Annotated in this window: 193 protein-coding genes, 2 tRNA genes, 3 rRNA genes and 1 other RNA gene (2 of these 199 running past the window's edge); 105 read left to right on the top strand and 94 right to left on the bottom strand. The window is 38.4% G+C overall.

The features are described from left to right. On the bottom strand, positions 1 to 146 hold the 5' end (the start) of the coding sequence (locus DBO93_RS03020) for a DUF5610 domain-containing protein (protein WP_108455006.1). The gene continues 484 nt to the left of window position 1, outside the view; only the first 146 of its 630 coding nucleotides appear in the window; the start codon lies at positions 144 to 146; its stop codon lies off the left edge, out of view. A gap of 267 nt (positions 147 to 413) precedes the next feature. Here DBO93_RS03020 and DBO93_RS03015 point away from each other — a divergent pair, with 267 nt between their 5' ends. Beyond that, entirely contained in the window at positions 414 to 731 is a 318-nt protein-coding gene (locus DBO93_RS03015) for a hypothetical protein (RefSeq protein WP_108455005.1), read from the top strand. A gap of 71 nt (positions 732 to 802) precedes the next feature. On the opposite strand, the gene DBO93_RS03010 is transcribed toward DBO93_RS03015, so the two are convergent. The 4 genes from DBO93_RS03010 to rnpB all read right to left on the bottom strand — a co-directional run bounded on the left by DBO93_RS03010 (position 803) and on the right by rnpB (position 5,202). Beyond that, the gene (locus DBO93_RS03010) at positions 803 to 1,951 is read right to left on the bottom strand and encodes an ATP-grasp domain-containing protein (RefSeq protein WP_108455004.1); all 1,149 of its coding nucleotides are present in this window, start codon (positions 1,949 to 1,951) and stop codon (positions 803 to 805) included. 114 nt (positions 1,952 to 2,065) lie between these two features. Continuing rightward, entirely contained in the window at positions 2,066 to 2,926 is an 861-nt protein-coding gene (locus DBO93_RS03005) for a hypothetical protein (protein WP_108455003.1), read from the bottom strand. Then, entirely contained in the window at positions 2,913 to 4,130 is a 1,218-nt protein-coding gene (locus DBO93_RS03000; protein ID WP_108455002.1) for a hypothetical protein, read from the bottom strand. Before DBO93_RS03000 ends, DBO93_RS03005 begins: the two co-directional genes overlap by 14 nt. Positions 4,131 to 4,768: 638 nt before the next feature. Beyond that, positions 4,769 to 5,202, bottom strand: an RNA gene (gene rnpB / locus DBO93_RS02995) — RNase P RNA component class A. A gap of 101 nt (positions 5,203 to 5,303) precedes the next feature. On the opposite strand from rnpB, the gene DBO93_RS02990 reads away from it, so the two are divergent. Next, positions 5,304 to 5,957 (top strand): glutathione S-transferase family protein, encoded by a 654-nt coding sequence (locus DBO93_RS02990; RefSeq protein WP_239059096.1) that lies wholly within the window; start codon positions 5,304 to 5,306, stop codon positions 5,955 to 5,957. A 4-nt stretch (positions 5,958 to 5,961) separates the two neighbouring features. Here the strand turns inward: DBO93_RS02990 and rsmI are convergent, their stop codons facing one another. Next, positions 5,962 to 6,819, bottom strand: coding sequence for a 16S rRNA (cytidine(1402)-2'-O)-methyltransferase (rsmI, locus tag DBO93_RS02985; RefSeq protein WP_108455001.1), 858 nt, complete (start codon positions 6,817 to 6,819; stop codon positions 5,962 to 5,964). 77 nt (positions 6,820 to 6,896) lie between these two features. Between rsmI and DBO93_RS02980 the strand changes: the two genes are divergently transcribed. Genes DBO93_RS02980 through dolP form a run of 4 tightly spaced genes read left to right on the top strand, consistent with a single transcriptional unit; the run spans position 6,897 to position 10,342 of the window. Continuing rightward, positions 6,897 to 8,759: a penicillin-binding protein activator gene (locus DBO93_RS02980; protein WP_162533708.1), complete on the top strand. Its 1,863-nt coding sequence runs from the start codon at positions 6,897 to 6,899 to the stop codon at positions 8,757 to 8,759. Then, complete coding sequence (locus DBO93_RS02975; RefSeq protein WP_108454999.1) at positions 8,746 to 9,120, top strand: YraN family protein; 375 nt, start codon at positions 8,746 to 8,748, stop codon at positions 9,118 to 9,120. The genes DBO93_RS02980 and DBO93_RS02975 overlap by 14 nt, the downstream gene beginning before the upstream one ends. 42 nt (positions 9,121 to 9,162) lie before the next feature. After that, the gene (locus DBO93_RS02970) at positions 9,163 to 9,753 is read left to right on the top strand and encodes a phosphoheptose isomerase (protein ID WP_081180055.1); all 591 of its coding nucleotides are present in this window, start codon (positions 9,163 to 9,165) and stop codon (positions 9,751 to 9,753) included. 1 nt (position 9,754) lies between these two features. Further along, positions 9,755 to 10,342 carry a division/outer membrane stress-associated lipid-binding lipoprotein gene (gene dolP, locus DBO93_RS02965; protein ID WP_239059095.1) on the top strand — a complete coding sequence of 196 codons (588 nt, stop codon included), beginning with the start codon at positions 9,755 to 9,757 and terminating at the stop codon, positions 10,340 to 10,342. A 138-nt stretch (positions 10,343 to 10,480) separates the two neighbouring features. On the opposite strand, the gene DBO93_RS02960 is transcribed toward dolP, so the two are convergent. Further along, the gene (locus tag DBO93_RS02960) at positions 10,481 to 10,891 is read right to left on the bottom strand and encodes a hypothetical protein (RefSeq protein WP_108454998.1); all 411 of its coding nucleotides are present in this window, start codon (positions 10,889 to 10,891) and stop codon (positions 10,481 to 10,483) included. Between the two features lie 181 nt (positions 10,892 to 11,072). Further along, the gene (gene mrcB, locus DBO93_RS02955; protein WP_108454997.1) at positions 11,073 to 13,436 is read right to left on the bottom strand and encodes a penicillin-binding protein 1B; all 2,364 of its coding nucleotides are present in this window, start codon (positions 13,434 to 13,436) and stop codon (positions 11,073 to 11,075) included. Between the two features lie 175 nt (positions 13,437 to 13,611). Between mrcB and miaA the strand changes: the two genes are divergently transcribed. Next, positions 13,612 to 14,523 carry a tRNA (adenosine(37)-N6)-dimethylallyltransferase MiaA gene (gene miaA, locus DBO93_RS02950; protein ID WP_108454996.1) on the top strand — a complete coding sequence of 304 codons (912 nt, stop codon included), beginning with the start codon at positions 13,612 to 13,614 and terminating at the stop codon, positions 14,521 to 14,523. A gap of 230 nt (positions 14,524 to 14,753) precedes the next feature. On the opposite strand, the gene DBO93_RS02945 is transcribed toward miaA, so the two are convergent. Further along, on the bottom strand, positions 14,754 to 15,086 hold the full coding sequence (locus tag DBO93_RS02945) for a PBPRA1643 family SWIM/SEC-C metal-binding motif protein (RefSeq protein WP_108454995.1): 333 nt from the start codon (positions 15,084 to 15,086) through the stop codon (positions 14,754 to 14,756). Between the two features lie 229 nt (positions 15,087 to 15,315). Between DBO93_RS02945 and DBO93_RS02940 the strand changes: the two genes are divergently transcribed. The 3 genes from DBO93_RS02940 to DBO93_RS02930 all read left to right on the top strand — a co-directional run bounded on the left by DBO93_RS02940 (position 15,316) and on the right by DBO93_RS02930 (position 18,791). Further along, positions 15,316 to 15,726, top strand: coding sequence for a hypothetical protein (locus DBO93_RS02940; protein ID WP_204100642.1), 411 nt, complete (start codon positions 15,316 to 15,318; stop codon positions 15,724 to 15,726). Positions 15,727 to 16,072: 346 nt separating this feature from the next. Further along, positions 16,073 to 16,972, top strand: coding sequence for an aromatic amino acid DMT transporter YddG (yddG, locus tag DBO93_RS02935; RefSeq protein ID WP_108454994.1), 900 nt, complete (start codon positions 16,073 to 16,075; stop codon positions 16,970 to 16,972). Positions 16,973 to 17,258: 286 nt separating this feature from the next. Continuing rightward, positions 17,259 to 18,791 (top strand): serine carboxypeptidase, encoded by a 1,533-nt coding sequence (locus DBO93_RS02930; RefSeq protein ID WP_108454993.1) that lies wholly within the window; start codon positions 17,259 to 17,261, stop codon positions 18,789 to 18,791. Positions 18,792 to 18,851: 60 nt separating this feature from the next. On the opposite strand, the gene hrpB is transcribed toward DBO93_RS02930, so the two are convergent. After that, positions 18,852 to 21,443, bottom strand: a complete 2,592-nt coding sequence (hrpB, locus tag DBO93_RS02925) for an ATP-dependent helicase HrpB (protein WP_108454992.1) — start codon at positions 21,441 to 21,443, stop codon at positions 18,852 to 18,854. Positions 21,444 to 21,595: 152 nt separating this feature from the next. Between hrpB and DBO93_RS02920 the strand changes: the two genes are divergently transcribed. After that, on the top strand, positions 21,596 to 21,952 hold the full coding sequence (locus DBO93_RS02920) for a 2'-5' RNA ligase family protein (RefSeq protein WP_108454991.1): 357 nt from the start codon (positions 21,596 to 21,598) through the stop codon (positions 21,950 to 21,952). Between the two features lie 331 nt (positions 21,953 to 22,283). Continuing rightward, the gene (locus tag DBO93_RS02915; protein WP_108454990.1) at positions 22,284 to 22,691 is read left to right on the top strand and encodes a hypothetical protein; all 408 of its coding nucleotides are present in this window, start codon (positions 22,284 to 22,286) and stop codon (positions 22,689 to 22,691) included. A gap of 227 nt (positions 22,692 to 22,918) precedes the next feature. On the opposite strand, the gene pepB is transcribed toward DBO93_RS02915, so the two are convergent. Then, complete coding sequence (gene pepB / locus DBO93_RS02910) at positions 22,919 to 24,223, bottom strand: aminopeptidase PepB (protein WP_108454989.1); 1,305 nt, start codon at positions 24,221 to 24,223, stop codon at positions 22,919 to 22,921. Between the two features lie 230 nt (positions 24,224 to 24,453). Here pepB and DBO93_RS02905 point away from each other — a divergent pair, with 230 nt between their 5' ends. The 8 genes from DBO93_RS02905 to panC all read left to right on the top strand — a co-directional run bounded on the left by DBO93_RS02905 (position 24,454) and on the right by panC (position 31,506). Then, positions 24,454 to 25,248, top strand: coding sequence for a hypothetical protein (locus DBO93_RS02905; RefSeq protein ID WP_239059094.1), 795 nt, complete (start codon positions 24,454 to 24,456; stop codon positions 25,246 to 25,248). Between the two features lie 105 nt (positions 25,249 to 25,353). Then, on the top strand, positions 25,354 to 26,064 hold the full coding sequence (gene sfsA / locus DBO93_RS02900) for a DNA/RNA nuclease SfsA (RefSeq protein ID WP_108454987.1): 711 nt from the start codon (positions 25,354 to 25,356) through the stop codon (positions 26,062 to 26,064). Positions 26,065 to 26,360: 296 nt separating this feature from the next. Then, entirely contained in the window at positions 26,361 to 26,801 is a 441-nt protein-coding gene (gene dksA / locus DBO93_RS02895) for an RNA polymerase-binding protein DksA (protein ID WP_108454986.1), read from the top strand. Positions 26,802 to 26,833: 32 nt separating this feature from the next. Then, positions 26,834 to 27,718, top strand: coding sequence for a tRNA glutamyl-Q(34) synthetase GluQRS (gene gluQRS, locus DBO93_RS02890; RefSeq protein WP_108454985.1), 885 nt, complete (start codon positions 26,834 to 26,836; stop codon positions 27,716 to 27,718). Between the two features lie 109 nt (positions 27,719 to 27,827). Next, positions 27,828 to 29,240 (top strand): polynucleotide adenylyltransferase PcnB, encoded by a 1,413-nt coding sequence (gene pcnB, locus DBO93_RS02885; protein ID WP_239059093.1) that lies wholly within the window; start codon positions 27,828 to 27,830, stop codon positions 29,238 to 29,240. Beyond that, positions 29,240 to 29,731, top strand: a complete 492-nt coding sequence (gene folK, locus DBO93_RS02880; protein WP_108454983.1) for a 2-amino-4-hydroxy-6-hydroxymethyldihydropteridine diphosphokinase — start codon at positions 29,240 to 29,242, stop codon at positions 29,729 to 29,731. The genes pcnB and folK overlap by 1 nt, the downstream gene beginning before the upstream one ends. Before the next feature lie 53 nt (positions 29,732 to 29,784). Continuing rightward, positions 29,785 to 30,579, top strand: a complete 795-nt coding sequence (panB, locus tag DBO93_RS02875) for a 3-methyl-2-oxobutanoate hydroxymethyltransferase (RefSeq protein ID WP_108454982.1) — start codon at positions 29,785 to 29,787, stop codon at positions 30,577 to 30,579. Between the two features lie 78 nt (positions 30,580 to 30,657). Then, on the top strand, positions 30,658 to 31,506 hold the full coding sequence (panC, locus tag DBO93_RS02870) for a pantoate--beta-alanine ligase (RefSeq protein ID WP_108454981.1): 849 nt from the start codon (positions 30,658 to 30,660) through the stop codon (positions 31,504 to 31,506). A gap of 80 nt (positions 31,507 to 31,586) precedes the next feature. On the opposite strand, the gene panP is transcribed toward panC, so the two are convergent. From panP to DBO93_RS02850, 4 genes are all read right to left on the bottom strand, one after another. Beyond that, the gene (panP, locus tag DBO93_RS02865; RefSeq protein ID WP_108454980.1) at positions 31,587 to 33,215 is read right to left on the bottom strand and encodes a pyridoxal-dependent aspartate 1-decarboxylase PanP; all 1,629 of its coding nucleotides are present in this window, start codon (positions 33,213 to 33,215) and stop codon (positions 31,587 to 31,589) included. Positions 33,216 to 33,638: 423 nt separating this feature from the next. Further along, positions 33,639 to 34,328 (bottom strand): SAM-dependent methyltransferase, encoded by a 690-nt coding sequence (locus DBO93_RS02860; protein WP_108454979.1) that lies wholly within the window; start codon positions 34,326 to 34,328, stop codon positions 33,639 to 33,641. Positions 34,329 to 34,372: 44 nt separating this feature from the next. Beyond that, entirely contained in the window at positions 34,373 to 35,146 is a 774-nt protein-coding gene (locus tag DBO93_RS02855) for an ABC transporter permease (RefSeq protein WP_108454978.1), read from the bottom strand. Between the two features lie 5 nt (positions 35,147 to 35,151). Next, positions 35,152 to 36,093, bottom strand: a complete 942-nt coding sequence (locus DBO93_RS02850; protein ID WP_108454977.1) for an ABC transporter ATP-binding protein — start codon at positions 36,091 to 36,093, stop codon at positions 35,152 to 35,154. A 173-nt stretch (positions 36,094 to 36,266) separates the two neighbouring features. Between DBO93_RS02850 and DBO93_RS02845 the strand changes: the two genes are divergently transcribed. Together DBO93_RS02845 and DBO93_RS02840 are read left to right on the top strand one after the other, a co-directional pair. After that, the gene (locus DBO93_RS02845) at positions 36,267 to 38,573 is read left to right on the top strand and encodes a S9 family peptidase (protein ID WP_108454976.1); all 2,307 of its coding nucleotides are present in this window, start codon (positions 36,267 to 36,269) and stop codon (positions 38,571 to 38,573) included. Between the two features lie 233 nt (positions 38,574 to 38,806). Then, positions 38,807 to 39,148 (top strand): DUF4389 domain-containing protein, encoded by a 342-nt coding sequence (locus DBO93_RS02840; protein ID WP_108454975.1) that lies wholly within the window; start codon positions 38,807 to 38,809, stop codon positions 39,146 to 39,148. Positions 39,149 to 39,238: 90 nt separating this feature from the next. Here DBO93_RS02840 and efp read toward each other — a convergent pair whose 3' ends face one another. Continuing rightward, positions 39,239 to 39,808, bottom strand: coding sequence for an elongation factor P (efp, locus tag DBO93_RS02835; protein ID WP_108454974.1), 570 nt, complete (start codon positions 39,806 to 39,808; stop codon positions 39,239 to 39,241). A gap of 58 nt (positions 39,809 to 39,866) precedes the next feature. On the opposite strand from efp, the gene epmB reads away from it, so the two are divergent. Then, positions 39,867 to 40,883 (top strand): EF-P beta-lysylation protein EpmB, encoded by a 1,017-nt coding sequence (gene epmB / locus DBO93_RS02830; RefSeq protein ID WP_108457721.1) that lies wholly within the window; start codon positions 39,867 to 39,869, stop codon positions 40,881 to 40,883. Positions 40,884 to 41,058: 175 nt separating this feature from the next. Beyond that, positions 41,059 to 41,355 (top strand): hypothetical protein, encoded by a 297-nt coding sequence (locus DBO93_RS02825; RefSeq protein WP_108454973.1) that lies wholly within the window; start codon positions 41,059 to 41,061, stop codon positions 41,353 to 41,355. Between the two features lie 61 nt (positions 41,356 to 41,416). Here the strand turns inward: DBO93_RS02825 and DBO93_RS02820 are convergent, their stop codons facing one another. Beyond that, positions 41,417 to 41,914 carry a DUF3016 domain-containing protein gene (locus DBO93_RS02820; RefSeq protein ID WP_239059092.1) on the bottom strand — a complete coding sequence of 166 codons (498 nt, stop codon included), beginning with the start codon at positions 41,912 to 41,914 and terminating at the stop codon, positions 41,417 to 41,419. 278 nt (positions 41,915 to 42,192) lie between these two features. Here DBO93_RS02820 and DBO93_RS02815 point away from each other — a divergent pair, with 278 nt between their 5' ends. Further along, positions 42,193 to 43,149 (top strand): AEC family transporter, encoded by a 957-nt coding sequence (locus tag DBO93_RS02815; protein WP_108454972.1) that lies wholly within the window; start codon positions 42,193 to 42,195, stop codon positions 43,147 to 43,149. Positions 43,150 to 43,196: 47 nt separating this feature from the next. On the opposite strand, the gene DBO93_RS02810 is transcribed toward DBO93_RS02815, so the two are convergent. After that, a complete protein-coding gene (locus tag DBO93_RS02810) occupies positions 43,197 to 43,979 on the bottom strand; it encodes a hydratase (protein WP_108454971.1) in 783 nt (260 codons plus the stop codon). 279 nt (positions 43,980 to 44,258) lie between these two features. On the opposite strand from DBO93_RS02810, the gene DBO93_RS02805 reads away from it, so the two are divergent. From DBO93_RS02805 to DBO93_RS02795, 3 genes are all read left to right on the top strand, one after another. Continuing rightward, the gene (locus DBO93_RS02805; RefSeq protein WP_108454970.1) at positions 44,259 to 46,622 is read left to right on the top strand and encodes a fatty acid cis/trans isomerase; all 2,364 of its coding nucleotides are present in this window, start codon (positions 44,259 to 44,261) and stop codon (positions 46,620 to 46,622) included. Positions 46,623 to 47,161: 539 nt separating this feature from the next. Continuing rightward, positions 47,162 to 48,139: a DUF1852 domain-containing protein gene (locus tag DBO93_RS02800; RefSeq protein ID WP_108454969.1), complete on the top strand. Its 978-nt coding sequence runs from the start codon at positions 47,162 to 47,164 to the stop codon at positions 48,137 to 48,139. Positions 48,140 to 48,182: 43 nt separating this feature from the next. Further along, positions 48,183 to 49,259: a methionine synthase gene (locus tag DBO93_RS02795; protein ID WP_204100641.1), complete on the top strand. Its 1,077-nt coding sequence runs from the start codon at positions 48,183 to 48,185 to the stop codon at positions 49,257 to 49,259. Between the two features lie 107 nt (positions 49,260 to 49,366). Here DBO93_RS02795 and DBO93_RS02790 read toward each other — a convergent pair whose 3' ends face one another. Continuing rightward, positions 49,367 to 50,197 (bottom strand): sulfite exporter TauE/SafE family protein, encoded by an 831-nt coding sequence (locus DBO93_RS02790; protein ID WP_108454968.1) that lies wholly within the window; start codon positions 50,195 to 50,197, stop codon positions 49,367 to 49,369. A gap of 285 nt (positions 50,198 to 50,482) precedes the next feature. Here DBO93_RS02790 and DBO93_RS02785 point away from each other — a divergent pair, with 285 nt between their 5' ends. From DBO93_RS02785 to DBO93_RS02775, 3 genes are all read left to right on the top strand, one after another. Beyond that, a complete protein-coding gene (locus tag DBO93_RS02785) occupies positions 50,483 to 51,367 on the top strand; it encodes a LysR family transcriptional regulator (RefSeq protein WP_108454967.1) in 885 nt (294 codons plus the stop codon). 60 nt (positions 51,368 to 51,427) lie between these two features. Continuing rightward, a complete protein-coding gene (locus tag DBO93_RS02780; RefSeq protein ID WP_108454966.1) occupies positions 51,428 to 51,826 on the top strand; it encodes an ACT domain-containing protein in 399 nt (132 codons plus the stop codon). A gap of 472 nt (positions 51,827 to 52,298) precedes the next feature. Then, on the top strand, positions 52,299 to 52,592 hold the full coding sequence (locus DBO93_RS02775) for a hypothetical protein (protein WP_108454965.1): 294 nt from the start codon (positions 52,299 to 52,301) through the stop codon (positions 52,590 to 52,592). A gap of 293 nt (positions 52,593 to 52,885) precedes the next feature. Here DBO93_RS02775 and DBO93_RS02770 read toward each other — a convergent pair whose 3' ends face one another. Beyond that, entirely contained in the window at positions 52,886 to 53,257 is a 372-nt protein-coding gene (locus tag DBO93_RS02770) for a VOC family protein (RefSeq protein ID WP_108454964.1), read from the bottom strand. 409 nt (positions 53,258 to 53,666) lie between these two features. On the opposite strand from DBO93_RS02770, the gene DBO93_RS02765 reads away from it, so the two are divergent. From DBO93_RS02765 to DBO93_RS02750, 3 genes are all read left to right on the top strand, one after another. Beyond that, complete coding sequence (locus tag DBO93_RS02765; protein WP_108454963.1) at positions 53,667 to 54,659, top strand: hypothetical protein; 993 nt, start codon at positions 53,667 to 53,669, stop codon at positions 54,657 to 54,659. A gap of 32 nt (positions 54,660 to 54,691) precedes the next feature. Beyond that, positions 54,692 to 55,078: a hypothetical protein gene (locus tag DBO93_RS02760; protein ID WP_108454962.1), complete on the top strand. Its 387-nt coding sequence runs from the start codon at positions 54,692 to 54,694 to the stop codon at positions 55,076 to 55,078. Positions 55,079 to 55,599: 521 nt separating this feature from the next. Beyond that, positions 55,600 to 56,319 (top strand): PEP-CTERM sorting domain-containing protein, encoded by a 720-nt coding sequence (locus tag DBO93_RS02750; RefSeq protein ID WP_239059091.1) that lies wholly within the window; start codon positions 55,600 to 55,602, stop codon positions 56,317 to 56,319. A 952-nt stretch (positions 56,320 to 57,271) separates the two neighbouring features. Here the strand turns inward: DBO93_RS02750 and DBO93_RS02745 are convergent. Next, positions 57,272 to 58,111: a DUF4198 domain-containing protein gene (locus DBO93_RS02745; RefSeq protein ID WP_108454959.1), complete on the bottom strand. Its 840-nt coding sequence runs from the start codon at positions 58,109 to 58,111 to the stop codon at positions 57,272 to 57,274. 723 nt (positions 58,112 to 58,834) lie between these two features. Here DBO93_RS02745 and DBO93_RS02740 point away from each other — a divergent pair. Continuing rightward, positions 58,835 to 59,221, top strand: coding sequence for an aminotransferase class I/II-fold pyridoxal phosphate-dependent enzyme (locus DBO93_RS02740; RefSeq protein WP_239059090.1), 387 nt, complete (start codon positions 58,835 to 58,837; stop codon positions 59,219 to 59,221). Positions 59,222 to 59,388: 167 nt separating this feature from the next. Here DBO93_RS02740 and DBO93_RS02735 read toward each other — a convergent pair whose 3' ends face one another. The 4 genes from DBO93_RS02735 to DBO93_RS02720 form a co-directional block, all read right to left on the bottom strand. Beyond that, positions 59,389 to 60,702 (bottom strand): porin, encoded by a 1,314-nt coding sequence (locus DBO93_RS02735; RefSeq protein WP_162533707.1) that lies wholly within the window; start codon positions 60,700 to 60,702, stop codon positions 59,389 to 59,391. Positions 60,703 to 60,764: 62 nt separating this feature from the next. Beyond that, on the bottom strand, positions 60,765 to 63,365 hold the full coding sequence (locus tag DBO93_RS02730) for a response regulator (protein ID WP_108454957.1): 2,601 nt from the start codon (positions 63,363 to 63,365) through the stop codon (positions 60,765 to 60,767). Between the two features lie 31 nt (positions 63,366 to 63,396). After that, positions 63,397 to 64,449, bottom strand: coding sequence for a phosphate/phosphite/phosphonate ABC transporter substrate-binding protein (locus DBO93_RS02725; RefSeq protein WP_239059089.1), 1,053 nt, complete (start codon positions 64,447 to 64,449; stop codon positions 63,397 to 63,399). Between the two features lie 358 nt (positions 64,450 to 64,807). After that, positions 64,808 to 65,089, bottom strand: a complete 282-nt coding sequence (locus tag DBO93_RS02720; protein ID WP_108454956.1) for a hypothetical protein — start codon at positions 65,087 to 65,089, stop codon at positions 64,808 to 64,810. A 263-nt stretch (positions 65,090 to 65,352) separates the two neighbouring features. Between DBO93_RS02720 and DBO93_RS02715 the strand changes: the two genes are divergently transcribed. From DBO93_RS02715 to DBO93_RS02630, 18 genes are all read left to right on the top strand, one after another. Continuing rightward, positions 65,353 to 68,205 carry a PAS domain S-box protein gene (locus tag DBO93_RS02715; protein ID WP_108454955.1) on the top strand — a complete coding sequence of 951 codons (2,853 nt, stop codon included), beginning with the start codon at positions 65,353 to 65,355 and terminating at the stop codon, positions 68,203 to 68,205. Between the two features lie 210 nt (positions 68,206 to 68,415). Next, a complete protein-coding gene (locus DBO93_RS02710) occupies positions 68,416 to 69,441 on the top strand; it encodes a response regulator (protein WP_108454954.1) in 1,026 nt (341 codons plus the stop codon). Between the two features lie 32 nt (positions 69,442 to 69,473). Further along, positions 69,474 to 70,073 (top strand): cysteine hydrolase family protein, encoded by a 600-nt coding sequence (locus DBO93_RS02705; RefSeq protein ID WP_108454953.1) that lies wholly within the window; start codon positions 69,474 to 69,476, stop codon positions 70,071 to 70,073. Between the two features lie 15 nt (positions 70,074 to 70,088). Beyond that, complete coding sequence (locus tag DBO93_RS02700) at positions 70,089 to 72,917, top strand: PAS domain-containing hybrid sensor histidine kinase/response regulator (RefSeq protein WP_108454952.1); 2,829 nt, start codon at positions 70,089 to 70,091, stop codon at positions 72,915 to 72,917. Positions 72,918 to 73,160: 243 nt separating this feature from the next. Beyond that, positions 73,161 to 75,110 (top strand): pilus assembly protein N-terminal domain-containing protein, encoded by a 1,950-nt coding sequence (locus DBO93_RS02695; RefSeq protein WP_239059088.1) that lies wholly within the window; start codon positions 73,161 to 73,163, stop codon positions 75,108 to 75,110. Next, a complete protein-coding gene (locus DBO93_RS02690; protein WP_108454950.1) occupies positions 75,103 to 76,002 on the top strand; it encodes a hypothetical protein in 900 nt (299 codons plus the stop codon). The genes DBO93_RS02695 and DBO93_RS02690 overlap by 8 nt, the downstream gene beginning before the upstream one ends. Positions 76,003 to 76,369: 367 nt before the next feature. After that, a complete protein-coding gene (locus DBO93_RS02685) occupies positions 76,370 to 76,759 on the top strand; it encodes a hypothetical protein (protein ID WP_108454948.1) in 390 nt (129 codons plus the stop codon). Positions 76,760 to 76,841: 82 nt separating this feature from the next. Then, positions 76,842 to 77,603 (top strand): SAF domain-containing protein, encoded by a 762-nt coding sequence (locus DBO93_RS02680; RefSeq protein WP_108454947.1) that lies wholly within the window; start codon positions 76,842 to 76,844, stop codon positions 77,601 to 77,603. Positions 77,604 to 77,925: 322 nt separating this feature from the next. Continuing rightward, positions 77,926 to 78,243 (top strand): SAF domain-containing protein, encoded by a 318-nt coding sequence (locus tag DBO93_RS02675; RefSeq protein WP_108454949.1) that lies wholly within the window; start codon positions 77,926 to 77,928, stop codon positions 78,241 to 78,243. 367 nt (positions 78,244 to 78,610) lie between these two features. Next, positions 78,611 to 79,000: a hypothetical protein gene (locus DBO93_RS02670; RefSeq protein WP_108454948.1), complete on the top strand. Its 390-nt coding sequence runs from the start codon at positions 78,611 to 78,613 to the stop codon at positions 78,998 to 79,000. An 82-nt stretch (positions 79,001 to 79,082) separates the two neighbouring features. Further along, positions 79,083 to 79,844 carry an SAF domain-containing protein gene (locus tag DBO93_RS02665; RefSeq protein WP_108454947.1) on the top strand — a complete coding sequence of 254 codons (762 nt, stop codon included), beginning with the start codon at positions 79,083 to 79,085 and terminating at the stop codon, positions 79,842 to 79,844. Positions 79,845 to 79,875: 31 nt separating this feature from the next. Next, complete coding sequence (locus DBO93_RS02660; RefSeq protein ID WP_108454946.1) at positions 79,876 to 81,207, top strand: CpaF family protein; 1,332 nt, start codon at positions 79,876 to 79,878, stop codon at positions 81,205 to 81,207. Then, positions 81,201 to 82,073, top strand: a complete 873-nt coding sequence (locus tag DBO93_RS02655; RefSeq protein WP_108454945.1) for a type II secretion system F family protein — start codon at positions 81,201 to 81,203, stop codon at positions 82,071 to 82,073. The genes DBO93_RS02660 and DBO93_RS02655 overlap by 7 nt, the downstream gene beginning before the upstream one ends. Beyond that, a complete protein-coding gene (locus tag DBO93_RS02650; protein ID WP_162533706.1) occupies positions 82,070 to 82,885 on the top strand; it encodes a type II secretion system F family protein in 816 nt (271 codons plus the stop codon). Before DBO93_RS02655 ends, DBO93_RS02650 begins: the two co-directional genes overlap by 4 nt. 51 nt (positions 82,886 to 82,936) lie before the next feature. Then, the gene (locus DBO93_RS02645) at positions 82,937 to 83,998 is read left to right on the top strand and encodes a hypothetical protein (protein WP_108454943.1); all 1,062 of its coding nucleotides are present in this window, start codon (positions 82,937 to 82,939) and stop codon (positions 83,996 to 83,998) included. Between the two features lie 310 nt (positions 83,999 to 84,308). Then, complete coding sequence (locus tag DBO93_RS02640) at positions 84,309 to 85,136, top strand: EAL domain-containing protein (protein WP_239059087.1); 828 nt, start codon at positions 84,309 to 84,311, stop codon at positions 85,134 to 85,136. A gap of 93 nt (positions 85,137 to 85,229) precedes the next feature. Further along, positions 85,230 to 85,568: an Hpt domain-containing protein gene (locus tag DBO93_RS02635; RefSeq protein ID WP_108454942.1), complete on the top strand. Its 339-nt coding sequence runs from the start codon at positions 85,230 to 85,232 to the stop codon at positions 85,566 to 85,568. A 19-nt stretch (positions 85,569 to 85,587) separates the two neighbouring features. Further along, complete coding sequence (locus DBO93_RS02630) at positions 85,588 to 87,021, top strand: sigma-54 dependent transcriptional regulator (RefSeq protein WP_108454941.1); 1,434 nt, start codon at positions 85,588 to 85,590, stop codon at positions 87,019 to 87,021. Positions 87,022 to 87,380: 359 nt separating this feature from the next. Here the strand turns inward: DBO93_RS02630 and DBO93_RS02625 are convergent, their stop codons facing one another. From DBO93_RS02625 to DBO93_RS02600, 6 genes are all read right to left on the bottom strand, one after another. Beyond that, entirely contained in the window at positions 87,381 to 87,887 is a 507-nt protein-coding gene (locus tag DBO93_RS02625; RefSeq protein ID WP_108454940.1) for a nuclear transport factor 2 family protein, read from the bottom strand. A gap of 72 nt (positions 87,888 to 87,959) precedes the next feature. Beyond that, positions 87,960 to 88,445: a nuclear transport factor 2 family protein gene (locus tag DBO93_RS02620; RefSeq protein ID WP_239059086.1), complete on the bottom strand. Its 486-nt coding sequence runs from the start codon at positions 88,443 to 88,445 to the stop codon at positions 87,960 to 87,962. Positions 88,446 to 88,490: 45 nt separating this feature from the next. Further along, positions 88,491 to 89,024 (bottom strand): cytochrome c, encoded by a 534-nt coding sequence (locus tag DBO93_RS02615; protein ID WP_108454939.1) that lies wholly within the window; start codon positions 89,022 to 89,024, stop codon positions 88,491 to 88,493. Between the two features lie 84 nt (positions 89,025 to 89,108). Beyond that, positions 89,109 to 89,447, bottom strand: a complete 339-nt coding sequence (locus DBO93_RS02610) for a hypothetical protein (protein WP_108454938.1) — start codon at positions 89,445 to 89,447, stop codon at positions 89,109 to 89,111. Between the two features lie 143 nt (positions 89,448 to 89,590). Beyond that, positions 89,591 to 90,454, bottom strand: coding sequence for a copper resistance protein B (locus DBO93_RS02605; RefSeq protein ID WP_108454937.1), 864 nt, complete (start codon positions 90,452 to 90,454; stop codon positions 89,591 to 89,593). Continuing rightward, positions 90,451 to 92,292, bottom strand: coding sequence for a copper resistance system multicopper oxidase (locus DBO93_RS02600; protein WP_108454936.1), 1,842 nt, complete (start codon positions 92,290 to 92,292; stop codon positions 90,451 to 90,453). The genes DBO93_RS02605 and DBO93_RS02600 overlap by 4 nt, the downstream gene beginning before the upstream one ends. A gap of 165 nt (positions 92,293 to 92,457) precedes the next feature. On the opposite strand from DBO93_RS02600, the gene DBO93_RS02595 reads away from it, so the two are divergent. Together DBO93_RS02595 and DBO93_RS02590 are read left to right on the top strand one after the other, a co-directional pair. Further along, on the top strand, positions 92,458 to 93,144 hold the full coding sequence (locus tag DBO93_RS02595) for a heavy metal response regulator transcription factor (RefSeq protein ID WP_108454935.1): 687 nt from the start codon (positions 92,458 to 92,460) through the stop codon (positions 93,142 to 93,144). Continuing rightward, positions 93,134 to 94,528 (top strand): heavy metal sensor histidine kinase, encoded by a 1,395-nt coding sequence (locus tag DBO93_RS02590; protein WP_108454934.1) that lies wholly within the window; start codon positions 93,134 to 93,136, stop codon positions 94,526 to 94,528. Before DBO93_RS02595 ends, DBO93_RS02590 begins: the two co-directional genes overlap by 11 nt. Positions 94,529 to 94,700: 172 nt before the next feature. Here DBO93_RS02590 and DBO93_RS02585 read toward each other — a convergent pair whose 3' ends face one another. Then, complete coding sequence (locus tag DBO93_RS02585) at positions 94,701 to 95,354, bottom strand: nitroreductase family protein (protein WP_108454933.1); 654 nt, start codon at positions 95,352 to 95,354, stop codon at positions 94,701 to 94,703. A gap of 344 nt (positions 95,355 to 95,698) precedes the next feature. Beyond that, a complete protein-coding gene (locus DBO93_RS02575) occupies positions 95,699 to 96,724 on the bottom strand; it encodes a zinc-binding alcohol dehydrogenase family protein (protein ID WP_108457715.1) in 1,026 nt (341 codons plus the stop codon). Between the two features lie 213 nt (positions 96,725 to 96,937). On the opposite strand from DBO93_RS02575, the gene DBO93_RS02570 reads away from it, so the two are divergent. Beyond that, a complete protein-coding gene (locus DBO93_RS02570) occupies positions 96,938 to 97,873 on the top strand; it encodes a LysR family transcriptional regulator (protein ID WP_108454932.1) in 936 nt (311 codons plus the stop codon). A gap of 240 nt (positions 97,874 to 98,113) precedes the next feature. On the opposite strand, the gene DBO93_RS02565 is transcribed toward DBO93_RS02570, so the two are convergent. After that, positions 98,114 to 99,295, bottom strand: coding sequence for an AraC family transcriptional regulator (locus DBO93_RS02565; protein ID WP_108454931.1), 1,182 nt, complete (start codon positions 99,293 to 99,295; stop codon positions 98,114 to 98,116). 284 nt (positions 99,296 to 99,579) lie between these two features. Between DBO93_RS02565 and DBO93_RS02560 the strand changes: the two genes are divergently transcribed. Further along, complete coding sequence (locus tag DBO93_RS02560) at positions 99,580 to 100,005, top strand: DUF6326 family protein (RefSeq protein WP_108454930.1); 426 nt, start codon at positions 99,580 to 99,582, stop codon at positions 100,003 to 100,005. Between the two features lie 127 nt (positions 100,006 to 100,132). On the opposite strand, the gene groL is transcribed toward DBO93_RS02560, so the two are convergent. The 3 genes from groL to DBO93_RS02545 all read right to left on the bottom strand — a co-directional run bounded on the left by groL (position 100,133) and on the right by DBO93_RS02545 (position 102,773). Next, the gene (gene groL, locus DBO93_RS02555) at positions 100,133 to 101,782 is read right to left on the bottom strand and encodes a chaperonin GroEL (RefSeq protein WP_108454929.1); all 1,650 of its coding nucleotides are present in this window, start codon (positions 101,780 to 101,782) and stop codon (positions 100,133 to 100,135) included. 71 nt (positions 101,783 to 101,853) lie between these two features. Further along, positions 101,854 to 102,144: a co-chaperone GroES gene (locus DBO93_RS02550; RefSeq protein WP_108454928.1), complete on the bottom strand. Its 291-nt coding sequence runs from the start codon at positions 102,142 to 102,144 to the stop codon at positions 101,854 to 101,856. A 119-nt stretch (positions 102,145 to 102,263) separates the two neighbouring features. Next, positions 102,264 to 102,773: an FxsA family protein gene (locus DBO93_RS02545; RefSeq protein ID WP_108454927.1), complete on the bottom strand. Its 510-nt coding sequence runs from the start codon at positions 102,771 to 102,773 to the stop codon at positions 102,264 to 102,266. A gap of 251 nt (positions 102,774 to 103,024) precedes the next feature. Here DBO93_RS02545 and DBO93_RS02540 point away from each other — a divergent pair, with 251 nt between their 5' ends. Then, a complete protein-coding gene (locus tag DBO93_RS02540; protein ID WP_108457714.1) occupies positions 103,025 to 104,881 on the top strand; it encodes a protein-disulfide reductase DsbD in 1,857 nt (618 codons plus the stop codon). 105 nt (positions 104,882 to 104,986) lie between these two features. Here DBO93_RS02540 and DBO93_RS02535 read toward each other — a convergent pair whose 3' ends face one another. From DBO93_RS02535 to DBO93_RS02525, 3 genes are read right to left on the bottom strand one after another with little or no spacing between them, the layout of a single operon-like run. Then, a complete protein-coding gene (locus DBO93_RS02535; protein WP_162533705.1) occupies positions 104,987 to 107,431 on the bottom strand; it encodes an EAL domain-containing protein in 2,445 nt (814 codons plus the stop codon). Next, positions 107,431 to 108,660, bottom strand: coding sequence for a hypothetical protein (locus DBO93_RS02530; RefSeq protein ID WP_108454925.1), 1,230 nt, complete (start codon positions 108,658 to 108,660; stop codon positions 107,431 to 107,433). Before DBO93_RS02530 ends, DBO93_RS02535 begins: the two co-directional genes overlap by 1 nt. Next, a complete protein-coding gene (locus DBO93_RS02525; protein WP_108454924.1) occupies positions 108,632 to 109,084 on the bottom strand; it encodes a hypothetical protein in 453 nt (150 codons plus the stop codon). Before DBO93_RS02525 ends, DBO93_RS02530 begins: the two co-directional genes overlap by 29 nt. 290 nt (positions 109,085 to 109,374) lie before the next feature. Here DBO93_RS02525 and aroQ point away from each other — a divergent pair, with 290 nt between their 5' ends. The 4 genes from aroQ to DBO93_RS02505 all read left to right on the top strand — a co-directional run bounded on the left by aroQ (position 109,375) and on the right by DBO93_RS02505 (position 111,983). After that, the gene (gene aroQ / locus DBO93_RS02520; protein ID WP_108454923.1) at positions 109,375 to 109,836 is read left to right on the top strand and encodes a type II 3-dehydroquinate dehydratase; all 462 of its coding nucleotides are present in this window, start codon (positions 109,375 to 109,377) and stop codon (positions 109,834 to 109,836) included. 74 nt (positions 109,837 to 109,910) lie between these two features. Then, complete coding sequence (gene accB, locus DBO93_RS02515) at positions 109,911 to 110,351, top strand: acetyl-CoA carboxylase biotin carboxyl carrier protein (protein WP_108454922.1); 441 nt, start codon at positions 109,911 to 109,913, stop codon at positions 110,349 to 110,351. 22 nt (positions 110,352 to 110,373) lie between these two features. Then, entirely contained in the window at positions 110,374 to 111,720 is a 1,347-nt protein-coding gene (accC, locus tag DBO93_RS02510; RefSeq protein ID WP_108454921.1) for an acetyl-CoA carboxylase biotin carboxylase subunit, read from the top strand. Positions 111,721 to 111,809: 89 nt separating this feature from the next. Then, entirely contained in the window at positions 111,810 to 111,983 is a 174-nt protein-coding gene (locus DBO93_RS02505; RefSeq protein ID WP_108454920.1) for an oxidoreductase-like domain-containing protein, read from the top strand. A gap of 149 nt (positions 111,984 to 112,132) precedes the next feature. Here the strand turns inward: DBO93_RS02505 and DBO93_RS02500 are convergent, their stop codons facing one another. After that, positions 112,133 to 113,320 carry a multidrug effflux MFS transporter gene (locus tag DBO93_RS02500; RefSeq protein ID WP_239059085.1) on the bottom strand — a complete coding sequence of 396 codons (1,188 nt, stop codon included), beginning with the start codon at positions 113,318 to 113,320 and terminating at the stop codon, positions 112,133 to 112,135. Positions 113,321 to 113,341: 21 nt separating this feature from the next. Beyond that, positions 113,342 to 114,787: a PLP-dependent aminotransferase family protein gene (locus DBO93_RS02495; protein WP_108454918.1), complete on the bottom strand. Its 1,446-nt coding sequence runs from the start codon at positions 114,785 to 114,787 to the stop codon at positions 113,342 to 113,344. A 126-nt stretch (positions 114,788 to 114,913) separates the two neighbouring features. Between DBO93_RS02495 and DBO93_RS18875 the strand changes: the two genes are divergently transcribed. Together DBO93_RS18875 and DBO93_RS18870 are read left to right on the top strand one after the other, a co-directional pair. Continuing rightward, positions 114,914 to 115,309: a DMT family transporter gene (locus tag DBO93_RS18875; protein WP_239059084.1), complete on the top strand. Its 396-nt coding sequence runs from the start codon at positions 114,914 to 114,916 to the stop codon at positions 115,307 to 115,309. Beyond that, positions 115,306 to 115,878: a DMT family transporter gene (locus tag DBO93_RS18870; protein ID WP_239059083.1), complete on the top strand. Its 573-nt coding sequence runs from the start codon at positions 115,306 to 115,308 to the stop codon at positions 115,876 to 115,878. The genes DBO93_RS18875 and DBO93_RS18870 overlap by 4 nt, the downstream gene beginning before the upstream one ends. A gap of 150 nt (positions 115,879 to 116,028) precedes the next feature. On the opposite strand, the gene speB is transcribed toward DBO93_RS18870, so the two are convergent. Then, positions 116,029 to 116,844: an agmatinase gene (gene speB / locus DBO93_RS02485; protein WP_204100640.1), complete on the bottom strand. Its 816-nt coding sequence runs from the start codon at positions 116,842 to 116,844 to the stop codon at positions 116,029 to 116,031. Positions 116,845 to 116,935: 91 nt separating this feature from the next. Continuing rightward, positions 116,936 to 119,371, bottom strand: coding sequence for a zinc-dependent metalloprotease (locus tag DBO93_RS02480; RefSeq protein WP_108454916.1), 2,436 nt, complete (start codon positions 119,369 to 119,371; stop codon positions 116,936 to 116,938). 261 nt (positions 119,372 to 119,632) lie between these two features. Between DBO93_RS02480 and DBO93_RS02475 the strand changes: the two genes are divergently transcribed. The 6 genes from DBO93_RS02475 to DBO93_RS02450 all read left to right on the top strand — a co-directional run bounded on the left by DBO93_RS02475 (position 119,633) and on the right by DBO93_RS02450 (position 126,836). After that, positions 119,633 to 120,601, top strand: a complete 969-nt coding sequence (locus DBO93_RS02475; protein ID WP_108454915.1) for a class 1 fructose-bisphosphatase — start codon at positions 119,633 to 119,635, stop codon at positions 120,599 to 120,601. A 226-nt stretch (positions 120,602 to 120,827) separates the two neighbouring features. Beyond that, positions 120,828 to 122,366: a PAS domain-containing methyl-accepting chemotaxis protein gene (locus DBO93_RS02470; protein ID WP_108454914.1), complete on the top strand. Its 1,539-nt coding sequence runs from the start codon at positions 120,828 to 120,830 to the stop codon at positions 122,364 to 122,366. Positions 122,367 to 122,693: 327 nt separating this feature from the next. Beyond that, the gene (locus DBO93_RS02465; protein WP_108454913.1) at positions 122,694 to 123,236 is read left to right on the top strand and encodes a GbsR/MarR family transcriptional regulator; all 543 of its coding nucleotides are present in this window, start codon (positions 122,694 to 122,696) and stop codon (positions 123,234 to 123,236) included. A 135-nt stretch (positions 123,237 to 123,371) separates the two neighbouring features. Then, the gene (locus DBO93_RS02460) at positions 123,372 to 124,736 is read left to right on the top strand and encodes a cytochrome ubiquinol oxidase subunit I (RefSeq protein ID WP_108457713.1); all 1,365 of its coding nucleotides are present in this window, start codon (positions 123,372 to 123,374) and stop codon (positions 124,734 to 124,736) included. After that, positions 124,736 to 125,737 (top strand): cytochrome d ubiquinol oxidase subunit II, encoded by a 1,002-nt coding sequence (locus tag DBO93_RS02455; protein ID WP_108454912.1) that lies wholly within the window; start codon positions 124,736 to 124,738, stop codon positions 125,735 to 125,737. Before DBO93_RS02460 ends, DBO93_RS02455 begins: the two co-directional genes overlap by 1 nt. A gap of 172 nt (positions 125,738 to 125,909) precedes the next feature. Further along, positions 125,910 to 126,836 carry a manganese-dependent inorganic pyrophosphatase gene (locus DBO93_RS02450; RefSeq protein WP_108454911.1) on the top strand — a complete coding sequence of 309 codons (927 nt, stop codon included), beginning with the start codon at positions 125,910 to 125,912 and terminating at the stop codon, positions 126,834 to 126,836. A 150-nt stretch (positions 126,837 to 126,986) separates the two neighbouring features. On the opposite strand, the gene DBO93_RS02445 is transcribed toward DBO93_RS02450, so the two are convergent. Next, a complete protein-coding gene (locus DBO93_RS02445; protein ID WP_108454910.1) occupies positions 126,987 to 127,415 on the bottom strand; it encodes a PACE efflux transporter in 429 nt (142 codons plus the stop codon). Between the two features lie 86 nt (positions 127,416 to 127,501). Between DBO93_RS02445 and DBO93_RS02440 the strand changes: the two genes are divergently transcribed. Next, positions 127,502 to 128,383, top strand: a complete 882-nt coding sequence (locus tag DBO93_RS02440; RefSeq protein WP_108454909.1) for a LysR family transcriptional regulator — start codon at positions 127,502 to 127,504, stop codon at positions 128,381 to 128,383. Between the two features lie 64 nt (positions 128,384 to 128,447). Here DBO93_RS02440 and DBO93_RS02435 read toward each other — a convergent pair whose 3' ends face one another. Continuing rightward, positions 128,448 to 130,622: a prolyl oligopeptidase family serine peptidase gene (locus DBO93_RS02435; RefSeq protein WP_108454908.1), complete on the bottom strand. Its 2,175-nt coding sequence runs from the start codon at positions 130,620 to 130,622 to the stop codon at positions 128,448 to 128,450. A 348-nt stretch (positions 130,623 to 130,970) separates the two neighbouring features. Here DBO93_RS02435 and DBO93_RS02430 point away from each other — a divergent pair, with 348 nt between their 5' ends. After that, the gene (locus DBO93_RS02430; RefSeq protein WP_108454907.1) at positions 130,971 to 131,513 is read left to right on the top strand and encodes a GNAT family N-acetyltransferase; all 543 of its coding nucleotides are present in this window, start codon (positions 130,971 to 130,973) and stop codon (positions 131,511 to 131,513) included. Between the two features lie 596 nt (positions 131,514 to 132,109). On the opposite strand, the gene fadA is transcribed toward DBO93_RS02430, so the two are convergent. The 3 genes from fadA to DBO93_RS02415 form a co-directional block, all read right to left on the bottom strand. Then, complete coding sequence (gene fadA / locus DBO93_RS02425) at positions 132,110 to 133,273, bottom strand: acetyl-CoA C-acyltransferase FadA (RefSeq protein WP_108454906.1); 1,164 nt, start codon at positions 133,271 to 133,273, stop codon at positions 132,110 to 132,112. A gap of 15 nt (positions 133,274 to 133,288) precedes the next feature. Then, a complete protein-coding gene (gene fadB / locus DBO93_RS02420) occupies positions 133,289 to 135,451 on the bottom strand; it encodes a fatty acid oxidation complex subunit alpha FadB (RefSeq protein ID WP_108454905.1) in 2,163 nt (720 codons plus the stop codon). A 207-nt stretch (positions 135,452 to 135,658) separates the two neighbouring features. After that, entirely contained in the window at positions 135,659 to 135,943 is a 285-nt protein-coding gene (locus DBO93_RS02415; RefSeq protein WP_108454904.1) for a MazG nucleotide pyrophosphohydrolase domain-containing protein, read from the bottom strand. A 155-nt stretch (positions 135,944 to 136,098) separates the two neighbouring features. Here DBO93_RS02415 and DBO93_RS02410 point away from each other — a divergent pair, with 155 nt between their 5' ends. After that, positions 136,099 to 137,295: an MFS transporter gene (locus DBO93_RS02410; RefSeq protein ID WP_239059082.1), complete on the top strand. Its 1,197-nt coding sequence runs from the start codon at positions 136,099 to 136,101 to the stop codon at positions 137,293 to 137,295. 43 nt (positions 137,296 to 137,338) lie between these two features. On the opposite strand, the gene DBO93_RS02405 is transcribed toward DBO93_RS02410, so the two are convergent. Next, positions 137,339 to 139,564: an EAL domain-containing protein gene (locus DBO93_RS02405; protein WP_108454903.1), complete on the bottom strand. Its 2,226-nt coding sequence runs from the start codon at positions 139,562 to 139,564 to the stop codon at positions 137,339 to 137,341. Positions 139,565 to 139,918: 354 nt separating this feature from the next. Here DBO93_RS02405 and DBO93_RS02400 point away from each other — a divergent pair, with 354 nt between their 5' ends. Further along, positions 139,919 to 140,830, top strand: a complete 912-nt coding sequence (locus tag DBO93_RS02400; protein ID WP_162533704.1) for a TIGR03899 family protein — start codon at positions 139,919 to 139,921, stop codon at positions 140,828 to 140,830. 91 nt (positions 140,831 to 140,921) lie between these two features. Here DBO93_RS02400 and DBO93_RS02395 read toward each other — a convergent pair whose 3' ends face one another. From DBO93_RS02395 to DBO93_RS02360, 8 genes are all read right to left on the bottom strand, one after another. After that, on the bottom strand, positions 140,922 to 141,683 hold the full coding sequence (locus DBO93_RS02395; protein ID WP_108454901.1) for a phosphoadenylyl-sulfate reductase: 762 nt from the start codon (positions 141,681 to 141,683) through the stop codon (positions 140,922 to 140,924). Then, on the bottom strand, positions 141,676 to 143,418 hold the full coding sequence (gene cysI, locus DBO93_RS02390; protein ID WP_108454900.1) for an assimilatory sulfite reductase (NADPH) hemoprotein subunit: 1,743 nt from the start codon (positions 143,416 to 143,418) through the stop codon (positions 141,676 to 141,678). The genes DBO93_RS02395 and cysI overlap by 8 nt, the downstream gene beginning before the upstream one ends. Further along, positions 143,418 to 145,229, bottom strand: a complete 1,812-nt coding sequence (locus tag DBO93_RS02385; RefSeq protein WP_108454899.1) for an assimilatory sulfite reductase (NADPH) flavoprotein subunit — start codon at positions 145,227 to 145,229, stop codon at positions 143,418 to 143,420. Before DBO93_RS02385 ends, cysI begins: the two co-directional genes overlap by 1 nt. Positions 145,230 to 145,639: 410 nt before the next feature. Continuing rightward, positions 145,640 to 145,754, bottom strand: a 5S ribosomal RNA gene (gene rrf / locus DBO93_RS02380). Positions 145,755 to 145,911: 157 nt separating this feature from the next. Further along, positions 145,912 to 148,803: ribosomal RNA gene (locus tag DBO93_RS02375) — 23S ribosomal RNA — on the bottom strand. A 397-nt stretch (positions 148,804 to 149,200) separates the two neighbouring features. Continuing rightward, a tRNA-Ala gene (locus DBO93_RS02370) sits at positions 149,201 to 149,276 on the bottom strand. Between the two features lie 116 nt (positions 149,277 to 149,392). Beyond that, positions 149,393 to 149,469, bottom strand: a tRNA-Ile gene (locus tag DBO93_RS02365). Between the two features lie 122 nt (positions 149,470 to 149,591). Next, positions 149,592 to 151,134, bottom strand: a 16S ribosomal RNA gene (locus DBO93_RS02360). Together the 16S, 23S and 5S rRNA genes with 2 tRNA genes alongside form the textbook arrangement of a ribosomal RNA operon. A gap of 1,115 nt (positions 151,135 to 152,249) precedes the next feature. Here DBO93_RS02360 and DBO93_RS02355 point away from each other — a divergent pair. The 4 genes from DBO93_RS02355 to trmA all read left to right on the top strand — a co-directional run bounded on the left by DBO93_RS02355 (position 152,250) and on the right by trmA (position 172,586). After that, positions 152,250 to 152,708: an RNA-binding protein gene (locus tag DBO93_RS02355; protein WP_108454898.1), complete on the top strand. Its 459-nt coding sequence runs from the start codon at positions 152,250 to 152,252 to the stop codon at positions 152,706 to 152,708. Between the two features lie 349 nt (positions 152,709 to 153,057). After that, complete coding sequence (locus DBO93_RS02350) at positions 153,058 to 167,439, top strand: OmpA family protein (RefSeq protein ID WP_108454897.1); 14,382 nt, start codon at positions 153,058 to 153,060, stop codon at positions 167,437 to 167,439. Then, on the top strand, positions 167,439 to 171,218 hold the full coding sequence (locus DBO93_RS02345; protein WP_108454896.1) for a hypothetical protein: 3,780 nt from the start codon (positions 167,439 to 167,441) through the stop codon (positions 171,216 to 171,218). Before DBO93_RS02350 ends, DBO93_RS02345 begins: the two co-directional genes overlap by 1 nt. A gap of 273 nt (positions 171,219 to 171,491) precedes the next feature. Next, the gene (gene trmA, locus DBO93_RS02340; protein WP_108454895.1) at positions 171,492 to 172,586 is read left to right on the top strand and encodes a tRNA (uridine(54)-C5)-methyltransferase TrmA; all 1,095 of its coding nucleotides are present in this window, start codon (positions 171,492 to 171,494) and stop codon (positions 172,584 to 172,586) included. On the opposite strand, the gene fabR is transcribed toward trmA, so the two are convergent. Continuing rightward, complete coding sequence (fabR, locus tag DBO93_RS02335; RefSeq protein ID WP_108454894.1) at positions 172,567 to 173,223, bottom strand: HTH-type transcriptional repressor FabR; 657 nt, start codon at positions 173,221 to 173,223, stop codon at positions 172,567 to 172,569. The genes trmA and fabR overlap by 20 nt on opposite strands. 231 nt (positions 173,224 to 173,454) lie before the next feature. Between fabR and DBO93_RS02330 the strand changes: the two genes are divergently transcribed. The 3 genes from DBO93_RS02330 (at position 173,455) to DBO93_RS02320 (ending at position 176,655) form a co-directional block, all read left to right on the top strand. After that, complete coding sequence (locus DBO93_RS02330) at positions 173,455 to 174,573, top strand: fatty acid desaturase (RefSeq protein WP_108454893.1); 1,119 nt, start codon at positions 173,455 to 173,457, stop codon at positions 174,571 to 174,573. Between the two features lie 69 nt (positions 174,574 to 174,642). Beyond that, entirely contained in the window at positions 174,643 to 176,085 is a 1,443-nt protein-coding gene (sthA, locus tag DBO93_RS02325; RefSeq protein WP_108454892.1) for a Si-specific NAD(P)(+) transhydrogenase, read from the top strand. Positions 176,086 to 176,163: 78 nt separating this feature from the next. After that, on the top strand, positions 176,164 to 176,655 hold the full coding sequence (locus tag DBO93_RS02320; protein ID WP_108454891.1) for a histidine phosphatase family protein: 492 nt from the start codon (positions 176,164 to 176,166) through the stop codon (positions 176,653 to 176,655). Positions 176,656 to 176,679: 24 nt separating this feature from the next. On the opposite strand, the gene DBO93_RS02315 is transcribed toward DBO93_RS02320, so the two are convergent. Next, on the bottom strand, positions 176,680 to 177,150 hold the full coding sequence (locus DBO93_RS02315) for a hypothetical protein (protein WP_162533703.1): 471 nt from the start codon (positions 177,148 to 177,150) through the stop codon (positions 176,680 to 176,682). 202 nt (positions 177,151 to 177,352) lie between these two features. Beyond that, positions 177,353 to 178,420, bottom strand: a complete 1,068-nt coding sequence (gene hemE, locus DBO93_RS02310; RefSeq protein ID WP_108454889.1) for a uroporphyrinogen decarboxylase — start codon at positions 178,418 to 178,420, stop codon at positions 177,353 to 177,355. A gap of 798 nt (positions 178,421 to 179,218) precedes the next feature. On the opposite strand from hemE, the gene DBO93_RS02305 reads away from it, so the two are divergent. Continuing rightward, positions 179,219 to 179,578, top strand: a complete 360-nt coding sequence (locus tag DBO93_RS02305) for a DUF4112 domain-containing protein (RefSeq protein ID WP_108454888.1) — start codon at positions 179,219 to 179,221, stop codon at positions 179,576 to 179,578. A gap of 164 nt (positions 179,579 to 179,742) precedes the next feature. On the opposite strand, the gene DBO93_RS02300 is transcribed toward DBO93_RS02305, so the two are convergent. Further along, positions 179,743 to 180,240 (bottom strand): DUF417 family protein, encoded by a 498-nt coding sequence (locus DBO93_RS02300; RefSeq protein ID WP_108454887.1) that lies wholly within the window; start codon positions 180,238 to 180,240, stop codon positions 179,743 to 179,745. 54 nt (positions 180,241 to 180,294) lie between these two features. Continuing rightward, on the bottom strand, positions 180,295 to 180,552 hold the full coding sequence (gene grxC, locus DBO93_RS02295; protein WP_108454886.1) for a glutaredoxin 3: 258 nt from the start codon (positions 180,550 to 180,552) through the stop codon (positions 180,295 to 180,297). Positions 180,553 to 180,693: 141 nt separating this feature from the next. Here grxC and DBO93_RS02290 point away from each other — a divergent pair, with 141 nt between their 5' ends. Further along, entirely contained in the window at positions 180,694 to 181,563 is an 870-nt protein-coding gene (locus DBO93_RS02290) for an AraC family transcriptional regulator (RefSeq protein WP_108454885.1), read from the top strand. Between the two features lie 95 nt (positions 181,564 to 181,658). Here the strand turns inward: DBO93_RS02290 and DBO93_RS02285 are convergent, their stop codons facing one another. Continuing rightward, positions 181,659 to 182,420 (bottom strand): FKBP-type peptidyl-prolyl cis-trans isomerase, encoded by a 762-nt coding sequence (locus DBO93_RS02285; protein ID WP_108454884.1) that lies wholly within the window; start codon positions 182,418 to 182,420, stop codon positions 181,659 to 181,661. Positions 182,421 to 182,540: 120 nt separating this feature from the next. Here DBO93_RS02285 and DBO93_RS02280 point away from each other — a divergent pair, with 120 nt between their 5' ends. The 9 genes from DBO93_RS02280 to DBO93_RS02245 all read left to right on the top strand — a co-directional run bounded on the left by DBO93_RS02280 (position 182,541) and on the right by DBO93_RS02245 (position 188,536). Beyond that, positions 182,541 to 183,539, top strand: coding sequence for a hypothetical protein (locus DBO93_RS02280; RefSeq protein ID WP_108454883.1), 999 nt, complete (start codon positions 182,541 to 182,543; stop codon positions 183,537 to 183,539). Further along, positions 183,536 to 183,757 (top strand): SlyX family protein, encoded by a 222-nt coding sequence (locus tag DBO93_RS02275; protein ID WP_239059081.1) that lies wholly within the window; start codon positions 183,536 to 183,538, stop codon positions 183,755 to 183,757. The genes DBO93_RS02280 and DBO93_RS02275 overlap by 4 nt, the downstream gene beginning before the upstream one ends. 103 nt (positions 183,758 to 183,860) lie before the next feature. Continuing rightward, on the top strand, positions 183,861 to 184,109 hold the full coding sequence (locus DBO93_RS02270) for a DUF1272 domain-containing protein (RefSeq protein ID WP_108454882.1): 249 nt from the start codon (positions 183,861 to 183,863) through the stop codon (positions 184,107 to 184,109). A gap of 84 nt (positions 184,110 to 184,193) precedes the next feature. Next, positions 184,194 to 184,358: a hypothetical protein gene (locus tag DBO93_RS18670; protein ID WP_162533702.1), complete on the top strand. Its 165-nt coding sequence runs from the start codon at positions 184,194 to 184,196 to the stop codon at positions 184,356 to 184,358. A gap of 100 nt (positions 184,359 to 184,458) precedes the next feature. Beyond that, positions 184,459 to 185,085, top strand: coding sequence for an isoprenylcysteine carboxylmethyltransferase family protein (locus tag DBO93_RS02265; RefSeq protein WP_108454881.1), 627 nt, complete (start codon positions 184,459 to 184,461; stop codon positions 185,083 to 185,085). Positions 185,086 to 185,557: 472 nt separating this feature from the next. Then, positions 185,558 to 186,982 carry an ATP-binding protein gene (locus DBO93_RS02260; RefSeq protein WP_239059080.1) on the top strand — a complete coding sequence of 475 codons (1,425 nt, stop codon included), beginning with the start codon at positions 185,558 to 185,560 and terminating at the stop codon, positions 186,980 to 186,982. Between the two features lie 9 nt (positions 186,983 to 186,991). Then, positions 186,992 to 187,657, top strand: coding sequence for a response regulator (locus DBO93_RS02255; protein ID WP_108454879.1), 666 nt, complete (start codon positions 186,992 to 186,994; stop codon positions 187,655 to 187,657). Positions 187,658 to 187,764: 107 nt separating this feature from the next. Further along, the gene (locus DBO93_RS02250) at positions 187,765 to 188,055 is read left to right on the top strand and encodes an EF-hand domain-containing protein (RefSeq protein WP_108454878.1); all 291 of its coding nucleotides are present in this window, start codon (positions 187,765 to 187,767) and stop codon (positions 188,053 to 188,055) included. A gap of 10 nt (positions 188,056 to 188,065) precedes the next feature. Then, complete coding sequence (locus tag DBO93_RS02245) at positions 188,066 to 188,536, top strand: hypothetical protein (protein WP_239059079.1); 471 nt, start codon at positions 188,066 to 188,068, stop codon at positions 188,534 to 188,536. Positions 188,537 to 188,758: 222 nt separating this feature from the next. Here the strand turns inward: DBO93_RS02245 and DBO93_RS02240 are convergent, their stop codons facing one another. Further along, entirely contained in the window at positions 188,759 to 188,965 is a 207-nt protein-coding gene (locus DBO93_RS02240) for a YheV family putative zinc ribbon protein (protein ID WP_108457709.1), read from the bottom strand. 118 nt (positions 188,966 to 189,083) lie between these two features. Between DBO93_RS02240 and DBO93_RS02235 the strand changes: the two genes are divergently transcribed. The 5 genes from DBO93_RS02235 to DBO93_RS02215 all read left to right on the top strand — a co-directional run bounded on the left by DBO93_RS02235 (position 189,084) and on the right by DBO93_RS02215 (position 193,563). Beyond that, positions 189,084 to 190,985 (top strand): ATP-binding cassette domain-containing protein, encoded by a 1,902-nt coding sequence (locus DBO93_RS02235; RefSeq protein WP_108454877.1) that lies wholly within the window; start codon positions 189,084 to 189,086, stop codon positions 190,983 to 190,985. An 83-nt stretch (positions 190,986 to 191,068) separates the two neighbouring features. Next, positions 191,069 to 191,791, top strand: a complete 723-nt coding sequence (locus tag DBO93_RS02230; RefSeq protein WP_108454876.1) for a tetratricopeptide repeat protein — start codon at positions 191,069 to 191,071, stop codon at positions 191,789 to 191,791. 297 nt (positions 191,792 to 192,088) lie between these two features. Further along, entirely contained in the window at positions 192,089 to 192,220 is a 132-nt protein-coding gene (locus DBO93_RS02225; protein WP_108454875.1) for a DUF3149 domain-containing protein, read from the top strand. Positions 192,221 to 192,349: 129 nt separating this feature from the next. Further along, the gene (locus DBO93_RS02220) at positions 192,350 to 193,321 is read left to right on the top strand and encodes a hydrolase (protein WP_108454874.1); all 972 of its coding nucleotides are present in this window, start codon (positions 192,350 to 192,352) and stop codon (positions 193,319 to 193,321) included. Then, on the top strand, positions 193,318 to 193,563 hold the full coding sequence (locus DBO93_RS02215; protein WP_108454873.1) for a YheU family protein: 246 nt from the start codon (positions 193,318 to 193,320) through the stop codon (positions 193,561 to 193,563). The genes DBO93_RS02220 and DBO93_RS02215 overlap by 4 nt, the downstream gene beginning before the upstream one ends. A 68-nt stretch (positions 193,564 to 193,631) precedes the next feature. Here the strand turns inward: DBO93_RS02215 and DBO93_RS02210 are convergent, their stop codons facing one another. The 3 genes from DBO93_RS02210 to nudE all read right to left on the bottom strand — a co-directional run bounded on the left by DBO93_RS02210 (position 193,632) and on the right by nudE (position 195,684). After that, positions 193,632 to 194,216, bottom strand: a complete 585-nt coding sequence (locus DBO93_RS02210) for a YceI family protein (RefSeq protein WP_162533701.1) — start codon at positions 194,214 to 194,216, stop codon at positions 193,632 to 193,634. Positions 194,217 to 194,308: 92 nt separating this feature from the next. After that, positions 194,309 to 195,130, bottom strand: a complete 822-nt coding sequence (gene cysQ / locus DBO93_RS02205; protein ID WP_108454871.1) for a 3'(2'),5'-bisphosphate nucleotidase CysQ — start codon at positions 195,128 to 195,130, stop codon at positions 194,309 to 194,311. Then, positions 195,127 to 195,684, bottom strand: coding sequence for an ADP compounds hydrolase NudE (gene nudE, locus DBO93_RS02200; RefSeq protein WP_108454870.1), 558 nt, complete (start codon positions 195,682 to 195,684; stop codon positions 195,127 to 195,129). The genes cysQ and nudE overlap by 4 nt, the downstream gene beginning before the upstream one ends. A 193-nt stretch (positions 195,685 to 195,877) precedes the next feature. On the opposite strand from nudE, the gene yrfG reads away from it, so the two are divergent. Further along, positions 195,878 to 196,555 carry a GMP/IMP nucleotidase gene (gene yrfG / locus DBO93_RS02195; protein ID WP_108454869.1) on the top strand — a complete coding sequence of 226 codons (678 nt, stop codon included), beginning with the start codon at positions 195,878 to 195,880 and terminating at the stop codon, positions 196,553 to 196,555. A gap of 156 nt (positions 196,556 to 196,711) precedes the next feature. On the opposite strand, the gene DBO93_RS02190 is transcribed toward yrfG, so the two are convergent. From DBO93_RS02190 to gspC, 15 genes are all read right to left on the bottom strand, one after another. After that, entirely contained in the window at positions 196,712 to 197,665 is a 954-nt protein-coding gene (locus DBO93_RS02190; RefSeq protein WP_239059078.1) for a YihY/virulence factor BrkB family protein, read from the bottom strand. A gap of 213 nt (positions 197,666 to 197,878) precedes the next feature. After that, positions 197,879 to 198,085 carry a CsbD family protein gene (locus DBO93_RS02185; protein ID WP_108454867.1) on the bottom strand — a complete coding sequence of 69 codons (207 nt, stop codon included), beginning with the start codon at positions 198,083 to 198,085 and terminating at the stop codon, positions 197,879 to 197,881. A gap of 548 nt (positions 198,086 to 198,633) precedes the next feature. Further along, positions 198,634 to 199,377 carry a type II secretion system protein N gene (locus DBO93_RS02180; RefSeq protein ID WP_108454866.1) on the bottom strand — a complete coding sequence of 248 codons (744 nt, stop codon included), beginning with the start codon at positions 199,375 to 199,377 and terminating at the stop codon, positions 198,634 to 198,636. Further along, positions 199,377 to 199,844, bottom strand: coding sequence for a type II secretion system protein M (locus DBO93_RS02175; RefSeq protein ID WP_108454865.1), 468 nt, complete (start codon positions 199,842 to 199,844; stop codon positions 199,377 to 199,379). Before DBO93_RS02175 ends, DBO93_RS02180 begins: the two co-directional genes overlap by 1 nt. Then, a complete protein-coding gene (gspL, locus tag DBO93_RS02170; RefSeq protein WP_108454864.1) occupies positions 199,841 to 201,073 on the bottom strand; it encodes a type II secretion system protein GspL in 1,233 nt (410 codons plus the stop codon). Before gspL ends, DBO93_RS02175 begins: the two co-directional genes overlap by 4 nt. After that, positions 201,073 to 201,927 (bottom strand): type II secretion system minor pseudopilin GspK, encoded by an 855-nt coding sequence (gene gspK, locus DBO93_RS02165; RefSeq protein ID WP_239059161.1) that lies wholly within the window; start codon positions 201,925 to 201,927, stop codon positions 201,073 to 201,075. Before gspK ends, gspL begins: the two co-directional genes overlap by 1 nt. After that, complete coding sequence (locus DBO93_RS18865) at positions 201,855 to 202,088, bottom strand: hypothetical protein (RefSeq protein WP_239059077.1); 234 nt, start codon at positions 202,086 to 202,088, stop codon at positions 201,855 to 201,857. The genes gspK and DBO93_RS18865 overlap by 73 nt, the downstream gene beginning before the upstream one ends. Next, positions 202,081 to 202,773 carry a type II secretion system minor pseudopilin GspJ gene (gene gspJ, locus DBO93_RS02160; RefSeq protein WP_108454863.1) on the bottom strand — a complete coding sequence of 231 codons (693 nt, stop codon included), beginning with the start codon at positions 202,771 to 202,773 and terminating at the stop codon, positions 202,081 to 202,083. The genes DBO93_RS18865 and gspJ overlap by 8 nt, the downstream gene beginning before the upstream one ends. After that, on the bottom strand, positions 202,770 to 203,168 hold the full coding sequence (gene gspI, locus DBO93_RS02155; RefSeq protein ID WP_108454862.1) for a type II secretion system minor pseudopilin GspI: 399 nt from the start codon (positions 203,166 to 203,168) through the stop codon (positions 202,770 to 202,772). The genes gspJ and gspI overlap by 4 nt, the downstream gene beginning before the upstream one ends. After that, positions 203,152 to 203,778 (bottom strand): type II secretion system minor pseudopilin GspH, encoded by a 627-nt coding sequence (gene gspH / locus DBO93_RS02150; RefSeq protein ID WP_108454861.1) that lies wholly within the window; start codon positions 203,776 to 203,778, stop codon positions 203,152 to 203,154. The genes gspI and gspH overlap by 17 nt, the downstream gene beginning before the upstream one ends. Before the next feature lie 27 nt (positions 203,779 to 203,805). Further along, positions 203,806 to 204,240, bottom strand: a complete 435-nt coding sequence (gene gspG / locus DBO93_RS02145) for a type II secretion system major pseudopilin GspG (protein WP_108454860.1) — start codon at positions 204,238 to 204,240, stop codon at positions 203,806 to 203,808. A 2-nt stretch (positions 204,241 to 204,242) separates the two neighbouring features. Then, positions 204,243 to 205,466: a type II secretion system inner membrane protein GspF gene (gspF, locus tag DBO93_RS02140; protein ID WP_108454859.1), complete on the bottom strand. Its 1,224-nt coding sequence runs from the start codon at positions 205,464 to 205,466 to the stop codon at positions 204,243 to 204,245. 82 nt (positions 205,467 to 205,548) lie between these two features. Next, positions 205,549 to 207,126: a type II secretion system ATPase GspE gene (gene gspE / locus DBO93_RS02135; protein WP_108454858.1), complete on the bottom strand. Its 1,578-nt coding sequence runs from the start codon at positions 207,124 to 207,126 to the stop codon at positions 205,549 to 205,551. Positions 207,127 to 207,128: 2 nt separating this feature from the next. Beyond that, entirely contained in the window at positions 207,129 to 209,135 is a 2,007-nt protein-coding gene (gene gspD / locus DBO93_RS02130) for a type II secretion system secretin GspD (protein ID WP_108454857.1), read from the bottom strand. Positions 209,136 to 209,229: 94 nt separating this feature from the next. Beyond that, entirely contained in the window at positions 209,230 to 210,183 is a 954-nt protein-coding gene (gspC, locus tag DBO93_RS02125) for a type II secretion system protein GspC (RefSeq protein ID WP_108454856.1), read from the bottom strand. 202 nt (positions 210,184 to 210,385) lie between these two features. On the opposite strand from gspC, the gene hslR reads away from it, so the two are divergent. The 3 genes from hslR (at position 210,386) to DBO93_RS19080 (ending at position 215,982) form a co-directional block, all read left to right on the top strand. Then, positions 210,386 to 210,799 (top strand): ribosome-associated heat shock protein Hsp15, encoded by a 414-nt coding sequence (gene hslR, locus DBO93_RS02120; RefSeq protein ID WP_108454855.1) that lies wholly within the window; start codon positions 210,386 to 210,388, stop codon positions 210,797 to 210,799. A 9-nt stretch (positions 210,800 to 210,808) separates the two neighbouring features. Beyond that, the gene (gene hslO, locus DBO93_RS02115) at positions 210,809 to 211,666 is read left to right on the top strand and encodes an Hsp33 family molecular chaperone HslO (RefSeq protein ID WP_108457708.1); all 858 of its coding nucleotides are present in this window, start codon (positions 210,809 to 210,811) and stop codon (positions 211,664 to 211,666) included. A 503-nt stretch (positions 211,667 to 212,169) separates the two neighbouring features. Then, entirely contained in the window at positions 212,170 to 215,982 is a 3,813-nt protein-coding gene (locus DBO93_RS19080; RefSeq protein ID WP_108454854.1) for a S8 family serine peptidase, read from the top strand. Between the two features lie 659 nt (positions 215,983 to 216,641). On the opposite strand, the gene DBO93_RS02105 is transcribed toward DBO93_RS19080, so the two are convergent. The 11 genes from DBO93_RS02105 to DBO93_RS02045 all read right to left on the bottom strand — a co-directional run bounded on the left by DBO93_RS02105 (position 216,642) and on the right by DBO93_RS02045 (position 226,015). After that, positions 216,642 to 217,397 carry a TIGR04219 family outer membrane beta-barrel protein gene (locus tag DBO93_RS02105; RefSeq protein ID WP_108454853.1) on the bottom strand — a complete coding sequence of 252 codons (756 nt, stop codon included), beginning with the start codon at positions 217,395 to 217,397 and terminating at the stop codon, positions 216,642 to 216,644. A gap of 6 nt (positions 217,398 to 217,403) precedes the next feature. After that, the gene (locus DBO93_RS02100) at positions 217,404 to 218,396 is read right to left on the bottom strand and encodes a DUF2333 family protein (protein ID WP_108454852.1); all 993 of its coding nucleotides are present in this window, start codon (positions 218,394 to 218,396) and stop codon (positions 217,404 to 217,406) included. A gap of 12 nt (positions 218,397 to 218,408) precedes the next feature. Continuing rightward, positions 218,409 to 218,879, bottom strand: coding sequence for a copper chaperone PCu(A)C (locus tag DBO93_RS02095; RefSeq protein WP_108454851.1), 471 nt, complete (start codon positions 218,877 to 218,879; stop codon positions 218,409 to 218,411). Between the two features lie 303 nt (positions 218,880 to 219,182). Beyond that, on the bottom strand, positions 219,183 to 219,521 hold the full coding sequence (locus DBO93_RS02090; RefSeq protein ID WP_108454850.1) for a hypothetical protein: 339 nt from the start codon (positions 219,519 to 219,521) through the stop codon (positions 219,183 to 219,185). A gap of 28 nt (positions 219,522 to 219,549) precedes the next feature. After that, positions 219,550 to 219,762: a PspC domain-containing protein gene (locus tag DBO93_RS02085; RefSeq protein ID WP_108454849.1), complete on the bottom strand. Its 213-nt coding sequence runs from the start codon at positions 219,760 to 219,762 to the stop codon at positions 219,550 to 219,552. Between the two features lie 105 nt (positions 219,763 to 219,867). After that, positions 219,868 to 220,530, bottom strand: coding sequence for a phage shock protein PspA (gene pspA, locus DBO93_RS02080; RefSeq protein ID WP_108454848.1), 663 nt, complete (start codon positions 220,528 to 220,530; stop codon positions 219,868 to 219,870). 14 nt (positions 220,531 to 220,544) lie between these two features. Continuing rightward, the gene (locus tag DBO93_RS02075) at positions 220,545 to 220,838 is read right to left on the bottom strand and encodes a hypothetical protein (protein WP_108454847.1); all 294 of its coding nucleotides are present in this window, start codon (positions 220,836 to 220,838) and stop codon (positions 220,545 to 220,547) included. A 454-nt stretch (positions 220,839 to 221,292) separates the two neighbouring features. Continuing rightward, the gene (locus DBO93_RS02070) at positions 221,293 to 222,156 is read right to left on the bottom strand and encodes a sulfurtransferase (RefSeq protein ID WP_108454846.1); all 864 of its coding nucleotides are present in this window, start codon (positions 222,154 to 222,156) and stop codon (positions 221,293 to 221,295) included. Positions 222,157 to 222,848: 692 nt separating this feature from the next. Then, positions 222,849 to 223,835, bottom strand: a complete 987-nt coding sequence (gene dusA, locus DBO93_RS02060) for a tRNA dihydrouridine(20/20a) synthase DusA (protein WP_108454844.1) — start codon at positions 223,833 to 223,835, stop codon at positions 222,849 to 222,851. Positions 223,836 to 224,052: 217 nt separating this feature from the next. Beyond that, the gene (locus tag DBO93_RS02055) at positions 224,053 to 225,030 is read right to left on the bottom strand and encodes a DUF4382 domain-containing protein (RefSeq protein ID WP_108454843.1); all 978 of its coding nucleotides are present in this window, start codon (positions 225,028 to 225,030) and stop codon (positions 224,053 to 224,055) included. A 436-nt stretch (positions 225,031 to 225,466) separates the two neighbouring features. Continuing rightward, positions 225,467 to 226,015 (bottom strand): hypothetical protein, encoded by a 549-nt coding sequence (locus DBO93_RS02045; RefSeq protein WP_108454841.1) that lies wholly within the window; start codon positions 226,013 to 226,015, stop codon positions 225,467 to 225,469. 612 nt (positions 226,016 to 226,627) lie between these two features. On the opposite strand from DBO93_RS02045, the gene DBO93_RS02040 reads away from it, so the two are divergent. The 4 genes from DBO93_RS02040 to DBO93_RS02025 form a co-directional block, all read left to right on the top strand. Further along, a complete protein-coding gene (locus DBO93_RS02040) occupies positions 226,628 to 228,991 on the top strand; it encodes a M1 family metallopeptidase (RefSeq protein ID WP_108454840.1) in 2,364 nt (787 codons plus the stop codon). 2 nt (positions 228,992 to 228,993) lie between these two features. Next, positions 228,994 to 229,488 carry a DUF6702 family protein gene (locus DBO93_RS02035; protein WP_108454839.1) on the top strand — a complete coding sequence of 165 codons (495 nt, stop codon included), beginning with the start codon at positions 228,994 to 228,996 and terminating at the stop codon, positions 229,486 to 229,488. An 84-nt stretch (positions 229,489 to 229,572) separates the two neighbouring features. Continuing rightward, the gene (locus DBO93_RS02030; RefSeq protein ID WP_108454838.1) at positions 229,573 to 230,037 is read left to right on the top strand and encodes a chemotaxis protein CheX; all 465 of its coding nucleotides are present in this window, start codon (positions 229,573 to 229,575) and stop codon (positions 230,035 to 230,037) included. A gap of 381 nt (positions 230,038 to 230,418) precedes the next feature. Further along, positions 230,419 to 230,686: the 5' portion of a secondary thiamine-phosphate synthase enzyme YjbQ gene (locus tag DBO93_RS02025; protein WP_108454837.1), read on the top strand. The gene runs 152 nt beyond the window's last position; only the first 268 of its 420 coding nucleotides appear in the window; its start codon is at positions 230,419 to 230,421; the stop codon falls past the right edge of the window.

Below are 230,686 nucleotides of genomic sequence, written 5' to 3'. Positions count from 1 at the left end.
GAGTCTTGCGTTGGGTTAATTTTTTTCTCTTGTGCAAGTTCAGATACTTGTTGCCCCACAGGCTTACTATCAGAATTTTCTGACGCTTTTGTTAATGATCTAACATCTTGACTGTAAGTATCATTAGGCTTAATGGGTGAGCTCATAAAATTAACCTTCTATTTTCAAAACGTATCTAAAGTATCGGCACATTGGAGTATAACTTAAGTTTCGAGCTGTATATATTTCATGCATAACCTAAGGAGTTTGTACCTTGTTTATGTAAAGCTAATATCAATCAAGCTAAGCGAGTAAATATTTATATAAGCAACAAACACTTACCTTAATGGTTTAGGCATATAGCATCAGAATTTATATACCTTAAACGGTAAGTGCTATATGTTAGGAGCATCAACATTTAACAATTAAAAAAAATGGCATTAAAAGTAGATTTAAAACAATTCCTAGACGATGAGGGCAACGAAATAGCATTAACTGATCAAGCAAAAACAGTGTTCTATTTTATTACTAACATCGTGCTTTGCGTTACCAAACATATTGAGCAACCAACCGTTGAGGTAGATTTGAAATGTAGTACTCGAGCAAAAAATCTTGATTGTGAAGGTAGCATTAAAGCCAGTTGCTTAGCACCTAACATGATTAATTGGCATTGCGATTGTTGTGAAGCCAGTGGAAGTATCTCAAATTGGCAATATAGCAAGTGGGACAAGCAGTTGCGCACACTCCATTAAGACTTAAGTCAGTACTAACAAATGACATAAGTCTTCAGTAAAAGTAAAAGTAAAAGTATTTAAATTTACCTCTACTGCTTCATTTTAATCACCAGGTTATTTTCAACAATCTTTAATTTTTCAAGCAAGGCTTCCCTTGAGTCTGCTGACATGAGTACGTGGCCGACTTCGCTACTGGTGCTGTCTCGTTCACCAACCAAAATTCCAGGCTCAACTTTACATTTAAATTGCTTAACTTCTTTAAGTTCCTTAAGTAATGCTATGCCTGACACCTCATCAACAATGCCTGCTCCTGGGTGGATCATAAACACACAAGAAAATTTCTTCGCCTTTACCGGTAAGGGTTTTGGTGTGGCTGCGGTTTCAAGTTCAACATAGGTTTTCCAAGGGTTGAACCCATAAGCATATTCAATCAACTCCATGTAATAACCCCCCGGCGGTCGAACGGCCATTTCGCCGAATACAGGGCCATTTTTTGTCAGGTAAAACTCGGCATGTGTCATACCATTTTTAACGCCAAAGCCAGCGATAACACGATCATTAATATTTATAATATTTTCTAATAACTCTGCTTCAAAGGCCGCGGGAACGATAGATTTTTTCCACTGATGAAGATATTCAGTAATATTGTGAAAGATAGGTACGCCATTATGAATAAACGTTTCCACACTTACTTCTGTCCCATCAACAAAAGCTTCAGCTAATAAACCCGATTTTGCATGCAACTTGATTTCATCGAGGTTGTTCAGCACCATAACGCCCCTTGCACCCGACTCCGCTACAGGCTTAATCACAAGTGGAAGTCCTAACTTATCTGCTAATATTTCAGGGGTATCTTGATCACTTATAAGATGAAACTTTGTAATAGGTATATTGTGTTTGAGCGCTTCCAACTTCATTTCATTTTTATTGTGTAACAAGTTGGTAGTTTTTAGTGGAGTGCCGGTGAGTTTAAATTGCTTACGGATCATAGCCGCAATGTCTACGCTTGATTCTGTAGCGGCAATAACGAACTCGATATTAAATTCTTGAATAGCGTCTACATCAGCAGTTAAGAGCCCTTTTTCGCAACTTTTAAACGGAGTTTCAACCCAGCCAGCCAACTTTTCCTTTCGACTTTCGTGCAAAGGCCCGTCGCTCCATAGAAAAACGGTATGACCCATTCTTAATGCCGCACGATAACATCGACCTCTTTTACCAACAATTAATACATTAGCCATTAAACCACCCTCGATATTGATTCACTCAGGTGTTAATAAACCCAAGTTTAGTTAACTTATGTGCAATTAAATATAAGATAATATCCGCTGTTAATTCAATAGGAAATGTTAAATTTATCCTATTGTCCCGCAAACTTTTTGAAATAATCTTGACTGTCGCAAAACGTCCATAGTGCCATTATAAATTTGTTGATCTTTTATTTTAGATGGCTTGGGAGTAAGGTTAAATTGCTGACATAACTTGGCTCCCTCTGGTGTATAAGCAAGCGCAATAACTCCCTTTACCTGCGCTCTAATAGCACTGTTATTGAGTTGTTCAAAGAGATGTTTGAGCATGTTCATCAATATTGATTTTTTTTGTAATGACGGTTTTATAACCACACTAGGTATATACAAAAATATATCTTGGTCGGTTATTTCAGAAAGGCCTTCGATACTATCTTCAACCAACTCACCGCAAGACATTTGCTGATATTCTGTTGCTGTTAATTTAATAAAACCAAATTGCCCAACGAGTTCACCCGCTAACAAAACAGCGGTAAAAAGATCTGCATTTTTACTACGAAGCCTAACCCAATGGTCTAACTCATTGTCATTCGGTATGTAATTGCCAATGCCTTGGGCTGAAATATCGATTGAAGATTTTACAACATCTTTTACTTCCCAACCCAGAGCAATCAAATCAGTATAACTAGCAAAATCGACATCATTAATACTTAGCTCATTTTTCGCCGCTTCCAACCATGTTGGAAAATCGCTCAAGCTTACACCTTGATAGTACCAATTAAACCATTCGATCCATGTCAACTCATTACCCTGAGAATCAGCTGTTAGCAGCTGTAACATTCTCTTATTTTTGAACACAGGTTTAGCCGTTAAGTATGCTTGTAAAGTTTTCTTCTCTTGATTGGTGAATACTTTTTCTTGGAATTTTTTACTGGATTCAAAAATAGCTGCCAAGTCATATTTTTGCATTTTTTTTCTTCTGTTTATAACTGATAAATAACACTAAAAGGCCAGCAAGTAAGGCAGTAGAAATGCCTGCACCAATTAAAGATAAAAATTCAACTGAGCTAAACCATTTACCGTTTAGTATCCTGGTAAACAGTAAATAGCAATGCGGTGCTAACTCAAAAATAAATAAAATCACCGCAATTATATACAATATGTTATTTTTCTTTTCTTGCTCAATACCTTCTTTTAAATTTATACGGTATTGCAATAATTGTTGGTTTTTTTCATATAACTCAAAATGCTGGTTAACCCCAAACCTCTCATCAAGGTTATTAGCGAGTTGTTGTGCAGTAAGATAATTAAAAATCTTAATATCCCAAAATGGAATAGTCGAAGAAAACTCTGAGGTTAATTTATTTAGCACTTCTAATGCGAGTAAATCATTTTGCTCTATCGCAGTGAGTACTTGTTTATTTGTACGAACAACTGCAGCTTCTTTATATAGTAAGGCTTCAAGTACAAACAAAAATGTTCCATCTGACGCTAATGCTGGATATTGGTGTTCACTATTTCGTCTATCTATGCGAATAACGCTATTTTTTCCGACAAAAATATCACTACTATCATATTGCGCCACATTGGTAGACATTTGATGCTTAAACTCTTTCGAGGTAATTTGCGCCGACATGTTTTTAGACGCGTATGTTTCATTAGCAAAGTAATAAGGTAAAACGTCTTGAGGTATTTCTTGTCTCGTTGATAAACAAGCTTTTGCTGACGTTGTTACAACTGAAACGCCCCATTGAGCAACCAAGCTTTCTATGCTGACACCTTCACCACAGTCGTTGGTAAATAACAGGCTTCCTTTTGATAACCTGTCTAGTAATTGCGAGGCGGGTAATTCCTTTTCAAAAAGCCTAATGGTAATAACAGCTAGGCCAGTTTTACGATGAAGTGATAAAAACAATTCTGCATTTTGATGACACTTTTGTTCAAAATGGCTTTCCAAATCATCAAAGCACTCAAGCGGAAATGTACCTAAATAAGATCTAATCAGTGATTTATGTACGTCACTTGATATTTCATCGTTATATTTATCGGCGAGATCGTCAATAAAAGCTTTATGGTGAGGTTCACAGGGTAAAGGCTGTTTAAAGGCAGCATTTTTATTGAGATACGCAGGGATAAGAATGTAAACATTCCCTGAAAAAACTTCATCACTCAATGTATTTTCACTCCAATATGTTAATTAAAAACTCAGGTACAAAAACTTAAATACATAAACAATCAGCCATTAAAAATACAAATACTGGGTTGATAAATGGCTAGAGTCTGATTGTTTACGCCGTTATTTTTTAAAATCACTTTATCAACATTTGCTCGGTATTCAAATATTACAGAGAAAAGGTACTCTCCCCAAAATATAACAACGCGAATAAACAATGGCTAAAAGGTAAGTTCGATAAGAATAAGTTAACTCAATTAGGCGATAAATGTAAGTAAGTACGCCTAAAAACAAGCTATTTAATTGATATAAATTTCACCATTAAGTAACTATTATTAAAAAGAAAGTTATATTAAAAGTCATTTATAAATCACTCAATCTGATCAAGTTAAAATTATTAATAACAAACATTATGGCTGCAGCTATTTTGGTAAGAGTACAACCTAGCCGCTAACGTAAAATACACGATAAAGGGTGGTTAACTTTGCGTAACGCTAAAAAGCACTCAAGGGTATCAAGCGATAAAATATCTATTTTATATTTATCTAAGCCAGCAATGAGATGTTTCAACAGCGAACAGTTATACATAATTTAGGCACAAAAAAGCCTCGATATTGCTATCGAGGCTTAATGTAAAATTGGTGAGATTGACGCATAAGCCGGGTTTTGTATCTCTTCCGAAGAAAAGTGACAATCATTCGTCTAGGCCTTAAATCGCTCTAAGGCTCAAGCAACCTACCCGGTTTCCACGCGAGCCACGCTTATACTATGCTAACTTGCGCTAACGTAGTCATGAAACCCTATTTGGTCTTGCTCCGGGTGGAGTTTACCTTGCAATTACTGTTACCAGCAATCCGGTGCGCTCTTACCGCACCCTTTCAGCCTTACCTGTGAAGTTCCTAAGAACAACCATCGGCGGTCTTCTCTCTGCTGCACTTGTCGTGGGCTCACGCCCCCCAGGCGTTACCTGGCACCCTGCTCATTGGAGCCCGGACTTTCCTCCCCCCTATCTGTCTACCTCTTATTAAAATAAGCGGCACAACGATAAAGCAGCGATTGTCTCGTCAACTCGGCGCGCATTCTACCCCATATTTTTGCTAAGGTCTAAATTTAATATCGTTATGAGTACTTGGCTGCTATAGTATTTTTCAAAAAAATGATTAGGCTTTATTTATGATCGAACTTTGGCATTGTCACAATACTCGTTCACTACGAGTTTTATGGGCTTTGGAAGAAATGCAGCTTGAATATAAGCTTCACTTATTATCCTTTCCACCACGGTTTTTAGACAAAGAATATTTAGAGACTAACCCGCTAGGCACCGTACCTTTTCTAAAAGATGGTGATACTACACTGACAGAATCAAGTGCAATGTTGTTATACCTTGCAGAGCGTTATCAACAAACTGATTTTACCCTATCAGTTGCGCACCCCGAATACGGTTCTTACCTTAACTGGCTATTTAGCAGTGATGCTACTCTGACATTTCCACAAACATTAGTTTTGCGTTATAGCCAATTTGAACAACCTGAACGTCAACAGCCGCAGGTGGTGAAAGATTATGCCATTTGGTATTTAGCGCGGTTAAAACGGTTAAACGCTCATTTAGAAAATAATGATTTTTTGGTAGATAATAAATTTACCGTGGCTGATATCAGTGTAGGCTATGCACTTTATTTAGGGGAGTTACTCGGGCTTGCCACGCAATATCAGCCTCAAACACAAGCATACCTACAAAGACTTAAAAGTAGAGCAAGCTTTATTGCAATAAAAAACACAGGTGAAGAGATTAGTCATTATACAATAAAGCCGGTAGTTCTAGCGTAAAGCCCTACTCTTTAATCTTCATCGCAAGGGCATATTCATAAAGGGAATTTTTCTTCACACCATGAATCTCTGCTGCTATTGCACAAGCTCTTTTAGGTTTCATTTCTGTTAATAATAACTTCAATGTTGCTACAACATGGGCAGGAATATCAGTTGGATCGATCTTTTTCCCTTCAATTATCAGTACCATTTCACCTTTTAGCTGATTAGGATCGCTTTGCAAAAACGTTAATAAGTTATCAGCGGTGTCTGAATGAATAGTTTCAAATGTTTTAGTTAATTCTCGCGCCATAACGACATAACGCTCACCGCCAAGCGTTTTTACTATATCTTCAACCGTATCAATAGCGCGGCGTGGGGCATCATAAAAAACCATGGTCCGAGTTTCATTAGCTAGTGCATTCAATGTTGATTGTCGTGCACCAGTTTTTGATGGTAAAAAACCTTCAAAAGTAAATCTGTCAGTTGGTAAGCCTGCAACAGAAAGCGCCGCTATAGCCGCACAAGTGCCGGGAATAGGTGAAACACTTAACCCTTGTTGGCGACAATGACGCACTAAATGAAAGCCAGGGTCACTAATCAAAGGTGTGCCTGCATCTGATACAAGTGCTACGCTTTTACCTTCTTGTAATAGGGCCGCTATTTGTTCTTGGCGCTGACGCTCGTTATGATCATGCATCGACATAGTTTTATTTTTAATCGCAAATGCCGATAACAAACGTTGAGTATGCCGAGTGTCTTCACAGGCAATAATATCGACCTGTTCGAGTATATCTTTCGCCCGTTGACTAAGATCACCTAAGTTACCTATGGGTGTAGCAACAATATATAAGGTGCTGGGCAAAATTTGAGAATCCGACATAATAAAATACTTGTGTTGAGACTGAAGAGGATGAAGTTTATTATAAAGCACTATTAAAAAGTATGGATTTATTAACTTTGACACTTACTAAATGGTTTTCGTCTTATAAAAGTGGCTTTTGTGCATTTGCGGCAGTGGTTATTTTAGCCAGTTGCTCAACAACTAAACAAAGTAAACCAACCACATCAGCAAATAAACAAGCTGATGTGTTAAAAACGTCTGAAACAAATTTAACCGCAGAGCAATTAGTTTCTCAAGCATCATCACAAGTGGCTTCAAACCAACAGTCTGAAGCGGTGATCTCGTTATTAAGCGCGAGTGAACTCTATTTATCTCAAGAAAACCCACATAAAGCACTTTGGTTGGCTAAACAACTTGAAGTATTAGCGTCATCTCCAACTCAGCAATATCAGCTTGCTATTATTGAAGCTAAAAGTTACGCAATCTTATCAAAAATACCACAAGCCTATTTAGCATTGGAAAGCGCCGAATACATTAGAGATTCAGCGCAACTTGTTTATCGTGTTGATTATTTTCAAACATTAGCCGATGTGCAAACACAAAGAAATTTGCCCATTGCCGCACTCGATGCAAGCTTAAGAGCATTTGCTGCTAACACCCAAGCCACAGACAACGACATTGACGAAATTTGGCAGAAATTTTGCCAATTATCGCCTTGGCAACTTCAACAGTTAGAAAAAATGTCTGCCCCCAACATTAAAGGTTGGAGTAAATTAATCACTTTTGCTAATAAGTTTGGCTATGATGATGCTAGATTGCAGCGATATTTAAGCCAATGGCAACGAGAATTTAGTACCCATCCTGCCCAATATATAGTGGCGAACTTGAGTCAACAGATTCCAACAACGACCAATGTGATAGAAAACATAGCAGTTATTATTCCACTTTCAGGTAAACAAGAGCTTGCAGGAAAAGTAGCGCAACAAGGTATACTCGCGGCTTATAATATTGAAAGCGGTAAAACCTTACACTTTATCGACTCCACAACCTTAGATATGAGTACACTAAATGCCAAACTACTCGAACTTAATATTGATTACGTTATTGGCCCGCTACTCAAGCAAAATGTAAACAGCTACTTAGCGCAAACTGAAATAACATTACCGACGCTTTTACTTAACTTACCTGCAACAGCAACTTTATTGCCACATCAAGTTGCGCTTTCAATGCGCCCTGAAGAAGAAGCAACACAAGCAGCAACAACATTGAGCCGCCAGGAGTATCAGTACCCACTGATATTAAGTCATCAAGACAGCTCTAGCAGACGAATAGCACAGACATTTAGCCAACAATGGCAACATATAACCGGCAAAGCTCCTGAGACAGTATTTTTTAATAGCGATGCTAAAATGCAAAACCAACTTAAAGCCAGCTTAGGAGTTGACCTAAGCCAGCAACGTACAAAAGAGTTGAACCGACACATAAAGTACACAATTAAAAGTGAATTACGTAATCGTCGCGATATTGATATGATATATGTGGTCGGTTTACCGTTAGAAACCAAGTTATTAAAGCCTTATATTGACGTTAACATTAGTCCGTTTGCCGAAATTATTCCGGTATTTGCAAGCTCACGTAGTCATAGCACTAAAATAGATAAAAGTGATAATCGAGATCTGTCTGGCTTAATATTTACTGAAATGCCTTGGCAATTGCGCAGTAAACAACAAAATAAAGCCTTAGCAGCCCAGGCTAAGAAGCTTTGGCCAAATCGTAGTGACAGCTTACAAACTATATTTGCTATGGGTTTTGACAGTTTAGCGCTAATAGATAAAATTTCTGCCATGCAAAACAAAACTTATGTGCGACATTATGGTCAAACCGGAATATTACAATTAGGAAAAGATAATATTTTAACCCGTAGCTTAATTTGGGGTAAATATAGTCGCAGCAAGGTACAAGAATTTGCTATGGACTAACAAAGCCAACACAGTGACCACAGGAAAAAATAGTGAGCAATTAGCCGCTCACTATTTAGCTCAACAAGGTCTATTATTAAAGACATGCAATTTTCAAAATCGCCGTGGTGAAATTGATTTAATCATGATTGAAAATGATGTTTTCGTGTTTGTGGAAGTAAAATACCGTAAAAATTCACACTTTGGTGGTGCTATTGCCGCTGTTTCCATTAAAAAACAGCAAAAAATTAAGCAATGTGCGGCATTTTATCTGCAACAAGCCGGATTAAATGAATATAATACCCCTTGCCGATTCGATGTTATCGCGATGCAAGGCAATATAAATAACCCAGATATTACTTGGCTTAAGAATGCCTTTTAATCAATGCCTTTTAAGAACTGAAATAACGGAGCTAAGTCCATCATGTTAGAACGGATAAAAAGTAATTTTACTGAAAGCATACAAACAAAAATTGCCGCCAGCGAATTATTGGCAGGGCCAATTGAACAAGCTGGAATGACGATGGTACAAAGTCTATTAGCCGGTAATAAAATATTAGCCTGTGGCAATGGTGGCTCAGCCGGTGATGCTCAACACTTTTCTGCAGAGCTACTTAACAGATATGAAACCGAACGTCCGCCGTTACCTGCAATTGCTTTAACGACTGACAGTTCAACCATTACTTCTATTGGTAATGATTACCACTTTGATGAAATTTTCTCTAAGCAAGTACGCGCATTAGGTAATAATGGCGATGTTTTACTTGCCATTTCTACTAGCGGTAACTCTCGTAACGTTATTAAAGCCATTGAAACAGCAGTGTCACGTGATATGCCTATTATTGCTTTAACTGGTGGCGACGGCGGTGATATTGCTGGCCTTCTAGGTGAAAACGATGTTGAAATTCGCGTACCATCAAGTCGTACAGCTCGAATTCAAGAAGTTCACTTAGTCGTTATTCATTGCTTATGTGACATTATAGATACGACATTATTTCCGCAAACTGAGGGCTAGTATGTCAATGAAATCAATTATCAGCACAATTACAATTGCTGTCTTACTGCAAGGCTGTGTGGCTGCCGCTGTTGTTGGTGTTGTCGGCGGTGCGAGTGTTGCAACCGACAATCGTTCTTTGGGCAACCAAATAGATGACCAAAAAATTGAAATTGATGCTCAGGCGAAACTTAGAAAAAGCGATGCTTTAAGTGACAATACCAACCTACAAGTGATCAGTGTTAATGGTAGCGTATTAGTCATTGGTCAAGCACCTAACAGTTATTTACGTGATCAAGCAATTAAAGCGATAAATGAAGTTAATGGCGTTAAGCAACTTCACAACCAAATTCGCGTCAGCAACACGACATCTTTTACTACTAAAACAAATGATGTGTGGCTAACATCAAAAGTAAAAACTTCTTTATTTGGCACAGATAAACTCGATGCGACCAATATTAAAGTAGTCACTGAAAATGGCGAAGTTTTTTTAATGGGCTTGGTTACTAAAGAACAAGCGACTATTGCGGTAGAAATTGCACGAAATGTAAGTGGTGTTAATCGTGTATTTAAAATATTCGAATATGTTGAGGTAAAGTCAGCGGGTTAATCACTTAAAACGCTGACTTTTAAACTGACTTAAACACAAAAGCAAACCTATTGGTTTGCTTTTTACTTTTACTTTGAGTTTAGGTTTGAGTTTTCAATCTAGATGCATCAATTAGAAAATACGCTGCCTTTTAAAATATCACTTAAAAATGGCTGTTTGCTCACTACTACTCATTAACTCATGTTTTAACCATTGCAATGCTTGTTGCCACTCGAGCTCTAAACCTGAAAAAATACAACAATTCCATTTGTCATATGCACGCGTTAAATTCAACTTTTCAACCATTGCCTTGCTTTTATCCGAGTAATAAACAAAAGCAATGGCTTTTAAACCTTCATAAGAACCGATGGATAATTGTGCTTCATAACTATAAGTATATTCATTAACCCTATTGATGAGCATGCCGAAACTTCCAAATAAATGTGCTTTAAAAAACACATCACACTCTTCAATCATTTCAAGTGATAATTCAATACCTTCATCAATAGTCACTTCAACAATATTTTCAGCGAGCAGTGTAAAGTAACCAAAGCTTAATCTATGTTTCATTATGCTCCTCTTAATTGCTTATTGTTGTAACTGTTGTTGTAGCTTTCGCTAATTTGCCCTCTTATTTATTAATAGAGAAACTCTTTTTTACCACTTAACCATAATGCTTATACGAGTTAATTCCAGTAATAAATCAACAAAATTGAGCGCTAAAAGCTTAACATTTGAATTCACTATAAAACTAATTACCAAATAATTTTTCTAACCAAGATTTTTTCTTGTTTTTGGTCGGTGCTTCTTCACATGCCGTTTCATAAATTAATCCCGTGGTTACCGCTGGCAGCATTTGCGAGTTATCGCAATTTTGCGTAACGGGGCGCCCGCTTTTATTGTCAAAGCGCACTAAATCTATACTTTCAGGTACCTGAGTGCGTCGACTCACTGCACCATTTTTATGCATAAATTCGGCAAATAATACTAAGGCTCCACTGCTACCGGTGAGTTTAGTTGGTTTGTTATCGTCTCGTCCTATCCACGTGGTGACTAAAAGGTTGTTGTCATAACCAACAAACCAGCTGTCTCGAAGATCATTGGTTGTGCCCGTTTTGCCAGATAAATTTATATCTTTTAATCGCCATGCCAGTGACCGAGCAGTACCTGACGTTGTAACTTTATTTAACGAGAAGTCGAGTAAATAAGCCGCTTGAGTCGAAATAATTTGTTGCTCTAACGCTTGAAATTGCCATAAGGTTTCACCGCTCCCACTAACAACACGTGTTATCGCGTGCGACTTTTCAGCCACACCTTTATTAGCAATAGGGATATAGAGTTGATTTATTTCAATGGGTGACATATTTAATGAGCCCAATAACATCGAAGGACGCGTAACAATATCATCCTGATAACCTAACAAATGAATAGCTTGAGCAACATTATCTAAGCCTAATTGCATACCTAAATTCACCGTAGGCACGTTCAGGCTAGATACTAAGGCTTCAATCAAGTGCACTTGGCCTCTATATTTACCATCGTAATTTTTAGGTCGCCAAGCTTGGCCGTCTTCACTTGACAGAGTTATGGCTTTATCTTCAATTAATGTCGCTAAATTAAAACGCTGATAACGCTCCAAAGCACCAAGAAATACGGCAGGTTTAATCAGCGAGCCAATAGGTCGCTTAGCGTGTAATGCACGGTTAAAACCAGCATAACCGGCCTCCTTCCCACCGACTAAAGCACGAATCTCACCTGATTTAAAATCAGAGACCACCATCGCCACTTGTAATTCAGCGGCAGAACCTTGCTCCAAAGCAGGTAATTTTTCATCAATGCTCGCTTGCAGGGCTAACTGTTGATTAATTGAAAAACCGGTAAACACTCGCACACCTGATTGCTGTTGGTATTGTGATAAATGTTGCGACAGTTCAGCTTTAACCAATTGCAGGTAGGCTGGAAATTTTTGTTGTTTTACACGACGTTTCTTTCGAATTGATAAAGGCGATTCAACTGCTTGCTCAAATTCAGGCTGCGAAATAATTTCTTGCTGATACATTAACCTTAAAACTAGATCTCGACGTTTAATGGTGCGTTCAGGAAAGCGCCAAGGGTCATAGTAACTTGGCCCTTTAACTTGACCAATAATCATCGCCATTTGTTCTGTATTAAGCGATTGAATTGACTTACCAAAGTAAAATTCTGCTGCTAGCCCAAAACCATAAATACCGTTGGCATAATGTTGACCTAGATATACCTCGTTTATGTACGCTTCTAACAATTGATCTTTGCTGTATCGATACTCCAATATCAGCGCCATAATGGCTTCATTAGCTTTACGCCATAAGGTTTTATCGCGCGTTAAAAACATATTTTTAACTAATTGCTGCGTTAAGGTGCTGCCACCTTGAACCGTTCGACCTGCCATTAAATTTTGATAAAGGGCACGTAAAATACCCAGAGGTGAAACACCATGATGAAAGTAAAACTCTCGGTCTTCAATTAATAACAAAGTATCTAATAGTTTTGTCGGCACCGCTTGTAAAGAAACTAGCACTCGATCTTCTTTGCTCTCTGGTAAAATTCTATCAAGTAAAAGCGGTTCTAAACGTAATTGAGTGACTTTTTCATCATTAATATACAAGGCCTTAACTTTGTCGTTAGCAATATCGAGGGTGACTTTATTTGCCGGCTCCACACCCGCGCCAAAATCAAATGCACGACGGTAAATAATCGCACGACTTTTTGATAAAGCAAATTCACCAGGGCGATGAACATGCGTGACTTTTTTATACCTATTAGCGGTTAAAGCTTTCTGAAGGTTAGTAAGTATTAACTTGCTGCCAATTTTATATTCTTCTACAGCACCAAACACTTGAACGGGTACCTGCCAGCGTTGACCTTCAAACTTGTCACGAACTTTTCCGTCGAGATAAATACTGTAAAGAAACAGTACAAATACGCCTATAAGCGTTACTTTTAACAAAAACCAAAATGACCAACGTAATATTCTTTTTACCCGGTGACCCGTTATTTCTTCGCTCGCCTGTGAGGTTGTCGGTTGGTTAGCTTTTGATTTTTTACTGGCTGTTTGCGGCGCTTTTTTGACTGTCATACTTTATTCATACTTAATTTAAACTAACTCTTGGATATACGATTAATCGCTTATAATAATCTAGCTGAGACCATATCCCAACCGATAATTTTTAAAGTCACAAGTTAGGTCGTCACAGATAAAAATTAGCGATATAATTCAGCCATAAGTTTTCATCAATATTTATAGGTTAGTTATGTCTGCATTTAATATGCTGGTTGTACTGGGTTCAACAGCATCAGGGAAAACCAAATTGGCGGTTGAACTTGCTAGAATGTTAAATGGGGAAGTGATCTCAGCCGACTCAAGACAAGTTTATCGTGGTTTAGATATAGGCAGTGGCAAAGATCTCGATGAATATCAAGAAATTAAGCATCACCTTATTGATATTGTTGATCCCGGCTACGAATATAATATTTTTGATTTTCAACAAGATGTTATTAACGCCTATGAAAAAATCAGCAATAAAAATAAATTAACTATTATGGCCGGTGGCTCTGCGCTATATGTTGACTCAATATTAAAAGGCTATAGATTAATTGAGGTGCCCGAAAATAAAACACTAAGAGCAACTTTAGACGAGCTTAGCCATGAACAATTAACTGAGCAGTTATTACAACTGAAGCCAAATTTACATAACACCACAGATCTGATTGAACGTGAGAGATTAGTACGCGCCATAGAAATTGCGCTAGGTGAACAAGCAGCAAAAAACAAAAAGAATGACTTCCCCGAATTTAAATCAATTATTTTTGCCATCAAATGGCCAAGAGAAGTTATTCGTGAGCGCATAACGCTAAGATTAAAGCAGCGAATGGAACAAGGTTTAATTGAAGAAGTAGAGCAACTGCATGCACAAGGCGTTAGTTGGGAGACCTTATACTTTTACGGTTTAGAGTATCGCTACATTGCCCAGCATTTACAGGGCCAATTAAGCAAAAATGACTGTTTTCAAAAACTAAACTCTGCAATTCATCAGTTTTCAAAGAAACAAGATACTTGGTTACGCCGATTAGAGCGAAATGGCGCTAAAATTCATTGGTTAGAGGGTGACAAAGATGTTCTTGCTCAAGCCATGTCTATTATCGCGAAAATCAATAATCCGTAATCATTGATCAGTGCTCAGTGCTCAGTACTAAAACAAGAGCAACCGTTGAACAGTTGAACATTCTCGACTAATCGTTTGGCTTGTATGGTGAGTTATTAAGCTTGAAGGGTTAACCGAGCCGCATAGAGATAATGATTAGCTTAACTAACGTCTATCATAAATCGTGAACGGCGTCAGTTTGTTATGGGCAGATAAGTAACTTAAGCCGACTTAAGTTACTTTCAGTTCAGTTAGCCACAACACTTTTTATATTTTTTGCCACTGCCACATACGCAAGGATCATTACGATTTGGTGTTTTTTCAAACCTTGTGGTGGTTGGTTTGTTGAGTATTGTGGTTAATTCCTGAATATTCTCATCAGCGGTGCTATCTACCGTAATCTCAGCAAATAATTCATTCTCTTTAACGATTTCTGCCACAGCTATTTTTTTTTCTTCACTTGTAACCACTAAGGTTAACGGATTTTTTTCTGTTCCTATTTTAACAGCACGCTTAGTGTTATAACCTGTTTTAACATGGTTTACTCTGGTGTGGATACGGCCTTTGTAATACAGATCGTGCATGATGAACTCCGCTAAATGAAATACTAAAATTTAAATACTGGGTTTGCGCGCGGCAGTATAACGTAAAATCTAAAATAGTCGACTGTTCAATGATAGAACTTAAGGCTTATACCCTACTCATGAAGCGATATACACTTGTTCAGCATATAATTTACCACTTAAAAAATGCTGTTTATTTTATCTAACCATGCGAAAATAATTTTTTTTAATCCACAAAGCGAACACAATAATGAAAAAGTACATCACACCTCTTCTTATTTCTTTTTTATGTTTTACCGGATTCAGTCAAAGCTCAATAGCGGCAGAAGATTACACCATCAACACTGATAAAATATTAGTGACGGTTGTACTTAAGCATCAGCAAGATAAAAGCTTAACTGAGTTACAGAAAAAAATGGATGAAAATCGATTTTGGCAATCATTTCCACCCAAGGGCATGGAAATAGACTCATGGTATGTGATGATGGGTTTAGGGCAAGTCATTACCCTTAAAGTGGCACCTAAAGATTTACGTACACTTAACCTAGCGATTGAAAAGTCAGCATGGGGCATTTTTGACACTAATATTTACCCTACGTATGAATTTAAAGACATTGCACAATCAATTAAAGCCAAAAAAGCACTAGCCGATAACCAGTAATATTGATTTTTACTGTTAGAGAAGAAGCAGCGTAGTGACTTTTTGATATCAGTATAATTGCACAAATATACTAAAATGGCAGTCAAGGCTGCCATTTAAGTATTTATTAAGCATGTAGATTAACCATGTGCATTCATTTATAAAATTTTTAACTTTCTTCTGCGGGCCATATCGCTCAACAAGCCTACCCCACTTTATAGTAATGGCAATATCACAGATAAATAAGCTAACAACGTTGAATCTGCCGTAGCGACCCCATAAAAAATAGCATTAGCCTATTGCACATATCACTTTTAGTCGTGATAGTGTTCGTCTAATTAACTTCTGATATTAGTCCGCGTTCTTTATGTCTTATCTTACTAAAAATAAGTACACTTTTTATGGTGTTATCGCCATTCTACTGTGGAGCGCTGTAACGGCTTTAATTCGGGATTTATCCGAGTTATTTAGTCCTATTGGCGGCGCAGCTATGATGTACACCGTTAGTGCTATATTTTTAATGTTTGTTATGGGCATACCAAAAATAAAGGATTATCCAAAACAGTACTTAATTATTGGTGGCGGGTTATTTGTTACTTATGAAATCTGTCTTGCCCTATCTTTAGGCCTGTCTAATAGTCGGCTTCAAGCGATGGAAATGTCTATTATCAATTACTTATGGCCTGCGCTCACTGTTCTTTTGAGTGTTGTTATCAGTGATAAAAAAATCAATATCTTAGTTTATCCCAGTATTTTATTAGCATTTACAGGTGTTGCTTGGTGTATTTCTGGCGATCAAGGTATCTCGATAAGTACTTTACTGAATAACATTTCAGACAACCCACTGACGTATTTAATGGCTTTTTCGGCAGCAATAATTTGGGCGATATACTGTGTAGTGACACAAAGCATCAGTAACGGGAAAAATGCGATTACACTTTTCTTTAGCGCGACCGCTGCAACGTTATGGGTACAATATTTTTTCAGTAATGAACCAAGCTTACAATTTACCTTGCCCTCAATGTTAACCTTGTTACTTTCTGGTATCGTTATAGGAGCTGGTTATGCCTTGTGGAATCAAGCATTAATAGGTGCAGATATGATTTTATTAGGCACTTTATCTTACTTTACACCGGTATTTTCTACGCTTTTTGCTTCGGTGTATTTATCTATTTACCTAACGGGATCATTTTGGCAAGGTGTCGCACTGGTCACATTAGGTTCTCTCATTTGCTTTTTAGTTACTAGAGACAAAAAACATATTTAGCAGAGAATAAATATAAAAATGTTGGCTTAATATTGACTTAATATTGACTTAATATTCAGTGTCATAATGTAATTGTCATGACTCAAGTAAATGGTAAAAGCTAATTTTATAGTGATTTCTGATGTAAAATTATCGAGCCAATTCGGGCCTAAAAAACCAGCTAAAAACAGCCTTAACAACAGTCTGTTTTCTACAAAACTTAACCATTACAATTGTGCTTTATAAATTGACAATCACATATACCTCCCCTATAAATAATTGATATTATTATATTTGGAAAATTCATATGTCGCTTAAACCTCACCTTAGATTTATCTGTATTAACCTTTTTATTGTCTTGAGTAGCACGGTTTATGCCGCAGATACTGTCAAAGAAAATAAAGCGTTAAACTCCATAGCACAAGCGCAACAATTTATTAGTGAACATAAAGGACGTTTTAATGGTAAGAGCATTAATTATACGGCAACAGCCGGAGAAACTTATTTAAGAGATAAGCACGGAAAAGAAACAGCGAGTATTTTTACTTTTGCTTATACCAAAAAAAATAATAACAAAGATAAAAATCGACCGGTTACCTTTATATGGAATGGCGGACCAGGTTCGGCTTCTACATGGTTGCATATGGGCGCATTTGGACCCAAGCGAGTAAAAGTACCAAGCGATGCACAATTTCCTGGCGCGGCTCCATATCCGATATTGGATACCGCAGAGTCTATACTCGATGTTTCAGATTTAGTGTTTATTGACCCTGTAGGTACCGGTTTTTCTCGTGCATTAGGGGAACATGAAGGTAAAGAATTTTGGGGATTGAAAGAAGATGCCGTTTCAATGGCTGAATTCATTAGAACTTGGATCACCGAAAATGGTCGCTGGAATTCTCCTCGTTTTTTATTAGGTGAAAGCTACGGTACAACCCGTGCGGCAGCGGTGGCTAAAATTTTAGAGAATGATTTATCAATTAGCTTAAACGGCATTATTTTTATCTCGCAGGCATTAGATTATCAAGGTTCGAGCCCTTATATTCGGGATAATTTAATTTCTCATATTACTTATTTACCAACAATGGCAGCTGCTGCGGTTTATCATGGAAAAGTAAAACCAACACCTGAGAATTTGTCAAACTTTCTCAGCGAAGCAAGAACATTTGCCACTGATGAGTTAATGCCAGCATTATTCAAAGGCAATACCCTGAGTAAAGCGACTAAAAATCATATTAACGATCGATTAGCTTATTTTACTGGCTTAACTCCTTCGTATATTGATAGAGCTGAACTGCGTATTCAAGGTTTTCATTTTGCTAAAGAGCTTTTACGCGACGAAGGTTTATCGATAGGGTTGTTAGATGCCCGCTACACAGTTGATGAAGTTGATGATTTAAAAGCAACGCCCGGTTATGATGCCAGTCGCGCCATTTCGTCAGCATTTAATTCGGCACTAATGAGTTATATGCGCAGTGATTTAGGCGTGGATTGGAGTCGCACTTATTTATCACCAGCTGATGATGAACTATCTAGTCAGTGGAGTTGGCGCACAGCACCAAAAAATAAAGCTTGGGAGCCCACTTACGTCAACACAGCACACGACTTATCAAAGGCTTTGCGTATTAACCCTTCACTTAAGGTCTTTGTTGCTTCTGGCTATTATGATTTAGTAACACCATTTTTTGATGCAGAATACACCTTGAATCGCCATGGAATAAAGTCTGAACAAATTCAATATAAATACTATCACGGTGGCCATATGATGTACGTAAATGAGCCTACCCGAATAGATTTATTGAATGACACACGAGCTTTTATTCAACAACAAATAAAATAAAAAATATGCAAACCTGAGCATACAACTGAGTGAGTTAACATTGGCCAAAATGTTGCTCACTTAGCTTTTAATATGGCGTTTCGTTTTACGTGTGGCTTGCGCATTTGCGGGATCATCTGGCCAAAAATGCTTCGGATATTTTGACCTCATATCCTTTTGTACCTCACGATAACTGCCCTGCCAAAATGCCACTAGATCTTGGGTTATTTGAATGGGTCGTTGTGCTGGCGACAATAATTCAATAATTAAAGCTACTTGGCTATTATGGTTACTATCACCTACCGACGGCGTCGAGCTGACTCCATATAATTCCTGCATAGGTAAAGAAACAATAGGTGCTTGCTCTAAGCTGTAGCGAATTTTGCATTTTCGCCCTGTTGGTCCGGTAAAGTAGTTGGGGGCAAGTTGGTTAAATACTTGCTGTTGTTGATAACTTAATTGGCTGAGTAATGCTTCTGCTAAATTAAGCTTATCAAGCTGTGATTTACTCGTTATATCTACTAAATACGGCCCAAGCCATTGCTCCAAAGTACTCAACAAATGTATTTCACTTACATCTTCAAAGGCTAAATGTTTTTGCGTTTGATTAAGCCAGCGCCAGCGTAATAAAAGCTGTTGTGTTTGTTCATCAAGTTTAAGCCAACTAAGCCCGCGTTTGCGAATTTGTTGGCACCAACATTCAATGATCAACTCAGTCGACAGTTTTTGTAGGGTGTTTTCTTCGCTGATCACCAGTGAGCCAATAACTTGCTGATTAGCACAACGTATACGATTTTGTTTATGATCAAAATGCAGATGTGTTTTACTTTCTACTGCGACTACTTGCCAAGCAATGGCTTGCGATAAGTTAATGTCGGCTGCCAATCCAATAGCTAAAGTATTTTGACGTTGAAAAAACTGAACCGCTACCAGGTACTCTTTATCAGCTAAAGCATCACCACTATTCATGACTAACCCTTTACCATAAGCCGTTAGGTAATTACCTTGGTGATCTCTTTGTTTAGCTAGGCGTTCTGGGTAAGCGAGCATAAGTAATAGCCCACTACATTGCAGTGGCAATTGGGCTGCCGTATTACAAATGCGCTTGTTTGTATTTGTTAGTTCAAAGTCACTTGCGTCATTTGCATCGCTGCTTTGTCGAACTGTCACCTGATATAAACGCTGAGCTTGCTGAATTATTCGTTGATGCTGTGGCTTTTTAGCTTGCTGTAAAAGTTGGGTAATACGTTGCGTTATATCGCAGTTATCTAGGCGCTGTTCAGCGCTAAAAATATCGCGCTCTTCTAATAAGCTCGCCAATAAACATGCTAGCGATAATAAATGTTCAACCTGCTGACTTTGCTCAAGCTGCAGCGCCGCTAGTAACATTTTCGCAAATCGTGGATGACAAGGAAAAGCCGCCGCTTGTTTACCTTGAGCGGTTAATTGATGCTTGTGAGTTACCAATGCTAAATCGATTAACTCTTGCCACGCTAGTTGCTCTTTTGTTGCGTTAGGCATTTCTATCATCGGCAACTGTTCACAAGCCGTTGCTCCCCACCTAGCGACTTCCATCAGCATGGGTAGTAAATCCGCTTGTTGAATTTCACTACCACTTTGCTCACTTCTGCGTTCAAAATCATCTTTACTGTATAAACGAATGCAGTGCCCAGCTTGCAATCGCCCAGCACGACCAGCACGTTGAATGGCAGAAGATTTTGCAATACTGCGTTGCTGTAGTTTATTGCTCAGTGTTTGCACATCATAAATCGCAACATTTTCTAAACCAGAATCAATAACTAAATCGACACCTTCAATGGTTAAGCTAGTTTCTGCAATATTGGTCGCTAGTACTAATTTATGATGACCGCTTGGCGCTGGTGCAATAACTTGTTGCTGCTGTTGTAGCGACAATTCACCGTACAATGGACACAATGTCATGTTTGCAGGCATAAAAGGCGATAGTTGTTCGGCTAAATAGCGAATATCGCCAGTACCAGGAAGAAACATTAATATCGAACCTTGATGCGAGTTCACCAAAGATTTTAAAACTGACAGTGCGTGCTGACGCCAAAGGCGAGTATTACTTGGGGCTTGGTAGTTAATATCAACGGGAAAACTTCGCCCTTTGCTTTCCAACGCTGCCGCATCAGGTAGCTGATGATTTATCGCTTCTGTCGCTAAAGTTGCTGACATTAAAAGAATTTTTAAGTCTTCTCGCAGACCTTGTTGAATATCGCGTGTTAATGCGAAGGCTAGATCAGCGTTTAGCGAACGCTCATGAAACTCGTCAAAAACTACTAAGCCACAAGCCGATAGTTCAGCATCGTGCTGAATTATTTGCGTTAAAATACCTTCTGTAATAACTTCTAAACGGGTATTTTTTGAAGTTTTACTTTCATTTCGAAGTCGATAACCAACTGTGTTCCCAACACTTTCACCTAACTGTTGAGACAGGTAACAAGCAATGTTTTTTGCCGCTAATCGCCGAGGTTGCAAAAGATATATTTTCTGACCCGATAAGCAAGGTAAGTCTAATAACCATAGCGGTAAGCAAGTTGACTTGCCAGCACCTGGCGGTGCAGTAAGTAAGATGGTTTTATGATGATTTAATGCGACAATAACATCGTCTTTGATGTCATGAATAGGCAGTTGATTGGCCGATATCGTCATATTCTGAAGTGTTTTAGTCTGTTTATAATTTCATGATAGTAATGTTACCATAACCACGAATGATCGTTGTTTTGTATCAAGCACTTTATTAAATAATTTATCTTATTTTATGTCACTAATTCTCTAATGCTAAACACAATAACGGAACAAATATGAAAAAACGTATGTTTATTGCCTTAGATATTTCAAGCGCTGATAAAGTCAACGTTGCGCAATGGCGAAAGCAACATTTAGACTTACCATTTAAAGCAATTGATGAAAATAACTTTCATGTCACATTGGCTTTTCTTGGCTTACTAGAGCAAGAAAAACAAGCCAATTTAACAGTACTAATTAATCAACAGCACCATTTAATTCAACAACAACTCAGGATGTTAGCAACACAAGATATCAGCTTTTCTTTACATTTATCCAAAGTTGGGTACTTTAAAAAAGCGCAGGTATTACATCTTATGCCGGAAAGTTGTCCCCATTGGTTGATGTATTTAAATAAGGTGATTGTTGAGTAAAGTCTAAACAGCAATATCACATTAGAAAATTATCGCTACCAACCTCACTTAAGCTTATACCGTAAAGCAAAGTCATCATTAATTGAGACTAACAATATCATCGAAAAGACAGCTGTAAATCAGACATTAAGTATCAAGAGCTTTAGCTTATATCACTCATTATCTTCAGAATATGGCGTTCAATATATGCCAATTCAAACGTGGAGGCTTTAAATTAAATTGGTTAATTTACATACAAATTAAATTTGCAAATTTTAAAATTTATGCTTACTTGGCAAAAGAATAAAATGCTGCTATCACTTGTGACCCTATTTTTAAATGGAGTTTGATAATGGAAACAATAGTCGAGGATAAGTATTCGATAGCGTCACGATCGAACATTTTACAAGTTGAAGCCTTCGGTCCATTTAATGACCAAGTAACTGAAAAATATATTGACGATATGTACAGTGCTTGTGATCAGTTTTCTGGTCAACCTTGGGGGTTATTAATTACTTTTTATGGTAACAGTGTTTTTTCGCCTGAAGCTGAGGAAGCCCTTATCAAGGTCAATAAATACCGAGTAGAAAAAGGCTTAATTGCTAATGCTAGTGTGCTAATTGATAGCAGTACCGCGGATATTCAACAATTGCAGTTACGCAGAATTTACCAAGCATGTAATATTACTTTTTATGTTTTTAGTGACATCAACTGTGCTCAATCTTGGTTAGAACAATATTTACAGTACAACAAGACTTAATAAGAGGTTGAAATATAGACTTGCCGACTCTTCAGAAGTTTTCGGCCTTACATTTTAGACAACTAATACCTATTTCTATATTCCCTCATTTCGCCTGACGAAAAAATAAAAATTATTACAGGGTTAGAAAGTTATTTCTGCCAATGCTCAATAGCGCTTTAGCGATAAGAATAGCGAAAGCTTTGAACTTCCGCCATTCGTTGTCTTAATAAAATCTTAATTGATTATTATTGAGTAATTAAGTCGGCAATGGTAGCGATACAAAGACCTGTTGCGCCTGCTGCCCAAAGTCCAGACTCAGTTCCATTGTAAGCGCCTGCTAAGTCAAAGTGTAACCAGCCAGCACCGTCATTATCAACAAAACGTGATAAAAAGCCTGCTGCATTACTTGCTCCACCAGCTCCGCCACCTTTTACTGTACGACTATTTGCTGTATCAGCAAAAACTGACGGACACTTATCTTGATGCCAAGGCTCAAGAGGTAATTGCCAAATAGCTTCGCCAGTTGCGGTTGCAGAAGTTTGAGCTTTAGCTACTGCACTTTGGTCAAGTGCGAACAAAGCAGTGTAATCACCACCTGTGGCACCTACAGCAGCACCCGTTAATGTCGCCGCATCGATAATCATCGGCGCACCCGTTGCACTTGCCGCCATCAAACCATCGGCAAGTACAAGACGACCTTCAGCATCGGTATTGGCTATTTCACAAGTAACACCGTTTTTATAAGTAATAATATCGCCAAGTTTATAAGCATCACGGCTGATCATATTTTCTGCACAACAAAGGTACAATTTAACGCGTTGATTTAATCCTTGCTTCATTGCCAATGCTAAAGCACCTGCAACAACGGCAGCTCCGCCCATATCGCACTTCATATCAAACATGCCTGCGTTACTTTTTATACTATAACCACCACTATCAAAAGTAATCCCCTTGCCGACTAGGCATGCCGCTACTTGAGCGTTGTCGTCACCCGTAGGATTAAAGTCTAACTCGAGTAAGCAGGGTTCATTAACACTACCTTTACCTACATTGTAAATACCCATCCATTGCTGTTCTTTCAACGCTTCACCTTGAATAAGGCGTGACGAAACATGCGCTGGTGCAATATTTTTAATATAGTCTGTGGCCAGTTCGGCTAATTTTAATGGATATAGCTCTGCCGGAGTTTGGTTAGTTAAATCACGGCTCCAAGCATAAACGGCTAATTTATTATTCAGGCGTTCAATTAAAGCGGGGTCGCCACAAAAGCTGATATTTTCTAATTTATTAACACAACTAAAACCAAGTGCAAATGCCCATTGGCTTGCTTCGTTCCAGTCGTTACCTTGTAAAGTCGCATGCTCAATGCCTAGTTTTTCTATTTTACGTGCGGCCATTTGAATTTTTCGTAAGCGAAAATCAGCGTCTTGTGGTAAATAAATAGCAATATTATCTTGGGTAATTTGAAGAGTTTTATCTTGCTGCCAACCTTGAGTAAGATTAGTTGGGGTCAACGTTATTGATACTGGGGCAGAATTAGCTGTTGTCATGTTATCGCCTTTACATTAATTTTAAGCTGATAGTTTACACTACATAAATAAATAATTAACCTAAACACCTAGTTGACCAATAAGGCTTTCTTATTAGATATCGGCTAAATGTTAGATCAATCACTAAAGCTCACGTAGTTTAATATATTTGAGCATTTATAATACAAGGTTTTAAAAAAATGAGCTTGAGTCACTATAAAATTAATTATTTTCTCATAGTATTTTTCCTGATGATGGCAAACCATGTTCAAGCCCATAACAAGAGCTGGATTTTAATCGATAATTTTGAACAAAAAAATAACCTTGTCGGGTGGACCAAAGCTGATACTAAAAATGACACTGCGCCTAACATCCCTAACCCTCAGGTCACTGAACAACGTAGTGAAAAGTTACATTCAAAAGATAATACTTACCTAATTAAAAAACCCGCTGCAGAAAATATTATAGGCAACCGAAAAGCCCTCACCTATAAAAAGTTGCCTGTACAGGTAGCCGTTGGAGAAAGCTACACGTTTTATACTCGAATAAATGTTGAGTCTTTCCCTAACAATCATGCTTTTGGCATAAGCAACATGCACCCGAAAGACATTGAACTTAACGATTATAACGCTTTTGAACCCACGCTCAGAGTAACCGATAAAACTGAATCGAATGGCTTAATCAATACTGGGGCGCTTATGGTAAAAGTCGAAAAAGGCTACGCTAATATTGTTAATCCTGTAACCCAGAAAGATGCAAAGCCTTTAATAGCAGGAGTTTGGTACCAAATATGGTATGTCGTGAATAACGCCTTATTAAGTGATAATGGACAAACGTATGATGTATACATACAAGGCTCAGACGAATTTCCTACTCAGACAAAAGTTTATACAAATGCTACATTTAGAATGGCGAGAGAATTGCCGCTTATATATTTTCTAATGAATGCTAATACTGGACCAAAGTCACACCCTTATGGTAACGGTGGGGTAAAGTATGACGATTTATATATGTCGAAAAACGTGAACCTATCGAAGCCTATGTAAATGATAAGCGAGTGTTTATATCTGCCAATGAATTAGCAGTTCAAGACTGAATAACGTAAAATAAACGAAATACTCTTTACCATTCAAAATAAACCATTCAATAAAATGGAAATTAACCTCAAAAAGGCGACGTTGATTAAACGTTACAAACGTTTTCTCGCCGATATAACATTAGAAGATGATAGTGACTGTACCATTCATGTAGCAAACACAGGAGCAATGAGTGGCTGTGCGATACCTAATGATATTGTTTGGTATAGTACTTCTGACAATTTAAAACGCAAATATCCTTTTAGCTGGGAATTAACACAAACTCAAAATAATGACTTTATTTGTGTCAATACACTTCGCGCTAATCAACTGGCAGAAAAAGCCATTTTAAATGGCACTATTTCAGAGCTACAAGGATTTGAAACATTAAATCGTGAAGTTAAATATGGTGAAGAGAATAGTAAAATAGATTTCCACTTAACCAATAAGAATGGTTTTGAAACTTTTATTGAAGTAAAAAGTGTGACGCTACTTGAAGATAATCAAGGTTATTTTCCTGATGCGATCACACTTCGCGGGCAAAAACATTTACGTGAGTTAATAGCCGTTGCTGCAAAAGGTCATAGAGCGGTACTTTTATTTGCTGTGCTCCATTCAGGTATCAATGACGTAAAACCTGCTGAACATATTGACCTTAAATACACAAAGCTATTACGTGAAGCAAGCCAACAAGGCGTTGAAATCATAGCTTACAAAGTTATATTTAAAAAAGAACAACTTAAATTTAACGTTGCTTTAACCAACAAAGTCCCTGTAATACTTTAGCGATAACTAAGAAATAGCAAGAATAATGATTGACGTAGGGGCTATAAACTTGCTAAAAGAGCTTGCTCAAAAATTATTGTCACTTTAATTAAAGTTTAGACAGCAGATAAGATTAAAAAATACTTTCAATTTTATCATGATTATTTATCAATTAAGCCTTGAATTTTATACTAGCTAACACAATATATGTGGAATATTACAGGTCTACATAAATTGGCAGTTGCAACCAAGCGATGACGTTACATGATGTAACGATGCACCGTCGAATTAGGTCTAGTAGCATTAGGAGAATTAGCATGCCAACACAGAAAACATTAGGTATTTTAGCATTAGCGGGCGTTAACCCTTACGTCGAAAAACCTAAAGAAGAATACATGAATGGCGCGCAACTAGAACATTTCAAGAAAATTCTAGATGCGTGGCGTATACAACTTCGTCAAGAAGTCGATCGTACCGTAACGCATATGCAGGACGAAGCAGCAAACTTCCCAGATCCTGTTGACCGTGCGGCTCAAGAAGAAGAGTTTAGCCTTGAATTACGTACTCGTGACCGTGAACGTAAGCTAATAAAGAAAATTGAAAAGACTTTACAATTAATCGAAGACGATGACTTTGGTTTTTGTAACTCTTGTGGCATAGAAATCGGTATTCGCCGTTTAGAAGCCCGTCCAACTGCTGATCTTTGTATTGAATGTAAAACATTACAAGAAATCAAAGAACGCCAACTCGCAGGTTAATACCTTCGACCTTGTTGGAATTTAAGAAAGCTATGCGACCCAATATTGTTCAACAATATCGCGGTCGCTTTGCTCCATCCCCTTCTGGTCTTTTACATTTCGGTTCTTTAATTGCTGCATTGGCGAGTTATCTAGACGCTAAGCATAATAACGGCCTATGGCTTGTTAGAATTGAAGATATTGATCCCCCAAGAGAAAAAGCAGGTGCGAGTACAGACATTCTGCAAACCTTAGAACTTTTTGGCTTGCATTGGGATGAGCAAGTACTCTATCAAAGCCAACAAAGTTCGCTATATCGCGAAGTATTAGCCGATTTAGCCCAACAAAAACTCAGTTATTATTGTCACTGTACTCGAGCTAAAATTAAAGCTCTTGGTGGTATTTACCAAGGCCATTGCCGAGGTTTAGCACAGCCAGAAGCTGACAGTGCTACGCGTGTAATTAACACTTTCGGTATCTCACAATTTAACGATATTATTCAAGGCCATGTCGCTTGTAATCAAGAGCTTGCGCAAGAAGATTTTATCGTGCTAAGAAAAGATGGCTTATTTGCTTATCAATTAGCGGTGGTGGTTGACGATATCTATCAAAATATTACCCATGTTATTCGCGGCTGTGATCTGCTCGAACCAACAGCACGACAATTGAGCTTTTACCAAACATTGCAACAAAAACCGCCAAGTTACGGCCACTTTCCTTTAGCCGTTGCTAAGCCTGGATTTAAATTAAGTAAGCAGAATAACGCACCAGAAGTTGATAAAAACAATCCCATCCCTTCACTATTTTCAGCATTAAAATTTCTTGGCCAACAACCGCCTAATGAGTTACTTCAAGCCAACGTTGCTGAGCTTTTAAGCTGGGCAATCACTCATTGGTCGATAAGCCAAGTGCCAAAATCACAAGAAATCGTTCTATAAGCCGTTTTTTCACACTGTTTCCATTCTCTTTTTGCTTGCACTGTTATATCATTGCGCGAGAAATTTAATGATAAAACTGGGGTCCACCATTATCAAAAGCGTCATCAATTTGTGTAAAAAAGTACTTGGAAAAACACGAAAAAATAACTCTACTCTGCCTTCATTTGAGCAGCCAATTATACTTTCTCGTGATCAGCACCCTGTATCTAGAAAACACATGAGTCACAATGCTTTAAAAGTATTGTATCGCTTAAATAAAGGTGGCTATGACGCTTACCTCGTTGGCGGTGGTGTCCGCGATATTATTTTAGGTTTAACGCCTAAAGATTTCGATATTGCGACCAATGCAACCCCTGAACAAATTAAAGCCTTGTTTCGTAACTGTCGTCTTATTGGTCGTCGCTTTCGTCTTGCACATATTGTTTTTGGTCGTGAAATTATTGAAGTTGCCACATTTAGGGGCCATCACGACAGTGATGAAGATAAAAATTGTCAAAAAACGTCAAAGCAAAGTGAAGATGGTATGTTACTGCGAGACAACATTTATGGCAGTATTGAAGAAGACGCTGAACGTCGAGACTTCACCATCAATGCGCTTTATTATTCAGCCAAAGACTTTAAAGTTTATGACTTTGCCAATGGCGTAGCAGATGTTTATGCCAAACAAATTCGCTTAATTGGTGACCCAGAAACACGCTACCGTGAAGATCCCGTTAGAATGCTTAGGGCGATTCGTTTTTCGACAAAACTCGGCATGGAAATTCATGCAGATACTAAAGCACCCATAAAATCTCTAGCTCCGCTGATGGCCAATATTCCGCCAGCTCGCTTATTTGAAGAGTTTTTGAAGTTGTTTATGTCAGGTAAAGCGGTAGAAAACTTTCAATTACTTCGTGAATATAGCTTATTTCAGTATTTTTTCCCTGCAGTAGATCAACAACTTAATCAACAATCTCAAGTATATTTAGCCGACTTTATTGCCCTTGCAATGAAGAATACTGATTATCGAGTTAATAATGATCAACGTGTAACACCTGCATTTTTGTTTGCTGCAATGCTTTGGTATCCAATGCAAGAGCATATAGAGCGCTTGAACAGTGAAACACAACTCACGCCACAAGATGCATTTTTTGGTGCGTTAAGCGAGATAATGTCAGAGCAACAACGTAGTATCGCTATTCCAAAACGCTTTCAAGCGGTAATGAAAGATATTTGGATTTTACAAGAAAAATTAGCGCGTCGAGATGGCAAGCGTGCATATAAAGCACTTGAGCACCCTAAGTTTAGAGCAGGTTATGACTTTCTCTTGTTACGAGCTGAAATTGAAGGTGCCATCAACAAAAATGTTGAGGAAGTTGCTGCACTTCAAGAATTGGCTAAATGGTGGGGAGATTTTCAAGCCTGCAATATAGAAACACAACAAGTGATGGTTAAAAGTGTAGTGGCAAACAAAAGTGGTCCTCGCCGAGCAATTCGAAAGCGCAGAAAGCCTCGAGTACAAAATTCGAGTAACGAAGCGTAATGCCACTCGCCTATATTGGATTAGGTAGTAACTTATCTGATCCTCAAGCACAAATATCTGCCGCGTTAGAGAAATTGCACCAACTTAAATGCTGTATTGTAACTCAAGTATCTTCTTTATATTTCAGTCGTCCCATGGGGCCGCAAGATCAACCTGATTATATGAATGCGGTAGTGGCTATTGAAACTAGCTTCAGCGCTATTGAGTTACTTGAACAGCTGCAAGAAATTGAAAACATGACTGGTCGTATTCGAAAAGACAATCGTTGGGGCGCTCGAATATTAGACTTAGACATTATATTATTTGATCAACAAGTCATTAATACTGCACGCTTAACCATTCCACATTACGGCTTAAAGCAACGAGAGTTTGTATTACTGCCGTTAGCTGAAATAGCACCCAATCTATTTTTACCGGATGGTGATAGTATTAATGAATTGGCCAGTAAGATAGCGAAAAATGGGCTAAAAATTCACAGTAAGTTAAGTTAGAATATCAACGTTAGCATTATAATAATACGGCATCATAAACAACGGAAAATAATATGGCTAAAATAACAACTGCCACCTTAATGAAAATGAAGCAACAAGGTGAAAAAATAACCACCATTACCGCTTATGATGCCAGCTTTGCGAAACTATTCGATCAAGCAGGTATTCACGCCATATTAATTGGTGACTCTCTAGGCATGGTTTTACAAGGCCATGACGATACTCTCCCTGTTGATATTGACCAAATGGCATATCACACACAATGTGTAAAACGCGGTGTTGAAAACACTTTAATTATTGCTGATATGCCGTTTATGAGTTACGCAACCACTGAACAAGCCTATATAAACGCTGCTAAATTAATGCAAGCGGGTGCTAGTATTGTAAAAATTGAAGGTGGTGAATGGTTAGAAGAAACGATTAAAGGCCTAGTTGAACGTGGTATTCCTGTTTGTGCTCATTTAGGTTTAACACCCCAGTCGGTCAACGTTTTTGGTGGATTTAAAGTACAAGGCAGAGACAGTGCCAAAGCTCAAGAAATGATCGAAAATGCCAAAGCATTAGAAGCCGCTGGCGCTCAGTTACTCGTGCTAGAATGTATTCCAAGCAGTTTAGGCAAGGCCATTACTGAGGCCGTATCGATACCTACTATAGGTATTGGCGCAGGCAAAGACACCGATGGTCAAATTTTAGTTATGCATGACGCCTTAGGTATTTCGTGTAGTTACATGCCAAAGTTTTCACGTAACTTTTTAATCGATACTGGCGATATTCAAAAAGCCGTAGAGCTGTATATTGACGAAGTCAGTAAGGGTAACTTTCCTGGACCCGAGCATATTTTTAAATAAGTATTATCAATAAGATTAATTTCTAGGGTGCTAAGAGCAAGTGAGCACTTTAAACATCGAGTAAAAAGTAGAATAACCATGCAAACAATTGAAAAAATTTCGAGTTTACGCAGCGAAATTAATCTTTGGCGACAAAAAGGCCTTAAAATTGCTTTTGTGCCTACTATGGGTAATTTACATCAAGGACATATTGCCTTGGTCGAAAAAGCCAAATTAGTTGCCGATAAAGTCGTGGCGAGTATTTTTGTTAACCCGATGCAATTTGGCGTAAATGAAGATATTGATAATTACCCTCGCACAATGGCTGATGATCAAGCAAAATTATTAGCCGCTGGTTGCGATGTATTATTTACCCCAACACCCGCTATTATTTATCCTAAAGGGCTAGATAACCAATCATTCGTTGAAGTACCCAATGTTTCACAAAGCTATTGTGGCGAAAGCCGCCCAGGGCATTTTCGTGGTGTAACAACGGTAGTTTGTAAATTGTTTAATTTAGTACAACCTGATATTGCTTGCTTTGGTTTAAAAGATTATCAACAAGTACAAGTTATTCAAACCATGGTTGAAGATTTATCCATGCCAATTGAAATAATTCCCGTTGAAACAGTCCGAGAACTTTCAGGCTTGGCTTTAAGCTCGCGAAATAATTACCTCAGTGTTGAAGAAAAGAAAATAGCGCCGGCATTGAGCCAAAATATTCAATGGCTAGCGAAAGAAATTCAACATAATAATGACTTCATTGGCTTAGCAAAGAAGGCCGCTGGCTATATCAACAATGCAGGAATGAGAACGGATTATATTCATATTTGTCACGCCCGCACACTGCAACCAGCCAGTGAAGACGATAAAGAATTAGTCATACTTGCGGCAGCGCACTGCGGTAAAGCCAGGTTGATTGATAACTTACAAGTGCAATTAGCTTAAATATATTTCGGTGAGTTGAGCAACGTACTTACGAACATTAAAGCGACTACTTAGTTAGTCGCTTTTTTATGCCATGAACTTTATTTCAGCGATAAAAGTTGAGGGAGAAAGTTTTCACTCTCTTGTGCTAATAGCACTTGCTCTGCTAACACATCTTGTAGAATAGTTTTTGACGTTAACGGGTTGGCTAATACCACTCTAAAAACTAACGTTTTACGACCTTGGTATTTTTGTACTTCGATACGGGTTCTAGAAACAAAAGACTTGCCATTTTCACGTTGACGCTTTTGAATGAATTTTGTCAACTTATCAAGCAATAGGTTCATTTCTTCTTGTTTTAGGTCATCAGCATTAGCCAATACTTTTTGTACACAAGCAGGGTTATAGCGATACGTTAATAAGCATAATTCTGGTTTAGTGACCAATTCAAAATCGGCATGTTGGGTGATCAACTCGGCAAAATAATTCGCTTTTTCAATACTATTATTAATCAGTAACTCATAGCCAGGTCGACTAATAACGTGCAATGCAGAGTACACCAACATTGCCATACCAGGTCTTGAACCTTCAAGCGTATGGCTACCTAAATCTTTTGATCCTTTGCGCAAAATATATTCGGCATGATGTTCAATTGCAGCAACAGAAGCAGGGTTTTTAAACACCACTAAGCCAGCTCCCATTGGCACATACATTTGTTTATGTGCATCAATAGTCACTGAGTCGGCTAACTCTATACCTTTTAGTAGTGGACGATACTTATTAGATAAAAGAGTCGCGCCACCCCACGCTGCATCAACATGAAAGTGTGCTTGGTAGCGTTGAGCAATATTAGCCATTTTATCAAGCGGGTCTATATTGCCAGTTTCAGTGGTGCCAGCAACACCCACTATACTGAGTACCCGAATATTCTGGCTTGCTAACTGCTGACATTTAGCTTCAAGCAGTTTGCAGTCAATTTTATTATTTTCATCGGTTGGAATAGCAATAACACTGTCTTGGCCTATGCCTAAAATATCTGCTGATTTTTTCAGAGAATAGTGACCACGTGCGGAAACTAAAATAGCTAAGCCATCGTATTGATAGTGCTTAAGTGCGTTAAACAAGCCCTCTCGTGCTACACCTTTAAAGTTCCCATTAGGTTTAAGCAAGTTATTACGCGCCACCCAAAGTGCCGTTAAATTTGCTACAGTCCCACCTGAACAAAACGCACCCAAAGAATGATTCGCACTGTGCATCCATTGCTGGTAAAAGGGTTCGTCATCTTGGTAAACCAAACGATGCATCATACCCAGAACTTGTCGTTCCATTGGGGTAAATGCTTTAGAGGTTTCTATTTTTACCAAATTTTGATTTAAGCCGACCATCAATTTCGAAAGCGGTAAAATAAAGTACGGTAAAGCAGAGGTCATATGACCGATAAAATTTGGACTTGAAGTATGAACGGACTGAGACACTAACTTATCAAGTAAGTGCTGCATATGGTCTGAAACAAAAGCAGGCTCTTCAGGGATCTTAGGATCCGCAAAATCTTTTTCAATTTCGCTTAAAGCTTGTTCAGTGGCCGCAATGTGCTCACCCAGAAAACCAGCTAAGTTCTGAGATATGTCATTCTCAATGCGTCCCAATGTAGAATCGGGTGCAACTGGAATGGTAAAAATACGATGTAAAGACTCTTCAGATACTTTTGCCGCGCGTTTACTGACCGTCATACTTATTCACTATTAACTACTTGCCCGAAGCAAGTTGAGGTTTATATAAGATCGGCACTTTAATAAAAATAGCAGCAAATGTCTCGTTATTTCCACCAATTTTGATGTTAAAAGCAAATTTTAATTGCAATAAAGTTGCTCTTAGCCCAGCAGAGTTGCGATATAAACTAAGCCGAGTTCAACAATCGCTAAACTACTTAATGCCATCATAAATACAGTTTTTTTAATATTATTAGTCATGGTATTCGTCCTAAATTTCACGTTGATATAACTAAGTAATATCAACATTCAGGCCAAAACTGTAACCACTTGAAATAAAAGGTATAAAAAAAATAACGCTTATAAACCAGTTAGGTGATTCATAATTATTAGCTAATAAATTGTTAATTTAACCAAAATATTGTCTTTAATTTAACACTAGAATTATTTGGAAATATGTAATTGCCAACATTGCTGGCCACTTGCATGAAATTTAGCCTCAAATGGGGTTAGAGGCTGAGTAACGTTAATGGTTGATATTGTGCCTTGGAAATTTAAAATGCCCGCTGCCACTTGAAACTCTTCCAAATAAAGTAGCCAATTACTGCGTAAAATAATTTCCTGCCCTATAGCGACTATTTGTGGAAAAACCGCACTACCGTGCCAACGTCTTTGCACATGTTTAGCTTTTGGCCAAGGATTTGGATATAAAATATAATGCTGAGTAACTTGCCAATTAGCGGCAACTACCAAACGATAAAAATCATTTAAATCAGCACGTACTAAATGAAAATTATTAACTGTGCCTTCGCCATTATCCAGTTTAACTTCATCAACGTTACGGTTAATTCTATGGGCTGATTTATCAACACCTATAACTAAGGCATCAGGATTTTGCTTTGCTATTAAGCGCGTACTTTGGCCAACACCACAACACGAATCAAGAATAACCTCACCTGAAAAAGCCTGCACAATTTCATTTATCTCATCAAAGGCTTGCTGAGTGTGTGCTTGTATCGGCTTTTGAGAAGGATGCGCAATATGCTTGTTAACAATTTCAACCAGTTTTTCATGTACACCAGGTTGATTCGTTACAATGGCTTTAGAGTCACCGGTTATTTCCGTGTTGTTCATCAAATACTACCTATAAAAATTCAATACGTTAATGACTAATGATATTAGCTTCTTAAGCCAATACCTTTAGTAATTAATACCATAGCAATGGTATATAAACTGACAATAAACACACCAAGTACGGTAAAAGACAAGGTTAAGCTGACATCAGAAATACCTAAAAAGCCATATCGAAAGGCGTTAACCATATATACAATAGGGTTAATTTGAGAAACACCCTGCCAAAACTCAGGTAATAAACTGATAGAATAAAATACGCCACCTAAATAGGTTAATGGTGTAAGAATAAACGTTGGAATAATCGATATATCGTCAAAACTACCAGCAAAAATAGCGTTAATTAATCCGCCTAAAGCAAAGGTGGCTGATGTTAGCGCAACCGTTACAATAATGACCCAAATATTATGAATTTGAATATCAACAAAAAACATTGAAACTAAAGTCACAATGCCCCCCACTAACATCCCACGCGCCATACCGCCACCTACATATCCAGCAACAATAACCCAATTAGGCACAGGCGCCACTAGCATTTCTTCTACGTTACGTTGCCATTTAGCACTGAAAAATGACGAAGCTACATTAGAATATGAATTTGTAATAACACTCATCATGATCAAACCAGGCACAATAAATGACATGTAATCAAAGCCACCCATTTGTCCAATACGTGAACCAATCAATGAACCAAAAATAACAAAATACAAACTAATGGTGATTGCTGGTGGTACTAATGTTTGCACCCAAATACGCATAAAGCGGTGGATCTCTTTATGCATAATACTTTTAAGCGCAATGATATTTCTAGAAGATGCCATGATACTTATTCCTTAACTGCGCTTTTGTTCGATACTTTACCACTACCCACTAGCCCTACAAATAGCTCTTCTAGTCGATTACTCTTATTGCGCATACTTAATACTTCAATGCCTTGATTATTTAGTTCTGTAAACACTGAATTAATCGTTTGAGTTTTTTTCACGTCAACTTCTAATGTGTGTCCGTCAATAACTCTAGAACTTAATCCAGCCAACTCGCTAGGTGAACTGTTAGGCTTCAAATCAAACACAAATGTTTCAACATCTAATTTAGCGAGTAACGATTTCATATCGGTATTTTCAACAATAATACCTGAGTCAATAATGGCAATGTTACGACAAAGCATTTCTGCTTCTTCTAAATAATGCGTCGTTAATATGATGGTGATACCTTGTTTATTAAGCTCACGTAAAAACTCCCACATTGAGCGTCTAAGTTCAATATCAACACCGGCAGTTGGTTCATCAAGTATCAGCATTTTAGGCTCATGCATTAAAGCGCGTGCAATCATTAATCGACGCTTCATGCCACCTGAAAGCATACGGGCTGCGTCATTGCGCTTTTCCCATAAATTAAGCTGCTTTAAATATTTTTCAGCTCGCTGTAAAGCTAACTTGCGCTCAACACCGTAGTAACCCGCTTGGTTAACTAAAATTTTCATTAATGATTCAAACTGATTAAAGTTAAACTCTTGCGGAACTAAGCCTATAAAGCTTTTAGCTGCTTCAAGTTCTTGATCAATATCATGACCAAAAACTGCTACTTTTCCGGCAGTTTTATTCACTAATGAAGTAATAATACCAATAGTGGTCGATTTACCTGCGCCGTTAGGGCCAAGTAAAGCGAAAAAATCGCCTTGATTAACTGTCAGGTCAATACCTTTAAGTGCCTGAAAGCCACCTTTATAGGTTTTAGTTAATCCGGATATTTCTAATGCTGGTAGCATAGCGAACCTCAAAATAATTGCGTGTCATTAATGTGGGGGCAAGTTAGATATTTTCAACAACAAATTTAGCGCTTATCACGCTAATAATGACGAACTAACAAAATGTTAGGGTGAATGCGTTTGCCTTGCCTAAGTATAAAACTTAAAGTAGACAAAAACATTAAGGATAAACCATGTTTATAAATAAATTCTTGCGTTGGGGTGCTTTAACGACCATTTCAATCTCATTAATTGCTTGCCAAAGTACCAATGAGCAGGCCACAACTAAAAGTGTAACTACAGTGCCTTTAACCCTAGAACGTATTTATGAAGAGAGTGAATTTAGCTCACAGTGGCTTGGACAAATTCGTTGGTTAGCCGATGGAAGTGGTTATACCGCGATTGAAAAATCTAACAAAGCAGCAATTGGCGAAACAGACTCAGAGCAGACTACAAATGTTGGTGAAGACATTGTTTTTTATGATCCAAACTCACTAGATCGTCAAGTGCTTATTTTTGCAGAACAACTCATCCCAAGTAACAAAGAAACGCCCTTATCAATTGATAATTACCTTTGGTCAGACGACCGCTCGCAAGTGCTTATTTATACCAACAGTAAAAAAGTATGGCGTTCAAAAAGCCGTGGTGATTATTGGATATTAAACCTGTTAACAAATAAGCTGATTCAATTAGGCGGTAAAGCAGTAAAAGAAAGCAGCTTAATGTTTGCCAAATTTTCACCCGATGGTAAAAAAGTCGCTTATGTCGTTGATAACAATATTTATGTTGAAACGATTAAAAACAACAATATTACGCAATTAACTTTTGATGCCGGCAATGGTCTTATTAATGGTTTGTTTGACTGGGTTTACGAAGAAGAATTTTCAATCCGAGATGGTTTTCGTTGGAGCCCCGATGGTAAAAGCATTGCTTATTGGCAGCTAGACACTAGCGGCAGTAAAGACTTTATCATGATAAACAACACTGACGAGCTTTATCCTACGTTAACGACATTTCCGTATCCAAAGGTAGGCGAAGAAAATGCTTTGGCTAAAATTGGTATTGTTAATGTAAAAAGTGCTAAAACCACATGGGCAAAACTGCCTAATAATTCACGCGAAATGTACGTACCACGCATGAACTGGTCGGGTAATTCTGAGCAAGTATTAATTCAGCACGTTAACCGTAAACAAGATACAAATAAACTTTATCTCACCAATATCAATACTGGTGCAGTAGATCTAATACTTACTGAGCAAGAAGAAACCTTTTTAGACTTTTACGATGATGCTAAATGGCTAGAAAATGGTACTGACTTTATTTGGAAAAGCGAGCGAAGTGGTTGGCGACACATCTACAAAGTATCTCGTGATGGTTCAACTATGGTGAACTTAACTCCTGGCGAATTTGATATTACAGACCTACAAACGATTGACGAGAAAAACGGCTGGATATATTTTATAGCGTCACCTAACAATGTAGCTCAGCGGTATTTATATCGCAGCAAACTTGATGGTTCATTATCAAACCAACGTATAACACCTGAGCAATATTCAGGCTCAAATCGTTACCAAATGTCGCCCGATGGGCAATGGGCGATTCATACACACTCAAGCTTTGCTCAACCAAGCCAAAAACAGTTAATTAAAGTCGAAGCACATCAAAGTAAGCATTTATTAATGGGCAATAAAAAACTCAATGAGCAATTGGCTGTGTTAGCAAAACCTCAACATGAGTTCTTTCAAGTAACGGCACAAGACGGTGTAGTGCTTGACGGTTATATCATGCGCCCTGCCGACTTTGATGCTAGTAAAGAGTACCCTATTATTTTCTATGTTTACGGCGAACCTGCAGGACAAACAGCACAAGATAAATGGCGCGGCAATGCTTACTTTTGGGATCAAATGTTGACCGAGCAAGGCTTTATTGTCGCTTCAATTGATAATCGCGGCACACCCGCTCCTAAAGGCCGAGAATGGCGTAAGTCTATTTATGGCGCCGTAGGTATTTTATCTTCACGGGATCAAGCTGACGCGCTTAAAGCCATGGCTGAGCGTTGGTCTTATATTGATTTAGACCGTGTAGGTATTTGGGGTCATTCAGGTGGCGGCTCAATGACCTTAAATATGTTATTTCGTTATCCTCAATTATATAAAGTAGGCATATCGTTAGCTCCTGTGGCTGATCAACGCCTATACGACAGTATTTATCAAGAGCGCTATTCAGGATTATTATCAGATTATGCCGAAGGGTATAAGCAAGGCTCTCCTATAACGCATGCGAAGAATCTACAAGGCAAGCTATTGCTTGTTCATGGTACGGGTGACGATAACGTACATTACCAAGGTACTGAACGTTTAATTAATGAATTAATAAAGCATAACCGCCAGTTTGACTTTATGTCATACCCCAATCGCAGCCACGGTATTCGTGAAGGAGAAGGTACTACTTTGCATTTAAAAACCATGATGACAAATTATTTTAATGAACATTTAAAGTAACTTAATTGGTATTTAAGCCCGTATATTAAAATGAATACTTTACTAAAGCCTGCCATTGCAGGCTTTTTACTTTTTTATCTAAAATTAGTGCTTTTCACTAAATAGTCATTACATTAACTACAGAGATAAAATAGATAAAAGTTAATTTATTGATAAATAAGTATATAAATATTGGCTTCGACTTTGCACACAATAAAGTAGATATCAGCATTAATACAGTATTGGAGTTACTTATGAGAGCAGATCTAGAAAACGAATTATTTGGCGAAGATAAAGCCACGAACAACTCATGGAAAAATCCAGGTATTTGGCAACGCGGTTTAGCCATGTTGTGCTTTGGCTTTATTAGCGGTTTTATTCGACTTTTTATTACCCTTATCGCTATTGTACAATTTATCACGCTGTTATTTAGCCAAAAGCCTAACAGTCAGTTAGTAAGGTTTGGGCAAAGCTTAAACAGTTATACTTACCAAATTAATCAATTTTTAACGATTAACTCAGAGTCTTACCCATTCCCATTCTCAGATTGGCCTGACGGGCGCACCTCACAAGTGCCTCCTGCAGAACAGGTATAATCCTTGATCGATAAAGACAAAAAAGCTCACAAAAAGTGAGCTTTTTAGTTTATCTAACTTCTACATTAACGTTAGATTGATGATAAAGCGTTATTTACTTGCACGTGATACATAATCACCCGAACGCGTATCAACTTTCACCACATCACCTATTTGCACAAATAATGGTACACGCACTACCGCACCTGTAACCAATGTTGCTGGTTTGCCGCCAGTACCTGCTGTATCGCCTTTAAGGCCAGGATCAGTTTCAGTAATTTCTAATTCAACAAAGTTTGGTGGATCAACTGAAATTGGATTGCCATCCCAAAAAGTAATAGTACATACATCACCTTCTGCTAACCATTTTGCCACATCGCCAACTGCTTTTTCATCAGCAGCAATTTGCTCAAATGTTTCATTATTCATAAAATGCCAGAACTCACCATCAGCATATAAATAGCCTAGCTCTGAATCCATAACATCAGCGCCTTCAACACTCTCACCAGATTTATAAGTTTTCTCTAATACCTTGCCAGATATTAACTTACGAATTTTAATGCGGTTGAATGCTTGCCCTTTACCTGGTTTTACGATTTCATTATCGATAATGTTACAAGGTTCACCATCAATCATTAATTTAAGTCCAGCTTTGAACTGGTTAGTGCTAAAATTAGCCATAATTATTATGCTCGCTCGTTCACGTAGAAAACGTAAAGGTTAAAAATTGAATATAGAAATGCCGCAAATAATAACCCAAATCAGTGATAGATTGCACACTTCTTGGCAAAAAGAATTAGCAAATGTGATTACCGATCCTAAAACCTTGTTAGAGTTGGTGGATATTTCACCAGAAGATTACCAACATCACTTTGCAGCGCGTAAACTATTTCCGGTGCGTGTGCCGCGCCCCTTAATGTCTCGCATTAAAAAAGGCGACATTAACGACCCAATTTTAAAACAAGTGATGCCCTTAGATGCAGAGTTTTCGATAACTGACGGATATAACGAAGATCCATTAGAAGAACATGACACTGTGGCACCGGGATTACTGCATAAATATAAACACCGGGTATTAATGATGGTAAAAACGGGTTGTGCGGTTAATTGTCGTTATTGTTTTCGCCGCCATTTTCCTTATGCGGATAACAGTCCAAATAAAGCACGTTGGCAACAAGCACTGGTCTATATTCAACAACATACCGAAATTAACGAAGTTATTTTCAGCGGTGGCGACCCCTTAATGGCTAGCGATGAACACCTGCAATGGCTTATTACAGAAATAGAAAAAATCCCGCATATTTCGCGCTTACGTATCCACACTCGTTTACCAATAGTTATACCACAGCGAATAACACCTGCATTGGTACATACACTGAAAACCACTCGACTTAAACCTGTGATTGTTTTTCATGTAAATCATGCGAATGAAATCGACGAAAACGTAGCTGATGCTATTGAGCCTTTAATAAAAGCGCGCATTCCTCTCTTTAATCAAAGTGTTTTATTAAAAGGAATTAACAACAACGCCAATACCTTAGCTCAATTAAGCGAGCGTTTGTTTGATGTTGGCATTCAGCCATATTACTTACATTTATTTGATAAAGTGCAAGGCGTGGCCCATTTTGATTTAACAGAAGCAGAGGCAAAAAATATTACCTTGGAACTTATGGCAATTTTGCCGGGTTATTTAATGCCAAAACTTGTTAGAGAAATTGCTGGAGAAGCCAACAAAACACCGATTAATTTGGCATAACACTGACATTTAAAATATAGCGAATTATAAGCAAAAATGAGGCAACGCGCATTAGAGTAAGGTGGCACTCGTTACTGGTAATACTAACAACATAAAATTACACTAGAGACTAACAAAATCTAAATCAATTTGGCATAATAGCGCCATTGAATACACAAACTGAAAATAAGTCATTATGAGCGAAGCCGTACACAAGCAACTAATCGAAAATATTTCGATAATTTTAAAAAAGTCACTCGCAGCTGACGCCACGTTAACGACATTACGAGAAGCAAAACAGGCTGGGTTTGCAGCCATATTCACTGAAGATGCAGGTTTTAAATGTTCTGCGAATACTTTTCAACCTTATGTTGAAGAAGTAGCGAATGATTTAATTTTTTGGCAAAAAACCTCAGACCAAAACACACTGATTGATATTGTAAAAAAAATTGAGCAATTATTTACCGTATTAGCTAAATTAGAGCACAGTTAAACTTTCTGTCTCGATAAAAAAACGCAGCTAAGCTGCGTTTTTTTATGTTGTTAAAATATATTTATTTCTTCATGTTATTTTCAAAGGTTTTTTTAAACCAATCATCAAACATCTTTTTTTCATAACTTAAGCTTTCATTACGGTATTTTAGGCTGCTATGCGTTAAAAATCCCATATCGTGCAGCGAAACATCATCACGTTTAACCACAGTATTATCAGCATTTAGTAACTCGTAACTAAACTTCATTCGAGGGGAAAATATATCTTTTATAATACGAACACGCTTTATGCCGTAATTAATATCACCAGCTAAATCTAAATTGGTCACTTCAAAAATTAATTTCTGTTGCTCGGGTAACTTTTCAGCTAATTTAGAAAAATGCGCTTCCAAGTTTTTAAACGTGCGCTCTTTAAATTTTTGTCTGTGCCCTTCAGCTGAATCAACATCCGTGTATTTTTCTGGATTTGTCCACTTAACTTCAACTTGCGCGGCTTCTACCGCCGTTATTGAAAACGTAACAACAGTTAAACTTAATAAGCATGTAATAAATTTCATCATAATTTTGCCCTCTATTATTTAGTTCATTATACCGAATCATCATAATATTGCTCGTTTCACAATGTAACCCTTTTAAGCTTGAGCTTTACTGCCTTTGTATCATGCAATATTTCATATCAATAATCGTGAAAATGAATCTAATTTATAAAGCAAAGTAATCAAAGTTATTGATTTACCTCCATGTTAATCGCTAAACTGCAAAGCTATACACAAGTTAACCTAGTTAAATATGTTAGTTTGAGTGTAGCCTTGTTTTAATCTAAATAACTGAGCTAAATGTGCTAACTGAATTTCTATCAACGCTTAACTTTTCGTTCGCTGTCACTGGCCCTATTTTTATGATGGTAGTGCTCGGTGGTATACTTAAATACTATGGCATTATTGGCCAAGCCTTTGTTGATCAAGCGTCAATATTGGTGTTTAAAATATCACTCCCGATACTACTTGGTATGAGCATGATAAGAACCGATATTGCAACGGTTTTTGACCCTGTCACCATTGCAAATGCGTCATTATCAACCTTTTTGGTGTTTATACTACTAACATTAACCGCGAGTATTTTCGTGAAAAACCCTCGTGATAAAGGGGTTTATGTCCAAGGCGCATTTCGCGGAAATTTAGCTATTGTAGGTTTAGCACTTTGTGTAAATTTATATGGTGATGCGGGTATTGCTAAAGCGTCAATTGTTATGTCGATACTGTCATTGGTGTACAACATTCTGTCTATTTACACCCTAACGACAACATTAACCGACAAAAAACTTAATCTTTTCTCGATGATCATTAGCATGACTAAAAATCCATTAATCATCGGTATTGTACTCGGTATTATGATTAATTTGCTGCACATACCTGTACACCCAGTAATAATGCAAACAGGTGATTATTTAAGCCAGTTAACCTTACCCGTTGCGCTTCTCTGTATTGGTGCTAGTTTGTCGTTTGCTGATATGAAAGATACTAAAACCGTTGCTACAATCGCCGTTATCGCTAAATTAATCGTCTCGCCGATTATCATTACCTATATCGCATATCTCAGTGGTTTTTCAAAAATGGATTTAGGCATAGTGTTCTTGATGTCAAGTACACCAACAGCGGCGGCAAGTTACATTATGGTGAAAGCGATGAAGGGCAATGAAACCTTAGCCGCTAATATTATTGTAATGAGTACGGTGGCTTCTTTATTTACCGTCAGTTTTGGCTTAGCAATGTTAAAGACTTTTGAGTTGATTTAAATAAGCTTAAATCAACTTCATCTCAATGCTTTATTATCTGACTATGGTTAAAAAAGTTCTTTAAATACAACCCTAAAGTTACCAACACCGGCATAATCAATGTCGGTGTTTTTATCAAAATCTAACTCTACAACCCCTGCATATGATCCTGTTGTAAAGGCTTCACCTTTTTTAAAGCTCGTGCCTCGTTTTGTCATATAGTTTATCGCCCAATAAACGGGTAATTGCGGTAACGGGTTAGGATGCACGCCATTAAATATCTGCTCGTTAACCTCACCGCTTTCTTCATACTGTTTAATTGATATTTGAAACTTATCTGCTGAGAATGCCACGGACTTATCAATTGTAGGGCCTAAAAATAAGCCTTGATTAACTAAACAATCAGCTAAGCGTTCAAGAAATGTCACGTCTGAGTCATCGGCAAAGCGACTTTGTATTAATTCTAATGCCATATGACAACTGCCAATAGCCGCGTTGATTTCTGCTTCAGAATAATCTTCATCGCGTGCGGGTAAATCATGAGCCAAAACAAAGGCAATTTCAGGCTCAATTCGCACTTTGCTATTATCTTGCATTAACCAACATTGCTCTCCCTCTTGCATCGTTTCGCTAAAAATAGGCGCGATAATAAGCTTGTCTTCAGCTAAAGGTAATAGGCATTTCCAGCCGGCAACATTATCAGGGCGAAGCTTAATTATGGCTTGTTGGATCGATAACGCTTCATCAATAGAATGAGGGGTTAAAGCTTCAGCTAAACTATAAGCTTTGGTACCTGAGACTCTACGTGCTAAGAATTGTTGAGCTGCGTTTGTAAATTTTTCAAGGGTCATTTGCGTTCACTTTTTAGTGGCTAAGTCATCAATAAAACTAGAACAACTCTACCTTGATAAAAGCCCCTTTGCTAGCCATGGCTTAACTCTTAGACTTAAAAATAGAAAATACTTATCTGTGTAACACCGAGGCTTACTGATCTAAATGTATGATCGCTCCGTATCTATTTAACAGGTTATTCAAGTCATAACAGAGTGATAGCTTTGAGCCTGTCATTTCGTTTATAATATGCAGCCTTTATAGTCACATTTCATCAACCTATAAGTGTTAGCGCTGATATGCAACTTTCTCCCAAGTCAAAACCTGTTTTACTGATATTCATTCTCGTTATTTTGGGTGGATGTGCCATGATCGCCAATAGCCAATTTGATGATCTGTTCGGCATTGCTGAACCTCAAGCACGTATGGTCGTAAATAATTCCGCTCAAGCTGAATTTTATCATGATGAAGTACAGCCAATTATTGAACAGCGATGTGTTGTTTGCCACGGTTGTTACGACGCCCCTTGTCAGTTAAAACTATCATCGCCACAAGGTATAGACCGAGGAGCAAACAAAGAGTTAGTGTATGACGGCACCCGATTATTGGCCGCGACACCACAACGCTTATTTGTAGATAATGACAGCACTCAAGCATGGCGAAACAACGGGTTTTATGGCGTGCTTAACGAGCGTCAACAATCGCCAGCACTTAATCAGCAAGCAAGTGTTATGTCGAGATTACTCTCGCTTAAACAACAACACCCGTTACCTGCGGGTAAAATACTACCTAAGCAATTTAACTTCTCGTTAGATAGAGAACAACAATGTCCAACAGACGTTGAAATAGAAAATTATGTCCAAAACTATCCAGATTGGGGTATGCCGTTTGGCTTACCTGCACTGTCAAAACCTGAAGATAAAATTTTGCAGGATTGGCTGCGTAACGGTGCAAAAATGGCACCACTACCGCCATTAACTGATCATTATATTAACCAAATAGCCACTTGGGAAAACTACCTAAACGGTGACTCATTAAAAGAAAAACTGGTCAGTCGATATTTATATGAACATTGGTTTATCGCCCACCTTTATTTCTCTGAATTACCTGCCGGCGAATTCTTTAAAGTCGTACGTTCTCGAACACCGCCCGGCCAACCTATCGATATTATTGCTACCCGTCGACCTTATGATGATCCTGGTGTAGAGCGAGTTTATTATCGCTTATGGCGCGAGCAAGGCAGCATATTAGAAAAAACACATATGCCGTATGCATTAAATAATGACCGCTTAATAACATTTACGCAGTTATTTTTTCAAGATAACTATCAAGTAGAAGCTTTACCTTCATACCAGCCAGAAGTCGCTTCAAACCCTTTTAAAGCTTTTGAGGCAATACCTTCTATTTCACGTTATAAGTTTTTGCTAGAAGAAGCCGAATTTACCATCATGAATTTCATTAAGAGTCCGGTTTGCAGAGGGCAAGTCGCATTAAATGTAATTAACGATCACTTTTGGGTATTCTTCGTTAATCCAAATGAGAAAAATGCCAAAGATCACTCTGCATTTTATAACGAGCAGCAAGATAAATTAGCCTTACCTTCTGCTGCTGAAAGCAATGCCTATGTTATTACTAATTGGTTGAAGTACTCTAAACTTCAGCGTTCGTATATGCACAATAAAGCCACAAGAATGAATACAGCATTTCCTAACGGCGAACATTTAACGACTGATCAAATTTGGGCAGGTGATGGTGACAATACTAATGCAGCATTAACTATTTTCCGACATATTGATTCTGCAACCGTGGTTAAAGGATTAGTCGGTCGCCCTCCTCAAACATCTTGGGTAATTGACTATGGCTTGTTAGAACGTATTCACTACTTATTAGCTGCTGGTTTTGATGTTTATGGCAATATAGGTCACCAATTAAATACCCGCTTATATATGGACTTTTTGCGTATCGAAGGTGAGTTTAACTTTCTTGCATTATTGCCACCTGAAACCCGAAAAACTGAACTAAACAAATGGTATCAAGGCGTGTCAGACAGCCAAAAAGAATATTTGATGGCACCACATAAATTGTTTTCTCAACCTTCAGGAATACATTATCAAACTGAACAGCCTAAACAGGAGTTGTATCAGTTATTAAAACAAAAAGTTAACCCGGTATTAGTCACTGATAATAATTTGGCCAGTAAGAGTACCCCAAAAAGTCATCGTAAAGCGCTCGCTAAATTGCAGCACTTAGTTGGCGGTGCCGTTACCTTAATGCCACAAATCACCTTTTTATCAATACAAGGCAAAGAACAAACACATTATTATTCCGTACTGCGAAATAATGCCCACAGTAATATTACAAGTTTGTTAAGTGAAGATGAAAACCGCTTGCCTGAGCAAGACACTATTACCGTGACTAGCGGCTTGGTCGGTGCATACCCTGATGTGTTCGTGAATGTTAGCGAGTCACAATTAAATAACTACGTTAACTCTGTATCGGCATTAACTACAAAAGCAGACTATCAAAAATTAATGGACAACTATGCTATACGCAGAACCGACCCTAACTTTTGGCAACATAGTGATGCAATGCACGCAGACAATAAAAAACAACACCCTTACAAAGCTGGACTGTTTGATTACAATCGACTGCAAAATCGATAGCATTATACTGACTGGTTAATATAGCTAGATAATTTAGCTAGATAATAAGCGTCGAATTTAACAATAAAAAGCTCAACTGAATGAGCTTTTTATTGTTTTTTTTATTGCTCAGAACAAACAACGAGATACTGTATACGCAAGATAAGCTTATTAGTTCACTCATTTTATATTCCTGACCTCATTTAAATCCCTCTCACCCCATAATCACATTAAGACGAAAGCTGTGTTCGCATCTCCCATAAACTCGGGCAGACATTGCTTCCAGAAATACTCGAAACATCCGAATACAGCCACCTATGAATTTTAATCATGCATTTATGAAATAAAATCAATTTTATTCATGTAATTAACCACGTATAAAATACATTCTGCTTTTAACTTTAGACATTATTACAGCTGGTTTTCAATTAAGCCTTTAGGCATAAACCAAGAAACTGTAGAAGACTACTGACAAAGAAAATCAGAAAAGGAAGTTAACAGCTCAAAAAGAGCATGAAATACATTCAGGTTTTATTACAGAAATTGGATATCAGATCATCATGAATACAGATTTTACATTTACGATTAAAAACATATGTCTCAATGAAAACTATCATCCTTCAGAAAATACACGTATTACAACCAACTTTGCTAACTTGGCCAGAGGCGAGAGCCGCCAACAGAATTTACGCAATACGTTAAAGATGATCGACAATAGCTTTAATGCCCTAGCCTATTGGGATAACCCCAAAGCAGATCGTTATTCTGTCGAGCTTGAAATCATTTCTGTTGATATAGATATTGAAGACAGCGGACAGTCTTTTCCGTCAATTGAAGTATTAAAAACAACGGTTGTTGATCATCAAACTAGCGAGCGCATTGAAGGCATTGTAGGAAATAACTTCTCTTCTTATGTCAGAGATTATGATTTTAGTGTGCTGTTGTCAGAACATAATAAAGGCCAAGCGCAGTTTAGCATTCCAGATAGTTTTGGCGATTTGCATGGCAAACTTTTCAAATATTTTGTTAATTCAACTACCTATAAAAAACACTTTAAGAAAACGCCCGTTATCTGTTTAAGTGTTTCTGATAACAAAACTTACCTTCGAACTGGTAATCAACATCCTTTGTTGGGGGTTGAATACCAACCTAATGAATCATCTTTAACTGAGCAATACTTCAAAAAAATGGGCTTACAAGTTCGATACTTTATGCCTCCTAAAAGTGTTGCGCCTTTGGCTTTCTTTTTCTTTGGTGATTTACTTAATGATTACAGTAACCTTGAGCTAATAAGTACCATCAGCACGATGGAAACATTTCAAAAAATTTATCGACCTGAAATTTATAATGCCAATGCTGTTGCAGGAAATTTTTATCAACCTAATTTAAAGAACCAAGATCATTCATTAACACAAATTGTTTATGACAGAGAAGAGCGTAATAAATTGTCCATTAAGCAGGGAAAATTTACTGAAGAGAACTTCATCAAACCTTATCAAAAAATACTTACGCAGTGGTCTGCTAATTACGCGCTTTAATTAACCCTATTGAAATGAATAAAAAGGTACAGCTGCATTTATTATGAAAACACTTATTAAGAAAGATCCTACTAACAAAGCGCTTATAGAAAAATTACTACCTACATCAACCGCAGGCAGTTTACCTAAGCCCTCATGGCTTGCAGAGCCTGAAGCGCTATGGTCACCTTGGAAGTTACAAGGCGATGAATTAATTGACGGCAAACACGACGCCTTACTTGTGTCATTGCAAGAACAACAACGTGCAGGCATTGATATTGTTAGTGATGGCGAGCAAACGCGTCAACATTTTGTGACCACCTTTATCGAGCACCTAACCGGCGTCGATTTTGAGAAGCGTAAAACGGTTAAAATTCGTGATCGTTATGAGGCAAGTGTTCCTACAGTAGTTGGCCCAGTTTCTCGCCCTAAGTCTGTTTTTGTTGAAGATGCCAAACTGTTACGCCAGCAAACCAGCCAACCTATTAAATGGGCGTTGCCAGGCCCAATGACCATGATTGATACGCTTTATGATGACCATTATAAAAGCCGCGAAAAGCTGGCTTGGGAATTCGCCAAAATTCTTAATCAAGAAGCTAAAGAATTAGAAGCAGCAGGAGTTGATATTATTCAGTTTGACGAGCCTGCTTTTAATGTGTTTTTTGATGAAGTTAATGATTGGGGCATTGCTTGTTTAGAGCGAGCAATTGAAGGCTTAAAATGTGAAACCGCAGTACATATTTGCTATGGCTATGGCATCAAAGCCAATACAGATTGGAAGAAAACATTGGGTTCACAATGGCGACAATATGAAGAAGCCTTTCCTAAACTGCAAAAGTCGAGTATCGATATTATCTCGCTAGAGTGCCATAACTCGCATGTACCAATGGATCTATTGGAGCTTATTCGCGGTAAAAAAGTCATGGTAGGTGCTATTGATGTCGCAAGTAACACGATTGAAACGCCAGAGGAAGTCGCGAAAACCCTACGAGAAGCACTTAAATATGTCGATGCAGATAAACTCTACCCTTGCACTAACTGTGGCATGGCGCCTTTATCTCGGGAAGTAGCAAGAGGGAAATTAAAAGCGTTAAGTGCCGGAGCTGACATAATCCGAAAAGAACTCGCCAGCCAAACCTGAGCCTAATATTGATACTGAATAGGGTTACTTTAGGGGTAATGGAAGTTAACTTTCATTACCAAGTTAGTAGCCCTTATCTACTTCCTCAATTTAGCATTATAAAAGCGCTACAAGAAAAATTGTGCCAACATACGTAAGCCAGTAAAGAGCAATACAAATGCAAAAATCTTCTTCAGTTTTACCGCATCTAGTTTTGCTGCCAATGATGCCCCAACAGGTGCGAATAAAACGGTTAGCGGTACAATACAAATAAAACCAAATAGATTAACCAAACCAAACGTTCCCGCAGGCGCATCAACAGGTGTAATACCTAAAATCAACATGGTTAACGCGCCCGGCAAGGAAATAATCAACCCTATTGCCGCCGCAGTGCCAATGGCCTTATGAGCAGGATAATTATAAAGGGTGAGTAGTGGCACCGAGATAGTACCACCGCCGATCCCCACCATAGCACTGAAAAAACCGATGGATGCGCCCATTACTGTTTGCCCGGTTGCTCCTGGTAATTTTTGGTACAGTGCCGACTTACCGGTTCTAAGCAACATGTTTAATGCTGATAAGACTGCTATCACACCAAAAAGCAGTGTCAGTATATTGCCTTCAATACGAGTGACTAACCAACTTCCCACCAATACCCCGATAAGAATAAATACCGCCCAACGTTTGAGCAGAACAAAATCGACATTACCTTTTTGATGGTGAGAACGAATTGAACTAATCGACGTTGGTACTATGGTGGCCAGAGAGGTTGCAGTTGCAACGAGCATCGCAGACTCTGGCGAGACACCAAAGCTTTGGAACAAAAAAAACAACACAGGTACAATAACAATACCGCCGCCCACGCCTAATAAGCCAGCTAAAACACCTGCAAATACGCCTGTGGTAATCAATGCCAAAAGGGTTGAGATATTATTCGTGATAAATTCAATGATATACATTAATGACTACTTCTATTTTTTGATTCTATTTTTAAGAGCGACAAAAATATAACTATCGATTCAAGGTACCGTTGTCGCCTACAATATTCAGACTTTAGGTTAAACAACAGCTTTAGTGTCTTCTAGCAGCTAACTGCGGGAAAAACCAAGAAAAGAACTGTCGCCATTATTTATTCCTATGCTCATTATAAAAAACTTGTTTGATTAATAAAATGATATTATTTCATCAATCAATGAATGTAGTTCATCATTAAAGTGAATAAACAGCTAAAAAGGAGTTAACCGGTGTTAGAGAGAATGCATTTAGAAATATTAACCGCAATAAAAGAACATGGAACCCTAACTAAAGCGGCTGATTCACTACATTTATCCCAATCTGCGTTAAGTCACAGCATTAAAAAACTTGAAGGCCAGATTGCGACACCAATATGGAAAAAAGAAGGTCGAAACCTACGACTTACTGCTGCTGGGGAACGCATTCAAACACTAGCTAATAGAGTGTTACCGCAATTTTTACACACCGAGTTATTACTGAGTCAGATTGCAAAAGGCGAAATGGGGTCATTACGCATTGGCATGGAGTGCCATCCTTGTTATCAATGGCTACTGAGAGTTATTCAGCCTTACTTAGAACAATGGCCAGATATTGATATGGACGTGAAGCAGGAGTTCCAGTTTGGCGCTTTAGGGGCATTACTTAGCTACGAAATAGACGTACTTATTACACCAGACCCACTCTTTAAACCTAAAATAGAATACATCCCTGTTTTTGACTATGAACATAGACTCGTCGTTTCTGCATCTCACGAACTGGCAAAAAAAGGTTTTGTATTACCGGAGCAACTAAACGAAGAAGTACTTTTTAGTTACCCTGTTGAACCGCTAAGGCTCGATATTTTCAGTCAATTCCTCAATCCCGCAAAATGTTCAGTTAAGAAACACAAATACATAGAAACAACTGAGATCATGTTGCAAATGGTGGCCGCTGGTCGAGGCGTTTGTGCTTTACCTGGCTGGTTAGTAGATGAATATTCAAAATCAATGCCTATTAAGAGTATTCGTTTCGGAGAGAAAGGTATTCGTAAACAAATTTTTGTCGGTGTTCGTAAGGATGAACAGCATATTGACTACTTAAACGACTTTATCGCTCAAGCTAAAAAGACAAAATAATAACTTTTACTTTCTTAATAATTAAGCTTTCCTTAACACAATAACAAAAAGGTTAAAAATATGTCAGGCGAAACAAATATTAATACACTACTAGCATCAATGGAGCCTAAGTTACTTGATGGCGATTATGTGTTCTGCACATTTAAAGATGCAAAATATGGCGATCATGCTGAGCTTTTTCCTTTAGCTGCTTACCTTGAGTCTGAAGGGTTAACGCTATTAATAAAGCAAGATATTGCTGATAAAGCAGGTTTAGCCTATGAAGCCATATTTAAAGGCATAACCTTAACAATACATTCAAGCCTTGAAGCGGTTGGCTTAACAGCTGCAATTGCCACAAAGCTTACAGAAAAAGGTATCAGTGCGAATGTCATTGCCGCTTTTTATCATGATCATATTTTTGTACAAGCAGATAAGTCAGCACTCGCCATGCAAGCTTTAGCTGAATTTAACAACTAAACAGCACTTTATAATTCATCAGAATATACATTATATTTTAAGCATAAGCTTTGATGAGTTAGGCATACAATTTAATATTAGAATGAGCGATAAATTACACATAATTACCTGTAGTTTTAGCTCATTTCAAATGATTAAAATGGATTAGTCAGCTTTTAGTCTTAAAAGTTAAAAAACTTAAAAATGAAGCTTTATTTTAACTAATAATATACATCTAATATTTAAGATATGAAAAGGCCGATCCTCTGACAAAGCGGTCGTTCAGGTAACTATCTTTAAAGATAACAACTGCCACAAACCTGACCTAATTCACTGGTCAAAACATCCATGTTTTATGTTCACTTTGATACGAAACCGGACTTTTCAATATCTATTTTAAACTTCTATCGTTTGCCAATTTTTTTGTTCCAACTATAGGTTACAATGTACCTTGTTAATTTAGTGCCTATTGAGTAAGTCATAAAGTATGAAAATGAGTAAAATTTGCCATCGTTTGAACAATAAGTTATTGGCTGTATTAGTCCAAATCAATGAAGAGGCAAAGCAAGTCGATGGCTTTAGTCATTTAAGTCACTCTGTTCAGTTCGATTGCTTCCCTGCCAGTTTATTAGTGTATTGCCATTTTAGTGAAGCACAACAGTTACGTGTTGCACAGAGCAGTCATGCTGAAACCAAATTACAAAAACAGTTGCATAAATTACTTTTTAAAAAAGGGATCGTATTAAAAGATCCGAAGATGAATTTAAAACTGCAAGGTCCGGCTTAGAATCAAACAGACTATATTTCACAAGTTGTGTAATATATTTAGCTAGATGGATAATACTCTAATACTCACTGACCAGATGTTAACAAAGATACGAAACCGGATGCTAACCTTGGTTTATCTAACGGCAAGTGATCCGACAAAGAAGTCATAAACATTGATTAATGACTTCTTTGACCTAAAGAGGATATTGCTAGGCGGTTAAAAAATATTGGTTGGAGAACGACTAGCCATAAAGGGGATTAATGATAAAGTAAGATCAAGCACAACGATAGGTTATGATTTAACAGGAAGTATTAACCGAAGTGATTAAAAACAACTTTATTACCATCTAAATCACGGAAATATGCACCATAAAAGACATCAGGAATACGTTGTCCTGGTTCACCATCGCAGGTTGCGCCCAAGGTTATTGCCTTATGATACATCTCGTCACACTTCTCTTTCGAACCTGGAGCAATAGCTAGCATATTGCCGTTACCACAGTTTTGCACATCTTCGTTATATGGAATGCAAATGGCGAGCATGGGTTCTTTCATACTTTTACCAATAAATATAATGCGTTCCATTTTTATCAGCGTTTTCGCGCCAATTGGTGCTAATAGTTCATTATAAAAGGCTTCTGATTTTTCTAAATCGGTTACACCGATGGTTGCATAGCTGAGCATATTTATTCCTTTTTTATTATGATAAATGTCGTTTATGTTAGATAACGATTTAACTAAAACAGGTTAAGTAAATCATGCCAATAAACGTCTGTAAATAGCATCGTGAATTGATGGCTTCTAAATCTTCAGTATCTGCCACATTGCTGACCTAAATTAGACCTCAAAATCAGGGCCGTTTAGGCTACAAAGATACGAAACCGGACGTTAACTTTGGCTTATCTAGTGACAAATTTTCCGACATTGATGTCATTAACACAGCTCTATTTAAAGATAACTTTTTACCGACAGTAGACTTAAGAGCTATGCTGCTCGGGGCGCCACTGAGTCTAAATAAGGCGTTAGGCAAAAGATGAATGCATTGTTATGATAACTAAACTATCACATAAAAAGTTACTTTAGGACTCAAGGAATGAAATATAAAGCGCATCTGTATCAAAAATGTTTTTTTCGTAATACTTCAATCACAACCCTTATCTTTTTTATATTAACTTTATTTTCAGCGTTATCTCTATCAGAAGAAGTACAAAAAGACAAAAAAAGTGCTTTCGAAAAAGCGAGAGAGCAATATATTAATCAAGTGTCAAAAATAATTGAAGGGGAAAGGCTATATTTTTTTATTGAAACGCCAGAGCCAATAAAAGCCGGAAAATCAGGAACTATCCGTTATCAAATTAAGAAAAGGGAAAAAGTAAGTCAATTGAATTGGCAAGTAACATTATCTATTTATAAGAATAATAAATTTATTTCAGATTATTCAATGAAAGAGCAGAGTTCAACAAAAAGTGATACTGAGGGAGATGAAACGATATATAGCAGAAATTTTGTAAAGAGTATCCAGCTAGATGAAAAGGGAAAATATCAAATTGTTATTGAGGCACGATCCTTAAACATGGAAGGAAGGAAAGTTAGCCATATAGGACGTAAAGACATTTACATTATACCTAACCCTGAAATCAAGTTTACGGGTGAGATTATAGAGTCGTTGATTGATTCAGATGACAATGGTTTAGCGAACTCACTTAGGGTTACTCTTCCCTTTAAAGCAAACATTGGAAATAACGAAAAATACAGAGTATGGGTACGCTTAGGAAATAAACAGTACAACGGCATAGGTGACATCATTACAAACACAAGCTTTGTCATTAATAATAAAAAACATTTATCTCAGGCTAGAGAGTCAAATATAATTGCTTTTGAAAAAACTATTATTGATAGCTCACATACCGCAGTCATTGTTGAATTTAAAGGTAAAGATATTGCAAAGAAACACCAATCAGGAAAGTTGAGGTTAGTTAATGTAGTTATAATGGCTGACGATGAATATTCCTGGGGAGGCTTCAGGAAATTCCGTACATTGGTGAAACTAAATCATATTCTTTTGAAGTATTTGAAAGGCCATTAATCACCGTTCATCAGCATCAGGCTACTATAACTATGATTGATGATAATGAGGATGGAATTAAGGAAGGTTTAAATATTAAGTTTGACGTTAGTGTGGTATTTGATGGTTCATATGAAGCATTTATGTCCTTTGGGGAAAGAAGAGACTCATTATTTTTTATTAAAGAAATTTTTGAGTTAACTGCTGGAGACCATGAAATTAATATTTTTGTATCTGCCCAAAGGCTGGTTAATGCAAAAGCTGAAGGAGAGATACCATTAACAACTTTCCATTTCAACACAGCAAAGTCTCTTAACTGGCCAACAGAAACTCGACATAATTTTGGATTAACACCATCTTTTTCATGTAAAGATTTTGAAGATTGTACAATTAGATTACCAAAACCAGTGACTTGTCTTGATGACTGTTCTGACTTTTAATATCAAGTGCATAACCGCTAACTTTCAAGCTAGGTTTCCGATAAGCTTAAAAGGTTTTGTTGGTGGTAAAGTGAACTATTTGCTTTGATAAATACATGTCTAAATTAGGTCGGCTTTAGGCTCAAAACTGTCATTAGTAACTCAAAAGCTAATGACTGCTTATGGCTAGCAGTTGCCCTAAGGCTCAATTAATACCTAACGACGGCAAAGGTACGAAAACGGACATTAGACTGTGCTTATCTAACTCAAGCGACAAAGCAGGCATTAAGCTAATTGGTAAGTCCTGCATTAAACGTTCTATAGACAATAAAAATGAACATAAAGGTTGTTTTTTAACTGCTATGTGTCGATTTATTTTACAGTATGCTTTAACACTCCTCCACAATAAATCTAACGAACTGATTTTATTATAAATATTTTTTTGGCACGGTAATTGTATTTATGGACGTAGTTCAATGATTAATAATAACTTTTACACAACCAATCCAAAAATACGGAAAAGGATTTACAAGGAAACTTTCATGAAATTAAAATTTTTACAGACTGCTGTAGCAGGTTTGATGTTTTCTGTTTGCGGTTTTGCAAACGCAACTCTAATAACCCATAACGGTTATACTTTAGATACAGATACTAAAATAGTATCTAATGGTGTCGTAGAGTGGCTTCAGTGGAATCAGACAACGGGGATGTCTATCAATGAAGCTTTATCTGCATTTAGTGGTGAGGATTGGCAATTGGCCACCAACAGCCAAATGGCTGACTTGTTTAATGCATTTGATCTGTCCTATGGTAAATTCATCTGGACTAATGAAGAAAACTTGTCGCAAACCTACGATGGTCCAACAGATGGGATTGCGATCGAAGATTGGATAAATGACCGTGAACTTAAATTTGTAAGTCTATTTGCTGATACTGCTGAAGCATGGCCTAATGAGGGAACGTGTGGCGCTGCTGACTGTCTACAAATGTCGGCAGCTTATTTCGGGAGTGATAACGATAATGATGGTCAATATAAAGTAGCACGGGTATACGATGACTTGCAATTCAACGACGGTAGTGGATATCAAGACTTAGGAAGCCTTGCAGAAATGTCAAATGATATAATCGATCTAAATACCGACACGGCATATTCCCGAGGTGTAGCCCTTGTTCGTGTAGTGAATGTACCTGAGCCGCAATCTTTAGCTATTTTTGCACTAGGAATTATGGGGTTATCTATTAGACGATTTAAAAAACAATAATTTATTCATCTAGTTAAATTTGAAAAGCACCTGTAATATTCAGGTGCTTTTTATTATCAGAAGTAAACTAGATCTTAAACAAAAATGACTAAACCTTAAGCAATTTATTAGGTTAAGTCATTTACTTGTATTTCAGCCAAGTTTAGTTTCTTAATGTTTGCTTCAGGCTTATAACCATGAATCATTGAAAAACTAATGTCGGTTATGTGAGCTTACATCAGCACATCAAATATGTAGTATTTTTGGTTAAAATTGTCTAGGGTTTGATCGTGGGTTCACAGAAACTTAATGTCCGCAATTGGCTAGGGGCTGAAGTATTGATTTAGTTACTTGTAACTTCTTCAATGTAGTCTTACCCCATTTACAAAGTGACCGTATCAAATGTGCAGTTACTGGGCGTAGCTATTTTCTTCGATAACTTCCAGTGAGAGCAATTTTTCAGGGCTTCGACTGCGATAACCTGAAAATCACCTCCACTGCGTGAAACGTTCTAGTAATATTTGCACATGCATTCTGCGACAGTAAAGTAACGAGTCAATGTATTTAACCTATTAGACTGCTTTAGAAGGCCTTTTATTTGTTCGGTTACTATCGCTAAAGCTGAATAATAAAGTTCTGCCCTATGTAACTGTTCAAGTTAATTGTCGCTTAATATACGTATACCTTCTATTTGTTCTTTTTTAATTTAACACCTCAATAATTTAATTAAATTCCATTATCAAAGCTTATCTGTTTAATTAAAGCAGATAAGCTTATTGAATTGCCATTAGTTTACTAGACACTTCCTAGTAGTTCTGGGCAATGATTTTTATTAATTAAAAGTAATACTGATATCGTCGATACTATAACTCACAGGCCAGAATGGCTTACCCGCAACACCCTGGAAACTGTTTCAAAAAAGCCACCATTGCCAAATCCTTTTATCAACATTATGGCTTAATAAGATCAATATTTATTTCTGACTAGGACTAAGGTTTATTGTCAAAGTAGTATAATCACTATGATAGGTTCCCATGACTTCTTCTGGAATCGTTATAACTACAGATCCCAACATCAAAGTGCCACTCAGTTCAGGTTCAATCATAAAAACACCTTCTGCATTGGTTTTCTTAAAATATGTTTTTTTATTAGTTAAAGCCTGGGTCACTTTATGGTTTGCTAACGGCTTACCATTTCTCAGTAAAAAAAATTGATTGGGCTTATTTTCTATTGGAACAAACTCTAAGACTAAACCTGCAGGCTGACTACTGGGTTTATCATGAATAGAACATTTGTCTACACACATCAGCGTTTTAACGTGCTTACTGTAACTTCTTTGCATTGGTTTACCTTCAGATGCTTTATGAAAGGCATCAATTGTCTCTTCATTAGCTTCTATTTCTTCAAAGTAAGTATCCACATTTTTAGGTGCTATTTCGCCATGCCTTTTCTTACTGCTAATAGCGAGTACCGCAGTCCCTTTATTACTTGCAGTAAACAATGCGTGAAGTGCTGATTTCTCTTTTCGATATTTTACTGATGCAATCTCAACACCATTGATAAAGGTATGTGAAACTTCTATTCGGTCTACTGTAAAACCACTACCAAAATCAGGAAATGATAATGAGCTTGAAAGGGCTACATCTATTTGATCACCCTCTTTCCAATTAAATTGATTGGGTAGCATAAATGTTTGGTGAGCCATTGCAGGCATAACAACTAAAACATTAACGAGTAGAAATAATTTTTTTATCGTTTTTGCTAATGATGTTTTCTTTTTCAATAATTGACTTGATATCAATTTGCTTTCCATAATATTTTCCTTTTTTTACATGGTTAAAGAAACTTACTAGACTAATGGATACGGACTATTTCTACACGCTATCAATTTTATTTAACAGCATGATTTCCATAATATTTTGTTTATAGTTTGACCCTTTCCTTTCCCTTGAACACTGTTTCTAATTAAAGAAGTAGCAGTATCTCCTATCATTTATACATGATGTTCTAATTTTGTTTTATTCATACTTTTAAGATAAGTGTATAAGAAGAGTAAACCGTATACCTGATCTATTCAACAGGGCCTGATTTTGTTGCGAGCAGTGTCATTGAACTGACTATTGGAACAGGTTAATGGATGAGAAAGTCAGGATTTGATAGCGTTAGGTATGAGTTTTATCCAGTAAATCGACAAACAAGCGCTGAACAGGCATGTTGACTTCAACCCTTTGTGTAAGCATTTAGGATCACCCAAAAAATTAGATGGTGCTAAGCTCCGGTAATTGAGTTTGCCGTTAAGCCGAAACAAATAAACAGTTAGCGATCCAATGGCTGTAAAATAAAACCCTACTGACGGAGTTAAGGGTAGTATAGGTTATTAAGCAAAATGCTATGAAAACACACTCTTGATCAAGAACCAGAACTTTAAACTTATTTGTCGAGTTAAAGCAGCCCTATTAACAGACACAATGCGTTGCTCGATATTTGAACTGCATATCCAAAAAGAGTAGTGTAATTAAAAATAAGGAAATAAATAATGAACGACTTAGCCATTCATACTTCGAGAAGAAAATTCATTCAACAATTGGGTTTAGGCGCTGCTTGGGTAGGCTTGGCTACCAATTCTCAGTTCGCCTTTGTTAACAGCCATCCTATATTACCTTTTCGTCAAAACGCCGCTAAGCTTATGCTACATTTTAATGAAAATTCATTTGGCATGTCTCCTAAAGCATTATTAGCGGCTAAACAGGCTATCGAATTATATGGCAATCGTTATGCCGATGAATCCTTTGATCAATTTAAAATTAAATTAGCAGCGCATCATAAAGTTGATCCACAGCAGTTGATTTTTGGTAATGGGTCCACCGAAGTATTGCAAGCTATTACTCAGTTACTCCATATAAAAAATAAAGAAAAAACCTAGTACAAATAAGTTAGTAAAAATTATTAATTGGAGATAATTACTAATTTTACTATCAGATCCGTAATCTACATAGCTAGGATATAAAATATTAGACGAGTGATTAATTGCGCAATTTAATAACAAGGTATAACCACCCGTCTGAGGATTTGACACTACTTTCAAGTGACTTAAAACACCCACTCCATCCTAACTTGACCAAGATCCAAACTTGCATTATCAGTAGTTGGATTATTTTTACTCACCTCTAGCACTTTTAAATACTCTGCCGTAAAGCGTATTTCTGGTGTCGCATATACATTCAATGCTAACGTCATGTTTCTTTCAATGCCCCCAATAACATCTACGGCATTTAGATCTATTTCACTGTAGCGCATAGCAAGTTCCCAAGCTCCAGTACCGTCTTGCCCGAGAATGCTTTGCGGTTTCACAATACCGAACTTACCTTTTTTGTAAACTCGGCGATCATTAGTTAAAAATAAACTTGATTGAATATACCAACTATTAAAATCTAAACTTTCTAACCCTGTATTTACCGAGCTTTTTATATATTCACTCTGAACATTCAGTCGCTGATAGTTAACAGCGGCCTCGAACCCTATTTGCGAGTAATCGTCAACGTCTGAGATCGCACCCGTATCGACTAATTGAGTGCTAGCTACATAACTTTCTGGATTTGATTTAAGTCTTAACGAAATATTATCGCCATTATTAGAGTGCAAGCCAGCTACACCTAAGTGCACAAAATAATCATCATTTTTAACGGGAAGCCACACTAACCTTCCTGCAATTAATGTCTCTTCATCTTGGCCAGCATTACTTTGGTGTATTTTATTACCGAATATACCGGCTTGTAGCGACCAGTTATCTTTAAACATATTTATACCAGCGCCTAGATGCCTGCCTGGTGAAAGTCCAAAAGCGAGTGAACGCTCGATAAAAGTGTTAGCATGAGAACTCGCCTGAAACTCCAACGAGAAAGGCACTTTATAGTTACCCGTAATTAACTGAACTGAATCGTTAACTTTATATGCCAAAAATGCATCTTTTATCCCTTTAGTTCCTCCTGCAACAAAGTCGTAATCTAATTTATACTGCCAGTCATTATAGAGGGTACCTTTTATAAATAACCTTGCACGACGAATAGCGGTACCATCGCCTAAGTCAAAATCATCACTTTTATACCAAGCAGCATGGGCTTCAACACGCCCACCAATATGAGCAGAGAATTGCTTGTCGGCACTTTTTACTTTTATACCATTTTTGACCACCACCTGAGCTTCGTTAGCAATAGGCTGCTTTATCTTAGATAGTTTTTGAGTTTCTACCTTTTCGCCTTGATGTTCAGCCATTAATCGTTTGTATTGATCGACCGTAATTGTGCCATTATCTTTTAAAACCCCTAATAACATTGCCAGCTCAGATTGAGCGCTAACCTGCGCAGCGAAAAGCATACTTAAACTTAAAACTAATGATTTTCTCATGATTTCTCCAAATAATTTTTTGAACATTAACAATCTATTTCTACATAATGATTAATGAGGGGTTATACATACGTTGCACTGAAGTCGTTATACGTGTTGATAGTCAACTCAGTAATCGATTTCAGTTCATTACAAATAACTTCAGCTTTAGCAAAGTCTTTTTCTACACTGGCTTGCTCTAAATTTTTACAAAGTGTGTGCATAGTTACTGCACCTAGTGAACCCGCAGAGCTTTTTAGTGCATGTGCATGGTCACCAAGTCCTTCAATATCAGTATGCTTAAGGGCTATGCTAATTAGCTGGGAACGCTCTTCGATATCGGTAATGAATAAGTTAATCAAGGTTAATACCGTTTCTTTTGACGTGTCTTCCGCCAAGCGTTTAAGTATAATTTTCGACAATACATCGTCTTTATTTAACTCGACATTCACTTTATGACTCACTTTGAACTGTGTGCTATAGATACAACGATTAATGCTGTCGACTAACACTTGAGTATCAAAGGGTTTACCAACGAATTCTTCCATGCCAGCAGCTTTACATCGTGCTATTTCGGACTTTTCTACGTTGGCTGTCATTGCAACAACCGGTGTATATTGATTAATGCCTCCGCTAGCTTTTAAATGCTCTACCGCGACAATCCCATTCATCCTTGGCATACGAATATCCATGAGAATGACATCAAAAACTTGTGTTTCTAGTATCTCAAGCGCTTCAATACCATCACAGGCAAATACAACGTGAAAACCACGACCCTTTAGTGTTTCGCCGGCAATAAATCGATTAGCTTCGATATCATCAACGAGTAAAATACTTTTCTTGTCATGTAAATTCTGCGGTAACTCTGATTTTTTCAATGACTGAGTTTTGTCCTTACAACTCAAAGAGCAGATATCATGAAAGAAAAGTGGTTTATTTATACGATTAAAGCTTGCATACGAATTGGATAACGTCACATCTAAGCTACTAATACAGTTAATATTGATATCAAGAGACTGTAACCAAAAATTATTACTGTCGTTGACTATCACTTTATCTTCTATCAACCAAACAGCACTTTTTATTAATAATGGCTGGCTTATTTGCTTGCGTAACATATCGACATTTTCGAAGCCAAAAAAGTCGACACCCATTTTTTGCATTTTGTCAGCAAAAACCATATGTAAGCTTTTATTATCTGAAACGAGTATCATTGGTCCGTTAAATGTTGCTATTTCTAACGCTTCATCAGCAATAAACTCTACCGGCAGCGTAAAACAAAAATCACTGCCTTTATTTACTTCACTGCTTACATCAATTGAGCCAGCCATTAAAGAAATTAGCCCTTGCGCTATATTTAACCCTAAACCAGTTCCGCTGAAACTTGCCTCTAAAGAAGAGTCAACCTGTTCAAATTCTTCAAATATTTTAATGAGGTATTCTTTCTCAATACCTATGCCTGAGTCTTTTACATTTACTTGGAGTGTATCTTTACCATTGGATAACTGAACTCGTTGAATAGTCACCAAAACAATACCTTGAGGAGTAAAATTACATGCATTATCAACTAATATATTTAATATTTGGCGTAAGCGTGTAGCATCTGTAACCACTCGCCCAATGCACTCTGGTGAAACATCACCCAGTATAGTCAACTCTCGATTAGCAACTTTAGCTTCTGCACAATTAAGTACATCTTCAAGCAAGGATACGAGATCAACCTCACTATATCTTAGCGACATATGGCCTGCTTCAATCTTAGAAAAATCGAGTATGTCATTAACAACATCTAGCAGAGCTGTACCGCTAGTTTTCGCAGTTTTTAACAAACGAATATGTTCGGGTGGCTCTTTAATTTTTTCTGATATCAGGTTGACCGCACCAAGCACGGCATTTAACGGCGAGCGTATCTCATGGCTCATTTGTGATAAAAATCTAGATTTAGTCTGAGATGCTTTCTCTGCAGCTTGCTTTGCTTGAGTCAGATGAATTGCGTTTTCATTGAGCTTTTTTTGATCGGCATTAATTTTATCTAGCATCACATTGAACGCTTTGGCTGTAATACCCAGTTCATCTTTTGATAAATTATCCGCTCTAGACGTCATATCCCCTTTTGTTACAGCAATTGCGACTTTTTGTAATGCGAGTAAACCTTTGGTTAAGTACCTGCTAAGTACCAGTGAAATCAGGCCAACCATTATCAACTCAGCTAAAGCAATACTAAATAATCGATAGCGGGCTTTGGTGATAAATAATAATAATGAATCAACAGGTAAGCCTACTTGTACTTTGGCAAATTCAGTTCCTGATTCAACGACCAATGTCTGAGCATCAAATATATTGTCATCTACCTGATAAATTTGGCTATCTTCGAAAAATCCATTTTCTAAACTACTGGTATCACCTGCTTGTGCAAGAATGCCCACACTGTCTAATACTCGAATATAACGAACATCTTCGAGTTCAGCTATTTGTTGTGTGATTTCGTCAAGCGCTGCAATGTCTGATGAAATAACAGCATTTTTCGCCAGTAAGCTAAATAGATGAGTGGTCTCACTGGCTCGTCTATATAAGGCTTCTTCACCTGAATGCTCAAGGTAAGCTAAAGATTGCCAAAGCAACAACATTAGAAATAGGCCTTCTGTAATACCTATAAATAGCATTGTTTTTATTCTAAACGACATATAACGTCCCTAGTGCCAAATAAAAAAGCGGTTAATTGTGTCCAAGCAGCAGGTTAATATCCAAACTGCGCACATCATTCCATTCTTGGTCGTTTGCTTGTGTAAAACCTTTCATACGTAGAGGTTTAAGTAATTGCATACTTGAATCAGAGTTTGTAACGGCTAAAAATCCACTAAGTAGTTTTTGTCGAGTTTCATCATTAACTTTTGGCTGGGTAGCAATAGCGTGCGGTGTATACCCTTCTGATGTCCAAATTATTTTGAGTTGATCACGAAAGCGTTCTGGTAAAGCATTAAAGGTGCGTATAATTCCGCCGCCAGCAACGAAACGACCCGTCGCAATATTACGGTACACAGCATCGTGCGAATTAACGTATTTACTTTGAAAACTGATATTTTTCTGCGAAAGACTTGCCTTAGGGATCAATGTTGCGGCAAATGATGCTGGTGCCGGGAAAGCAATTGTTTGCATCGATAAATCTTCAAGCTTTTCAATTTTACTATTTTTTTTCGCGACAATAATGCCTTTAATTTTTTTTCCTACTTCATGTACCAGTGCTTTAAAACCATTTTTATCACTTACTACAGCGTAGTGGTATGGATTCATATAAGCAATATCATATTCACCTGCCGCTAATCGTTTTTCAAACGTGGGAATATCCGGTGCTGTTGCGAATTTAAGCTCAACGCCTGTGCTATTGCTTATAAATTTAAGTAGTGGCACCCAATGGCGTGCTAGCTTAGCTGCAGATTGCTGTGGAACAATACCAAATACTAAAGGCTTAGCTTGAGTATTTTCAGGAGTAAATGCATTAGCTAAACCAACAAAGCATGTAATATAAATCACGACAACTAATTGCGTTAATCTCGTGAGTAATTTATTTATTTTTTTCTTCATTGGCTCACACATAAAAAAAGATAAAGATAACTGACCTAAATGATTAAAACTGACGAGTCTCTTAGCGAAACTAGATTTTTGATCACCTTTTTTTCTTTCTGTATCGCAACGAAATTCAATTGCGGTAGTTGAGGCTTGAACCAAACAGCCAAGTAATTTTAATAAATGAATACGAGAATTTGTCAAAATAATGCACACCTTTAATGAAAAACGATAATACATATGTAGCAATTAATGCTCCATCATTTTAGTTAATATTTATCCTTTAAAATCAACAATTAAAGATATCACCCTTTTTCAAAAGTCAAAAGTCGCAATTTGAATTGCTATTTGCCAATCAAAATAAGAGTCATATTGCGAAAAATATGAAATTTTTAAGAAAAACTGAAAATGAACACAAAGATTCATCATAGCCCTATCCATAATATTCAGTGGTATTAATTTTAAAGGCAATATATTTAAGCACTTAAGCTAACTGATTAGAATTTATCGTCTAAGCAGAAATAGAGACAATGCCATGTGCTTATATTTATTGAGAATTAATTCACTGGCTAGGATCATCAAAAACTACCGTACCGCCTTCAACACCAGGAGAGATCCAAATCAAATTCTCACTGCTATTACTTATTATTGCAGACGATTTTTTTGCACCATCAAATGCATATTGCTGCTTGCTTTCGATTGCATTGGCAACATCAAGTAACTCGGCAACTACAGCATCTCGCATAATGGAGAACCCTATAATAGAGCCAATAGTCATAATGGTCGCTAATATTATTAGCTCGGTTGTTAATACAAAGCCTTGTTGTTTTTTTGCTAGTTTCATCACAATTACCCATAAAACTAAAATTGATAGTAAAGGCTATTGCAATTATTCTGCCAAATAAGAAAGACAGTGAAAAATATTACTATCTATAGTGTGCTTATTTTAACCATCTTGTTTATAGTGATATCAGAGTCATTTGTTAGTTGAAGGTTTGAATACTACTTGTCTAGGTTGGTCTTGTGATTAAGTTTTCCTAAACCATGCAAAATGAATTTATTGCTTTAAAGATAGGCCGCTGAGAAAAAATAATAAAAAGGACATTTATGACCGAGCAATCTTACCCTGTACCAAAAGACGAACAACAACGCATGGAGGCATTAAAGCGCTACGAAGTTGTAGATACCCCTCCTGAAGAAGTGTTTGATCGGATCACTAGAATTGTAGCTGCCTTTTTAGACGTACCTATTGCACTTATTTCATTGGTAGATGAGACTCGTCAATGGTTCAAATCTCGTGTTGGGTTAGAAGTAACCCATACCGGTAGAGAAATTGCTTTTTGTGCTCACACCATTATGAATGACCAATTAATGATAGTGTCTGATACCAGTCAAGATAAGCGCTTTAACCAATCCCCATTAGTACAAGGTGAACCACATATTGCTTTTTACGCAGGAGCGCCTTTAAAAACTTCCGACGGTTATAATTTAGGTACTCTTTGCGCTATAGATACAACACCTCGTATTCTAAGTGAGCAACAAAAATCAGTGCTTCAAGACTTAGCAGATATGGTCATGGATGCCTTAGAGCTAAGGTTAACTAATGCACGTGTAAGCGACAAAATTGCTTTACAAAATGCAGAGTTTAAAACTCTAAATCAAGATCTTAACCTTTTAGGTCAGGTATTTAATCATTTAAACTACAGTATTTTGTTTTTTGACAAGCAAGGTTACATAAAGTCAATGAACTTAAAAACAGCAGAAATGTTTGGCTACTCTGTCGTCGAAACTATAGGGCAGCATCTTAGTATATTTTTCCTCTCGCCTTATAAAGAGCTGCTCAACAAAATATTTAGTCCCAAAAATAATAACAGTGATATCAAGTTAAACGACATTCCTTTGCAAACTTTTGGTTTACGTAAAGATGGTACAAAATTTTCTTTAGAGCTGTCTGTAACCAAAATAAAAATAGAGCATGGTTCTACCTTCAGAGCACAATTTCAAGATACAACCAATCGTGATCTAGCTGACAAAGTACTAGAACAGTTTAAGCTTCCATTAGATATCAGCCAAAATTTTATTTTCATGTTTCGTGAACGTTCACTTAAATTTGATTATGTCAGCCAAGGCGCTATCAAGTTAAGCGGTTACTCTCAAGAAGAGCTACATAATATGAGTCTGTATGATATTGATAGCAGTCTTAATATAGATAATTTACGTAAGAAACTAGCACCTTTATTATCGGGTGCTAAGCCAGATATTGCCTATGAAACGACCTTACGCAGTAAAAACGACAAGATCATCCCTGTGCAAATTGCTTTGAAAATAGATGGTAATGATCAGATAGGCAAACGTATTGTAGTCGTTGGAACTGATATTTCTGAACGTAATAAAGTCAACCAAGCGATTCAAGATAACCAAGCTCGATTACATGCGATTGTAGATACAGCTGTTGATGGAATAATTACGATAAGCGAACGCGGTTTAATTGAGACCTCCAATAGAGCTGCAGAAGAGCTATTTGGTTTTACCAAGTCTGAGCTTAAAGGCAAGAACGTAAAAATACTAATGCCAACCTCTTATGCAAGAGAGCACGATGGCTATTTAGATAATTACAAAAACTCGGGTGACGCGAAAGTTATCGGTATAGGAAGAGAAGTCACAGGTAAAAGAAAAGATGGTAGTGAATTTTCAATGGAATTATCAGTCGCCGAGGTAAATTTAGGCAATGCGCTTTTATACACAGGTATAGTGCGTGATATCACCGAGCGTAAAAAGGCTGAAGCAGACTTACGACATGCCATGAATGTTGCTGATAACGCTAACCGAGCAAAAAGTGATTTCTTATCAAGAATGAGCCACGAGTTACGCACCCCACTCAATGCTATTGTAGGCTTTGGTGAGATATTACAAATGGAATTATTATCTACCACTCAACAAGAATATACTGATCATATCCTGAAAGCGGGTAAGCATTTATCTTCGCTAATCAATGAAGTATTAGAAATTGCTCGTATCGAAGCGGGTCAACAAAACCTATCAATTGAAGCAGTGCAAGTAAGCACCTTAATCAAAGAGTCGTGGGATTTAATGCGCCCTATGGCTGCAAATAGAGGCGTTAAACTTAACTATATTGAAGATAACGATGAACATTATGTGATGGCTGATTTACAACGTCTTAAGCAAGTATTGCTTAATTTGTTATCTAATGCGGTTAAGTACAATTGTCCAAATGGAACAATCACAGTGTCCTGTCGTAAGCGAATACACGATAATACCTTGCGTATTTCGGTGCAAGATAACGGCAATGGTATCGCACCCGAAAACTACACTAGAGTATTTGAAGTATTTGAAAGGTTGAATGCCGATCAAGGTCAAGAAGAAGGTAGCGGTGTTGGTTTAGCCCTAAGTAAAGCTTTAATGCATGCGATGAATGGTGAGCTAGGGTTAGACTCTATTTTAGAGCAAGGTAGTACCTTTTGGCTAGAATTACCCATTGGCTACCCCGCCCAACAGCAACTATTAACCCAAAGCAATGATGTTGAGACGTTAACAACACAAGGCACCGAGCATTCCCGTGTTTTTAACATTTTATACATTGAAGATAACTTATCTAACTTACGCCTAGTTGAAGCATTATTTCAGCGCAGATCTGATATAAATTTAACATCTGCTATGCAAGGCAACTTAGGTATCGAATTAGCCCTAAAGCAACTGCCTGACTTGGTTCTGCTCGATATGCATTTACCCGATATACAAGGCGATGAAGTATTACTTAAACTGCGTAACAATAAAGCTACTAGCAAGATTCCCATTTTAATGCTCAGCGCTGATGCAACCAATAGTCAAAGAGAAAAGTTACTCTCACTAGGCGCTAATGCCTATATTACTAAGCCTTTGGATATCAGGAAATTTATTGCCAAGGTAGATGCAACATTACGTGTTTTACCTGATGAATAGTAAACGCCATTACTTAATAGATTTATAGCTTCAATATGCAACTCATTTTAGGAATCAAATTGCATTGCATATTGCGAATACAAGATTTTCAACCTTAGTTCAGAAATGTAAATTAAATTACTTATTGATTTTTAAGGAAAACATTTCAATCAATACAATGGAACGTTACTTGCACTACCCAAGGTATATTAACTGTAGGACTTGCTATCGATGAATTCACGAATAGATGTATTGGAATGGATACAATGCTTAACATCAACAATGATTGCCAAAATGGCAAATCCAATTTGTTGTCGACTGCTCAATAGAACGGATTTTAATCAAATCTCACTCTATAGCGAGCCGCAGGCATTGCTAGACCTAATCATTCCTCATATGGAAAATGCGATTAAACATGCACAGCATGCTATAACGATTAAGCTCAGCCATGATGAAAGTAAATTAACTTTAGCCTATTTTTATGATGATAAAGACACCCCTTTATCATCATGTCAATTACCAGAAGCGACTAGCTTAGAGCAAACATTGCCCGAGTTAATCGGTGAGCCAATTAAAATAAAAATTAGCTCGGATGATAAATTATTAAAACATTGCTTTCGTTCTTTTGAACAACATATGAATATTCAATGCTTGACTGATGAGTCACCAAATAATGATACACAATCGCCTTGGGATATAGAAATTAAGGATTTTAGAGCAACATCGCCTGGCAACGAAAATGAATCAATAATAAATAACCAACCACAAATTTCGTTGCGATCAATTACGCAACTGACAGATATAGAATCAAAGCAAAATGTTGATTTATACTGGCCATTTTTTGATAGTGATTTACATAGCCTTTTGGGTGAAGTAAAACAATTAATAAAGCCTAAAGTACTCGTTGCTGATGACAGTAAACCAAGCAAAATGGCAACGATGATTATGCTTGAGCATTTAGGCTGTACTGTTATTGGTGCTGATGATGGTATTGAGGCGCTAGAACTTGCCAATCAACAGTCATTTGACTTGATTTTTTTAGATGAAAAAATGCCAGGTATGTATGGCAGTGATGTCGCATTGCAACTGCGTGATAATAGTGGAGTTAATCAATCGACTCCTAAAGTATCTCTCACGGGTATCACTGAAAAAGAATCAGTAAATTTATTGTATAGCAAAGGCATAGAGCATCATATTGAGAAACCTATTACCAAATTGGTATTGGAAAATTTCTTGAAAAAATGGCGCAGTAATTAAATTATATAAACAATTAATTTTTGGAGATAAGTATGAATACACTTAAAAATACCGCATTGGTTTTGATTGGTTATCAAAATGATTATTTTTCCCCACAAGGGGTATTACACAAAGTAATAGAAGAGTCTTCTAGAGCCACAGGTGTATTAGAAAATACGATTTCTTTATTACGTGAACAAGGTAAGGACTTTGGCGTAGTGGTTAATACACCTATTCATTTCACTGAAAATTACCAAGAGCTTAATGAACCCATCGGTATCCTACAAGTAATTAAGGAGCAAGGTGCCTTTAAGGAAGGAACTTTTGGGGCGCAAATAATTCCACAATTGAATGAATTTAATGACTTTGTTCAAGTAGTGCCAGGTAAAAGAGGCCTGAATGCGTTTTCAAACACCAAGTTAGAAAAAATATTACGGGATAAAGGTATCACCAATATAGTTTTCGCTGGCACAGTAACTTCTATTTGTATTGACTCAACAGCCAGATCAGCTATCGATATGGGATTCAAAGTAACCATACTGGACGATTGCACATCTAGTCGTACCTCATTTGAACAGCACTTTTATTGCAACGATGTGTTTCCATTGTACGCTCAAGTTTGTCATTCATCGACGTTGCAAGCAGCAAGTTAAATAAGGATAAAAACATTGAGTAACAACAGCAAAGACGAATTACAAACACAAATTCAATATGCGCTAATAGAAAAGCTTTCTACTAGTCAGCAAAAACAAAGTAAATTACTATCATTACTGGATGAGTGTGTCTTTGAGTGTTCCAGCGATCTTATTTTAACTTACGTTAACTCAGCATGGACGCGTCAGCTTGGTTATCAAGCTGAGCAACTTATTGGTCGTCCTCTAAGCCAATTTTTACCTAAATTTGATCTACAACAATGGCTAGCCATAAATCAAACCACCAATAACTTTCCACAGCGCACTGAATTACAACTTTTAACTTCAAATTATGTACTCAGATGGTTCGAGTTACGGATAGTTAAAAGTGATAACCAAGAAATGATTGGATCACTATTTGATATTCAGAATCATAAAGAAATGGAAGCAAAGCTACGTCAAAAAGAAGAAGAAACCCGTAAATTATCTTTGGTTGCTAGCCACACTAAGAATATGGTTATTATTACTGATGGTGCCGGTTGCATCGAATGGGTAAATAGCAGTTTTGAACGCATCACAGGGTATAGTAAAGAAGAGGTCCATGGACGCAAACCTGGTTCCCTTTTACAAGGTGAACAAAGCGATCCTGCAATAATTAAAGAAATGTCTGAGGCGACTAAGAACAAACAAGGGTTTAGCGTAGAAGTTATCAACTATAACAAAGCTGGCCAACCTTATTGGGTTTCTATTGAAGCATCTCCAGTAAAAGATGACAACGGTGAAATAAAGCATTTTATTGCCATAGAATCAGACATTAGTCCACGAGTTCAAGCTGAGAAAGTCGCCTTAGAAGCAGAAAGTAATTACCGTATGGTGGTCGACAACATCAGTGAGGTTGTCTTACGGTTACAGCCAGATGGCCGTATTTTATTTATGAATCACGCTTGGAGTGAGTTAGTTAAGCTACATGAAAATCAATGCTTAGGTGTCGATATTAGCCAATTTATCAGTGAGGCCAATCAAGCAGAAGTCGCTCAAGCATTAGTAGGTTTTCATCAAGGTAATCGAAAAAGCTGTCGCTTAGAATTGCAAATGGAATGTGGAGATGGCAGTAATACATGGGTAGAAATGAGCATGACCCCTGTAGAGTATTACGGTAAAGGTCAATTAACCGCTATAGCGACTACTATCGTCAACGTTGATGATAGGGTTTTTGCAGCACAAGAATTACAAAAAGCAAAACACCTAGCTGAAGGTCTAGCTGAAGATCGAAGCCGCTTTCTCGCCAACATCAGTCATGAAATACGTACTCCGCTTAACGCGATGATTGGTGGGAGTGAAATATTACAAAATACCGGATTAAACCAAGAGCAAGAACGTTTCGCAGGCATGATTCAATCCAGCGGTAGTGCTTTGCTGAGTATTTTAGACGACGTGCTAACCTATTCAAGATTCGATGCTGGTGCTGTTACATTAGAAAGCCGAGAATTTAATCTGGGCGTCTGTATTGATGAGGCAATTGACATTGTTTCTGAAATTGCTTTATCGAAGAATATAGAATTAGTTTTAGAGATCAGTGCGAATACGCCATTAAGTATCATAGGTGACAATGTGCGCCTTCGTCAGGTTATGATTAACCTACTAGCTAATGCGATTAAGTTCACGGCAAAAGGGTATGTTTTTATCCAGGTTGATTGTCATCGAAACAAAGAGAGCACCCTTATTTTGGATATATCAGTTGAAGATAGCGGTATTGGCATAGCTGAAGATAAAGTTTCACAGTTATTTATACCTTTCATGCAATCAGATATTTCCACCACTCGCCAGTATGGAGGCAGTGGCCTTGGTTTAGCAATATGTCATCAAATATGTGAGGCCGCTGGCGGTCATATTAGTGTTAAATCAACACTCGACGTTGGCAGTACTTTTCGCGTACAAATGCCTGTAGATACCGACCTGACCCGCCCTAGATATATGTTTAAACACCTTCCTGATAATAGAGACAGTACCGTCTGGATTATTGGAAAATCTCCACGGTTAAATCATGCAATTGGGCAAGTGCTTGAACGTTATAAAGTTAAGTATGAAGAGCTTGATAGTATTGATCAAATACCTAATATTAAAGGTATAGGGGAAGACTTTATCATAGTTACAGATGTTACACTCAACACTGCATGTCGACAAACTCTACAGGACACTTTCATCACGGGTACCCTCCCTTGCTTAGTTACTTTGGATCCCTTAGGAAAAAGTAATAGTATTCAAGTCATTGGTAGTAACGAAATATTAGTAAATGGACCCGTTAAAGCATCTCACTTTAACCGTATCCTTGAGCAATTACATGAGCTTATGGGAAAAGCTAGCATTGAGTTAAGTGGTAAAAAAAGCACAACATCATTGAATGACATTCAATTTCATAATGCTAATGTTTTAGTCGTCGAAGACAATCAGCAAAACCAAATTGTTATGCAACAATTTTTGCAGCTCTGCGGCTGTCGAGTAATATTGGCTGATCACGGTGTGGAGGCGCTGAAAAAGTTACAAACCGAACAAATTGATATCGTTCTGATGGATATTCAGATGCCAGTCATGGACGGCTTAACCACTACGCGTCATATAAGAGCTAGTACCTTAGCTTTTCAACAAGTACCGATTATTGCGGTTACAGCAGATGCGGTCTATGGTGATAAAGAAAAGTACTTAAGTGCCGGCATGAATGATTATTTATCCAAACCCATATTTCGCAATGAGCTCTACGCTTTACTAGATAAGCATATGCCAATTGAGAAAAAGAAAAGTCGAATCACCAGTAAAATTACCCGCCTCAACAACATGCAGAATTTAATCAATAACAACCTGACTTAAACTAACGCAATGCGCGTTGCAAAATGCAAGTCAATTTAATAATTAATCCTGCTTTATAGTCTGGCTTAAGCCAGACTATAATCTTTCCAAAAAAATTAATTTCATAACCCCTTGTTTAATAATGATTATAAACAACGTTAAATAAGTTGGTAATGAATGGTCTGAATGTTGCGATATACCCAGTACCCGTTATTCAAGAAGCTATTAAAAGACTTCTGAATACGCATAAAACTGGAGAGCAGCATGAAAAAGTTAACGTTATCCCTAATCACCCTGATGTGGATATTATTAAATTCGCCGGTGATGGCTGATGGACTTGATTTTGTCGAAACAGCAGACAGTATAAAATCAAAACATACCCGAGAGCTTGTACAATGGACTCACACACGTCTAGTTTTTAATAAACCATTAGAGCGTATTGCTGTAGGCCAAGAAGAAACCTTACAAGTTGAGGTGCTAAGTAAAAATGAAGCTTTAGCCCTAGCTAAAAAAGTTGGCCGTACGAGTGTTATGGTTTGGTATTCAGATAATACTTCTGAAACATTTTTATTTACTGTAACGTCAGATTTGAGTGTATTGCATCACGCCATTAAAGATATCCATCCGAACATTACCTTGACCTTAGCACCTGATCGCGATGCGTTAGTGTTACGTGGTCAAGTACCAACCATAAAGTATCGTATTGCTGCAGAAGCCGCTGCCCGCAATTATTTTGAAGCAGGACAAGGTGGCAACAATGACAATGTTTTAATGCAGCCATCGGCGTTAGCAAGCTTAGTCAATAATTTCCGTATGCAAAATCAAGACGTGCAACCTTTGCTAGGAAAAAGTAACAAACGCGCCGCTATTATTAACCTGATCTCAGTAGAAACTTTACCTGAAGATATTGTTACTCGGGTAAAAAACACCATTGATTTAGTCGGTGGAGAGTCGGTAACGGTTACCCGTGTTCAACATGGTGATATTCCAGATGCAAAACAAGATACCTTGTTATTAAAAGGTTATGTCGACAATCAGGTAGAGCTCGTACGAGTATTAACTGTTGCTTCTCGTTTAGTCACTGGTGAGAACAGTGAAAAAGCTAAAAAAGCGATCATTTCAATTTTAGCCAATGAATCTGGTGGATTAATAAATAATAAAAAGTCGGCTCCTTCCGGTGGTCTTGGTGGTTTAAACAGTGGTAGTTCAGGAAGCACAGACAATAATATTGCATCAAATATTGGTCGAGCAAAATTGTTATCTGTAGCGGGTGGTAAATTACTATCGGTAATCGAAGTTAAGGATTTACCTTTAGTGCGAGTGTCGGTGCAAATGTACGAAGTTAATCATCGCCGCCTTAAACAATGGCGTCCAGATTTTTCGGTGCTGAGTAATGGTTATGATAAAACAGGCGGAAACTTTGGACTTGAAGGCGCAAACGCGGGTACAGCGACAAAAGTTGATAATGCCTTACAAGTATTAGGAGGCGCACTCGTTAATAATTTACAAGTTGGCGCAAAAGATTTTGCTTTTGACTTACTATTTTCATTATTAGAACAAGACGGTATATCAAGAACGTTATCAAGACCAACACTTACCGTATTAGCCGGTGAGTCGGCAGTATTTTCAGCGGGTGGTGAAGTACCCGTACCAACAGCCTTTGCACCAAGTGGTATTGTAAGTGGTGACCAGGTAGGTGCTAATACTGCAGGCGTATTTAGCGGCACTACCTTTAAGTCTTTCGGTGTTCAGTTACAAGTTAGAGCCATGGTTGATGAGCATGATCGCATTACGCTGGATCTTAATCCTACGATTTCAACACCCGATACGCTGCTAACCCAAGAAATTTCATCAAGTACCGGTAGTGGCTTAAATACCTCAGCATTCAATGTTAGAAGTATCAGCACTTCTACACGCTTACGTGATGGGCAACCAATGGTAATTGGCGGGTTAGTAAGCCGAGATATTAATGATAATAGAGATTTTGTTCCCGGCGTAAGCAAAGTGCCTTTATTGGGCAAGTTTACTGAGTCAACCTCAGAAGCTGATAACGAACGTGAATTATTTATCGTTGTTACGCCAACCATAGTTAGAGAATTAGTCCACGACGTGAATAGATGGCAGTTCCCAAATTCAGAAGATTTAATGCAACAAGCCGTATTTAACAACAACCATGCATTTAAGTACAGTCAAGAGGAGTCAGAAAATGAATAACAATTCCCTAGTAATTATCAGTGCTTTTGTCGCTACCTTATTAAGTTCAGGTTGTGCAACAAATTCAAACTCTAGCCAGGTATATGCGCCAAATGAACAACTTGATGAAGTATTATTTCGCTATGCTAAAGTTGCTCCTATTAAGCCTCCATGTGAACTAGAACAACGAGAGGTTTCAGTGTGTAATTTGAAATCAACTCACGTTGCAGAGCGAAATAATGTTTGTGGTATTCAACGTAAAACATTAAAAAGCTGTCAGCAAAATGTGCAATTATCACAAGCACCAGAACCGGCATTAGTACTTAATTTAAATTGTCACGATAGAGCAAAACCGGTTGTAGACTGTTATAGATTGGCTTCAGAGTTAAATGGACTGCATATAAAGTACCCTAATAGTAAGCGTATTATGATGGCCGCTGCTTTACTAGAGTTCGAACTCGGTAACACAGCCAGTAGCCAACAATTGCTCGACAGCTTACTTTCTAAGCGTGGTGCATATCCTGAGGCAGCTATATTACGTAGTCGCATTGCGATGGAAGAAGGAAACCTGACATTGGCACGTTCAGTGATAAATAAACAACTGAACATTACACCAGATCATCCTTACCTATATGAAATGCAAGCGTCTTATTATTATATGGAAGGAAAATATACTGACGCCCTACAGTCAGTCAAAATTGCTGAACGTTTTATGAAGCCGAATTGGCGTATCGCTCATCATCGAGGCATCATTTATGAGGCACAGGAACAATGGTATAAAGCATGTAAAGAATATAAACAAATCTTAAAAGAACAACCAAATAACCGAGTAATAAATGCCAAGATCAGGTTGTTAGATGAACATGTAGATTGTTATGTAAATTCGAATTATCCTGTATTCACTCAACTTTAAGTTTAGTTTCTGGTTACAAAGCCGTGCTGTTGACTCATCAACAACACGGCTTTTTTATTTGCTATCAAAACATTGAGCCACACCAATACTTCACCATGGCTTAGGTGTTAAATAAAATATAAACAATCGTATTGAAAGTGATTTGCAAAATGCAAATCAGAATCTATTTACACCCAATATCTTCGTCATACTCAATGACATAAAAAACAATAAAAATATTTTATCACTCTGTTTTATATGAGTTTTTAATTATTTACTGAGTTTTAACTTACATTTGGCACAGACCTCGCATTATCTAGTACAAGCTCAACCACATTAGTTGGTGAGTGTACTAAACAACTAATTAAAATAACCCGAGGTAATAATTATGAAATTTATTAAAAACAAGCAAGCAATGAAAAAGAAGCAAGGCGGATTTGTGATGACATCAGAGTTATTACTGTTATCCACTACTATCGTTATTGGCTTAGTTGTCGGTTTAACTACCATGCGTGATGCTGTAACGGCTGAAATGGAAGATGTCGCTGAAGCTATTGGCTCACTCGACCAAAGTTATGCTTACGATGGTATTAAAAACGCAGAAGGTACTGCTGAAATTAGTGGCTCTGGCTTTATTGATGCCGTAGATACGAATGCTGGTGACGGTGCGACATTTGAATTCATTAATACTGACTTTTCTGAGTCGGCGTCTGCTATCAGTGGCACGCCAAGTGCTGGTGCTAACTCATCTAGTAATGTGGGTAGCCTGAAAAACTAATGAGACATCGCTTATAGACGGAGTCGCACAAAAGTTGTTTCCGTCTTAAGCGTCTACTTTTAACTAACTAATGAGGTGATATATGAAAAGTACGTTCACAGGTGGCGCAACTGGCGCCATGCTCCTTTTCACTGTATCAGGTATGTTAGCCTCAGCACTCGGCGTTCGTCAGTATGACAAATTGAGTACTGATATGGCCTGGACCATCAGTGCTGACATGTCTGCCGGTCAAGTGATTACACCCGAATTTCTTAAACAACAGCGCATAGACCAAGATGCCATTGATGGCACTATTCAAAATCCTCGACAATTGATGGGGAAAACCTTACAGGTAAATAAATCTGGTGGTAGTGCCGTGTTTGCTCGTGATTTAAAGCAACCAGAAAAAAAATCATTATCTCATGCGATCCCACCAGGACGAGTACTGTATACCTTAGACCACTTACAAAAAGGTTTGCCTTATGGACAATTAGGCGACGGTGACCGCTTCGATGTTATCGTTAAAAGCCGTAACGGTGTTAGAACAGTAGCGCGTGACGTACAACTCATCGGCATTAATCATCCTGCAGCAGTAAAAGCAGAGGCCAATGGGCTGAAAAATATGTTGATGCCTAAAAATAAACAAGCACAAAGCCAAGCAGGTATATCATTAGTTGTGGCGGTTCGCCCTTCCGATGTATATCCCCTAGCTAGCATCAGTGCCAGCGACCGTGTATCGATGATTTTTCACAGTGCATACGATCTGGCGCAAGGTACTCAGCAAAATATTGATCCAAAACAGCGTTTTCGCCAAGTAGAAATGGTCGCCGGTGTTCAACGTTCAAGCGTAAGAGTGTTTAATTAAGTTCATATTATATAGCTAATAAATGTAACTCTCTGGTGCTCTCCAGAGCCTTTGCCCTGGCCAGTTTATTTATTGTTCCGGGCTTTTTTAGTTAAGAACTTAGCTCACATAAGACAATGATAAACCATTGCACTAGCTTTACCCATAACTTTTAAACATAACTTTTAAACATATCAAGTGACACAAGCTTTGTAACTTACTCACAAACGTTAAAATTAACACTCAATCAATTTAAAATATTATTTACCTATATTCACAATTAGCTCAAAGAAAGCATGCTCAGCGCATAAATAGTTTAGCTATACATTCAACGAGGTAACATATGAAAAAATTTATAAAAGTTAGCAGTTGTAGCGTAATGGTATTATTTATTTGTTTACCATTATTCACTTCAGATATTGTTCTGAAAAAAATGGAGCAATTATTTATGGTTTCAGCTTGGGTAACGAAAGCCGAGCTAGCCGCAGGCCAAACTATTACGGCTGATTTATTGACTGAAGCTTACATTAAACCCAAGAAAATATATGGTTCAATCCAAAGTCATGACAAACTGATTGGTCAAACACTTACTGTATATAAACCAGCGGGTAGTACGATTTATCTTAATGAGGTTGTTATGTTCGAAACGATTACAAGGTAAATGCATTAAAAAAACTGATAACTTATTATTGTCCAATCCAAGCACCTTCCTTGTTCGTGTCACTAGCTTTTAACTTTATTAATCTCAAATAATACGTTATCACTCTCATTTTGAAAATATAAACAATTGTATTGAAAGTGATTTGCAAAATGCAAATCAGAATCTATTTATGCCCAACATCTTCGTCATACTCAATGACATAAAAAACAATAAAAATATTTTATCACTCTGTTTTATATGAGTTTTTAATTATTTACTGAGTTTTAACTTACATTTGGCACAGCCCTAGCATTATCTAGTACAAGCTCAACCACATTAATTGGTGAGTGTACTAAACAACTAATTAAAATCACCCGAGGTAATAATTATGAAATTTATTAAAAACAAGCAAGCAATGAAAAAGAAGCAAGGCGGATTTGTGATGACATCAGAGTTATTACTGTTATCCACTACTATCGTTATTGGCTTAGTTGTCGGTTTAACTACCATGCGTGATGCCGTAACGGCTGAAATGGAAGATGTCGCTGAAGCTATTGGCTCACTCGACCAAAGTTATGCTTACGATGGTATTAAAAACGCAGAAGGTACTGCTGAAATTAGTGGCTCTGGCTTTATTGATGCCGTAGATACAAATGCTGGTGACGGTGCGACATTTGAATTCATTAATACTGACTTTTCTGAGTCGGCGTCTGCTATCAGTGGCACGCCAAGTGCTGGTGCTAACTCATCTAGTAATGTGGGTAGCCTGAAAAACTAATGAGACATCGCTTATAGACGGAGTCGCACAAAAGTTGTTTCCGTCTTAAGCGTCTACTTTTAACTAACTAATGAGGTGATATATGAAAAGTACGTTCACAGGTGGCGCAACTGGCGCCATGCTCCTTTTCACTGTATCAGGTATGTTAGCCTCAGCACTCGGCGTTCGTCAGTATGACAAATTGAGTACTGATATGGCCTGGACCATCAGTGCTGACATGTCTGCCGGTCAAGTGATTACACCCGAATTTCTTAAACAACAGCGCATAGACCAAGATGCCATTGATGGCACTATTCAAAATCCTCGACAATTGATGGGGAAAACCTTACAGGTAAATAAATCTGGTGGTAGTGCCGTGTTTGCTCGTGATTTAAAGCAACCAGAAAAAAAATCATTATCTCATGCGATCCCACCAGGACGAGTACTGTATACCTTAGACCACTTACAAAAAGGTTTGCCTTATGGACAATTAGGCGACGGTGACCGCTTCGATGTTATCGTTAAAAGCCGTAACGGTGTTAGAACAGTAGCGCGTGACGTACAACTCATCGGCATTAATCATCCTGCAGCAGTAAAAGCAGAGGCCAATGGGCTGAAAAATATGTTGATGCCTAAAAATAAACAAGCACAAAGCCAAGCAGGTATATCATTAGTTGTGGCGGTTCGCCCTTCCGATGTATATCCCCTAGCTAGCATCAGTGCCAGCGACCGTGTATCGATGATTTTTCACAGTGCATACGATCTGGCGCAAGGTACTCAGCAAAATATTGATCCAAAACAACGCTTTCGCCAAGTAGAAATGGTCGCCGGTGTTCAACGTTCAAGCGTAAGAGTGTTTAATTAAGTTGGTACTAACCAGAGAAGGGAGATAAATCATGTTATCGTCAAAGACATTAAATTTTACCACAACAAACACAACTGAAATAGACACTAGCCGCTTGCGAGAGCTACGTCGTTTTCTGCATAATCGTCTTATTGATGGAATGGAAGAAGAAGGTATTCATCTATTAAAAGATCCTCAACGATTAGCAAACCGTCTTGATGAGTTATTGACAGACATTCGCCCAAAACTAGAACCAGCACTAAGCTTGGACGAGATAAGCCTTTTACGCCAAGAAATTATGCAAGAATTAACCGGCATGGGACCTATTTCAGGTCTGATGAGTGAAGCTGGTATTACCGATATTCTAATTAATGGTCCAGATGAAATCTGGGTAGATAAAAATGGCCGTTTGACTCGCACTGACTTACAGTTTGATAATGAAAGTCATTTACGTCTATTTTTAGATCGTATTATTGGAGCTCAAGGACGCCAGTTAGATGCTCGACAACCGATGGTGGATGCCAGGTTACCTGATGGCAGTCGTTTACATGCCATTATCCCGCCGTTGTGTGAAACCGGTCCCATTGTCTCTATTCGACGTTTTCACTCTGAAAAGCTAACCGCCGATCAATTAGTAGACAAAGGCTTTTTAAGTCAAACAATGCTAGATTTTTTAGAGCTTTCAGTAGCTTCAGGGATCAACATCGTTATTGCAGGCAGCGCAGGTGCAGGTAAAACCACCTTACTTAATGTAATTTCTGGTTTCATTCCCGTCAGTGAACGTATTGTTACAGTTGAAGAAACCGCAGAATTACAACTAAACCATCCTCATGTTATCCCATTAGAATCTCGTCACGTAAACAGTGAAGGTTTTGGTGCAGTAACCTTAAGTGACCTAGTAAGAAACGCACTGCGTATGCGAGCCGATAGAATAGTTGTTGGTGAAGTACGAGGTATTGAGGTACTAGACATGCTACAAGCTATGAATGTTGGGCATGACGGTAGTCTTACTACCTTACATGCAAACAGCCCCAAAGATGTCATTAGCCGCATGGAAACCTTAGCCTTAATGGGCGAACGTGGTTTTTCGCGAGATGCTATTCGGCAGATGATTGCAGCATCAGTACAGTTAATCGTACAAGTAATGCGCTTTCGTGATGGTAGCCGACGCATTGTTAGTATCAGTGAGTTAGTTCGCCATGATGATAAAAACGAAATTCGTGAATTATTTACTTTTCGTCATGATAACGATAGCGCATTAGATACAATCAGTGGTCGCCATATCAGCCTAGGTCAACAAACCGAGTTAGCCGCTAAAGTAGAGGCTAAAGGCTACACCGGTGACTTGTTCGATGCTTTATTGACGGCAGATTACTTATGTTAAATGTTGAATTAATTGCCTTAAGCCTTTGCTCATCAGTTATGTCTTTTATTGTGTTGACTTGGTGGCGTAAAAGATCTCACCGTAAGGAAGAGTCAGCAAGCTCAGAAGTTAACGCAAAAGTTCCCTCTACCTTAGCAGGTTGGTTAAAAACGCTTAACCTTAACTTACCCGTTTGGTCAGTTGTTATTGGTATAGCGCTTATTGCAACAACTATATTCATGCTGCTATTAGAGGTATTTCCTGGTCACCTACCTGTGGCAAGTATTGCCGCGATGGCTGCTATAGTATTTTGTTTTAATAGTATTAGTGATGCGGCTAAACGAAAGATAAAAAAGATTGAAAAAGATTTAGCTGAAGCTCTAGATATGATGAAGGCAGCATTAAGTAGTGGGCAATCTCAACATCAAGCGATTCTTATGGCGGCACAATCCAGTAAAGGCCAAGTTAAATTAGAGTTAACCGAAATGCTGGATAGATTAGATATGGGGTGTAGCCCAGAAACAGCCGTTGTGCGCTTAACAACAAAGTATAATTGTGTCGCTACACGTTTGTTTGCGCAAGTCGTTATCGCCCGGTATCAATCGGGGAGTGATTTAACTTTTATGCTAAATTCGGTGAATCAGATCATCAGAGATCGCCAACGTCACCAAATACAAATAGACACTCACTTATCGGGCACTCGTTATGCTGCTATGTTATGTGGTGTATTACCTTACATATTGATCCCTATATTATTATGGCAACAACCGGGTTGGTTTGACGCTTTATTACAACACCCCTCTGGGCCTACTTATTTAGGCGGGGCGTTATTTTTACAATTTAGTGGCTATTTATGGTTACGCCGTATTGCGAGGATAGAACAATGAATATGTTTAGTACCATTGATATTATTTTTCTGTTAATGCTGTGTTTATCACTATACCTATTAGTGCAAGTTCTTAAGCAAGAAAAAAGCTTAATTGAAGAACCTTTTACCCATAAAAAAAAGCAATACCTTATATATCCAGATAAACTAGTTCGTCAATGTGGTATACCATCTGCTCGTTATTGGTTATGGTATTGGGCAGTGAAATGGGGCAGTGTTGCAGTTATCAGCTTTTTATTGCTTGAGTTTTTTAATAGCTCTCTACTAGTTAGCTGTGGAGCTGTATTAGCTTTTTTTCTACTGGATATCAGCTTGTTGCTAAAGCGTAACGCTCGACGTAACCAGATAAAACTTTCATTAGTATTTTTTACAAACTTACTCATTGTCTTTCTTAAATCAGGTTTGTCACTGAGTAATGCTTTTCGTAAAGCAGGTCAATTTGGTCTTCATAAAAACAACCCATTGGCTGCCGAACTAGAGTTAATTGCTTATGAGTTAGATGCAGGTAGAGACAGAGCCGAAGCATTTGATCAACTATCAAACAGAACCGGAGTTGACTCATTAAATAAATTGGCAGTGATCATTAAGGCCGGTGTTAATGTTGGCAGCCCAGTTAGTGATGGATTACAGTCACTTGCCGATTTTCTACGCTTACAACAAGAGCAGCAGCTGACCAGTAGAATAAATCGCAAGGCGCTAGAGTCAACCTTGCCAATGGCAATGGTGTGTTTTCCAATGTTTTTTGTCTTGGTATTTTTTCCTGCTGGACAGCAAATTAGCGAGATAATGTCATTACTTGGAGAGATACTATAACGGCTGCATTACTTCGAAACCGTACATAAATGGATTAAATGAGGGAGCAATATGAATAAGTTTACGTTAGGTAGTCACTTTACGGCGAGGCAAAATAAAAAATTACAGCAAGGTTATGTCTTAACCATTGAGCTGATTTTGCTGGTTACAATTTTAGTGATCGGTAGCTTTGTTGGTATAGTGGCTGTTCGTGACGCCTTATTTAAACAAAAAGTACAACAGCTCGACAATACCATTATAGTCGCTGACGATAACGGTGTGGTATTGGGCGAAATGGTGACTTTAGATGAACATGATGCACCACAACTATTCTATATCGATCGCACATCAACGGAGCCAGAGCAAAATTATCGTGCGTTAATTGGTGTACGCGACGACAGATTTACCAGTCGAGAAGCCATTTACTACACTGAATTAAACTGCCAAGGCGACCCTTGTATCAAACCAGTGAGTAACGAAGCAATGGATGACGTTGGTGTGAGCCGATTGCCCGGTACCGGGGCGGTAAGCTATTTCCAAGCCCTTCAAGGTGCGCCTAATTATGCCATTGGTCGCTCACCAAATGGTTTACCCGGTCACTTGTTTCGTGAAACTATTCAAGCCTGTGAATTGCCTGAATTAGTCGGTGGTACCGGCTCTCCAGTTGGCTCGCGTTATATGTCACAAAAAGTGGTCACGGGAGAGCCTTGTGAATCACCGTTTGATTTACCGGTCCCTGCGGGTGAAGCTCCAATGTCTTGTGCCCCAGCAAGTAACAATAATGGTAATGGCTTAGGTGGAAAGACTGGTATCTGTGATGCTGGCTGTGGTACGAACGATAAAGGCCAGTGTGCTTGTCCAGCAGGATACTATGAAGTATCGGGGAGCTTTTTGGGTCTAGCCGATCAATGTTGCCCCAACGGTACTGATTACACATCAGCGACAGGTGGCGGCGCATTGTGCTCAGGCTTAGGTTTACGTAAGGCGCAATCGGTCGAAGATATTAATAATCCAGGACAAAATGCATTACAGTCTTTTACACCACCTTTTCAAATTAATTTACCTGCCGCAGGAGGGAGAACCGAAGGTGATGAATGGTATCCAACCCCACCTACTGGCGAAGGTAATAATTAACCCTTACCTCTTCACTTAAAGACCTTAGTTTATAAAGCAACATCGAAAAATTTATCTCGATGTTGCTTTATTCGTTTAACTATTTCTCAAGCGCATTCACCTGTGAACAAGGTGAATTGCATTTTGCACATACACTTTCTATTTTGCTTTGCATTTTGCGAATAGTCATTAAAGGCAACATACTCCCAGAAAAAGCAGGACTTTATTTTACTTAATAAACAACAAGTTAAGTTAATTGTAAATTAATTTAATTTTGTGGCCTATCAATTGCGTTAGTAGTGATACTTAAACAATAATCGGACACTTCAAAATGAATACTCACGCTAGCCAAGCTGTAGCCGTAAATAATATGCAAGTACGCACATCATCTAAAATGGATAATTTAACCACTATCATTGAAGATGCATTACAAAACCGCCATTTTTCTATGGTTTACCAACCTTTATTCTCTATGCAAACAAGTAAATTAGTCGGCTTTGAAGCATTAGTAAGATGCCAATCTCCGCAGTTTGGTTTTATTTCACCTGATAAATTTATTCCGCACGCTGAGCAAAACGGGCAAATTATTGAGCTAGGAGATTGGATATTTAAACAAGTGCTATTAGATTTAAAGCGCTTTCTACAATATGGCCTTAAAGATATTACCGTTTCTATTAATGTGTCAGCGGTACAGATTGCAGAAACCAATATTTTTGAGCAAATAATGACCTTAGTTAAAAAATTAGACATTCCAACACGCTGTATCAAACTTGAATTGACGGAAACCGCATTAATTAAAAATCCACAAGTTATTGCTAAAGTTTTTCAAGCCTTTCAACAAGAAGGCATACAGGTTTGGGTTGATGACTTTGGAACCGGTTTTGCCTCTTTAAGTTTATTACGAGAATTTAAAATTAATGGTTTAAAAATCGATAAAAGCTTTGTCGACGGTATAGCAACCTGTAATGAGGACTTTACCTTATGTAGTGCTATTATTGCCATGGCACAACGCTTAGGAATGCATATTGTTGCTGAAGGTATCGAAGATGAAACCCAACTACAGATCCTAAATCAATTAGGTTGTGATACGGCACAAGGTTATTTACTTGGACGCCCAGTCTCTATTGATGAGAACTTACGCCGTTGGGGTAGAAGTTAATAGCGATTAATTCGCTGAAGATATTTGCGTATTACATAGCATTTTGCAATAGTGTCTAAAGTGCACTCAGTTGCATCACCACTGGAGAAGTAAATGACAGATTTAATGGATCAAAGCGTTATTAAACAGATGACTGCCGATTTAGGCGAAGAGACCTGTTTACGCTTGATCAAGCTGTTTATTGACGAGATGACTGATCTACACTTAAAATTAGTGAAGGCTTTTAATGGCCTAGATAGCAACGCCATTGCTGATATTACCCATATTATTAAAAATTCAGCTGCCTTATATGGCGCCATGCCACTATCAGCAAAAGCAACACAGATAAATGATCAGCTCACTATATTGAATAATCCCTTAGCGGCCTCAGACAATATTATATTGTCGTTGATGGAAAATACCTTGTTGCAATATAACGAGAAATATAATTAAAAATTAATGGAGTTGCACAATGGCAGGTAACAAAGCTAGCCCTTTGGTTTATATCGTAGAAGACAGTGTTTCGAGTGGCGCTTTATATAGCTCACAACTAGAAAGTGTGGGTTATCAAACCCGTCATTTTGTTGATGGTTATTCCGCTTTGGTTGCCATTAAAGAAAAAATGCCCAGCGTTATTATTCAAGATGTCTGCTTACCTGATATTAGTGGTTTAGATGTTTTACAATTCGTTAATAAACAAGCATCGCCAGCTAGGGTTATTATTATTACTTCTAACAGCTCTATCGAAATTGCTGTTGATGCCATGCGCTTAGGCGGTTTTGATTTTATCGAAAAACCTTTCACCCGCGAACGTATGTTGACCTCAGTAAATGACGCTGTAAAGCAGCTGATGCTGGAAAGTAACCCAAAAGAAATTGAAGAATCGCCTGAGCCAGCCGACAAAATTAACTTTGTTGGTGAGTCATTGGCGATGCAAACGGTTTTTCGCTTACTCGATAGCGCATCACGCAGTAAAGCCAGTGTATTTGTGACGGGCGAAAGTGGTACCGGAAAAGAGGTTTGTGCGCAGCAATTACATCAATCGAGTAGTCGCAGAGTAGGCCCACTTATCGCCATTAACTGTGCTGCTATTCCAAAAGACTTATTTGAATCAGAATTTTTTGGCCATGTTAAGGGTTCGTTTAGTGGCGCACTCGCCGACCGTAAAGGTGCAGTTGAAGTCGCAAACGGTGGCACCTTATTTTTAGATGAATTATGTGAAATGGATTTAAACCTGCAAGCTAAGCTATTACGCTTCTTGCAAACAGGTACCTTTAATCGCGTCGGCAGTAGTGAAGTGTTGCAAAGTGATGTACGTGTAGTATGTGCAACCAACAGAAATCCAGCCGAAGAAGTAGGCGAAGGACGTTTTCGCGAAGACTTATATTATCGTTTGAATGTAATTCCAGTACAACTACCTGCGCTTAGAGAGCGCGGTAACGACATACTATTGTTAGCCAATGCCATCCTAGCGGATAAAAGTAGCCAAAATAATAAAGACTTCAAACAGTTTTCAGCAGAAGTACAAAAGTTGTTTTTACAATATGACTGGCCGGGCAATATACGTGAATTACAAAATGTCATAGAGAATATGGTGGTTATTCATACCGGTGAAAGCATCACAACAGATATGTTGCCAGCAACGTTCGGTCAATCAGATGGTGAAATAACTAAATCAACAACAGTCGCGAAAAGATCCACACAACATATTATGGCGGCAGAAAAAATACAGCCTATTCAAGGTAGTTCCGCAGGCATAATACCTATGTGGCTAGTAGAGAAAAATACGATTGAACATGCCATAGAAGCCTGTAGCGGTAACATTCCACTTGCTGCAGCACACTTAGGCGTTAGTGCATCAACGATTTACCGAAAAATGAAAAGTTGGGATGCTGGTAACGTTTAAGACCAATTTTACGCACATTTTAAATCATAAGTATTTATATTGAAACTTCAACAACTTAAAGGTTAATAAAACCGGTTGATGTGGTTTCTTTTATTTAAAGCACTAAGTAATGTCACCTTAGTGCTTGCTCCTTTAATGATATGCGGGTATTTAAGCCATCATAATTACTTCAGCGAGGGGTTAAACTGAGTGTGCTTCGTCAAAATTTTAAAACCTGACTTTGCTTCTTAAAGCGTTTCTGTTTTGGCGTTAAAGTTTTATTAATATGACAAAATAAAATATTAAATTGGCTTATAAAAATGCAGTTAAAACATAAGCTATAGCTGCATTATTAATACTGAGATACAACCCATTAACCGTTAATGTTTGTAAGCTGCTTTAGGACGTTTATCACGTGTTGAAGAATGGGTATGAACAACCTTCCAATCCCCTTCTACTTTACGAAATAAGAAAGTTTGATAGCCGGTTTTATCAAATACCTTACCAGATTTTCTTACTTTTCCTTTTACTGCGCTATCAGCAATAGCCCAAGCAAAATCTTTATCTTTACCTTCAAAAGTAACCTCTATATTGGAAAAATTTAATTCGAGGTATTCCATGGCATCTTTTTCAGGTTCAACATGGTGATTAACTAAGCTGTCTAAACCTGGATTTTGACCGCCAGACTCTATATATCTAGCGCCTTTAAAGTCTAAGTAATTTTCTCTAAAAGGCGTTCCATCACCGTTTTCCCAACCAAATTTAATACCTGAGATAATATCAACAATGGCTTGTTTGCTTTTATCGTTATGATTTTTATCACCGTGAGCATTCACTGAGAAGCTCAAGATAACTATCATCGCTGTTAAAATGTTTTTAATCTTCATATCTACGACTCTTATTTTGTAGGTTGTAATATTTTGCAGAACAATAAAACCCTAAAGTGGCATTACATGTTGCTAATTTGACCAGTGAATATGTACTATCTTCCACTCACCAAGTTGCTTTTCTAGCACTATGGTTTCCATGCCTTCGTAATTAAGCGTTTTGTTTTTGTATGTGCCGGTGGTTTTACTACGTGACATTGAAACCGCACTATTACCCGTAACTTTAACATTATGCTCAAGTAGCTCACTGTTTGTGGCGGCTAGGTATTTCATATCGGATAACATATGATGATGGGCATATTCATCGGCTGAGCGCTCAACTCCTCCACCTTCAAAAATTAGTACGTCATCTGCTAATAATTTTCTCGCGGCTATTTTATCTTGTGCTTTCAATGCCTGATGAAATTGTGTAACTACCTGACCAGGCACAGATTTAATACCAATAAACATTGGCGATTGCTCTAATGAATTAGGCTTGGCCTCATGCGCAATACTAACACTAGTAAAAAACACACTTATTACACACACAAGCATCGTAGGTAACTTAACTTTTATCATTATTCTTCCTGTTATTATTTATTATTATTTATTTGTTAGTTAAATCTAATCAATCGCTGTCAGTATTTGATATTGTTCTGGTGTTAAAGTGTATAGCTGATTGATAAAAGCTACCATTGCCCATATGCGCTGATCGTCATGGGTTTTACCCCACGCAGGCATACCAGACGCTTTAATACCATGCTTAATTATCCAAAAATTTCTCCGAGCAGCGTCATCATCGTCACCATGTTCATGACCGACATGTGTTTTACTCGATATGGCCAAGTTAGGCGGCGCAGGATATAAGCCTAGACTCATATCACTCTCACTTTGACCGGGTTTTAGGTGGCAACTGGAACACATAAATTCATAATCAGTGCCGCCGGTTAGTAATAACTCTGGGTCACTTAAATCAGGAACTTTGATATTTTTTGCCGCATTGCGAATAGAGTTTTCTCTGGTTTCTTCTAACAGCCAATAGACAAGATCACTGTGCGGCTCATCAGCGGCGACATTAACAATACCTGAATACATCACAGTAGCGGCTGAGCCGATAGCTAAAACAAAAAGTACCAATAATAATTTAATGATTTTCATACTATTCCCTTCAAGAACTGAGGTTTCAAAAGTCACTTAGCGTCAGGATACTGACATAGACGCTAAGCTACTAAGTAAGTTGACTTAATGATTGTGTTCTTGATCATCTTTCTTCGCAGCATTTGACTCTGTTTGTTTCATTTTGCTGTGGTCCATTTCTTTCATTTTGCTGTGGTCCATTTCTTTCATTTTGCTGTGGTCCATTTCTTCCATTTTATGATCCTCAGCTTTTGACTGTTTCATACATTTTTTCATCATGGCAATGGCAACAGGATTTTTCATGTCCATTTTACTGTGATCCATTTTGCTACAATCCGCCTTTTCTGCTTTTTTTACATGCAGTGAAGGATCATGTGCTGTTGCTGAAAGTGATAAGGCCATTGTTGGTATTAATACTAAAGCTAATTTTGTTAACGTTTTCATGGTTTACTCCTAAATTTATAAAGTTTAATTGGGTTTATGTCTCGATCTCAAAGCAATATTTTCAAAAAATCGATTTATTAATCATCGTTATTTGATGACTAGCGTCATTTAATTCACCTTTATCATAAAATAAAGTGTCTTAGCTAAAACCAAAATTTAACACCAGTAACAAACTCAGTTTGGTTACTGCGTTCTCCTCTTAATCTGGCATAATCGGCCGTTTGACCGTAAGAATTCTTCCATTCTACTCCTACGTAAGGCGCAAACTGGCGAGTGAACTCATAACGAAGTCGCAAACCAATAGCACTACTAGATAAGCCACTACCAAGTTCATTTTCCTCATCGTCTTTGCCATAGAGGGTGATTTCAGCGCGCGGTTGCACAATCAATTTTTGGGTTAATAGTAGTTCATATTCTGCTTCAAGTGTGAATGCGCTATGTCCCTTTTCGCCCAAATATGCAGTCATATCAAGCTCAAACCAATACGGCGCTAAACCTTGCAGACCTACGGCTAACCATTGGCGATTTTTACCATCTTTAGCGTAATCAGATCGAATACCTAGTTGGGCATCCCAATACGCAGAAATAGCATGTCCCCATAATATATCAGTTTGATTTTCCTCAAGCTTACCGTCACTGATGTCACCTTCAGATTTGATCACTAAGCGATTAAAAGTAGTACCGTACCACGCTTGTAAATCAAACACGGCAGCATCAGTTTGTTCGTTATATTCAAACCGATCGCCTAATAAAGCATAAAAGCGATGTTCATCAGCCAATGTTAACCTTTCACCACCTTCTAGAGCATAAGGCCCCTGGGTTAAAGTGGTTCCTGCTGAGTAAGCATGCGGATCCCTAGCATTTTGTGGGGCATCACCACCTTGAGCTTGCATTTCATTACCTGACATTTCAGCCATATTACTTTGTGCAAGCGTGTGTTGACTCGCTAGCGACAAGCCAACGAGAAATACCGTATTTAAGGCGTTAACTAAGATTGTTTTTCTCATGATACAACTACCTCTCTAAACATACCGGCATCCATGTGGAACAATAGATGACAATGCCAAGCCCAACGACCTACATCATGTGGTGTGGTTAAAAAGCTAATTCTTTGCGCAGGTTGCACCGGTATAGTATGTCGGCGAACCATTACCTCACCTTGGTCATTTTCCAAATCACTCCACATACCATGTAAATGCATAGGATGTGTCATCATGGTATCGTTTTGTAAAATAACGCGTAATCGCTGATTATGTTTCATATGCACAGGCGTACTTTTACCAAACTCTAAACCATCGAAAGACCAGCTATAACGTTCCATATTACCCGTTAAATGCAACTCTATTTCAGCTTCTGGCTCTTGGTGATCGGCAATGCCGTCAAGTGAACGTAAGTCTGCAAGTGTTAAAACACGACGGCCATTATTGCGTAAGCCAATACCAGGATCGTCTAAGTTTGTCCGCGGCATATCAACTCGCATATCTACCGAGGCGCCATACTCTGTTTTGGCGTGACGTACTTTATTACTCGGGACAGCCAATGGGTTTCCACCCATGTTATGCATACTATGATCCATAGACATTGCGCTATGATCCATCGCCATACCACCTTGCTTCATAGTGCCTTTATCCATAGCATTTCCCGACATATCTGACATGCCTGCCATACCTGGCATTGAACCATGTTCACCGCCACTAGCCATGTTCCCCATCATATCCGTCATTGTTAACCATTCAACAGGATCGAGTGCTGGCACAGGCGCATCAAGGCTAGGGTCTACTGACAATGTGCCTTTGGCATAACCTGAACGGTCCATACTTTGGGCAAAAATGGTATAAGCATCATTTTTTGGTTCAACAATCACATCGTAAGTTTCACCTGGGCCAAAGCGAAATTCATCAACAGTGACTGGTTCAATATTTTGTCCATCAGCCTGCACGACGGTTAGTTTAAGTTCCGGTATGCGCACATCAAAAAAACTATTACTTGAGCCGTTAATAAATCTTAGTCTTAGCTTTTCACCGTTTTTAAATAGGCCTCGCCAATTTGCCATTGGTGTACTGCCATTCATAAGAAAGGTCATAGTTGATGCGGATAAGTCAGCGAGATCGGTAGGATTCATTCGCATCTTATTCCACATTTCTCGACGTTGTAATGCATTAGCAACACTGGAACTAGCGACATCATCAAAAAACTCAGGCACAGTCGGTTGATTAAAATTGTAGGTATCACCCTGCACTTTTAATTTACGAAACACATCCATTGGATTTTCGTCAGTCCAATCAGATAATTGAATGACATATTCGTTATCGGCACTAATAATATCTTGCTCACGAGGCTCGATAATTAAAGCACCGTACATGCCGGTCATTTCTTGGAAACCACTGTGTGAGTGATACCAATAGGTGCCACTTTGTTGAAGTTTAAATTTATAGACAAAGGTTTCACCCGGCATTATACCTTTGAAGCTTATGCCAGGGACGCCATCCATTTGATACGGTAAAATAATGCCATGCCAGTGAATTGAGCTAGGAACCTTTAAATTATTGGTTACTCTAATAGTGACATCATCGCCTTCTTTAAGGCGTAAGGTTGGAGCAGGTATAGAGCCATTAATTGTTGTCGCTGTACGCACAACACCAGTAAAATTAACCAGTGATTCACCTATCACCAAATCAATAACTTTACCGCTCAATTCTGTTACATTACCTCTATTGCCTGTGGTTAGTGATGAAGCAGCATAAATTATACTAGGGCATGCCGCCAGCACGCCGCCAGCAATTAAACCTTGAACAAACCGTCTTCTTGGCATATGTGTTGGATGTAGTGACTCTTTAACTCTCATTACTTATCCTTTGATATTAGAATATACCTAGAGTATAAGTGTTTTGCCTGACATTGACATGACGCGAAGATTACAAAGTTGTAATCTTCGCGTCATGTTATTGTTGTAGTAGATATTGCATAGTGTTATCGAAACCGTGATGAAGGACTTTATTGAAGGAATTATATGCGTTTATTAGTTGTTGAAGACGAAGTTAAAACTGGTGACTACTTAAAGCAAGGCTTAAGTGAGTCAGGCTTTCAGGTGTCGTTAGCTCGTAATGGCCTTGATGGTCACCACTTCGCTATGACTGAATTATTTGATGTTATTATCTTAGATGTGATGTTACCCGATGTCTCCGGTTGGCGAATTCTACAATCCCTACGTGAAGCTAATAATGAGACCCCTGTATTATTTTTATCTGCGCGAGATAGTGTCGATGATAGAGTAAAAGGTCTTGAACTAGGTGCTGATGATTATCTGATAAAACCGTTTGCCTTTTCGGAAGTATTAGCCAGAGTACGCACACTGATTCGCCGCGGCGGCACCCAAAAGATTGCCGATATATTAACAGTGGCTGATTTAGAAATAGATATCCCCAAACGCAAGGTTCAGCGCGCAGGTAAGCGTATTCTATTAAGTAACAAAGAGTTCAACCTTCTTGAATTGTTGCTCCGCCGAGAAGGCGAAGTTTTACCTCGTTCATTAATTGCTTCTCAAGTTTGGGACATGAACTTTGATAGTGATACAAACGTCATCGACGTTGCTATCCGTCGATTAAGAGGAAAAATTGATGATGAGTTTGGAGTAAAACTTATTCATACTGTTCGGGGTATGGGTTATAAATTAGAGGCTGAATTTAATGAAAATTAATTTCAGGACTCGGTCAATTACCTTCAGAGTTGTGTTGTTTGTTGCCATTACCGCTGTATTTAGCCTTTCTGTTATCGGTACACTTATCTATAGCTCTATTGACCACCACTTTATTCAGCAAGATATTGGCGAGCTTAAGGTGATTAACCATTCAATTGAAACAACATTATCACAACAGCACAATACCAAAATGCCACTAGCTAACGCTTTATCAAAAGCCGTGGCTGGTCATCACGGTGTTTATTTTCAAGTGAACAGCCAGGCAGGTGAATTAATATATAGCAACTCACCCCGAGACTTTAGCCAGTTGAACATCCCCTTGCCTACAACCTTTGGTTTTAATGGCGAAAATATTACCAGACACAGTATTGGCAAGTCTATTTATAGGGTGTTGGTCACCAATTATAGTAGTCAGCAGGCCAACTACAAAATCACCGTTGCTATTGATATGAGTTTTCATATGCAATTTCTCAGTCACTTTAAACAAAGTTTATGGATTATTATGCTTTGTTCAGGGCTAATGGTTTTACTAGCTGCTTGGTTTGCTGTTTATCAGGGACTAAACCCTTTACGGGGCCTGAGTAGAAAAATGCAGGATATCCAAAGCGATAACTTTGAAATTAGATTAGATGAAGACAAAGTGCCCACTGAATTAATTAATATGGTGCGCTCTTTTAATTTAATGCTTGATAGATTACAAAATGAATTTTTACGTTTATCAAATTTCTCCTCCGATATCGCTCACGAACTCAGAACACCTTTAACAAACATTATTACTCAAAGTCAGGTTGGACTATCAAGACCACGAAAACTAGAAGAGTATCAGGAGTTATTATTCTCTAACTTAGAAGAGCTAGATAGATTAACCAAGATGGTCAGCGATATGTTGTGGCTGGCAAAAACACAAAATGGCCTGATCAAACCTGAGCAGCAGATATTAAATAGTGATACCGAAATAGCGGCATTGTTTGAGTATTTTGATGCGCTAGCTGAAGAAAAAAATATAACGTTTATAAAGCGAGGCGAAAATTTAACTTTTTATTGCGATAAATTACATTTTCGCCAATTAATATCTAACTTGTTATCAAATGCCATGCGTTATACCGCCAAAGGCTTATCAGTCACTGTGAACATGACGACTACAAGCAATGGACAAGCTTGTATATCAGTAATAAACCCTGGAGAAAAGATACCAGCTGAGCATATTCCCTATTTATTTGACCGTTTTTATCGACCTGATAAGTCAAGAACGCGACACAGCGATGGTGCTGGATTAGGCCTAGCGATTGTTAAAGCATTAGTAGAAACTAATGCGGGTAAAATCGACGTCACTTCAAATGATGAAGCAACATGTTTTAACATTTTTCTCAAACTAGCAAAGTAGCAGGTCATGACTCCCTTTGTATTGCGTTTTAGGCCAGTAATTTCGTCACTGGTCTTTTTCTTTAAAAAATCAGGTAACAAAAAAGCCACTTAAAATATAAGTGGCTTAGTTTATTTAGCTAATGCGAACACTAACGCTCAAGCTGGTTAGCGTTTAAAATTTTATAGCAAGCTTATAAAACTTGAATTATTTGCTCTTTCGCTAAACGCGACTTAGGTAGCTTAGCGTTATAATCTTCAGAATCATCGTGGTAGCCAAGCACTAATGCTACGTCACAGATGTAACCGTCTAATTCTTTTTCAAAAACGTCACCAATTAGCTCAGCATCTACGCCTTCCATTGGAGTTGAATCAATACCTAAACGTGCTGCTGCATGCATTGTGTTACCTAAAGCAATGTAGGTTTGCGCTTTAGTCCATGTTGCATTGTTGCCTTGCTCGTCTGTATTCATATCAACAAAAGCAAAAGCGCCAAATGATTGTTCGCGATTTTCTGCTTGAGTACGACCATTTTTAATATCTGCATCAATGACTTTTTCGTAATCTTCGCGAGTATATTTAGGGTTGTAAGCAAATAAAATAACGTGCGAAGCTGTTTTAATATGTGGTTGATTAAACTGAAATTTATTAGCAAAGATATTATGCATACGTTCTTTAGCTTCATCAGACTCAATAACAATAAACTTCCAAGGTTGTGAGTTAATTGATGAAGGAGAAAGGCGCATAGCTTGAAAAACTATGTCTAGATCATCTTGGGGAATACGCTTGGTGGTATAGCGCTTAGTCGTGTAACGTTTTTCTAAATCACTAATAATTGGGTGAGTCATGTGGTTCTCCGTTAGGTGGCTTGTTTAGCCGATGTTTACTATGTTGAGCCGTTTTATTAAAAACAAAGCCTGTATAACAATTAATTACTTATTTGTTGAGCCATTGGCGAGTGGCTTCATCTATTACCTGTCGCTCTTTGCTCACTTTATAATCAAGCTCGGCAATTATATCGTTCGAGAAATGTAGCTTATCAAGTCTCTCTAATTACGCTTGACTAAAAAGTGCCTGTTTATCTTCACGTAACAATAAAACCGCTCTATCAACGCTACCGAGTAAGCCTTTAGGGTCTGCAAGTTCACGTATCTTATTTATCATGTAAAAATTGTGGCTTTCAAAGTAGTGATTAAAAGCCTTCAAGTACAATTTTACCGATTGATGTACCCGCTTCTAGCTCTTCGTGAGCAATGCGCAAATTAGCCGCATTAATCGTACCTAAATTTTTACCTATAGTCGTTTGAACGTAGCCTTGGTCAATTAAATCAGCAACATGATTTAATAACTTACTTTGTTCTATTAAATCTTTAGCGTTAAACATTGAACGAGCAAACATAAATTCCCAATGAAGCGATAAGCTTTTCATTTTTAATTTGCTAACATCTAATGACTCTGGATCGTCAATCATCGCAATTTTACCAAATGGTGTTAGTACTTCGGTATATGCTTCAAAGTAAGTATCAGTACTGTGCAGGCTAGCCACATGTGTTACTGAGCCAATGTTTAGCGCTTCAATTTGTGCTGGTAATGGTTTGGTGTGATCAACCACATGATCAGCGCCTAGTTTTTTAACCCATGCTTGCGAGCTTTCGCGTGATGCTGTTGCAATCACAGTTGCGCCAGTAATTGCTTTAGCTAATTGAATAAAGATAGAACCAACGCCGCCAGCTGCACCCGTAACCAAAATAACTTCGTCTGATTTTGTTTTTGAATCAGGCGCTTGTTTTACAATGTTTAAATGCTCAAATAATAATTCGTATGCTGTTATTGCTGTCAGTGGTAATGCTGCAGCTTCGGCATTGTTTAAGCTTTGCGGCTTAAAACCGACAATGCGTTCATCCACTAATTGAAATTCTGCGTTACTGCCTGAACGAGTAATATCACCGGCATAATAAACGGCATCACCAGGTTTAAAGCTTGTTACAGCATCACCTGTTGCAACAACTTCGCCAACAGCATCCCAACCAATTACTTTTACTTCGCCATCGGCTGGTGGCATAAATAAACGTACTTTGTAATCTGCAGGGTTAACGGCAATGGCTTTAACTTTTATCAGTAAATCGCGACCGGTAGCAATTGGTTGTGGTAGCTCCACATCAATTAGCGACTCAGGGTTTGAAACAGGAAGAGATTTTTTATAACCGATGGCTTTCATCATTATGTATCCTAAATAAATTGTGTAAGTGATAGCTTTCTAGCTGATGGAGTTAGTTTACGTTTTACACTCATTTAGATAAACCACCTAATCATTGAAACATTATCAAAAAATAATTGATAATCTAGATATTGATTTATGCTTTAATACTAATAGTGAGTATATTTTTAGCTATTAGCTTCAATTAGATTTAACCAAAGTGGATTTATAAAAATGTTGTTAGAAGACCTACAGGTAATATTAAAAGTAGCTGAGTTTAAGAGTATTACCGCCGCTGCTTCAAATCTCGATATGCGAACTGCTACTGCCAGTGCAGCAGTTAAAAGAGTAGAAAAATCGCTTGGACTTGATCTTTTTATTCGCACCACCCGCCATTTGCGTTTGTCAGCTGCGGGGGAGCGCTATATTCCTCAATGCCAGCAAGCACTTGCTATGCTCGATCAAGCAAAGCAAACAATGAAAAGCGACGATGATATTATTGACGGTGAGCTACGCATTGCAATGTCGTCAGACTTAGGACGTAATGTTGTTACTCCATGGCTTGATGAGTTTATGCAAATCCACACCAAATTAAGCTTACGCGCTAATGTTAGTGATAGTAAAATCGATTTCTACCGCGACTCGGTAGATATAGCACTGCGCTACGGTAAACCTAGTGATGCCAGTATGTATGGGTTTAAAATTTGTAATGTTCCACGTGTTTTATGTGCAACTCAGGCGTATTTAGATCAGCATGGCACACCAAGTCACCCACACGATTTGGTGGCTCATAAAGGCTTGTTTTATCAGATCCATGACATCATAAAAGATGTATGGGAATTTAGTGGTGAAGACAGCGAATTTAAAGTCAAAATGAATGGTAGGCACGCAACTAACGATGGTGACCTAGTCAGGCGCTGGTGTTTATCTGGTAAAGGCCTTGCTGTAAAATCGTGCTTAGATATGTCAAACGATTTACTCGCGGGTAATGTTGTCAGTATTATGCCAAATTTTACGCCGACACAAACAGAACTTTGGCTTGTATGCCCAAGCAGGCAGTCGATTACTCCTGCTGTACGTTTACTTCGCGATGCATTTAGAGAAAAAAGCGCTGCTATTTTAAAGGCACTTATTGCTCGAGGAATAATTGATAAAAGCGTTCAGAGTTAATTAAAGAGAGACTTGTTTTTTTAAAATAGTTTCATGGGAAGTATTACTGATATCCCACTATATACCCCTAACTTTCAAGCACTTAAAATAACCGTTGGAATTCCAATAAAATAATAAAATTTAGCAACGTTTTTATATTGAAATTGATGCCAGCTTTTCCATTGCCGGAATATTCAGTTACTCTTATCAGCAGTACTCGTTAAGCTCTATAGGTTAACGAGTGCCCCTAATCAGTTATTTTCAATGTGAACTATTTTGCTTACGAAACTCACTTGGGGTTTGTCCTATTTCTTGTTTAAAGGCTTTATAAAAAGAAGATCTCGCGTTAAATCCAACCTCAAGTGCGATGGTAAGTACTGAGTCTTTATTAGCTAATATTTTCGGCTTCGCTGCTTCAATGCGCCACTTATTGATGAAATCAAAAAAGTTTGTGCATAGCGTTTCATTCAGTGTTTGTGAGATATAATTAGGAGATATAGCTAAATGGTTAGCGAGTTTTTGCAGTGACAGATTTGGATCTAAATATAACGTCTCTTTGCTCATAATGTTATTAATTTTATCTGCAATACGATTGGATTGCTCATTATCTAGCGCTGAACGTTGATACTTCATTGGAGAACTTATTTCAACATTGTCGTCATTATTTCGAACAGCAATATCGACGCTTTCACTTTCACTATAGCCAGTAAATCCTGGTTTTTGCTGCAAGCCAAAGTGAGCCAAGCTCCATACCAATAGCAGTGACAGCAAACTCTCAGTTCTTATATTAAATAAGAAATTATCAAATAGGTTTGAAGAAAACACCGTAACCAAAGAAAACAACCAAGTACTAATAGCAATGAACAGTAGCCAGTTCATCCAGTTAAGTGATTTATCGTCATGATTAGAGAACACATTTTTCAACTGTTTTCGATAATCAACCAAACGGTAAATAATACGAAAAGCGATATATACACATTGACCAAGCCAGAGCATCATCAAAACCAATAAGCCTATAGCGGTGACGATAGCTAAAGGAGCAACCACATCAATATCGTTAATAAATATATCTGTATACATGTCTTTTGGTAAAAACATGATCATTACACCAACAATAAGAGCAGGCCAGAACAAAACAAAATGGAGGGCTTGCTTTTTGTTTAGCTTCCAAGGTTTTTCAGCGGTGATCCCTTCAATATAAAACCATAAACAGGGACACAATAAAAAAAGAGTAGGAAAAACTATCGCACTATACAATTGACTCCAGTCAGGAAATTGAGCATTAACAACTGGCACGAGTGCAATAGTGGTATTGGCAAGTAAGAATATTGCTAAAGGTAAAAAAATTACAGACTTCATTGCTCGGCTAAGAAGAATAGGAACGCTTAGTAATATCTGTCCTAGCATAACCATGCTGATAATCATTACGACAGGGTCTGTCAAATTTAATACCTTTTTACACACTTGAAGATTTAAGCGTTTAATTCTACCTCATTATCTACAAATACACCTAGAAAAGTGTCCGCGCTTCTAGTCTCGGACGACATAAGCTCTTATAAAATCTATTATTTAATCAATCACGGACAAGTTGCAATAACGCCCCCTTAGTTATCTTGTCACTGAGCAAGTGTTAATAAAAATATTGGTATTGTCCTTCACTAATATTTTTAACTATCACCTTTGGCCTGTTCAGCAGCGCTATAATATATTAATAAATGGAGTTACAAATGAGTTCTATAAATAGTACAAAAGCAGTTTTTGAAGACTTTCAAATTAACGTCAAACTAAAAATTTCGGCGCTTTGGATAGCGGTTATGTTTTGTTATGTCTATGGAGACTATATACAGATTTATGTACCTGGAATATTAGCAAAAGCGATGGAAGTTAAGGCGACAACTGAAACGCAATTTCAGTTTTTTGCCGTGGCTTTATTGATGGCAATACCCAGTGTGATGATATTTTTTACCTTAGTGGTTAAGCCTAAAATCAATCGTTGGTTGAATATAATACTGAGCACGCTTTATATAATTATGCTTATTGCAACTAATTTGACAGAAACTTGGGTGTTTTACCTATTTCTAACAGCAATAGAGGTTTTAATTTCAGTGGCGATTGTTTGGTATGCATGGAACTGGCCAACACTTGAAGCTTGAACAATCGACAAATTAAATCACTAACTAGAAAGTATATTTTAATTCGTTAAAAAAAAGCCCGAATATCGCTATTCGGGCTTTCGTTTAATGATTTGAATCACACAAAAATAGAATTAAAGTTCTATTTTTACATCATACCGCCCATTCCACCCATACCGCCCATGCCGCCCATATCCGGCATGCCACCAGCATCTTTAGTTGGTGCGTCAGTGATCATGGCTTCTGTTGTTAGCATTAAGCCAGCAATTGAGGCCGCAAACTGTAATGCACTACGCGTTACTTTAGTTGGGTCAAGAATACCCATTTCTAACATATCGCCGTAAGTGCTATTACTAGCATTGTAACCGTAGTTACCTGTGCCGCCTGTGCGTACTTGGTTTAATACTACTGAGGCTTCGTCACCTGAGTTAGTTGCGATTTGACGTAAAGGAGCAGACATTGCACGGATAGCTACGTTAATACCGTGTGTTTGGTCTTCGTTGATACCTTCTAAATCTTTAATCGCGTCTGCTGCACGAACTAGTGCAACACCACCACCGGCAACAACGCCTTCTTCAACCGCAGCACGAGTTGCATGTAGTGCATCTTCAACACGGGCTTTTTTCTCTTTCATTTCCATTTCTGTTGCAGCGCCAATTTTGATAACCGCAACACCGCCAGCTAATTTAGCTAAACGTTCTTGTAATTTTTCTTTGTCGTAATCTGAAGAAGAATCTTCAATTTGAGCGCGAATTTGTGCAACACGTGCTTGAATTTCAGCTTCTTCGCCAATACCATCAATGATCGTTGTATTGTCTTTAGAAATAACAACACGTTTAGCTTGACCTAGGTCTTCTAAAGTTGCTTTTTCAAGCTCCATGCCGATTTCTTCAGAAATAACAGTCGCTTTCGTTAATGTTGCGATGTCTTGTAACATAGCTTTACGACGGTCGCCAAAACCTGGTGCTTTAACAGCTGCAACTTTCACGATACCACGCATGTTGTTAACCACTAATGTAGCAAGTGCTTCGCCTTCAACATCTTCAGCAATAATGAGTAGTGGCTTACCCGCTTTAGCAACACCTTCAAGTGTTGTTAATAATTCACGGATATTAGATACTTTTTTATCTACTAATAAGATGAAAGGGTTTTCTAATTCAACACTACCGCTTTCTTGGTTGTTGATGAAGTACGGAGAAAGGTAACCACGGTCGAACTGCATACCTTCAACAACGTCTAGCTCATCTGTAAGAGCTTGACCTTCTTCAACAGTAATAACACCTTCAGTGCCTACTTTGTCCATTGCTGTTGCAATGATTTTACCCACAGTTTCATCTGAGTTAGCAGAGATAGTACCTACTTGCTCAATGGCTTTGGTGTCGCTACATTCTTGTGATAAACCTTTAAGTGCTTCAACTGCAGCAATAACTGCTTTGTCGATTCCACGTTTAAGATCCATTGGGTTCATGCCAGCAGCAATTGATTTTAAACCTTCGTTTACAATCGCTTGTGCTAGTACTGTTGCAGTAGTTGTACCGTCACCTGCTTCATCATTGGCTTTAGAAGCAACTTCTTTAACCATTTGTGCGCCCATGTTTTCGAATTTATCTTCTAATTCGATTTCTTTCGCAACAGATACACCATCTTTAGTGATTGTTGGGCCGCCAAATGATTTGTCTAAAACTACGTTACGACCTTTAGGACCTAATGTAACTTTAACTGCGTCTGCAAGTATGTTGACACCTTTAAGCATTTTTGCGCGGGCGTCGTTACCAAATAATACGTCTTTTGCTGCCATTTTCATGGTTCCTTATATTCTGTTTTGTACCGAATTTAATCCATACAATAAAATGAGTGGAAAATTATTAATTATTCAACGATGGCTAAAATGTCAGACTCTGACAAAATTAATACTTCTTCACCGTCAATTTTTTCAGTTTTCATGCCGTAACCTTCACTGAAGATTATTTGGTCGCCAACTTTAACATCTAACGAACGAACGTCACCGTTTTCTAGCATACGACCTTTGCCAACTGCTATAACTTCACCTCGTGTTGATTTTTCAGCCGCACTACCTGTTAGTACGATACCGCCTGCAGATTTTGATTCTACTTCTTTACGCTTAATGATCACACGATCATGTAATGGACGAATACTCATTGCTCTCTCCTGAGGTGTTCAATTTAATAATAAATTAAAGGGTTTAATTTAGTTGCTATTAATTAGTAAAAGTAAGATGGGGATTAATTAAAACTTCACAAGCCCACCTTGCTATTTTTTTAATCTTTACGTTCAAATTCGCCGTCTAAAGTCTTAGCTTTGTGAGGTGGCTGAATATGCGCTTGAAACGGACTATCTTGCTGTTCGGTAGCGTCTTCATGTTCATAAACATTTCCTTCGCTATTAAACTGAAAACTTTGCTGGCTAGCGCTGTTGGTTGTTATGTGTGATTTAACACTGCCTGCAATCGCTTGACGCACCGCAGGTATCAATAAACTCAAGCCAAGAAAGTCAGTAACAAAGCCAGGTGTAACTAACAGCACACCGGCAACTAATAATACTAACCCGGTAACAATTTCATCAGAAGGCATTTGCCCTTGAGCCATTTTTTCTTGTACCGAATTTAAGGTTGCAATCCCTTGTTGACGAACATATTTTGCCCCTAACCATGCAGTTAAAATAACCATGGCAATCGTTGGCCACACACCTAACACTGCCCCAACCTGCATCAGAACAGTAATTTCAATAATGGGAATAATAATAAAAAATACAAATAATATGCGAAACATGGGCGATCCTAAAAATCTTTAATGAAACTAATATGGGGATTAACGGGTCTTTTTCAAGCAAGCTAGCTTTTTATGTATTTTGATTAAGGTTGCCTCAATTATGCTGACACCTTACTCAATGAAAAATAATAGCGTAAACTGATAATATAGTTTTATTTTTAAATACAGCATTCGTGTAGTAACCACTTTGAACATCCAGCAAAGTGGTCATCATTATTTAAACTGGATCAATGAGTTTTAAAATAAAGGTTATGAAAAAAATTGTTACTGTTTTTTGGTTAATACTAACAAGCTTATCATTTGCTAATTCACCCCTTGTAAACGCTCAAGAGTCAATTTTTAGTTCGCCAGCATCGCTTTTTAGTAATGATGGCGAGTTTCTAAAAGTTGATAAAGCTTTTGTTTTTGATTTTCATCAACAAAAAAACAAACTACAAGTCAGCTTTAATATTGCTGATGGTTATTACTTGTATCGTCACCAATTTAAATTCACCACAGAAAACGCTACAATTGTACCGGTAGATTTGCCTGAAGGTGAACACCATGAAGATGAATTTTTTGGTGTTCAGCAAATATTTACTGGCCAGTTAGCCTTTACTATTGATATTACTGAAGCTAAAAGTAATGCAAATATTACCGTTCGCTATCAGGGCTGCGCCGACAAAGGCTTATGCTATCCGCCAACAAAGAAAAAACTTGATTTAAGCAAGGTTGATTTAACCACTGCTTCGGCAAACAATGCTGAAAATATTTTATCTGCACTTGGCAGCCCGAGCGGCGAATCAGCACAATCAGAAATAACTCAAACTTCATCTAATAAGGTCACCGACAGCAGCGAACAGCACCAATTAGTCGACATGCTAAAAAGTGACAGTGTTTGGTTAACGCTAGTGGCATTTTTTATCGGTGGTTTGCTATTGTCATTTACGCCTTGTGTTTTCCCAATGTATCCTATTTTAACCGGCATTATTGTCGGCCAAGGTGACAAACTATCAACTAAACGAGCTTTCGCTTTATCTTTTGCTTATGTGCAAGGTATGGCCGTTACCTATACCCTGCTCGGTATTGTTGTTGCTATTGCTGGTGCGCAATTTCAAGCCATGTTTCAACACCCAATAGTACTTATTGCTCTAAGTCTGTTGTTTATATTTTTAGCACTTTCTATGTTTGGTCTATTTAATTTGGCATTACCAAGTAGCTGGCAAAACAAGTTGAACCAGCTAAGCAGCAATCAAAAAGGTGGCTCTTATATTGGTGTGCTAGTGATGGGTGCTATTTCAGGTTTAGTCGCCTCTCCTTGCACTACAGCACCATTAACGGGTGCTCTGTTGTATATATCACAATCGGGCGATATATTGCTGGGCGCGTCAGCACTTTATGCACTGAGTTTAGGCATGGGCTTGCCTTTGCTTGTATTAGGTAGTTCGGGTGGTAAATTGTTGCCTAAAGCAGGTAACTGGATGAACGTAATTAAAAATATCTTTGGCCTATTACTTTTAGCCGTGCCGATATTCTTACTTGAGCGTTTTTTACCTGTGATGGTTATCAACGTGTTATGGATAATTCTGACTTTAGCTACTGCGGGTTACTTTTATACCGTCAATCAAGATACGCAAAAAACCTTTGGATTTGGTCTGCGCAGTATTTTAATCTTTTTAATTTTCTTTATTGGTGCAAACAAAGCGTACCAACTAGTTTACCCTACAACCAATATTACGATGTCACAGCAAGCCGATGTTAATGGTTTTAAGCATGTAAAAAACTTAACTGAAATGAATATCGCCATTGCAAAAGCAAACGAGCAAGGCAAAACCGTTATGGTTGATCTTTATGCAGACTGGTGTGTGGCTTGTAAAGAGTTTGAAGAATACACTTTTTTTGAAAGTGACGTTCAACAAGCACTTTCAAACTCAGTATTAATACAAATTGATCTAACCGATACAGGCTCAAAAGATAGTGTCGAGCTGATGTCTACCTTCGATATATTTGGTTTACCGTCAATTCTATTCTTTGACTTAGCAGGTAATGAACTACCTCAACGCAGGGTAACTGGCTTTATGGCTGCAAAGGAGTTTACTACGCACGTTAATAACACTTTTGCACAGTGATAGTGTCAATTTGACTGGTAAAACATTACTGTAAACAAGCACACAAAATAAAAGCGCCATATGGCGCTTTTATTTTAAATCCTTGCGGGTAATCAATTCGCGTAATTAACCATCGCTGTTAACTCTAACTCTCCAGTTACCATCAATAATTTCTCGATTAATAAAATCAATGAGACCCACTTCTGGGATAGGTTTTGAAAAATAATAACCTTGAATGAGATCACAATCGTTTTCAGTCAATGTACGCAACTGAGCTTTAGTTTCTACGCCTTCAGCAATAACAGTCAAACCTAAACTCTTCACCATGGCAATCGTTGACATAATAATTTGAAAGTCAGCATGGTTTTCTAGCATACCAACAACAAAACTCTTATCTATTTTAATGACGTCTACAGGCATACGCTTTAAGTAAGCTAATGATGAATAACCCGTGCCAAAATCGTCGATAGCAAAACTAAAACCAATTAATCGAAGCGCATCCATAGTCGCGATAGCTTTATCTATATCTTTAACCAAGGTATGTTCGGTTAGCTCAAGCTCAAAGTTTTCAGCATTTAATTGAAATTCATCGAGTAAACCTTCCAGATAGTGCTGCAGGTTAATATCAGCAAACTGTGCTGCTGATAAATTAATGGCAATAATAACATCGCTTAACCCAGCGGTTCGCATTTCATCATATATCTCAAAGCAACGTCGAATAACCCAATAGCCTAGCTCGATCATATGTTCAGAGTTTTCTAATAAAGGAATGAAATCGTCTGGCGATACCATACCTCTTTCAGGATGCTGCCAACGTAATAAGGCTTCAAAACCATGCACTTTGTTAGTTTTTGACTCCAGCTGAGGCTGTAAACTTAAACTAAACTGCCCTTTCGCTAGCGCTTGTTTAACTTCTCCTTCCATCATCACTCTATGAGCAACACGCTGGAACATGTCACCATGATAGACAAAGTAACGATCGCCACCGTGATCTTTAGCTTCGTACATTGCAATGTCTGCATGACTAACTAGCTCACTAGCTTGAATATCCGTACCTTCAGTCATTGCGATCCCAATACTGCAAGTAACATAAAACATAGCTGTATTGACTCTTATCGGTTTTTGAAAGCTTTTTAATATCTCTCGAGCAAGTTCTTCTGCGGCTTCATTAGTCGTATTTTCGTTCAATAAAACAACGAATTCGTCACCACCAAATCGACATGACATCCCAATGTTCGCAACACTAAGGTTTATTCTATTAGCTGCTTCAACCAACAACTTATCACCTTCACCATGTCCATGACTATCATTTACTTTTTTAAAGTCGTCTAAATCAAGAAATAAAATGCCGACACTAACATTGTTATTTGCCTTGTTTTTTAACTGCTTACGCAATTGAAAGTTGAGCATATTACGATTAGGTAAACCCGTTAACAGGTCATACATGGCAATATTCTCTAATTCTTTAGTTTTTTGTGTGACTTCAATATTCAATTGTTCCAATTCATAACTTAAATCCGTTGTGGCATTAATCAGCACATCAATTTCATCAGGAAATATTTTAGACTGTGGTATTTGAACGGCACGAAATTGGTCAAACTTTTTACGTGCCAATAGGGGCAGTATATCTGAAAGGATTAATAGCCTTTTAGTAAAAGGTCCTGCGACAAAGTGCACTAACAAAGCTAAAACAATAAAAATGGCTAACGTAGACAATATAAACTGCATACGGTAGGTTTGATATTTGTCTGTAAATGAACTGACATTATCGACTTGTGCCATATAAAAGTCTTGCATAGGCGAAGAAGCCAGCGGTAACATATTGATTAAGTAACTATTTTTTTGATAATCAACTTGTAAGCCAGATTTTTTTACCGTAGACAATAAGTCTGATGGTTCATTTAATCTAAATAATGCATACATTAAATGTGTTGCCGATGAGGTAATAATATCGGCTTGCGCTAACGTTACCGCTTGAGACTTATCAAAAGCAACAATGGCTACTTGGTTTTCAAGTGCCTGATTAATAGCATAGATAACATCAACCAAAGAAATTGCCATTGTCACGATAGCCATTTCTCCTTGAGCATTCAAAATGGGTATCGACACGAGTTGTTGACACTGCTGCACACAACTTAGTAGATGAACAGGCGCATAAATTTCTTTCACATTTTTTGCACTTGCTATAACTTGCTCTGTTAAGGGGGAAGATTGATAAATAGGATTTAAATCGTCTGACATTAACCATATACCTTCTACATTATGGTTAATTTGTAATGCATCAAATTGTTGCTCTAGCGCTTCAGCTGCACGCTCAAAATTAAGTTGATCTTTAAGTTGTATAAGGTCAGTAAATGACTCTAACCAACTACGCACTTGTTCTCTAACAAGTTTACTTTGTGTTTCAAATTGTGCATTACCTTGACGTAATTTATTGCTTTGATATTGAGAGAACTCTTGATCTAGCCTACTGACTGATAATATAGAAATAGATAAACTCAAGAGTAATAATGCACTAACAACGAGCACAAAAAGTTTAACGCTAACACTGACTAATCTCGTTTTCATCATTAAAACCAATACATAAATTGAATAGCCCAAACCTGCCAATTTTTACTATCGTTCGCGATAGGGTCTGGTAATATTACAGGAGATAGTCGTGCTGCTCCTTTCATCCAGTGGTACTCGGCATTCATTCGAAAATTATCGGAAAAATCATACGAAAGACCAATCATGGTGTCATTATGAAAGCCAAAATAGGCAGGGATTACACCGCCCGTATTTTTGGCTAATTCACTGCCGTTTTTATCGTCTTTATTAACATAAAATCGCTCATGTCTGAGCATTACAGATAAATCTTTTTCTACTTGGTAACGTGCTTGTACGTAGTACCCCTGACCTATTTCATCGCGATGAAAATCAGTAAAATAAAAGCCGTCTGATACTTGTCTTTCTTGTACAAGCTCAGCACTTAATTGCCAAAACTCACCTTCATAAAGTGCATTTACGGTATAAAACTGGAATTTAAAATCACCTTGGTGAAAATTATCAACTTGCGCTTCCTTATATATAAAACTTGAATCTACTGCAGAAACACCAAATTGCCACTGAGAATATGCCGGACGCCAATAAATACTGGCTTGCATATCAAGGTCGTGGTCGATTTCCCCTAAAGCAAATTCGCCCTGAATAACATCTGCCTGATCATCTGAAATAGCACTCTTACCGCGGCTAAAATTAAAATCAATTTCACCAAGGTAGTCATCGCTATAACTTAACTTGACTGCTGCACCATCTCCGCCTACAGCCACATCTCGAAAGCCATCAAAATAAGTCACTTGTGGATTTATGATTGATGGTCGAGCAAAAGGTATGTCGCGTGTACTTGAATATAACCAATGATTATTTTTCACACGGCCAACATAAAAACTTGCTTGCCAAGTCTCATTATGAAATGCATCCCACTCCAACAACAAATAATCTAAACGCAAGCCAGGGTGATATCGATTGCCACCATTAAGATAAACTGCTTGGCCTGCAATGCGAAAGTCATCATTCAGTTGATAAGAGGCATTAAGACCAATTTCAGTTAATTCAAACGATAAGCTTTCATCATTGTTTATAAAATTACTATGACTGGCATCAATAACGCCCTGTGCGACAAACCCATGAATTTGCAAGGGTTCACTTTTAATTTCAGCAGCACTTAAATTGAACACAAAACATAAACTAAAAAGAGCACCTAGATATGCATTCGATAACTTTGCTGGTCTAATCATCAAGTTTAATGATGTTAACATCCTTGACCTCCGATAAATTTTCAACATACCCAATAGCACCTTTAGTCGTTCTTATAGCCTCAATAAGCGCTTGTTGGTTTTCAACTTCAATTGGCGCAACGCCGAAACCCGAAAAGCTCAGCTTGTGCCATATACGATCAAGTTGGTAAGGAAATAAGCGTAATTGCTCTCGACAAAACTGTTGATGAAGTGGATTTTTACTTGGCAAAACATATACCACAATAGGAAGCCCATTCTGCCAATGAACTTGCCTCATTGAGTAAATACGGCGCAACTGTGCAACCGACAATGAAGTGGTGTCTGCCGTTATATTTGAAATAATATTTATTGCATCTACTCGCGGACTAAAAAGTAAAATAACGACAACAATGTGAATAAATACGGTTTTAATATTTTCTTCCTTGTAATTAACAGGAGAGGACATGACAACATTTAACCAAAGGCTCCCTTGAGCAGCGATTAGTTAAATCAATGAATTAATTAATATTCCTACAATATTTATATTAGTAAATTTATTATAACTTACCTAATATTCATAGCTTTATTTTCCTTACCAAGTCATTAGACCAGTATTTTGCTGCTATATTCTGCGAAAACACTATAATAATCGTCAAATGAGTTTAATTTTGGTTTTAGACCAAATTTAATTCAATCACAAAGTAAAATATGACATGATGCTATCATTACTTAACAATCAAGGTGTTTTAACCGAAGATGACTACAAAGTTTAACATTTTAGTGCTAAATGGTCCTAACTTAAATATGTTAGGTAAGCGTGAGCCGACTATATACGGTGCATTATCGCTAGCTGAGATTATGGAAAATCTAGCCAACAATGCCGAAATAGCTAATGTACATTTGACGCATAAACAGTCAAATGCAGAGCATATTTTGCTTGACGAAATTCATAGCAGTTTTGAAAAGGTAGATTTTATCATTATAAATCCTGCAGCATTCACCCATACCAGTGTAGCACTCAGAGATGCATTATTATCGGTAAGTATTCCTTTTATAGAAGTTCATTTATCAAATGTGCATGCACGTGAGTCTTTTAGACAACATTCGTATTTATCAGATATTGCCGTAGGTGTTATTAGCGGTTTAGGAGCTAAAGGTTATGAATATGCTTTAGCTGCAGCAACAGATTGGTTAGAAAAGAACAAACATAAAAATTAATAATGACTTAAGGTGCGATTTTGCACGTTAGGTTTTCACACATAAATTTAATAACGATCAAAAAAGGTATTCAAATGGATATTCGTAAAATTAAAAAGTTAATAGAATTGGTTGAAGAGTCTGGAATCAACGAATTAGAGATTTCTGAAGGCGAAGAGTCAGTACGTATTAGCCGTGGCGCTACAATTATGCAAGCCGCTCCTATGATGCATTCAGCCCCAGCTGCCCCTGCACCAATCGCAGCTGCTCCAGCTGCTGAAGCTGCAGCTCCTGTAATAAGTGGACATGTAGTTCGTTCTCCAATGGTAGGTACTTTTTATGCTTCTGGCTCTCCTGATGCACCAGCATTTGTTGAAGTGGGTCAGCATGTTAACTCTGGCGATACTTTATGTATTCTAGAAGCAATGAAAATGATGAACCAAATCGAAGCTGATAAATCAGGTGTTATCAAACAAATTTTAGCGGCAAATGAAGACGCTATTGAATTTGATCAACCGCTATTCATCATTGAATAAGCCCAACCATTAAGGGTATTTCATGTTAGATAAAGTTGTTATCGCCAATCGAGGCGAAATTGCCTTAAGAATACTGCGTGCTTGTAAAGAGCTTGGCATTAAAACGGTTGCTGTTCACTCAACAGCCGATAAAAGTCTAAAGCACGTATTATTAGCCGACGAAACTATTTGTATTGGTAAGCCTTCAGCACTGGACAGTTATTTAAACATTCCTGCCATTATTACCGCCGCTGAAGTTACCGACGCTGTGGCTATTCATCCTGGCTATGGTTTCCTTGCAGAAAACGCAGACTTTGCTGAACAAGTAGAAAAGTCTGGTTTTGCATTTATTGGCCCTAAAGCGGAAAGTATTCGTTTAATGGGTGATAAAGTTTCTGCAATAAAAGCCATGAAAGCCGCGGGTGTTCCTTGTGTGCCTGGCTCAGACGGTCCTTTGACTTCTGATAATGAAGCCAACTTGGCACACGGCAGACGCATTGGTTACCCTGTTATCATCAAAGCCTCTGGTGGTGGTGGTGGTCGTGGTATGCGTGTAGTGCGCCATGAAGATGATTTAATTGAGGCGATTCAGTTAACAAAAAATGAAGCTCGTTCGACTTTCAATAATGATATGGTTTACATGGAAAAGTTCCTTGAAAATCCACGTCACGTTGAAATTCAAATCATGGCTGATGGCCAAGGTGGCGCGATTCATTTAGGTGAACGTGATTGTTCGATGCAACGTCGCCATCAAAAAGTAGTTGAAGAAGCGCCAGCACCAGGTATTACACCTGAAATGCGAGCTAAAATTGGTGAGCGCTGTTGTAATGCTTGTATCAAGATCAACTACCGTGGTGCAGGTACTTTTGAGTTTTTATACGAGAATGGTGAATTCTATTTCATAGAAATGAATACACGTATTCAAGTAGAACACCCTGTCACTGAAATGGTAACTGGTGTTGACTTAATTAAAGAACAGCTTCGTGTTGCCGCTGGCCAACCGCTTTCTTATACGCAAGACGATATTAAGATTTCGGGTCATTCAATTGAATGTCGAATCAATGCTGAAGATCCTCGTTCTTTTATTCCGTCGCCGGGTAAAATCACGCGTTTTCATTCGCCAGGTGGTTTAGGTGTACGCTGGGACTCTCATATTTATGCTGACTACTCTGTGCCTCCTCATTATGACTCTATGATCGGTAAATTGATCACTTGGGGTGATAACCGTGATGTAGCAATAGCACGTATGCGTAATGCATTAAGTGAATTGGTAATTGATGGCATTAGAACTAACATTGCTTTACACCAAGACATCTTAAGCGACCAAGGTTTTATTAATGGTGGTGCAAATATTCATTACCTTGAAAAGAAACTTTCAGAATTAGAATAAAACCTATCATGACTGTTTGATAAAAAGCTCTGCATGCAGAGCTTTTTTTATTTATAATCATTTAAATTTTAAGGCGAAGCTAAAAAGTTATGACTAAATTATTAGAAAAACCTGCTCCACCTGCCGATGATGACTGCTGTGGTGGTGGTGCATGTAACCCTTGTGTTTGGGATCATTATTACGCAGAGCGGAAAAAATGGCGTTTACAACAAGTTGAACTAAAGGCGGCAGAAGAAAAAAATAAGCAAAATACCACAACATAAGTTTATCGCTCATATTAATGGCTCAAAAAAACATTAATCTAACTGTTAGATATTTTTTTATTAGCGTCGCTTCAGCTTATATTTATGATTCTTATCTCTTCGGTATATTTAACCAACCACAGTCATTTATATTCCCCATAATCTCCTAACTATGCTGCTACCTTATGCTGCTTACTTTGTAGTAACTGACAGATCAAAACCAAATAAACAGGTACCACCATCAATAATGCAAAAGGTAGTGCACTGCCATCATAAAACACCGCTAAAATAGGACCGGCTAATGCGCCAATACCAAAGCGCAACGTACCATTAACGGCGGTTGCAGTTCCGGCATGCTCGGCAAATTCTTGTAAAATTAGCGCATCTGCATTAACAGAAATCATCGATAAACTGCCCATTAGCGGTAAAATTGCCAAAACATAAAAGATTAAAGATAAAGAAAAAATATTAGCTAGCAATAAACTCGTGCCCGCCAGCACTGAAAGTACAACCCCACAACGGAGCATTCTTCTAGAGCCCATTCTTCCCACCAGTCGCGTATTAATAAAGTGAGCAACCATTAAGCCAAAAACATTAAGCCCAAAGAGCCAACTAAACTCGAATTCAGACACTTCAAATACGGTTAAATACACGAAGGGAATCGCCGTAATATAACTAAAAAATGCTAATGAGATCAGCATAATACTTAATAGATCAAAGCGTGCGGCACGGTTACTAAATACAATTTTATAACGCTTAATAACGCTATAGCTAGCGCTAGACTTCACCGTTTTAACATCAGGTAAATAGCAATAACTGCACACAAGAACAATACCAGCATAACCCGCTAATACATAAAAGATCATTTGCCAACTATCGAGCAGTAATATACTTCCAATGCTAGGGGCAATCATGGGTGCTAACATCATGATCATACTGACATAAGATAATCCTTTGGCGGTATCTTTACCGTAAAGTTGTCGAATAATACCAGGAACCACAACTGTTGCAGCGCTACTAATAAAGGCCTGTAAAAATCGCAAAGCAATAAACTGTTCGATATTTTGTGCAATGGTTAATGCCAATGTTGTCATTATAAAGCCGAGCAGCCCTATCATCACTAACCTACGGCGAGAGTACTTATCAGCCATAGGACCAAACACCAGCAAGCCAACGGCGTAACCCAACAAATAAATACTGAGACTATTTTGAACCAGTGGCATTTTTGTTGAAAAATACTCAGTAATTTCTGGCATACCCGGAAGGTACATATCGATAGCCAACGGAGAAACCGCAATAATGGCGGCAAGTAACGGTAAAATTAATGCTAATGAAGTTTTTGTACTGCTTTGTTTCAACTTTGATATTTCCTGATATAGTTAAGATTCTGGGTATTCATAAACTAATTTCCCAAGTACTTGTATTGCATGGTCAATTTTATCACTCCATTGAACACCATAACTAATACGCATATAGTTTTTATATTTGCCAGAAGGGGAAAATATTTCTCCTGGCGCAAAGTTGACTCCTTGTTCAATAGCCTGATTAAAAAACTGACTGCTATCAACATGAGATCGGCATCTAACCCATAACACACTGCCGCCTTTGGGTTTCGAAATGCACACCTGTTCAGGGAAATGTTCAGCAATTAATGCTCGCATTCGTTCACAGTTATATCGCAAGGTTTTTCTTAGCACTTGCAAATGCCGGTCGTATTCACCTGACATTAAGTAATCGCTTAATGTCCATTGCTGTAACATCGAAGTAGAACAAGATTGTGCTCGCTTTATGCGCTTGGCTTTTTCCTCAAATTTACCTGGCAGCAACCAACCAACACGATAACCTGGTGCTGCAGTTTTTGAAAAAGAAGAACAGGTTAATACCAAGCCTTTCTCTGAATATAGTTGCGCTGGTACCGGTCGGCGCTCACTAAAATATAAGTCGCTGTAAACTTCGTCTTCTATTAACGCAATATTATTATTTTCAAGTAACCTGACCATTGCTTGTCGTTGATTGTCCGTCATCATTGAACCTAACGGGTTACTAATCGCCGTTGAAAACAAGCACGCTTTAACGCTGTGTTGTTCAATAACCTTAGCTAATTCAGCAACACAAACGCCCTCTTCAGTGCAGGTATACACTTCTAATGCTTTCATACCTAGGCTTTCAATAAGTTCGATAAGCCCAAAGTAGCAAGGTGATTCCACAGCGATAATATCGCCTCGTTCAGCGACACATTGCAAAGCAATTGATAACGCTTCTTGTGCTCCATTGGTGATAATGACATCTTCATGATTAATCGAAACACCATGTTCTTGATAACGAAAGGCTAAATTCAAGCGTAATTTAGGGTCGCCATTAATTGGTCCATAACTCACCGCTTTTTCAGAAACCCTACTCAGCACCGAGCGCATTAATCTTGCCAGTGTTTTATCTGGTGGATGCGCATGTACCGGGTTTGAAATACCTAATGCTACCGAGTCAGGCATGTGCACCGCATCATAAACCTGTTCGATTAAACTACGACATGATATTTCTGTCGGTTCACCACCAGCCCACTTTGCACGCATAGGTAATAGCGTTCTTGCTTGTTTTGCCTGCAAATAGTAACCAGATTGTGGACGTGCAGAAATAGTACCTTGTCGCTCAAGTTCTAGATATGCCTGCTTAACGGTGGGTACACTAATCTCAAATTGTCGACTAAGTTTTCGTAAACTAGGTAATTTATCGCCTGGGCGAATAGCACCACTTTTTTCCTGTTGCCCAACAAAGTCGATGACCTGCTGATATAAAAAGTCGGAGGAAGATTTGTCGATTAGCCGCATAACTGTATAGGTTTCATTTTCATTTTTCTGTGTATGTTATTACAACAAAAAATAAGTAAAATGTCTATGCTCGCTAACAGCAGCTTCTAAGCAAACTTTCGTTGCTAGATATTCTAAGGGATTACAATGAACAACACCTTTTTATACATCATCACCGTGCTGATATGGGGATCAACGTGGATCGCTATTAATTACCAGCTTGGTAATGTAGCCCCTGAAGCATCAATAGTTTATCGCTTTGCATTAGCCGCTGTTATTTTATTTACTTACTGTAAAGTTGCAGGTTTAAGATTGCAGTTTTCATTACGTCATCATCTGCAATTTTTTATTTTTGGTTTGACGTTATTCAGTTTTAATTACTATTTTCTCTACTCAGCCCAACAGCATATTAATTCAGCATTAACCTGTATCGCTTTTTCGATGATCATGTTTTTTAATGTTTTCAATGCTCGCATTTGGTATGGCACCAAAATAACTCAGCAAGTCTATGTTGGGGTATTCTCGGCTTATTCGGTATTGTGACACTTTTTTGGCCTCAAATAAGTGATACACAATTAGGAGCTGAAACTTTATTAGGCTTAGGGCTTTGTTTAACAGGTACTGTGGTTGCATCTACAGGCAATATGATATCCATGAGGAATCAAAAGCAAAAATTACCACTTTTACCGGCAATGGCCTGGGGTATGGCTTACGGTGCAAGCGCTATGGCAGTAGTATTTATATTACAAGGTAAAAGTTTCAGCTTTGACTATACATTTTCGTATGTTATCTCATTACTCTACTTAGCCGTTTTTGGCTCCGTAATCGCCTTTGCTAGCTACTTAACATTGTTGAATCGTATTGGTGCGCATAAAGCATCTTATGCATCAATTATGTTCCCCGCCGTTGCCGTGATCATTTCAACCATAGTCGAAGGTTTTGCTTGGACAACCTATACCATGGTGGGTTTGCTATTTATCTTAGCCGGAAACTTAGTGGTACTTACTCGCTCAAAAAAACCAATAACACCGATTGATAAACTAGATGAAGATATCAGTAACACTGAATTATTAAATATAAATAAACCAAAATTAGAAACACAGCGTTTATAACGCGAGCTTAACCTCATCTAAACACTCTTTTTTGTGCGCAGTTCACTTTACAGTATTTGCTATTTGCACAACGGCACTGAATACCTTCCTATTCAGTGCCGTTTTTTTTGTCCTGATTCACCAAACTACATGGCAAGCTACATGGCTAAGCTAACTTATTGATAGCATTTTACCGGCCACTTCTTTCACTAACTTTGCGGCCAATTGGCTGGTCATATTATCGATGTCTTTATTAGGGTTATATTCAACAATATCAGCGCCGACTAGCGGCATATTAATTTGATGGATCAAGTTAATCACTTCCCGTGTGGTTAAACCGCCGGGTTCTCTATGTGATACACCTGGTGCAAAAGCGGGATCAATACCGTCAATATCTAGTGATAAATACACCGGATGATCGAACTTTAACGGTTGAGATAATGGCCAGTTTCTCATTTCTAAAGACTCTACATTAAACTTTTTTATTTGTTCCGTTTGGTGCAAGTTTAACGTTCGAATACCCACTTGGACTAAACGATCACATAAACCATCTTCCATCACGCGCGCAAAAGGGCAAGCATTAGAATAACGATTACCTTTGAATGAGTCGTACAAATCTGAATGGGCATCAATATGCAGTATCGACAGTTTATCAAAGTACTTGCGATAACTTTTTAGTATCGGGTAGCTAATACTATGATCGCCACCTAAAGTTACTAACCGTGTGTTTTGTGCCAATAATTCATCGCAGCGTTGTTCAATATTTTCAATAAAATTATCAGATGAAGTGATTTCAACGTTACCAGCGTCTAGCCAAAGCTTTGACTCGCGTAAGTTTATACCTAACTCTGTAGAGCCATTAAGCGAACCATTATTAAGCACTTCCCGAATTTTACTTGGTGCGAGTGCTGGGCCACGTTCAAAAGAAGAATTATCATCAAATGGTATACCCAGAAGCGCAACCTTAAATGCTTGATTGTCTGTCATGTTTTTTCCTTGATAGCGTATTTTATGACAAGGCATTTCCAATTATTCACTGAAAATGCCTTGTATAAACAACTAACCGATATAAATATTTTTAATAACTACCAATCGGTGAACCTGGTGGTAGTGCTACTTTTGACGCTGGAGTAAACGACTTATCATGCGCTAGGCTGTAATTTATTTGCTGTGCTAATAACAAAAAGTGAGCTTGATACCCTTTATATTTTCGTATGCTACGTTTATCGGATAGCCATTGCGCTAAATTTGTCAGCGTAAGATAAACTTCAGCTCGCACTTCAGGTACTACAGCTGTGCTATGCCAAAGGGCTAACAGATGTTCAATAAACTGCTGATTTACACGTTGTTGTACTAGAATCTCTGTTGATTTTTTGGGTGTTGACTGTACCGAGTTCATGACTAATTTATTTAATAAAAAAGCGACCGATGGAATATCTTCATCAATCATGGCTTGCTGCTGTAAGCGCGCTAATCGTTCAGCGTTAAGCAGAAGCGAAAGCGTATGTTTTGCACTTGCTTGCGCAGCACTAATAGGGTCAAACGTTAAACCTGTTTGGCTAATAAAGCTTTCTCTATTTCGACTATAACCGTATGCCTTAGGTGGAATTAATGCGGTTATTTTAGCTGGCAATGTTAATGTTTTTGTTGAAATAGTAGTGATTAGCGCATCAAGGGCAGCACGCTGTGCTTTGCCTGAAACCATTTTTTGTTGATTAGTAAATTGTTCACTACGTAGTTGATAGCCGTAATCGACTCCAGCAATGAGTTTCGCTGCTGCTTGTACTTGAAAGCGATGAAAATTATAAATAGGCACCAATACTTGTTCGAGCTCAGACATTGGCGTGTTCATCTCAATACTGTTTAACCCAAAGTTTGCTAGTGCATGCGCCCTAACTTCAAGTACCCGTGTTAATTCTTCCGCAGGATCTTTACCGTTGTCCCACAAGTGCCCAGTGGCATGAGCACCTGATTGTGGCCTTGCATCAGGATCTGAAACATATTGCAGCCCCGCCTGTTGCGTTTTGGTAATTAATTCGGCTAAAAATGTCGCCTCTTGAGATTCCTCTATGTCTGCATAACCATAAGCAACAACATATTTATCCCACTCACCAATATCTTTAGCATAAGCATTAGCTAAGTTAACTACGCCATTATCAAGGGTAATTAAAGGATGTGGATAGTCCATTACAGATGCTCGATTATTTACACTCGCAGCGAAGTTATGCGCTATACCTAAGGTATGCCCAACCTCATGTGCAGATAATTGACGAATACGCGCTAAAGCCATGTCTTTCATCGCACTGGTATCGGTATCAGCACTTTTAAACGGTGAAGTTAAACCTAAAGCAATTAAATAATCTTGACGAACGCGCAAAGAGCCTAGCGTTACATGACCTTTGATAATTTCACCCGTACGAGGATCAATAACCGATGAACCATAAGACCAGCCACGCGTTGCTCGGTGTACCCACTGAATGACATTGTATCGAACATCCATTGGATCAGCATCGCTTGGCAGCATCTTCACTTGAAACGCATTTTTATAACCAATAGCGGAAAAGGCTTGATCCCACCAGCGTGCGCCATCGAGCAGTGCACTTTTTACAGGCTCAGGAACGCCAGCATCCAAATAATAAATAATGGGTTCAACAGCTTCACTTACCTTAGCTGATGGATCTTTCTTGTTTAAACGATGACGTGGAATAACTCGCTTTATTAATGGTTCATCAATTGCGCTGGCATAATCAGCATATGAATCTTGCCAAAAGCCACTGTAAGGATGAAATATGCGCGTTTTATAATTATTGTCAGGTAGCTTAATTAACGAATGATGTAAGTTCACCGTAACAGCTGATGCATCTGGGGTAACTGATCTTAAGTACTCGCCAGCTTTAGAGCCTTTAAAGGTAATGGTTGCTTCTAATTCGGTATTATTTGGAAAGGCTTTCGTACGTTTTTTATAAACTCCGCTGCGGGTGGTATCAACTGAAAAGCTCCCTTGCTTAGTGCGCTGTAACTGTTCTGACAAGTTATGTATATCAGATAGCAAGAACGGAGTGTAATCGATTAAGGTTTTGTTGTTATCTGCACTGGTATAACTGACGTTAAAACCCCAAATAATGGAGCTGGCAAATGCTTCATCTATGGCTTGTTGTTCAAGTTTGTTATCGGTAGTAGCACGAAAATAGGTATTGAGCTGACGTAAAAATACTTTATTGCCTACTCGCTCAAATCGAACTAGCCTAGTGTCACCTAGTTGACCACGATCTAAGCCAATATCATTGGAACCAATACCGTGTGGCAAACCACTTTGAAATAAAAATTCTTGTTCAAAACGCTCAATCTCTAAAAATACTTTGCCTGTTTGCTCATCAAGATAAAAAGAAAAATATCCTTGTTGAACTTGCTTGTCTTTAACAAAATCAGCGTAATTTTCTTCGGTTTCTGCCTGTGCTTGCGCTAACAAACCGCAATATAAAAATAACACTAACAGCTTAATGAAAAACTTCATTTTATATCCTTGTTTTAAATAAAATAGAGTAAGTTAGATAACCTAACCTTTGAGCTAAAATTAAAATGATAAGAAGTACTAAATAACGTCTTATTATTGTTATAATTGGCTTACATCCACTTAGTTAACTATTGGTTATTTTTAATGGTAAGTGGAGATTAAATAGCACTTTCGATGCTTTGATAATACACCAAAACGTCGAAAATTAAATACAATATGCTCTACCATAAGAGTATGACTCTAAAGTAATTAGGTAACCCTATGCAACGACTAGCTCCCGCCTTACGTGAAGATAATGTACCCGCAGATTTAATTTCATTAATAGAAACCATTTTAACTGCGACAAAAGAAATTTCGTTTCTTGTCAGTCAAGCTCACTTAGGTGATGTAATGGGATCTACGGTAGATGAAAATATTCAAGGCGAGGTACAAAAAAAACTTGATGTTGTTGCTAATGATTTATTTAAAGATATTTTATTAGAGTCAGGATTTGTTAAAGCTATATCATCGGAAGAAGAAGATACTTCTGTTGCGGGTGAAAAGCATGGCAAGTTTATCGTATCATTCGACCCACTTGATGGCAGTTCAAATATTGATATTAACTCATTAATTGGAACTATTTTTTCAATTCATAAAGCGCCTGCTGATATGGAAGCTAGCGATCCTGATATGTTTAAACAATCAGGTAATCATCAAGTTTGTGCTGGTTATGTGCTTTATGGGCCCGCCACAATGTTAGTGATGACCACAGGTAAAGGTACGCACTTTTATGTATTAGACCGAACTCATGGTGGCTTTTCACTCGTTGAGCGAAATGTAAAAGTGCCTCAAGACACGCAAGAGTTTGCAATTAACATGTCTAACCAGCGTTTCTGGCAAGCCCCTATGCAAAACTACATTAAGGATTTACTTGCTGGTGATACCGGTCCACGCGGAAAAAACTTTAACATGCGTTGGATAGCCGCCATGGTTGGCGATATTCATCGCGTATTAACCCGAGGTGGTTTATTTACTTACCCTGCTGATAATAAAAACCCAGAAAAACCTTACAAATTACGTTTAATGTATGAAGCAAATCCAATGAGCTTTTTAATAGAACAAGCAGGTGGTTTAGCTATGACTAGCAAAGGTCGCATTATGGATATGGAGCCAACAGACATTCACCAGCGAGTAGAAGTTATCATGGGTTCAAAAAATGAAGTAGAAGCTTGCTTAGCTTATTACAAGTAAAAGTCTAACCTATCTCAACGATTTTAACGTCTAGTAAACCTAAAAGCACCTGAATTTACCAGGTGCTTTTATTTATAATTATTATAGCCTTACCATAAGTTCAACAAAACAAACTGTTACAATACAAAACCCCATTTTCCCTTTGTTAATTATAAAAAAGAGGCTATTGTTATTTATAGTAGTATTTAAATTTTATGAGTAAAACTTTCACAAGGACGATGGAATAATGAGTCATATCACCAATGTTGAACGTACCTTCACCGAACAAGAACAACTAGTTTCTACCACTGATTTAAACGGCACCATTACCTATGCTAATCCTGAGTTTTGTGAGGTGGCAGGTTACAGCTTAGAAGAGTTAATTGGTCAACATCATAATGTAGTTCGTCATCCTGATATGCCAAAAGCAGCTTTTAAAGATTTATGGGAAAAATTAAAACGAGGAGACTCATGGCGTGGCATGGTTAAAAATCGTTGCAAAAATGGTGATTATTATTGGGTAGATGCCTATGTAACACCATTATTTGATAAAGGAGAAATTACCGGCTATCAATCAGTTCGTGCTTTTCCTACCGTTCAACAAAAAAAAGAAGCTCAATTACTTTACAACACCTTAAACAATAATAAATCAATTTTAGATTTGCACGCTAACATTCCACTCAAGCGCCTTGCTGCACTTATTTGTGTGATCGCAGCAATTGCGATCACTTGGGTACTCACTGGCACGGCGACCTCTGCAATAATATTGTTAGTTTGTGTCGCGTTAATCACCGTTATTTTTTCCGAAGAATTGATAAAAATACCGAGTCATTTAAGTAAAACAAAATCAATATTTGATAGCCCTTCGCGCCATGTATATCTAGGTAAAGGTATACTTAATATCATTAATTACCCTGCCGAATTATACAAAGCTAGAATAAAGACGGTCTTAGGTCGAAGTAACGACTCAGGCAGAAGGTTAGCCAAACTCGCAGAAGAGCTTGCTCATACGTCAAATGAAATGCTTAGTGGTATTAAAGAAGAAAATGAATATATAAGCCAGTTTTCTGCCGATATTACTCAAATGAGTGTAACCATAAACGAAGTAAGTGAAAGTACCAATTTGGCCAATGATAAAGTTGCCCAAGTAAAAATTGATTGCCTACAAAATATTGCCACTATTGAAAGTAGTGAAAATAAAATCGACCAGCTCGCAAATGACGTTGAAAATGCGGCGAATAATGCGACAGAATTAGTGACTGATGTTGATAAAATATCGACTGTTATGACTGAAATTCAAGGGATTGCAGATCAAACAAACTTGCTAGCATTAAACGCAGCAATTGAAGCAGCAAGAGCAGGTGAGCAAGGCAGAGGGTTCGCCGTTGTTGCTGATGAAGTGAGAACACTAGCAAGTAGAACCCAAAGTGCGACAGAACAAATACAATTATCAGTGACTGAGTTGCAACGTACGTTAAAAACTTGGAATCAAGTAATGATGTCGAATAAAACCAATGCCGATGAATGTTCAACTGAATCAAAAACCATTAAAAACGCCATGCAAGATATTATAGACAACATTCAAAATGTTAATGACATGACCGCCCAAATTGCTACCGCATCTGAGCATCAGAGAACGGTAGCTGAACAAATTACTCAAGGTATTCATAATATTGACAGTATATCTCAACGCAATACTCAATTAGCAGCGGCAGTATCTAGTAAAAGTATTGAAGTAAATAAAAATGCCGAAGCAATTGAAGAGCTCAGTACTAATTTTAGTTAACGCTTAAGTAAGCTGCTGCTATATACATTAATAATAAAATGGCTACCTAGGTAGTCATTTTTTATTGGATCACCATAAAGCTTTTTTTTTGCTTAATTTCAGTATTTACCTTCAACTTAGTACACCTCGCCCTTTGACCCTTAACCCCTAACCCGACAAATAAACACCTATTTTTCAATGTTCACTCATGTTTTACAGAGGTAATGAATTTGTCATGCAAATTAAAATAACTGACTAAAAATCATTTTATCAAGGCTAAAAACTTGACTTAAATCAAAAAGAGATTACAATTTTCACAAATTACTGAAAATTCAGAAAGTACAGAAAATGAAAATAACAGCAATGACACAATCATTAGTTTTACACTTTGGTGAAATGGGCTCTCGATGGGGATTAAACAGAACATTAGGGCAAATGTACGCGGTTATTGTGCTCACTGAAGCACCGCTTAATGCTGATCAAATTAGTGAAGCGCTACAAATATCTCGTTCGAATGTCAGCATGGGCTTAAAAGAACTTAAGTCGTGGAATTTAATAAAATTACATCATATCCCCGGCGATCGAAAAGAGTATTTTTCAGCGCCAAGTGACATCTGGGAAATTGCTCGTACGTTAGTTGTAGAGCGCAGAAAGCGTGAACTAGACCCAACATTATCTACATTGCGCGACGCCCTAATGGAGCAGCCAAGTAATGAGTCAGACGAGTACACGCAAATGCGTGTAAAACAAATGCATGACCTCATGGAAATGGTCACTTTATGGACCAACGAAATGCAAGGAATGTCGTCTGAAAAGTTATCCACCTTACTTAAAATGGGTGAAGGCATAAGTAAAATCTTAGATGTTAAAGACAAATTATTACTGCGATAACCTTACATTATATTTTTGATATTTAGGTCAACATAAACGACCTAAATAGTTTTTAGAACATAACTTACAATAACTTAACCCAGTGGAGTACATCACGTGTTAGATGCATCAGCTATTGCTAATGACACAAGTTTCATGCTTTCCCGCATCCAATTTGCTGCCAATATTAGTTTTCATATTTTATTTCCTACTATCAATATCGCCTTGTGCTGGGTATTGCTGTTTTTCAAAGTGCGCTTTAATCAAACCCAAGACGATAGTTGGTTACGTGTATACCGATTTTGGGTCAGAATATTTGCGTTAACTTTTGGTATAGGCGTGGTCAGTGGCATTACGATGTCATTCCAGTTTGGTACTAATTGGCCGGGTTACATGGAAACCGTAGGTAATATTGCGGGACCGTTACTCGGGTATGAAGTAATGACCGCTTTCTTTTTAGAAGCCTCATTTCTTTCAATTATGCTATTTGGTATGGATCGAGTGTCTAACCGTGTTCACACCATTGCGACCATACTGGTTTCATTTGGCACCACATTATCAGCATTTTGGATTTTGTCTCTTAATTCTTGGATGCATACGCCAGCAGGTTTTGAGATGATTGATGGAGTAGCACATGTTACTAGTTGGCTTGAGGTTATTTTTAACCCTTCTATGCCCTATCGATTCATGCACATGCTAATAGCCTCAGGGTTAACGACGGCATTTTTAATTTCAGGTATTTCTGCATACAGATTAATCAAAGGCGACAATAAAAAGTCAGTAAAACAAGCGTTAAATTTTTCAGTCATTTTGGCGGCTGTTTTAATTCCTATACAAATTTTTGTCGGTGATTTACACGGGTTAAATACCTTTAAAAATCAACCTGCTAAAATTGCCGCCATGGAGGGGGTATGGAACACCGAAGCCAATGTTCCGTTATTACTGTTTGCATTACCTGATGAACAAAAACGAGAAAACAACTTTGAAGTAAAAGTGCCTAATATGGCCAGTATTATATTAACCCATGATTCAGCAGGAGAAATACAAGGCTTAAATGACTTTGTAGATAAACACCCTCCAGTTGCGCCGGTATTTTTCAGCTTTAGAATAATGATAGGCGTTGGTGTATTAATGCTACTATTTTCTTGGCTCGCAACTTATCAATATGTTATCAAAAAACGCTACCCAACTTGGTTATTAAAAGTGGGTGTTGCTATGACATTTTCTGGCTGGTTAGCCACACTGGCTGGTTGGTATGTAACGGAAATTGGCCGACAACCTTACTTAGTAACGGGAATATTACGCACCAAAGACGCCGTGACCACTACACCGCCAGAAAATATAGTTATGTCATTAACGCTGTATTTAGTCATTTATGGTTTCTTGCTTATTGCCTACATACGCACTTTATTTGTCATGGCAAATAGAGCGATAATTTTAGAACAGTCAAATGCATCACTAAACGAATCAAACTCGTCGATTGAACCTCAAATTCCCTTAACTGAAGAAGGAGCGAAATAATGATATCTTCATCAGTTGATTGGCTGCCTATTGTATTCGTTGGCTTAATGGGCCTTTCGTTTTTAATTTACGCGATACTTGATGGTTACGATTTGGGCGTGGGTGTTTTACTACCTTTGGATAACCAGCAGCAGCGCGACACTATGATCTATTCCATTGGACCATTTTGGGATGCTAACGAAACATGGCTGGTAATGGCTATTGGCTTATTGTTGATAGCCTTCCCTAAAGCACACTCAATTATCTTTCAAGCATTGTACTTACCAACAGCCCTGATGTTAGCCGGGCTTATTTTACGCGGAGTTTCATTTGATTTTCGAACAAAAGCGCCAAGTAACGACAAAAAGAAGTGGGATTTTGCGTTTAAATTTGGCTCTTTATTAGCGACATTATCGCAAGGTTACATGTTGGGGCGTTATATCACCTCCTTTGAAGATACATGGTTATCACTCGGTTTTTCTGTCTTGTCCGCTATTTGCGTAACAGCTGGTTATTGTTTTATTGGCGCAGCATGGTTGGTAATGAAAACCGAAGGTGAATTACAACGTAAAGCGGCAAAATGGGCGAAATATACCAATGTATTAATGGCGTTTGGTATTGTCGCTGTATGTATAACCAATTTATTAATTGATCAGCAAATTATGGATAAATGGTTTGGTGGCGTTCAAGCCATACTGATTCTTCCATTAACTTTCTTACTTGGTTTTACTTTTATTACTATCCACCGATATCTAGACAAAGTACCTATGGAGAATGACTTTGGCTGCTGGTTACCATTTTCAGCTGCTATTATGTTATTTATTCTCTGCTTTTGTGGTTTAGGCTATAGTTTTTATCCTTACATAGTGCCCTTTCAAGTAACCATATTTGAAGCGGCAAGCTCAAGAGAATCACTATGGTTTATCTTTGTAGGTGCTGCAGTAGTGCTGCCAATGATTATTGGATACACAATATTTTCTTATAAAGTGTTCTGGGGCAAAACCACTAAGCTTAACTACTAGGTTTAACTACTAGGCTGAACGATCTGGTTTAACGACTAAAGTTGGACAAAAAGAGTGCAAATAGTCACTAGGCTATCACTAAGAATTTTTGCTAGAATATGCGCCATATTCTAGACAATACTCACTTTAGACGCACCGTTATTAAATTATCGGTGCTTGGAGATAGCAATTTATGCCAGCTTACGCCGTAGGTCACAAAGTACCAGATTCAGATTCAATTTGTTCAGCCATCGCACTTTCATATTTAAAAACCACTATTGGTGAAGATGTGAGACCAGCACGTTTAGGTGAACTTTCACCTGAAACTGCGTTTATTTTAGAAAAATTTGGCTTAGAAAAACCTGAGCTTAAATTGAGCTATGCTGATACAGACGGAATTTACGTTGTTGATCACTCAGACCGTATTCAAGGTCCTGACGATATTGATGACTCAACGGTATTAGGCATTATCGATCACCATAAATTAGGTGATATTACTACTTCAACCCCGTTGGAAATTTGGGTTCGCCCTGTGGGTTGTACAAATACTATCATTAAAATGATGTACGACTTTCACGATGTTGAAATTCCTAAAAACATTGCTGGTGCCATGATGTGCGCCATTTTGTCTGACACTGTAATTTTTAAATCGCCAACTTGCACCACTGCTGATATTAAATGTGTTGAAGCTTTAGCAGAAATTGCCGGCATCGAAGATTACAAAGGTATGGGCATGGAAATGTTCACGGTTAAGTCTTCTGTTCAAGGTACACCAGTACGTGATCTAGTGTTACGTGATTTTAAAGATTTCAATATGAGTGATAATATTGTTGGTATTGGCCAGTTAGAAGTTATTGACCTAGCATTATTTGACGAGATGAAAGCTGATTTACACGCTGATTTACAAGCGGTTAAAGAAGAAGGTAAGCGTCATACCGTAATGTTGTTACTTACTGACATTATGCAAGAAGGCTCTGAGCTATTAGTGGTTAGTGACGATACTAGCATTATTGAAAAAGCTTACGATATTAGCTTAGTTGACAATAAAGCTTGGTTACCTGGTGTCATGAGTCGTAAAAAGCAAGTCGTGCCACCACTACAAGATACTTTTGCTAAATAACCAAAACTGAAATCAAATAAATTTCACTGAAGTTAACTATTAGCGACTAAGAGTCTTAATTTAAAGCCCAGTTATCACTGGGCTTTTTACTTTCTAGATATTTTAATATGCCTTAATTTCATCAAAAATTTAGGGCATAAAGTCAAAATTCTAAATGACCTGCGCTTTGCTAAACCACTTTTTATAAGGTTGATATCTATCGTAAAGCCAATTAAACATGAAAGTATAAATGAGTATAAACGTTATAAATCCAGCTTCTAAAATAATAGCGGCTAACCAGGTTATATTTAAATACCAAGCTAATGTTGGCAAAGTAAATATCAACAGACCAAACTCAAAACCACAGGCATGACAGATTCGAGTGACTAAACTCCTTTCAATCCGATTTCCGCCAGCTAGTCGGTCAAATACTATGTTGTAGATGTAATTCCAAAACATAGCAAAAACAGATAACGCAATACCAACAACCAACATTTTATCAGGCTCAAAACCAGCAATTAACACGGTTGCAGGTACTGTTATGGCCAATGTGGTAACTTCAAAAATGATAGCCTGAAAAACTCTCTCAATTGTTTTCATAAAATAATTCTATTTATAGTGACGATGCCGCTATTTTCATCCAAAATAAAGATACATGTAAGTTAGGTTGTATCTGGAAAAACGATATGTTTAGTGTTGAACAACTTCAAGCCTTTGCTACAACGGTAGAGACCGGATCATTTTCGGCGGCGGCTCGACATTTAAATAAAGCGCAATCAGTGATTAGCCAGCACATCATTAATTTAGAAATAGACTGCAATGCCACGCTTTTTGAACGCTCTGGCCGCTATCCTTTATTGACAGAGGCCGGTAAAAATTTATTACCACAGGTACAAGCACTGCTAAATCAGCATCAAAGGTTAAGAAATTCTGCACTGGCATTATCGGACGATACACCGAGCGAAATAACAATAGCACTTGATGAAGGCATACCGTTTAAAAAAATCATAACCGCTATTGACCAATTACAACGTCAATATCCTCATGTAACTTTAGAATTTTTAAGTGCCTCAAGTCTCGATATCATTGACATGCTAAAAACCGAGCAAGCATTAACAGGTATTATTTTTAGCGAACTTGCGATGCCGAATTATTTAGATTTTGAATGCCTTGGCACTGTAAAGTTTGATGTGTATGTTGCAAAAAATCACAGCCTAGCAAAGCTGAAGTGTAAAAACATCGATGGTTTGCGACTACACCGTCAATTACTCATTCGCTCGCGCAATACCCAAACAAGTAGCTTTCAATTAAAGATCAGTCCCGATATTTGGTATGCCGATAATTACTTTCTATTACTTGAACTCGCCTTAAAAGGACACGGATGGTGCTTATTACCTAATCACGTGGCAGATGAATCAATAGAGCGAGGAGAACTAGTTAAGTTAACGTTAGAGCATGGTGATATGGGCTGGCATGCCAATGTTGATGTATTGCAGCATCAAAGACACAGTAACTTAGCTATTTTTAGAACACTGAGAAATTTATTGCGGAACCGACTTAAACCTTAGCATTTGCATCGTAAAAAAGCCCAGCAGTTGCTGGGCTTTTGTTATTTACCTACTCGAGAAAAGTTTAAATACCTTTCACGCCCATATTGAATAGTGTAAAACCGTAAATATCAGCATATTGATCAATGGTTTTACTGATTGGCGTACCAGCACCATGACCCGCATCCGTTTCAATACGAATTAAGGTTGGGTTAGCGCCAGCTTGTTTCGCTTGTAACTCAGCAGCAAATTTAAATGAATGTGCAGGTACCACGCGATCATCATGATCACCTGTTGTTACCATCGTTGCTGGGTAATGCGTACCCGCTTTAACATTATGTACAGGCGAGTAGTCTAATAAATAGTTAAACATTTCAGCATTGTCATCTGATTTACCATAGTCATAAGCCCAACCAGCGCCTGACGTAAAGGTATGGTAACGAAGCATATCAAGTACACCAACGGCTGGTAATGCTACCTTAAATAGTTCAGGACGTTGTGTCATCACCGCTCCTACTAATAAACCACCATTAGAGCCGCCCATTACCGCCAGCTTATCAGATGAGGTAACTTTTTCTGCAATTAAGTATTCTGCAGCGGCAATAAAGTCATTAAAAACATTTTGTTTTTTCAACTGAGTACCAGCGTCGTGCCATTTTTTGCCGTATTCACCACCACCACGTAAATTAGCAACAGCATAAACGCCACCTAATTCTAACCATGCAGCACGCGTTGAGCTAAATTGTGGTTGTAAACTAATATTGAAGCCACCGTAACCATAAAGAATAGTTGGATTAGTACCATCTAACACTAAACCTTTATTATGAGTAATGATCATAGGAACTTTAGTGCCATCTTTAGAGGTATAGAAAACTTGATTTGATTCGAAGTTATCGCTATCAAATTTAACTTTCGACTTCATATGTACAGTAGACTCACCTGTTGTGACATCTAAACTGAAAACTGTTGACGGTGTTTTCTGATTACTAAAAGAGTAATAAAGCTTATTTTGTAATTCTTTACCGCTAAAGCCGCCAGCAGTACCAACTTCAGGTAAAGCGATATCACGCACTTTTTTGCCACTCAGATCATATTGCTGGATAAAAGATGTGGCATCTTTCATATATTTAGCAAATAAATAACCGCCACCCGTTGAAACATCTAATACATTTTCAGTCTCAGGGATAACATCTACCCAGTTATCAACAAGTGGTTGCTTAGCATTAACTTTAACAACGCGTTTATTTGGCGCATCCATGTTAGTAATAAACAGTAAGCTATCACCTTTGCTGCTCACTAAGTAAGTATCAGAGTCGGTGTTGCCCACAACAGTAACCAATCCTGAATCAGCTTTGGTTAAGTCTTTAATAAATAATTTACTACCTGAAGTAGAAACCGCTGCTGACACTAATAAGTATTTGCCATCATCAGTCACTTCACCACTAACATAACGATGTTTTTCAGCCTCAATACCACCAAATACCAATGCATCAGTCGATTGAGCAGTGCCTAACTCATGATAATATAATTTATGTTGATCAGTTTTTGCTGATAACTCACTGCCTTTAGGCTTGTCGTAGCTAGAGTAATAAAAACCTTTGTTACCGACCCATGATAAACCGCTGAATTTAATATCAACCAGCTCTGACTCGAGTACTTCTTGAGTTTCGGTATCAATAATGCGTGCTTTACGCCAATCGCTACCGCCTTCAGAAATTAAATAAACTGCTAATGAACCATCTTTACTAAATTCAATGCTCGATAGCGAAACGGTACCGTCTTCACTAAAAGTATTAGGATCTAAAAATACTTTTGCTGGAGCATCACCCTTTTGACGATACAAAACATATTGATTCTGTAAGCCATCATTTTTATAGAAATAACTGTAGTCGCCCTCAATAAAAGGCATGCCCACTTTCTCGTAATCAAGCAAAGCGGCAAGGCGTGATTTAATTTTATCGCGGTAAGGAATTTGTGCTAAATAGTCATGAGTGGTTTTATTTTGTGCCGTGACCCATTCAGCTGTTTCGGCGCTCATATCATCTTCTAACCAACGATAGGCATCGGGCACTTTAGTACCAAAGTAGTCATCAACTACTGTACCTTTTTTCGTTTCAGGGTAAGTTATCATTGTGCTTTCATTACTAGCAGTTGCTGCTTTTTCAACTGTCGAGGCTGTTGCTGAATATTCAGCACAGCTAGTAAGACCAAATAGAGCTATCAGTACCGCCGAGCTTAAGGTTATTTTTTTAGAATTCATAATTTACCATATAAATTAGACTGTTATTATTTGCCAGCAATCATAGGGGAGGAAATTATTGATGTCTACCAAATCACTAAAGTTAACAGAAAGTTACTGTAAACAACTGAACCGAAGCGCAACAGACCTTATTCAAGATCCCGCTTGTTTATTTAACCGCACTATAACGTCGATAAAAAACACAAGATCACCTTGATAAACCATATTAATGATTTAAGTTTGAACATTACTTTGTTAACGTCATAAGCTATTGTTTTTAAATAAACATCATGCGTATTTACTCCGAGTTCCGATTAAATACGTCAGCTATGACTATCGTCAAACAATTAAAAGAAAAATGGTGCACCTATGAATATTGAAAATTCTTCCCGCCTTAGCTATCAGCTTATTGATGAAACTGACAGCGAGTTTCTGTTTCAACTCGATCAAAATCCAGACGTTATGCGCTACATCAATGGCGGCGTTTTGACGACACGCGAAGATATTAAAGATCTATTCATCCCACGTCTTAATACCTATAAAAATGTCGATAAAGGTTGGGGATTATGGAAAGTTAGCGTTATGACAACGCAAGAAGATATTGGCTGGATTTTAGTACGTCCTATGGAGTTTTTTTCCGACACCCCAATTTGGCACGACATTGAATTAGGCTGGCGATTTTTACAATCCACTTGGGGCAAAGGTTATGCCTCCGAGGCAGCAATTCATATTCACCAAGCACTAGCTAAACAACCTGAAAATAAAGTATTTAGTGCGGTTGCCATGCAGGATAATGCCGGCTCTATCGCTGTAATGAAAAAAATGGGTATGAAATATATAAAATCCTATACTCATTCTGACTCACAACTGGGTGATTTAGATGTTGTGCTTTACAGCATAGAAAACGTCTGAAAAATTAAAAAGTGCCTGTTGAAATAAAGTCTCTCCCTATATTTATCTATAGCCCACTTTATCGATAGAATTTTGTCAGTATATTCTTTTGGCGCACCTTCAACCGCTATTATGGATGGCCTGATTATCAAAAGTTAAGATAATTTGAAATAAACACTTGACGATACAAATGATAATGATTATCATTTGTATATCTTCTTGGTCAAAGTGGGCGCACTACTACTTAGACTAATGTTGATACAAGTGCGGAGCTTAGTTGTTATGAATTAGGACGTGTTTCAACTAAGCAACGTACTTAACCAATGAATAACTTGATAGCGTTATTTAAATTAAAAAGCCAACTATTCTCCAGTAGTTGGCTTTTTTGCATTTCAGCTATTTTTTAAGGTTGTACGTAGGTAAATAATTTATAACTTGTCAGGTCACCCGTATTAATTTTTTATCTTCGTAAGGCGCAGCTTTTAAATAATAGTATCTTCAAGTTGAACTAAGTTTATTAAAACTAAAAAACAGAAAAGCCCAACAAAAGTTGGGCTTTACATAATTCAACGAGTAAAAGTTAGCTAAATTTCTTCATCAAAAGTGAGTAAGTGAAATTACACTCTTTCAAATACTGTAGCGATACCTTGGCCTAAACCAATACACATAGTGGCTAAACCAATGTTAGCGTCTTGCGCTTCCATTAAGTTAATTAACGTACCTGAAATACGCGTACCTGAACAACCTAATGGGTGACCAAGAGCAATAGCGCCACCGTTAAGGTTAATCATGTCATCCATTTTGTCTTCTAGACCTAATGAACGTACACATGACAACGCTTGTGCAGCAAATGCTTCGTTAAATTCAGCCAATTCAATATCAGCTAGAGTTAAACCTGCACGCTTTAATGCTTTCTTCGTTGCTGGTACTGGACCAAAGCCCATAGTAGATGGATCACAACCTGCGATAGCCATACCACGGATTTTAACACGAGGTGTTAAGCCCATTGCTTTTGCACGTTCAGCTGACATCACTAACATCGCCGAAGCGCCATCAGAAAGTGCAGAAGAAGTACCGGCTGTTACTGTACCATTTACCGGATCAAATACCGGACGTAAACCCGCTAAGCTTTCAATCGTGGTTTCAGGACGAATAACTTCATCATGCTCGATAAGCGTTAACGCGCCCATAGCATCATGACCTAATGTTGGTACAATTTCGTTTGCCCAACGGCCTTCAAGCATAGCTTTGTGAGCACGTTGATGAGAACGAGCGCCAAAAGCGTCTTGTTCAGCACGCGTAATACCGTGTTGCATACCTAGTAACTCAGCTGTTAAGCCCATATTACCGGCAGCACGTGAAATATGCTTACTTAATGCAGGATCAAAATCTACATCGTACATCATAGGTACGTGACCCATGTGTTCAACACCACCAACTAAAAACACATCACCTTGACCGGCCATGATGTTAGTCGTGGCGTCATGTAGTGCTTGCATTGAAGAACCACATAAACGGTTAACAGTAACAGCACCAGTAGACTTTGGAATATCGGTTAATAGTTGAGCATTACGAGCAATGTTAAAACCTTGCTCTTTAGTTTGCTTAACGTTACCCCAAATAATATCTTCAATTAATGCAGGGTCTAAATTAGGGTTTCTTACTAACAATTGTTGCATTAAGTGTGCTGATAAAGTTTCAGCACGAACATTACGAAAAACACCAGCTTTTGAGCGCCCCATTGGGGTACGGATGCAATCGACAATTACGACTTCTTTCATGATTTTCTCCTTCGCTTAAGCTGTTTTAACATCGGTTGTAAAATATGACTGACCAGATTTCGCCATTGCGCGCATACCGTCAGTTACTTGATAAATTTCGCCTAAGTGCGCGTATTTATCAGCCATTGCAATAAAGTTATCTAAACCTAATGTTTCTAAATAACGAATTGGACCACCTCTAAATGGAGGAAAACCTAAGCCGTATATCAAGCCCATGTCAGCTTCAGCTGCGGTATCAACCACACCTTCTTCTAAACAGCGCACAACTTCATTCACCATAGGGATCATCAAACGAGCGATAGTTTCGTCTTGGCTAAAATCTTTTTTCTCAACGCCAGCAAATAAATCATAAGCCACTTGTGCCGCAACTTTCGTTGGACGACCGCGCTTATCTTTACCGTAATCGTAAAAGCCTTTACCATTTTTCTGACCTAAGCGATCTTTATTATATAAAGCGCTTACTGGGTCATTATCAATTTTAGACATACGCGTTGGGAAACCAGCAGACATAACACCGGTACAATGATCTGCAGTATCAATACCAACAACATCAAGTAAATATGCAGGGCCCATTGGCCAACCGAATTGCTTTTCCATTACTTTATCAACAGCAACAAAATCAGCACCTTCAAGTACTAATTGGCTAAAGCCGGCAAAGTATGGGAATAAAACACGGTTGATATAAAAACCAGGACAATCGTTAACTACGATAGGTGATTTACCCATTTTCGCAGCGTAGGCTACAACAGCAGCAACGGTTTCATCTGAAGTTTCTTTACCACGAATAACTTCAACTAATGGCATTTTGTTTACCGGGTTGAAGAAATGCATGCCACAAAATTTATCTTTACGTTTAAGGCCTTCTGCTAATAAATCAATTGAAATAGTAGAGGTATTTGAAGTCACGATGGTGTCTTCGCTAACATGACTTTCAACTTCAGCTAAAACCATTGCTTTAACTTTTGGATTTTCTACAACAGCTTCAACAACAATATCAACATCTTTAACGCTGTCGTAACTTAATGACGGGGTAATACTATTAAGTACACCAGCCATTTTCTTAACCGTCATGCGACCACGTTCAACTTGCTTAGTTAAAATACCTGCAGCAGTTGATAAGCCTAAATCAAGCGCTTGGTCGTTAATATCTTTCATGATAATTGGCGTGCCTTTATAGGCTGACTGGTAAGCAATACCACCACCCATAATTCCTGCACCCAACACAGCCGCTTTATTTACAGCTTTAGTGGCTTGTTTACCGGCTTTTTTCGCTTTTCCTTTCACTACCTGATCGGCCATAAATAGGCCAATTTGTGCAGTAGCTACGTCGGTTTTCGCTAATTTTGCAAAACCGGCATTTTCTAATGCCATTGCGCCAGCACGATCTAAACCTGCGGCAGCTTCAATGGTTTTCACCATCATCATAGGTGCTGGGTAATGTTTACCCGCTTTCGCTGCAATCATGCCTTTACACGTATTAAAGGTCATAATCGTTTCTGTTGGTGAAAGCTTTAATGGCTCTAGTTTAGGCTGACGCTTAGCACGCCAATCTAATTTGCCTGCAATAGCTTGATTAAGCATTTTTATTGCTGCTTCACGCAAGTGTTCTGGTGCTACAACTGCATCAAGTAATCCTACAGCCATTGCTTGTTCAGCTTTAAAAGCTCGGCCTGTCGACATCCATTCAATGGCATTATCAGCGCCAATTACACGTGGTAAACGTACAGTACCACCAAAACCAGGGATTAAACCTAAGTTAACTTCAGGTAAGCCGATTGAACATGTGGTATCAGCAATACGATAATCACACGCTAAGGTCATCTCACAACCACCACCTAACGCAAAGCCATTGATGGCAACGACGGTAGGAAGATTAATATCTTCAAATGAGTCAAAAATATCGGAGGCTTGTTTTACCCAAGGTAATAATTCGTCTTCCGGCTTTTTAAATGTTTCTAAAAACTCGGTGATATCAGCACCAACGATAAATGAAGACTTACCTGAAGTAATTAATACTCCTTTAGCTTCACTGCAATTATTTATCGCATCAATAATGGCGATATATTCTTTAAAGGTTGCCTGATCAAACTTGTTAACTGAGCCTTGTGCATCGAATTTAAATTCGACAATGCCATCATCTAACAACTTGGCAGAAAGGCTTTTGCCTTGAAATAACATGCCTACTCTCCTGACTTTTTGTGGGTCGATTGACTGGTAATATGTAATCATAGACTACTACCGAGCGTGTGAATATTTAGCTTACACATTAAATTTAATTAACAAGTAAAAGAAATAAAGTGCCCATGAGTTTGCCTTGAAAGGAAAGGGAAAGCAAACTTTTTTAAACAAGCGTTTTAATTAAGTGTATTAATTTTTTCAAACGCCTTATTTAATGCGCCCTCGCGTGCCTCTTAGTTCATTTTTATGCATTTTATCCAACAGCACTTTCTCCATATCAATACCTTGCCAGTGAGCAATATCTAATACTCTGAGCACAATATCAGCTAGCTCTTCAGCAAAGTCATCACTTGGTTTTTCACCACGACATTCATTAATTGCCTCACCAACTTCAGAGGCGACCAAAGCTAATGCTTCTAAAGTAGTTTTATTGTGCCACCCCATACGTTCAACCCATTCATAATTGAGCTCTGCTATTTTATTAATATTCATTAATGCCTCTGTAATGGTTTTATTAAAGTAACAACTAAGTAATAACCCGAAAAATCAGGATTATCACCTTTTGTTTTACTACATTCTTTATGGTTTTTTCTTGTAATTAACTTACAATAACTTGCCCATGTCAATGCCATAAAACTGAAATTAAAATGCTAATCAGCGAAAAATTACGTACTCCGGAAAACTTATTACTCGCTATGGCATTTATTATGCCTTTAGTCTTTTCAGTTTGGATGGCAATGTTAAACAACTTTGTTATTGAACAGGCAAACTTTACTGGTATAGAAATAGGTATATTACAAAGTTTAAGAGAGATCCCAGGGTTCCTTGCCTTTACCGCTATTTATGTTTTGCTATTTATAAAAGAGCAAAAGCTAGCCTTACTTTCACTGGGTTTAACCAGCTTAGGGGTTGCAGCAACAGGTTTTTTTCCATCGGTTGTTGGCTTATACCTCACTACGGTCATTATGTCCGTTGGCTTTCATTATTTTGAAACCGTTAATCAATCACTCACTTTACAATGGATCAGTAAAGATAAAACTGCGCACTTTTTAGGTCGAGCCTTATCAGTGAAATCTATTGCCTCTTTACTTGCTTTTGGCAGTATTTGGGTATTAATGGAGCAATTTGAATGGAGCTATCAAGCCACTTATTTACTGTTTGGCGGTATTGCCTTAGTTTTCACTATCGCTTTGGTTATATCATTTCCATCTTTTGTACCACCCGTAGAACAATCTCGTCGATTAATTTTACGAAAACGCTATTTACTATTCTATGCATTAACCTTTTTTAGTGGTGCACGCAGGCAAATTTTTGTCGTATTTGCTGGCTTTTTGATGGTAGAAAAATTTAATTATAGTGTTGCAGATGTTAGTGCATTGTTTATGATTAACTATGTTTTTAATTGGTTATTTGCTGCAAAAATTGGCAAATTTATTGGCCGAGTCAGCGAACGCCATGTGTTAAGATTTGAGTATATTGGGCTTACCATTTTATTTATTCTTTATGGTTTAGTTGAAAACGCCAATATTGCAGCCGTATTGTATGTTATTGACCACTTATTTTTCGCGCTGGCAATTGCCATAAAAACCTACTTTCAAAAAATTGCTTTGCCAGAAGATATAGCCTCAAGTGCAGGAGTTAGTTTTTCCATCAATCATATCGCAGCTGTAGTTATTCCGGCATTACTTGGAATGGTTTGGATAGTGAACTCTTCATGGGTATTTTATATTGGAGCAGGCTTTGCGTGTTGTTCTTTGTTGCTGACTGTATTTATGCCGTTATCTCCAAAGCTAAATGTGGAGTTTCGCAAAAAAGAAAAAGCACTTGTTCAACAAGTGCTTTAATTAAATGATTAAGGGCATAATACCGATAATGAATAACATAATGCTATCGGTTAATTTTCTCTAGAAAGCTAAAAAACTCATCAGCAGGCATAGGTTTTGCGTAATAGAAACCTTGAACTTCATCACAGCCTAAAGTTTTAAGCTCTGCTTCTTGTCCAGTGGTTTCTATGCCTTCAGCAATAACTTTCAAACCCATTTGCTTACCAAGGTTGATAATAGTGTCTGCTATTATTGAACCTCCCGGTGCTGCAATATCGCTAACAAAAGCTCGGTCGACTTTTAATCGGTCTAAAGGGAGTTTTTGTAAATAACTTAAAGACGAGAAACCTGTACCAAAGTCATCAAGAGCAATACTGATACCTTCCGCTTTTAATCTGACTAGCGCATCAATAATAATCTGAGGCTCGTCCATTAATATATTTTCAGTAATTTCTAACTCTAATTTACTGGTATCAACTTTATTAGACTTGGCTATTTCAATCACCGTATCAACAAAATTGTCGCGTTTAAATTGTGGTATAGACACGTTAACCGAAATACTGACATCGTTAAATTTACTCGCTGCTAGCTTATTTAACTGCTGGCACGCTTGATCAACCACCCAATTACCAATTTCAATAATTAAACCTGAATACTCTGCTAGTGGAATAAATACAGCTGGTGAAATAAATTTACCTTCGGCGGTTTTCCAACGTAATAACGCTTCGGCGCCAATAACCTTGCCAGTCGATAAACTTAGTTGTGGTTGATAATAAAGCTCTAAGCGGTTATCAGCAAAATCAGTACGTAATTGTCTGATCATTCCTAAACGCCAAAGCGTTTTATCTTCCATTTCTTGATGATAATAAACATAAGGTTCATGCAAAGATTTTTTAGCTAAATTGAGCGCTATATTAATTTGGTTAAGTACTTTTACGCCACGAGAACCCGCAGAGCTTTTTGAACAAAACCCGAAACATGCACTAATTAGTAGGTTTTGTTCTCCAACAGCAAAGGGTTCATTAAAGAGTGCCGTCATCGTTTCTGGGTTCACCCATTCTTTAGGACCAATAATGCCAAAAACATCAGCGCCAATTCTTGCTATATGATTTTGTTCACTCAACGATCGAATACGAGAAGAAACAGCCATCAATAACTGATTGCCAATATCTTGGCCTAATCCGTCGTTGATATCACTGAAGTGATTAAGATCAATAAGCGCGGTAGCTAATTCGTTGTTATCACTTTGACAAAAGTCATCGAGTAAATTTAAAAAGTCTAAACGATTAGGTAAATCTGTTAACCAATCTTTATAGGCAGCATTGCGCAGTTTTTGAAATAAATGAACATTTTCATAACCGGTGGCGATATTGGTTAGAAAAACTTCGATAAGTTGAATTTCTATTGTGGTTAATGCTTTACTTAGTTCTAGATGAATTACAGCTCTAAAGCCACCACTTGAAAAGTAAAATGAGGCTGAATCTGCATCAAAAAAATGCTGCTTTTGTTGAAAGCAACGGGTAATTTGGCTGTCAGTATCTCTATTATCTAAACTGGATAATTTTTGATTCACTGCAGTTTCGGATAAGCCTGACTGTCCTAAAATATACAAACTTAAATCATCAGCACCATTGACGATACTTTGCCCACGAGCACAAAAGACACTGTTGTTACTATCCACTAGCATTTTAAACTCGGCTAAAACGCCGCTAGCATAGTCGTGTACTGTATGCTGCTCAAGTAAGCTAGCAGCAGCGCCAATAATTTTTTCTAAACCTTGTCTATTTTTAGTAACGGAGTCAATTTGCTGGTATGAACGAATAGCGGCATAAACTGTGGTAACTAACTTGCGGCGGGTTAACTCTGTTTTGGTTTTGTAATCATTTATATCGTAATCTTTAATAACACTTTCTTCTGGCGCATAACCTGGCTGGCCGGTGCGTAGAACTATTCGAATGTCATCACGTTTTAATTTTTCACGTATGTGCTTAACCACAGTAAGGCCAGCGTCATCGCTCTCCATAACAACATCAAGTAAAACCAAAACAATATCGTCATGTTCTTCGATTAAACTACATGCATCTTGGCCTGAGTAAGCGTGTATATATTCTAAGTGTCGACCTAAAACAACCAGGTCCGATAAGGCAAGCTGAGTTACTGAATGGATCTCAGGATCATCATCGACAATTAATACTTTCCATGTATCTCTAATAGCTGAATCAAATATTTCATCTTCATCGCTATCATCGATAAACAAAAAATCGTCGTTGGTATTTTCGGAAACTTGCATATCATCCTCAATGCACTAGTAAATAACAACTAGCTGAATTTTTGAACATCGGTCTCATTATAAATTGCCAACGTGTAATAAGTATATAATAAAATTCGGTTTAAGATTATTCAACAATTCGTTTTAATAATATTATCATTTACTGACTATATTGATACTAAATCATTCCTTTCTGTAACAATTTGCACTTAATAAAACTTAAGCACTTATAAATTAAAGATAATATTTTAGTGTTTGTAAAGTAATCTTGGGAATATAATGTCATAAGCAAAACTTATATTTACGCTATAATTAATTTTTTGGTGATGTTATCTTGGTTCGCTAAGGGTTTTATAGTTTTAAAGGATACATTGGGTGTCGAATTCTATTGATAAAAATAAAATAATTAAGCACTCTGGGGAGCAAAGCAGTCCAGTTATCATTGAAAATGATGAAGACTCTAATGCGCCTAGAAGTAGTAATAGCACAACCGCAAATGCCTCGTCACAAAAACAAATTTTGCTATTGGCTAAAAAGTTTTCACTTAATGCTGCATTTTTACCTGAAATTAAACAAGCTCCTATAGAAGACAGGGCTTTTAGACGTAAAAAAATCGACGAATTACGCAAGCAGCAAAATATGGAAGCCATCGTGTTACGTGCGATTCAATATTGCTCTGATGAAAATATGACCGATAGAGCAGATCAAGACTGGTTCAGCTCGTTTGTTATTCTTGCAGAAGGTATTAGCAATAAAAACATGCAAGATTTATGGGCGAAAATTTTAGCGGGTGAAGTATCTAAGCCTGGTTCTTTTTCACTAAAAACCTTACAAACCTTTCGAAGCATGGGCATTACTGAAGCTAAGCTATTAGCAAAAGCATGTAGTTTAGCGATGTCTGATACACGTAGAAAAAATATTCGCGTGATCAGCGGTGCTTATCAAGTCCCTACATTATTTAATTTTTTCAATAAACAACGACAACAACAACTCGATCTTAATCAAGCAGGGCTGAGCTACGCTGATATTTTAACTTTGGCGGATAATCATCTGATGTTCGAACAAGAAACAGAAAGTCACTCGCTCGCTAAAGGGGAGAAGATTCAGTTTAACTATAATGGCAAATCAGTGAGTTTTGTTGCTAAAAAAGCCGATTGTATACTTACGTTTTATAAGTTCACACCTATTGGTACTGAACTCGCACACTTAATCAATGACAATGCAGATGAAAGCTATTTGTCGATATTAAAAACAAAACTTTCAGAGAATTTTTCTATTACTAATTAAGCTACAATTAACGGGTTAATGTTAACCAGTTAATTATTTCAATCTAGAACAAAAAAAGAATGCGACAAGCACATTCTTTTAGTTCTATCGATTAAATTCCATCACCATCGGTATGTAAACCACATTCTCTTTGCATACCTGAAAAGCGGGTATCACTTTCATCCATGCCAGCGGTCAATGGTTTTGTACTATGAACATCTCCAACCGAAACATAACCTTCTTCCCATAACGGGTGGTAAGGTAAATTGTTTGCCGTTAAATATTGATGAACATCTTTATTTGACCAATCAATAATCGGGTGCACTTTAAATCTGCCACGTAAAATACTGACTACTGACAAACCTTCGCGATGACTTGATTGCTGTCTTCTTACACCTGAAAACCATGTACCCGCTTGTAACTCACTCAAACCACGTTCTAATGGTTCAACCTTGTTGCGGCGATTATATGCTTTTAACGACGCTTCATCTTTTGACCACTCTTCACCATATTTAGCTTGTTGCCATGCTGCACTTTCTTTAGCACTAAATACTTGTAAGTTTAAGTTTAAGCGATCGGTTAATTTTTCAATAAACTGATATGTTTCAGGAAATAAATGACCCGTGTCAGTAATCAATACTGGAATATTGGGGTCAATTTTCGTCAACATATGCAGCATCACCGCAGATTGAATACCGAAACTTGACGATAATACGAATTGCGATGGTAAGTTTTCCATCGCCCATTCTACGCGCTGCGTTGCAGACTGCTTCTCTAACAACTCGTTCCACTGCTTCAACCAAGGTTCAGGTAATGACGCTGGAAATTTATTACTAATCACAGGAGGTATACTCGCTTTAATAATATTAGTCATGAAAATCTCTTTTGCTGACAATAACTTCATCAATAATACCAACACGTATAACGAAATCGCCAAAAGCTTCAGCTTCATTGCGCTCAGTAGCCCAACGAGCCACTAAACTATCGATTTCTTGAAGAATATCTTCTTCATTTAGGTTTTCTTTATACATTTTAGGTACGCGAGTACCAATAATGTTGCCACCTAAGTGCATGTTGTATTTACTTGGACCTTTACCTACTAAGCCTATTTCAGCCAACATGGCGCGACCACAGCCATTAGGACAACCTGTAACACGTAAAATAATACTTTCATTAGCCACATTATGCTTAGCTAAAATGGCTTCTACGTCAGTAACCAAGCCAGGTAAATATCTTTCCGCTTCAGCCATTGCAAGTGGGCATGTAGGAAACGCTACACAGGCCATTGAGTTCTTACGCTGAACAGATACATCATCAGCCATTAAACCGTGTGCACGTGCTAAGCGCTCAATTTCTGCTTTGTCTTCACTAGCCACACCAGCAATAATTAAATTCTGGTTAGCTGTCATTCGAAAATCGCCTTTATGGATTTTCGCGATTTCTGCCATACCTGTTTTCAACGGTAAGTTTGGCTTATCAAGTAAACGACCATTTTCAATAAATAGCGCTAAATGATGTGTGCCTTCATAACCCTCAGTCCAACCGATACGGTCGCCACGCCCAGTAAACTCGTAAGGGCGACTTTCTGCAAAAGTAATACCTGCTCGTTTTTCAACTTCTGCTTTAAAAGTATCAACACCTACACGATCTAAGGTGTACTTAGTTTTGGCATTCTTGCGATTAACTCGGTTACCCCAATCACGTTGAGTGGTAACTACTGCTGCAGCAACATCTAAAGTTTTAGATAACTCAACAAAACCAAAATCATCGGCCTTGCGAGGGTAAGTAGATTTGTCGCCATGAGTCATGGCTAAACCACCACCAACTAAGACATTAAAACCGATCAGCTTGCCGTCTTTAGCAATAGCAATAAAGTTCAAATCGTTAGCGTGTACGTCAACATCATTTTGCGGAGGAATAACCACCGTAGTTTTAAATTTACGTGGTAAATAATTAGGACCTAAAATAGGCTCAACTTCTTTACCATCTTTGCCTTCTTCTATTACTTCGCCATCAAGCCAAATTTCAGCATATGCACGGGTTTTAGGTAACAAGTGTTCACTAATTTTTTTAGCCCACTCATAAGCCTCTTGGTGTAACTCAGACTCAACAGGATTCGTAGTACAAAGTACATTACGATTAACATCACCTGCGGTAGCAATTGAATCGATACCATATTCGTTAAGCGTTTGATGCATTAACTTAATATTAGGCTTTAATACGCCGTGAAATTGAAAGGTTTGACGTGTAGTTAAACGAATACTGCCATAACTTGTTTTTTCACGTGAAAACTTATCAATAGCTAACCATTGCGTTGGTGTAATAATACCGCCGGGCATACGAGCACGTAACATGACATTATGTAATGGCTCAAGCTTTTGCTTAGCACGTTCATTACGTATGTCACGGTCATCTTGCTGATACATACCATGTGTTCTGATTAACTGAAAATTATCAGCAGTAAAACCGCCGGTAACGTTGTCTTTTAAATCTTCAGTAATGGTGCCGCGCAAATAGTTACTTTCCCCTTTTAATCTTTCATTATCGGCATGTTTGCCTTCAACAATTAAAGGGCCATTTTCCTGATCTTTATTGGTCAAGTCAGTCATTAGTAAACATCCTTCTGGTAACGCTTGGCGTTACGTAAATCTTTTAAGTATTCAGCTGCCTGTTCTTGTGATAATTGACCTTTAGTTGCAATAATAGATAGCAACGCCGCTTCAACATCTTTAGCCATTCGACTCATATCACCACAAACGTAAATGTGTGCTCCACGTTCTAGCCACGCGAATATTTCGTCAGCGTTTTCTAATAATCTATCTTGAACGTAAATCTTTTCTGCTTGATCACGAGAAAATGCAAGATCAATTTTAGTCAACAAACCTGATTTTAAATAGCCTTGCCACTCAACTTGATATAGAAAATCTTGAGTAAATGTTTGATCACCAAAGAACAACCAGTTATCACCACTAGCTTCAGTCGCTTCTCGCTCCTGCATAAAGGCTCTAAAAGGTGCTACACCGGTACCAGGACCAATCATAATTACTGGAGTATCATTGTTAGCGGGCAGTCTAAAGTTGTCATTGTGTTCAACAAACACCTTAACTGCACCACCTTCATCAATACCATTAGTCAAAAATCCTGAAGCACCACCTTGACGGAAAGCGTCACCTGCTTCGTATTGCACAAGGCCAACAGTTAAGTGAACTTCTTCTTCAACTTCACTTTGCGATGATGCAATTGAATATAGTCTTGGCGTGATTTTTCTTAAAGCATCAATAAATTCTTGAGCGTTTACCTTAGTTTCATTTGGTAATGAAGCAGACTTAACAACATCAACCACCTGATGGTTAGCCGCGTATTCGCGTAGAGCCGCTTTATCATCAAGTAGATCTAACAAGGTTTTCGCTTGTGATTTATTAGCCCAGAATTCGATAAATTGAATTGAGGTTTGTGTAATCTCAAACTTAGTTTTTAATGCCTCAGCTATAGTTACGCTTTCATTTGCTACAGTCACTTGTTCTTGATCATCTATAGCGAGCTCTGTAATAAGCTCATCAACAAGCGAGGCTGAGTTTTCAAACCAAACACCTAATGCATCACCGGCTTGATAAGTTAAGCCAGACTCACCCAAATCAATTTCAACATGGCGAACATCTTTAGCTGAGTCTCGGCCAGTAATTTTTTGACTTAGTAATAATTCTGCAGTGTAAGGGCTTTGTTTGGTATATAGATCTTCAGCAATAGTTGCATTCGTTAGTGTTACAACATTGTTAGTTGCAACTTCACTAGCTAAAAGTTCTTTAGCTTGTTTTACTACTGTCGTCGACCATGTTTTAGCATCTGCATCGTAATCAACATCACAATCAACACGCGGGGCAAGTCTTTTTGCGCCTAGCTTTTCAAGATTAAGATCAAAATCTTTACCCGTTTGACAGAAAAATTCATAACTGGTATCACCTAATGCAAGAACACTGTATTGCAAATGATCCAGTTTTGGCGCTTTTTTAGATGCTAAAAACTCATGCAATGCAATTGCATCATCAGGCGCTTCACCTTCACCATTAGTACTTGCAACAATAAGTAAGTGCGTAATATTTTTAATTGCCTTAGGCTTAATCTCGCCCATGCTTTTTAATTCAACACTTAAACCTTCAGCAGCCGCTAGTGCAGCTAAGCTCTTAGCAACACCTTTAGCATTACCCGTTTGTGAGCCGTACAAAATGGTTAATGTTGACGCCACAGCACTCGACACTACTGCGGGAGCGACTGCGGTATTAGGATTTTCAGCTTTAGCGGCTAAATAACCACTAGCCCACGCTAACTGTAGCGGAGAAAGATCATTGATGCTTTGCTTGAAAGATGCCAATTGATTGGTATCTAGCATTGTTTGGTTTAATTTTTGCTGTTCCGGCAACATTCGACTATACGCCCATTACTGATTAATGATGCAAGAATAGACTGATTTGCTACCAAATAAAAAGAATAGAAATGGCTTTTTTATACAAAAAAAGAATATAGGAATAATAGTAACGTTTTCTATACAGATACTAGTCGTATTTAACTACTCATTAGAGTAGTAAATAATTGAATTTATCTGGGTTATATCGCTATGAACGCGTTATCTGTCATCACTGTTTGTATTTTCTAAACGACAGAAAGCACAAAACTCGTTACATCAGTAACAGGTTTCTCTAAAGAGAAGAGAAGAGAAGAACCGACACAAGCCTTTTACCAACGGCACTAACACGTTTAATGCACGAGTTTTAGTTTATAAATTCCAGACAGCAAAAAGCCCGACTCTTTCGAATCGGGCTCTTCTAAATAGAAGCCTAGCAATGTCCTACTCTCACATGGGAACTCCCACACTACCATCGGCGCTAACACGTTTCACTTCTGAGTTCGGAATGGGATCAGGTGGGGCCATGTCGCTATTGTCGCTAGACAAAAAGGGTACAATCTTGAAAGCTGCACTTAAAGCCTTGGCTCTAAGTAATAAATACATTGATTTTCTGTCTCTTATTCACACAATTGTCATGCGTGATGCGTGTATTCCTACACTTTTTGTCAAACTTCATACAACAAAACCACTTGGGTGTTGTATGGTTAAGCCTCACGGGTAATTAGTATTGGTTAGCTCAATGCCTCGCAGCACTTCCACACCCAACCTATCAACGTTGTAGTCTCCAACGACCCTTTAGGGAGCTTAAAGCTCCAGTGAGAACTCATCTCAAAGCCTGCTTCCCGCTTAGATGCTTTCAGCGGTTATCAGTTCCGAACGTAGCTACCGGGCAATGCTATTGGCATAACAACCCGAACACCAGCGGTTCGTCCACTCCGGTCCTCTCGTACTAGGAGCAGCCCTCTTCAATTCTCAAACGCCCACGGCAGATAGGGACCGAACTGTCTCACGACGTTCTAAACCCAGCTCGCGTACCACTTTAAATGGCGAACAGCCATACCCTTGGGACCGACTTCAGCCCCAGGATGTGATGAGCCGACATCGAGGTGCCAAACACCGCCGTCGATATGAACTCTTGGGCGGTATCAGCCTGTTATCCCCGGAGTACCTTTTATCCGTTGAGCGATGGCCCTTCCATACAGAACCACCGGATCACTATGACCTACTTTCGTACCTGCTCGACGTGTCTGTCTCGCAGTTAAGCTGGCTTATGCCATTGCACTAACCGTACGATGTCCGACCGTACTTAGCCAACCTTCGTGCTCCTCCGTTACTCTTTAGGAGGAGACCGCCCCAGTCAAACTACCCACCAGACAGTGTCCCCAAGCCCGATAAGGGCCCTAGGTTAGAACATCACGCATACAAGGGTGGTATTTCAAGGTTGGCTCCACCGCATCTGGCGACACGGTTTCAAAGCCTCCCACCTATCCTACACATGTAGGAGCAATGTTCACTGTCAAGCTATAGTAAAGGTTCACGGGGTCTTTCCGTCTAGCCGCGGGTATACGGCATCTTAACCGCAATTTCAATTTCACTGAGTCTCGGGTGGAGACAGTGTGGCCATGATTACGCCATTCGTGCAGGTCGGAACTTACCCGACAAGGAATTTCGCTACCTTAGGACCGTTATAGTTACGGCCGCCGTTTACCGGGGCTTCGATCATGAGCTTCTCCGAAGATAACCCAATCAATTAACCTTCCGGCACCGGGCAGGCGTCACACCGTATACGTCATCTTTCGATTTTGCACAGTGCTGTGTTTTTAATAAACAGTTCCAGCCACCTGGTTACTTCGACTCTCCTGTGCTTACTCCGCAAGGGATTCACACGAGAGAGCGTACCTTCTCCCGAAGTTACGGTACTATTTTGCCTAGTTCCTTCACCCGAGTTCTCTCAAGCGCCTTAGTATTCTCTACCTAACCACCTGTGTCGGTTTGGGGTACGGTTCCTATATATCTGAAGCTTAGAAGCTTTTCCTGGAAGCATGGCATCAATGACTTCAACTCCGTAGAGTCTCGTCTCGTATCTCAGCGTTGAATGAAGTCCCGGATTTACCTAAGACAACCGCCTACATACTTTCACACGGACTACCAACGCCGTGCTCACCTAGCCTACTCCGTCCCTCCTTCGCAATATATAGAAGTACAGAAATATTAATCTGTTTCCCATCGACTACGCGTTTCCGCCTCGCCTTAGGGGCCGACTTACCCTGCCCTGATTAACATGGGACAGGAAACCTTGGTCTTTCGGCGGGGAGTTTTTCACTCCCCTTATCGTTACTCATGTCAGCATTCGCACTTCTGATACCTCCAGCAAGCTTTACAACTCACCTTCAACGGCTTACAGAACGCTCCCCTACCACTTGTTCCTAAGAACAAATCCGCAGCTTCGGTGACTAGTTTAGCCCCGTTACATCTTCCGCGCAGACCGACTCGACTAGTGAGCTATTACGCTTTCTTTAAAGGATGGCTGCTTCTAAGCCAACCTCCTAGCTGTCTATGCCTTTCCACATCGTTTCCCACTTAACTAGTACTTTGGGACCTTAGCTGGCGGTCTGGGTTGTTTCCCTCTTCACAACGGACGTTAGCACCCGTAGTGTGTCTCCCGCATATCACTCATTGGTATTCGGAGTTTGCAAAGGGTTGGTAAGTCGGGATGACCCCCTAGCCTTAACAGTGCTCTACCCCCAATGGTGTTCGTGCGAGGCTCTACCTAAATAGATTTCGGGGAGAACCAGCTATCTCCCGGCTTGATTAGCCTTTCACTCCGACCCACAAGTCATCACCGCATTTTTCAACATACGTGTGTTCGGTCCTCCAGTTGATGTTACTCAACCTTCAACCTGCCCATGGGTAGATCGCCGGGTTTCGGGTCTATACCCTGCAACTAAACGCGCAGTTAACACTCGCTTTCGCTACGGCTCCCCTATTCGGTTAACCTTGCTACAGAATATAAGTCGCTGACCCATTATACAAAAGGTACGCAATCACCGGACTAAATCCGGCTCTCACTGCTTGTACGTATGCGGTTTCAGGTTCTATTTCACTCCCCTCACAGGGGTTCTTTTCGCCTTTCCCTCACGGTACTGGTTCACTATCGGTCAGTTAGGAGTATTTAGCCTTGGAGGATGGTCCCCCCATGTTCAGTCAACGTTTCACGTGTGCCGACCTACTCGATTTCATGATAAGTTTATTTTCGTGTACGGGGCTATCACCCTGTATCGCTCTACTTTCCAGTAGATTCCACTAACTTACAAACCACTTAAGGGCTAATTCGCGTTCGCTCGCCGCTACTAACGAAATCTCGGTTGATTTCTTTTCCTCGGGGTACTTAGATGTTTCAGTTCTCCCGGTTCGCCTCATTAAGCTATGTATTCACTTAATGATACCCAAGTTACCTTGGGTGGGTTTCCCCATTCGGACATCTTTGGCTATAACGGTTTTTATCACCTCACCAAAGCTTTTCGCAGATTAACACGTCCTTCATCGCCTCTAACTGCCAAGGCATCCACCACATACGCTTAGTCACTTAACCATACAACCCCAAGTAGTTTCCTATTTGGTACAAGCAGGTGACAAAACCTGCTCAATTGTAAAGTCTGACATTTTCACGCACACAAAGTGTGTCTTGAATAAGAGTGGTAATAAATCTTACGATTTACTACCGGGTTGATTACGTTTCCGAGGAGGAACCGTAATCACCATCATTAACAGGCGATATTCCCATTAATAACAGCTTGGTATTTATAATTTATGAACAACAGCGCGACACCGTGTTCACCATATAAATACCGGTATTTATATCAGCTTTCCAGATTGTTAAAGAACTTGTCATTCACACGCATTCGGTGGTGACTTGGTTAAAAACCAAACTTAAAGTAGCTTAAACAAAGCATAACTTAAGTTTGGTCTTTCTATTCTTAGTGAAGAAGTGGTGGAGCTAAGCAGGATCGAACTGCTGACCTCCTGCGTGCAAGGCAGGCGCTCTCCCAGCTGAGCTATAGCCCCGCAATGGGAAACATACTTTAGCCAAAACGTAATGTTTTGTTCTATATCAAGGCGGTTTATCGCGACGTGTAGATTTCCTACACGAGTGATGAACCAACGCCGATAGAGGACAAAATTGGTAGGTCTGGGCAGACTTGAACTGCCGACCTCACCCTTATCAGGGGTGCGCTCTAACCAGCTGAGCTACAGACCTATTTCTCTTTCAAGAATTTACGTCCGAAGCTAGCATGTTTGGACTTCTTCTAATTTGTTATCATGTAATTTGTGTGAACACTCGTAGAACCAAGGTTCTCATTAAGCTGTTTTACTTCAAGATAAGGAGGTGATCCAACCCAGGTTCCCCTAGGGTTACCTTGTTACGACTTCACCCCAGTCATGAATCACAAAGTGGTGACCGTCCTCCCCGAAGGGTTAAACTAGCCACTTCTTTTGCAACCCACTCCCATGGTGTGACGGGCGGTGTGTACAAGGCCCGGGAACGTATTCACCGTAGCATTCTGATCTACGATTACTAGCGATTCCGACTTCATGGAGTCGAGTTGCAGACTCCAATCCGGACTACGACAAGCTTTGTGGGATTCGCTCCACCTCGCGGTATTGCTGCCCTCTGTACTTGCCATTGTAGCACGTGTGTAGCCCATCCCGTAAGGGCCATGATGACTTGACGTCGTCCCCACCTTCCTCCGGTTTATCACCGGCAGTCTCCTTAGAGTTCCCGCCACTACGCGCTGGCAAATAAGGATAGGGGTTGCGCTCGTTGCGGGACTTAACCCAACATTTCACAACACGAGCTGACGACAGCCATGCAGCACCTGTCACAGAGTTCCCGAAGGCACAAGTCTATCTCTAGTCTCTTCTCTGGATGTCAAGGGATGGTAAGGTTCTTCGCGTTGCATCGAATTAAACCACATGCTCCACCGCTTGTGCGGGCCCCCGTCAATTCATTTGAGTTTTAACCTTGCGGCCGTACTCCCCAGGCGGTCAACTTAGCGCGTTAGCTACGCCACCCACAGATCAAGTCTACAGACGGCTAGTTGACATCGTTTACGGCGTGGACTACCAGGGTATCTAATCCTGTTTGCTCCCCACGCTTTCGTGCCTCAGTGTCAGTCTTTGTCCAGGTAGCCGCCTTCGCCACTGATGTTCCTTCCAATCTCTACGCATTTCACCGCTACACTGGAAATTCCACTACCCTCTACAAAACTCTAGCTTGCCAGTTCAAAATGCAGTTCCCAGGTTGAGCCCAGGGCTTTCACATCTTGCTTAACAAACCACCTACGCACGCTTTACGCCCAGTAATTCCGATTAACGCTTGCACCCCTCGTATTACCGCGGCTGCTGGCACGAAGTTAGCCGGTGCTTCTTCTGCGAGTAACGTCACAGCTAGCAGTTATTAACTACTAACCTTTCCTCCTCGCTGAAAGTGCTTTACAACCCGAAGGCCTTCTTCACACACGCGGCATGGCTGCATCAGGCTTTCGCCCATTGTGCAATATTCCCCACTGCTGCCTCCCGTAGGAGTCTGGGCCGTGTCTCAGTCCCAGTGTGGCTGATCATCCTCTCAAACCAGCTAGAGATCGTCGCCTTGGTAAGCCATTACCTTACCAACTAGCTAATCTCACTTGGGCTAATCAATGAGCGAGAGGTGCCGAAGCGTCCCCCCTTTGGTCCGTAGACGTTATGCGGTATTAGCAGTCGTTTCCAACTGTTGTCCCCCACTCAAAGGCATATTCCCAAGCATTACTCACCCGTCCGCCGCTCGACGCCGAATAGCAAGCTATTCTCGTTTCCGCTCGACTTGCATGTGTTAAGCCTGCCGCCAGCGTTCAATCTGAGCCATGATCAAACTCTTCAATTAAAAATCGTTTGTGATGCTCACCTTAACTAACCGAAGTTACCTAAGAAAAGACATCTGCTCAATGAATTCTGTCGTGTTACTTTCTATCCGACTAAAGAAGAAAGTAACTACATAAAACGTATATTTAAACTCGAAAGTCTAAATGATACTTATTTTTTGTGTGACATCATATTAAGCTGTTTTTTTGTTACCCGAGGGTAACTATGTAAAATCAACGTTAATGTGAGTGTCCACACAAATTGCATGATAACTAATTGTTAAAGAACGTTAGTTGATACTCGAAGTAAAAAACTAACCGAAACAAAATCTCATTCGCTTTGCTTCGTTGCTGCAGGCCTTGCCTGAAGCGAGATGCGCATTCTACGCAACTCAGTTTTAATGTCAACGTTTTATTTGAATTTATTTTAAAAGTTTTTAAAACTTTCAAAACCTTTCTTTAAAACGTTAAGTTAACTAATTCAGCCTGAACTGCGTTAGATAACTTATTAAAACAGTTCCTTGGGGTGACCCCTTGGAACTGGAGCGCATTTTAGAGATTTTTGACCTCACGTCAACACCTAAATGCAATTAAATTGCGAAAAGATGTTTGTTTGCTTTTTATTTGCACAGACAGCGCTTTTGTTGAGCTATAGCAGTTTAAATAGCGTTCATGACATATACATAGTTACTTAACTGCACTAAATTTAATAGCAATTGGTATCTGGTTTATAACTTACTATCACTATAATTAGACTTCATATTATTGCATTTTCATTAATAGGTAATATTGAATAACTTTATACCCTATATATAGGGTATAAATGAAAGTCACAGGATACGAAACTGACTTAATCAAAACACAAGTATAGTTTCAAACTTGATATGCTTATTGTGCTAAAAAATGTGTCATTAAGTGATAATCATGATGAACGTCAGATTTTGTAAAACAATGGACTATATAGTTATCAACTTTATCAAGTGCTCATATAACCCATCCGTTTCGTATTCGACATCTCAAAAGGTACTGACTTGAATAAATTGCATAAAAATCACACTTATTCTTGCACATTACCAAAAGGTGGGTAACATAGAATTGCAATTTAAGTTTCTTATAAAATAATAATTAGGTATCCATTATGAAGTCTCCTCAACCATTAACGTTAATAGTGGCGTTAGTATTTTCTGTAGCTATATACTTTTTAACGAACGGTAATGTTATCGAACTTTCAAGCATGAGCGCTGCAGTTATCGCTTTTGTTTGTGCATTTATCGCTCCGTTAATTGGCAAAGCTCAAACAAGTGTAGAAGATGTCGACACGAGTATTAGTACACTCTATGTTGGCAACTTACCGTATAGAGCAAACGAAGCAGCCGTTAGAGAGCTATTCTCTGAGTATGGTCAAGTTCAATCTGTTAGATTAATGAAAGATAAGCATACGGGTAAAAGACGTGGCTTTGGTTTTGTAGAAATTTCATCTGCTGATGCTGACAAAGCTGTATCTTCATTGAATGACAGTGAATTCCAGCAAAGAACTTTAAAAGTTCGTGAAGCTAAAGAGCGTCCTGAACAAGTTGTTGAAGAAACATCGCATTAACGTACTTTAGAATGTGCTTAATGATTTTTAATGCCGTTTACCTAGTAAACGGCATTTTTATATCTAATTTAAAACACCATTAACTAGTTCAATAACGACACTCCCACATATAACTTCAAAATCACCTCAATAGTTAATACCACCCTTCATTTTCTCTACAAAGTGTTGCTATCCGTTATTCTTATAATTTACGTGTTTATATTGTTAACCTCTGATTTAGTTCTTTATTAACTGTAAAAAATGGTGACAAAAGCTTTATCTTCAAATAAAGTGTAAACGAAATGTAATATATTGTTAAAAAGATGGATTTTCTTGACTAAAAAATAATAATTAGCCCAAAGAGAATTCAATGCCAAATAAAGTTTTTCAGTTAGTTTTCAAAATAGCTTTCTTATTTCTAATGTGTAGTTCCTCCGTATTTGCAGCCTCTATTCCAACTGTTACCAATTCTTCTCCAGTTGAATCGTTTATCGGCGAACCTTTTTGCTTTAACGCAAACTTTACCAACAGCTCTCCTGACATTGGATATGGGCCATATTATTTGCTGCAGTTGGCACCAGATTTAACTTATCAATCAGCGACTTTTAGTGGTCTTGATTTAGAATTGGTGTCTAATCAAACTTATACAGCAACAGGTACCTTAAACGATCCTATATCTGGTTTGCCTTTTACTGGCACTGAAGGTGGGAGTTTAGTAGCGCTTACTATCCCTGTTGGCTCAGTTTCAAATAACCAGCAACCTTTGACGGTAGAAGTTTGCCTAAATCTAGACTTAAATGCCGAGCCTAATGTACTTCAAACTGATGCCATAGGTGTGGTACCAGGTTTTCAATTTGGTGATAGTGCTACAGGTACTAAGGGTGATGATACTATTGTCGGCACTGCTGATAATAATGACTTCACACCAACAGTCATTAAATATTCAGTTTCAGACACACAACCAGAAAGTGAAAATCCACCAGGGCCACAATGGACTTATCCTATTGTTGCTATTGCTGATATAGCTTCAACAGCCACTGTTTCTCCAATAACATTTCCCACTATTACCTTACCAGGCAACGTTAAATATCAAGGACCTTTTAACATTGTTGGTGGCACAAGCTGTAGTATATCGCCAGATGAGGCGACCTTAGCATCTAGTACTGGTATTGGTAATGATGTAGATATCATTATAAGTTGTGCATCAGGTACTGGTACAAGTAATCAATCACAGGATATTCGCGCCGATTTCGACGTTTATATTACTGATACATTAAACTCGATGACCTGTGATAGCGATTCTGCAATTAACTCTGCAAAACATTTAGTATTAAGAAAAAGCGCCACAGGTACAGGTACGCCTGGCTCTACTATTACCTATACATATGCCTATCAAACCTCTGAATATATTGATGGTATCAACAACTTTACTGTTACTGATATTTTACAAGATGGTATTAGTTACAGCGAAGTTGCTACTAACCAAATTCAGTTATCTATAGTACATAATGGTACTAATAGTGCCACGACGACATTAAATGTTGCTTACACAGACTCTGGCACCTCATCAACTTTTGAAAATGCAGATATACTAGCTGCTATTATTTCTGCTGGTGGCAGCATTGGCCCCGCGGAAAACGGCACAGTAACTTATACTGCAACAATTGACCAAACTTATAACAATAATGAACCAATACTTACGCGTGACACTATTAACAATGACGTAACCGCAACTTACGGTTTAAGTGATGCGAGTGGTGCTCAAGGTTGTTTTGAAGACTCAAGTGCCTCGGTTACCATTGAAGATATTACCATCAGCAAAACTACGATCAGTTCAAGCACGGTTAAGCCAGGTGATGTTGTACATTTTCAGCTAGCAATTGAAATACCTTCAGGTGATGCAAACAACGTTGTAATGACTGATGTATTACCACTTCCTGTATTTACAGCAATCGACTTTCCAGCAGCTACACGAACAAGTACTACCGCTTATCCAGGGTCAGCTGCAGCCGGTAACTTTATAGAGTATGCCGCTGCTTCTGAATACGATGGTGACTTCACTGTTACGCGAGATGGTGGCTCAAATAGTATCAACATCAACTTTGGCAACATTAATACAAGCACAGCGAATTCAAAAAATATTGTTATTGATGTTTATGCGCTCGCTAGTGATGAACCTTACGCTGATGGTTTAAGCCTCGCTAACCTATTAAACGCTTCAACTAATAATAGCGCCGTTGATAACGCAACTAACAACACAGTTACACAAATAACGGTAAGAGCTCCTGATGTTACAATAACAAAAGAAATTACCAGTGATACAAGCGATTTAGATGCTGGCGATCAAATTGATTATAAAATAACTTTAGAGAATATCGGTGGGGCTGACGCTTTTGATGTAACCGTTACCGATGTCTTTGAAAGCACACTTAATTCATCTTCTTGTACTATTCCTGTATTGGCGGGCGTTAGTGGTGGCTCATCAGGTACACTTGCGACGGGCCTTACTCTTAATAATACTCTTGGCGCAGCAGAAACGGCGACACTAACTTTTTCATGTAATATTGATGGCAGCATTGGAGCTAACACAGATATAAATAATACCGCGCAAATGACCTTTGCCGCAGGCTCAATGCAAGCGGCTTTTCCAGTGCGCGAAAGTACAATTTCAGCAACGAGTATAAGCCCTAGTGTTGAAAAAACATTAGTTTCCACATCAGAAACGGATAGTACCGTTAGCGATAGCCGCACTGAATTAGCCATTGGTGAAATAGCGCGCTTTCGTATTGTTACCGCGATACCTGAAGGGGTTCATAGCACAGTTAACCTAAGGGATATATTACCACCAGAACTGATTTATCAAAATGATGGTAGCGCGAAAATTGGTTTTGTCGGCGGGAGTTTAAACTCTAGTGAGGTCACTGATCCAGGTGCAGGTACATGTACATACACATTAGCAAATGCTAGTTCCAGTCCTGACTGTGATATTACAGCGACCAATGCCTCTTTTAGTGCTGGTACTGATCCTAATTTTAATTTAGGCACAGTAACCAATAGCGATGATGACGCTGATGTAGAATATATCGTGCTCGAAATTAATGCGGTGAAAGTAGATAGTGACAGTGTTAATTTTTCAAACCAAGGTCGGTACATTGACAGCACAGGTAGTTATACATCAAGTGCTATAAACCTAAAACGTGTCGACCCAACATTAACGCTAGGCAAAAATGCGGGTAACACAGGTGGTGATGCCGGTGACTCTATAACTTACACATTAACAATTACCGCTCCACCGAGTTCTGACTCGAGTGCTTTTGATATTGAATTAGTTGATATTTTACCCAACGAGTTAGTTTATAAAAATGGCAGTGCGGCATTTGGAGCCTGTGCAGGTATTTCCACTTTTGACGTCTCAAATCCAAATACGACCGGCATTAAACTCACTGTTGATAAACTAGCGGTCAGTGAAAGTTGTGTATTTACCTACGACGCGAATGTTTCATCAGCCGCTTCGCCTGGTCAAGATATTACTAACAATGCGACCTTGGATTGGACCAGTTTAGCAGGGTCGGGTAGTACTTTATCAGGCTCGAGTCCGGGCACTGAAAAAAGCTATCAAACAACTGATTCAGCAACCGTTACGGTTGAATTAACCACCTCAGAAAAATCTATAGTTAGCACTAATATTATCCATACTAGCGAAGCAGGCACAGGTGCAAGCGGCTCAGAACGCTTACTTTCAATTGGCGAAGAAATTAAATATCGATTGGTAGTAACCGTACCAGAAGGTAGAGCCAATAACTTTATCGTCAGAGATAATTTACCTACAGGGCTTGAATATGTAAATGCGAAGGCCTTTATCTCGTTGGTAAGTAATGGTGGTTTAAGCTCTAGTTATGGTAGTGGCCTCTGTGCTGGTGGAGTAGCAACATCTACGGATCCTAATGTAAGCCCAGACTGTGCGATTACGCCTACTTTAGGAGCATCAGGAAACTCTGTAGATTTTGATATTGGTAACGTAACAAACAGCGACGCTGATGGCGACACTGAATATATTGTTATTGAGTTTTCTGTTTTGGTTAGCAACCAATTATCAAACCAACAAAATGTCATATTATCAAACCAATTTGAAGTATTATTGAGCACAGTACAAAACTCAGTTTCTAGCACCGTGTTAGCTAAATTAGTTGAGCCAACACTATCACTTACTAGTGCAACAACCCCTAGCTCAGTTGATAATCGAACTGATGAAACACCAACATTTGCTTGGACATTAGTACTTAAAAATGATGGTTTAGCACAAGCATTTCAAGTGCAAGATGGTGACAACACTAACTGGCAAATTCAATTACCTGATGGCGTTGAAAACATTACCTCATTGAATGTTTCAAATACTGGCAGTGTGGTTGATAACACCGACCTTACAACAACTATAACGTCTTCAGATTTTACTGTAAGCGGTGCCGACAGTAATTTACTCAGTATTAATCGCACTTTTGCCATGAGCCCTGCGGCAACACTCACCATTACCTTTAATACAAACTTACAATCTACGGTCAAACCGGGTTCAACTTTAACAGCCAATACCGATGTAGACTATGCCGGACAACAAACAGGTGCCGCAGCTGAAAACGTACGTAACTTTGCCGATATTAACACCGGCACAGGTAATAACCCTGTTACCTCTAACAGCGCACCATTAAATAATTACCGCACACAAACCGCAACAAGTGTTGTAACGACTACATCAACACCGGTTATTGGCGTAGCAAAAGAGCTAATCAGTAACACTTTTGATCCTGCTGACGGTACTTTTGATCTTGTTTATAGATTTTATGTTGAAAATAGTGGCGACGTTTCATTAACAAATATTCAACTTACTGATGATCTTGCGGCTACTTTTAGCCCTATCGCATCAGGCGATATAGATGTTACCTCAATTACCAGTACTGACTTTACGGTTGATGGTACATTTGACGGTATTACCAACAAAACATTAATCGATAATACTACACCTTCAACACTGGCAATTGGTGTAACTAAAACCTTAGATATTACTGTTACTGTTAGTCCTGGTAGCGATCTTGGCACCTACAACAATAGTGTTACGGCAGCGGCAGAAAGTGCCCGTGATGATACAAATACCACCAGCGATACTTCTGTAAATGGTAATGACCCTGATCCAGCGAACGATGGCCCTAGTAATGACACTAGCACAACGCCTGTAACCTTTGCGGTTGATCCTAATTTAGGATTAGCGAAGTCAGTAAATGGGCCAGTTCAAAATAATGCAGATGGCACATATACTTTCAACTATCAGTTTAATATTCAAAATACTGGTGATGTTAATCTAACTAATCTACAAATAGTTGATAATTTAAATAGTACCTTTGCCAGTGCTGATAGTTTTAGTATTAGCACCCCCACAAGTTCAGACTTCACGGTAAATTCTAGTTTCAATGGTGTCGGAGATACGAATTTACTAGCGCCAAGTCAAAGTTTAGTGGTAGGAGCCAGTGGATCAATTGGTTTAGAAGTCACAGTAACACCTGGCTCAACCCTTACTTATAACAATAGTGCTACCACTTCAGCCAGTAGCCCTAATGGTGCAGCTAACGACACGTCAGATAACGGTACAGACCCTGAAACCAACAACGGCAATACCGCCGATGACGATGCAACACCGGTAACTTTTGCTGAAGCTCCTGCTATTGGTGTCGCTAAAACCGTAAGCGCAGGACCAACAAACAATGGCGATGGTACACATACCCTGACCTATTCTATGGTGGTTAAAAATACCGGTGATATCAGTTTAACCAATGTGCAAGTCGTTGATGACTTAACCACAACCTTCAGTGGTGCCACTTTTGTCGTTGATGCGAAAAGCACTGGCGGTACACTCACCATTAACAGTGCATTTAATGGCGGTACTGATAAGAACTTATTAGCCGCAAGCCAAAGTTTAGTGGTCGGTGCGAGCGAAACGATAACCTTAACCGTCACCGTAACTCCAGGCACTAATCTAGGTGCATACAACAATACCGCAACCGCAGGGGCAACAAGCCCAAGTGGTGCAACGGTTAACGATACATCTGATAACGGTACAGACCCTGAAACCAACAACGGTAATACCGCCAACGACGATGTAACACCGGTAACTTTTGCTGAAGCACCGGCTATTGGTGTCGCTAAAACAGTTAGCGCAGGACCAACTAATAATGGCGATGGCACACATACCTTGACCTATTCTATGGTGGTTAAAAATACCGGTGATATCAGTTTAACCAATGTACAAGTCGTTGATGATTTAACCACAACCTTTAGTGGTGCAACCTTTGTCGTTGATGCGAAAAGCACCGGCGGTACACTCACCATTAACAGTGCATTTAATGGTGGTACTGATAAAAACTTATTAGCCGCAAGCCAAAGTTTAGTGGTCGGTGCGAGCGAAACGATAACCTTAACCGTCACCGTAACTCCAGGCACTAATCTAGGTGCATACAACAATACCGCAACCGCAGGGGCAACAAGCCCAAGTGGTGCAACGGTTAACGATACATCTGATAACGGTACAGACCCTGAAACCAACAACGGTAATACCGCCAACGACGATGTAACACCGGTAACTTTTGCTGAAGCACCGGCTATTGGTGTCGCTAAAACAGTTAGCGCAGGACCAACTAATAATGGCGATGGCACACATACCTTGACCTATTCTATGGTGGTTAAAAATACCGGTGATATCAGTTTAACCAATGTACAAGTCGTTGATGATTTAACCACAACCTTTAGTGGTGCAACCTTTGTCGTTGATGCGAAAAGCACCGGCGGTACACTCACCATTAACAGTGCATTTAATGGTGGTACTGATAAAAACTTATTAGCCGCGAGCCAAAGTTTAGTGGTCGGTGCGAGCGAAACGATAACCTTAACCGTCACCGTAACTCCAGGCACTAATCTAGGTGCATACAACAATACCGCAACCGCAGGGGCAACAAGCCCAAGTGGTGCAACGGTTAACGATACATCTGATAACGGTACAAATCCTGAAACCAACAACGGTAATACCGCCAACGACGATGTAACACCGGTAACTTTTGCTGAAGCTCCGGCTATTGGTATAGCTAAAACCGTTAGCGCAGGCCCAACTAATAATGGCGATGGCACACATACCCTGACCTATTCTATGGTGGTTAAAAATACCGGTGATATCAGTTTAACCAATGTACAAGTCGTTGATGATTTAACCACAACCTTTAGTGGTGCAACCTTTGTCGTTGATGCGAAAAGCACCGGCGGTACACTCACCATTAACAGTGCATTTAATGGTGGTACTGATAAAAACTTATTAGCCGCAAGCCAAAATTTAGTGGTCGGTGCGAGCGAAACGATAACCTTAACCGTCACCGTAACTCCAGGCACTAATCTAGGTGCATACAACAATACCGCAACCGCAGGGGCAACAAGCCCAAGTGGTGCAACGGTTAGCGATACATCTGATAACGGTACAAATCCTGAAACCAACAACGGCAGCGGTGGCCTTTCAGATAGCACACCGGTCAGTTTTGTTGAGAACCCAGCGATTGGTGTTGCAAAAAGTATTAGCGCAGGCCCAACCAACAATGGTGATGGTACATACACATTAACTTACGCCTTAGTCGTAAAAAATACCGGCGCAATTAACTTAACCAGTGTACAAGTTGTTGATGATTTAAATACAACCTTCAGTGGCGCTACTTATGTTGTTGATTCAAAAAGTACGGTTGGCTCTCTCAACATTAATAACGCATTCAATGGTGATACCGATAAAAACTTACTTGCTGCGAATCAAAGTTTAAGTGTTGGCTCACAAGATACTATTTCGGTTACCGTTACAGTAACACCAGGAGGTACTCCTACTTACAGCAACAGTGCTACGGGTAGTGGTAATAGTCCAAGCGGTGCAACGGTTAACGATATTTCTGATGCCGGTAGTGATCCAGAAAGTAACAACGGAGCTGGCGGCCTTGATGACGCCACCACGGTAAATTTTGATGAATCACCGGCAATAGGCATTGCGAAAAGAATTAGTTCAACGGTCGTTAACAACAATGACGGTAGTTATACGTTAACCTATGCGATGCTAGTACAAAATAATGGTGATATTGAATTAAATGACGTACAAATTCTTGAAGACTTTACCGTAACTTATCCTTCACCTGCAACGGTTCAAGTTGATAATGTTGTCAGCAATAATTTCACCGTAAATGCGAGTTTTGATGGTTATAGTGATAAAAATTTACTAGCGGCGAATCAAACACTCACCTCAGGTGCTTTGGCCTCATCTTCTGCAACACTCGATCTTACGGTAATCATTACCCCGGGAGCTAACTTAGGTCCATATAATAATACCGCAAAAGTTAATGGTACTAGCCCAAGCGGAGCGGTAATTAGTGATGATTCTGACGATGGTACTGATGCCATTGGCGATAATGGCGATGGTAATTTAGCCACCCCAACACCTGTCACTTTTACGGAAGCACCAGCGATTGGTATCGCGAAAGAAATTAGCGGTCCAGTCACTAACAATGAAGATGGCACTTACAGCCTTATTTACAGCATTGTCGTAAGAAATATTGGTGATGTTGTATTGAGCGATGTACAAATTGTAGAGCCACTATCAAGCACATTTAATGGTGCTGGTTTCACTGTTGGTACAATCAGCAGTGCTGATCTAGATATTAATACTGATTTTAATGGCGATAGCGATAATAACTTGCTTGATTTAAGTCAAAGCTTAGCGATAAATACCTCTGCCACTATTTTAGTCCCCGTGACCATAACACCGGGCAATAATTTAGGCCCTTACAGCAATACAGCAGTCGCTTCAGGCAAAAGCCCAAGTGGTGATGATGTAACCGATAACTCTGATAACGGTAGCAACCCAACCACCAATAATGGTGATGCGGGTAATGACGACGCAACAATTATCACCTTTACGGAAGCTCCTGCCATCAGCATTGCCAAAGCCATGACAGGTGTTATTAATTTAAGCGATGGACGTTATCAAGTTAGTTATCAATTTAACACCAAAAACACGGGCGATATTATATTAAAAGATCTGCAAATAACGGAAGATTTAGCCAATATATTTGCCGATGCCAACACTTTTAGTGTCTTGAGTTTGAGCAGTACCCAATTAACCGTAAATTCAAATTTTGATGGTGATGCTGACACTCAGTTATTAGACCTCAATCAAACTCTCGAATCTAGCGCATCAGCAACGATAAACCTTAGCGTCATCATAACGCCGGCTAGTGATCTTGGTCCTTATTACAACAGTGTTTCTCTATCGTCGACCAGCCCAAGTGGTGATAATTTCAGCGACGTATCAGACAACGGTATTGACCCTGAAGGTAATAACGGTGAAGGGGGGCTTGATGATACAACGCCAATTACCTTTACCGAAGCCCCAGCGATTGGGATTGCCAAGTTATTAGTGGCTGAGCCTGTTAATAATAGTGACGGTAGTTACAATTTAAGCTATCAATTAGTGGTTGAAAATATTGGTGATATTTCACTCAGTAATGTACAAATTGTTGAAGACTTACGCGCCACCTTCCCTGCACCAGCCAATTTTGTGGTTAACGCATTGAGCGCAAATACCTTAACGGTAAATGCTGATTTTGATGGTGAAACCAATTCCAACATTTTTGCCGCTAACCAAAGCCTTGCTGTGTCGGCAAAAGATACCCTATTACTTCAATTAACCGTAACACCAGGTGCAAACCTTGGTCCTTACAACAATACGGCTGTTGCTTCTGGTCAAAGTCCAAGTGGTGATGATGTTTCTGATAACTCAGATAATGGCAGTAATGCATCAGGCGATAACGGTGCAGGTACCAATGATGATGTAACACCCGTTACCTTCACAGAAGCACCGGCCATCGGCGTTGCGAAAGCCATGACGAATGTCACCAATAATGGTGATGGTACGTATGCACTTACTTACACCTTTAATCTGAAAAATACCGGTGATATTGCGCTAGCCAATGTACAGGTTGTTGATGATTTGATGGCGACATTCCAAAATCAAAATATCTACACTATTACCTCATTAAGCAGTGCATCTTTATTGGTGAACGCTAACTTTAACGGTAATAGCGATATTAACTTATTAGCGGCTAACCAAAACTTAGCCTTAGGCGCAAGTGACGTTATTACCCTCGTACTTGAGCTCACACCTGCTGATAACTTAGGTCCTTATGATAATAGTGCACAAGCATCAGGCAACAGTCCAAGTGGCAGCAATATTAGCGACACATCTGATAACGGTATCGACCCTGAAGGTAATAACGGTGAAGGGGGTCTTGATGATACAACGCCAATTACCTTTACCGAAGCGCCAGCGATTGGTATCGCTAAGTTATTAGTGGCTGAGCCAGTGAACAACAGCGATGGTAGCTACAACTTAAGTTATCAGTTAGTGGTTGAAAATATCGGGGATATTTCACTCAGTAACGTACAAATTGATGAAGACTTACGCGCCACCTTCCCTGCACCAGCCACTTTTGTGGTTAACGCATTGAGCGCAAATACCTTAACGGTTAATGCTGATTTCGACGGCGAAACCGATACCAACATTTTTGCCGCTAACCAAAGCCTTGCCGTAGCCGCAAAAGATACCTTATTACTACAACTAACCGTAACACCAGGTGCAAACCTTGGTCCTTACAACAATACGGCTGTTGCCTCTGCTCAAAGTCCAAGTGGTGATGATGTTTCTGATAACTCAGATAATGGTAGCAATACTTCAGGCGATAATGGTGCAGGTACCAATGATGATGTAACACCCGTTACTTTTACAGAAGCGCCAGCCATCGGCGTTGCGAAAGTCATGACGAATGTCACCAATAATGGTGATGGTACGTATGCACTTACTTACACCTTAAATCTGAAAAATACCGGTGATATTGCACTAGCCAATGTACAGGTAGTTGATGATTTGATGGCGACATTCCAAAATCAGAATATCTATACCATTACCTCATTAAGCAGCGCGTCTTTATTGGTGAACACTAGCTTTAACGGTAATAGCGATATTAACTTGTTAGCGGCTAACCAAAACTTAGCCTTAGGCGTAAGTGACATTATTACCCTCGTACTTGAACTCACACCTGCTGATAACTTAGGTCCTTATGATAATAGTGCACAAGCATCAGGCAACAGTCCAAGTGGCAGCAATATTAGCGATACATCAGACAACGGTATCGACCCTGAAGGTAATAACGGTGAAGGGGGTCTTGATGATACAACGCCAATTACCTTTACCGAAGCACCTGCCATTGGTATTGCGAACTTATTAGTGGCTGAGCCTGTGAACAATAGTGACGGTAGTTACAACTTAAGCTATCAATTAGTGGTTGAAAATATCGGGGATATTTCACTCAGTAATGTACAAATTGTTGAAGACTTACGCGCCACCTTCCCTGCTCCAGCTACTTTTGTGGTTAACGCATTGAGCGCAAATGCCTTAACGGTAAATACTGATTTTGATGGCGAAACCAATACCAACATTTTTGCCGCTAACCAAAGCCTTGCTGTGTCGGCAAAAGATACCTTATTACTTCAACTAACCGTAACACCAGGTGCAAACCTTGGTCCTTACAACAATACGGCTGTTGCTTCTGGTCAAAGTCCAAGTGGTGCAGATGTAAATGATAGCTCAGATAACGGTAGTAATACTGCCGGTGATAATGGCGATGGCACCGATAACGATCCAACTCCAGTTACTTTTACTGAAGCGCCAGCAATCGGTGTTGCTAAAACAGTAAGCGGTGAAATAGTGCCTACTGTTAATGGTAGTGTGGGTAACTTTGATGTGCCATTTGCTTTAGTTATACAAAACAATGGTGACGTACCACTAACTAATATCCAGCTTGTTGATGATCTAAGCGCAAGGTTTGGCAGTGCTTATGTGAGTGTGAGTGAACCGGCAGAGATTACTGCAACAACAGCCGAAGAAACGCCAAACCTAAATGCTAATTTCCCCATTAATTTATTTGATGGTACCAGTGGTCGATTAATGCCTGGGCAAAGCCTTAATATCAGCTTTACTCTTGAGTTAAACCCTGGTGCTGAAGAAGCAAAAGGTATAATAACCAACCAAGCACAAGCTATAGGCACCTCGTCGGGTGGTATGGAAGTCAATGATTTATCTGATAGTGGAACCAACGCGAGTAATAACCCGAGTACCGGTGGTGACAACCCTAGTGCGCCAGGTAACTCAAGCGGTGGTACCGAAGATCCAACACCATTTGAACTACCTGCTGGCAGTTTACAAGGTATTGTTTGGATTGACACTGATCGAAATGATGTCATTAGCGAAGGTGAACCATTACTCATTAGCTGGACCATACAAGTCACTGACACCAATGGTAATATAGTGGCAACCGTATTAACCGATGAAAACGGCTTCTTCCAAATTGAGAATTTGCCACAAGGTGACTATACCGTTGACTTTATTACGCCAAACGGTACAACTTTTTTCAGTACAGTAACCTCAATTCCGGCGAATGAATCCGTTAATATTCCAGTACCGGTTGACCCAAGCGGTGTGGTTTACGACTCAATTTCCCGAATCCCTATTACTAACTCATTAGTGAGTATTATTAATGAAGCTGGAACATTGCTACCTGATGTTTGTTTATTACCAAACCAGCAGGATCAAATTACCGGTGATGACGGTTATTACTTCTTTTTATTATTTTTAGGTGCTGACCCTGCTTGTCAGCACAACGACACCTTTACATTAGTTGTCACTGCACCTGAAGAAGAATATCAACCAAGCCATTCAAACTTAATATTGCCAAGAGTAGGCGCGTTAGATCCTACGGGTCAGCAAAATCCATTGGCTTTATCTAACCTAGCTACGGCACCTGCAATCGGCGATGACACCACTTATTACATGGCTTTTACTCTCGCGCAAGGTGATCCTGATGTGATCAACAACCATATCCCCGTTGATAAAATTGGCGTAAACCCAAGTATGATCCGTTTAACAAAGAGTGCTAACACTAAGCAAACACTCATTGGTGGATTGGTACGCTATAACATTCAAATTGAAAATATCAGCGAAGTTGATGTTGAAAACCTCACCCTGATTGATTACCTGCCAGCGGGTTTCACTTATGTAGAAAATTCGGCATATACCAACGATGCAGACGGCGATATGAAAATAACCAGTAAGCAACCGCTCACGGTTTCAGGTATTGACGTACCGGCAGAGTCGAGCGTTGATTTTGTTTATATTTTACGTGTCGGTGCAGGTGTTGCCCGTGGTAAACATATTAACCGCGTTTCACCATACCTCGGCAGTGCGCCTATTGGTAATGAAGCTACCGCAACGGTTATCGTTGGCGCAGATCCAGACTTTGAAGAAGTGACAATTCTTGGCAAAGTATTTGACGACAGAGACAGTGATAATTGGCAAGACAGCGCTAATGCCTCTGCGCTATTTATTCAAGGTGGTATCGCCGAAGGTCATTATGTTGCCAACAGTACTTTCATTATTGATGCCGATGGTCAGCGCCAATTAACCGATGCTAGTGCGCCGCTAAATCATGGTATTGATTTAGGTGATTTAACTGGTCGCAGTAGCGAAGCTGATAAAGCCACTAACCATCAAATAATTATTCGTCAGCAACTTAGTGATTTAGTCTTTACCAATGATTTAGTGCTAACTACCGCAGAAGGCACACATATCACAATGAGTAGCCAAGGCGAAAGTAGAGTAAATCCAATTGGCGAAATGGCTGACGGGCTTAGCTCACAAAACTTACGCATTAATCGCCACATAACCATGTTAGCGAATGGTAACTATCAAGTTGACCTTGTTATTCAAAACATTGGCATTCAAGAGATTGGTATACCCGGTGTTCGAGTTGCTACCGTAGAAGGTTTGTATATTGAAACCGACTTACACGGGCGTTTTCATCTAGAAGCGGTCGACGTAGCTAATTTAGCACGTGGGCGAAATTTCTACATGAAAGTTGATAAAGCGACCTTGCCGCCAGAAACAGTTTTCGTCAGTGAAAACCCAAGAGTTAAACGCATTACACAAGGTTTACCAACACGTTTCGACTTTGCTATACAGCTAGCTAAGCAACAGTTGGGTGGTGGTGAACAACATGCGTTAGTCAAATTAGGTGAGTTGTTATTTAACGAAGACAGCGCTGAAATTAATACAGAACATAAAGCATGGTTAACGCAAATGTCTGATGCCATAAATCAATATCAAGGCGGTACAATACAAATTATAGCTCAGGCGCATACACAAGCCTTGGCTTATCAGCGAGCTAACAACACCTATCAGTGGTTATTGCCATTAATTCGCGAAGATCTTCGCCCTGCTTTTAGTGTTGAACTCGTGGAAGAAGTAAATGAACATTTTGCACCAATCGTTAATATTGCAACGCAAACTCAGCTAGGGAAAATACTGTTCGACTCTGACAAAAGTACGGTAAAAGCGAAATATCAACCCTTGCTCGATAGCATAGCTATGCAATTAGCGAGTGCCGAAAGTGGCCACTTAGCTATAACAGGCTTTGCCGATGGCACTGCGTCTGCTGACTATAACCTTGGCTTAGGTTTACGCCGAGCTAAAGCCGTATTCGAACAATTAAAAACACGCATGCCTGCAGAAGTATGGGAAAAATTGACCATCAAAATACAAAAACTAAAAACAGAAAATTCAATGACGGAGGATAAATAATGAGAAACTTTATCCAACATCATTCATTAGCACTCACGGTTGCTTTGTTATTAACCGGCACAGCAACTCACGCTTTTGCTAATACCGTAAAGCCTGACACGACTGAAACGGCAGTTGAAGCATCGATTGAAACTGCCATTGAAGCCAAGCAGCAAAAACCGCTATGCCCTCCTGCGGCTTGTAAAACCTCGAAAGGCTTTAGTGTTGAAATTATCAGTAAAGGTGAACAATCTTCAAGCATCAACAACGGACCAAATGATCGCCGTGTTGAATTAGCACTTAGTCAGCAAAACAGTGAAAAAGGCTCTGCTGAAAAACAAGCTAAAACAGAAGTGCGAGGCGATTTTTTAGTTAGAATGCCGCTTGGTGGTATTTTTTGGGCAACAGAAGACCCAGCTATTACCTCACCACGGTTAAGCATCAGTGCACCGCAAGCAATAAAGTTTGATGGCGTTAACAAATACGATGCTAGATTTAATTATTTTACCAACTACCCTGCTTTTATAAAGCGTCTAGAGTTAGTGGTGTACAAAGGTAATGATGTTGATTTAATTACACCGCTCTTTAGTAGTGAATTAATCGAGCTTGATAGCCATGGCGAAATTTCATGGCAAGTTGAGCCGTCAACGCTAAGCAATTTGATCGCTGGTGATAACTTACGTTATGTTTTACGTGCCTTTGATGCCCAAGGTAATATGGACGAAACCCAGAGTAAGTTAATACAGCTAGTATCACCTGAGGCATACGACAGTGGTACTTACCTTAGTCAAAGTAATAACTCACAATCGCTTCAAGCACCTAGTTCAACACAGAGCCAATTTAGTAGCCAAGACACGGCGCAAGTGTCGTCTACTAATATCACCACGGCAACCAACTCAGCAAACACGGGCAGCTTTGGCACTAATGAACTCATAAAGCAAAATATTCCTATTACAGGTAGCCGTGTACGTATTTTTGGTCAAGATATACCTGAAGGTTACAACATTGAAATTAATGGCAAAAATTACCCGATAGATTTAGAGCGTAAATTTGCCAGTGAACATTTACTACCTATTGGTAACTATGTATTTGATCTCACCCTCAGTGGTGAAAAAGGCACAATAACTAAGCCACTGAAAGTCGATGTTACCGGCAAATATATGTTTTTAGCCGCCCTTGCCGATATCAACATCAGTGAAAACAAAGTCACCGGAAATATAGAACCCCTCTCCAGTGACGATCGATACGATGACGACTTACTTATTGAAGGTCGCCTTGCGTTTTATTTAAAAGGTAAAGTGAAAGGAAAATATCTAATAACAGCACATGCTGATACTCAAGAGCGTGAATTATCTCAATTGTTCAATGGCTTTTTAGATAAAGACCCTGTAGATATTTTTAGACGTTTAGACCCTGACAAGTATTATCCTGTTTATGGTGATGACTCAACCACCACTCGTGACGTAGACACTCAAGGACGTTTTTATGTACGTGTTGATTGGGACAAGTCATTGGCACTATGGGGTAATTACAACACCGGCATGACCGATACAGAATACAGCCAATACAATCGTAGTTTATACGGTGCAGCGCTGAACTGGAAATCAACTGAATCAAATGTTTATGGGCAAGAAAAAAGCCAATTAAAAGCCTTTATATCAGAAGCGCAAACCGCGTTAGGCCACAGTGAGTTTTTAGGCACAGGTGGTAGTATTTATTACTTAAAACATACCGATATATTAGCGGGTTCTGACAAGTTAGTGATAGAAGTTAGAAACCCAGATACTGGTATCACCGTTGACCGTATCGATTTAACCCGCGACGCTGATTACCAAGTTGATGAAATACAAGGGCGTATTATTTTATCGCGTCCATTATTGAGTTTTTCACGTAATAGCCAAAATAGCATTATTCGTGACCAACCACTCGACGGTAATCAATTACTGTTATTAGTTGATTACGAATATTTACCTAAAGGTTTTAGTGCTGATCACTTAACGGCAGGTGGACGTGCCAAACATTGGTTTAACGACCATATTGCCGTAGGTTTAAGCTACGTTGACGAGAACCGGGCAGGTAACGATTATCAACTTGCGGGTGCCGACTTAACATTACAAGCAGGCAAAGGTAGCTACATTAAAGTAGAACACAGTAATACCCGCAATAGCCAAGCGCCGATATTCTATTCTGATAATGGTGGTTTAACCTTTCAGCAAATGAATATTATTGACGAAGAGCTATCCGGTGGTGATAAATCTGGTGATGCGTTAAGTTTTGAAGCCAGAGCAAACCTAAAAGCCTTAGGATACACGGAGCAAGAACTAACCGCAGCGGCATGGCACAAAAATACCGGTGCTGGATTTTCAATTGCCCGACGTGATTTAACCCAAGATATTACCGAGCAAGGCATTGAAGTTAGCGGACAATATAGCCAAACAGGCCATTACAGCACCAGCATAACCAAGCAAGAGTCGGGTAATAATGAACGCGAAGAAATCAGTTTCTTTATTCAGCAAAACCTTGATAACAGCGGTAACATCAGCGCCGAAATTAAACAGATAAAAGAGCAACAAAATAGTCAATCTCAAACCGGTTTACTGGCGGCACTTGGTTACCGTCAACGTTTAACACCAAGTTTTGAACTTTACGGAATTGCCCAAGGCACACTAGAAGCTGATGACGGTTATGAAAACAACGATTTAATAACCTTAGGTGGTAAGTACATACTTGAAAGTCGCTCTAGTATAGGTGCCGAATATGCAACGGGTCATCGTGGTGATACCGCAGCACTTGATATTGATTACCAGGTAAATAGCGATCACAACCTTTATAGTCGCTACAGTTGGTCAACCGATACAACCAGCCCGTTACTTGCCTCTAACGATACTAATGGTCTTACATTTGGTCACCGTTCAAGAGTGACTGATAGCCTAAACGTATTTAACGAAACGCAAACCATTAACGAAAGAAATGAATCGGGTTTTGTGCATGTTTTTGGTGTTAATTACCTGCTCAGTCAAGGCTGGAATTTGGGCGGCTCATTGCAACACGGTGAACTGACATTAATTGCCGGCAATGTAGAGCGCGATGCTGCGACCCTTTCGCTAGGCTTTCGTGATAAAGATATGCAATGGCAAACTAAGTTAGAGTATCGTGAAGACCAAGGCGCTGAAGAACGCACGCAGTGGCTAACCACCAACCGTTTAAACTACTTAGTGAATGATTCATGGCGTATCGCCGCTAAATATAACTATTCAGATACTGAAGACGAAATTAGCCCTGATGCAAATGCCACATTTACTGAAGCGAGTGTAGGTTTTGCTTATCGTCCTTTTGATAACAACCGTTGGAACTTGTTAGGGAAATATACCTACTTGTACGATTTACGCGGTTTAGCACAAACTAACTTTGGTACCGATCAAAAATCACAAATTTATACCTTAGAAGGTACCTATCGCTACAACCCTGTGTGGGAGTTTGCCGCGAAGTTAGGTCGAAGAACGGGTGAGTTACGTTCTGGCCGTGGTATCGGCGAATTCTTTAAAAGCACCGTTAATTTTTCTGCTCTACAAACTCGCTACCATATCGTTAAGCAGTGGGATGCATTGCTAGAGTTTCGTAGCTTAAAAGTTGTTGAAGATAATTCAACGCGTAATGGTTGGCTTGTAGGTATAGATCGTCATATAGGTCAGCACTTTAAAGTGGGTGTTGGTTATAACTTCACTGATTTTAGTGATGACTTAAAACTCACTGATTATGAGTACAAAGGCTGGTTTATCAACCTTGTAGGTAAATATTAAGCCTGCTTAGAATTAAGTATTATGTTTAACCGTAAAACCTTGGTGTAAATTACAGGTTAAAGCTACTTTGGCTTTAACCTTTTTACATTCCCTCATTTTTTTAAACCTCAAATTATCCTGTTTGTAGAATTAACACCTTTTGTTTGACTAAAGGCTATGCTTAAAAAGCGAATTCTTCTAGAATACAGCCATTATTTAGTAGACAAAAATTGGTCACTCGCTAGAATCTTCGCCTCATCAATTAGCGATGGCCACTTTCAACAAGGTATTTCAATGTTTAGTCATATTCATCCCGATAATTATCAACAACAGCTTGACGAAAAAGAGCAAAGTATTTCAAGCACTTTTGCTCAATTTGACTTACCAACATTTGAAATATTTCCTTCTCCAACCTTAAACTACCGTCAACGTGCTGAGTTCCGTGTTTGGCATGATGGTGATGACCTTTACTACATCATGTTTAATAGTGAGACGAAAGAAAAATACAAAGTAGAAGATTTTCCTGTTGCCAGTACGTTGATCAACCAATTTATGACCGCATTGTTGGCCGACATAAAAAATAAAGACATTTTGCGCCAACGGTTATTCCAAGTTGATTTCCTATCAACTCTCAGTGGCGAAGTATTAATTAGTTTGCTTTATCACAAACAATTAGACGAGCAGTGGATTGAACAAGCACAACAATTAAAGTTACGTTTATCTGCCATAGCGCCCGTTGATATTATTGGCCGAGCGCGTAAACAAAAAGTTGTGCTCGACAAAGATTTTGTCATGGAAACATTATCTGTAAACGGTGAGCAGTTTCATTATCAACAAGTTGAGAATAGCTTTACGCAACCCAATGCTAAGGTAAATGAAGCTATGTTACTGTGGGCGCAACAAGCCACTAACAACACCGGCGGTGACTTAATAGAACTTTATTGTGGTAACGGTAATTTCAGTATTGCCTTAGCACAAAACTTTGATCGCGTACTAGGTACAGAAATATCAAAAACATCCGTTAAGTCTGCGCAAATAAACATAGCAGCGAATAAATTAGACAATGTTGATATTGTGAGAATGGCAAGTGAAGACTTTAGTCAGGCCATGAATGGCGAACGAGTGTTTCGTCGTTTAGAAGGTTTTGATTTGACCAGCTATAACTATCAAACCGTTTTGGTTGATCCACCACGAGCTGGCCTTGATCCTGACAGTGTAGAGCTAGTTTCTCGTTTTGAGCGCATTATATATATATCATGCAACCCAGAAACATTACGTGATAACTTAGTTGAATTAGTTAAAACTCATAAAATTGAGCACTTCGCTTTATTTGATCAATTTCCATATACCCATCATGTAGAAACAGGTGTTATTTTGTCACGCCTTTAGTTCTGCCGCGGCGTAATTCAATACGGTTTTCATTGCGAACACTAAACTCGAAAGCACCACGGGCAATAAATCTTAATTGTTTAATTGTTCGTTGTGCTAACGCCACCAGATCTTTTTTATCACAATCTAAGGCATCTGATCCGGCACTAAACACAATGGTCACAGCTGCATTGGCTTGCAAATAAGCGATTTCAGCATCTAGTTTATTCGCTTGTTGTAAGTAATCACACAACTCTAAAGTAAAATAGCGAATTTCACGATTAACCGCGGCACGAAATGCCGGTGAAGTACCTGAACGTTCACGTAATAATAAACGGAAAATATTGCCGTTACTTTCAATAAACTCCATGAAAGTGCGGACAGAAATTTGAATAACTGAACCACCTTTTTCAATACGTTGTCGGGCTTGTCGCATTAATTGGCGTAAAGTTAAACCCGCTTCATCAACTAAAGTTAAACCTAACTCGTCCATATCAGAAAAGTGACGATAAAAAGAGGTTGGCGCTAAGCCCGCTTCTTTGGCTACTTCACGTAAACTTAAACTAGAAAAGCTACGCTCACTGCTCAGTTGCCCTAAAGCTGCATCAATTAATTGACGACGCGTTTTCTCTTTTTGAAGTGCTCTAATACCACTCATCGCCAATATACCTGTTTTTTATTTCATGATAAAACTAGGCTGATATGATACTGAAAATCGTTAACAATACTAGTTAATTGATACTAATCGCATTGTAATGCTCAAAATAATAATGGTTAATTTCACGAATAATTCATCATCAGCACTTGACTCAACATTGAGTAAAGATAGAATAGCGTACATGTGTACACCGAAATGTTTTTTGGTGCTTAAGCCCTAGATGGATAATTAATGAAAAAACCACCTATTATTTGGTTAAATGTATTTGTATTTAGCATTACCTTTTTATTCGCTGCAATCGCAGTGCCTTACCGTGCATTTACTCATGGCTTTGATGCGACTGAAATCACCGCAGCTATTATCTGCTTCATATACTGTGGTATGTCAATTACGGCGGGTTATCACCGTCTTTGGTCTCATAGAACTTATCAAGCGCATTGGTCTTTAAGGCTCGTTTACGCTCTAGGTGGTGCATTCGCCTTACAAAATAGTGCTTTGCATTGGTCTTCAGACCATCGTATTCACCACAAGCATGTTGATAAAAATCATGTTGACCCTTATTCGGCAAAAATGGGTTTTTGGCACTCACACATAGGTTGGATGCTAAGAGATCATCAACCTGCTAAATATAATGACTACAACAACGTTCGCGATTTACAAAAAGACGCTATTGTTGTTTGGCAGCATAAACATTATTTATTACTGACCATATTAATGAACTTTGGCGTACCTATTTTATTCGGTTTATGGCACGGCGATATGATCAACAGCCTGCTGTTACTTGGATTTTTACGCTTGGTACTAAGTCATCACACCACGTTCTTTATTAATTCATTGGCACATATCTGGGGCAAGCAAACCTACACAGATAAAAATACGGCACGCGACAACGGTGTTTTAGCTTTCTTCACTTTTGGCGAAGGCTACCATAACTATCACCATATTTTTGAAAACGACTACCGTAATGGTATTCGTTGGTGGCATTTTGACCCGACAAAATGGTTAATTAAAGGTTGCGAACATTTAAAGCTGACCTCGAAGTTACGTGTAACACCTGAAGTTAAAATAGAAAAAGCGCGCTTATCTATGATCTTATTACGTAGTCAGCAAAAACTAGCAGCTCATCCTGACGCCGAGCAATTATTAGAAAGATTACAGCATGAATACGATGAACTTATCCATAAAATCAATGAGTTCTATGCGGTTCGCAAAGCGTTAATTGCCACTAAGCGTGACCAATTAATTGCTGATGTTGAGAACTCAGATGTAATGGCGCAATATCAAGAAATTAAGCGTCGATTAGCTGAACAACAACGTAGCTGGCAAAATATGGTAGAAAAACTCGCATAAAAACAGTTACGTTACATTTAATTCCTGCTAAAATTTTTACCATTGAAGCAGGAATTAAAGGGTTAACCGTTGAGTAAACAAGCAAAAGCCGAAACTAAGAAAGCAAAAAGTGCTAAAAAAAGCTACGATTTTGATGCCATTATAATAGGCACAGGGCCTGGTGGTGAAGGCGCAGCAATGAACTTAGCCAAGCAAGATAAGCGAGTTGCTATTATTGAACGCTATCATCATGTTGGCGGTGGCTGTACTCATTGGGGCACTATTCCATCAAAAGCCTTACGCCAATCCGTTAGTCGGTTAATCGAATATAACTCAAATCCTCTGTTTAATGCTGGGCAAAATGCCAAAGAATTAACCTTTCAAGATATTTTAGGTCACGCATCTGCAGTTATTCGCAAGCAAGTAAATTTGCGCAGCGGCTTTTATAATCGCAACCAAGTTGAGCACTATATCGGCGAAGCCTCATTTGTTGATGCTAATACCATTCAAGTTTTACGCGCAGATGGCACAATTGACACCATAACAGCGAAACAAGTTGTTATTGCAACTGGCTCACGCCCATATCAACCTGACGATGTCGACTTTTCTCACCCTAGGGTTTATGACTCCGACAGCATATTGTCATTAGAACATTCTCCACGCCAAATTATTATCTACGGTGCAGGTGTTATTGGTAGTGAATACGCCTGTATTTTTCGCGGTTTAGGGGTCAAGGTAGATTTGATCAATACCCGTGATCGTTTGTTATCATTTTTAGATGATGAAATGTCAGACTCGTTAAGTTATCACCTATGGAACAACGGCGTTGTTATTCGCCACGGTGAGCAGATTGAACGCGTAGAAACCAACGAAGACTGCGTTATTGTACATTTAGAGTCTGGCAAGAAAATGCGCGCAGATTGCTTATTATTTGCCAATGGACGTACCGGTAACACGGCCGACTTAAAACTCGAAAATGCGGGTTTAAAAGCTGATGGACGTGGACAATTAAAAGTAAGCGACTCATATCAAACAGACGTTGAAGGCATTTTTGCCGTAGGTGATGTTATTGGTTACCCAAGTTTGGCTAGTGCTGCATTCGACCAAGGTAGAATTTGTGCAAGTGCCATGCTTGACGGTGAAAGTAAAGCCAAGCTGACTGATGATATTCCTACCGGTATTTATACCATTCCAGAAATCAGCTCTGTTGGTAAAACTGAACAAGAATTAACAGAAGCTAAAATTCCGTATGAAGTTGGTCGTGCGCAATTTAAACATTTAGCCCGAGCACAAATATCGAATAATTTAGTTGGTTCATTAAAAATTCTTTTTCACCGTGAAACCAAAGAAATTTTAGGCATTCATTGTTTTGGTGAAAATGCGGCTGAAATTATTCATATCGGCCAAGCGATAATGCAACAAACTAATGGTGGCAATACCATTGAATACTTTGTTGAAACAACATTCAACTATCCAACAATGGCTGAAGCTTTCAGGGTAGCGGCATTAAACGGATTAAATCGATTATTTTAAACAAATAAAAAAGGGCAAAGTTATTAATAACTTTGCCCTTTTTACATTGTGTATTTTAAAAATCAGCATGGAAATAAAATGAAATATTGTTTACTGGCAGCCCTGTTTTTTGTTGTTGTACCAACATTCGCAGAAGATAGTTTTAGCATTTATTTAGTTCGCCATGCTGAAAAGCAAGCCGTAAAAGAAGATCCTAAATTAACGCCTTGTGGAAAACGAAGAGCCAAGCAAATTGCTAGTATTCTCGAACATACGAAAATAAAACGCGTTTACAGCACAGCCTACCAACGTACCATGGCGACAGCCGCCCCTTTTGCTAAACAACAAAAGCTAGCAATAAAACAGTATTCTCCCGCAAAACTAACGCAGTTTGCACAGCAATTACTAAATCAAAAAGAAAATGTTTTAGTTGTGGGTCACAGTAACACCACACCACAATTATCGGCATTACTGAGTGAGTTAGACGTGCCGAATATTACTGAGAAAGAATACCGCAACATATATCAAGTTCAGGTGAGCAACAGTGGTAAAACGTTAACACTGCTAACTCAGCCATTAACTTGTCGTTAGTTTATTGTTATAAACCGCCTTGTGCTACATATCGGCGTCATTCACTTTGTTACCAGGGCTGATAAGTTCGATTTCAGATATAGTAAAAGGTGTACCCCACTGTTGAATGGTCATCACATTTTTAACTTTACCTTTAATACGCACAATAGCACCGTTTTGGGCAAATTCTTTCGCCATATTCATCGGTAATATCTTCTGACCTGAGTCAGTAATAATGCCGTAAAAGCCACCTTCTAAGTTTAAAAACTGTACACGTCCACGTTGCCAGCCGCTTAAATCGTCTTTTAGGTTTTGTTTTACATCTTCCATTTTTTCGCCTTTTAATTTTGGCGTAGCAACGAGTTTAGTTGCTGCTTGCTCTGGAGAACTTTCTTGCTCTTGAGTCATTACTTCTTTTGCTCCTTTATCGGTTTCGTTATCGGTCGAACTACTACCGCAGGCGCTAAGTGATAAAGTGATCAGTAATGTGGATAATAATTTTTTGTTGTTAGTCATACTAGTGTCCATTCAATGTCTGTTTCTGCTTCAAGCATACCTTAATCTACAAGTAATATATAGATTACCGAATACTTACTAAATATAGAAAAATATCAATTACATCAATATCTCAGGTATAAAAAAAGGAGCTTTAAGCTCCTTTTGATTAGTTATTCGCATATAAAACACCAATAACCTTTAGATTTAATACCAACACTACTTATAAGTGATAAGGCTTACTTAAACGATGTACCGACTCAATAAAGTGGCCAGCATGATCTGGGTTAACATCAGGGTGTATACCGTGACCTAAATTAAATACATGCCCAGTACCACCTTCACCAAATCCTGATAGTATTTTTGAAACTTCTTGTTCAATGCGAGGCAACGGTGCATATAACATCGATGGATCCATGTTACCTTGCAAGGCAACTTTATCACCTACACGTGCTTTAGCATTTTCAATATCAATGGTCCAATCAAGACCTACAGCATCACAACCTGTTGCGGCAATATCTTCTAACCACATACCACCATTTTTAGTGAACAAGGTTACTGGTACTTTACGACCATCATTATGACGAGTTAAGCCATCAACAATCTTCGCCATATACTGCAAAGAAAAATCTTTATAATCTCTTGGAGACAAAACACCACCCCAAGTATCAAATACCATTACTGATTGTGCACCAGCAGCTATTTGAGCGTTTAAATATAAGATTACTGAGTCAGCTAACTTATCCAATAACATGTGTAAAACTTGTGGCTCTGCAAACATCATTTTTTTGATTTTAGTAAAGGCTTTTGAACTACCCCCTTCAATCATATAAGTGGCCAATGTCCATGGACTACCCGAAAAGCCAATAAGTGGAACATCGCCATTTAGTGTTTTCTTAATAGTACGAACAGCATTCATGACATATTGCAATTCGCCTTCTGGATCTGGAATACCAATTTTTTCAACGTCTGCTTTACATGTTATTGGACGCTCAAATTTAGGACCTTCACCGGTTTCAAAATACAGACCTAAACCCATAGCATCAGGAATAGTTAAAATGTCGCTAAATAAAATGGCTGCATCAAGTGGGAAACGGCGTAATGGCTGAATAGTAACTTCACAAGCTAAGTCAGCATCACGACAGACTGACATAAAGTCACCAGCACCTTTGCGCACTTCACGATATTCAGGTAAATAACGACCCGCTTGGCGCATCATCCAAACAGGTGTGTAGTCAACAGGTTGGCGCAAAAGCGCACGTAAATACGTATCGTTCTTTAATTCAGTCATCAAAAATCTTCTCCGCTATAATATGCGCGCATTCTAACACTTCAAATTTTATTGATCTATGTTACAAATCAAATCTAATGGTGTTCGCGACCTGGATATTGAAATATTTTTTCGAATTACGCGTTATTTAATACAAAAAAGTAAAATACTACGACAAAACTTTAATCAGGTACCCTCGTCAGCACCTCAAAATTGCAAATAGAATATGTTCAATAAAACAGCAATTTCATTCATCAAAACGCTATAACTAAAAAATAATTTATTTTTTTTAAATTAAATTATTTATCCTCATCCACCAAGGCCATAAGGAATGGGCAATTGCCCATCAAAACAACATATGTGGTATACCAGTTTTCGTGTTATTACTGACTTTTTACCAATGTAATAAAAATCACCTTAGAACTTGATAAAGCACACTTTTATACAATTTGTCACATACTTTACAAAATGTTGATAGAGTAATAATTGATCTTTTTTATTCATCAAATTTTTTAACTATAAAAACATAAAGCCAAGGTGATTTTTGGGACCCTATAATACGAAAAACTTCGTGGAATATATGCTCTATTAAAGTTGTTGCACCAATAAAAGGCGTTTGCTATAAATGTCCCGCGCTAAAGAAAAACAATAATAAAAATAAAGAAATAAATAAAAAGAAGCTAGTTTACTAGACCACACAGCGAGCATTTCAAGCCTTACTTCGGTAAGGCTTTTTTATTGCCTGAAATTTGAAAATATCGATACAACGGTCATAATTTATTTTAAAAGTTTTATATTTAAACCTAGGATAAAGGAAAAATGGACGACTTAGATCAAGCACCTAAAGCATTATTAAAAGCACAGAAGTTAGCTAATTTAGCTGACGCTAAAATTCGTATCCCATTATTGGGTATTCGATTAGGCTTAGACTTTATTATTGGCCTTATTCCTGTAGTGGGCGACCTTATAATGACTGGCTTATCGCTCAGCATTGTTGGTTTGGCAAAATCTATGCAAGTACCAAGAACGCTTAGAATGAAAATGCTATGGAATATTGCGCTAGATTTTTTGTTAGGTGTTATTCCTTTTGTTGGTGACATTGCCGATTTGTTTTATAAATCTAACCTGAAAAATGTACGTATTATGGAAGAGTGGTGGTTAAGCCAGCAGTCTCAATAAATTTAATCAGAAGTATTGATTGGCGCTTATTAACAGCTCATCACGATAGCATTAACTAATATTACTGATTAGCGTAGAAAGAATCCTCTTAACAACGACATGCCGCCATACGATGAATTAATTTTGAATGAATATAGCCAATAGCTATATTCATTCTATCTGATTTATTTCGCTTTTAATGCTTTGCCTAATAGGGTAATTGAAGCCGCTAAAAGTACAATATCCTTCACCAAAAATTGACCTGGAACTACATTAAGCGCTGGAAATCCACCTAGCGTGGCCTCCCAAACTGGCGCAGTTAATAATAGGCTAGAGGTAACAGCAAAAGTAACGATTGCACCTAAACTACCAATAATTCCAATGAGTCTATTTACTGGTGTAAGGGTTATGGCAATAGCGGTGGCTATTTCGAACGTTCCTATAAAGTTAGCGGCACCTTGTAAACTAAAAATATTGTAAAGCCAAGATGTTAAAGGACTTGATGAAATAAGGCCTTCGATTGCACCGGCTTCATATGCAGAAAACTTCATCGCGCCAATCCACACTAAAATAAGCGCGATTGAAAGCCTTAAGGCAATGTCGCCAAAAGTACTTATATTCTGGGTTAATGCTAGATCATTGAATTTTCTTTCGCGGTCAACGGATAATGTAGTGTTTGGCATGGTTTTTTCCTTTAAAAATTGTAACGTAGACAAGGTATATTGTTGATTATGTCGTTATTTTTTAGCAATTAAGTGCTTTAATTGGCCGCTGCTTAATGCTTCATGAAAGTCATCACCGCCACCTATATGCTGATCATTAATAAAAATTTGTGGCACTGTTCGGCGCGAACTACGTTCATGCATTTCTTTAGTCAGCTTCTCACTGTGGGTAATTTCGTATTCTTCAAATGCTAACCCTAAGCTAACAAGTGTTGCCTTTGCTTTTTTACAATATGGACAGTAGCTTTTACTATATATTTCTATCTTCGCCATGATCATTCTCTCTTGTTTAGGTTAATTGATATTGATGTAGCTATTATGAAAGAATTAAAAAACTCAACAACGTTAGAAAGTCTTTACTTTTTACACTGATCGTCTATATTTTCAATACGATCAATAACCAATTAAATAAGCATGGAAATTCTAAGCGATATTCTCACGTCTTTACGTGTCAGTGGCAGTGTATATTTTTGCAGCCATGTAGAACCCCCATGGATAAAAGAGTTTGTAGATAAAAAAACGGCTTGTTTTCATCTTGTAAGGCGTGGCGCTTGCTGGTTGAAAATAGGTGATAGAGTTGAGCAGTTGTTTACCGGTGATTTAATATTTTTAGGTCCGGGTGTTGACCATATACTGACAAGCGAGCCTCCTGAGAATCAAATGGCGATCAGTGGCGAGTCTACCCTACTACTTTGTGGCAGTTGCTCGTTTGTGCACGATACATTATCTCCGTTAGGTAGCATGTTTGAGCAGGTAGCAATCGTTCGCGAGGGTGAGCTAAATAAACATGCTTGGTTAAAAAGCACCTTTGATCAGCTTAGTTCGGAGTATATGGCACAAAACATTGGTAATGAAATTATAGTCAATAAGTTAACAGAAGTTGTATTGGTAGAATTAATCAGAATTAATTTTGGACGCCAGCAGCAACATTCTTTTTTACAGGCATTAAAAGATAAACGTATTGGTAAAGCGCTTGAATACATTCATGAGTCGCCTGAAAAACCCTGGACAATTGATAGTTTAGCGTCTGCTATTGGCATGTCTAGAGCGGCGTTCGCGAAAAAGTTCACGTTACTAGTCGGACAAACTGTTTTTACTTATTTATCGAATTTACGTATTCAAAAAGCGAAAGAAATGATTTTGACGACATCGCTTTTTATTAACGACATTGCGTTAAATGTTGGTTACGAGTCAGAACGTGCTTTTACAAAAACGTTTAGTAAGTATGAAGGAGTAACCCCTAAACAATTCCGTAAGAATAATAAAAATCTAACAGAGAGTTGATAACATACGTTATAAAATACTACATTTAATAAAAATTATTGATAAAAAAACCAACCTTAAAGGTTGGTTTTTGTTATTTAACAACAGGTAAGTTATTACTTTTTATCGCCAACTTGTGCCGCAGCTTCAGGTTTTTGAATTTCTAATAATTCAATATCAAATTGCAATACAGAATGACCCGGAATGCGAGGTGGATTACCATTAGGGCCGTAAGCTAGGTCTGAAGGGATAGTAAATTTAAATTTAGAACCCACTGACATTAACTGAACACCTTCGGTCCAACCTGAAATTACACGATTAAGTGGAAATACTGCTGGCTCACCACGATCGTATGAACTATCAAAAGTTTCACCATTAAGGAATGTACCTTTATAGTGAACTTTAACTGTATCAGTAGCAGCAGGTTTTTCACCGTCTGCGGCTGTAATTACTTCATATTGAATACCAGATTCAGTAACTTGAACACCTTCTTTTTTAGCATTTTCTGCTAAGAAAGCCTGACCTTCAGCTAAACTTGCTTCAGAGCTCACTGAGGCTTGCTCTTGTTGCTTAGCTTTCATAGCTTGGTCTAAGTTCATCAACAATGCTTGAATGTCTTCTTTCTCTATTTGAGACTTGCCATCCATGCTGTCAGTAAAACCACGAATAATAAGTGACTTATCTAAAGTTAAGCCCAATTTATCGTGCTCTTCTAAATTGCGCTCCATGTACATGCCAATTGAAGCACCTAAGCCATAGGCTTGTTTTTGTATTTCTGTATCAAGCGCAGCGGCTTGCTCTTCTTGCTTAGCAGGTTCTTGACAACCCATTACTGATAATAAGGCAATAGCGACTAATGTCGGTTTAAAAAACTTCATTTACATCTCCGTTTTACTACTTAGCCAGAAATTCGGGCTAAGTCATTTAAATATGTGTGAATTGTTAAACAATGCGGCTTATACTAACGATAAATGCCCTAAGAAAAAAGTATTAATATTTTGCTGAACTGTAACTTAACAATTCTAAAAGCCAAGCTTCTGTTTTTATTAGCTTTGCTTTCTGCTTGCCAGCCGGTAGGGCAAGAGCCCGCACAAAGATGGCAGCATGCGGTAGAGGGAGCTTACGCGGCTAATATATCGAATGACGCTAAATTTAGTGTTGTTTCGTCAATACATCATGGTATTAGCTTATGGGATTTAGAAAATAATGCGCTTAAATATAATTGGTCTCAACAACAAAATAGTGCAGACAATTTAGTATTAGTAACTGATATTGCCGATAATAACAGCCATGCAATCACCGCTAATCGCCATGATTTTTCACTTTGGAATATAGAAAATGGCTTATCAGAAGGCTTTTGGTCAATAACCGAGTCTACGATACGTGATGTGGCTGTATCAAATAATGGCGATTACTTATTGGTTGGTCAAAGCAATGGTAAAGTTGTGCACATTACTATTGCTAACGGTCGACGTTTAGAATTTTTAGGCCACCAAGAAAAAATTAATGCGATAGATATGTTACCCAATGGCCGAATTGCACTTTCTGGCTCTAACGATTTTGTTGCTTATGTATGGGATACGGTATCAGGACAAGTAATATATCGCTTTAATCACCCTAGCCGAGTCACTATGGTGGCGCTTGATCCTAAAGGTCGCTTTGCCTTTACCGCTGACAGTAAAAAATCGGCCAATATCTGGGATTTAAAAACAGGAGAATTAATTACCAAACTAAAATACTTTAACCGACAAGAAATTTTTAGTGCCGTGCAATTTTCTCCTGACGGTACTAAGTTGTTAACAGGAGCTCCATCTCGAAAGGTGAGTATATGGGATATTGCAACGGGCGAACGCCTAACTAGCTGGCGAGTTTTACCGCGCGAAGATATTAGACCCGCAGGCGCTGTTGTGTATAGTGTCGCTTTTAGAGATAATAACCAGGTAATCACCGAAAGCTCTTCTGGATATGCCGAATTATGGCAGGTAAATAAACAGTGAAATCAGTTATAGAATTAAACCAAGCAATTGAAACCCTTGAAACTCGCAATGCATTTCAAGATGATATTATCGATCAACTAAACCATGAAATTACCATTCATCAAAACCAACTTGCCGAGCTTAAGCATCAAGTTTCTCTGCTCGCTAATCGCATTAAAGAGAATGCACCGGAGCAAGATGGTAAAGAAGAAATAGAGCCACCACCACCTCACTATTAACAATGTAGGTTAATGGTTTGTAGTGATATTTAAAGGTGTATTATAAAAATTAGATTGCCTAACACATCTCATATTGAGACCGATTTACTTTAAAGACGCTACTATGTTAATTTTAAAGCCCAATTGTGAATGTTGTGATAAAGACTTACCGCCTTCGACTGAAGACGCGTTCATTTGTACTTTTGAATGTACCTTTTGTGCTAGCTGCACTGAGAATGTTTTAAGCTTTATTTGCCCCAATTGTTCAGGTAATTTAGTCAAGCGCCCTATTCGACCAATTGAGGCATTAAAACAATATCCAGCTTCTAAAGAAAGGGTATTGAAGGCACATGGTTGTGCTAGCAAAAAATAATACGGCAAACCGTGACAAGCAATTTTATTTGCTCACACCAACTATTTAGTACGTATAATATTTTAGGTTTACAAGGAGTACACTATGACTGTTTTATTTATTTTAAATATTCTTAGCATTTTTATTTGTTATGCCGTTGCCAAATATAAAGGCGCTAAAGCTAACTTATGGGCAATATTGGGCGCTATTTTGGGGCCATTAGCAATACCGTTTGTTTTCTTTTCAAAACCTGTAGTAAAGTCTTATTAAAAAAATTTACTCCCATAATTTTTCTCGAATAAGCCTAAATCTAGTGACTTAATAAACGCTAGATTATTTTTCTTACATAAATGAATATTGATCAATACATATGATATCTCTTGATAACACTTCTTCAATAATAGAGTTTACGCGCTTATACTTGGCTGTTTTTTATTCCGCTGTTGCACTTTTTTATACTGTTAGAATTATAACGGCACAAAAAAGCACTAACACAGGACTAGTGTTTCCCGGCGAACGCTTTTGCTCGCATTGGTGGAACCACATGACATTTCGACTCTTCAGAGTGTCAATTTGGATGGTTTGTGTAGTTAGGTTATTTTTTCCTGCGCTTGATGAATACCTAGGTTTAATAACGACTTTCGATAATGCCCTTGTTCTTATACTGGGCAATATACTGTTAACCTTTGGCTTTTTAATGACGATAATCATCCACTTTAGTATGAAGCAAAAGTGGCGCTCTGGTGTCGACCCAAAAGGCCCTGATGGGTTAATTACTGATGGCTTTTTTAAGTACTCTCGTAACCCAATTTTTGTCAGTGTGGCATTATCACAATTAGGATTTTTTCTAGCATTACCGTCTTTATTTACTTTAGTGTGCCTTATTATTGGTTTGTATACTTTGTTCAAACAGGCCACTGTTGAAGAACAACATTTAGCAGAAATTTTTCCCAGTAATTATAAAACATATCAAGCTAACGTTCGCCGATGGTTATAGGGATAGTTTATATTACATGCCGTTATCACTCTTTTTAGATAGCGGTAATTACAGCTCTGACAATTAATTCTCATGTACCTCTGAGCTAATATTTTTAACTTTCAAACTTAAACCAAATTACTCCATTAGCCATTTATTTTACTACTGACTATAAACAATAAGTTGTGTCATTTGTTCATGGCTTTAGTCTTTATATGTAAATTATAGTAATCAAAATAATTTAAAAAGTGCATATTTTTTGCACATTGTTTTGATATGTTATCCCTACTTATATATTAGAACTTTGACTCAGTCCCATTGATTTTAAGCTTTTTACATTTTCTAATGTGCTTAATTTAATTCTCTTTAGTCGAAATAAAACCGAGCTTTTAACAAATTTTAAGATTATAAATGTACTATGAAAATTCAAAATAAACTCTTTCTCTTTCTCTTTAGCTTTAGCTTGGTATTAGTTACCGTTTTGGTTTCGCTAATGCAGTGGAGCATTGATAAAGGCATGGTTGAATATGTTATTTCGAAAGAAGTAGAAACATTACAACCGGTTCTAACTCAACTAGCTGATGAATATAAAGTTGAAAATAATTGGCGCTCCATTACCGGAGAACATCGCAGGTTTCATCAATTAATTTCTCAACAACTTGCAGACAGTGACTTTGACGTCGAAAAAAATCACCGACCTGCTAAAGGCGACAGAAAGCCATTTAATAAACCTCGTTTTCAACCGAGCTCGCCTGAGAAAAGGCCTCCTCCTCGACATAATAATTTTGATGATTTACCTCCTCGACCACCCAAAGGTGAAGCGCATTATGCATTGCTAGCTGCTGATGAAACGGTCATTGTCGGCATGTACCTGCCAACTTTAGAGTATAAAAAAGTCGCTATCGAAGTTGATGGTCGCGTGGTAGGTTTTTTTGCTATTTCAAAACGTAATCAACTCACACAAGGTTATGAAGTTGAATTTATTGAGCAACAACAAGAATATTTATGGCTAATTGCCTTTTTGGTTATGAGCCTTGTTGCGCTGGTTACCTTTCCTATTGCTCGACATATTGTTGAACCGATTAAGCTCATTACTCGTGGTATGCATAAACTTACCCAAGGCGATTATCAACAATCAATTCAGTTAAACAGAAAAGATGAACTCAATGAATTAAGTCGAGATTACAATGAATTAGCATTAACACTCGCTAAAAATGAAAGTGCAAGAAAACGCTGGTTAGGCAATATATCGCATGAATTACGTACACCTGTCGCTATATTACGTGGCGAGTTAGAGGCCATGCTCGACAACGTTAGACCCTTAACCCATAGTAATATTGCTTCTGCTAATGACGAAGTAAAACATTTACAGTGTTTAATTGATGATTTAAATCAACTAACCAATACTGACATCGGCGGTATGGGTTATCGCAAACAACATGAAGATTTAATGCAATTAATTCAGCACGAGGCAGCTAAGTACCGTGGCTATTTATCAGATGCCAAAATTGCACTTGTGCTTGAATTAAATACTAAAGAAGTTAATATTTATGCTGACAAAACTAGGCTCTATCAATTATTTGAAAATATTATTAATAATTGTATTAAATACTCGAAAGCAAGTGAACTTAGCGTTTCGGCCACGGTTAATAAATTAGAAGAAAATTCAGCAGGAAATAACAAAGGCACTGTTACCATAAAGTTTGAAGATAATGGCATTGGTGTTGATGAACAGCATCTTGTACATTTATTTGAATATTTATATCGCGTAGAAGATTCGAGAAATCGAGAAACAGGTGGCTTTGGCTTAGGCTTATCTATTTGTCAGCATATTGTTATCGCTCACCAAGGAGAAATTAGTGCTGAAAAGTCTGTTTCAGGCGGTTTAGCGGTTATCATTACCTTACCTTTAGCTTAGAGAAACCCTATGCCAGATTCGATATTAATCGTAGAAGATGAAGTTAAACTTGCTAATTTACTGGCAGATTATTTTGCACTTACTGAATATAGTCCGCACTTAATTCATCATGGTGATGACGTTATTGATTGGGTTAAAAAAAATCAACCGAAAGCTATATTGCTTGATATTATGCTCCCAGGTAAAAATGGTATAGATTTGTGCAAAGAAATCAGGCAGTTTTCAAATGTCCCTATTTTGATGGTGACCGCTAAGGTAGAAGAAATAGACCGTTTGCTCGGTTTAGAGTTAGGCGCTGATGACTATATTTGCAAACCCTTTAGCCCGCGTGAAGTCGTTGCAAGAGTGAAAGCGGTACTTAGACGAACACAAACACTTGATAATACTTCCGATATGCTGATACTCGATGAGCATCGGCTTACCGTGGCTTTTCATCATCACGAAGTATCGCTTACCTCTGTTGAGTTTCAACTGTTAAAACCTTTAGCAGGCAAACCCGAGCGTATTTTTACCCGAGATCAACTCATGCAAAATATGTATTCAGATGATCGTATCGTCAATAATCGCACCATTGATAGCCACATAAAAAAATTACGTAAAAAACTCAGTGACATTAGTAATGGCAAAGACTGGATACAATCAGTTTACGGTACAGGTTATCGTTTAGTGCTTTAGTGCTTGAGTTACAAAATTTAACTGACTTTTCTTTTTATTTGCACATTTTTTGCATTTTCTGTTGATAACCTTATATCCGAATTTAGGATAAGGATTAACAACATATTATGTATATGCAATCAAAAACCGTATTAGCCACGGCGTTACTATTCGTTATATTTAGTCAAACTCCGGCACAAGCACAAGAACAAAGCCGAGGCCGACCAGGACCTCCACCCGCTTTTTCATCAATAGATATTAATGGCGATGGTGAAGTCGACTTTGACGAATTTTCTCAACAAGATTTGCCAAGTGGAGATCATCAAACCATTTTTGATGAAATAGACAGCGATAGTAACAGTGTTATTAGTAAAACAGAGTTTAAAAACCACCGCCCACCTGCTAAACAAAAGCGCTAAGGAAAATAAATTGATTAATACAACTAATTTGGGCAGTTCAATGCCGCCGCCGCCTGCTAGAACAGAGCAAAGTTTAACAGCAGATCAGCAGTCGTTAATCTCTGAGACCTTATCTGAATTTGATACTGAAAATCTTAGTCAAGAAGATGCTTTGAGTATTATAGAAACATTTTCACAAGCTAATATTCAACCGGGTGCTGCACTTGAAAAAGCATTATCTAGCGCTGGTTTTGACGCCAAAAGCATAGGTGAACTCGCCAATGTTTCTGAAGGTAGTAGACCACCTCCACCACCGCCGCCAAAACAAAGCACAGAAGAAATTACTTCAATGGTGGATTACCTATCTGAGTTACTAGAAGAAACTCTAGCAGCTAATAATGGCAATAGTCTGAGTGATGAAGACAAACAGTCGATATTAGCGAAAGTTTTTGAAAAATTTGATCTTGAAGAAAGTGACTCTATTATTAATACCAGTGCGTAAAGTATTAATAACTATGCAAAAGTTAACCTATTTAGTGCTTAGGTTAACTTTTATATTTTGAGTGTTAACGCTTTTCAAATGCCGTAATTTATTCCCGTCACTTTTAATGTCACCCTACTAATCATTCCATAACTTTTGCACATTGACAGAACAACGCTTTTTATCTAATAACGCTGATATTATCAAGCCTAGCTAAAAGTATCGTTAACAATGCAAAAAAAGTTACTCTTGTTTAAAAATACCAATAACTTGCTCATTCGGTCTTACTTCTTGCACTACATGCTCTTCGGGTTGCGACATTTGGTGCCCACAACTTACACAGGTTACGGTTTCAACTCCATGCTCCTTAATTAGTCCCATGGTGTCCATTTCTTTACATTTTGGACAGGTTGCTCCGGCTATAAATCGTTTTTTCACTTTTTCACTCAATTTTATTAAATATTTAATTAGATTTAGCAAGATATCTGCTCAGTGCTTCTATTTTACCTTGAACAACCCCCTAAGGAAAAGCGACAATAGCAACCTGCATTAAAATGAGACACGATAAATGATCATAGCTACAGATTTAAGTTTAGCCCGAGGCGCAAAATACCTCATAAAATCATCAAGTTTTACTATACATCCAAATCATAAGGTTGGGCTTGTTGGGGCGAACGGCTGTGGAAAATCTTCTTTATTCGCGAGCTTATTAGGTGCACTTCCTGCTGATATGGGTAACCTTTCTATGCCAACAAGCTGGAAAATTGCTACCGTTAAGCAAGAAACGCCAGCGCTCGATAGATCGGCTTTAGATTATGTTATGGATGGAGATATTGAATTCCGACAATTAGAAGCCAAATTAGACCAAGCACGCGCTGACGATAACGGGACTCTTGAAGCGACTATTATCAACCAAATTGACACCGTTAATGGCTACAGTTTACCCGCACGAGCAGGCGAGTTATTACACGGTTTAGGTTTTGTACAAGAACAACTAGCAAACCCAGTAAAATCATTTTCTGGTGGTTGGAGAATGCGCTTAAACTTAGCCCAAGCTTTGATAAGTCGTGCTGATTTATTATTACTGGATGAGCCCACCAACCATTTAGATTTAGACGCAGTTATTTGGCTACAACGCTGGCTGAAAAGGTTCACCGGCACCCTAGTACTCATTTCGCATGACCGTGATTTTCTTGATGATGTTATTGGCCAAATTCTCCATATTGAACACCAAACTGCAAAACTTTATTCTGGTAACTACAGCGCATTTGAACGTCAACGTGCGGAGCATTTAGCCCAGCAAGACGCTCAGTATCAAAAGCAACAAAAAGAGGTAGCGCATTTAACCTCTTTTGTTGACCGCTTTCGCGCAAAAGCCAGTAAAGCAAAACAAGCACAAAGCCGATTAAAACGTTTACAAAAATTACCTGACTTAGCGCCAGCCCATGTTGATAGCCAATTTACATTCAGCTTTGAACAACCAGATACCCTGCCTTATCCATTATTGGCATTAACCGAAAGCCAATGTGGTTATAGCGATGAAGCTATTATTTTGGAAAATGTAGGTATGACTTTAGTGCCTGGCAGTCGCATTGGTTTACTGGGTCGCAATGGTGCAGGTAAATCAACCTTAATTAAATCACTTGCTGGTGATTTAGCATTACTTCAAGGTGAACGTTATTGCGCGCAAGATCTTCGTGTGGGCTATTTTTCTCAGCACCAGCTTGAACAGTTGCATTTACCTAGTAGTGCGATTGAACATATAACGCGAGCAAAGCCGGATATTACCGAGTTACAAGCGAGATCATTTTTAGGCCGTTTTGGCTTTAGTGGCGACCAAGCTTTAGATAAAGTTGGCACCATGTCAGGTGGCGAAAAAGCGCGTTTGGTCTTAGCCCTTATTGTCTTAGAAAAGCCACAATTGTTGCTATTAGATGAGCCGACAAACCACCTGGATTTAGAAATGCGCCAAGCATTGGTGTTAGCTCTGCAAGACTTTGACGGTGCAATTATTCTTATTGCTCATGACAGATACTTATTAGAGTCTTGTGTAGATGAGTTTTATATCGTTGCTAACGGCCAGGTAACAGAGTTTGACGGTGATATTGATGATTACCAACAATGGCTCAACGATGATAAAAAGCAAACAGTCAAAGCGAATAAAGTAATTACTGAGCCACAAGTAGATAAAAAACAGCAACGTAAAGAGCAAGCGGAGCTACGTAAAAAAGCATCACCTCTGCGTAAACAGGCTGATAAGTTTGAAAAGCTGGTACAAAAATACCAAAACGAATTAACTGAGGTTGAAGCACAATTGGCCGATAGTGAGATATACCAAGCTGAGAACAAAACAAAGCTAACACAATTATTGAAACGCCAAGCAACACTGACCCAAGATTTAGAAACAAATGAAATGCAGTGGCTTGACCTTGAAGAACAAATAGAAGAGATAATGTCACAAGCATTATAGATTTATTGCTACACTTAATAGATCGCAGCAAAAATTTTGTCACTGCGTTCAATCGCGACAACACCACAATATAGGACATTATTATGAAAAAATTGACCTTACTAGCAATCAGTTTTGCCCTTTTTACACAAAGCTCTGCCTTTAGTGCTGATTTAGATTTAGGCATATACGAGCTAAACCGTGGTGAGTTTAAAGCCGCGATTGCAGAGTTTGAGCCATTAGTTGCTGAAGAATATGCTCCTGCGCAATATCAAATGGCGTTAATTTATTTAAACGGTTACGGGGTAATTAAAAACCCAACGAAGGCGTTGGAGCTTCTTCATCAGGCCGCTTCACAAAATTACTCAGAAGCCTTGTTCGATCTTTCGTTGCTTTATAGTGAAGGAGAGGTCGTTAAAAAGGATTTAAACTCTGCTTATGCATTAATGGAAAAAGCCGCAAATAAAGACTTACCCCGAGCGCAATTTAATTTAGGGGTGATGCTTTATAACGGAAGTGGTGTTCAACGCGATTACCTGCAAGCATCTCGTTGGTATCAAAAAGCGGCGGATCAAAACTATGCCTTAGCACAATTTAACCTTGCCTTGATGTACTTTGAAGGTAAAGGCGTCGCTAAGAGTACTAGAATGTCTTATATCTGGAATATTATTGCGGCTAAAAATGCTTATCGTATGGCTGAAAAAAGTCGCGATATGGACGAACATAAATTAACCGTTGATGAGATAAAAGAGAGTCGTGAAAAAGCCGATGCTATTTATCGTAAAATAATCCAACAACGAGAATTAAAATTAAGACAAAAATCTTAACGATTATTTCTTAATATAAGCATATCCCCAAAGCAGTTAACCAACATAAACCCGCTTATTATCCTAGCGGGTTTATTTTTATCTTCAATTTTCAATAGTTCGGCTTTACTCCACTGAGTTACAACATAATTAGTTAGTCTGATAAACGTAAGCATGTGCTATTTATTAGCTGCTACTATCCCGCCTCACTTTCATTAATACAAAAAGTGGCAATGATCATGATCCAAATCAATAAGCATTATTTAAGTGTTATTTATAATAGTGGCCATACCTACTTAAATACTTTTGGAGTTTGTGATGAATTTTGTCGATATGCTATTAAACGATCCCGTGGTCATCATGTCATTTATTGGTTTAGCTACTGTAATAGGCATTTGTAGTTTTTACGTTTATTACTTTTTAAAACATATCAGTGAAGATACGCCTTAGAGATGTTTCACAAATGTCATAATGAAAACTTAAGTGGTCACGCTCATTGTTCACTTATCGCCAAACGGTGGGCATGAGCAAAAATTTAACGTACAATAAATTTTTTGTATAACTCGCTATTACCGCATTATGTTTACCAAAAGCTCTTTCAGCCCAGCTTGGTGGCTAAAAAACGCCCATTTACAAACCATTGCCGCTAAGTTTTTTAGACGTGGCCACTCCATAGATACAACCAATGAAACGTTAGAGTTACCCGATGGTGATTTTGTAGATTTAGCCTGGACAGAACAGGTTAACTCAGCATGTACTCGTCCAATTATCGCCGTATTACATGGACTTGAAGGCTCAAAGAACAGCCACTACGCAAAAGGGATGTTAAGCGCGATTAAAGCACAAGGTTGGGTAGGTGTGTTAATGCACTTTAGAGGCTGTAGCGGTCGACCAAACCGTATGCCTCAGTCTTACCATAGCGGCCAAACTTGTGATGTTGACTACTTTAGCCAATACCTTGCCAGTAAATACCCTGATGCAAAAAAAGCGATTGTTGGCTTTTCATTAGGCGGGAATGTACTGACTAAATACTTAGCTCAGCAAAAACAAAATATCTATCAAGCTGCATGTGTCATTTGCGCCCCACTTGACCTATCAAGTTGTAGTAACCGAATTAACCGTGGTTTTTCTCGTGTTTATCAAAAGTACTTAGTGGATATGCTTAGAGCCAGTACAGTTGAAAAAATACAGGCTAACTTATTACATAATATAAACACAACTCAGCTAAATAATGTGCGTTCAATTCGAGAATTTGATCAAATGGTTACTGCGCCAATAAACGGTTTTATTGATGCGAATGACTATTATAAGCAAGCTAGCGGCAGGGATGTGTTGCAACAGATAACTACACCTTGTTTAATTATTCATGCAACCGACGACCCATTTTTATGTCATGTAAATACCACTGCGATTACTTCGTTGCCTAAACAAATGACATTTGAAGTCAGCGCTAAAGGTGGTCATGTAGGTTTCATCAGTGGTAATAATCCGTTCAAGCCAAGATATTGGTTAGAGCAACGTATACCTGAGTTTTTTACGAGATATTTATGATCATCCCACTAGAACAATTGTCAGAAGAAACATTAAGCGCCATTATCGAAAATTTTGTCCTCCGTGAAGGCACAGAATATGGCAGTGAAGATGTATCACTTAGTGAAAAAATAGCCCAAGTTCATCAGCAATTAAAGCAAGGTACAGCATTATTGGTGTACTCTGAACTTCATGAAACGGTTAATATTCTCCCGAAAGATCAATTTATTGAAGACAGCGAAGAAAGCACAGAAGAATCATAAAGGCACTTTATTTTTGGCATTAAAAAAGGCACTAATTCAGTGCCTTTAATTAATTCTTACGACAAATATTATCGTATGAAGGTAACCGAAAAGCTAACAGGCACAACGTAATCGATGCTAGGTAAAGAGGCTAACTCTTTGAGCTTATTGATACCAGCTACAATACCAAATGCATCTGCCTGAATAAAAAATGGCTTGATAGTATTAACCAATATTTTATCCGCACTTAACTTGATGACACTGACTTCAATCGTTACAGTTTGCTGCTCACCATGAAAATCCACTACGCCGCTAACGCTAAGCTTTTTATCTGCACCAATGGTTAGGTTATTGAGCAATGACTTATCAAGCGTCGCAGTAAAATTTGCTGTGCTATATTTATCGCTTTCAAAAACGAATTTTTTCATTCTATCATCACGAATAGCAATATTAGTATTAACGCTGGTAAGGTCAACACTGATATTTACTTGTGCTTGCTCGTTGATATTACCAGCAAGCTTTGCAAAGTTATGATTTTCGGCAATATTCGCTTTTTTAACTGATATAAAGCTCAGCTCAGAATTTGCATTGTCGAGTTTCCATGCAGCTAATGCCGGTAAACTTACTGTTGCTGTCAACAGTAGGGAAATTAATATTGAGGATGTTTTACGCATGATTTTCTCCATGTAAGATAAGTTTATTTCGAGCTAATTTACTGATAGCAACTAACACTGTGTATTTATGAACTGGGCTTAAGCGTTGTTATTTATAAACGCTTTGCTCTATGCGGCTTAATAATATCTTGCCAAGGAATTTCTTTATTCCCTAACGAGATAAAATCAGGCTGCATTAACGTTTCACGCTGATTGTACGTTAATGGTTTAAATTCACTATCGATTATGCTGCCACCGGCTTGTTCAATTATACAGTGACTTGCGCCAGTATCCCACTCACCGGTAGGTCCAACACGTAAATAACAGTCAGCACCACCTTCGGCAATTAAACAGTTTTTTAACGAGCAGCTTCCTAAAGCGACATGATCAAAATCATATTTATCATTTAAATACTGCCCCATTAAGTTGATATCTTGTCGACGGCTGATAGCGACTTTTATACGACGTTGACCATCATAGTGTGCCACGTGTATTTTATGGCTACCCACATCATTTTCTTTAAAAGCGCCTAAATTATTTTGAGCATAGTAAGTTAATTGGTGATCAGGAGCATGAATAACACCAATGCTTGGCCATCCGTTCTCGACTAACGCAACATTAACCGCAAAATCACCACTGCCAGCAATAAACTCCCCTGTGCCATCGATAGGATCTAACAGCCAATAACGAGACCATTTACTGCGCTGTGCTAGCCCTAAAGCTCCAACTTCTTCAGAAATAATAGGAATGTCAGGGGTTAGTCTTTTTAATTCATCCATTAAAATATCATTTGCCGCGATGTCGGCACTGGTAACAGGACTGTTATCTTCTTTTATCTCGGCAGTAAAGTTGCCTTGTTTATAAAAGCGTGCAACTTCTTGTCCCGCTTTTTTAGCACTTTCAAGCGCCACTGATAATAACTTTTCATGATTCATACAATAGCTCCTAAGTGATCCTTTACTAATAATAAAGCGGCAATACTGCGCGACTCATTGAAGTCTTGCTGTTGCAATAATTCATGATGATTTGCAAGTGGCCAAGGGACTATCTCTAACGCTTCGGGTTCATCTCCAAGCAGTTTTTCCGCATAAAGATTCTCAGCAAGAAATATCGTCATTTTAGCATCAAAAAATGCTGGAGCCATGGCAACAGTGTGAATTGACGTTAACGTTTCAGCACCATAACCAACTTCTTCTTTTAATTCTCTATTAGCGGCTTGTGCGGCAGTTTCGCCGGCATCAATAAGGCCTTTTGGGAAACCAAGCTCATAGGTGTGCGTGCCGCCACAGTACTCTCGTACGAGCAACATAGTATGTTTATCAAGCATAGGTACAATCATCACTGCCCCACGACCTTTACCATACATGCGTTCATATTCTCGCTTTTCGCCATTACTGAATGTTAAGTCAACTTGTTCAATAGTAAATAAGTGACTTTTGGCAACCTGCTTACGCGCGGTGATTTTTGGTAATACTTTTTTTGTTGTCATAACGCCCTTTATTGCAACAACTTAAGTGATGTTTTTCATCTAGAAAAGCTAAAGTTTAACCATAGCACGATAACATTGAATACATAACCATACTGCTTGGGTATAATAGCCGTTGGGGTAATTATTTAATTGCATAGTTACCATCAGTCTCATTGAGACATTCTATAATAAACGTGTTTCAAGGGAAAAATCTATGCTTGATTGGTCAAAAATTTCAACTGTTTTACTGGATATGGATGGCACAATCCTCGATTTACATTTTGACAACCACTTTTGGCTACACCATTTACCACAACGCTACAGTGAATTACACGCTGTAAGCTTGGTTGAAGCTAAAGCGTCGTTAATGTCACACTACGAAAAAGTAGCAGGAACAATCGACTGGTATTGCCTAGATTACTGGTCCGAACAAACTCAATTATCAATAACCGACTTAAAGCGCGAAATTCAGCACTTAATTCAATTACGCTCTGATGCACATGACTTTCTAGTTGCATTGAAATCATCTGGCCGTGATATCGTGCTTGTTACTAACGCTCATCCTGATAGTTTATCGCTAAAAATAGAACGCACATCGTTAGATAAATACTTTGATACGCTTTACTCAACGCACGAGTTTGGTGTCACAAAAGAGTCACAATTACTCTGGCAGCGCCTACAAGAAAAACATGGTTTTGAACTAGAAAGCACACTATTTGTTGATGACAGCTTAGTGATACTCGATTCAGCAAAAAAATATGGTATTGGCCATTTATTAGCGGTAGCTAACCCTGATAGCAAACAAGCTGCAAACGTATTTAAAGAATACCCTTCAATTACTGACTATCGTGTTTTATTAACTGAAATAAATAACAACACACCAAACAATTAATTCATAGTTTTACGATGATTCGCCTCGGTTAATACAGATAGTTAAGACAGTTAATTTAACCAAGGCCAAATATCTTTTTACCCGCTCGTTATTCTCCAACGTTTTCCAAGCAAGTTAGCAAACGCTGTTAATAGCTAACAAAAAAATACAAAAAACTTATTGCTTCAGATCACTAGGACCATTGTTAGCAACGTAAGCTCCTCTTTTACCTTTGGGTTTTTCTTCTCCCGTGGTTGTATCTTCTTCAGTTTGCAGTTCTGCCGCGGCATTTATCGCAGCACCCAATAAAATAGTAAAAGCGGTGACATAAAACCACATCAATAAAATAACGACGCCGCCCATTGAGCCATACGTTTCGTTATAACTGGCATACTCGGTAATGTACAAATTGAAAAAATAGGATCCTACAAGCCAAAATAAGGTCGCTAATACAGCACCAGGTGTGGTCCAACGCCATTTTGCAGATGCGCGATGTGGTGCATATTTGTATAAGCTTGCTAGCGATAAGTTAAATAGAATCAGCAAAATTGGCCATGTCACCCAACTTAGTAAAGATTGGCTTGTTTCGTCAAGCATACTCAACGCGAATGGAATAATAACAATCATAAGTAACATCAACAGCATGGTTAATATTGTTGCCAACGTTAGCATTGTACGCACGATAATCATTTTTAAAAATGAACGTGTTTTCCCTTCCTTATAACTTATATTGCATGCTGTAATTAATGCTACAGAGCCTTTGCCGCCACTCCAAATAGCTAATAAAAAACTAAAAACAAACCCCACACTTAATGCACTATTATCTGTCGTTAATAAACTTTCAATCTGCGCTTCTAATATTTCTCTACTTTGCTCAGGTATTACGCCAACCAAAAGGCTCATATGTTGAAGAAGAGTTTGTTGATCGGTAAAAAGGCCATACATAGAAACCAATGCAGCTAATAATGGAAACATCGCTAATAAGAAATAAAACGCAACACCTGCAGCTATAAGTGACATGTTATCTTGTTCAACTTTATGCATAACGCGCTTAGTTATCTGCCACCAGTTTGCTAGTGAAAATTCTTGTGGGTGCATTATTTCATTATTTGAACTCATCTTTGAACTCATATAGGTTGGCCTCTATTTCTGCATATTTTGAGCTGAAGAGCTCTGCAAACCATTTGCCGATAAGCCCGGCTATGTTAGATTTTTTCACTTTATCGCTATCAGTAATAAATTTAGTCAGTCATTAATATTTGTTCTGAGATTGCAAGTTGGGCTGAAAGCCTATAAAAGCTGTCAGCCCAAATCTAGGGATACATTTAAGCTAAAGTAGTACAGTTATTGGCAATCATTATCCTTACAAAAACGATCAACCTCTTTTTCTGCCTCCTCTTTAGACTTGCCATAACGCTCTTGGATCTTGCCGGCTAATTTTTCTTTCTCACCATTGATTATATCCATGTCGTCATTGGTTAAATCGCCCCATTGCTTTTGGGCTTCACCTTTTACTTGTTTCCATTTTCCTTCAAAAGTATCTTTGTTCATAGTTGCACTCCTATAATTTCAAATTAGGTGATATACAGTGCTCAAACTAAAGCACTCACCCATATGTTTGCAAAACTCAGGCCACGAACTAAACCATTGAAAATAAATAAAAATATCCAACATGGGAATATCTCACAGATATTTTTTATGAAAGTATTACAAGCCATCATGTATTAGTTACAAAAATCAGGAAGTCGTCGTTATTTAGTCAAACAAAAGCAGAATTTTTTCTATAAATACGAGTTATCCTAAAATACAGGCTGTACTGATTACGCTTAACCATAGATTGTAAATTGCTTAATGGTTTGAATAGTTAAAGTAATCGCAGGATATTTCATAAATTAAACTAGAGACGATTTAATTATGTGAAATTTAGAGAGACTGCTGCACTAAATAGTGAAATCAGTGTTGTCGTTAATAATAAATACGCTCAAGATGACTTATCATGAACGACATTAATAAACGTGGTGTAGGGTATATATTTTAGCGAGGATAAAAGCTAAGTCTATGAAAGACAATCTAAAATTATCTTTCATAGTAGAAATAACTTATATTTTCAAACGGTATCGGCCTTTGCTATCTGGTTTTCCTAAAAAGCTTAATACGGCTTTTAATTGCTCAGGAAACTTCTCTGCAGGTGTTAAATAGCCACTACCCGAGAAACGTCCACCTTGCTTTAACGCAGCACGATAACTTAGCCCTAGGTTATTTTTAGGGTCGATATCAGCAATAAGTTCACCGTTATCACAGGTTAATTTCGCTGTAAGCTCACCTAGCTGAACTTTTTCTTCGAAAGCCGTTACAGCAGCATTGCGCCACTTTAAGTCACCTTGAAGTTCACTACAGACCGGCGCACCAATAATAAAGCGCGAAATATTCAGCTGAAGTTGTTCATGAGCAATAATATCAATCGCTAAGTTAAGTCGCATTGCTACCGTATTCGCGGCAACATTTATTTGTGCGTCTTCAACCACCATTTCAGACAATAAACCACTGATGGTTAATTTCCCTTCTGGGCCATTGACCAACGCATTGCCAAAACTAATATCAAGTTTAGGGTTCAGCATTAATACTGAGATTAACGACAATGAGCTTTGTACTTGATTAATAATAACGTCATCAATCATGACTTGCTTAATTTCGCTATGCCAAACACTACCTTCAACCGCACCAAGTGCTATGTTCTTTGGCAGCTTAATTTGCGACACTACCCAACTGGCTGGCATTAAGGCTAAAACAAAAACACAATATGCGGTGAAAAAAATTGCTGTATAAGCAAACTTCTTTTTCATTAACTCTTTCCTAACTGTAATCGACGAACGCGAACCACACCTTGTTGGTCAGCTAAACTGAGATCTATATTTTTTACTTGTAGACCATCTCTGCTGGCTAATTGTTCTAACCAAGTTAATAATTGATTAAATGATATTTCATCAATCCAAACTTGTAACTCATCACCTTGAGGTTGCATACGGGTAATAATAATATTATTCGCTCTAGAAGTGCGATTAACAATACTCGACAAACTCGCGCCTGAACTTGCACGAGCATTGCGTTTTGCTTGTTGATAACGCTGGGTATTTTCTTCAACCCACGTCAACAACTCTTGCTGACGTTCAAGTGTTAACTTTTGCTTGTCGATGCCTTCATTCAGCGGTTGCCAAATAAGACCATATAAAATAAATATAGAAATTACTACCGACATAACTAACACTAAACGTTGCTCACGAATATTTAACTGCTGCCACCATGCTTTCATGAGCGCCCCTTCGAAGAAGTATCTGTAATACTAAATGAACCAGAAATTTGATCACCTTGATTATTTTGTGCGCCTAAATTAACCGCTAAGCCTGCTTTTTCAAAGGCGACTTTAAGCTTTTCAAAATACTGGTAATCTTTAGCGATAGTTTGCATACGTACTTCTTGACGTTTACCATCAAATTTCAATGTTTGAGGTTTAATCTCAGGCACACTCGCCAGTGCCGGCTCAAGCTTAACTAATAAAGCTAAAAAGCCAGCTACGTCATCACTATCACCTACTTCAGCAAGTTTCTGACGTAATTGTGAACGCACCGTCGAGATTCTAACCCGCTTAGTTTCAGGAAAAACAGTTTTATATTTTTCGATGATTTCAGTTTCAATAACGGCTTGCTGGCTAGATAAGCTATATAATTCAGCGCCTTTGAGACCAAAATTCAACACCAGTGCTAAACATGCAATACCAGCAACCCAAAGCCAATTTACCGTATCTGCTGAGCGCTTTTCTTTGACTTGAAATTCACCTTGTAACAAGTTGAATTTACGAGAATGATTATTCGCTAAAATAGCTAAAGGTAAGTCTTCAGGTAAATACTCAATGGTTAAATCAGCAGGTACTTCAGATAAAGCCGAATAAGCGTTAATCACTTGGCTATCTTCACTTAAACCTTGAAAGTAATTAGCAACCACTGGCCATGCGTTGGCTTCGAATGACATAACTTGCCATTCACCTAACCTAATCAATACCTGCTCGCCAAGCATAACAGCACTGCTAATGTTGGGCTCAACAGGTAATGCAAGTGCATCAGGAATTAATACTTTAGAGAATATTTCTGCTTCGGCTAACCACTGCAACCAAGTATCTAATTGTTTACGCTCAAGCGCAGCAACAAAGCAATTATGCCCTTGATCGTCTTGTTTAGTCTCACTAAAAGCAAAACACATCTCTTCAACATCTTGTGCTAGCATTTCTTCTAACATGTAGGGAGCTGCTGCACGGGTAGCTCTTTGAGATGAGCCTGGTACTTTTAGTCGCTTAATAGCGATATCACTTGCCGGTACAAAAACGACCACGTCTCGTGTTGTTGATTTTTCAGTTAGCTGAGTTAGTTCACCTGCGTTAGGCAACTCACCACTTGCTATAATATCTTCTTGTCCGTTGGTTTTAATCAGCCAGTGAATTCTACTTTCAGCTTGGCTGCCTAAACGGATAAATAAGGTTTCACCCATTACTCTCGTCCTATGATGCGACTGATCACACTTATATTATTTTTATCGTCTACTTTCATAATGGTATTTAAAGCAAAGTAACTATTATTAAAGCTTGCTGTTGTTCTAAGGTTAAAGTATTCACTTTTCACAGAAAAAAGTTGTTTTTGCTCTGGTGTAATTTTAGCTTCACTCAGTTCAGGTAATGTAAAAAATTCATCAATATTTTTAAAGCCTTCTTCACCACGGGAAGACAAAGCTTGTGATGCTTCATTTTGACTTATCCCTAACATGGCTACAAGTATTTCAGGCTGATCTTGTGCAATGGTATTAATGTTTATTTTATTCATATTCGTATTCGGCAAAACACAGGCATAGTCTTTCAACTTTTCAATGACATCAACGCTAAAGTGTTCAATCACTCGTAGCTCTGCAATACTGGCAATATAATTATTAGCGGCTAGGTAAGGAAACTCTTTCGCGGCATAGTCACTGTCTTCTGCGCCACCTGAGCTAGAAATACTACCATCAGCGTCCAACCAGTCAGTAAGAGCATCAGCCATATATTCTGCTTCAAAATTACCGACACCTTCAATACTGATAGCAATTAACAATTCTTCAAAAGCTGTTCTTGCTGGTGATTTTTTCGCTGCATTGCCAATACCACTCGAACTGTCATCTTCACTTACTTTTAGAGAATTTAAATTAAAACAACTATTTAAATCGGTGATCTCACCGGTTATTTCACCAAAATCAACGGGAAAAGTATTTTCCCCTTGTGCCCACACTTGCCCTAAATGTGTTACTTCGGCATCGGCTTCAAATGATTGAATGAGTACTCGCTTTGCAAATGCCTCAGCCCCATGGCATACCAGTATGCTTGTTGGTTGGAGCCAATATTGGTTGTACGCTGCATTTGTAATTGCAACCTTGCAGTCATTTGTGTAGCTAAAATAGCGATTAACGCAATAATCAGCATAACCGTAATTAACGCAACCCCTTTGGGTATAGGCTTAATAGCTATAACTTTACTCACGGCTATCGTCCTCATCTTGCGAACTATCGCCAGCAACAATAAATTGTCTACGAATAATACCGTAATCTTTTGTTTCTAATTCAATAGCAATAGCCTGTGGCAAGTTGTCGCCCTGTCGTGTTTTTTGCCACTTTTTTCCATCATAAAATTCAAAACTTAGGTTTTCAACCTTAGAAATTAATGGTCTTACTTTTGGCTCTTCGCCCAATACAGCGTCAACAAAGTTAAAATGTACCCGCTCTACCGTATTTTCATTTAATTGATAAGCTACTGACTGCATATCGCTGCGAGGTAAGAGTAACCCTGGATTAGTCCAACCATGACGAACAAAAGCAATAGCCTGTTCACTCGTGGTGTAACTTTCAGTATCTGTGTGTAAAAAGCCAGTTTGGGGCGATTCACCATTTAAGCGCACACTTCGCCTAGCTATTTGCAACATATCACGTTCGATAATTAAAAAACCCCGTTGCAGTTCATTTATGCGATCAGTGCGTTCTTTAGTTACGGTATCACTGTTGAGTACGGTTTCGAAAATACTAAAACTTGCCATGCTGATCACTGAAAAAATAGCGATGGCGATCAGTACTTCTAATAAGGTAAAGCCTTTACTCGATGTAAGACTTGATTTAGATCTAAAAGGCTTAATAGAGTTAAACGCTCGACAATTTATACCAGCAGTATTCATTGGCTTTGCTTCGATATGTAGGTCATTAAGCTAGTTAATGCTGCGGGATCTTTTTCATCAAGCCGCACCTCCATAACAATAGCCCGCATGTCATTATCGGTAGTTTTAATAACTTTTTGCTGCCAAAACCATTCTTGCCCAGCAAGCTCTACTTTGCCTTTTTTATTATTTTTTGGTGGCCATGTATCATCGAGTGTCACTTCGACTAATTGATTTGATGCAACCCAACTCGCTACGATTTTACTTTCTAAATATCCTAAATTTCGTGCGTTAGTGTCTGCAGTACCTAAAATGGCAATACCAGCGATCGAAAATACCGCCATCGCCAGCATAACCTCAATTAAGGTAAACCCTTTTTGCAACTTGCGACAATAACAATTAGCGAGCGTTAGCATTCACTATCGGCCCTTCTATTGTAAGTGGTGTAGTATATATGCCAGTCACTTTAAAACTGATATTCTCATCGCCATCAATAGCAAATTCCGCCAATGAAAACGTTAAACTAAAGGGGGTAATTTCACCGCCAGAGAGCATATAAACTTGAGGGATGGTTTTTTTCTTTTCGGTTTCAGTAAAGTCTTCTTCTTCGTCTTCGTTGATCAATACAGAAGAGTCGAATAATAGAGGTTCTTCGATAGGTAAGTCATCAAGTTCTAGCGTTAACTCAAGACCTTCAGGTAAAGTATACACGCTAAATAATGGGTTATCGGCAATAGGTGACCAACTGACGCCGTCATAACCGAGAAATTGATAGCTATTTTCTTCGATGAATAAGCCTAATTCCACATTATTTAGCAAACCATATTCTGCAGCGACGTCAAAAACACCCGCAAAGCGAGCACTGTTTTGTTCTAATAATTGTTCAGGTTTATTACCTGAAAAAGTAAATTGGATTGCAGAAACCATCACACCAATTAACACAATCACCAGCATCACTTCAATTAAGGTAAAACCTTGGTGACGACGCGGATTTAGTTTTGGGCGATGGCCTATGTTAAGTTTCATATCAAATTAATAATCAATAGTGATTGATTATTGATAATCGCCTAAATTCCAGTTGCCAATATCATCATCTGTACCGGGTTCGCCATCAGGTCCCATAGAAAATACGTCCATTGCTCCGTTTTCTCCAGGGTTAAGTAATTGATATTCACTTCCCCACGGATCGTTAGGTAAACGTTTTACATAACCACCTTCTGGAAAACGACGAGGCATAGGTTCAATATCAGTTTCAGTTACCAATGCTTCTAAACCTTGCTCTGTACTTGGGTACTTATAATTGTCCATTTTGTACATACTTAAAGACGTTTCCAAGGCATTAATATCTGATACTGCCTTTTGCATATTTGCGCGCTCTTGGCTGCCCATAAGGTTAGGCACTACCATACTGGCTAAAATACCTAAAATTACGATAACAACCATCACTTCTAATAAGGTAAAACCTCGAACATTTCTTACTGCTTTCATTTCTAACTTCCTATTAACGTATTTAACTGAAGAATTGGCTGTAAAATAGCCATAACGATAAATAATACAACACCCGCCATTACCACCATTAATATCGGCTCAAATGCTTTTAATGATATGTTCATTACAGCTTCGAACTCACGATCTTGGTTATCAGCGGCGCGACCTAACATGTGTTCAAGTTGGCCACTTTTTTCACCACTAGCGATCATGTGTAACATCATGGGTGGAAACAGTTTAGTTTGTTCTAACGATACTCGTAAACTTGTTCCTTCTCTCACCTTGTCTGTTGACTCTTTAACACTTTGTTTAATGTATAAGTTGTCGAGTACTTCACCAGAAATTTTCATACTCTCTAATAAAGGAACGGCGCTAGCGGTTAAAATGCTCAATGTACGTGCAAATCTTGCGGTATTAACACTTGTTGCCACTTTCCCAAGACCCGGTATATTTAAAAAACGTTTGTGATAAGCAAATTTAAAACTGTCTTTTTTCAATAACTGTGACCATAGCAGCATAAGCGCCGCCACAATAACTACAATGAATAAGCCATAATCCCGCAGGAAATCACTACTGGCAATTAAGAATTTAGTTGTGGCAGGCAAATTAGCGCCCATATGTTCGAATTGACCAACAATTTTGGGCACTACGGCGGTCAATAGTATTGCGATAACACCCGTAGCAACTACGGTCATTATGACAGGATAAACCAACGCTTGAATGAGTTGTGAGCGCAGTTGTTGTCGCTTCTCAGTGTAATCAGCTAAGCGATCTAATACTTTATCAAGGTGACCTGATTTTTCACCGGCGGCAACCATAGCGCGAAATAAGCGATTAAACACTTGTGGAAACTCAGCCATACTTTCAGCTAAACCATAACCTTCGGTTACTTTCGTTCGCACAGCCATGATCATACTTTTTAAGGTGTTTTTATCACATTGCTCACCAACAGCCATTAGTGACTCTTCTATGGGTAAGCCAGATTCAACCAACGTTGATAACTGTCGAGTGATAAGTGCCAACTCGGCAGCTGATATTTTTTTTCCTGCAGTAAAAAAAGACTTTTTATTTGTTTGCTTACTTTTCTGCAAACATGGTGTTACTTCAATAGGCATTAAGCCTTGTTCACGAAGTAAATTTCGTACATGACGAGGGGTGTCACCTTCAATAACCCCTTTTTTGTTTTTGCCTCGGCTGTCTACTGCCTGATAATCAAATGCTGCCATAATTTACAATTTATATTACCTTGTTAATTACCAAGTTTTATCTTCAATTTTGCGTTTATTTTAGACACAGAAACTTGTTTTATTAATCTTCGCGTGTAACTCGCAATACTTCTTCGATGGTGGTTTCACCTAGCATGACTTTATCAAAGCCATCACGACGGATACTTGGTGTTGTAGTGCGAATGAACTTTTCAATCGCCTGCTCGCCTTTACCGTTATGAATCAATTCTCGTACTTGCTCATCAACCACAATCAATTCATGAATACCTGTTCTGCCTCGGTAACCTTTAAAATTACACTCTTCACAACCTACCGCTTTATAAATTGGCGCATTATCGTCGTGATTTAATTGTAGTAATTTACGTTCTTCCGCTGAAGTAGCGCAGCATTCGCGACAATGTGGACATAACGTTCTAACCAATCGTTGTGCTAATACACCTAATAGACTAGATGAAAGTAAGAAAGGTTCAACCCCCATATCTTCCATTCGTGTAATAGCGCCTGCAGCTGTATTAGTATGTAATGTAGATAAAACTAAATGCCCAGTTAAACTTGCTTGTACGCCAATTTGCGCGGTTTCTAAATCGCGAATCTCACCGACCATCACCACATCAGGATCTTGACGCAAAATTGCGCGTAAACCACGGGCAAAGGTCATATCTACTTTCGTATTTACTTGAGTTTGCCCAATACCTTCGATAGCGTATTCGATCGGATCTTCTACTGTTAAAATATTTCGTTCTTTGCTGTCAATTTGGCTTAAGCCTGCATACAAAGTTGTACTTTTACCTGAGCCGGTTGGGCCTGTAACCAAAATAATGCCATGAGGCTTTTCAATTAAATCAGAAAAGCGCGCTCGGTTGCCATCGGTCATGCCTAAGTCTTGCAAGTCTAAACGGGTTGAATTTTTATCGAGTAAACGTAAAACTACTCGTTCACCATGTCCTGTAGGCATAGTTGAAACACGCACGTCTACTGCTCTACCCGCTATTCTTAGGGAAATACGACCATCTTGCGGAATACGTTTTTCAGCTATATCTAGCTTTGCCATTACCTTAATACGAGAAACCAGTAATGAAGCTAATTTACGGTTAGGTTTTAACACTTCACGTAAAACGCCATCGACACGAAAACGAATTTGTAGCGCTTGCTCAAAAGTTTCAATATGTATATCGGAAGCATTCTCTTTGATCGCTTCACTTAACATGGCATTGATCAGTTTAATAATCGGTGCATCGTCTTCGTTTTCTAATAAGTCTTCAGTTTCGGTCATTTCATCGGCAAGTGAATATAAATCAACTTCATTGCCAATATCTTCCATCATTTGTTGCGCTTCTGAAGAGTCTCGCTGGTATGAAATAGTAAGCAATTGTTCAAACTCTTCAGCACTTTTATAATCAAGTGTAAAAGGCGCTTTTAATACTCGGCGCACTTCTAGCAATACATCAGCATTGAGAGTGTCTGTGCAAACTAATCGTAATTCACCATGATCATTTGCGACCAATACACTATTACGTTTTGCAAAACCAAAAGGCAAACGATAACGAATACCTTCATCTGTAATAATGTCACTAACAGCGAGTGTTGATGAATCGTTAAGCGCAGTTTCGTTTTCACTTGCCGCAACAAAAGCTTGAGTTTCTGGATCGATATCACTCATGGTTATTCGTTTTCATCCGATGATTTTTCATCACGCTTTTTCATATATTCATCAAACGACGGTGGTAATGACAATTGATCATTCCATTCCGGCAGAATAGGCAGTTTTTCATCCGATAATAACTCAAGACCATCTTCTTTCTTTTGAATTTCAAGCGCACGAATGAAGTTATATTTTTCTTTACTTAGGTCATTCATTAACTTGCCATCACGTACGATAGTTGGACGTAAAAACACCATCAAATTACGTTTACGTTTGGTGTTGCTTGTTGATTTAAACAAGTGACCAATAAATGGAATGTCGCCAAGGATAGGTACTTTTTGAACACTTTCTTGCACGTCTTCATCAATCAAACCACCTAGAATAACAGTCGCGCCGTCGTCAGCCATCACAGTGGTTTTAATTTCACGTTTGTTAATAGAGATATCAACACCTGTTGCACCACTTACTGAAGATACTTCTTGCTCAATCGTTAATTGCACGCCACTGCCTTCGTTTATTTGCGGCGTAACTTTCAATTTAATACCAATTTCCTGACGTTCAACTGTTTGGAAAGGGTTACTGTTATTACTGCCGGTTTGAGCGCCCGTGATAATAGGAACTTCTTGACCAACAATAAAATATGCTTCTTCATTATCCAGGGTAGTAATACTTGGCGTAGACAATAAGTTCGAATTAGTATCAGAACTTACCGCTTGAATAATTGCGCCCCAATCATTTTTTACAATACCGAACAATGTACCACTGACTGAACCTAACACTTGAGCAGCTAAACTGTAGTCACCATCTGTATCAGGTTGATCAGGATTCACTGTAACCGCACCGCTTTCTGACGTAACAGTAGAACCTAATGTACCCGGCGTAGACTGAGCAGCTTCAGCTGCTGCTGCAATTGAACTTATTGGTGTAACACCATTGGTAAATTGCGACATAGCACCTGACTCGTGATACCACTGCACACCGAGGTTAACGCCATCACCTTCAAAAACTTCAACAATAATAGCTTCAATAAGGACTTGAGCACGACGAATATCTAATTGACGAATAACCGCTTCGAGTGAACGTAACATGTCAGGTTGAGCGGTAATAACAAGGGTGTTAGTGTCTTCATGAGCATCAATACTCACATTACGGGTTTTACTTTTTCGCGATGCAGTAGTGGTTGAAGATGATTCTGCTTCAATAGACTCGCTAACCCCTTGTAGCACTTTCACCATGTCTTCTGATTTTGCATACTTTAAATGATAAACGCGCGTGTTGCCGTTTGATTCAAGTTCACTATCTAAGCGCGAAACTAATCTTGCTACTCGTTCGCGGGCTTTAACTTCGCCACTGACAATAACGCTGTTAGTACGTTCATCAGCAACAATGGTAGGTATTAAAAATGTCGGTGTGCCAGCGCTTTTACCTTGGCCAGATTTATTCATTGCTTCAACTATGCGAACCATTTCGCCAGCCGATGCATATTTCAAGCTAATAATCTGTACGTCTTGGTCGCCCGCTTTATCCACTCGTTCAATAATTTGCACTAAGCGATTAACTACCGCGGCAGTACCAGTAAGCATAATAACGTTAGCAGGATCATAGTTAACTACGTTGCCGCCGCCTGCTTGATCTGATAATTGACGCAGTAAAGGTGTAAGTTCACGTACCGTAACGTTTTTAACTTCAACAACACGGGTGACCATTTCATCACCAGCACCTGGGTTTTCATTACCCACGACTGGAATAGAAGAGGTTTTCGCATCTTTATTACGAATAATTTTGACAACATTATTTTCCATTTCAACCGCAGAGAAGCCATAAACCTCTAAAACGTTTAAGAAAAATTGATAATATTGCTTTTCAGTTAGTAAGTCATAACTACGTACATTAACTTTGCCTCGAACGTTGGGATCAACGATCATGGTTTTTTGCAAATTTTTACCAACAATATTGATAAATTCTGCTATTTCTGTGCCTTTGAAATTTGGAGAATATTCAGCCGCATTTATATTTGCAGAGAGCAAAACACTATTGAGTAAAACTGCAGTAACAACCCGGTAAGGCTTCGCTTATACCAAGGTGCGCTTAATAATTTGCGCATTTATTATTCCTTTTATTCTAATTATCTATACTGAAAAGTATTTGTGTCATGTCACCATTACGATCAAGTAACAGCGAAACTTCGCGTTGTTCTCTTAAAGATTTTAGTGCCTGAGCGGCTTCTCGAGGCTCAGTCAAATCAAAACCATTCATTTGTACTGCTACATCCCCTGACTTCAGACCAGCACTTTGGAAAAAAGTTGGATCTTTCGCCGGCATTAATTGATAGCCAATAATTTTGCCATTTTCTCGTTTCGGCGAAATTTTCAAATAATCGGTAATGTTACCTGGGTCACTCTCTAAATCATCTTTTAATGACTGAGTCACTTTAGCGAGTGATTTATTATTACGCTGATCGACAACATTGGGCGATGTTAATTGCAATGACGTTTTAGTACGTTGAGGTCCTGATTTTTGTTTATAGTCTGGCTGAGATGGCTTGACGTTTTTATCAAATATTAATCCTTCAAACATCAAAGTTTCAAATCCGCCTGACACTTTTAAAATAACTCTGTCGTTAAAAACATTTTCTAACGTTGCCCTAGTGCCTTTGATGTTCTCACCAATACTGTATGTTTCTTGTCTGCCTGAGCTTTCGATTACCGCAGCGGCGGTCGCTTTATCGCTACTAGCAACCACACCTGACAAAATTAGCTTTAAACGTGTTTCGGGGGCATCTTCAACAACTTCCTCAACACGCTCTACTTTTTGTTGAGAGAAAGCCCCGAAGAGATTTAATGATTGAATGGCTTTGACGTCGATTTGCTTTTTCGGTGTTGATGAAACAGCTGCTGAACCATTTAATGTTACATTAGCATTTTGCGTTGACTTAGATAAACCTAGCCAAGTTATTTGTGCACACAAAAAAGCGATATAGCAAAGCAGTACCAAAATAATTACTTGAGTAATTTTTCGTTGTGGTAGCTTGGAAAGCTGTTCAGGCGCGCTTGATAGGTTATTCAACAATGTCATTTTTTATCGTTTTTTTATTATCTTCAAATTTCAATTCGCTTTGATGATACTTGACCAATCGCTCTGCAACAAGATGTCATATTCTTTTTTAACTATAATTAGTTAACAAAATGTAAAGAAATGCATTCGAACTAGCGAAAATGAAGCCATTATGTTAACTTTCCGAAAATTTAAAATGCCGTTATAGAGTATAATTAAAACCATGAATAAACCTCATGATAATGATGCACTAAGTAATCAGTCCACCCGTTTAGACAAGTGGTTATGGGCGGCGCGCTTTTATAAAACACGAGCCATTGCAAAGCAGATGATTGATGGCGGCAAAGTGTTTTATAATGGTCAGCGTAGCAAGTCTGGTAAAGCCGTAGTTTTAGGTGATCGCATTACTATAAGACAAGGTTTTGAAGAAAAGCATGTCATTGTTATCGCGTTGACTGATAAACGCCGTGATGCAACTTTTGCACAAACACTTTACCAAGAAACAACTGAAAGCATTGAAACGCGCGAAAAAAATAATTTAGCTCGCAAGCAAGGCATTCTGCTTAGCCCCGCCAGCGATACTAAACCCGATAAGAAACAACGTCGACAAATTCGACATTTAAAAGAAAGGATATAAACAGTGGCTATGCAAAAAGATATTTTAAATCGCTATTTATTTGACAACCTACACGCGCGAGGAGAATTGGTAAACTTAAGCCAAACCTTCCAAGATATTGTTGCTTTACATGATTACCCGCAAGGTGTGAAGCAATTGCTCGGTGAGTTAGTCGCTGCCACTTGCCTATTAACCGCAACATTAAAGTTTGAAGGTGAAATTGCCGTACAACTTCAAGGTGACGGCCCAATAGGTTACTTAGCTGTAAACGGCAACAATCATCAAGAAATGCGTGGCATTGCCCGTATGGCGAGTGAAACCAATGCTACAGCCCTTAAAGATCTCATTGGCAAGGGCAATATGGTGATTACCATACGTCCAACTAACGGCGAACCTTATCAAGGTGTTGTTGCCCTTGAACAAGATACTTTAGCTGAATGCTTAGAGCATTATTTTGAGGTATCAGAGCAAATACCTACCAAGATATGGCTATTTACCGATGAGCAAACGTCACAAATTGCAGGTACATTAATTCAATTACTGCCTGACAGTGGCGATAAAGAGCAGCAAGAAGCCGATTTCGAACATTTATGCCAATTAACCAATACCATTAAACCTGAAGAAATATTTTCATTAGCTAGTGAAGACTTGCTATACCGATTGTATCATCAAGAAGAAGTAAGATTATTTGAACCACAAGCTGTTAGTTATAAATGTAGCTGCTCTGAAGATAAGTGCTTAAGTACTATTTCTCAAATTGAACCTAGTGAGTTGGAAAGTATCATTGCTGAACAAGGCAGTGTGTCGATGACCTGTGATTATTGCATGACTACTTATCAATTTGAACGACCTCAATTAGCTCAATTTATTAATGGTACAACACATTAAATAAGCTTTAGTTTGTAATTAGCTCTTGATAGCCAAAAACCTTTGGCTATCAAATTTAAACCACTTAGTTTTATTGCGACACATCGAAAATAACTTCCTCTTACTAAACTCCCTCTCTAAAACTCACAACGTCAATATCAATAAAACGGCTTTATTTTATACTTTTGTAACTATTGTTTAATTAATCTCGTTTAAAACTTGGAAAATTATCTATTCATATACTTTAATTTTACTTAGTTCATTTAACTAAAGAGGTCATTCTGTAAACACAATTTTCCATTTTAAACGTTGAAATAAATTTTATCGCAAACCTTTGCTGACAATATATTTACATTATTTTTACATGTGGTATGTTTAATCGTCGCATTGATGCGAGCTTTTGAATTGCTCTCAAATTCTAAACATTTAAGAATTAATAAATACTAGCTGATAACATAATATTTAAAGTTATAAATTAGCAAAAAATAATAAAGTGCGCCCCCATAGCGCAAAGGAGATTACTCGTGAGAAATAAAGTCGCATTGGCTGTATCAACAGCCCTAATGTCAATATCGATGAGTTCAGTCGCTGAACTCAATGTAACAGTTGCCAAACCGGCAGTTACACCAGAACAAATTCAAAATATCGACTCAAAATCAGCTGTCAAAACACACGCAGTAAAACGCAACTCTGTTTTTACACCTGAAGCTGATCTGGATAATAATACTTACCGTTATATGGTTCGTTTAGCAGAAAGTCCTGTTGCATTATATCAAGGTAGCATTGCTGGTCTTAAAGCTACTAGTCCTGAGCAAACCGCTGGTAAAAGTCGTAAACTAGATGTTAAAGCAAATCATGTAAAAGCTTACCGTTCTTTTTTAACAAAACGCCAAGACTCTGTCATTGCCCAAGCCAATAAAGTTATTAGTAACTTAAATGTTAAGCAACGTACAACATTAGCTTATAACGGTTTGGTCATTGAAATGACTCAGGCACAAGCAATGACACTTGCGAAAGTACCTGGCGTTGCTCATATTAAGCGTGAAAAATTACGCTACGTACAAACCGATACAGGACCTGGCTATATTAAAGCCAACACAATATGGGACGGCAGTGCAAATGGCACTAGTGCCATGGGTGAAGGCATGATAGTGGGTATTATTGATACTGGTATTAATACTGACCACCCTTCGTTTGCTGATATTGGTGGTGATGACTATGATCATACCAACCCAGATGGAGCAGGTGTTTATAGTGGTGATTGTGCAACTGCAGAATTCGCTTCTCTTTGTAACGACAAACTTATTGGTGTTCATAGCTATCCCGTAATAACAGATCGTTATGCTGAATTTAATGAAGAAGTTCCTAGCAACGGGGAAGATCATGACGGACATGGTTCACATACGGCTAGTACTACTGCAGGTAATATTTTACTAAACCAAGACGTTACTAACGTTGAAGGAGAAGCAACAGGTGTAGTATTTGAAAAAATGTCTGGTGTCGCTCCACACGCTAATATTATTTCTTATCAAGTTTGTTTACCTGGCGACTCCGGAACAAATTTTAGTGGCTGTTTCCCTTCTCTTACCGTATTAGCAGTTGAACACGCGATTGAAGCAGGTGTTGATGCTATCAACTATTCTATAGGTGGAGGCACAAGTGATCCGTGGAATGACGCTGATTCGTTATCATATTTGGCAGCTCGAAAAGCCGGTATTCATGTCGCCACATCAGCAGGTAACGATGGTCCAGGTCCTGGTACTGTTGGTTCACCAGGCGATGCGCCATGGATTACTACTGTGGCAGCGTATACACACAATCGTAGTTTAGGTATAAAATCTGTTGATTTTACTGGTGGTGATAGTGAATTGGCATCATTTGACGGTCAAGCTATAACTGGTGGCTTGGAAGGTAACGTTGTCTTCGCTGGCGACTTTACTAACAGCAATGATCCAGATGGCGATCCTGCACAATGTTTACAACCTTTCCCTGCTGAGACATTCGCCGCAGATACGATAGTGGTATGTGACCGTGGTGCGATTGCTCGTGTTGATAAAGGTCGTCATGTTCGTGACGGTGGTGCGGCTGGCTTAATTTTAGCAAACCTTCAAGGTGGTGCTAGTTCTGTTGTTGCTGACGCTCATGTTATCCCATCAATTCATGTAAATGCTGATGATGGCGATATGATTCGCTCATGGTTAGAAACTGGCACTGGTCATATGGCGACCATCGGCACAAGTACATTATCATATGCTTCAGAAGCTGAAGATACAGGCGAAACACAAGTTGGCCGTATTGCTGCTGACTTTACTTCTCGTGGTCCTAACGTATCTGTTCCAGATGTTATAGTACCGTCTATTGCAGCTCCTGGCGTTAGTATTTATGCCGCTTTTTCAGACGATCAACCAGTTGGATTTAAGGCTGCACCTGCGCCAAATGACTTTGGTTTCTTATCTGGCACATCAATGGCAAGTCCTCACATGGCAGGGGCATTAACGTTATTAGCAAGTATTCACCCAGATTGGTCACCCGCTGAAGCTCAATCGGCATTAATGATGACCGCAAACCAAGATACTAAAAAAGACGATGCTGTAACTGCCTCTGACTTTTTTGATATGGGTGCCGGCTTTGCCGACCTAGAAGCTGCCGCAGCGGCAGGTCTTGTCATGGATGAAAGCTTTGCTAACTACATGAAAGCCAATCCAGGTGTAGGTGGTGTTCCTTCACAAATGAACTTAGCTAGCATGGCTAATTCAAAATGTGTTGATACTTGTTCTTGGACTCGTACGGTTACAGCAACTAAAGATGGTAGCTGGACTGCTAGCTCAGCAAGTATTACTGAACAATTAGCGATTACTGTAACACCAGCAACCTTTGAATTAGCTGCAGGGGAAACTCAAGAGCTAACAATTACCGCAGATGCAACAGCTGCTGAACTAGCATCTGGTTGGAGTTTTGCAAACGTTGTATTGACCGCAGAAGGCATGCCTACTGCGAAATTACCTGTTGCAGTTAAAGTCAGTGGTAATAACTTACCTGACACATTAACAGTGACAGCTCATCGTTCAACAGGTTCTATGACTTACACTGGTTATAAAGCAAACGCTCTAACGGATATTGAAGTAGGCGTTTTCGATCAACGCTCTCTACTACTTCCGGCGATAGATCTTGCTGTTCCTGATCAAGCACTTGATTTTGCTTTCTTAACATTTGATGAAACAGTGCCAAATGTTGTCTTTAGTATATCTTCATCAACTGCTCCAGACGTTGATTTACGTATATTGGATAGTTCGTTTGCCAATATAGGTAGCAGTGCCGGTGCGGATTCTAATGAGTCAGTGGCATTTGTAAATCTACCAGCAGGCTCATACTACATTGTAGTTGACGGTTACACGGCTTCTGCACCTGGTGCGACCGATGCTGTAAGTTTAGAAGTATCGTCAATTTTAACTGATGCTGCTTCTGCAAGTGAGTATTTATCAGCAGCAGTAATTGAAGGCGAAGATGACTTTAGCGTTACCGTTTCATGGTCTGACGATGTTTCTACCAGTGCAATCCTTGAATTAAGATCAGGTGATGGTTCAGCTTCTCAACAAATACCACTTAACTTTACCCGTGGTGAAGATGATGTAGTAGAGATGGTTTCTTCAGACTTAGTTGATGGCAACCAAGCAATGACACCTGGTATTGCTCAAGCAGTAAGTTTTGACATTGCCCCTAACTTCACCAACGAAGATAAAGTATATACTTTAACGGCTGAAGTTACTGAAGGACAAGAAATAGCAAATGTTAACAACAATGGTGAAGTATCAGGTAACTTGGTTACTTGGACTATCACACGTGAAGTTGGTGCATCAGCTGAAGTACTTCCTGTTGGCTTTGACTTAATTCCTCGCCAAGCAAGCACTGGTAATGAACTAACACTGACTAATACGTTAGGTGACAGCACAGTTACTTCAACATATAGCTTTGGTGTTGTTGAAGTAGCACCGGTAGCTGTAATCTCAGGTCTTAATACTACAACTGAAGGAAGTTCATTAACTGTTAATGCTACTAACTCTACTGATGCAAATGCTGATGCCCTAACTTATGCATGGGTACAACTTTCTGGTACGCCAGTTAGTTACAATCCTAGCGCTTCATCGTTTAGTTTTAATGCACCTAAAGTTGATAAAGACGAAACAATATCTTTCCAACTAACTGTTGATGATGGTAACGGTAATACAAACACTACTGTAGCTTCAGCTTCAATTGTTAATAAGAAAGAAAGTGGTTCATTTGGTTGGTTAATGTTGTTACTAACACCAATGTTATTTACACGTCGTAAAAAAGTGTAATTTAATAACCTAAGCTTTCTTTTAGAAAGCTGATAAAATCAAAAGCCATCAACATAATGTTGATGGCTTTTTTAATGTCTTGTTGAATTTCCATATTAAACCTCCCTGCTATCTCCGCTCATAATAATCTGCTAGAAAATTTATCTGTATTAATTTTTCGACATAACTTAATTTATGCTTCACAGGAAATTAAAGTTTAAATTGCATAACCAATGGTAATAGCTTTTGCGAATAGTCTTAATTGTGGTTCATAAACAAAGCTCTACGTTTTTTAATACTAAGCTATCTGTATTTGAATAGATCACAACATTTAAACCGAAAGCGACTAAGCACATTAATAATAATTCTTAACAGTAGATTAAATGCACCATTCACATAACAAAAATTATAGAATTATAGAATTATAGAATTATAGAATTATAGAATCATAAGTAAGGTAATCATTGAAGGTCATAAGCCACTGATTTTAAGCTTATCTGGTTAAATCGATACATTTCTGTAGCTCAACCTAAAGTAAGCTATTTATTGCTTAACCTGCTCCTTTGAGCGACAAAATACTGGCTCAAATGAATAGTATTTAATGTTAAACAACAAATTTTAGACAAAAAAAAGCAGAACTGATTATTCAGCTCTGCTTTAGGTTGTATTACATTAACGCTTTAAAAGTGAATAGTAGTACCGAGAAATACCCCATCAAATTCAATGTTAGTGTATAGATCGTTTAAGTCTTCTAGCTCTAACTTAACTGCACGGTAGCCAGCATTAATATTTACACCTACGGCAAGGTTGTCAATAAGCTCATAGCTTACGCCAACTTCATAGTCGTAAAGTGTATGGTCATCAATTGATAGAAAATTACCTTGTGCGTAAAGGTTTAAGCCTGTTAAAGGCAAGCCAACATTAGTTCTAGCGTACAACATTGGTACAATTTCAGTGACTGATACACGACCTGACGTAGAGCCTTGACTTGCTTGTGCTGATACCGTTACATCGCCGTCAAAATCACGCCCGGTTAAACCAAAATCAAATGAAATTAGATCATTGTCAAATAACTCATAATAGAGTGTGTAATCGACATAACTAATATTGAAGTCAGCATTAACATTAGTATTTTCACTAAACTTTTGACCGTCAAATTCGAATTCAGTGTTTAGTGTTGTACTGCCTTCAGTTTCTAAAGTGGTAGAAGCTATACGTATATTTGGAATTAATGGTACAGGGTGCTCAAACGCGATAAAAAAACTGTTTTGTGTTTGATCAGCTAAATTAAAATCAACTTGAGAGCTACCATCGCCAAAGGTTCCTGAAGCTTGGTTATCCCAAATTTGTCCACCCAAGTAAATACCTAAAGCATCCGCTTGAACATTAGTTGATAAAATCGATGCGAGAGTTACTGCTAGCGCTATTTTTTTCATGTTTTATTACCCTTGACTCAATAAGTCATTTAAATCAATCAGTGCCGCATTCGCACGTGATATATAATTAGCCATTACCAAAGAATGATTTGCAAGTATGCCAAAACCATCGCCATTTAAAACCATTGGACTCCACATTGACTCTTGGCTTGCTTCAAGCTCGCGAATAATTTGTTGAACACTAACTTTGGCATTTTTCTGCTCGAGTACATCTTTAAAGTCAATTTCTATGGCTTTTAAAAAATGTAACAAGGCCCAACAAGCGCCTCGTGCTTCGTAAAACTCATTATCAATATCCCACCAACTTGTTTTCAACTGCATACTGGCTGAGCCTAATGTTGATTGTTTCGCGACTCTATCGCCAGCGAGGTCAACATTAATTTGTTCTCGACCAACACTTGCACTTAAACGTTGAGAATAACTTCCTAAACGCTTTGTTGCTTCTTGTATCCAGCCGCGCAAGTTATCAGAACGCGCGTAAAACTGAGCCGATTGATTGTTAACTTGAGATAAGGCTTTTCTGTATGCGTATAGCTCATTAATTGCTTTTTGGTATTCACCTTCAGCACTTGGAATAGCCCAACTTGTATGATCAATATTGAATTGTGGTTGTGCTACTTTTAAATTTTTATTTTCTGCTGATTGAGACTGTGAACGGCTAAACTCTTGACGCATTACAAGCGCCATATCTCTTATCATTTCCAGTGCACCAAACTCCCACGCTGGAATATTATCTAAAAATACTGAAGGGGGAAGTGCGTCATTAGCCAAGTAACCACCAGGCTTATTTAACAAGGTTTCAGTGACGCGAATAAGTGTTGTAGTTGTAGTATAGCCTACAACAGGGGTAACACCGTCGGCAGTCGCTGCTTTAGTAACCTCCGCACGAATATCGAATTGTTCAGGCTCAAAGCTCCAATAAACGCCAAGTAGATACAGCAAAAAAAATAATGCTAAAAATCCTGAAATGACAGCTTTTGTCGAGATATTAACTTTCATAACTACTCCTTACTAATGGTGATGGTGTTTTTTCTGCTTAAGACCTTGAACAGTATAATTTACTTCGAGGCTAGATTGATTGTCAAAATGCAGGGTAATAATAACTTTTTCTTTTGCTTTTAGAGGCTCTTTTAAATTAAAAATCATTAAATGAAAACCTGAAGGCTGAAAAACAGTACTATTGTTAGCTAAAATGTCTACATAATCACGTTGGCGCATACGCATTAAGCCATCAACCATAGTATGCTGATGAATTTCAATACGCTCGCTCACTTCGCTTGATGCAGAAACAAGACGAGTATCTGTTGATGATAAGTTTTTTATTGTCATATAAGCTGAAGAAATAGACGTGCCGGAAATACTCTCCCTCACATACCCATCTTCAACTGATATCTCATTAACCTCATTAGCGAACACTTCGTTGGATAACGAAATATTCAATAAAATTAACCATGATATTACTGGTAAAAATATATTCCTCATAAGCTGCTATACATCCTTTTTATCCATATTATGATTCTTAATCACTATTGTAACTAAGCTTGAGCTAAATGGATAACTTAATTATAAGTTCAAATATGAAGAGGGTTCACACGCAAGCATTGATAGAAGAAATCATGACAATTAAAGCTGAACTATTTAAACGCTTAGTCAGTACCAAAAACAGTAAATCGATACTCTCTAACTTTTTAAAATCCGTCGTTAATAAGTGCTCTTTATAAACTTAGGTTGTGTTAGCGAGTATTTCGATTTTGTTTTGTGTTTTACTTGGTCGTGGTACTAAAACTAACAATGTACCGGGCGTTTATCTCGTGCAAGTAACCAAATAACGCCGGCAATTAAAAATACAGGCCAAAAGACCCCAACCAATAACATGGCACCGCCGCCTAGCACTAACATAGCAACAAATATTATTGAGCCGAATACACTCATCGCGATAGCAAAAGCCACCAAAACAAGTAATACAACCACCAAGGCAGAAACACTAATCGCCTTTAAAGGTTCAATGACTTGCTCCCCCATATAAATATCAACATCAAGTAGCTCTATAAAACTGACGCCTAAAACGTACGTTAAAAATATTGTGGCGAAAATGGCTAAACATAATGATTTAAAAAACGACATACCTTACTCCCCTGCATGTTAAAAAATTTTAAACCTTGTTAGGTATTAATAATGTTGCCACTATATATGCTACGCCTGTGGCAGCTGGAAACATTAATAACGCAACGATAGCACCTACCCTTACCGCTAAACGAGGTAGGTTATAATGCCTCGCTAACCCACCGCAAACACCTGATAACTTTTTATGCGTTAGATCTTTTGTTAAGGTTTTGTGAACTGAATATTCTCGGTCGTAACTCATGATTTACTCCTTTTAAATTTGTGAAATTTATACAGCACATAAACATCAGTAGTGCTCAGTATAAAATTAAGCGAGGGTGTTATACCTATAACACCCTAAGCAAACTTAACCGTTAGCAACTTTCTGCTTTAATTGTTCAAGCTCTTGCTCTATGTTTTCATCATTTTCTAGCTCACGAAATTGACTATTTAAATCATTTGACGAAGTCATATCGTAAGCTTCAACCTCGGCTTCAACACGGTCAATTTTTTGCTGGTAACGTTCAAATTTATTAATCGCTTCATCAATATTATGAATAACCGCTTTTTCACGCACTTTTAAGCGTACTTCTGCAGATTGCTGGCGAATAGCAAATGCTTCTTGCTTGCGCTTTGCCTCCGTCAACTTATCTTGCAAACGTTGGCTATCTTGTTGCACTGCAGATAAGTACTCATCAATTTGCACTAACTCTTCATTAAATTCGGCTAGTTTTTGTGTACAACTTTGCTTTTCAATCAACGCTGACTTAGCTAAGTCTTCACGCCCCTTACTTAACGCCAATTCTGCTTTTGTTTTCCAGCTATTAGCACGACACTCCATTTCGTGAATACTGCGCATGACCGTTTTCTTTTCTGCAATATACTTGGCCGCTGCTGAGCGCACCTCAACCAAAGTTTCTTCCATTTCATTAATGATCAACTTGATCATTTTTTCTGGCTCTTCTGCTTTATCTAACATTGCATTAATGTTGGCGTTAATAATGTCTGTAAACCTTGAAAACATACCCATAATTTTTTCTCCTATTAATACTTTGAAGTTTTTTGTTTTAGTAAATTAGATTCTTTTTGCTTTATAACCGCTGCTAACTCCTGAGTTTCCATCATGCTATATCGCATTGAAAAACGGTTTAGTTCAGCTTTGATTGAATGTGCTAGCCCTGCAGATAAATCATTCAGCACCTTTTGTCCTTGTGCCTGTACTGTTGCTGCCAAACTTTGCTCTAAAGAAGCCTCTTGTGCTGAAGCCGTGGTAGTAAGTAGCAACGTACAAGATAATAAAACGGTGCTTAATACTTGTTTAGTTTGTAATAGTTTCATTATTAATATCCTTATGTGAGTAACATGAAGTGTTATTAATTAACGCATCATGTTGGTAACTGATATTACTATTACAAGTGCTGTGCCAAGTAGATGAAAAACAGTAAGACGCTGTTATTTATGATTTTATTTTGATCCTACATTTACCAATCAAAATAAGACATATTATGTCGAACTAATATTTAGTCAATATAGCCACTAAGGTTAGTAAAATTGACCATTGAATTAACTAAAATATTTAAGAGGAGAAAGAAGTGTTTTTTGCTATGGCAAGAGCTAAGTAGATTATTGATTATTTGATGACAAGTTCATCAAACCTTATATTTCATTTATTTATTAATAAGTGAATAAAAGTTAAGCACTGTAAGTACATTATTACAGTGCTTATTAGTCAGAGTTTTTCGAAAAGCGTTTATATGTAGATTGGTTAGTAAAAGTTATGTCTTATTTTTTATCAAGTAGAGGTTACAACTTCGGTATGAGTTAATGATCCCCATTCACTCCATGAACCGTCGTAAACCCTAACGTCTTTAATGTTGACAATATCTGCCGCCAAAGCCAACACACAAGCCGTAACGCCAGAACCACAAGTCATTATCATGGCTTTTTTATCAGTATTAATATCAGTAAATATTTCTGCTAATTCATCAGGTGATTTTAACCGGCCATGCGTTAATAAGTCATTGTAAGGTAAGTTTTTTGCGTTCGGCATATGGCCACTTCGAACTCCTGATCGAGGCTCTGCATCTGCTCCTGTAAATCTACGGTTTGCACGTGCGTCGAGTATCAGGTTAACTTGAGAGCGAGTTTGCGCTTCAACGTCTTGCCAGTTACAAAAAAAATCAACCTGCGCTTTAGCCACAAAGTTTCCAGCCACTACCTTGGGAGTATCATCAATAAAATTGGAACGTTCATCAATGGGCTTTTTAAGTTTAAGCCAATATGGCAAACCACCATCCAAAACAGCGATATTTTTATGTCCCATTGCCCTAAACATATACCAAGCGCGCGCGGCTGAAAATAAGCCCAAATCATCGTAAACCACAATTTGGCTTTGCTGATTAATACCTAATGCTTTCGCAGCTTGTTCAAAATGTTCTGAGGTTGGCATGGTATGTGGAAGTGTACTAATAGGATCAGAGAAGTCTTTATTTAAGTCGAAGCGACGAGCACTTGGAATACGGTATTCTGGCCAACTATTTTCTGGTGCTTCCATGTTACCCACTGGAGGAATACTAGCATCGAGGATCACTAGGTTTTCACTACCAAGTATAGCGTGTAAATCTACGCAGGAAATCAATTGCTGAAAATACGTCATAAGCTAGACCTAATAATTTTACCTTGAAACGATAAAGCAAAATTAGCTGAGATCTCACACAAAGTACAGTATTTATGGTGAAGGAGTTTGAGCGGTAGTAAATATATAAAGTGTAAATAGCAAAAATACTTAAAAAAAGCTTATCGACTTGCCATTATTATAAAAATAGCGATAAAAAATAGCGATAAAAACGATATTTTAAAATTAAGGCTATGCCTTAAACAGTGAAGCTTATTTACCTTGCTCTAATCTAGCAACAATAAATGAGGTCGCCAGCAAACAAACACCGGGTAACATAAACAATGTAAATAACATGGTTAAACTTGGCATTGTATCAATCCTTTTAGGCTGTATTTAACACTCTATTTTTAAAGTGCTACTTATATAAGTTGCTTAAACACTTACAAAGGTTGTGCCAAGGATCGAAAAAAACACTAAACCACTGTTTTAATGGTAAATTTATTTTTATGAAGATAATAAAATGCAGTGTTACTTTATTGATAAAACTGCGATGTGGTTAAATTTACTAATTTATAGCGAAATTTATGAAAAAGAATTAAGCCATAATAAAAAGCAATTACATGGAGTATTTAAGTCCCAATATCGAGAAACTGTTTTCAATATTAGGACTTTAATAAATTTGAAAGTGCTGAATTTACTCAGCGAAGTAATTTAAAACAATAAGATAAAAATCAGATCACGTCTAAATCAGGGTTAAGTTGTAACACTTTAGCAAAAGCTTGTTGTAGTACTTCACCACCTACATTTTCACCATTAGCATTTTCACTTAAATAACGGCGAAATTGCTTCGCACCTGCTAAACCATTACATAACCCAAGCATATGCCTAGCTACATGCCAAGCTCGGCCACCATTGGCTACGTGATGGTCAACATATTCAATCATTTCATTAAGCACAACTTGTCGTGACTTAACTTCAGAATTTGCCTGCCAAATTTCATTGTCAGCTTCAGTTAACATATAAGGGTTTTGATAAACTTCTCTACCAATCATCACACCATCAATGTGTTGCATATGCTCATTAGCTTGTGCAAAAGTTGTTATACCGCCATTGATTGAAATATCAATATTGGGAAAGTCTTGTTTAATTTGATATACGCGCTGATAGTCTAACGGTGGAATATCTCGGTTTTGTTTGGGACTTAAACCACTTAACCAGGCTTTACGCGCGTGAATAATAAAATGCTGACAACCCGCGGCACTCACCGTCGTTAAAAACTGATGTAAAAATTCATAACTGTCGAGATCGTCAATACCAATACGTGATTTTACTGTTGTTGGAATTTTGGTGACGTTTTGCATACTCGCGACACAGTCTGCCACCAGTTGAGGCTCTGCCATTAAACAGGCACCAAACTTACCATTTTGTACACGGTCTGATGGACAACCAACATTAATATTGATTTCATCATATCCTTGCTGTTCAGCAATTTTTGCACACTCCGTCATAGCGTTTACATCACTACCACCAAGCTGTAATACCAAAGGATGCTCTTCGTCGTTATATGCTAAGTAATTGCCTTTACCATGCAGTATTGCGCCCGTAGTTACCATTTCGGTATACAACACCGCTTGTTTCGACATTACGCGATAAAAATAGCGACAGTGACGATCGGTCCAATCGAGCATGGGTGCGATGGAGAATTTGTGAGAAATCATATATTTAAAAATAAAGCCTATAAATTAGAAGCAAGTTCAAACTTAACATGTGTAGTTTGAAATATTGGTGAATTATACTGACTACAGGTGTTTTAAACAAAAGAAAAAATGATGATTAGATTGAAAGTTCTAAAAAGCAATCAACTAAATTACTTCTTTAACCAATGACAATGCTCTTGCAATAAAGCAAGAGCACTAAATTAAAAAGATACTCTTTTTAAAAGTTGACTTGAACAGGAGTATTATCTGCAATTACAGTAACATTTTGTGAAGTGATGAAGTTTACTTCTTCGTTAACCTCTGGATCATCCTCAGTATCACAACTAACAGCAACGGTGTAATCACCTATAGTAATAAAACCTATTTCAAAGTTATAGCTTGTTTGTTCGCTATTGAAAGTCACTGCTGTACTTGCATAAGGTAAATTTCCAGTTTCATCTCCACCGTTATCTTCTAAGGTATCAATAGCCAAATCCGCACCTTCATATATATAGACACTTGCGACATTTGCAGTTGAATCAGAAAGTGGCGTACATTGATTCTCAATTAATAACGTTTCCGAGACAGTTCCATTAATATGACCCGCTTCATTGTTATTAACTAATCTAACACCGCGTGGCTTAAGAAAATAACCCGCTTGACCAACAGGATTCGTCATTCCTTTATTTAAGTCAAATTCTAACGTTAAGTCTACCGTTCCACCTAACGTTGCTGTGAAACCATCTAATTTGAGTTCATTTGAAGGTACACTTACACTGATTTTATCACTCGTTTGTGCATCAATGCCGTAAGAACCATCACTCATGATTAAACGTAACTGTGTATAATCACCTGCTTCAATGCTGATACCATCGACTAAAGCAATTGAATCACTACCTTTATATTGTAATAAATCAAGACCTACCGTATTAGGAATAACATCACCGCTATTATCTAAACATAGATCATTGACTGCAATCATTCCTTCTTCATTACCTACAATGAAAACGGTATCTGCACCATTACCTTTAAGTTCTATTTGGTTGAAACATACAACGACTTCAGAAAGATCATCTACTGGCGCGTCACTTACCGATAAAGAAAAGCTAGGTAATGGTGTGATATTTTCTACTGGAGCTTTATCGCTTGAGCCGCCACAGGCAGTAATTAATAGAGCAGAGAAAGTGAAGGTGGCAAGGTGTATTTTATTTAACATAATTTTTCCTAATGAATTAAGGTTATAGCAACTGAATCTTTCAGCTTCTTATTCTTTAGTGAAATCAAACAAATATGAATATTACGTTTCATTATTGATAGACTTTTCTAAGAAAAATGACACAGTTATTGCTGCGTCACGATTGCTATTAAGCAATTTATCAATTGAACTTAAGGTTTCTATAGTAAGAGAGCTTAAGCCAACAAGGTTAAGCATAACATTTAATTGAGTACAATATATTGAAGGGTGATGCTCATCTGTCACTCCATAGTCAAGGAGATATATACTTTAAAGGTATAAAGTAATAAAAAACCTTTAAGTGTAAAGCAAATGCAGCTGTAGATTAGTACAACAGGAGTATTCACTAATTATAAAGGCTTTAGGGGCGCTAAATAAAAGAAATAATAGCAAGTTATTCGGCTGTTTAGACTACTGGCTAAGTTACCTTACATTCTGATAGCTTAGACCTTAGCTCCTCATTAGATTTACTTAAAATGGTTATATCAGCCAGCGCAATATCTAACTCAGCTTGAGCAGCCAACATTTTACTTATTGTCGCAGTTTTATCTTTTTGAGCCGTAACTTCTCTAACTTTTACTTTGGCCAATTCAGCTTTAGTTTCATCTAGCAATGCTAATAAACGCACTACATCTTTATTCTCAGTAAAGACTTGATCACTACCTATTTTGGTTTCAATAGGTTCATCAGCTTCAATAAATTCATCAGTTTTGTTAACGAAATACAAAAACGATAATCTTAAAATATAAAACAATAACGTTAAGCATAAAACCACACCATATTGAAATGAGTGTTCCGTTAATGCGCTAGTGAATTTATCACTTAAACTACCATCGGCGACAACTAAGCTCATAAAAAAGTTATTGTGCCAAATAAGGGCGATTAAAAAGTAAACTAGAAAAAAGTTAGGCGCTTGATTTTGAGCTCGATTAAAAACTAGGGTTGATTTAAAAAATTTTGAAAGCATAAAAGTCCTTTTTTATAACTAAATAATCAATTTAGTATAAATATATTGATTGGATACTGAGGGTTTCGACTATTTTAATGCTGTAAAAACAATCAGTAAACCATCTTCGTTAGTTACTTCATTATAAGGTGTAGTTATTGATATTTATATTATTATTTGTCATCGATATTGAGAAAATTAAAGCATTAGATCAAAAGAAGTGGTTTATTTTGGCCCTTACGACGAAGGAATAGCTTGTTCACAAATCTCAGGGGTTGCGAAAAAAAATACTAAACAACTTTATCAAAAGCTATGCTGCAAATTTTATTATTAAAGAAGCCAAAGGTTGTTAATGCAAGGCTTAATAAGTTAATTTTAGATTCACTTATAAATGCTCGTTTACCATAATTTAGTTATCTGTTAATACTCGTCAAAGTACCTTAAAGCTAAACAAGGATTTACTTCTAAAACAGATTTATTCTACGGCGTATTTTAACGCTACAACAACTCAACGTGTTTATTCTACAATTGAACGCATATTACATTTCAGTAACCTGACCTATTCGTTAAAAAAATGTTATAAAGTACCGATAATATTAAAAATTCACTTAGTTTAACTCCTTCAGGAAGCACATGAAATATTCAATCAACACAGCCTTACTTTGTTTATGCATTGCTGTTAGTGGTATTGCGGTAGCAAAAAGCAGCATTAATGACGATAAATTTCGTCAGCTAGAAGAAAACTTACCAACGCCAAATACTTATCGCACAGCGTCTGGTGCACCTGGCCATCAATATTGGCAACAAGAGGTGGATTATAAAATTGATATTACCCTAGATGACGAGAAACAAACGTTATCAGGCAGTGAAACAATTGATTATACAAACAACTCCCCTGATACTTTACGTTATTTGTGGTTACAGTTAGACCAAAATAAATTAGCTGATAATGCAGGTGCAAAAACAACACGCACAGCACCAGAGAAAAAAATCACTTATACCGGTTTACGCAATGTTATTGAAACAGACGAATTCCAGGGCGGTTATGACATTACTAAAGTAGCTGGTTCAAACGGCAAAGCGTTAAGTTATGTTATCAATGGCACTATGATGCGCATTGATTTACCAAAAGCGCTCAAATCAGGTGATAGCGTAGAGCTAAATATTAATTGGAACTACCAATTACATGAACAAAAAGTCTTAGGTGGCCGTTCAGGTTACGAGTATTTCAAAGAAGACGATAATTACCTTTACGAAATAGCGAGTTGGTTTCCTCGTGCTGCAGCTTACTACGATGTAATGGGTTGGCAGAACAAGCAGTTTATTGGTAGCGGCGAATTCACCTTAGAGTTTGGTGACTATGACGTTAGCATTACGGTTCCCGCTGATCACGTTGTAGCTGCAACAGGTGTGTTACAAAACCCAAAAGATGTTTTAACAAAAACTCAACGTAATCGTTTAGCAAAAGCTAAAGATGCCGATAAGCCAGTACTCGTTATTACACCTGAAGAAGCTTTAGAAAACGAAAAATCGCGTTCTACTAAAACTAAGACTTGGGAATTTGAAGCGAAAAACGTACGAGATTTTGCTTTTGCCTCAAGCCGTAAATTTATTTGGGATGCACAAGGTTACAAAGGTGGAAAAACCGACACAATGGCGATGTCTTTCTACCCGAATGAAGGTAACCCGTTATGGGAAAAATACTCTACTGAGTCAATTATCCACACCATGGAGCAATATAATAAATATACCTTTGCTTATCCTTACCCTGTTTCTATCTCGGTAAATGGCCCTGTTGGTGGCATGGAATATCCGATGATCACTTTCAACGGCCCGCGCCCGACATTAGATAAAGAAACGGGTGAAAAAACCTATTCTCGCAGAACTAAATACGGGCTTATTGGCGTAATTATTCATGAAGTGGGACACAACTATTTCCCAATGATTGTGAACTCGGACGAACGTCAGTGGACTTGGATGGATGAAGGTTTAAATACTTTTCTACAATTTGTTGCTGAACAAGCATGGGAAGAAGGTTACCCATCTCGCCGCGGTGATGCTGCAAATATTACCAGCTACATGAAAAGTGATAACCAAGTTCCTATCATGACGAATTCTGAATCAATTTTGCAATTTGGTAACAATGCATACGGTAAGCCAGCAACAGCATTAAACATTTTACGTGAAACTGTTATGGGCAGAGAGTTGTTTGATTTTGCCTTTAAAGAATACGCGCAACGCTGGAAGTTTAAACGCCCTACTCCTGCAGATTTTTTCCGTACGATGGAAGATGCCTCGGGTGTTGATTTAGATTGGTTCTGGCGTGGTTGGTTCTACACTACAGATCATGTTGATATTGCCTTAGGTAATATTCACTTATATCGTCCAAATAGCCAAAACCCTGATACGGAAGAAGCTTGGGAACGTGCATTAGATAACGAAAAGCCTGACTTTATTAGTAAAGTTCAAAATAAAGGCAAGTGGGTTAGAACTGACGATAAACCTGAGTTGTTAGACTTTTACAATGAGCATGATAAGTTTACAGCTACAAACGCAGCGCGTAATAAATATAACAAAAGCCATGCAAAATTAGAGCAATGGCAAAAAGACCTACTTATTGACGAAAGAAACTTCTACATTGTTGATTTTGAAAATAAAGGCGGACTTGTGATGCCCGTTATTCTAGAGCTCACTTATGCTGACAATACCACTGAGCGAGTAACTTTACCTGCTGAAATTTGGCGTCGTAATAGTAAGTTAGTCTCTAAATTATTTGTGCGTGAAAAAGAATTAACTGGTATCGCTATTGATCCTAACTGGGAAACCGCTGATGTAGATGTTAGTAATAATTACTGGCCTGCACGCCCAATTAAATCTCGCTTTGATTTATACAAACGCAAGAAAGATGACATGATGCGCGATTACAATGTTGAATTGAAAAGTGCAGATGATAAAGAAAGCAAAAGTACAGAAGAAGATAATGAGGCTGAACAGTAAACATGTTGTTAAGTCTAGCTAAACGCTTTTTGGTTTTGCTATTGTGTGGGTTAGCCGCTAATGCGGTTGCCCACCGTTACTTTTTTAGTATTTCCGATTTATCGTTAAATGAACGTACTCAATCAATTGAAGTTATTCACCAAATAACGGCTCATGATATCGACAACGCTATAGCTGAAACGAATCAAATACACTTCTCAGTTGCTCATCCTGATTATGAGAAGTTTATTCGCCAATACGTAGAAGCGCATTTTCAATTGCATTATCAAGACCAAGCCATAACATTAAATTGGATTGGCCTTGAGGTGAGTAAAGGTAATATATTTATTTATCAAGAAGCTGAGTTTTCTCATGCTTTAACAGGCCTTAAAATAACTAATCGTTTATTGACTGAGCATTACCCAAAACAGGTGAATACAGTTAATTTCAAGGATAAGCAGATAAAAGGTAGCCTAACTTTCAAAAGATCAGTTATTATTAATGAAATAAAACCTTAAAATTAATACAACCAGATTTTTATTTTGCTCTAGAATGCGCAAAATAACCTTACCCTTTTAAATTGAGTCTTTGGAAAAAAATTCATGAATGCAGAGTTTATTAACCCCTTCCTTTCTTCGATGCTGAACGTGATGACAACCATGGCACAAATGGAACTCATTCCTGAGAAACCTCGCTTGAAAAAAAATGAAATAGCTAAAGGCGATGTTTCAGGATTAATTGGTATGGTAAGTCAACAAACAAAAGGTTCTTTATCTATTACCTTTGAAGGTAAGTTAGCACTTGCTACCATGAAAAAAATGGTCGGTGAAGGGCCAGATGAAATAAATGAAGAAATTACTGATCTCGTTGGTGAAATCACCAATATGGTTACCGGTGGTGCCAAGCGTATGCTGAGTGAAAAAGGTATAGAATTTGATATGGCAACGCCTATGGTAGTTTCAGGGCCTGGTCACTCTATTCATCACATGGCTGACGGTCCAATCGTTATCATTCCGCTCACTTCAGAATTTGGTAATGCCTATATCGAATTTAGTTTTGATAAATAGTTATATTTAATCCCGAAAACCAGCCTCGTTAATACGGGGCTTTTTTATGTTCAGGATGAACGGTATGTCATGATCACATGGATGTGAAAGAATGACGATGTTCAGGATGAACGGTATGTCATGATCACATGGATGTGAAAGAATGACGATGTTCAGGATGAACGGTATGTCATGGTCACATGGATGTAAAAGAATGACGATGTTCAGGATGAACGGTATGTCATGATCACATGGATGTGAAAGAATGACGATGTTCAGGATGAACGGTATGTCATGATCACATGGATGGAAAAGAATGACGATGTTCAGGATGAACGGTATGTCATGATCACATGGATGGAAAAGAATATTTGCGTCTACAACAAAAGAGTAAAATAACCTATGTGGCAACAAGTCGAGTTAACATTAAAACCTTTCCCTCGTGGTTTCCATTTGATCACTGAAGACGTTGAACTGGTACTAGCTAAATTTCCACCTGTTCATTTTGGCTTATTACACCTTTTCATTAAACACTCATCAGCATCGCTTACCATTAATGAGAATGCCGATCCGACTGTACGTGATGATATGGAGCGACACTTTAATCAATTTGTCCCTGAAAATGCTCCCTACTATCGTCATACCTATGAAGGTTCAGATGATATGCCAG

The sequence above is a fragment of the Colwellia sp. Arc7-D genome, assembly GCF_003061515.1.
In the GTDB taxonomy this organism is placed as follows: Bacteria; Pseudomonadota; Gammaproteobacteria; order Enterobacterales; family Alteromonadaceae; genus Cognaticolwellia.
This window is presented reverse-complemented; position numbering and strand designations above follow the sequence as displayed.

Bases quoted from the DNA above. Each gene is read 5' to 3' on its own strand.
- DBO93_RS03015 (WP_108455005.1), top strand. From the start codon at position 414: ATGGCATTAAAAGTAGATTTAAAACAATTCCTAGACGATGAGGGCAAC.
- DBO93_RS03010 (WP_108455004.1), bottom strand. From the start codon at position 1,951: ATGGCTAATGTATTAATTGTTGGTAAAAGAGGTCGATGTTATCGTGCG.
- DBO93_RS03005 (WP_108455003.1), bottom strand. From the start codon at position 2,926: ATGCAAAAATATGACTTGGCAGCTATTTTTGAATCCAGTAAAAAATTC.
- DBO93_RS02990 (WP_239059096.1), top strand. From the start codon at position 5,304: ATGATCGAACTTTGGCATTGTCACAATACTCGTTCACTACGAGTTTTA.
- rsmI (WP_108455001.1), bottom strand. From the start codon at position 6,819: ATGTCGGATTCTCAAATTTTGCCCAGCACCTTATATATTGTTGCTACA.
- DBO93_RS02970 (WP_081180055.1), top strand. From the start codon at position 9,163: ATGTTAGAACGGATAAAAAGTAATTTTACTGAAAGCATACAAACAAAA.
- dolP (WP_239059095.1), top strand. From the start codon at position 9,755: ATGTCAATGAAATCAATTATCAGCACAATTACAATTGCTGTCTTACTG.
- DBO93_RS02960 (WP_108454998.1), bottom strand. From the start codon at position 10,891: ATGAAACATAGATTAAGCTTTGGTTACTTTACACTGCTCGCTGAAAAT.
- mrcB (WP_108454997.1), bottom strand. From the start codon at position 13,436: ATGACAGTCAAAAAAGCGCCGCAAACAGCCAGTAAAAAATCAAAAGCT.
- miaA (WP_108454996.1), top strand. From the start codon at position 13,612: ATGTCTGCATTTAATATGCTGGTTGTACTGGGTTCAACAGCATCAGGG.
- DBO93_RS02945 (WP_108454995.1), bottom strand. From the start codon at position 15,086: ATGCACGATCTGTATTACAAAGGCCGTATCCACACCAGAGTAAACCAT.
- DBO93_RS02940 (WP_204100642.1), top strand. From the start codon at position 15,316: ATGAAAAAGTACATCACACCTCTTCTTATTTCTTTTTTATGTTTTACC.
- yddG (WP_108454994.1), top strand. From the start codon at position 16,073: ATGTCTTATCTTACTAAAAATAAGTACACTTTTTATGGTGTTATCGCC.
- DBO93_RS02930 (WP_108454993.1), top strand. From the start codon at position 17,259: ATGTCGCTTAAACCTCACCTTAGATTTATCTGTATTAACCTTTTTATT.
- hrpB (WP_108454992.1), bottom strand. From the start codon at position 21,443: ATGACGATATCGGCCAATCAACTGCCTATTCATGACATCAAAGACGAT.
- DBO93_RS02920 (WP_108454991.1), top strand. From the start codon at position 21,596: ATGAAAAAACGTATGTTTATTGCCTTAGATATTTCAAGCGCTGATAAA.
- DBO93_RS02915 (WP_108454990.1), top strand. From the start codon at position 22,284: ATGGAAACAATAGTCGAGGATAAGTATTCGATAGCGTCACGATCGAAC.
- pepB (WP_108454989.1), bottom strand. From the start codon at position 24,223: ATGACAACAGCTAATTCTGCCCCAGTATCAATAACGTTGACCCCAACT.
- DBO93_RS02905 (WP_239059094.1), top strand. From the start codon at position 24,454: ATGATGGCAAACCATGTTCAAGCCCATAACAAGAGCTGGATTTTAATC.
- sfsA (WP_108454987.1), top strand. From the start codon at position 25,354: ATGGAAATTAACCTCAAAAAGGCGACGTTGATTAAACGTTACAAACGT.
- dksA (WP_108454986.1), top strand. From the start codon at position 26,361: ATGCCAACACAGAAAACATTAGGTATTTTAGCATTAGCGGGCGTTAAC.
- gluQRS (WP_108454985.1), top strand. From the start codon at position 26,834: ATGCGACCCAATATTGTTCAACAATATCGCGGTCGCTTTGCTCCATCC.
- folK (WP_108454983.1), top strand. From the start codon at position 29,240: ATGCCACTCGCCTATATTGGATTAGGTAGTAACTTATCTGATCCTCAA.
- panB (WP_108454982.1), top strand. From the start codon at position 29,785: ATGGCTAAAATAACAACTGCCACCTTAATGAAAATGAAGCAACAAGGT.
- panC (WP_108454981.1), top strand. From the start codon at position 30,658: ATGCAAACAATTGAAAAAATTTCGAGTTTACGCAGCGAAATTAATCTT.
- panP (WP_108454980.1), bottom strand. From the start codon at position 33,215: ATGACGGTCAGTAAACGCGCGGCAAAAGTATCTGAAGAGTCTTTACAT.
- DBO93_RS02860 (WP_108454979.1), bottom strand. From the start codon at position 34,328: ATGAACAACACGGAAATAACCGGTGACTCTAAAGCCATTGTAACGAAT.
- DBO93_RS02855 (WP_108454978.1), bottom strand. From the start codon at position 35,146: ATGGCATCTTCTAGAAATATCATTGCGCTTAAAAGTATTATGCATAAA.
- DBO93_RS02850 (WP_108454977.1), bottom strand. From the start codon at position 36,093: ATGCTACCAGCATTAGAAATATCCGGATTAACTAAAACCTATAAAGGT.
- DBO93_RS02845 (WP_108454976.1), top strand. From the start codon at position 36,267: ATGTTTATAAATAAATTCTTGCGTTGGGGTGCTTTAACGACCATTTCA.
- DBO93_RS02840 (WP_108454975.1), top strand. From the start codon at position 38,807: ATGAGAGCAGATCTAGAAAACGAATTATTTGGCGAAGATAAAGCCACG.
- efp (WP_108454974.1), bottom strand. From the start codon at position 39,808: ATGGCTAATTTTAGCACTAACCAGTTCAAAGCTGGACTTAAATTAATG.
- epmB (WP_108457721.1), top strand. From the start codon at position 39,867: ATGCCGCAAATAATAACCCAAATCAGTGATAGATTGCACACTTCTTGG.
- DBO93_RS02825 (WP_108454973.1), top strand. From the start codon at position 41,059: ATGAGCGAAGCCGTACACAAGCAACTAATCGAAAATATTTCGATAATT.
- DBO93_RS02820 (WP_239059092.1), bottom strand. From the start codon at position 41,914: ATGATGAAATTTATTACATGCTTATTAAGTTTAACTGTTGTTACGTTT.
- DBO93_RS02810 (WP_108454971.1), bottom strand. From the start codon at position 43,979: ATGACCCTTGAAAAATTTACAAACGCAGCTCAACAATTCTTAGCACGT.
- DBO93_RS02805 (WP_108454970.1), top strand. From the start codon at position 44,259: ATGCAACTTTCTCCCAAGTCAAAACCTGTTTTACTGATATTCATTCTC.
- DBO93_RS02800 (WP_108454969.1), top strand. From the start codon at position 47,162: ATGAATACAGATTTTACATTTACGATTAAAAACATATGTCTCAATGAA.
- DBO93_RS02795 (WP_204100641.1), top strand. From the start codon at position 48,183: ATGAAAACACTTATTAAGAAAGATCCTACTAACAAAGCGCTTATAGAA.
- DBO93_RS02790 (WP_108454968.1), bottom strand. From the start codon at position 50,197: ATGTATATCATTGAATTTATCACGAATAATATCTCAACCCTTTTGGCA.
- DBO93_RS02780 (WP_108454966.1), top strand. From the start codon at position 51,428: ATGTCAGGCGAAACAAATATTAATACACTACTAGCATCAATGGAGCCT.
- DBO93_RS02775 (WP_108454965.1), top strand. From the start codon at position 52,299: ATGAGTAAAATTTGCCATCGTTTGAACAATAAGTTATTGGCTGTATTA.
- DBO93_RS02770 (WP_108454964.1), bottom strand. From the start codon at position 53,257: ATGCTCAGCTATGCAACCATCGGTGTAACCGATTTAGAAAAATCAGAA.
- DBO93_RS02765 (WP_108454963.1), top strand. From the start codon at position 53,667: ATGAAATATAAAGCGCATCTGTATCAAAAATGTTTTTTTCGTAATACT.
- DBO93_RS02760 (WP_108454962.1), top strand. From the start codon at position 54,692: ATGATTGATGATAATGAGGATGGAATTAAGGAAGGTTTAAATATTAAG.
- DBO93_RS02750 (WP_239059091.1), top strand. From the start codon at position 55,600: ATGAAATTAAAATTTTTACAGACTGCTGTAGCAGGTTTGATGTTTTCT.
- DBO93_RS02745 (WP_108454959.1), bottom strand. From the start codon at position 58,111: ATGGAAAGCAAATTGATATCAAGTCAATTATTGAAAAAGAAAACATCA.
- DBO93_RS02740 (WP_239059090.1), top strand. From the start codon at position 58,835: ATGAACGACTTAGCCATTCATACTTCGAGAAGAAAATTCATTCAACAA.
- DBO93_RS02735 (WP_162533707.1), bottom strand. From the start codon at position 60,702: ATGAGAAAATCATTAGTTTTAAGTTTAAGTATGCTTTTCGCTGCGCAG.
- DBO93_RS02730 (WP_108454957.1), bottom strand. From the start codon at position 63,365: ATGTCGTTTAGAATAAAAACAATGCTATTTATAGGTATTACAGAAGGC.
- DBO93_RS02720 (WP_108454956.1), bottom strand. From the start codon at position 65,089: ATGAAACTAGCAAAAAAACAACAAGGCTTTGTATTAACAACCGAGCTA.
- DBO93_RS02715 (WP_108454955.1), top strand. From the start codon at position 65,353: ATGACCGAGCAATCTTACCCTGTACCAAAAGACGAACAACAACGCATG.
- DBO93_RS02710 (WP_108454954.1), top strand. From the start codon at position 68,416: ATGAATTCACGAATAGATGTATTGGAATGGATACAATGCTTAACATCA.
- DBO93_RS02705 (WP_108454953.1), top strand. From the start codon at position 69,474: ATGAATACACTTAAAAATACCGCATTGGTTTTGATTGGTTATCAAAAT.
- DBO93_RS02695 (WP_239059088.1), top strand. From the start codon at position 73,161: ATGAAAAAGTTAACGTTATCCCTAATCACCCTGATGTGGATATTATTA.
- DBO93_RS02690 (WP_108454950.1), top strand. From the start codon at position 75,103: ATGAATAACAATTCCCTAGTAATTATCAGTGCTTTTGTCGCTACCTTA.
- DBO93_RS02685 (WP_108454948.1), top strand. From the start codon at position 76,370: ATGAAATTTATTAAAAACAAGCAAGCAATGAAAAAGAAGCAAGGCGGA.
- DBO93_RS02680 (WP_108454947.1), top strand. From the start codon at position 76,842: ATGAAAAGTACGTTCACAGGTGGCGCAACTGGCGCCATGCTCCTTTTC.
- DBO93_RS02675 (WP_108454949.1), top strand. From the start codon at position 77,926: ATGAAAAAATTTATAAAAGTTAGCAGTTGTAGCGTAATGGTATTATTT.
- DBO93_RS02670 (WP_108454948.1), top strand. From the start codon at position 78,611: ATGAAATTTATTAAAAACAAGCAAGCAATGAAAAAGAAGCAAGGCGGA.
- DBO93_RS02665 (WP_108454947.1), top strand. From the start codon at position 79,083: ATGAAAAGTACGTTCACAGGTGGCGCAACTGGCGCCATGCTCCTTTTC.
- DBO93_RS02660 (WP_108454946.1), top strand. From the start codon at position 79,876: ATGTTATCGTCAAAGACATTAAATTTTACCACAACAAACACAACTGAA.
- DBO93_RS02655 (WP_108454945.1), top strand. From the start codon at position 81,201: ATGTTAAATGTTGAATTAATTGCCTTAAGCCTTTGCTCATCAGTTATG.
- DBO93_RS02650 (WP_162533706.1), top strand. From the start codon at position 82,070: ATGAATATGTTTAGTACCATTGATATTATTTTTCTGTTAATGCTGTGT.
- DBO93_RS02645 (WP_108454943.1), top strand. From the start codon at position 82,937: ATGAATAAGTTTACGTTAGGTAGTCACTTTACGGCGAGGCAAAATAAA.
- DBO93_RS02640 (WP_239059087.1), top strand. From the start codon at position 84,309: ATGAATACTCACGCTAGCCAAGCTGTAGCCGTAAATAATATGCAAGTA.
- DBO93_RS02635 (WP_108454942.1), top strand. From the start codon at position 85,230: ATGACAGATTTAATGGATCAAAGCGTTATTAAACAGATGACTGCCGAT.
- DBO93_RS02630 (WP_108454941.1), top strand. From the start codon at position 85,588: ATGGCAGGTAACAAAGCTAGCCCTTTGGTTTATATCGTAGAAGACAGT.
- DBO93_RS02625 (WP_108454940.1), bottom strand. From the start codon at position 87,887: ATGAAGATTAAAAACATTTTAACAGCGATGATAGTTATCTTGAGCTTC.
- DBO93_RS02620 (WP_239059086.1), bottom strand. From the start codon at position 88,445: ATGATAAAAGTTAAGTTACCTACGATGCTTGTGTGTGTAATAAGTGTG.
- DBO93_RS02615 (WP_108454939.1), bottom strand. From the start codon at position 89,024: ATGAAAATCATTAAATTATTATTGGTACTTTTTGTTTTAGCTATCGGC.
- DBO93_RS02610 (WP_108454938.1), bottom strand. From the start codon at position 89,447: ATGAAAACGTTAACAAAATTAGCTTTAGTATTAATACCAACAATGGCC.
- DBO93_RS02605 (WP_108454937.1), bottom strand. From the start codon at position 90,454: ATGAGAAAAACAATCTTAGTTAACGCCTTAAATACGGTATTTCTCGTT.
- DBO93_RS02600 (WP_108454936.1), bottom strand. From the start codon at position 92,292: ATGAGAGTTAAAGAGTCACTACATCCAACACATATGCCAAGAAGACGG.
- DBO93_RS02595 (WP_108454935.1), top strand. From the start codon at position 92,458: ATGCGTTTATTAGTTGTTGAAGACGAAGTTAAAACTGGTGACTACTTA.
- DBO93_RS02590 (WP_108454934.1), top strand. From the start codon at position 93,134: ATGAAAATTAATTTCAGGACTCGGTCAATTACCTTCAGAGTTGTGTTG.
- DBO93_RS02585 (WP_108454933.1), bottom strand. From the start codon at position 95,354: ATGACTCACCCAATTATTAGTGATTTAGAAAAACGTTACACGACTAAG.
- DBO93_RS02575 (WP_108457715.1), bottom strand. From the start codon at position 96,724: ATGAAAGCCATCGGTTATAAAAAATCTCTTCCTGTTTCAAACCCTGAG.
- DBO93_RS02570 (WP_108454932.1), top strand. From the start codon at position 96,938: ATGTTGTTAGAAGACCTACAGGTAATATTAAAAGTAGCTGAGTTTAAG.
- DBO93_RS02560 (WP_108454930.1), top strand. From the start codon at position 99,580: ATGAGTTCTATAAATAGTACAAAAGCAGTTTTTGAAGACTTTCAAATT.
- groL (WP_108454929.1), bottom strand. From the start codon at position 101,782: ATGGCAGCAAAAGACGTATTATTTGGTAACGACGCCCGCGCAAAAATG.
- DBO93_RS02550 (WP_108454928.1), bottom strand. From the start codon at position 102,144: ATGAGTATTCGTCCATTACATGATCGTGTGATCATTAAGCGTAAAGAA.
- DBO93_RS02545 (WP_108454927.1), bottom strand. From the start codon at position 102,773: ATGTTTCGCATATTATTTGTATTTTTTATTATTATTCCCATTATTGAA.
- DBO93_RS02540 (WP_108457714.1), top strand. From the start codon at position 103,025: ATGAAAAAAATTGTTACTGTTTTTTGGTTAATACTAACAAGCTTATCA.
- DBO93_RS02535 (WP_162533705.1), bottom strand. From the start codon at position 107,431: ATGATGAAAACGAGATTAGTCAGTGTTAGCGTTAAACTTTTTGTGCTC.
- DBO93_RS02530 (WP_108454925.1), bottom strand. From the start codon at position 108,660: ATGTTAACATCATTAAACTTGATGATTAGACCAGCAAAGTTATCGAAT.
- DBO93_RS02525 (WP_108454924.1), bottom strand. From the start codon at position 109,084: ATGTCCTCTCCTGTTAATTACAAGGAAGAAAATATTAAAACCGTATTT.
- aroQ (WP_108454923.1), top strand. From the start codon at position 109,375: ATGACTACAAAGTTTAACATTTTAGTGCTAAATGGTCCTAACTTAAAT.
- accB (WP_108454922.1), top strand. From the start codon at position 109,911: ATGGATATTCGTAAAATTAAAAAGTTAATAGAATTGGTTGAAGAGTCT.
- accC (WP_108454921.1), top strand. From the start codon at position 110,374: ATGTTAGATAAAGTTGTTATCGCCAATCGAGGCGAAATTGCCTTAAGA.
- DBO93_RS02505 (WP_108454920.1), top strand. From the start codon at position 111,810: ATGACTAAATTATTAGAAAAACCTGCTCCACCTGCCGATGATGACTGC.
- DBO93_RS02495 (WP_108454918.1), bottom strand. From the start codon at position 114,787: ATGCGGCTAATCGACAAATCTTCCTCCGACTTTTTATATCAGCAGGTC.
- DBO93_RS18875 (WP_239059084.1), top strand. From the start codon at position 114,914: ATGAACAACACCTTTTTATACATCATCACCGTGCTGATATGGGGATCA.
- speB (WP_204100640.1), bottom strand. From the start codon at position 116,844: ATGACAGACAATCAAGCATTTAAGGTTGCGCTTCTGGGTATACCATTT.
- DBO93_RS02480 (WP_108454916.1), bottom strand. From the start codon at position 119,371: ATGAAGTTTTTCATTAAGCTGTTAGTGTTATTTTTATATTGCGGTTTG.
- DBO93_RS02475 (WP_108454915.1), top strand. From the start codon at position 119,633: ATGCAACGACTAGCTCCCGCCTTACGTGAAGATAATGTACCCGCAGAT.
- DBO93_RS02470 (WP_108454914.1), top strand. From the start codon at position 120,828: ATGAGTCATATCACCAATGTTGAACGTACCTTCACCGAACAAGAACAA.
- DBO93_RS02465 (WP_108454913.1), top strand. From the start codon at position 122,694: ATGAAAATAACAGCAATGACACAATCATTAGTTTTACACTTTGGTGAA.
- DBO93_RS02460 (WP_108457713.1), top strand. From the start codon at position 123,372: ATGCTTTCCCGCATCCAATTTGCTGCCAATATTAGTTTTCATATTTTA.
- DBO93_RS02455 (WP_108454912.1), top strand. From the start codon at position 124,736: ATGATATCTTCATCAGTTGATTGGCTGCCTATTGTATTCGTTGGCTTA.
- DBO93_RS02450 (WP_108454911.1), top strand. From the start codon at position 125,910: ATGCCAGCTTACGCCGTAGGTCACAAAGTACCAGATTCAGATTCAATT.
- DBO93_RS02445 (WP_108454910.1), bottom strand. From the start codon at position 127,415: ATGAAAACAATTGAGAGAGTTTTTCAGGCTATCATTTTTGAAGTTACC.
- DBO93_RS02440 (WP_108454909.1), top strand. From the start codon at position 127,502: ATGTTTAGTGTTGAACAACTTCAAGCCTTTGCTACAACGGTAGAGACC.
- DBO93_RS02435 (WP_108454908.1), bottom strand. From the start codon at position 130,622: ATGAATTCTAAAAAAATAACCTTAAGCTCGGCGGTACTGATAGCTCTA.
- DBO93_RS02430 (WP_108454907.1), top strand. From the start codon at position 130,971: ATGAATATTGAAAATTCTTCCCGCCTTAGCTATCAGCTTATTGATGAA.
- fadA (WP_108454906.1), bottom strand. From the start codon at position 133,273: ATGAAAGAAGTCGTAATTGTCGATTGCATCCGTACCCCAATGGGGCGC.
- fadB (WP_108454905.1), bottom strand. From the start codon at position 135,451: ATGTTATTTCAAGGCAAAAGCCTTTCTGCCAAGTTGTTAGATGATGGC.
- DBO93_RS02415 (WP_108454904.1), bottom strand. From the start codon at position 135,943: ATGAATATTAATAAAATAGCAGAGCTCAATTATGAATGGGTTGAACGT.
- DBO93_RS02410 (WP_239059082.1), top strand. From the start codon at position 136,099: ATGCTAATCAGCGAAAAATTACGTACTCCGGAAAACTTATTACTCGCT.
- DBO93_RS02405 (WP_108454903.1), bottom strand. From the start codon at position 139,564: ATGCAAGTTTCCGAAAATACCAACGACGATTTTTTGTTTATCGATGAT.
- DBO93_RS02395 (WP_108454901.1), bottom strand. From the start codon at position 141,683: ATGACTAATATTATTAAAGCGAGTATACCTCCTGTGATTAGTAATAAA.
- cysI (WP_108454900.1), bottom strand. From the start codon at position 143,418: ATGACTGACTTGACCAATAAAGATCAGGAAAATGGCCCTTTAATTGTT.
- DBO93_RS02385 (WP_108454899.1), bottom strand. From the start codon at position 145,229: ATGTTGCCGGAACAGCAAAAATTAAACCAAACAATGCTAGATACCAAT.
- DBO93_RS02355 (WP_108454898.1), top strand. From the start codon at position 152,250: ATGAAGTCTCCTCAACCATTAACGTTAATAGTGGCGTTAGTATTTTCT.
- DBO93_RS02350 (WP_108454897.1), top strand. From the start codon at position 153,058: ATGCCAAATAAAGTTTTTCAGTTAGTTTTCAAAATAGCTTTCTTATTT.
- DBO93_RS02345 (WP_108454896.1), top strand. From the start codon at position 167,439: ATGAGAAACTTTATCCAACATCATTCATTAGCACTCACGGTTGCTTTG.
- trmA (WP_108454895.1), top strand. From the start codon at position 171,492: ATGTTTAGTCATATTCATCCCGATAATTATCAACAACAGCTTGACGAA.
- fabR (WP_108454894.1), bottom strand. From the start codon at position 173,223: ATGAGTGGTATTAGAGCACTTCAAAAAGAGAAAACGCGTCGTCAATTA.
- DBO93_RS02330 (WP_108454893.1), top strand. From the start codon at position 173,455: ATGAAAAAACCACCTATTATTTGGTTAAATGTATTTGTATTTAGCATT.
- DBO93_RS02320 (WP_108454891.1), top strand. From the start codon at position 176,164: ATGAAATATTGTTTACTGGCAGCCCTGTTTTTTGTTGTTGTACCAACA.
- DBO93_RS02315 (WP_162533703.1), bottom strand. From the start codon at position 177,150: ATGACTAACAACAAAAAATTATTATCCACATTACTGATCACTTTATCA.
- hemE (WP_108454889.1), bottom strand. From the start codon at position 178,420: ATGACTGAATTAAAGAACGATACGTATTTACGTGCGCTTTTGCGCCAA.
- DBO93_RS02305 (WP_108454888.1), top strand. From the start codon at position 179,219: ATGGACGACTTAGATCAAGCACCTAAAGCATTATTAAAAGCACAGAAG.
- DBO93_RS02300 (WP_108454887.1), bottom strand. From the start codon at position 180,240: ATGCCAAACACTACATTATCCGTTGACCGCGAAAGAAAATTCAATGAT.
- grxC (WP_108454886.1), bottom strand. From the start codon at position 180,552: ATGGCGAAGATAGAAATATATAGTAAAAGCTACTGTCCATATTGTAAA.
- DBO93_RS02290 (WP_108454885.1), top strand. From the start codon at position 180,694: ATGGAAATTCTAAGCGATATTCTCACGTCTTTACGTGTCAGTGGCAGT.
- DBO93_RS02285 (WP_108454884.1), bottom strand. From the start codon at position 182,420: ATGAAGTTTTTTAAACCGACATTAGTCGCTATTGCCTTATTATCAGTA.
- DBO93_RS02270 (WP_108454882.1), top strand. From the start codon at position 183,861: ATGTTAATTTTAAAGCCCAATTGTGAATGTTGTGATAAAGACTTACCG.
- DBO93_RS18670 (WP_162533702.1), top strand. From the start codon at position 184,194: ATGACTGTTTTATTTATTTTAAATATTCTTAGCATTTTTATTTGTTAT.
- DBO93_RS02265 (WP_108454881.1), top strand. From the start codon at position 184,459: ATGATATCTCTTGATAACACTTCTTCAATAATAGAGTTTACGCGCTTA.
- DBO93_RS02260 (WP_239059080.1), top strand. From the start codon at position 185,558: ATGCAGTGGAGCATTGATAAAGGCATGGTTGAATATGTTATTTCGAAA.
- DBO93_RS02255 (WP_108454879.1), top strand. From the start codon at position 186,992: ATGCCAGATTCGATATTAATCGTAGAAGATGAAGTTAAACTTGCTAAT.
- DBO93_RS02250 (WP_108454878.1), top strand. From the start codon at position 187,765: ATGTATATGCAATCAAAAACCGTATTAGCCACGGCGTTACTATTCGTT.
- DBO93_RS02235 (WP_108454877.1), top strand. From the start codon at position 189,084: ATGATCATAGCTACAGATTTAAGTTTAGCCCGAGGCGCAAAATACCTC.
- DBO93_RS02230 (WP_108454876.1), top strand. From the start codon at position 191,069: ATGAAAAAATTGACCTTACTAGCAATCAGTTTTGCCCTTTTTACACAA.
- DBO93_RS02225 (WP_108454875.1), top strand. From the start codon at position 192,089: ATGAATTTTGTCGATATGCTATTAAACGATCCCGTGGTCATCATGTCA.
- DBO93_RS02220 (WP_108454874.1), top strand. From the start codon at position 192,350: ATGTTTACCAAAAGCTCTTTCAGCCCAGCTTGGTGGCTAAAAAACGCC.
- DBO93_RS02215 (WP_108454873.1), top strand. From the start codon at position 193,318: ATGATCATCCCACTAGAACAATTGTCAGAAGAAACATTAAGCGCCATT.
- DBO93_RS02210 (WP_162533701.1), bottom strand. From the start codon at position 194,216: ATGCGTAAAACATCCTCAATATTAATTTCCCTACTGTTGACAGCAACA.
- cysQ (WP_108454871.1), bottom strand. From the start codon at position 195,130: ATGAATCATGAAAAGTTATTATCAGTGGCGCTTGAAAGTGCTAAAAAA.
- nudE (WP_108454870.1), bottom strand. From the start codon at position 195,684: ATGACAACAAAAAAAGTATTACCAAAAATCACCGCGCGTAAGCAGGTT.
- yrfG (WP_108454869.1), top strand. From the start codon at position 195,878: ATGCTTGATTGGTCAAAAATTTCAACTGTTTTACTGGATATGGATGGC.
- DBO93_RS02190 (WP_239059078.1), bottom strand. From the start codon at position 197,665: ATGAGTTCAAAGATGAGTTCAAATAATGAAATAATGCACCCACAAGAA.
- DBO93_RS02185 (WP_108454867.1), bottom strand. From the start codon at position 198,085: ATGAACAAAGATACTTTTGAAGGAAAATGGAAACAAGTAAAAGGTGAA.
- DBO93_RS02180 (WP_108454866.1), bottom strand. From the start codon at position 199,377: ATGAAAAAGAAGTTTGCTTATACAGCAATTTTTTTCACCGCATATTGT.
- DBO93_RS02175 (WP_108454865.1), bottom strand. From the start codon at position 199,844: ATGAAAGCATGGTGGCAGCAGTTAAATATTCGTGAGCAACGTTTAGTG.
- gspL (WP_108454864.1), bottom strand. From the start codon at position 201,073: ATGGGTGAAACCTTATTTATCCGTTTAGGCAGCCAAGCTGAAAGTAGA.
- gspJ (WP_108454863.1), bottom strand. From the start codon at position 202,773: ATGAATACTGCTGGTATAAATTGTCGAGCGTTTAACTCTATTAAGCCT.
- gspI (WP_108454862.1), bottom strand. From the start codon at position 203,168: ATGCTAACGCTCGCTAATTGTTATTGTCGCAAGTTGCAAAAAGGGTTT.
- gspH (WP_108454861.1), bottom strand. From the start codon at position 203,778: ATGAAACTTAACATAGGCCATCGCCCAAAACTAAATCCGCGTCGTCAC.
- gspG (WP_108454860.1), bottom strand. From the start codon at position 204,240: ATGAAAGCAGTAAGAAATGTTCGAGGTTTTACCTTATTAGAAGTGATG.
- gspF (WP_108454859.1), bottom strand. From the start codon at position 205,466: ATGGCAGCATTTGATTATCAGGCAGTAGACAGCCGAGGCAAAAACAAA.
- gspE (WP_108454858.1), bottom strand. From the start codon at position 207,126: ATGAGTGATATCGATCCAGAAACTCAAGCTTTTGTTGCGGCAAGTGAA.
- gspC (WP_108454856.1), bottom strand. From the start codon at position 210,183: ATGACATTGTTGAATAACCTATCAAGCGCGCCTGAACAGCTTTCCAAG.
- hslR (WP_108454855.1), top strand. From the start codon at position 210,386: ATGAATAAACCTCATGATAATGATGCACTAAGTAATCAGTCCACCCGT.
- hslO (WP_108457708.1), top strand. From the start codon at position 210,809: ATGCAAAAAGATATTTTAAATCGCTATTTATTTGACAACCTACACGCG.
- DBO93_RS02105 (WP_108454853.1), bottom strand. From the start codon at position 217,397: ATGAAAAAAATAGCGCTAGCAGTAACTCTCGCATCGATTTTATCAACT.
- DBO93_RS02100 (WP_108454852.1), bottom strand. From the start codon at position 218,396: ATGAAAGTTAATATCTCGACAAAAGCTGTCATTTCAGGATTTTTAGCA.
- DBO93_RS02095 (WP_108454851.1), bottom strand. From the start codon at position 218,879: ATGAGGAATATATTTTTACCAGTAATATCATGGTTAATTTTATTGAAT.
- DBO93_RS02090 (WP_108454850.1), bottom strand. From the start codon at position 219,521: ATGTCGTTTTTTAAATCATTATGTTTAGCCATTTTCGCCACAATATTT.
- DBO93_RS02085 (WP_108454849.1), bottom strand. From the start codon at position 219,762: ATGAGTTACGACCGAGAATATTCAGTTCACAAAACCTTAACAAAAGAT.
- pspA (WP_108454848.1), bottom strand. From the start codon at position 220,530: ATGGGTATGTTTTCAAGGTTTACAGACATTATTAACGCCAACATTAAT.
- DBO93_RS02075 (WP_108454847.1), bottom strand. From the start codon at position 220,838: ATGAAACTATTACAAACTAAACAAGTATTAAGCACCGTTTTATTATCT.
- DBO93_RS02070 (WP_108454846.1), bottom strand. From the start codon at position 222,156: ATGACGTATTTTCAGCAATTGATTTCCTGCGTAGATTTACACGCTATA.
- dusA (WP_108454844.1), bottom strand. From the start codon at position 223,835: ATGATTTCTCACAAATTCTCCATCGCACCCATGCTCGATTGGACCGAT.
- DBO93_RS02055 (WP_108454843.1), bottom strand. From the start codon at position 225,030: ATGTTAAATAAAATACACCTTGCCACCTTCACTTTCTCTGCTCTATTA.
- DBO93_RS02045 (WP_108454841.1), bottom strand. From the start codon at position 226,015: ATGCTTTCAAAATTTTTTAAATCAACCCTAGTTTTTAATCGAGCTCAA.
- DBO93_RS02040 (WP_108454840.1), top strand. From the start codon at position 226,628: ATGAAATATTCAATCAACACAGCCTTACTTTGTTTATGCATTGCTGTT.
- DBO93_RS02035 (WP_108454839.1), top strand. From the start codon at position 228,994: ATGTTGTTAAGTCTAGCTAAACGCTTTTTGGTTTTGCTATTGTGTGGG.
- DBO93_RS02030 (WP_108454838.1), top strand. From the start codon at position 229,573: ATGAATGCAGAGTTTATTAACCCCTTCCTTTCTTCGATGCTGAACGTG.